193 protein-coding genes and 1 other annotated feature (2 of these 194 only partly in view) are annotated in these 230,686 nt (G+C 36.2%); of the genes, 44 read left to right on the top strand and 149 right to left on the bottom strand.

All coding sequences use genetic code 11. From position 1 onward, the window contains the following. Both MHH95_RS08220 and MHH95_RS08215 read right to left on the bottom strand, forming a co-directional pair. Window positions 1-261, bottom strand: partial view of a potassium channel family protein gene (locus tag MHH95_RS08220; RefSeq protein ID WP_191698557.1) — the beginning only. It extends 402 nt beyond the left edge of the window; the window shows 261 of its 663 coding nt (coding positions 1-261); it begins with the start codon at window positions 259-261; its stop codon lies off the left edge, out of view. Window positions 262-321: 60 nt separating this feature from the next. Then, window positions 322-750, bottom strand: coding sequence for a TlpA family protein disulfide reductase (locus MHH95_RS08215; protein WP_340727120.1), 429 nt, complete (start codon window positions 748-750; stop codon window positions 322-324). A gap of 229 nt (window positions 751-979) precedes the next feature. On the opposite strand from MHH95_RS08215, the gene MHH95_RS08210 reads away from it, so the two are divergent. From MHH95_RS08210 to MHH95_RS08190, 5 genes are read left to right on the top strand one after another with little or no spacing between them, the layout of a single operon-like run. Beyond that, window positions 980-1,522 carry a helix-turn-helix domain-containing protein gene (locus tag MHH95_RS08210; RefSeq protein WP_340727119.1) on the top strand — a complete coding sequence of 181 codons (543 nt, stop codon included), beginning with the start codon at window positions 980-982 and terminating at the stop codon, window positions 1,520-1,522. Window positions 1,523-1,539: 17 nt separating this feature from the next. After that, on the top strand, window positions 1,540-2,640 hold the full coding sequence (locus MHH95_RS08205; RefSeq protein ID WP_191698560.1) for an ABC transporter ATP-binding protein: 1,101 nt from the start codon (window positions 1,540-1,542) through the stop codon (window positions 2,638-2,640). Beyond that, window positions 2,633-3,436, top strand: coding sequence for an ABC transporter permease (locus tag MHH95_RS08200; RefSeq protein WP_191698561.1), 804 nt, complete (start codon window positions 2,633-2,635; stop codon window positions 3,434-3,436). Before MHH95_RS08205 ends, MHH95_RS08200 begins: the two co-directional genes overlap by 8 nt. After that, window positions 3,436-4,236, top strand: coding sequence for an ABC transporter permease (locus MHH95_RS08195; protein WP_339215392.1), 801 nt, complete (start codon window positions 3,436-3,438; stop codon window positions 4,234-4,236). The genes MHH95_RS08200 and MHH95_RS08195 overlap by 1 nt, the downstream gene beginning before the upstream one ends. Continuing rightward, a complete protein-coding gene (locus MHH95_RS08190; protein ID WP_340727118.1) occupies window positions 4,233-5,306 on the top strand; it encodes an ABC transporter substrate-binding protein in 1,074 nt (357 codons plus the stop codon). The genes MHH95_RS08195 and MHH95_RS08190 overlap by 4 nt, the downstream gene beginning before the upstream one ends. A 59-nt stretch (window positions 5,307-5,365) precedes the next feature. On the opposite strand, the gene MHH95_RS08185 is transcribed toward MHH95_RS08190, so the two are convergent. Further along, the gene (locus MHH95_RS08185) at window positions 5,366-5,827 is read right to left on the bottom strand and encodes an 8-oxo-dGTP diphosphatase (protein ID WP_340727117.1); all 462 of its coding nucleotides are present in this window, start codon (window positions 5,825-5,827) and stop codon (window positions 5,366-5,368) included. 176 nt (window positions 5,828-6,003) lie between these two features. Here MHH95_RS08185 and MHH95_RS08180 point away from each other — a divergent pair, with 176 nt between their 5' ends. Beyond that, window positions 6,004-7,191 carry an MFS transporter gene (locus tag MHH95_RS08180; RefSeq protein WP_340727116.1) on the top strand — a complete coding sequence of 396 codons (1,188 nt, stop codon included), beginning with the start codon at window positions 6,004-6,006 and terminating at the stop codon, window positions 7,189-7,191. Window positions 7,192-7,247: 56 nt separating this feature from the next. On the opposite strand, the gene MHH95_RS08175 is transcribed toward MHH95_RS08180, so the two are convergent. The 12 genes from MHH95_RS08175 to MHH95_RS08120 all read right to left on the bottom strand — a co-directional run bounded on the left by MHH95_RS08175 (window position 7,248) and on the right by MHH95_RS08120 (window position 18,820). Next, the gene (locus tag MHH95_RS08175) at window positions 7,248-8,366 is read right to left on the bottom strand and encodes an N-acetyldiaminopimelate deacetylase (protein WP_340727115.1); all 1,119 of its coding nucleotides are present in this window, start codon (window positions 8,364-8,366) and stop codon (window positions 7,248-7,250) included. Between the two features lie 14 nt (window positions 8,367-8,380). Then, entirely contained in the window at window positions 8,381-9,094 is a 714-nt protein-coding gene (gene dapD / locus MHH95_RS08170; RefSeq protein WP_340727114.1) for a 2,3,4,5-tetrahydropyridine-2,6-dicarboxylate N-acetyltransferase, read from the bottom strand. A 74-nt stretch (window positions 9,095-9,168) separates the two neighbouring features. Then, window positions 9,169-10,074, bottom strand: a complete 906-nt coding sequence (locus MHH95_RS08165) for a LysR family transcriptional regulator (protein ID WP_191698567.1) — start codon at window positions 10,072-10,074, stop codon at window positions 9,169-9,171. A 71-nt stretch (window positions 10,075-10,145) separates the two neighbouring features. Then, window positions 10,146-10,589, bottom strand: coding sequence for a cyclic-di-AMP-binding protein CbpB (cbpB, locus tag MHH95_RS08160; protein ID WP_191702227.1), 444 nt, complete (start codon window positions 10,587-10,589; stop codon window positions 10,146-10,148). Window positions 10,590-10,801: 212 nt separating this feature from the next. Continuing rightward, entirely contained in the window at window positions 10,802-11,032 is a 231-nt protein-coding gene (locus MHH95_RS08155) for a short-chain dehydrogenase (RefSeq protein ID WP_191698569.1), read from the bottom strand. 67 nt (window positions 11,033-11,099) lie between these two features. Further along, on the bottom strand, window positions 11,100-11,867 hold the full coding sequence (fadH, locus tag MHH95_RS08150) for a 2,4-dienoyl-CoA reductase (protein WP_340727113.1): 768 nt from the start codon (window positions 11,865-11,867) through the stop codon (window positions 11,100-11,102). A gap of 537 nt (window positions 11,868-12,404) precedes the next feature. After that, window positions 12,405-14,564, bottom strand: coding sequence for an RNA degradosome polyphosphate kinase (locus MHH95_RS08145; protein WP_340727112.1), 2,160 nt, complete (start codon window positions 14,562-14,564; stop codon window positions 12,405-12,407). Between the two features lie 2 nt (window positions 14,565-14,566). Next, entirely contained in the window at window positions 14,567-16,108 is a 1,542-nt protein-coding gene (locus MHH95_RS08140; RefSeq protein ID WP_340727111.1) for a Ppx/GppA family phosphatase, read from the bottom strand. 155 nt (window positions 16,109-16,263) lie between these two features. Then, complete coding sequence (locus MHH95_RS08135; RefSeq protein WP_340727110.1) at window positions 16,264-17,169, bottom strand: chemotaxis protein; 906 nt, start codon at window positions 17,167-17,169, stop codon at window positions 16,264-16,266. A gap of 91 nt (window positions 17,170-17,260) precedes the next feature. Beyond that, window positions 17,261-18,127, bottom strand: a complete 867-nt coding sequence (locus tag MHH95_RS08130; protein ID WP_340727109.1) for an NAD(P)-dependent oxidoreductase — start codon at window positions 18,125-18,127, stop codon at window positions 17,261-17,263. A gap of 209 nt (window positions 18,128-18,336) precedes the next feature. Further along, window positions 18,337-18,540: an aspartyl-phosphate phosphatase Spo0E family protein gene (locus MHH95_RS08125; protein WP_340727108.1), complete on the bottom strand. Its 204-nt coding sequence runs from the start codon at window positions 18,538-18,540 to the stop codon at window positions 18,337-18,339. A gap of 91 nt (window positions 18,541-18,631) precedes the next feature. Then, entirely contained in the window at window positions 18,632-18,820 is a 189-nt protein-coding gene (locus MHH95_RS08120) for a hypothetical protein (RefSeq protein ID WP_340727107.1), read from the bottom strand. Window positions 18,821-18,996: 176 nt separating this feature from the next. Between MHH95_RS08120 and MHH95_RS08115 the strand changes: the two genes are divergently transcribed. The 3 genes from MHH95_RS08115 (at window position 18,997) to MHH95_RS08105 (ending at window position 20,633) form a co-directional block, all read left to right on the top strand. Further along, complete coding sequence (locus MHH95_RS08115) at window positions 18,997-19,182, top strand: YkvS family protein (RefSeq protein ID WP_191698577.1); 186 nt, start codon at window positions 18,997-18,999, stop codon at window positions 19,180-19,182. An 84-nt stretch (window positions 19,183-19,266) separates the two neighbouring features. Continuing rightward, window positions 19,267-19,878, top strand: coding sequence for a CPBP family intramembrane glutamic endopeptidase (locus tag MHH95_RS08110; protein WP_340727106.1), 612 nt, complete (start codon window positions 19,267-19,269; stop codon window positions 19,876-19,878). Window positions 19,879-19,940: 62 nt separating this feature from the next. Beyond that, window positions 19,941-20,633 carry a chemotaxis protein gene (locus MHH95_RS08105; RefSeq protein ID WP_340727105.1) on the top strand — a complete coding sequence of 231 codons (693 nt, stop codon included), beginning with the start codon at window positions 19,941-19,943 and terminating at the stop codon, window positions 20,631-20,633. A 135-nt stretch (window positions 20,634-20,768) separates the two neighbouring features. Here the strand turns inward: MHH95_RS08105 and MHH95_RS08100 are convergent, their stop codons facing one another. Continuing rightward, a complete protein-coding gene (locus MHH95_RS08100; RefSeq protein WP_340727104.1) occupies window positions 20,769-21,215 on the bottom strand; it encodes a MarR family winged helix-turn-helix transcriptional regulator in 447 nt (148 codons plus the stop codon). Window positions 21,216-21,279: 64 nt separating this feature from the next. Further along, complete coding sequence (locus MHH95_RS08095) at window positions 21,280-22,740, bottom strand: ATP-binding protein (RefSeq protein ID WP_340727103.1); 1,461 nt, start codon at window positions 22,738-22,740, stop codon at window positions 21,280-21,282. 166 nt (window positions 22,741-22,906) lie between these two features. On the opposite strand from MHH95_RS08095, the gene MHH95_RS08090 reads away from it, so the two are divergent. Next, complete coding sequence (locus tag MHH95_RS08090; protein WP_340727102.1) at window positions 22,907-24,640, top strand: B12-binding domain-containing radical SAM protein; 1,734 nt, start codon at window positions 22,907-22,909, stop codon at window positions 24,638-24,640. Window positions 24,641-24,699: 59 nt separating this feature from the next. Here the strand turns inward: MHH95_RS08090 and MHH95_RS08085 are convergent, their stop codons facing one another. Beyond that, the gene (locus MHH95_RS08085; RefSeq protein WP_191698582.1) at window positions 24,700-24,867 is read right to left on the bottom strand and encodes a hypothetical protein; all 168 of its coding nucleotides are present in this window, start codon (window positions 24,865-24,867) and stop codon (window positions 24,700-24,702) included. A 142-nt stretch (window positions 24,868-25,009) separates the two neighbouring features. Here MHH95_RS08085 and MHH95_RS08080 point away from each other — a divergent pair, with 142 nt between their 5' ends. Further along, window positions 25,010-25,297, top strand: coding sequence for a transposase (locus tag MHH95_RS08080; protein WP_340727101.1), 288 nt, complete (start codon window positions 25,010-25,012; stop codon window positions 25,295-25,297). 291 nt (window positions 25,298-25,588) lie between these two features. Here the strand turns inward: MHH95_RS08080 and MHH95_RS08075 are convergent, their stop codons facing one another. The 3 genes from MHH95_RS08075 to MHH95_RS08065 all read right to left on the bottom strand — a co-directional run bounded on the left by MHH95_RS08075 (window position 25,589) and on the right by MHH95_RS08065 (window position 31,387). Then, on the bottom strand, window positions 25,589-26,938 hold the full coding sequence (locus MHH95_RS08075; protein WP_340727100.1) for a TrkH family potassium uptake protein: 1,350 nt from the start codon (window positions 26,936-26,938) through the stop codon (window positions 25,589-25,591). Between the two features lie 103 nt (window positions 26,939-27,041). After that, a complete protein-coding gene (locus tag MHH95_RS08070; RefSeq protein ID WP_340727099.1) occupies window positions 27,042-27,806 on the bottom strand; it encodes a TerC family protein in 765 nt (254 codons plus the stop codon). A 536-nt stretch (window positions 27,807-28,342) separates the two neighbouring features. Then, a complete protein-coding gene (locus MHH95_RS08065) occupies window positions 28,343-31,387 on the bottom strand; it encodes an efflux RND transporter permease subunit (protein ID WP_340727098.1) in 3,045 nt (1,014 codons plus the stop codon). Between the two features lie 143 nt (window positions 31,388-31,530). Here MHH95_RS08065 and MHH95_RS08060 point away from each other — a divergent pair, with 143 nt between their 5' ends. After that, window positions 31,531-32,325, top strand: a complete 795-nt coding sequence (locus tag MHH95_RS08060; RefSeq protein ID WP_340727097.1) for an NRDE family protein — start codon at window positions 31,531-31,533, stop codon at window positions 32,323-32,325. 61 nt (window positions 32,326-32,386) lie between these two features. Here the strand turns inward: MHH95_RS08060 and MHH95_RS08055 are convergent, their stop codons facing one another. The 3 genes from MHH95_RS08055 to MHH95_RS08045 form a co-directional block, all read right to left on the bottom strand. Then, the gene (locus MHH95_RS08055) at window positions 32,387-33,958 is read right to left on the bottom strand and encodes a peptide chain release factor 3 (RefSeq protein ID WP_191698587.1); all 1,572 of its coding nucleotides are present in this window, start codon (window positions 33,956-33,958) and stop codon (window positions 32,387-32,389) included. 66 nt (window positions 33,959-34,024) lie between these two features. Continuing rightward, window positions 34,025-34,465 carry a VanZ family protein gene (locus MHH95_RS08050; RefSeq protein WP_340727096.1) on the bottom strand — a complete coding sequence of 147 codons (441 nt, stop codon included), beginning with the start codon at window positions 34,463-34,465 and terminating at the stop codon, window positions 34,025-34,027. 202 nt (window positions 34,466-34,667) lie between these two features. Further along, window positions 34,668-36,137, bottom strand: coding sequence for a UDP-N-acetylmuramoyl-L-alanyl-D-glutamate--2,6-diaminopimelate ligase (locus MHH95_RS08045; RefSeq protein ID WP_340727095.1), 1,470 nt, complete (start codon window positions 36,135-36,137; stop codon window positions 34,668-34,670). Between the two features lie 295 nt (window positions 36,138-36,432). Between MHH95_RS08045 and MHH95_RS08040 the strand changes: the two genes are divergently transcribed. Then, complete coding sequence (locus tag MHH95_RS08040) at window positions 36,433-38,013, top strand: two-component system sensor histidine kinase NtrB (RefSeq protein ID WP_340727094.1); 1,581 nt, start codon at window positions 36,433-36,435, stop codon at window positions 38,011-38,013. Window positions 38,014-38,397: 384 nt separating this feature from the next. Here the strand turns inward: MHH95_RS08040 and MHH95_RS08035 are convergent, their stop codons facing one another. Further along, window positions 38,398-39,786 (bottom strand): aldehyde dehydrogenase, encoded by a 1,389-nt coding sequence (locus MHH95_RS08035; RefSeq protein ID WP_340727093.1) that lies wholly within the window; start codon window positions 39,784-39,786, stop codon window positions 38,398-38,400. A gap of 234 nt (window positions 39,787-40,020) precedes the next feature. Here MHH95_RS08035 and MHH95_RS08030 point away from each other — a divergent pair, with 234 nt between their 5' ends. Together MHH95_RS08030 and MHH95_RS08025 are read left to right on the top strand one after the other, a co-directional pair. Continuing rightward, entirely contained in the window at window positions 40,021-40,173 is a 153-nt protein-coding gene (locus MHH95_RS08030; RefSeq protein ID WP_191698592.1) for a hypothetical protein, read from the top strand. Between the two features lie 179 nt (window positions 40,174-40,352). After that, entirely contained in the window at window positions 40,353-40,787 is a 435-nt protein-coding gene (locus tag MHH95_RS08025; protein ID WP_340727092.1) for a hypothetical protein, read from the top strand. 96 nt (window positions 40,788-40,883) lie between these two features. Here the strand turns inward: MHH95_RS08025 and MHH95_RS08020 are convergent, their stop codons facing one another. From MHH95_RS08020 to MHH95_RS07980, 9 genes are all read right to left on the bottom strand, one after another. Further along, on the bottom strand, window positions 40,884-41,708 hold the full coding sequence (locus tag MHH95_RS08020) for an EfeM/EfeO family lipoprotein (RefSeq protein ID WP_340727091.1): 825 nt from the start codon (window positions 41,706-41,708) through the stop codon (window positions 40,884-40,886). A gap of 13 nt (window positions 41,709-41,721) precedes the next feature. Continuing rightward, window positions 41,722-42,405, bottom strand: coding sequence for a class B sortase (srtB, locus tag MHH95_RS08015; protein ID WP_340727090.1), 684 nt, complete (start codon window positions 42,403-42,405; stop codon window positions 41,722-41,724). A gap of 2 nt (window positions 42,406-42,407) precedes the next feature. Next, window positions 42,408-43,178: an ABC transporter ATP-binding protein gene (locus MHH95_RS08010; RefSeq protein WP_340727088.1), complete on the bottom strand. Its 771-nt coding sequence runs from the start codon at window positions 43,176-43,178 to the stop codon at window positions 42,408-42,410. Between the two features lie 5 nt (window positions 43,179-43,183). Continuing rightward, the gene (locus tag MHH95_RS08005) at window positions 43,184-44,137 is read right to left on the bottom strand and encodes a FecCD family ABC transporter permease (RefSeq protein ID WP_340727087.1); all 954 of its coding nucleotides are present in this window, start codon (window positions 44,135-44,137) and stop codon (window positions 43,184-43,186) included. Between the two features lie 63 nt (window positions 44,138-44,200). Further along, window positions 44,201-45,106, bottom strand: coding sequence for a heme ABC transporter substrate-binding protein IsdE (gene isdE / locus MHH95_RS08000; RefSeq protein ID WP_340727086.1), 906 nt, complete (start codon window positions 45,104-45,106; stop codon window positions 44,201-44,203). 216 nt (window positions 45,107-45,322) lie between these two features. Then, a complete protein-coding gene (locus tag MHH95_RS07995) occupies window positions 45,323-47,131 on the bottom strand; it encodes an S-layer homology domain-containing protein (protein ID WP_340727085.1) in 1,809 nt (602 codons plus the stop codon). A 19-nt stretch (window positions 47,132-47,150) separates the two neighbouring features. Beyond that, window positions 47,151-47,930 (bottom strand): heme uptake protein IsdC, encoded by a 780-nt coding sequence (gene isdC, locus MHH95_RS07990; protein ID WP_340727084.1) that lies wholly within the window; start codon window positions 47,928-47,930, stop codon window positions 47,151-47,153. Window positions 47,931-48,258: 328 nt separating this feature from the next. Further along, window positions 48,259-48,894 carry a thermonuclease family protein gene (locus MHH95_RS07985; protein ID WP_340727083.1) on the bottom strand — a complete coding sequence of 212 codons (636 nt, stop codon included), beginning with the start codon at window positions 48,892-48,894 and terminating at the stop codon, window positions 48,259-48,261. Window positions 48,895-48,913: 19 nt separating this feature from the next. Beyond that, window positions 48,914-49,495 carry a phosphatidylglycerophosphatase A family protein gene (locus MHH95_RS07980; protein WP_340727082.1) on the bottom strand — a complete coding sequence of 194 codons (582 nt, stop codon included), beginning with the start codon at window positions 49,493-49,495 and terminating at the stop codon, window positions 48,914-48,916. Between the two features lie 119 nt (window positions 49,496-49,614). Between MHH95_RS07980 and MHH95_RS07975 the strand changes: the two genes are divergently transcribed. From MHH95_RS07975 to MHH95_RS07965, 3 genes are all read left to right on the top strand, one after another. Continuing rightward, on the top strand, window positions 49,615-50,334 hold the full coding sequence (locus MHH95_RS07975; RefSeq protein ID WP_340727081.1) for an alpha/beta hydrolase: 720 nt from the start codon (window positions 49,615-49,617) through the stop codon (window positions 50,332-50,334). A gap of 164 nt (window positions 50,335-50,498) precedes the next feature. Further along, window positions 50,499-51,014 carry a YjcG family protein gene (locus MHH95_RS07970; RefSeq protein ID WP_191698604.1) on the top strand — a complete coding sequence of 172 codons (516 nt, stop codon included), beginning with the start codon at window positions 50,499-50,501 and terminating at the stop codon, window positions 51,012-51,014. A 3-nt stretch (window positions 51,015-51,017) separates the two neighbouring features. Next, window positions 51,018-51,446 (top strand): GNAT family N-acetyltransferase, encoded by a 429-nt coding sequence (locus tag MHH95_RS07965; protein ID WP_191698605.1) that lies wholly within the window; start codon window positions 51,018-51,020, stop codon window positions 51,444-51,446. A gap of 162 nt (window positions 51,447-51,608) precedes the next feature. Here MHH95_RS07965 and MHH95_RS07960 read toward each other — a convergent pair whose 3' ends face one another. From MHH95_RS07960 to MHH95_RS07935, 6 genes are all read right to left on the bottom strand, one after another. After that, window positions 51,609-51,857: a stage VI sporulation protein F gene (locus tag MHH95_RS07960; protein ID WP_191698606.1), complete on the bottom strand. Its 249-nt coding sequence runs from the start codon at window positions 51,855-51,857 to the stop codon at window positions 51,609-51,611. A 14-nt stretch (window positions 51,858-51,871) separates the two neighbouring features. Next, window positions 51,872-52,042: a YjcZ family sporulation protein gene (locus tag MHH95_RS07955; RefSeq protein ID WP_340727080.1), complete on the bottom strand. Its 171-nt coding sequence runs from the start codon at window positions 52,040-52,042 to the stop codon at window positions 51,872-51,874. Between the two features lie 62 nt (window positions 52,043-52,104). Then, window positions 52,105-52,470, bottom strand: coding sequence for a stage V sporulation protein AE (spoVAE, locus tag MHH95_RS07950; protein WP_340727079.1), 366 nt, complete (start codon window positions 52,468-52,470; stop codon window positions 52,105-52,107). A gap of 5 nt (window positions 52,471-52,475) precedes the next feature. Next, complete coding sequence (locus tag MHH95_RS07945; protein ID WP_340727078.1) at window positions 52,476-53,471, bottom strand: stage V sporulation protein AD; 996 nt, start codon at window positions 53,469-53,471, stop codon at window positions 52,476-52,478. Further along, on the bottom strand, window positions 53,465-53,920 hold the full coding sequence (gene spoVAC / locus MHH95_RS07940; protein WP_191698610.1) for a stage V sporulation protein AC: 456 nt from the start codon (window positions 53,918-53,920) through the stop codon (window positions 53,465-53,467). Before spoVAC ends, MHH95_RS07945 begins: the two co-directional genes overlap by 7 nt. Window position 53,921: 1 nt before the next feature. Next, a complete protein-coding gene (locus MHH95_RS07935; protein WP_340727077.1) occupies window positions 53,922-54,323 on the bottom strand; it encodes a YhcN/YlaJ family sporulation lipoprotein in 402 nt (133 codons plus the stop codon). A 159-nt stretch (window positions 54,324-54,482) separates the two neighbouring features. Between MHH95_RS07935 and MHH95_RS07930 the strand changes: the two genes are divergently transcribed. After that, on the top strand, window positions 54,483-54,992 hold the full coding sequence (locus tag MHH95_RS07930; protein WP_191698612.1) for a CotY/CotZ family spore coat protein: 510 nt from the start codon (window positions 54,483-54,485) through the stop codon (window positions 54,990-54,992). Window positions 54,993-55,035: 43 nt separating this feature from the next. On the opposite strand, the gene MHH95_RS07925 is transcribed toward MHH95_RS07930, so the two are convergent. The 6 genes from MHH95_RS07925 to MHH95_RS07900 form a co-directional block, all read right to left on the bottom strand. Then, window positions 55,036-55,365: a 4-diphosphocytidyl-2C-methyl-D-erythritol kinase gene (locus MHH95_RS07925; protein WP_340727076.1), complete on the bottom strand. Its 330-nt coding sequence runs from the start codon at window positions 55,363-55,365 to the stop codon at window positions 55,036-55,038. Between the two features lie 41 nt (window positions 55,366-55,406). After that, on the bottom strand, window positions 55,407-56,777 hold the full coding sequence (mgtE, locus tag MHH95_RS07920; protein ID WP_340727075.1) for a magnesium transporter: 1,371 nt from the start codon (window positions 56,775-56,777) through the stop codon (window positions 55,407-55,409). 627 nt (window positions 56,778-57,404) lie between these two features. Further along, window positions 57,405-58,289: an RluA family pseudouridine synthase gene (locus tag MHH95_RS07915; RefSeq protein ID WP_340727074.1), complete on the bottom strand. Its 885-nt coding sequence runs from the start codon at window positions 58,287-58,289 to the stop codon at window positions 57,405-57,407. 11 nt (window positions 58,290-58,300) lie between these two features. Next, a complete protein-coding gene (locus MHH95_RS07910; protein WP_191698615.1) occupies window positions 58,301-59,095 on the bottom strand; it encodes an NAD kinase in 795 nt (264 codons plus the stop codon). After that, window positions 59,095-59,772: a GTP pyrophosphokinase gene (locus MHH95_RS07905; RefSeq protein ID WP_340727073.1), complete on the bottom strand. Its 678-nt coding sequence runs from the start codon at window positions 59,770-59,772 to the stop codon at window positions 59,095-59,097. The genes MHH95_RS07910 and MHH95_RS07905 overlap by 1 nt, the downstream gene beginning before the upstream one ends. Window positions 59,773-59,937: 165 nt before the next feature. Next, window positions 59,938-60,315, bottom strand: a complete 378-nt coding sequence (locus tag MHH95_RS07900) for a UPF0738 family protein (RefSeq protein WP_340727072.1) — start codon at window positions 60,313-60,315, stop codon at window positions 59,938-59,940. A 191-nt stretch (window positions 60,316-60,506) separates the two neighbouring features. Here MHH95_RS07900 and MHH95_RS07895 point away from each other — a divergent pair, with 191 nt between their 5' ends. The 4 genes from MHH95_RS07895 (at window position 60,507) to MHH95_RS07880 (ending at window position 63,347) form a co-directional block, all read left to right on the top strand. Beyond that, complete coding sequence (locus MHH95_RS07895; RefSeq protein ID WP_340727071.1) at window positions 60,507-61,094, top strand: CYTH domain-containing protein; 588 nt, start codon at window positions 60,507-60,509, stop codon at window positions 61,092-61,094. Window positions 61,095-61,102: 8 nt separating this feature from the next. Beyond that, on the top strand, window positions 61,103-61,855 hold the full coding sequence (locus MHH95_RS07890) for a lytic transglycosylase domain-containing protein (RefSeq protein ID WP_340727070.1): 753 nt from the start codon (window positions 61,103-61,105) through the stop codon (window positions 61,853-61,855). Window positions 61,856-62,145: 290 nt separating this feature from the next. Beyond that, on the top strand, window positions 62,146-62,544 hold the full coding sequence (locus tag MHH95_RS07885) for a globin domain-containing protein (protein ID WP_340727069.1): 399 nt from the start codon (window positions 62,146-62,148) through the stop codon (window positions 62,542-62,544). After that, window positions 62,541-63,347, top strand: coding sequence for a DsbA family protein (locus MHH95_RS07880; protein ID WP_340727068.1), 807 nt, complete (start codon window positions 62,541-62,543; stop codon window positions 63,345-63,347). The genes MHH95_RS07885 and MHH95_RS07880 overlap by 4 nt, the downstream gene beginning before the upstream one ends. 548 nt (window positions 63,348-63,895) lie before the next feature. On the opposite strand, the gene pepF is transcribed toward MHH95_RS07880, so the two are convergent. From pepF to spxA, 4 genes are all read right to left on the bottom strand, one after another. Beyond that, window positions 63,896-65,704: an oligoendopeptidase F gene (gene pepF, locus MHH95_RS07875; protein WP_340727067.1), complete on the bottom strand. Its 1,809-nt coding sequence runs from the start codon at window positions 65,702-65,704 to the stop codon at window positions 63,896-63,898. A 54-nt stretch (window positions 65,705-65,758) separates the two neighbouring features. Continuing rightward, window positions 65,759-66,886 (bottom strand): competence protein CoiA, encoded by a 1,128-nt coding sequence (locus MHH95_RS07870; RefSeq protein WP_340727066.1) that lies wholly within the window; start codon window positions 66,884-66,886, stop codon window positions 65,759-65,761. Between the two features lie 164 nt (window positions 66,887-67,050). Continuing rightward, on the bottom strand, window positions 67,051-67,704 hold the full coding sequence (gene mecA, locus MHH95_RS07865; protein ID WP_191698624.1) for an adaptor protein MecA: 654 nt from the start codon (window positions 67,702-67,704) through the stop codon (window positions 67,051-67,053). 315 nt (window positions 67,705-68,019) lie between these two features. Further along, the gene (spxA, locus tag MHH95_RS07860) at window positions 68,020-68,418 is read right to left on the bottom strand and encodes a transcriptional regulator SpxA (RefSeq protein ID WP_008403575.1); all 399 of its coding nucleotides are present in this window, start codon (window positions 68,416-68,418) and stop codon (window positions 68,020-68,022) included. A 463-nt stretch (window positions 68,419-68,881) separates the two neighbouring features. Next, window positions 68,882-69,108, top strand: a binding site (T-box leader). A 102-nt stretch (window positions 69,109-69,210) separates the two neighbouring features. On the opposite strand from spxA, the gene trpS reads away from it, so the two are divergent. Next, on the top strand, window positions 69,211-70,200 hold the full coding sequence (trpS, locus tag MHH95_RS07855) for a tryptophan--tRNA ligase (protein ID WP_340727065.1): 990 nt from the start codon (window positions 69,211-69,213) through the stop codon (window positions 70,198-70,200). A gap of 244 nt (window positions 70,201-70,444) precedes the next feature. On the opposite strand, the gene fabF is transcribed toward trpS, so the two are convergent. Both fabF and MHH95_RS07845 read right to left on the bottom strand, forming a co-directional pair. Then, window positions 70,445-71,689: a beta-ketoacyl-ACP synthase II gene (fabF, locus tag MHH95_RS07850; RefSeq protein ID WP_340727064.1), complete on the bottom strand. Its 1,245-nt coding sequence runs from the start codon at window positions 71,687-71,689 to the stop codon at window positions 70,445-70,447. A 22-nt stretch (window positions 71,690-71,711) separates the two neighbouring features. Continuing rightward, the gene (locus MHH95_RS07845) at window positions 71,712-72,647 is read right to left on the bottom strand and encodes a beta-ketoacyl-ACP synthase III (RefSeq protein WP_340727063.1); all 936 of its coding nucleotides are present in this window, start codon (window positions 72,645-72,647) and stop codon (window positions 71,712-71,714) included. A 290-nt stretch (window positions 72,648-72,937) separates the two neighbouring features. On the opposite strand from MHH95_RS07845, the gene MHH95_RS07840 reads away from it, so the two are divergent. After that, a complete protein-coding gene (locus MHH95_RS07840; protein ID WP_191698628.1) occupies window positions 72,938-73,135 on the top strand; it encodes a YjzD family protein in 198 nt (65 codons plus the stop codon). A gap of 84 nt (window positions 73,136-73,219) precedes the next feature. Here the strand turns inward: MHH95_RS07840 and MHH95_RS07835 are convergent, their stop codons facing one another. The 3 genes from MHH95_RS07835 to MHH95_RS07825 form a co-directional block, all read right to left on the bottom strand. Then, a complete protein-coding gene (locus tag MHH95_RS07835) occupies window positions 73,220-75,349 on the bottom strand; it encodes an ATP-dependent Clp protease ATP-binding subunit (protein ID WP_340727062.1) in 2,130 nt (709 codons plus the stop codon). Window positions 75,350-75,728: 379 nt separating this feature from the next. Next, window positions 75,729-76,037 (bottom strand): metal-sulfur cluster assembly factor, encoded by a 309-nt coding sequence (locus tag MHH95_RS07830; RefSeq protein ID WP_191698752.1) that lies wholly within the window; start codon window positions 76,035-76,037, stop codon window positions 75,729-75,731. A gap of 62 nt (window positions 76,038-76,099) precedes the next feature. Further along, a complete protein-coding gene (locus MHH95_RS07825; RefSeq protein ID WP_340727061.1) occupies window positions 76,100-76,855 on the bottom strand; it encodes a serine aminopeptidase domain-containing protein in 756 nt (251 codons plus the stop codon). Window positions 76,856-76,965: 110 nt separating this feature from the next. On the opposite strand from MHH95_RS07825, the gene MHH95_RS07820 reads away from it, so the two are divergent. After that, a complete protein-coding gene (locus MHH95_RS07820) occupies window positions 76,966-77,772 on the top strand; it encodes a Cof-type HAD-IIB family hydrolase (protein ID WP_191698631.1) in 807 nt (268 codons plus the stop codon). A gap of 78 nt (window positions 77,773-77,850) precedes the next feature. Here the strand turns inward: MHH95_RS07820 and MHH95_RS07815 are convergent, their stop codons facing one another. From MHH95_RS07815 to MHH95_RS07735, 17 genes are all read right to left on the bottom strand, one after another. Continuing rightward, a complete protein-coding gene (locus tag MHH95_RS07815) occupies window positions 77,851-79,302 on the bottom strand; it encodes an alpha-amylase family glycosyl hydrolase (protein WP_340727060.1) in 1,452 nt (483 codons plus the stop codon). Window positions 79,303-79,562: 260 nt separating this feature from the next. Next, window positions 79,563-79,931: a YisL family protein gene (locus tag MHH95_RS07810; RefSeq protein WP_191698633.1), complete on the bottom strand. Its 369-nt coding sequence runs from the start codon at window positions 79,929-79,931 to the stop codon at window positions 79,563-79,565. Window positions 79,932-80,047: 116 nt separating this feature from the next. Next, window positions 80,048-80,950: a fumarylacetoacetate hydrolase family protein gene (locus MHH95_RS07805; RefSeq protein WP_340727059.1), complete on the bottom strand. Its 903-nt coding sequence runs from the start codon at window positions 80,948-80,950 to the stop codon at window positions 80,048-80,050. A 130-nt stretch (window positions 80,951-81,080) separates the two neighbouring features. Next, the gene (locus MHH95_RS07800) at window positions 81,081-82,256 is read right to left on the bottom strand and encodes a DUF418 domain-containing protein (RefSeq protein WP_340727058.1); all 1,176 of its coding nucleotides are present in this window, start codon (window positions 82,254-82,256) and stop codon (window positions 81,081-81,083) included. Window positions 82,257-82,267: 11 nt separating this feature from the next. Beyond that, window positions 82,268-85,987: a helicase-exonuclease AddAB subunit AddA gene (addA, locus tag MHH95_RS07795; RefSeq protein ID WP_340727057.1), complete on the bottom strand. Its 3,720-nt coding sequence runs from the start codon at window positions 85,985-85,987 to the stop codon at window positions 82,268-82,270. Then, the gene (addB, locus tag MHH95_RS07790) at window positions 85,962-89,603 is read right to left on the bottom strand and encodes a helicase-exonuclease AddAB subunit AddB (protein WP_340727056.1); all 3,642 of its coding nucleotides are present in this window, start codon (window positions 89,601-89,603) and stop codon (window positions 85,962-85,964) included. The genes addA and addB overlap by 26 nt, the downstream gene beginning before the upstream one ends. 129 nt (window positions 89,604-89,732) lie before the next feature. Beyond that, window positions 89,733-90,356 carry a TVP38/TMEM64 family protein gene (locus MHH95_RS07785; RefSeq protein WP_340727055.1) on the bottom strand — a complete coding sequence of 208 codons (624 nt, stop codon included), beginning with the start codon at window positions 90,354-90,356 and terminating at the stop codon, window positions 89,733-89,735. Window positions 90,357-90,502: 146 nt separating this feature from the next. Then, window positions 90,503-91,672, bottom strand: coding sequence for a PDZ domain-containing protein (locus tag MHH95_RS07780; RefSeq protein ID WP_340727054.1), 1,170 nt, complete (start codon window positions 91,670-91,672; stop codon window positions 90,503-90,505). A gap of 163 nt (window positions 91,673-91,835) precedes the next feature. Further along, complete coding sequence (locus tag MHH95_RS07775) at window positions 91,836-93,263, bottom strand: S41 family peptidase (protein WP_340727053.1); 1,428 nt, start codon at window positions 93,261-93,263, stop codon at window positions 91,836-91,838. A gap of 74 nt (window positions 93,264-93,337) precedes the next feature. Beyond that, complete coding sequence (locus tag MHH95_RS07770) at window positions 93,338-93,910, bottom strand: peroxiredoxin family protein (RefSeq protein WP_340727052.1); 573 nt, start codon at window positions 93,908-93,910, stop codon at window positions 93,338-93,340. A gap of 243 nt (window positions 93,911-94,153) precedes the next feature. Further along, complete coding sequence (locus MHH95_RS07765; protein ID WP_340727051.1) at window positions 94,154-95,443, bottom strand: murein hydrolase activator EnvC family protein; 1,290 nt, start codon at window positions 95,441-95,443, stop codon at window positions 94,154-94,156. Between the two features lie 92 nt (window positions 95,444-95,535). Further along, window positions 95,536-96,432 (bottom strand): permease-like cell division protein FtsX, encoded by an 897-nt coding sequence (ftsX, locus tag MHH95_RS07760; protein ID WP_191698643.1) that lies wholly within the window; start codon window positions 96,430-96,432, stop codon window positions 95,536-95,538. Continuing rightward, window positions 96,422-97,108 (bottom strand): cell division ATP-binding protein FtsE, encoded by a 687-nt coding sequence (gene ftsE, locus MHH95_RS07755; protein WP_191698644.1) that lies wholly within the window; start codon window positions 97,106-97,108, stop codon window positions 96,422-96,424. The genes ftsX and ftsE overlap by 11 nt, the downstream gene beginning before the upstream one ends. Window positions 97,109-97,570: 462 nt before the next feature. Continuing rightward, complete coding sequence (locus MHH95_RS07750) at window positions 97,571-98,770, bottom strand: DUF4097 family beta strand repeat-containing protein (RefSeq protein ID WP_340727050.1); 1,200 nt, start codon at window positions 98,768-98,770, stop codon at window positions 97,571-97,573. 86 nt (window positions 98,771-98,856) lie between these two features. Next, entirely contained in the window at window positions 98,857-101,724 is a 2,868-nt protein-coding gene (gene uvrA / locus MHH95_RS07745; protein WP_340727049.1) for an excinuclease ABC subunit UvrA, read from the bottom strand. A 5-nt stretch (window positions 101,725-101,729) separates the two neighbouring features. Beyond that, entirely contained in the window at window positions 101,730-103,712 is a 1,983-nt protein-coding gene (gene uvrB / locus MHH95_RS07740; RefSeq protein ID WP_340727048.1) for an excinuclease ABC subunit UvrB, read from the bottom strand. A gap of 373 nt (window positions 103,713-104,085) precedes the next feature. Then, entirely contained in the window at window positions 104,086-104,328 is a 243-nt protein-coding gene (locus MHH95_RS07735) for an IDEAL domain-containing protein (protein ID WP_191698648.1), read from the bottom strand. Between the two features lie 186 nt (window positions 104,329-104,514). Here MHH95_RS07735 and MHH95_RS07730 point away from each other — a divergent pair, with 186 nt between their 5' ends. Next, window positions 104,515-105,006 carry a competence protein ComK gene (locus tag MHH95_RS07730; RefSeq protein WP_340727047.1) on the top strand — a complete coding sequence of 164 codons (492 nt, stop codon included), beginning with the start codon at window positions 104,515-104,517 and terminating at the stop codon, window positions 105,004-105,006. A gap of 3 nt (window positions 105,007-105,009) precedes the next feature. Here the strand turns inward: MHH95_RS07730 and MHH95_RS07725 are convergent, their stop codons facing one another. The 13 genes from MHH95_RS07725 to MHH95_RS07665 form a co-directional block, all read right to left on the bottom strand. After that, a complete protein-coding gene (locus MHH95_RS07725) occupies window positions 105,010-105,363 on the bottom strand; it encodes a hypothetical protein (RefSeq protein WP_340727046.1) in 354 nt (117 codons plus the stop codon). 195 nt (window positions 105,364-105,558) lie between these two features. Then, a protein-coding gene (gene prfB / locus MHH95_RS07720; protein WP_340727318.1) for a peptide chain release factor 2 occupies window positions 105,559-106,663 on the bottom strand; the annotation gives its coding sequence in 2 pieces (ribosomal slippage) (window positions 105,559-106,590 and window positions 106,592-106,663; 1,104 coding nt in all). 269 nt (window positions 106,664-106,932) lie between these two features. Then, on the bottom strand, window positions 106,933-109,443 hold the full coding sequence (gene secA, locus MHH95_RS07715) for a preprotein translocase subunit SecA (protein ID WP_340727045.1): 2,511 nt from the start codon (window positions 109,441-109,443) through the stop codon (window positions 106,933-106,935). Between the two features lie 213 nt (window positions 109,444-109,656). Next, window positions 109,657-110,214: a ribosome hibernation-promoting factor, HPF/YfiA family gene (hpf, locus tag MHH95_RS07710; protein ID WP_340727044.1), complete on the bottom strand. Its 558-nt coding sequence runs from the start codon at window positions 110,212-110,214 to the stop codon at window positions 109,657-109,659. A gap of 159 nt (window positions 110,215-110,373) precedes the next feature. Further along, window positions 110,374-110,739 carry a PilZ domain-containing protein gene (locus MHH95_RS07705; protein ID WP_340727043.1) on the bottom strand — a complete coding sequence of 122 codons (366 nt, stop codon included), beginning with the start codon at window positions 110,737-110,739 and terminating at the stop codon, window positions 110,374-110,376. A gap of 206 nt (window positions 110,740-110,945) precedes the next feature. Beyond that, a complete protein-coding gene (locus MHH95_RS07700) occupies window positions 110,946-111,215 on the bottom strand; it encodes a competence protein ComK (RefSeq protein ID WP_340727042.1) in 270 nt (89 codons plus the stop codon). Window positions 111,216-111,254: 39 nt separating this feature from the next. Continuing rightward, complete coding sequence (locus MHH95_RS07695) at window positions 111,255-111,800, bottom strand: competence protein ComK (RefSeq protein WP_340727041.1); 546 nt, start codon at window positions 111,798-111,800, stop codon at window positions 111,255-111,257. A gap of 538 nt (window positions 111,801-112,338) precedes the next feature. After that, window positions 112,339-112,746, bottom strand: coding sequence for a flagellar export chaperone FliS (gene fliS / locus MHH95_RS07690; protein WP_340727040.1), 408 nt, complete (start codon window positions 112,744-112,746; stop codon window positions 112,339-112,341). 45 nt (window positions 112,747-112,791) lie between these two features. Further along, a complete protein-coding gene (locus tag MHH95_RS07685) occupies window positions 112,792-113,154 on the bottom strand; it encodes a flagellar protein FliT (protein WP_340727039.1) in 363 nt (120 codons plus the stop codon). A gap of 18 nt (window positions 113,155-113,172) precedes the next feature. Next, window positions 113,173-115,242 (bottom strand): flagellar filament capping protein FliD, encoded by a 2,070-nt coding sequence (gene fliD, locus MHH95_RS07680; protein ID WP_340727038.1) that lies wholly within the window; start codon window positions 115,240-115,242, stop codon window positions 113,173-113,175. A gap of 51 nt (window positions 115,243-115,293) precedes the next feature. Continuing rightward, entirely contained in the window at window positions 115,294-115,650 is a 357-nt protein-coding gene (locus MHH95_RS07675) for a flagellar protein FlaG (RefSeq protein WP_340727037.1), read from the bottom strand. A 103-nt stretch (window positions 115,651-115,753) separates the two neighbouring features. Further along, window positions 115,754-115,996 carry a hypothetical protein gene (locus tag MHH95_RS07670; protein WP_340727036.1) on the bottom strand — a complete coding sequence of 81 codons (243 nt, stop codon included), beginning with the start codon at window positions 115,994-115,996 and terminating at the stop codon, window positions 115,754-115,756. 147 nt (window positions 115,997-116,143) lie between these two features. Beyond that, complete coding sequence (locus MHH95_RS07665; RefSeq protein WP_340727035.1) at window positions 116,144-116,860, bottom strand: flagellin; 717 nt, start codon at window positions 116,858-116,860, stop codon at window positions 116,144-116,146. Window positions 116,861-117,278: 418 nt separating this feature from the next. Here MHH95_RS07665 and MHH95_RS07660 point away from each other — a divergent pair, with 418 nt between their 5' ends. Beyond that, a complete protein-coding gene (locus tag MHH95_RS07660; RefSeq protein WP_340727034.1) occupies window positions 117,279-118,628 on the top strand; it encodes an IS1182 family transposase in 1,350 nt (449 codons plus the stop codon). A gap of 529 nt (window positions 118,629-119,157) precedes the next feature. Here MHH95_RS07660 and MHH95_RS07655 read toward each other — a convergent pair. From MHH95_RS07655 to MHH95_RS07585, 15 genes are all read right to left on the bottom strand, one after another. After that, complete coding sequence (locus MHH95_RS07655; RefSeq protein WP_340727033.1) at window positions 119,158-120,459, bottom strand: flagellin N-terminal helical domain-containing protein; 1,302 nt, start codon at window positions 120,457-120,459, stop codon at window positions 119,158-119,160. A gap of 162 nt (window positions 120,460-120,621) precedes the next feature. Beyond that, window positions 120,622-120,834, bottom strand: a complete 213-nt coding sequence (gene csrA, locus MHH95_RS07650) for a carbon storage regulator CsrA (RefSeq protein WP_340727032.1) — start codon at window positions 120,832-120,834, stop codon at window positions 120,622-120,624. Between the two features lie 4 nt (window positions 120,835-120,838). Further along, on the bottom strand, window positions 120,839-121,273 hold the full coding sequence (gene fliW / locus MHH95_RS07645; RefSeq protein ID WP_340727031.1) for a flagellar assembly protein FliW: 435 nt from the start codon (window positions 121,271-121,273) through the stop codon (window positions 120,839-120,841). Between the two features lie 11 nt (window positions 121,274-121,284). Then, window positions 121,285-121,839, bottom strand: coding sequence for a DUF6470 family protein (locus MHH95_RS07640; protein ID WP_340727030.1), 555 nt, complete (start codon window positions 121,837-121,839; stop codon window positions 121,285-121,287). Between the two features lie 56 nt (window positions 121,840-121,895). Further along, window positions 121,896-122,771, bottom strand: a complete 876-nt coding sequence (flgL, locus tag MHH95_RS07635) for a flagellar hook-associated protein FlgL (protein ID WP_340727029.1) — start codon at window positions 122,769-122,771, stop codon at window positions 121,896-121,898. 13 nt (window positions 122,772-122,784) lie between these two features. Continuing rightward, window positions 122,785-124,374 carry a flagellar hook-associated protein FlgK gene (flgK, locus tag MHH95_RS07630; protein WP_340727028.1) on the bottom strand — a complete coding sequence of 530 codons (1,590 nt, stop codon included), beginning with the start codon at window positions 124,372-124,374 and terminating at the stop codon, window positions 122,785-122,787. A gap of 136 nt (window positions 124,375-124,510) precedes the next feature. Continuing rightward, on the bottom strand, window positions 124,511-125,014 hold the full coding sequence (locus tag MHH95_RS07625) for a flagellar protein FlgN (RefSeq protein ID WP_340727027.1): 504 nt from the start codon (window positions 125,012-125,014) through the stop codon (window positions 124,511-124,513). Window positions 125,015-125,047: 33 nt separating this feature from the next. Next, entirely contained in the window at window positions 125,048-125,308 is a 261-nt protein-coding gene (flgM, locus tag MHH95_RS07620; RefSeq protein ID WP_191698680.1) for a flagellar biosynthesis anti-sigma factor FlgM, read from the bottom strand. Between the two features lie 166 nt (window positions 125,309-125,474). Continuing rightward, window positions 125,475-125,885, bottom strand: coding sequence for a TIGR03826 family flagellar region protein (locus MHH95_RS07615; protein ID WP_340727026.1), 411 nt, complete (start codon window positions 125,883-125,885; stop codon window positions 125,475-125,477). A 101-nt stretch (window positions 125,886-125,986) separates the two neighbouring features. Beyond that, window positions 125,987-126,592 (bottom strand): ComF family protein, encoded by a 606-nt coding sequence (locus MHH95_RS07610; protein WP_340727025.1) that lies wholly within the window; start codon window positions 126,590-126,592, stop codon window positions 125,987-125,989. Beyond that, a complete protein-coding gene (locus MHH95_RS07605) occupies window positions 126,585-127,697 on the bottom strand; it encodes a DEAD/DEAH box helicase (RefSeq protein ID WP_340727024.1) in 1,113 nt (370 codons plus the stop codon). Before MHH95_RS07605 ends, MHH95_RS07610 begins: the two co-directional genes overlap by 8 nt. 446 nt (window positions 127,698-128,143) lie before the next feature. Continuing rightward, a complete protein-coding gene (locus tag MHH95_RS07600; protein ID WP_340727023.1) occupies window positions 128,144-128,986 on the bottom strand; it encodes a DegV family protein in 843 nt (280 codons plus the stop codon). Window positions 128,987-129,157: 171 nt separating this feature from the next. Then, the gene (locus MHH95_RS07595) at window positions 129,158-129,673 is read right to left on the bottom strand and encodes a nuclear transport factor 2 family protein (protein ID WP_340727022.1); all 516 of its coding nucleotides are present in this window, start codon (window positions 129,671-129,673) and stop codon (window positions 129,158-129,160) included. A gap of 345 nt (window positions 129,674-130,018) precedes the next feature. Next, window positions 130,019-130,693 carry a response regulator transcription factor gene (locus tag MHH95_RS07590; protein ID WP_340727021.1) on the bottom strand — a complete coding sequence of 225 codons (675 nt, stop codon included), beginning with the start codon at window positions 130,691-130,693 and terminating at the stop codon, window positions 130,019-130,021. A gap of 22 nt (window positions 130,694-130,715) precedes the next feature. Beyond that, window positions 130,716-131,879, bottom strand: a complete 1,164-nt coding sequence (locus MHH95_RS07585) for a sensor histidine kinase (protein WP_340727020.1) — start codon at window positions 131,877-131,879, stop codon at window positions 130,716-130,718. A gap of 161 nt (window positions 131,880-132,040) precedes the next feature. Here MHH95_RS07585 and MHH95_RS07580 point away from each other — a divergent pair, with 161 nt between their 5' ends. Beyond that, window positions 132,041-132,676, top strand: a complete 636-nt coding sequence (locus MHH95_RS07580) for a YigZ family protein (protein ID WP_191698688.1) — start codon at window positions 132,041-132,043, stop codon at window positions 132,674-132,676. Window positions 132,677-132,806: 130 nt separating this feature from the next. Continuing rightward, the gene (locus tag MHH95_RS07575) at window positions 132,807-133,856 is read left to right on the top strand and encodes an LCP family protein (protein WP_340727019.1); all 1,050 of its coding nucleotides are present in this window, start codon (window positions 132,807-132,809) and stop codon (window positions 133,854-133,856) included. A gap of 118 nt (window positions 133,857-133,974) precedes the next feature. On the opposite strand, the gene MHH95_RS07570 is transcribed toward MHH95_RS07575, so the two are convergent. After that, window positions 133,975-135,030 carry a glycosyltransferase family 4 protein gene (locus MHH95_RS07570; RefSeq protein ID WP_191698690.1) on the bottom strand — a complete coding sequence of 352 codons (1,056 nt, stop codon included), beginning with the start codon at window positions 135,028-135,030 and terminating at the stop codon, window positions 133,975-133,977. A gap of 725 nt (window positions 135,031-135,755) precedes the next feature. On the opposite strand from MHH95_RS07570, the gene secA2 reads away from it, so the two are divergent. Then, a complete protein-coding gene (gene secA2, locus MHH95_RS07565) occupies window positions 135,756-138,116 on the top strand; it encodes an accessory Sec system translocase SecA2 (protein ID WP_340727018.1) in 2,361 nt (786 codons plus the stop codon). Window positions 138,117-138,120: 4 nt separating this feature from the next. Continuing rightward, window positions 138,121-139,026, top strand: a complete 906-nt coding sequence (locus MHH95_RS07560; protein WP_340727017.1) for an accessory Sec system S-layer assembly protein — start codon at window positions 138,121-138,123, stop codon at window positions 139,024-139,026. Window positions 139,027-139,111: 85 nt separating this feature from the next. On the opposite strand, the gene MHH95_RS07555 is transcribed toward MHH95_RS07560, so the two are convergent. The 3 genes from MHH95_RS07555 to MHH95_RS07545 form a co-directional block, all read right to left on the bottom strand. Beyond that, a complete protein-coding gene (locus tag MHH95_RS07555) occupies window positions 139,112-139,486 on the bottom strand; it encodes a hypothetical protein (RefSeq protein ID WP_340727016.1) in 375 nt (124 codons plus the stop codon). A 209-nt stretch (window positions 139,487-139,695) separates the two neighbouring features. Then, window positions 139,696-140,244, bottom strand: coding sequence for a C40 family peptidase (locus MHH95_RS07550; protein WP_340727015.1), 549 nt, complete (start codon window positions 140,242-140,244; stop codon window positions 139,696-139,698). 317 nt (window positions 140,245-140,561) lie between these two features. Continuing rightward, window positions 140,562-141,527, bottom strand: a complete 966-nt coding sequence (locus MHH95_RS07545; protein ID WP_340727014.1) for a C40 family peptidase — start codon at window positions 141,525-141,527, stop codon at window positions 140,562-140,564. Window positions 141,528-141,836: 309 nt separating this feature from the next. Here MHH95_RS07545 and brnQ point away from each other — a divergent pair, with 309 nt between their 5' ends. Both brnQ and MHH95_RS07535 read left to right on the top strand, forming a co-directional pair. Further along, on the top strand, window positions 141,837-143,156 hold the full coding sequence (brnQ, locus tag MHH95_RS07540; RefSeq protein WP_340727013.1) for a branched-chain amino acid transport system II carrier protein: 1,320 nt from the start codon (window positions 141,837-141,839) through the stop codon (window positions 143,154-143,156). 140 nt (window positions 143,157-143,296) lie between these two features. Next, a complete protein-coding gene (locus MHH95_RS07535) occupies window positions 143,297-144,664 on the top strand; it encodes a S41 family peptidase (RefSeq protein WP_340727012.1) in 1,368 nt (455 codons plus the stop codon). 45 nt (window positions 144,665-144,709) lie between these two features. Here the strand turns inward: MHH95_RS07535 and MHH95_RS07530 are convergent, their stop codons facing one another. From MHH95_RS07530 to MHH95_RS07505, 6 genes are all read right to left on the bottom strand, one after another. Continuing rightward, window positions 144,710-145,306 (bottom strand): TetR/AcrR family transcriptional regulator, encoded by a 597-nt coding sequence (locus MHH95_RS07530; RefSeq protein WP_340727011.1) that lies wholly within the window; start codon window positions 145,304-145,306, stop codon window positions 144,710-144,712. A gap of 293 nt (window positions 145,307-145,599) precedes the next feature. Further along, entirely contained in the window at window positions 145,600-147,117 is a 1,518-nt protein-coding gene (gene murJ, locus MHH95_RS07525) for a murein biosynthesis integral membrane protein MurJ (protein WP_340727010.1), read from the bottom strand. 35 nt (window positions 147,118-147,152) lie between these two features. Beyond that, on the bottom strand, window positions 147,153-148,241 hold the full coding sequence (locus MHH95_RS07520; protein ID WP_340727009.1) for a glycosyltransferase: 1,089 nt from the start codon (window positions 148,239-148,241) through the stop codon (window positions 147,153-147,155). Next, window positions 148,238-149,383, bottom strand: coding sequence for a polysaccharide pyruvyl transferase family protein (locus MHH95_RS07515; RefSeq protein WP_340727008.1), 1,146 nt, complete (start codon window positions 149,381-149,383; stop codon window positions 148,238-148,240). Before MHH95_RS07515 ends, MHH95_RS07520 begins: the two co-directional genes overlap by 4 nt. Before the next feature lie 496 nt (window positions 149,384-149,879). Next, window positions 149,880-152,150 (bottom strand): S-layer homology domain-containing protein, encoded by a 2,271-nt coding sequence (locus MHH95_RS07510; RefSeq protein WP_340727007.1) that lies wholly within the window; start codon window positions 152,148-152,150, stop codon window positions 149,880-149,882. A 208-nt stretch (window positions 152,151-152,358) separates the two neighbouring features. After that, entirely contained in the window at window positions 152,359-153,828 is a 1,470-nt protein-coding gene (locus MHH95_RS07505) for an O-antigen ligase family protein (protein WP_340727006.1), read from the bottom strand. Window positions 153,829-154,173: 345 nt separating this feature from the next. Here MHH95_RS07505 and MHH95_RS07500 point away from each other — a divergent pair, with 345 nt between their 5' ends. Further along, on the top strand, window positions 154,174-154,440 hold the full coding sequence (locus MHH95_RS07500; RefSeq protein ID WP_340727005.1) for a multidrug ABC transporter ATPase: 267 nt from the start codon (window positions 154,174-154,176) through the stop codon (window positions 154,438-154,440). 267 nt (window positions 154,441-154,707) lie between these two features. Then, entirely contained in the window at window positions 154,708-156,720 is a 2,013-nt protein-coding gene (locus MHH95_RS07495; RefSeq protein WP_340727004.1) for an S-layer homology domain-containing protein, read from the top strand. A gap of 275 nt (window positions 156,721-156,995) precedes the next feature. Here MHH95_RS07495 and MHH95_RS07490 read toward each other — a convergent pair whose 3' ends face one another. The 11 genes from MHH95_RS07490 to MHH95_RS07440 form a co-directional block, all read right to left on the bottom strand. Continuing rightward, window positions 156,996-158,996 carry an N-acetylmuramoyl-L-alanine amidase gene (locus MHH95_RS07490; protein WP_340727317.1) on the bottom strand — a complete coding sequence of 667 codons (2,001 nt, stop codon included), beginning with the start codon at window positions 158,994-158,996 and terminating at the stop codon, window positions 156,996-156,998. Window positions 158,997-159,362: 366 nt separating this feature from the next. Further along, window positions 159,363-160,301: a C40 family peptidase gene (locus tag MHH95_RS07485; RefSeq protein WP_340727003.1), complete on the bottom strand. Its 939-nt coding sequence runs from the start codon at window positions 160,299-160,301 to the stop codon at window positions 159,363-159,365. Between the two features lie 282 nt (window positions 160,302-160,583). After that, entirely contained in the window at window positions 160,584-161,645 is a 1,062-nt protein-coding gene (locus MHH95_RS07480) for a CAP and S-layer homology domain-containing protein (RefSeq protein WP_191698708.1), read from the bottom strand. A 230-nt stretch (window positions 161,646-161,875) separates the two neighbouring features. Further along, window positions 161,876-165,931, bottom strand: a complete 4,056-nt coding sequence (locus tag MHH95_RS07475) for a hypothetical protein (protein ID WP_340727002.1) — start codon at window positions 165,929-165,931, stop codon at window positions 161,876-161,878. A gap of 165 nt (window positions 165,932-166,096) precedes the next feature. Then, window positions 166,097-168,661: an S-layer homology domain-containing protein gene (locus MHH95_RS07470; RefSeq protein ID WP_340727001.1), complete on the bottom strand. Its 2,565-nt coding sequence runs from the start codon at window positions 168,659-168,661 to the stop codon at window positions 166,097-166,099. Between the two features lie 328 nt (window positions 168,662-168,989). Next, entirely contained in the window at window positions 168,990-169,652 is a 663-nt protein-coding gene (locus MHH95_RS07465) for an S-layer homology domain-containing protein (RefSeq protein ID WP_340726999.1), read from the bottom strand. 186 nt (window positions 169,653-169,838) lie between these two features. Further along, window positions 169,839-172,757 (bottom strand): S-layer homology domain-containing protein, encoded by a 2,919-nt coding sequence (locus MHH95_RS07460; protein WP_340726998.1) that lies wholly within the window; start codon window positions 172,755-172,757, stop codon window positions 169,839-169,841. A gap of 191 nt (window positions 172,758-172,948) precedes the next feature. Further along, window positions 172,949-175,738 carry an S-layer homology domain-containing protein gene (locus MHH95_RS07455; protein WP_340726997.1) on the bottom strand — a complete coding sequence of 930 codons (2,790 nt, stop codon included), beginning with the start codon at window positions 175,736-175,738 and terminating at the stop codon, window positions 172,949-172,951. Between the two features lie 33 nt (window positions 175,739-175,771). Beyond that, window positions 175,772-176,020, bottom strand: coding sequence for a hypothetical protein (locus tag MHH95_RS07450; RefSeq protein ID WP_340726996.1), 249 nt, complete (start codon window positions 176,018-176,020; stop codon window positions 175,772-175,774). A 115-nt stretch (window positions 176,021-176,135) separates the two neighbouring features. Next, window positions 176,136-178,847, bottom strand: a complete 2,712-nt coding sequence (locus MHH95_RS07445) for an S-layer homology domain-containing protein (protein WP_340726995.1) — start codon at window positions 178,845-178,847, stop codon at window positions 176,136-176,138. A gap of 389 nt (window positions 178,848-179,236) precedes the next feature. After that, a complete protein-coding gene (locus MHH95_RS07440; protein ID WP_340726994.1) occupies window positions 179,237-181,060 on the bottom strand; it encodes an SH3 domain-containing protein in 1,824 nt (607 codons plus the stop codon). 282 nt (window positions 181,061-181,342) lie between these two features. Here MHH95_RS07440 and MHH95_RS07435 point away from each other — a divergent pair, with 282 nt between their 5' ends. The 6 genes from MHH95_RS07435 (at window position 181,343) to MHH95_RS07410 (ending at window position 187,743) form a co-directional block, all read left to right on the top strand. After that, the gene (locus MHH95_RS07435; protein ID WP_340726993.1) at window positions 181,343-182,023 is read left to right on the top strand and encodes an amino acid transporter; all 681 of its coding nucleotides are present in this window, start codon (window positions 181,343-181,345) and stop codon (window positions 182,021-182,023) included. A gap of 5 nt (window positions 182,024-182,028) precedes the next feature. Next, a complete protein-coding gene (locus MHH95_RS07430; protein ID WP_340726992.1) occupies window positions 182,029-183,435 on the top strand; it encodes an HlyD family secretion protein in 1,407 nt (468 codons plus the stop codon). Window positions 183,436-183,552: 117 nt separating this feature from the next. After that, window positions 183,553-185,031 (top strand): S-layer homology domain-containing protein, encoded by a 1,479-nt coding sequence (locus MHH95_RS07425; protein WP_340726991.1) that lies wholly within the window; start codon window positions 183,553-183,555, stop codon window positions 185,029-185,031. 245 nt (window positions 185,032-185,276) lie between these two features. Continuing rightward, on the top strand, window positions 185,277-185,717 hold the full coding sequence (locus tag MHH95_RS07420) for a type IV pilus modification PilV family protein (protein ID WP_340726990.1): 441 nt from the start codon (window positions 185,277-185,279) through the stop codon (window positions 185,715-185,717). 6 nt (window positions 185,718-185,723) lie between these two features. Continuing rightward, window positions 185,724-186,176: a PulJ/GspJ family protein gene (locus MHH95_RS07415; protein WP_340726989.1), complete on the top strand. Its 453-nt coding sequence runs from the start codon at window positions 185,724-185,726 to the stop codon at window positions 186,174-186,176. Between the two features lie 13 nt (window positions 186,177-186,189). Next, on the top strand, window positions 186,190-187,743 hold the full coding sequence (locus tag MHH95_RS07410) for a hypothetical protein (RefSeq protein ID WP_340726988.1): 1,554 nt from the start codon (window positions 186,190-186,192) through the stop codon (window positions 187,741-187,743). Between the two features lie 105 nt (window positions 187,744-187,848). On the opposite strand, the gene MHH95_RS07405 is transcribed toward MHH95_RS07410, so the two are convergent. The 6 genes from MHH95_RS07405 to MHH95_RS07380 form a co-directional block, all read right to left on the bottom strand. After that, a complete protein-coding gene (locus MHH95_RS07405; RefSeq protein ID WP_340726987.1) occupies window positions 187,849-189,096 on the bottom strand; it encodes a hypothetical protein in 1,248 nt (415 codons plus the stop codon). Between the two features lie 93 nt (window positions 189,097-189,189). Beyond that, window positions 189,190-190,026, bottom strand: a complete 837-nt coding sequence (locus MHH95_RS07400; RefSeq protein WP_340726986.1) for a hypothetical protein — start codon at window positions 190,024-190,026, stop codon at window positions 189,190-189,192. A 176-nt stretch (window positions 190,027-190,202) separates the two neighbouring features. Further along, window positions 190,203-191,114: a helix-turn-helix domain-containing protein gene (locus MHH95_RS07395; protein ID WP_340726985.1), complete on the bottom strand. Its 912-nt coding sequence runs from the start codon at window positions 191,112-191,114 to the stop codon at window positions 190,203-190,205. Between the two features lie 203 nt (window positions 191,115-191,317). Then, a complete protein-coding gene (locus tag MHH95_RS07390) occupies window positions 191,318-193,312 on the bottom strand; it encodes a S8 family peptidase (RefSeq protein WP_340726984.1) in 1,995 nt (664 codons plus the stop codon). 143 nt (window positions 193,313-193,455) lie between these two features. After that, the gene (locus tag MHH95_RS07385) at window positions 193,456-197,268 is read right to left on the bottom strand and encodes a chitobiase/beta-hexosaminidase C-terminal domain-containing protein (RefSeq protein WP_340726983.1); all 3,813 of its coding nucleotides are present in this window, start codon (window positions 197,266-197,268) and stop codon (window positions 193,456-193,458) included. A gap of 34 nt (window positions 197,269-197,302) precedes the next feature. Beyond that, a complete protein-coding gene (locus tag MHH95_RS07380; protein ID WP_340726982.1) occupies window positions 197,303-199,183 on the bottom strand; it encodes an S-layer homology domain-containing protein in 1,881 nt (626 codons plus the stop codon). Between the two features lie 684 nt (window positions 199,184-199,867). On the opposite strand from MHH95_RS07380, the gene MHH95_RS07375 reads away from it, so the two are divergent. Together MHH95_RS07375 and MHH95_RS07370 are read left to right on the top strand one after the other, a co-directional pair. Then, window positions 199,868-200,068, top strand: a complete 201-nt coding sequence (locus tag MHH95_RS07375; RefSeq protein WP_340726981.1) for a hypothetical protein — start codon at window positions 199,868-199,870, stop codon at window positions 200,066-200,068. A 291-nt stretch (window positions 200,069-200,359) separates the two neighbouring features. Further along, a complete protein-coding gene (locus MHH95_RS07370; protein WP_340726980.1) occupies window positions 200,360-201,250 on the top strand; it encodes a sulfurtransferase in 891 nt (296 codons plus the stop codon). A gap of 207 nt (window positions 201,251-201,457) precedes the next feature. Here MHH95_RS07370 and MHH95_RS07365 read toward each other — a convergent pair whose 3' ends face one another. From MHH95_RS07365 to MHH95_RS07260, 22 genes are all read right to left on the bottom strand, one after another. Beyond that, the gene (locus MHH95_RS07365) at window positions 201,458-204,958 is read right to left on the bottom strand and encodes an S-layer homology domain-containing protein (protein ID WP_340726979.1); all 3,501 of its coding nucleotides are present in this window, start codon (window positions 204,956-204,958) and stop codon (window positions 201,458-201,460) included. Between the two features lie 235 nt (window positions 204,959-205,193). Continuing rightward, entirely contained in the window at window positions 205,194-206,885 is a 1,692-nt protein-coding gene (locus MHH95_RS07360) for a phospho-sugar mutase (RefSeq protein ID WP_340726978.1), read from the bottom strand. Between the two features lie 4 nt (window positions 206,886-206,889). Then, entirely contained in the window at window positions 206,890-208,167 is a 1,278-nt protein-coding gene (locus MHH95_RS07355) for a glucose-6-phosphate isomerase (RefSeq protein WP_340726977.1), read from the bottom strand. An 88-nt stretch (window positions 208,168-208,255) separates the two neighbouring features. Continuing rightward, window positions 208,256-209,230, bottom strand: a complete 975-nt coding sequence (gene galE, locus MHH95_RS07350; protein ID WP_340726976.1) for a UDP-glucose 4-epimerase GalE — start codon at window positions 209,228-209,230, stop codon at window positions 208,256-208,258. Beyond that, entirely contained in the window at window positions 209,227-210,111 is an 885-nt protein-coding gene (gene galU / locus MHH95_RS07345) for a UTP--glucose-1-phosphate uridylyltransferase GalU (RefSeq protein WP_340726975.1), read from the bottom strand. Before galU ends, galE begins: the two co-directional genes overlap by 4 nt. A 48-nt stretch (window positions 210,112-210,159) precedes the next feature. Further along, the gene (locus MHH95_RS07340) at window positions 210,160-211,539 is read right to left on the bottom strand and encodes a sugar phosphate nucleotidyltransferase (protein ID WP_340726974.1); all 1,380 of its coding nucleotides are present in this window, start codon (window positions 211,537-211,539) and stop codon (window positions 210,160-210,162) included. Between the two features lie 31 nt (window positions 211,540-211,570). Further along, the gene (locus tag MHH95_RS07335) at window positions 211,571-212,977 is read right to left on the bottom strand and encodes an undecaprenyl-phosphate glucose phosphotransferase (RefSeq protein WP_340726973.1); all 1,407 of its coding nucleotides are present in this window, start codon (window positions 212,975-212,977) and stop codon (window positions 211,571-211,573) included. 111 nt (window positions 212,978-213,088) lie between these two features. Next, window positions 213,089-214,198 carry a glycosyltransferase gene (locus tag MHH95_RS07330; protein WP_340726972.1) on the bottom strand — a complete coding sequence of 370 codons (1,110 nt, stop codon included), beginning with the start codon at window positions 214,196-214,198 and terminating at the stop codon, window positions 213,089-213,091. Further along, window positions 214,195-215,286 (bottom strand): glycosyltransferase family 4 protein, encoded by a 1,092-nt coding sequence (locus tag MHH95_RS07325; protein ID WP_340726971.1) that lies wholly within the window; start codon window positions 215,284-215,286, stop codon window positions 214,195-214,197. The genes MHH95_RS07330 and MHH95_RS07325 overlap by 4 nt, the downstream gene beginning before the upstream one ends. Before the next feature lies 1 nt (window position 215,287). Continuing rightward, window positions 215,288-216,439: a glycosyltransferase family 4 protein gene (locus MHH95_RS07320; protein ID WP_340726970.1), complete on the bottom strand. Its 1,152-nt coding sequence runs from the start codon at window positions 216,437-216,439 to the stop codon at window positions 215,288-215,290. A gap of 13 nt (window positions 216,440-216,452) precedes the next feature. Continuing rightward, window positions 216,453-218,600 (bottom strand): hypothetical protein, encoded by a 2,148-nt coding sequence (locus MHH95_RS07315; protein ID WP_340726969.1) that lies wholly within the window; start codon window positions 218,598-218,600, stop codon window positions 216,453-216,455. A gap of 68 nt (window positions 218,601-218,668) precedes the next feature. Next, on the bottom strand, window positions 218,669-219,619 hold the full coding sequence (locus tag MHH95_RS07310; RefSeq protein WP_340726968.1) for a haloacid dehalogenase-like hydrolase: 951 nt from the start codon (window positions 219,617-219,619) through the stop codon (window positions 218,669-218,671). A gap of 94 nt (window positions 219,620-219,713) precedes the next feature. After that, entirely contained in the window at window positions 219,714-220,538 is an 825-nt protein-coding gene (locus MHH95_RS07305) for a UbiA prenyltransferase family protein (RefSeq protein ID WP_340726967.1), read from the bottom strand. 484 nt (window positions 220,539-221,022) lie between these two features. Beyond that, window positions 221,023-222,339: a glycosyltransferase family 4 protein gene (locus MHH95_RS07300; protein WP_340726966.1), complete on the bottom strand. Its 1,317-nt coding sequence runs from the start codon at window positions 222,337-222,339 to the stop codon at window positions 221,023-221,025. Continuing rightward, on the bottom strand, window positions 222,336-223,379 hold the full coding sequence (locus tag MHH95_RS07295; RefSeq protein ID WP_340726965.1) for a glycosyltransferase family 4 protein: 1,044 nt from the start codon (window positions 223,377-223,379) through the stop codon (window positions 222,336-222,338). Before MHH95_RS07295 ends, MHH95_RS07300 begins: the two co-directional genes overlap by 4 nt. Before the next feature lies 1 nt (window position 223,380). After that, on the bottom strand, window positions 223,381-224,490 hold the full coding sequence (locus MHH95_RS07290; protein WP_340726964.1) for a glycosyltransferase: 1,110 nt from the start codon (window positions 224,488-224,490) through the stop codon (window positions 223,381-223,383). Window positions 224,491-224,524: 34 nt separating this feature from the next. Beyond that, a complete protein-coding gene (locus tag MHH95_RS07285; protein WP_340726963.1) occupies window positions 224,525-225,895 on the bottom strand; it encodes an FkbM family methyltransferase in 1,371 nt (456 codons plus the stop codon). Window positions 225,896-225,909: 14 nt separating this feature from the next. Beyond that, on the bottom strand, window positions 225,910-227,178 hold the full coding sequence (locus tag MHH95_RS07280) for an ABC transporter ATP-binding protein (RefSeq protein WP_340726962.1): 1,269 nt from the start codon (window positions 227,176-227,178) through the stop codon (window positions 225,910-225,912). A gap of 1 nt (window position 227,179) precedes the next feature. Further along, complete coding sequence (locus tag MHH95_RS07275; RefSeq protein WP_340726961.1) at window positions 227,180-227,974, bottom strand: ABC transporter permease; 795 nt, start codon at window positions 227,972-227,974, stop codon at window positions 227,180-227,182. A 12-nt stretch (window positions 227,975-227,986) separates the two neighbouring features. Beyond that, complete coding sequence (locus tag MHH95_RS07270) at window positions 227,987-228,949, bottom strand: GDP-mannose 4,6-dehydratase (protein WP_340726960.1); 963 nt, start codon at window positions 228,947-228,949, stop codon at window positions 227,987-227,989. 15 nt (window positions 228,950-228,964) lie between these two features. Beyond that, window positions 228,965-229,933 carry a GDP-mannose 4,6-dehydratase gene (gene gmd / locus MHH95_RS07265; protein ID WP_340726959.1) on the bottom strand — a complete coding sequence of 323 codons (969 nt, stop codon included), beginning with the start codon at window positions 229,931-229,933 and terminating at the stop codon, window positions 228,965-228,967. 43 nt (window positions 229,934-229,976) lie between these two features. Beyond that, on the bottom strand, window positions 229,977-230,686 hold the end of the coding sequence (locus MHH95_RS07260) for an O-antigen ligase family protein (protein ID WP_340726958.1). Its footprint extends 868 nt past the window's final position; only the last 710 of its 1,578 coding nucleotides appear in the window; the start codon falls outside the window, past its right edge; its stop codon occupies window positions 229,977-229,979.

The following is a 230,686-nucleotide window of genomic DNA, read 5'->3' as shown; positions in this document are numbered from 1 at the left end:
AATAAGGGTTGTTAAAATGCTCGATTGGATATCTTCCCCAATTGCGACAATAACATGTTCGAAGTTCCAGAGCCCTAGTGATTTAATTGTTTCTTCCTCTGTCGTATCAGCTACTACCGCTTGAGTGGCAATACGGGCAAATTCATCGACACGTTCACTATCTGTATCAATTGCCATTACATTCGCTCCTTGTTTAACCAACTCGCGTACGATACTTCCTCCAAAGCGCCCTAGCCCTATTACTACAAATTCTTTTTTCATTGTATCTCCTCCGAACATCCAGTTGCCATTCATTTTAACTTATAAAAATGTATATTGTCATTAAATAATTCGCTCAATTTTTCCTTGGAGGGATTTAGTCGCTAGAGCTCCAGCGTGATAGAAGCGCAATTTCTGTTGTTGATCGAATAAATAGTAGGCTGGTACAATTTTATTTCCAAACCTATCGCTAATGATAAGTTCATTATCTAGGTGAATAGGATAATTTATACCTAATTCCTTTACTTTTCGTCTTACTAATTCAGAAGAAAAGTCGAGCTCTTCCCTAGGCATATGAATCGCTTGAATATTTAATCGGTCATTGAAAATATTACCAATAACATTCAATTTCTCTATAGATTGTTCACATTGCGAACAACTCATAGCCCAAAAATAAATTAATGTTGGCATATCCGATAGCTCTTTCAAATGTTTTTTATTAATAACTTTTGTTGCCCCGCTTAGCGAAGGCATTATTGTCCGAATTCTCAATCGCATCCTCCTCGCTGTAACATATGTAAAGGAGTTTTTTCTGTACCGAACAAATGTCCAGTAACTAAACAAATAATATCTTTCATTTCACAAATATACTTGAAAATCCCCGTATATTATGTATAATTATTATTATTTTCGTAAACTAAAAGTTTTGTAATAGTAAACTTCCTTACTGGATGTTTATCATATGTAAACAAAATTGGTTATGTATAAGGAGCGTGACTTGATGCAAATCGGTACGAAAATTAAAGCGTTACGCATAAAAAAAGGGCTGACCCAGGAAGAACTTGGAGAGCGCACTGATTTAACGAAAGGCTATATATCTCAATTAGAACGAGATTTAAATTCACCTTCAATTGAAACATTATTCAACTTATTGGAAGTTCTCGGGTGTTCACCACGGGACTTTTTTGATGATGAACAAAAAAACGAAAAAATTGTATTTACAAAAGATGATCAAACCAGTTTTACTGATCATGATAAAAAGTATGAAATTGAATGGCTCATTCCTACTTCGAATGAAAAAGAGATGGAACCGGTATTTATTACTCTCCATAAGAATGCAGAATTTAAAGCATTCGAACCGTCATTGGCGGAAACTTTCATTTATGTAGTTAAAGGGCGAATCCGTGTTGTTCTCGGAAACGAGGAATATATCGCAAGTGAAGGAAATGCTGTTTATTATGAAGCATCTTCCAACCATCAAATTTTTAATGCGCATAATGGAATAACAAAGTTACTCCTTGTCGCAACTCAATCTTACTTATAAATCAGGAGGCTACTTAAATGAATAACACGATTATTCGCTTTGAAAATGTTACAAAATCATATGATGACGGTACAGTTGTCTTAAAAAATATTAACTTCGAACTAGAGCGGGGTAAATTCTACACATTACTAGGTCCATCCGGATGTGGTAAAACAACTATTTTACGTATTATTGCTGGTTTTACTGATGCTTCAACAGGTGATGTATTTTTTAATGGAAAACGTATGAATGATGTACCGGCAAATGAACGCCAAGTAAATACTGTATTCCAGGATTATGCGCTTTTCCCTCACTTAAATGTGTTTGAAAATGTGGCATTTGGCTTACGTATTAAAAAAGTGAAAGAAGCAGAAATAAATGACCGCGTGCAAGAGGCATTAAAATTCGTCAATTTAGCAGGCTATGGCAACCGTGAAATTTCAGAAATGTCCGGTGGTCAACGTCAACGTGTCGCAATCGCCCGTGCCATCGTAAATGATCCGGAAGTTATTTTATTGGATGAGCCATTATCAGCACTCGATTTAAAATTACGTACAGAAATGCAGTATGAGTTACGTGAATTACAGCAGCGATTGGGCAAAACGTTCATTTTTGTTACACATGACCAAGAAGAAGCTTTGGCAATGAGTGATGAAATTTTTGTTCTTTCTAATGGGGAAATTAAACAATCAGGAACTCCAGTGGATATATATGATGAGCCAATTAACCGTTTTGTAGCAGACTTTATCGGAGAGTCCAACATTGTAGATGGATTAATGATTGAAGATTACAAAGTGCGATTCGCTGGAAAAGAGTTTGAGTGTGTAGACGGTGGGATGAAGCCAAACGAAAAGATTGACGTTGTTATTCGCCCTGAAGATTTGGAAATCACAACACCGGAAAACGGCAAATTAATTGTTACTGTTGATACTCAATTATTCCGAGGTGTTCATTACGAATTATCAACGTATGATCAAGACGGAAATGAATGGTTAGTCCACTCATTGAAAAAAGCGGATGTAGGAGCAGAAATTGGATTGGACTTTGATCCTGAAGCTATTCACGTTATGAGATTAAATGAGACAGAAGCGGACTTCGACAAACGTTTGGAAGCTTATGGGGACGAAGACTATGAATAAGACAGCAAAAGGCCCGTTAATTCCCTATATTTTTTGGATTTTATTATTCGTTATTGCACCAATTGCGTTAATCGTTTATTATTCTGTTCTTGATTTGAATGGTAACTTCACTTTAACCAACTACGCAAAATTCTTTACACCAGTTTATTTAAAAATGACATTGAGCAGCTTCTGGTATGCATTTCTGATTACGTTATTTACGTTATTATTTGCCTACCCTACTGCCTACTTATTAACAAAAACGAAACATAAGCAATTATGGCTTATGCTCATTATCATTCCATCTTGGATTAACCTACTCTTAAAAACTTATGCATTCATAGGTATTTTTGGTTTATACGGCCCAATTAATGCAATGATTGAAGTGTTTGGTTTTAATCCAAAGCAAATTTTATTTACAGACTTTAGTTTTGTTTTCGTATCGGTATATATTTTCATTCCATTTATGATAATTCCGATTTTCAATTCTTTAGACAAAATGAATCCATCTTTAATCTATGCCGCACGTGATTTAGGTGCATCCAGCTGGACAACCTTCCGCCGAGTTATTTTCCCATTAACAATTGATGGCGTAAAATCAGGTATTCAGGTTACCTTTATCCCAGCTTTATCTTTATTCATGATCACGCGTTTAATTGCCGGAAACCAAGTCATTACTTTAGGTACTGCCATTGAACAACAATTCCTTGTATCTCAAAACTGGGGAATGGGTTCTACAATTGCCGTATTCTTAATTCTATTTATGGTTCTTACAATGTTATTTACTAGACAAAAATCTAAAGGAGGACGCGTTTAATGAAAAAATTATCATCTATGTCGAAAATTTATTTAATTTTCGTATTCGCGGTCCTTTATGCTCCGATATTTTATTTAATTTTTTACTCATTCAATAGTGGTGGCAGTATGAATAATTTCGAATCGTTCACACTGGAGCATTACGCAGCAGTATTTGAGGATTCAAGATTAATCATTATTCTACTTAATACAGTGCTCGTTGCCCTTTTATCAGGCCTGATCGCAACAATAATCGGGACATTGGGCGCTATTGGCATTATTTCAATAAAGGATAAAAAAATGCGTAATACATTGCTTTCATTAAATAATGTCCTTATCGTTTCACCGGATGTTGTAATCGGTGCAAGCTTCCTTATTTTATTTACGATGATTGGTGTAAAGTTAGGGTTTGCCTCTGTACTAGTATCGCATGTTGCATTTAGTGTACCGATTGTAGTGCTCATGGTTTTACCAAAATTGCTTGAAATGAATACTTCATTAATTGATGCCGCAAGAGATTTAGGTGCGACAAAACGTGATGTATTAATGCGCGTTATTTTGCCGTATATATCTCCTGGTATTTTCGCAGGATTTTTTATGGCTTTAACATATTCACTTGATGATTTTGCAGTCACTTTCTTCGTTACAGGTAACGGGTTTAGTACATTGTCGGTAGAAATCTACTCAATGGCCCGCGCCGGAATTTCTTTAACAATCAATGCTATTTCAGGATTAGTATTTGCCGTAACAGTACTAATCGTTATCGGGTATTACTTCATTAATAAACGTTCAAAATCAATAGCAACGGGGGGACATCAATGAGAGACTTAATTCAAGCAACAGTTGCTATTGTCATTGCCTGTGCCCTTCTGTTTGTAGCAGTGGACCGGATGCAGTCTGCTGGATCTGCTGGAAGCAAGGACACATTAACAGTCTTTAACTGGGGCGAATATATCGATCCAGAGTTAATCGATAAATTTGAAGAAGAAACAGGTATTAAAGTAACATATGAAACATTTGATTCAAATGAAGCGATGTTAACAAAAGTACAGCAAGGAGGCTCTGCATATGATATTGCAGTTCCTTCTGAGTATACAATTGAATCGATGAAGGAAGATGGATTACTAATTCCAATCGATCATAGTTTAGTACCGAATTTACAAAATATTAACGAAGACTTTTTAGATTTACCGTTTGATCCAGCTAATGAATATTCGATCCCTTATTTCTGGGGAACGGTTGGAGTTGTATATAATCCTAATTTAATTGAAGACCATTTAACATTCGAATCTTGGGATGACCTATGGGACCCTTCACTGAAAAGAAAGATTTTCCTAGTGGATGGATCAAGGGAAGTAATCGGTATGGGGCTTAACTCAATCGGTCACTCCCTTAATGTGAAAGATGATGCATTACTGCGTGAAGCAACAGATAATTTAATTAAGCTTTCACCAAACATTAAAGCAATCATTGGTGATGAAATTACACCACTTATGATTAATAACGAAGCCGCAGTAGCACTTACCTTCTCGGGCCAAGCTGCTGATATGATGTGGGAAAATGAAGAATTGGAATTCGCTGTTCCACAGGAAGGTTCCAACTTATGGTTTGATAATATGGTTATCCCTAAAACTTCAAGAAATATTGAGGGTGCACATAAATTCATTAACTTTATGCTAGATGCAGAAAATGCTGCCCAAAATGCTGACTATGTTGGCTATTCAACACCAAATGAAGCAGCTTGGGACCTATTGGATGAAGAAGTGGTTAGTGATGAACGCTTCTACCCTTCACATGATCAACGTGAAAAGTTGGAAGTATATGAAAACCTAGGCCTTGAATGGCTCGGAAAATATAATGAATATTTCTTGGAATTTAAGATGAGTTTTTAATAAAAATTAAGGGCAGCCTTAAAAGTCGATTTTTTTCTGACTTTTCGGCTGCCCTATTTTTATAACTTATGTATAATCCTTTTATCTAGACAATCATTTTCTTCATCCCAAATCATATGAATCTCAAAAGTTCCTGGTTCGAAAAAGTAATCGAAACGAACCTGTATATCTTCCTGCATAGGGTAGTTTTTTGCTTCACGAATTTTCACCCATTCCAACGTTCCTTCATCACAATTTGTGAGCAGCTCCCCTGTAAAGTCATCCGTCCAATAATTATAAATAATAAAATGATCTTTTTTCACTTCATTTGTATAATGGGAAATGCCTTTAAATGTTAAGGAAAGTACATCCAGACCTGTCTCCTCTTTCACTTCACGGATTGCTCCTTGTGCAAATCCTTCTGGAAAGTCTATTTTGCCCCCCGGTGGTATGTAGCCTTTAAAATGATCATGCTGACGATTGAGCAATAATACTTTATCATCTTTTTGTATCATTACTACTGTCCAAAATTTATAATTCATATAAACAACCTCTCTTCATTATCTATCTACATTTTGGCAATATTCTTTTTAACTTTCAATATATAAATTCCTTCAAAGGAATGATGTAATTTATCGTGAAAGTTTGTACAATATGGTATGCTATTGGAAATATATATTTCTGCAACCGAAATATTTTAATGGAAGGCTGGCATTATATGACGCAACAATCTAATAAATTGGCACTTTATTTATTAATGTTTAATATGTTTATTACAATGGGTGGGATTGGCATTATTGTCCCTGTTATGCCGGCTTATTTGCAATTATTCGGTGTTGGCGGACAAGTCCTTGGATTTTTAATTGCAGGATTTGCACTTGCCCAATTTCTACTCTCTCCGATTGCTGGGGATTTATCGGATCGGCATGGACGAAAAATGTTTATCATAGGCGGATTAATCGTCTATGGCTGCGCTCAAATTCTATTTGGACTTGCCACTGAAGTATGGGTACTGTTTTTATCCCGCTTTTTAAGTGGTGCCGGCGCGGCGTTTATTATGCCTCCGATTATGGCCTTTGTAGCTGATATTACAACCCACGAAGAACGTGGAAAAGGAATGGGCATGATTGGAGCAGCCATGTCTTTAGGCTTTATGATTGGACCTGGTATTGGTGGATTTTTATCAAATGTAAATTTAACGTTTCCATTTTTCTTAGCGGGGGTTGTTGCATTTATTGCAGCCACTTTATCAGCTGTATATTTACCAAACATTAAAAATACCCATGCTGTTTTAGCTCCAAGAGAAAACTTATCAAAGCAATTAGTTAAATCAGTAAAGACCTCCTATTTCGTCTTTTTAATAGTCGTTTTTACATTTAGCTTTGGAATATCAAATTTCCAAGCGACCTTAACACTGTATTTAGATAATAAGTTTGGCTATACACCTAGTGAAATTGCGATAATATTAACTGTTGGCGGCTTTGCAGGTGTTGTATTGCAAATGTATGTTGTTAACAAATTATTTAAGCGTTTCGGGGAAGTAAAAGTTATTTTAGTAAACTTGCTCCTGGCCGCAGTGACTATGCTGCTGTTTATTTATATTAGTGGTTTCTTCATTATTTTAGTTGTTGCTACCTTATTCTCAATCGCTACAACCTTTATACGCCCAGCCGTTAATACGCTCATTTCAAAACTTGCAGGCAATGAACAAGGGTTTGCAGCTGGTATGAATAACGCGTACATGAGTCTAGGCAATATGTTTGGACCTGCACTTGCGGGCGTTCTTTTCGACTGGAATCGTGATTCTCCTTATATTTTAGGGGCAATCGTTTTAATTGGTTGCTTCATGCTCGCCTATTTGTGGACAGCAAAAAAAGCTCCGCATTTGCTGAAAGCCTCCTCATAAATTGAAAAAGGGATGACCAGGAAAAGTCCTGGCATCCCTTTTACTTTATTAAACTATTAACGTTGTCTCAAAAATTGCTCTACAAATTGACAATTAAGCGGAATTAATAATTCATCTGGTACCATCTTCGCATGATGAAGACCATACGATGAAGCTGCTCCTGTCCAAAACATTGCACCAGGTATATCCTTTATAAAATAACCAAAGTCCTCACCTGTCATTGCTGCAGGACATTCATATGCTATTGCACCATCGAATTGTTCGGCAAACTGCAACAGTGCGTTCGCACAGTCTGCATCATTGTTTACTTCATAATACATCGAGCCGTAATCAATCGAAACAGTACATTCGAATGCTGCTTCTATACCTGCACAAATCGCCTCAATACGTCGTTTCACTTCTGCCATAGCATCTGCATTCAACGTTCTGATCGTACCTTCCAACCGCGCATTTTCAGCAATTACATTCTGTACTGTACCGGCTGTCATTTTCCCTACGGTAATAACTGCACTATCCATCGGGTCGACATTACGGCTAATAACTGTTTGAAGCTGCAAAAGTAAATTCGCCGCTGCAATGGTCATATCCCTTGTCTTATGTGGATAAGCTGCATGCCCGCCAATACCTTTTAAATCGATAAATAGCTCTGACGTATTCGCAAACAGTAGTCCAGGCTTAGTCGCAATTGTTCCAACAGGATATTCAGGAGCAATATGCAGTGCATATATTTCATCGGCAACAAGCTGTGGTTGTTCTGCTTTTAACCACTCAAGCATCGGTTCTGCTCCCCCTGGTCCTTCCTCAGCCGGCTGAAAATAAATTACGACATTCTGAATTGGAGGCTGTTTGGAGAAAGCTTCAACTAAACCAAGCGCAATTGCCATATGACAATCATGTCCACAAGCATGCATATACCCTTCAAACTCAGACGAAAATGGTAAGCCCGTTTCTTCCTGCACTGGGAGTCCATCAATATCTGTTCGCCAACCGATTAGTTTTGTTGGATTCGTCCCTTTTATATAAACGACTATACCAGTCTTCCAAGTTGAGATTTCCAGATATTGTTGATCCAAGTTTGAAATGAACTGCAATAAATAGCTTTGGGTTTTGAATTCTTTAAACCCTATTTCCGGAATTTTATGTAGGTCCCGTCTTATATCAATGAGATGGCTCATAATAACCTACCTTCTTATAACTGTCTTAAAGAATCAATAATTTCTGTTTTTGATTTCGTTTTTTCATCTAATTTCTTAATTTCACGCGCAGGAACGCCTGCCACGACTGTAAATGGTTCTACATCTTTAATGACGATTGCACCGGCTGCTACAACTGCACCCTTACCAATACGCACACCTTCTAACACTACGGCGTTTGCACCAATTACTACATCATCTTCCACTACAACCGGTAAAGCACTAGGTGGCTCCACAACACCGGCTAGTACTGATCCAGCACCAATATGGCAGTTATCTCCGACTGTTGCGCGACCACCTAATACAACACCCATATCTATCATTGTTTTCGCACCGATTTCAGCACCAATATTAATAATCGCACCCATCATAATAACTGCATTATCCCCAATTGTTACTTGATCGCGAATAATAGCACCTGGTTCAATACGTGCGTTTACATGTTTTAAATCTAAAAGTGGTACACCTGAATGACGGCGATCATTTTCTATAACATAATCTTCAATGTGTTGAGCATGCTCTTTTAATGAAGCCTCTATTTCTGACCATTCACCAAATACTACTGCATGATTTCCTTCTCCGAAAACTTTACTTTGTTCACCATATGATAAATCTGCAACACCATTACCCTTCACATATACCTTCACTGGTGTAACCTTTTTTGATTGTGAAATAAAATCAATAATTTGTTGTGCATTTAACTTTTCCATTTGGACACCTCACTGCATGTTAGTATTTTTAACATGACTAATTGTACTAAATTTTCAGCCAAATTAAAACTTTTTTAATTGGTTTCTTTTGAATAATCATAAAGACAACGTGCATGATCTTGTACGACGTCGACAAATGCCTGCACTTGACGGAGTTCAAATGTTGATTCGTAGCCTATAAGCCATGTATCCCGCGTTAAACCTAATCCATCATCCTTCTCATTATTTGTTAAAGAGATTTTATGGACATTCTCCTCACCGTTTAACGTAATAGAAGGTAAAATCGCATAACCAATACCGTTCAATGCCATTTGCTTACATGTTTCGATTTGATCCACGATAATTTGATGCTTTGGATTATAGTTAAAATGACGCTGCCACCATTGCTGAATTTCCTGATAATAGTTTGAATCACTTTTAAACTGAATAAAAGGTCTGTCGGATGTAATAATATCTTCCATATCTTTAATTTCTTTATCTACTAAATACATTGTATCCCGAAATAAGTGAATCTTTTTTCCTTTCCATTCCGATTGACCACGGACAATACCGATATGCGCTTCTCCATCATAAAGTGCTTTTACAATTTCAGAACTCCAGCCAGTCATGAGCGAGATTTTCGTATCAGGATATTTGGTTACATAGTCCTTCAACACTTTTGGTAACCAATTTTGCCCTACAATCGAGGCACAGGCAATTTTTAATGTACCATGAACCTTTGAATTCAATGCTTGGATTGTTTCAAAAATATCTTCCCGCTTTATAATCATTTCACTCGAATATTGAATTACAAGTTCTCCCGCAGGCGTCGGTGTCAGCCCTTTTTGGGAACGTATAAAAAGTTGGGCACCCCATTCTTTTTCAATTGACTGTAACCTTTGCGATAAAGCAGGTTGTGTTAAAAAAAGCCGCTCTGCCGCTTTTCGCATGTTTCTCTCTTCTGCCAGTACTTTAATTATTTCGGCTTCCGTAGCTGTCATTGCTATTCTCCCTTTCCGTCTATTCGATTAAAAAATCGACAAAATCCATTTGGACTTTGCCGATTTCCTAATTAAGCGTTATGTTGATAAATATATTTTTTTAATTGTTTTAAAATAATTCTGCGTGTCATTATACCGACAAATGTGCCTTCGTCATCGACAACACATAAAAAGGCATGGTTTATGACTAAATCAAGGGCACGTTGGAACGTATCGGAAACTTTTAAATACACTACTTCTTGATTCATTACTTCATCGACACGAATATCGGCCAATTTATCATATTCAATTCGCTCTAATCCTAAAATCGACTCTGTAATCATTTTTGTACTTAATAATCCTTTTAAACGATACTTTACGTCTAATACTGGAATGGAAGAATATCCGGTTTTCGTTAATACTAATAATGCATGTTCAGCGCTATTGCCACTTTGTACATGTGCTACCTTCTCAGATGAAATAATAAAGTCTTTAATAGGCATATCTAGTAAAGCTCTGTTGTTCGTTGAAATCATGACATTCTACTCCTTTTTCCCGCTAATAACAAGTAGCCCATAGTCAATAACCTAAAACCACTACCGTCATTCGTATGTTTTGCCCTATGACAAAACAACTTCTCTCATACTTATAATACCATACCAATCAACTTTATTACTAAGAAAGGTGCCTATTCAAAAAAAGAAAAAGCATAATAAGACGAGTAAAAACGTCTCATTATGCATAAAAGTCAGTATCCTCTTGCCCAATAATAGAAAATAATAATTCCGGTAAATGCTCCAAAAACAACATAGGATAAAATAATCGGATTAAGTAAAAATGGGTGCTCCTGAATTTCTTCAGGCACTTCGGAATCCCGTTCCTCCCCGCTATCTTCTATATTGTGACCAACACGAACCGTCAAATAGTAGCCAATAAAACTAAGAAGAAACACAACGAAAATCGTTGGATATAGCCACATACCTATCGCGATCGCCTCCTTCCACGATTAGCAATAGTATGTAGCAATTAATGGCAGACTATACTTTTTAGAATGGATGTTGATTCAGCCATTGACCACCGTCCAATGTGATGCACTCACCATTTAAATAACTTGCTTTATTAGATAGCATAAATGTCGCTAAATCCGCAATTTCTTCTGGTGTACCAAGTCGTTTTAATGGTACAGAATTAATTGTACGTTTTGCCTGTTCCTCTGATTCCCATAATTTATCTGCTCCACCTGTACGCTCAATTGGACCTGGAGCAATTGCATTCACCCGAATACCATATTGTCCTCCCCATTCAACAGCTAGTGAACGCGTCATTGATAATACACCCGCTTTGGCAGCAGCAGAATGAACAACTCCTGCGCCTGCACCCCAAGCATATGTTGCAACCATATTTAGAATGGAACCTTTAATACCGTTTTCAATCCAGTAACGTCCTACTGCTGATGAACAATAAAATGTACCATTTAAAACAATATCAATAACCGCTTTCCAACCATTTGGCGATAATTTTTCAGCGTGCACTATAAAGTTCCCCGCAGCATTATTGACTAAGCCGTCTACTTGTCCAAATTTTTCAACAGCAAAAGCGACCATTGCCTGAGCATGCTCTGGTTCACGGACATCCATTTGAAATACCTCAATAGTAGAACCAAATGCTAATATTTCTTTCTTTGCATTTTCAAGGCGTTCTATATCGCGTCCGGTAATCACTATGTTGGCACCTTCTTTCACGAATTGCTTCGCCATGCCAAGTCCCATCCCGCTAGATCCACCTGTAATAATAATTGTCTTATTTTGTAGCATTCCATACATCCCCTTTGCATATAAAATGAACAACCATTCATATTTATATTTTACTACAGTGGAGTGTAAATACCTACTAAAATATGAATATTTCTGTTTCATGCGATATTCTTCTAGTTTCATACTATAGATAAACTCGAAGAAATTCGGGATTGCCTACAGTCTTTTTAATTAAAATAAAGTTAACTAATGAAAACCGTTGATTTCCATTCCGGGACCGATGCTTTCCCCGGGCACGGCTCCAGCTAACTAAATTGAGCCTACAACGGCAGGCACAATTTAGTGGATCTTCCGCGCGCGCTTATTCCCGGTGGAGTCACGGTCCCTCCACTTCAATCAACTTATTCATCGCTTTAAATAAAGTGAGATACGATATCTACGATGACTAGTAATCAATTCAAATCAATCCATGAACAACTTATTCCTGCTAAGCATCTAGTAAAAATTTATAATAAAAAGACAAAAGGCCTCTCGAGACATTTTGTCGACAATCTAAAACTACTATGAATTTTTTTATCCATAGTAGTTTCACTTTGTTTATTCCTCAACAATCGTACCAAGCGATTCGATTAAAAAGATTTCCTGACTATTAATGCGAAGTTCACTATTATGATCTTCTTTATAATGGTAATTACCATTCGAGTCTTGGATTCTTGCCTTTTGATTATCCTCTATTTGTGTAAGCATAATGCGTTGGATACGTTCTTTAATTTCATCGGAGTATATCGGGAATAGTATTTCTACACGCTTAATCATATTCCTAGTCATCATATCAGCAGACGATAAATATATATTATCCTCTCCATTGTGATGGAACCAGAAAATTCGTGAATGCTCAAGAAATCGCCCTACAATACTTAACACGGTTATATTTTCCGAAATCCCGGGAATGCCAGGTCTAATACAGCAAATCCCTCGGATAATAAGTTCGATTTTCACCCCTGCAATTGATGCCTCATAAAGTTTCATCATTAATTCCTTATCGGTTAAAGAATTCATTTTTGCTCGGATAAAGCCATTGCCGTGCTGTTTATGTAATGCAATTTCCCTTTCGATTAAATTCAGGAACTCATCGCGGATATCAAAAGGAGCAACGACAATATGATTAAATTTCGGTTTACTCGTATAGCCACTCAAATAGTTAAAGAAGTTAGTCGCATCAATGCCGAACTCTTTATTTGATGTAATGATGCCCATATCTGTATAGATTTTCGCTGTTGCATCATTATAATTTCCCGTCCCTAAATGGACGAAACGCTCAATCTTTCCTTGTCTACGACGCACGACAAGTGTAATTTTGGAATGTGTTTTCAAGTTATTCATACCGTAAATTACGAGACAGCCAGCCTGCTCCAGCTGCTTTGCCCAATGTACATTGTTTTCTTCATCAAAGCGGGCCTTAAGCTCCACCAGCACGGTCACTTGCTTACCATTTTCTGCCGCTTGTTTTAATGCTTGTATAATTGGCGAATTTCCGCTAACTCGGTATAACGTTTGCTTAATTGCTAACACACTCGGATCTTCAGCCGCTTCAGAGATAAAGTCGACAATAGGTGCAAATGATTCGAATGGGTGATGGAAAAATAAATCCTGCGTTAATGCTTTTTCATAAATATTTTCATCTGATTGTAGATCTTGGGGTGGTTGTGGAATAAAGCTTTCATATTCTAAATGCTCCCTGCCTACCGAAATTGCTTTTACAAAAGCAAACATGGCTGTTAGATCAAGCGGTCCATCAATTTTAAATACATCGGATTCCTCAATTTCAAACTCATCCAATAAATATTCCAGAACATCATCATTCATCTCACCATCACGCACTTCCAACCGAGAACCAACACCCCATTTACGCTTTTTCAGCTCTTTTTCAATTTCTACTAAAAGATCCTGTGCGCCTTCCTCATGAATCGTTAAATCAGCATTTCTTGTTAAACGAAAAGCTTGAGTCGATTTTACTTTATAACCGAAAAATAAACGGTTTATATTGTTGGATATTACATCCTCCAATAATACGAATACCGTTTCATTCCCCATTGAAGGTACTTTAATAAAACGGTCCAATACAGAAGGAACCTGTACTATTGCCACTCTATCCATATTTTCAGGGTCCGGGATGTTATTTTCCAACCGGACAAGTAAGTTAAGCGTACGTCCTAACAAAGTTGGAAATGGACGATAGGCATCGACCGCAACCGGTGTTAAAACCGGAAAAATCGTTTCTTCGAATAATTCATTCACGAAGTTTTTCTGCTCGGGGTTCAATAACTTCAAATCGCGAATATGCACATTTTCTTTCGGCAATAATCCATATACTAAATGGCGATAAACTTCAGTTTGACGGCGCACTAATGCTTGTGTACGTTCAGCGATTTTTGCAAGTTGCTCTTTCGGTGTCAACCCTGATTTATTTTCAGGTTTGTGGAATCCTGCGCGAATTTGATCTTGCAGCCCTGCTACGCGAACCATAAAAAACTCATCCAGATTCGAACTAAATATTGCCAAAAATTTCAGTCGCTCTAATAACGGATTATTATTATCTTCCGCTTCTTCCAGAACACGCTCATTAAATGCCAGCCAACTCAATTCACGATTATTATAATATTGTGGTTTCGCAATCTCCTCAAGAATATGAATTCGAGCATTCAGTTCCTCATTATTCTCTTCGAAAAAGGAATCCGCTTCAATATTTCTTGTCATTCCTAATTCCACCCTTCTTCTTTGAATAAAAGTTTCACTTCACTTTTGAAAACACGTTCTATATGCTTTTTTTGTTTTTCTGCTTGTGCCAATTCGGCAATAGCCCGTTCTGTTGTAATCACCTCTATTTGAAGGTAATCATTTACTTTTTGTATTGAAAGTTTCTTTACAACATTGCGCTTCGTCATATTCAAGGCATAGATGAATTTCAGGATAGCACCAAAATCTCGAAGCTTTTTCAATTCTTCCTTTGAAATCCACGTTTCATATGGTTTTGCGAATCTTGCAAAGTAATCCCGGTTTTTATAAGATGCGAGTAACGCAAGCTGCACTCGATCTAAATGGGATAAACCAGCTATAGATTGATTTGAAATTAAATAAAATGTATGCTGACTGGATGAATCCAGTTCAATATATTCTCCTATTGCATAAACCTTAGCTGATTTTTTCAAGAGCTGTAAATCAGCATCATTGAATTCAAATAATTTTCCTTTACAACATTGTTCGTAAAAGTTCTCTGTCAGTTTTTCTAATGTGGCGGCTTCTTCTTCAGAACGACCATAGGCTAAAGCAAGCTGCCTGCCGCTCTCTTCAAAAACATTATATTTATTATATGCTTTTGGATTTCCTTGCAAAACACGGCTAATAATAAGCCCTTCCCGCAAACCTTTCTTACTGATCTGAAAACTGTCTGTATTTACAACAGACATAAGCGCTATAAATACTTCGAGAGCGGGTACAATCGTATCTGCACGATCTGAAGAGAGCCCATCTAGTTGTATTAACTCGTCGTACGATAATGCCGTCAAATAACCACCAAGCTTTTTTAACTCGTTAAGCTTTATTTCGTACTGATGAACACCTGATAATGGATAGCCTATTTTCTGTTGATGAACTTGCGCAATATTACGGGCACTACCACCAATTGCAATAACCGGCAATTTAGCATCGACAATCCATTTTAAAGAGGAAAATTGTTCCTGCAAAAAAGTACAAAGTTTCTCACGTTCCTTTTCACTTATGATGGTATTGCCTACAAATTTCTGTTTTAATGTAACGGTCCCAAATGGAAAGCTAATTGTTTTTTGAAGTTTTTTATTCGTAAACAAAGTAATTTCTGTAGAACCCCCACCAATATCTATTGTTACTGCAGAAGGGGTATCCATCGAATGTGCTACTGCAACAAAACCATAATAAGCTTCCTCTTCTTCTGATAATATATCTACATTAATGCCCGTCTCTTCTTTCATTCGGTGAATGATTGCCTCATTATTTAACGCTTGGCGTACCGCAGCAGTCGCCGCAGCCTTAACATCTGTCACTTCATAATCTGCCAATATTAATCGAAATGACTTTAACGTTTCTGCCAGTAATTTTATCCCCTCTTCGGACATTTCTCCATTCGGCATAAGATACGTGCGCAGACGTGCTACTGTCTTTATATTTCCAAATTCTTTTAAGCCTTCATTTTTACTATAAGAATAGAGTACAAGTCGAATTGTATTTGAACCTATATCAATAATTGCTGTTTTTAAATTTTTCATAGGTGCATATCGCCTCCTTTTTCATGTTTCTAGTTCACAAGTGGATATTATGATCGAATAACTATACAAAAATAGCCGGAATTACTTTTACAAGTACCCGGCTTTTTCATTATTTTATACATTTTAAAAGGAAGTATCAATTTATTGTATGGGTTTTACAAAATCAGCTTGTCCATACGTAAAATTAATTCTGTAATTTCCGGCTTGGAAATTTGGTCTTCTGCTCCTACTTTTTCTCCTTTATGACGTAAATCGTCGGTAATTAAGCTGGAGAAAATAATTACAGGGAGCTTTTGTAAATCCGGATGGGATTTAATTTTCTTCGTTAAATGATGCCCATCCATTTGGGGCATTTCAATATCTGTAACAACCATTTGGACATACTTTTCAATTTCTTTATCCGCTTTGGCTAGCGCTTCCAAATAATCGTATGCATCACGACCGTTTTCAAAAAACTCTGTATTAACATAGCCTGCTTCGTTCATCGTATCGAACAATAGTTTACGCAGCAACGGAGAATCTTCAGCAATTATGACTTTCTTTTCAGTTCGCTCACGCTTACCAAGCTTTTTCACCGCTTCTACACTGATACTCGATTCAGGATTAATATCCACCATTATTTTTTCAAAGTCTAAAAGTAATATCATTTCATCGTTATGCTTAATAACACCTATTACTTGTGATGTCCCGCCCTGATACATATCAGAAGGCTTTTCGATTTGATCCCAGGAAATACGGTGAATTTGCGTAACATTATCTACATGAAATACTACACGTTGCTTATTAAATTCTGCCACAATATACTTTTGCTGTGGATTTCGGTTTTCTGTTGGTATTCCCAACACTTTCAGCATATCAACTACCGGCAACACTTCTCCGCGTAATTGTATAATTCCCTCTACATGTGGATGTGCATGTGGAATAAATGTGACTGGAATTGGTTGAATAATTTCCTTAACTTTAATTACATTAATACCAAATTTATTATTTGCTACTTCAAATTCAACAATTTCAAGTTCATTCGTTCCACTTTCCAGTAAAATCCCTTTTTGTTTTTCCAATACATGCCTCTCCTTCCAAACTCCCAGGTTAACAATAACTCTATTGTATCATGCGGCATTTGTATCTACTATAAATATTATGTCAAATTACTTACTTATAAAATTCAACTAATGCCTGAGTACCGTTATCACCATAACCTTCTTCAAGCAATTGATCATACATCGATTTGGCTAAGGCCAAACCTGGGAGTTGGAGGTTCATGCGCTCTGCTTCATCAAGAGCAATCTTCATATCTTTAATTATATGTTTAATATAAAAACCTGGCTCCAAATTACCCTGAAGTATACGAGGCGCAAGGTTTGATAAGGACCATGAGCCTGCAGCACCGGCTGTAATCGAGCGAAGAACATCATCCATCGAAAGACCCGCCTTAAGTCCGTAAGCCATCGATTCGCATACCCCTATCATTCCTGAGGCAATTGCTATTTGGTTGCACATTTTCGTATGTTGCCCATTTCCGGCTTCACCCTGATAAATTATATTTTGACCAAACACTTCGAAAACAGGCTTCATTTTTTCGAAGATATTAAAGTCTCCTCCAACCATAAGGGATAGGGTTCCATTCTTTGCGCCAATATCGCCACCCGAAACAGGTGCATCTAAACTATGTAGACCTTTACTTTTTGCCTCATTATAAATTTTTTTCGCAAAAGTTGGTTCGGAAGTAGTCATATCAACAAGAATCGTATCTTCTTTTACAACAGAGAAAATTCCACCGGTACCAAAATACACTTCTTCAACATCTTTTGGATATCCAACCATCGTAAATATAATATGTTGATCTTTACTAGCCTCTGCGGGTGAAGATGCCCACATCGCGCCTAATGCAATTAGCTCTTCCGCTTTACTTTTTGTTCTTGTATATATCGTAACTTCATGACCTGCATTGAGTAAATGCTTTACTATGCTTGCTCCCATTACCCCTGTGCCAATGAAGCCAATTTTTTGTGATTTCATAACTATTCCCCTTTAGTATTTTCTTTTATTTTAACAAAACTAGAATAAACTTCAATGTCAGTAATTTCTAAAAATTGCGAATAACATTAATTATTTTGCAAAAAAAAGAGAGCAGTAGCGTTTTTTCCGCTTCTACTCTAAAGGGGGAAATGAGAATGTTGCTGTGTTCAAAGTTATTATTCCCCCATGTTAGAAATTTAAACATAAATTTATAAATTATTTTCATTCGCCGAGTGTATAAATATTTTTGCATTTTGCGATTGATCAAAAGCATTCATTAAGCGATCAACTTGCTTGCTTAACTGAAGGGTAATATCACTTTGTAATCCATTTTCCAAGCCTGATTGAATCATTTGTTTCCGTTTCAATTCAATTTCGATTAGTAGCGCCGTATCCCGTATTGCTCTACCCAACCCTACACCCTCCTCATCATAGTGAATTACCATTATTATACTCTCTTTGTAAGGATCTTACAAAAAAATCATTATGCAAAATTCGACAATATTATGTTCTTGGATTTTCTAAAAATGTGTATTCAACGTCTCCGCCTTGCTTTGCTATCCCGCGGAAATGTTTAAATTGTGGATCGTTTACCAGATGTTCACGAAAATGTAAAAAATCACTCTTCTTAATTAATATAGACTTGACTTCTCCATTTCGTAATTGATCTAGTATCGCTTGATAGTCACCCATTTAATCACACTTCCTCTTCTAATTTTCTTATTATTATCCCATAAATTAAACTCCTATTCTAAAAGAAAAAATAAATAAATAATATTAAAATGACAAAATTATTCAAACTAACAGAACTTTATAGTATAATTTCAAACAAACTGTTATTTATTAGTCGATGAAGGGGCTGACTGTGTATGAAAATTGCTGAAGTTGGAAATATAATCGAGTTTAAAGACGGCATAAAAGGTGTCGTTGAAAAGGTGAATGAGAATTCAGTCATTGTAGATATTACAATTACGGATAATTTTCATGATTTAGAAATGGAAGAAAAAACAGTTGTTAATCACAAACGGTATAAAATATTAGCTAATAACGAATAATTTAATGCAAAATACCCTTTTTAACATTGAGATGATGATAAAAGGGGTATTTTTTGTTAACATACGTAAAGGAGGCTGAATTCATTGAAAAACAAGAAACAAACCATTACTCTCCTTGTGGCATTAGTTTTTATTTTTAGTATGATGTATTTTACATTTTATGAGAAATCCGTTTTTTGGTATTTATATGCGTTTACATTGCTAGTAGGAATTGCGATAAGTTTAGTGGCGGGAAAATTTGAAGACCGTATTCCGACCTGGCAGTATTTGATTTTTGGTATAGGTTATGGAACGATTACATATGGTCTCGTAAAACTCGGCTATATGCTAATGCCTTATATCGATAAAAATGCTGTAAATGAAATTACGAAATTCCTGGATGTATACGGTCCACAAAATATTTTCCATTACCTGCTGTTAATTTTTATAGTTGCAGTTGGAGAAGAAATGTTTTGGCGTGGCTATGTACAACAACAATTAAAACAGTTCACATCACCTTTTTGGGCCGTTATTGTTACTTCTATTTTATTTTCACTTTCACTAGCGCTTAGCGGCTTTATGCCAGGTGCGTTAGCAGCAATTGTTGCAGGTATTTTATGGGGTACACTATACGAATGGAAGAAAAGCTTACCGCTAATTATCGTTTCACATATCGTGTTTGTTTTACTATTATTTTTAGTTTTACCTTTATTCTGATACAATAAAAGCAGAAACTTATCTTTCCAAATTCCGTCTATACATTTAAAAGGGGGAGCATTATGAAAAAATCATTAACAGCAATCAGTGCAGCACTTATACTTTCTACTGCATTAGCAGCATGTAATACCGATACAGAGGAACTTATTACGAAAGCGGCAAATGAAGAACAGTTAGAAAATGAGCAAGTTCAAAGTGATGAACAGCAAGAAGAACAGCAAGAGGAAAATACGGAGTCTGCAGAACCAGCTGAAGAACCGAAAAATGAGCAAGATGTAAAGAAAGAAGAGATTACTACATTAACTTATTCTTCTAATAATCAGCCTTTTACTGAGGAAGTAGTTGAAGCGAAAAGTGAAGAAATGAATTATACAATTCAGCATTTTGAAGATTACTCTTTAGTAGCAGAGGAACCTGGTGTTGATCATCTAATTTTTAATAAAGATGACGAACTTTCAATGCAAATTGAAGTTATTAATAAAGAAGAAGCTACTTTTGAGCAAATAAAAGCAACAGCAAAAGAAACAATTTCTGCAATTGCACCGGATAATTTAAAGGAACTAGAATTTTCAACTATTTTAACAGAACGTCCAGAAATTCTGAATATTACGGGATATGAAGGCGTAGTAGATGGTGAAAAAGTGGTAAAAGTAGTGCTTGAACGATCTAATTTAATTGCCGCATTAACTATTTACGATAAACCACAAGCAGACTTAATGGATGCCTTTATCCAAATGGGTTTAACTATTCAATAAAAGATAAGGGAAAGTAAAATTCATTTTTTGTATAATCAACAAATGTTAAAGGGGGCTGTATTAAAAGTCAATTCGACTTTAAATACAGCCCCCTTTCTATTAGAACTCCAACTATTAATATATTCTGTTCTCTATTTAATAGGATAAATCTTTTATAGATAAGCCGAGTTTTTTTAGCAATTCTATTGCTGTTTGTTTTTCTTCTCCTGATAAAGCATCCAGTAACGCATGTAAATGCTGCTCATGTTCTGGAAATAACTTGTCCATGAATTCAGAACCTAAATCGGTAATTTCCGCATATGTTACACGTCGATCGTTTGGACACGATATCCGAGCCAAAAACTCGCGTTTCTCCAATTTATCAACCACATACGTAATCGAACCACTTGCCAATAAGATTTTTGTTCCTATTTGCTGCAATGGTTGACGGCCTTTATGGTATAAAAGTTCGAGAACTGCGAATTCTGTTGGGTTTAATCCATTTTTTTGTATAAATTGATTCGTCGCTTCATTTATCGCTTTATGCGCTCTTGATAATACAATAAATAATTTCAACGATTGTTTTACTTCCTCTGAAGCCATAAATACCATCCTCTATTTTGAGTAATATGCTTATTATAGCGATGGATTGAAAGTTTTGTCAAAATCACTTCATATTCGCTGAAATTCTACTCTCACCTATTTTGTAGGCATGTATCGGGTTCATAAATTCTCTATTACTTTGTGGATTAAATTCAATGATAAAGTTTGAACCTACACCAACCTCACTCTCAATATGAAGAATCGCATTATGCTCTTTTATAACAGACTGAACGAGCAAAAGCCCTAATCCGGAACCATATTCTTTCGTAGTAAAGAATGGGTTCAATGCATTTTCCAAGTCCAAAGAGTCCATACCTTTCCCACTATCTTTTATAGAGAGCTTAATAGAGGAATCTTTAGAATATATTAATTTCACAACAATATAATTATTGCATTCCACTGATTCTATAGCATTTTTAAGTATATTTATAACCATTTGTTTTAAACGGCTATAATCCCCCATCATTGTATATTCGATTTCTTCATCATATTCAAATACAATCATCGCATCGGTCGTCATTGCTGTCGGTTGCATAAGTTGAATAGCTTCATCCACAAGTACTTTCATATCCAGGCTTTTAAACACTTGCTTCTTAGGTTTTGCAATACTTAATAAGTCTACAAGCAAGTCATCCATTCTTTTTAGTTCCGATTCTACAATTTGAAAATAAGGATTTTGCTCCTCATTTAAACTGCTTTTAATCATTTGAATAAATCCTTGGATAGAAGTCATTGGATTGCGGATTTCATGCGCAATCGATGCAATATTTTGACCAATGAAAGATAACGACTGCTGATGCTCAATCTTTTTAAGCAGCATCATTTCTTCTGTTTGATCAATGATTGTTGTTACCAAAAGCCCCAGATTTTCATCTACTTTACTTATGAAATTCAAATAAACCGTTTTCCCGTCAGCTGTTTCTTTTTTTACAAAGAGGCTGGCCATTTCACGATTTGAAATCTTTTTATAGTATTGGACAATAACCGACGATTCATAGTGGCAATCTTCAAATAGATAATCATAGCTGCGGTTTTCTATTTGCGCAGGCTTTCTATCCAATAAATGTAAAGCCATTTCGTTCACCGATAATATCTTTCCATCTAACATCGTTAATATTACACCCTGAGCCATTCCATTAATCAAATTCTGGAAAACGATCATATCGTTTTTTTCTTCAAAAGAAATAACATTTGAAGGATTTAATTGAATTCGTGTAAAAATTAGCTGCTTCTGCTGAAGATAGTATCCCCAAATCTTAATTGGCATTTTTTGATGATATTTATTTACTAAAAATAAAGTTGTACTAGAAGTTGAATTTTCTATTACGGTGCGTATAAATCGTTCCCATTCGCTATTATTTTTATCAGTGTTACTCCAAAAGTTTGAAAGAAGATGCACAGACTTTAAAGTTTCTTCCGCCTTTTTATTGATAAACTCCAAATTTCCTTGGCGATTAAAGATAATAATTTGCTCACTCGATTCATTAAAAAGCGCTTCTACCATCATAGGTGATTTTCCTTCCAATACATTATTTCCTCCATTTTTTAGAAGTTATAGAATTTTCTGATATATACTTATTATTATTATATTATTCCATATTTGTAATTGTAATAAAATGGGTATATTCTCCCATATTGTTTGAAGCTGTTTACACTGCTACAATAGAGTGTATGAAGAGGAGAATAAAATAATGAAAATCATATTAAGTACACTTAACGCAAAATATATTCATACAAATTTAGCGATTCGCTATTTAAAAGCAGCAGCACTACCTGAATTCGACTGTGAGCTTGCTGAATATACTATTAAAGACCCGGCTTTCAACATCGTATCCGACCTTTTCCAAAAGAAACCAGATGTTGTCGGATTCAGCTGTTATATTTGGAATATTAATGAGACGATTGCGGTAATTCGTATGCTAAAAACGGTTTTGCCCAATGTCAAAATTGTATTAGGTGGTCCGGAAGTTTCTTACGATGTCCATGAATGGGTTCGCAAACATGAAGAAATTGACTTCATTATTATGGGTGAAGGTGAAGTTTCATTTAAAGAAATGCTTCGCCACTTCAATGGTGAGATTCCTCTCGACAAAGTGCCGGGCATTTGCTATTTAGAAGAAGGCAAATTAAAAATCCATGCACAGCCACCCAAAATCGATTTGCGGGAAATTGCTTCCCCTTTCCGATTTGAAGAAGATTTACCTCACTTAGGTAAACGGATTCAATATATTGAAACGAGCCGTGGCTGTCCATTTAGCTGTCAATTCTGCTTATCTTCTATTGAAGTTGGAGTTCGCTATTTCAACCGTGAGAAGATTAAAGAAGATATTCGCTACTTAATGAATAACGGGGCAAAAACGATTAAATTCGTAGACCGTACCTTTAATATTAGTCGTAGTTATGCGATGGAAATGTTTCAGTTTTTAATCGATGAACATCAGCCAGGTGTCGTATTCCAATTCGAAATTACGGCGGACATTATGCGTCCTGAAGTCATCCAATTTTTAAATGACAATGCACCTAAAGGGTTGTTCCGTTTTGAAATTGGTGTCCAGTCAACTAATGACTTGACGAACGACCTTGTAAAACGTCGTCAAAACTTCGAGAAGCTTACTCGTACTGTAACAATGGTAAAGGAAGGCGGCAAAATCGATCAGCATTTGGATTTAATTGCCGGTCTGCCTGAAGAAGACTATGCGTCATTCCGCAAAACATTCAATGATGTATTTGCAATGCGTCCTGAAGAATTACAGCTTGGTTTCCTAAAACTGCTACGTGGGACAGGCTTACGATTGGAAGCAGAAAAATATGGCTACACATATGTTGATATTTCGCCATATGAAATTTTCTCAAATAATGTGTTAACTTTTGATGATATCGTACGTATTAAACATGCAGAAGACGTACTAGAGAAATATTGGAATGCACATCGTATGGACAATACGATTGAATATTTAGTAACAAAAGTATTTGAAACGCCATTCGACTTCTTCCAAAGCTTCGGCACATACTGGGAAACAAAAGGCTGGTCACGAATTGGGCATCAGCTAGAGGATTTATTCCGTCGCTTACTTGAGTTTCTGCAAACGGTCGATCACGCAGATTTAGAAGTAATTACAAGCTTGATGAAATACGATTTCCTTCAAGGCCAGCAGTTCCAGCCGCGTAAACTATGGTGGGACGATCGCCTTTCAGAGGATGAGATGAAGGATGTCTATGCACGCATTAAAGAAACTCCTTCTCTTGTAGGCGAGGAATTTGAAGCAATGCAAATTACTGAACGCGAATTATTCAAACACTCATTAATTATTCCGTTCCACATTGATTTAGAAAATTACGAAGTCGGTGTACCGCAAAAGAAGATAGGCTATTTATTCACATACTTCCGCAATGGACAACAGCCATACTTCAGCACATTCAATTAATTTAAAAACGCTGCAAACTCTTAATAGGGAGTGTGCAGCGTTTTTTATAAAGCGAAAACTTATTGCTTATTCGATTTAGAATCATCCGTTTGCTTTTCATGATGTGTATTTTTATATTGTTCTTCTGTTAAATCATTATCTTCGCGAAGATCCAAATCATCCGGGTTTAATTCCGGTCCTACCTCTTCTCGCATATTTTGCCGGTCATTCCCTTTCTTTTTCTCCATGCTTATCACCTCCGTTCAACAAATTAGCTTATAGAGCTATCATCTATTCCATCAAAGTGGTGGAGCATAGTTTCAGACAGCCTATTCGTTTTATACCCTAAAAAAGAGGGCATAATTCAAATAAAAGAGAGGAGTGTATTTTTTGAAAATAATTTTGGTAGTGTCAAGTATTATTGTTCCGCTTATTATGGTTTATATAAGAAATAAAATTAGTAAGTCAGCAATTTTATTTAATATATTGGCAGTTATTTTTGTTATCATTTTCGGTAGCATTGCGTCCACTTCTATTTATCAGATCATTATTGACGATGCTGTATTTATGACAAAAATTCATGGTCTATTTTTAAATGAACTTTTTTTAATTTCCGGTGCGTACATTGGTATATTCGTTATTTATCGATTAATGGTTCTTACAATGAAGGAGCGATAAATTTATTACTGTAATATAAAGAGGCTGGGACATACCCCAAAAACGCCATTTTTCTCCGAGAGAAAAATGACGTTTTTTTGCTATGTATAAAAATTGATTTCCATTCCGGGACGCTTTCCGCGGGCACGGCCTGAGCCTGTAGTCTCAGGCGTCGTGCTTTTCCCGCTGGAGTCGCCCTCCATTCCAATCAATTTAATGGAGTATCCGCTTCTTATTGTGAGTTTTATCTATTCCAATCAAATTTTCATTTCTGTCCCAGCCCCTTTGCTTAAAATTATATTCAGATAGATTTTAACCAATAATAATTCGCTCTTTAGGATAATGGTATTTCTTCTTACTGGATGAACCACCAATTGTATAGAGGAATGAAATTAAACCAACCCGGCCTACAAACATGAGTGCCATAATCACCATTTTTCCAAAGGCGGTCAGATCTTCTGTTATGCCAAGAGACATCCCACACGTTCCGAAAGCCGAGGTTATTTCAAATAGGACTTCCATCATTGTCGCACGTGTTTCTGTAATAAATAATACCATCGCCGCCCCCAATACCATTATTATGGCAAAAATTAATACGGCAAAAGAGCGGGAAACATCAATAAGGTGAATTTCACGATTAAATACTTGAATTTCGGACTGTCCACGGGCAAATGCAATTAAAAATAAAATAACTATCGCAAAGGTTGTCGTACGAATTCCCCCACCAACAGAACTCGGTGATGCCCCGATAAACATGAGCACACTCATAAAGAGCTGAGTCGCTTCATTAAATGTGGTGACATCATATGTTGTTAAACCCGCAGATCTTGTAGAAATCGAATGGAACATTGCAGAAAATGCAGCTTCATGCCATCGCATTCCTTTAAATGACTGAAAGATTTCTATTATAAAAATAACGACAGAACCTAATGCAAATAACGCTACATATGTTACCGTTGTCAGCTTTGTAAATAAACTAAAACGGAATGCAGGATCTTTTTTCAATAAATACGTCTTCACTTCAATTAAAACAGGGAAACCAATTGCCCCTAGGAATATTAAAACCATACAAACAAACTGAACAAAATAGTCATGATGAAATGGCTGTAAACTCATACCAGTAATATCAAATCCCGCGTTCGTCGTTGCAGATATTGCCGCGAATATTCCGTTTATTGCCGCCTCTTCCCACGTAGCAAAATAGCGCTTGAAATGAATAGTCAAAATAAGGGCACCTGTAGCCTCAATCATTATAAGCAGCTTTGCAATTTGACGTATTAATGCAACAACTCCAGAAAGATTGTATTGGTTATGATCAATCATTATTAGTTGGCGTTCGCGCATGCCAATTTTTTTTCCAAACAGTAGCCATAGAAAAGTACCAATTGACATTATACCAATGGCTCCAAATTGTAAGATGAGCAAAATCATTGTCAGCCCAAAGCCGCTGTATGTTTCAGCAACAGTAACCGTTGTTAAACCTGTTACACTGACCGCGCTAACAGCTGTAAAAAGGGTGTCTAAATGTGACACGCTCACACCCTCTATATGAACCCCTGGAATACGTAACAGTAAATATGAAATAAGTATAGCAATAGAATAAAATGTGATTAGTATTTGGAAAGGCGTAATACTTCGCCTTTCTAGTTTTTTAAAAGGCATACAAATGGCCTCCCATATATTGTTACATTCTTTCTAGTATAATAAATTCCATTGAAAATGAAAAGAAGATACTTCATTACAGAAGTATCTCCAAAAATAACAGTTAACTCGCCTGTTCTTTTTTATTTTTATACACACTTACTAAGTAGCCGCCGATTACAAGACCAAGCAGTACTGCCCAGAATATTACTTTCCACATTGTTGAATGTGGGAAATGAGGATCAATAATGGCTAAGCTCTCATGACCTAATGCTAATACGGCCAATTTTACACCTACCCAACCTACAATTAGGAAAGCTGTCGTCTCCAACGTCGGATAGTTATTTAATAGCTTCACGAACATTTGAGCGGCAAATCGCATTATGACAAGTCCGATAAATCCTCCAAGGAACATAACAGCGAATGGACCTGCATTAATACCACCGATATGATAGTCACCGATATGTGGCAATGTAATGGCAATCGCTACAGCTGCAAGCATTGAATCAATCGCAAAAGCGATATCAGCAAGTTCGACTTTTAATACTGTCATCCAGAAGCCTGAACCTTTTCCTTCTTTAATTTCTAAACTTTCATCTTGCTTTTTGAAATGATTATCATATAAATGCTTTATGGAAATGAATAATAAATAAGCGGCACCAAGTGCTTGAATTTCCCAATATTTCGCTAAAAACGTTATTAAAAACAGTGCGATAAAGCGGAACAGGAATGCCCCAAATAATCCGTAAAATAATGCTTTCTTCTGTTGTTCTTTCGGTAAATGTTTTACCATTACCGCCATTACGACTGCATTATCAGCAGCCAATAGCCCTTCAAGGAAAATTAATACAAGTAGTACCCATGCATATTCTAATAAAATTGCTTCCATGAAAGTTTCCCTCCTAATAATTTACTTGTAGCCAAAAATTCCGGCATTTATTAATGATAGTTGAAAAAAATCCACGCATTTTTGCCAAAAAGAAAAGACCTCTGCCTATAAAAATAGGCAAAGGTCTTGCTAAGCACAAATTATGCTATCACACCCGATGGCTCCTAACCATGTAATGACGAATGTGAAGTAAGTTCAATTAAAAGTAGTGGCCATCTTAAGCTACTATTTTAATTTCTTATAGCTACTCCCCTTTGACAAATGTCAATGGATATTCAATTCAATTATATTGTTATTTTAACGATATTGTTTTGAAAAATCAAATCTTTCTACCAAAATTCATCAAAACTTTACAAAACTCCATATTTTCTCAATAATATTTCCCTTACTTTAGCAAATGACAGATAAATTCCATACTTTTTGTTATCCATTATTTCTTTCGTCGCTTTCTCGCGACCAACACTATTGTATGATAGTCTTCTGTCGGATGCTACGCCGTTTCAGATATAGATGCATTTATATATGCTTTAGCAAAATTACTTTGCTTCTTTTTCAATTAGACTGTAAATGATTGGTACGATAAACAAAGTTAAAATTGTTGAGCTTATTAATCCCCCGATAACGACGATGGCCATTGGTTGATTCATTTCCGTACCTTCACCTATTCCCAGTGCTAACGGGACTAAGCCTAGAATTGTCGTTAAAGCTGTCATTAAAATTGGGCGTATCCGGTCCTGAACCCCTGCAATAATGGCATCCGTAACATTTAAACCTTGCTGACGTTTTTGATTAATATAATCAATAAGGACGATTCCGTTATTCACAACAATCCCAACCAATATGAGTATCCCAATAATCGCTGTTACTCCTAGCAATGTATTTGTTAAATATAAACTAGCCGCAACACCTATTATCATTAAAGGAACACTAAACATCATAACAAAAGGAAGTTTAAATGATTCAAATTGAGCACCCATAACGAGATAAATAAGGATTACTGCAAGAATAATTGCCAAGATCATATCTTGCTTTGCGCTATCGAATAATTCCCGGTCACCGCCAAATACAATTTTCGTTGTCGTTGGAACTCCTACTCCCTGAATTGCTTCATCTACCTTTTTGGAAATACCGCTCAATGATTCTGAAGTTTTATATTTCACAAAAAATGCAATAGCCGCGGCTTGATCCGATCTTCGAATGGCCGTCTGCGATTCTTTGATTTCAATTGTTGCCAGTTCCTGCAATTCAACAAATACACCCGCATTCGTACGTAGCTTCATCTTTTTAAGAGCTTCTACATCTTCCCGAAAGGCTTTACCAAAGCCTGTATATACTCCCAACACTTCACTGTCATCTGCAATAATTTGTGTTGTAAAGGCACCGCGAGTCATCATATTAACTGTTTGAGCAATTTGCGAAGGCAACAATCCATATTGATTTGCTTCATCCCGTTTTACTTCTATTTGGATTTCCTCTTTCACTTCATCCAAATCTGTCGTAACCTCGACTATCGCATCAATTTCTGTAAGCCTTTGCTGAATTTGAGTAACTGTCTCCTTTAAACGCAGCTCATTACTGTCGGTTACACGGAATGATAATGTATTAGGTGTTGAGCCTGATGAAGAAGAAAGCGAAAAGCTAACTTCTGCCCGTTCCCCAATTTGTTTCTGAACCTGTTTTTCAAACTGCTCAACAAAGTCGAAAATGGAGCGATTACGTTCAGATAGTTCAACGAGCTTAATCGAAATTTCCCCTTCATTTTGCTTACTAGTCTCCCGGGATAAAGATTGCTGATTGCCGCCGATTAAACTTACTACAACATCGACTTCTTCATATTCCCTTGCCATTTCCTCTATTTCACTAACAATTCCTTCTGTCTTTGCAACCGATGCACTATTTGGAAGCTTAACGGATAACGATACAAACCCCTCATCTGTCGGAGGCAGAAATTCTGTACCTGTTTTGTAAACCCCAAAGCCGGATAAAGCAAGTAATGCTAACGTGATTGATAAAATGAGTGCACGTCTCGTTAGTCCCCATTTTATAGCTTTCGTATAATTTCGATAGAGCCACTTGCCTTGTCTCTTTTCAACTGAATTTGCCGGTTTCGTACGTAAAAAGCGGCTTGCAAGCATTGGAACGACTGTTAAAGCAACCGCGAGTGAAGCAATCAAGCTAAATGAAATGGTCAAAGCAAACTCCATAAATATTTTACCGATTAGTCCACTTATAAAAATAACAGGTACAAAAACTGCAATGGTGGTAACGGTTGAAGCAGTAATCGCTAAAGCTACTTCTTTTGTACCGTTGATTGCTGCATCTATTGGACTTTCACCGAGTTCTAAATGCCGTTCAATATTTTCAATAACAACTATGGCGTTATCGACAAGCATCCCAATTCCTAAAGCAAGCGCCCCAAGCGTCATAATATTCAACGAAAAGTTTGCAAAGTACATGAGAACAAATGTTACGATTACCGAGAATGGAATTGCAATCCCAATAATAAGCGGACTTTTTATACCAGATAAAAAGAATAGAAGTACAAGCATTGCAAATAAGCCGCCAAAGATTAGAGAGGAGCTAATATTACTAATAGCTAAGCGAACATAATCTCCCTGGTCAAATAAAATGGTCGCTTCAATTCCTTCATATTGTGGTTCGTTTAATAAACGATCAAGTTCCTTTTGGAATGTTTCAGAAACACTCGCTGTATTTGCACCAGATTCCTGCAGAACCGAAATCAGAACTGCCGACTGATCGTTTGCACGCGTTATCGTATTTGTTTCCTGCTCTTTTCGTTCTACGGTCGCAATATCTTGAATTTTTAGGGCTTCACCTGTTAATGGATTTACAGACAGTACTATATTCGCTATTTCATCCGGATGAGTGAATAAACTAACTACACGTGTCGTCAATAGCTGATTGTCCTTTGTACTTAATTCTGCACCGGGCATCGAAATATTACTTGCCTGTATGACTTGCATGACGTCCGTTTGCGTTAAATTTTTTTGTTCAAGTTTTTGAGGATCCAGTTCTATTTGGATTTCTTCTACAATTTTTCCTGAAACGGTTACACTTGCTACGCCTTCTGTCCTTTGTAATTCCTGTTCCAGCGACTCCGCTATCTGCCTGATGTCTACATCTTCGTCATTGGCTGCCAATGCAAGCTGAATAACCGGAAACTGCGCTGGATCGAATTTCAAAAAGCTAGGTCTCCCGGCATCATCAGGAAGAGGAACTAGATCTATGCGCTGCAATATATCAGTCTGCACTTTATCCATATTTGTTGACCAATTAAACTCTAAAATAATTAGATTCGAGCTTTCAAGGGATGTCGACTGTACCTTTTTTATACCAGGCAGAGTAGAAAGAGAAGCTTCCAATGGCTTTGTCACTTTCTCATTGACTTCAATGGGGCTCGCGCCTGGATAGCTCGTAACAACAACACCAATGGGCGGATTCAAATCAGGTATTAATGTAATCGGGATTTTAAATAGAGAAACAACTCCCAATATTAATACAAAGATCATCGCAACAATCGTAAACACGGGACGTTTAATAGAAAATCTGCTTATATTCATGGATGTTAAATCCTTTCATTTTGTCATCGTATTATTTAAAATTCGTGTAAAGGTTCCTTTTCCCTTTACCATTCAACAATAAAATACTTTCCTAAAATAAAATGTTACAAATTTTCAAACAATATTACTTTGGGGGTTTAACTATGTGTTTAATTGCATTTTCCTATAAAGTTCATCCAAATTATCCGCTTGTTATTATTGCAAATCGTGACGAATTTTATGACCGGCCGACAGCAGCGGCCCATTTTTGGGAGGATAATCCTGCTATATTAGGTGGTCGGGATTTACTTCAACAAGGTAGCTGGATGGGACTTTCGAAAAACGGGCGATTTGCGGCCATTACGAACTATCGTGAGCCAAGCCAGCCAGAAACAACGCTCCTATCACGTGGAGAGATCGTCTCACAGTTCTTGCTTTCTACTGAATCGATTGAATCCTTCATTGATTCATTACGGGAAAAAAGGAATCTGTATGGCGGCTACAACGTTTTATTGTTTGATGGGCAGCAAATGCATCATTACAATAACGTATTTGACGAGCACAATAAGATCGAACCAGGTACTTACGGTCTTAGTAATGCTACATTAAACACGACTTGGCCAAAAGTCGAAAAAGCGAAAAATTCATTAATAAACAGTACTCAAAACAAACAATTTGAAGTACAAGATCTTATTTTATTATTATCAGATGATAATATTGCACATGACGAAGTATTTCCAAATACTGGGGTAGGCATTCATTTAGAACGCGCACTCTCAGCACAATTTGTGAAATTACCGAATTATGGAACACGTTGTTCTACAGCAATAATATTTAATAAAAATGAAGATATCCATTTTTTAGAACGCACTTATGATAAAGGTAGCTTTCTATTTGATCGTTCTTTTACTATTAAGCCAAAGAGCTTGGCAGCATCAGACACCCGTCATAATAAATGAATATAAAAAACCCGGCAAATTTCTTTACTGAGAAATTGCCGGGATATAATAAACATGCCTATTACAGCAGGCTATAAAGTTTAATTTGTTCGTTCTTTTCAGTGAACCAGCGCATTGCAAATTCATTTTCAAATAAAAATACTTTATTATCAAAACGGTCACGCACTAGCATTGAGCGCTGAGAATGCATTGATTCCTTTACATCTTCCTCATTTTCAATCCAACGTGCGATCTTGCTGCCGATTGGCTCCATCGTTACTTCAACATTGTATTCATTAATCATACGGTGTTGGAAAACTTCAAACTGTAATTGACCTACTGCACCGAGGATGACATCTTCAGTGTGTAAAGTTTTGAAGTATTGGATCGCACCCTCTTGTACTAACTGAAGTACACCTTTTTGGAACTGCTTACCTTTCATAACGTTTTTCGCCGAAACGCGCATGAAAATCTCCGGTGTAAATTGAGGTAACTTCTCAAAGTTAAATCCTTTTTTACTGCCGACCACTGTATCGCCAATCTGATACGTCCCTGTATCATAAAGTCCGATAATATCACCTGCAACTGCTTCGTTTACAATTTCACGATCATCCGCTAAAAATTGTGTAGACTGCGTTACTTTAAAGGATTTTCCTGTTCGCGCCAACGTCATATTCATCCCACGCTCGAACTTACCGGAAACGATTCGCACGAACGCAATACGGTCACGGTGGGCAGGATTCATGTTTGCTTGAATCTTGAAAATAAACCCTGAAAAATCTTTGTACTCTACAGGATCGATGAATTGCTCATCTTCTGTAATACGTGGCTGTGGAGTTGGTGCAAATTTTAAATACGTATCAAGGAATGTTTGTACCCCGAAGTTAGTCAATGCTGACCCAAAAAATACAGGTGTTAATTCCCCACGGCGTATTTTATCTTCCGAGTATTGATTACCCGCTTCATTTAACAATTCGATATCATCCATTGCCTGCGTATAATAAGATGTTACCTTCATTGGATGATCAACCGCTAAGCCGCCCTCTTCATTTAATGGTAAATAGCGATTCGCCTCATCAGTTCTAAACTGCTCAATTCGGTTATTGTATCGATCATAAATTCCAAGGAATTCTTTCCCCATACCGATTGGCCAGTTCATCGGATATGCTGATATGCCTAAAACCTCTTCTAGCTCTTCTATAAGCTCCAATGGCTCTTTCCCTTGACGGTCTAATTTATTTATAAATGTAAAAATCGGTATGCCGCGCATTTTACATACTTTAAATAGCTTTAATGTTTGTGCCTCAATACCTTTTGCAGCATCGACAACCATGACAGCAGAGTCTACTGCCATTAAAGTACGGTACGTATCTTCCGAGAAATCCTGGTGACCAGGTGTATCAAGAATGTTTACACGACAGCCTGAATAATCAAATTGCATAACAGAGGATGTAACTGAAATCCCACGTTGCTTTTCGATTTCCATCCAGTCGGATGTTGCGAACTTTCCTGATTTTTTCCCTTTTACTGTACCCGCGTCACGAATTGCTCCACCGAATAATAATAGTTTTTCGGTAATCGTCGTTTTACCAGCATCAGGGTGACTGATAATGGCGAATGTTCGACGCGATAATATATCTTGTTCTAAAGTCATTGTTTTCGTCTCCTTTTTCCATACTTTCTTATTTTAAAAGACAACAGTCATTCGTTACAACCTTTTTTACTTTTGAGTTAGTATTTTACGTATTCTTTTCATTATTTTAAATAGGACAAAGCCTATGACAATTGCAATCGCATTTAATAATACATCATCTACATCAATGCTGCGACCGATAAAATATTGTGTCCCTTCTATAAATATCGGTATGCTGAATGCGACGATATGCATTTTGCGCCAGCCTCTTAGTTTTTTCCATAAAAGCGGTATAAAAAAACCAAACGGAATAAACAGGACAATATTGCCTGCCAAATTATAAAATGCGATATTCGCTAATGGTCCCTTTAATTGATCATAATATAAAAGAATCGTTTGTAATGGGGTGAAATTACTACGGACATAGGCAGTGGATGTATCAACTACAATTTGTCCATTTAAAAAATAAAAATTGGGTATAATCGTTTGCGAAAAAATGCTCACACAATATAGGAAAAATACGAGCATAATAACTTCCCGAGACACATCTTTCTTTTTATTTCTTAAGTATAGTTTTCGGCTAATTATATAAAGAGGAAAAATCAATATACAATACCCGATCATACTAAGTACGTAGGATTGAATCATTTCTTTCTTTTCACCTCCAAAAAAAAACCACCGTTAACGCAATTACGTTAACACGGCGGATTTGAAAAAGATATAGGTTCATCTATACAAATTTTAACTTCCCAGCTTCAATCGCAATTTTGGCATCACTATGCGGGTATTTCGTATTTTCAATGATTTGGTAATCTTCATGACCTTTGCCGGCAAAAATAATAATATCCCCGGGATTTGCTACGCTCACTGCATGTCTAACAGCTTCTGCGCGATCACCGATACATGCATAGTTATTATGCAGCATCCCTTTTGCTAAATCGCCTGTAATACTATCGTACTCCTCATAGCGTGGATCATCTGTTGTAAGCACAACATAATCTGCAACTGACGCCTTTTCTGCCATCGTTGGACGCTTCGTTTTGTCTCGTCCGCCACCTGTACCAACGAGGAAAATCAATTTATTTTCCGGTTTTTTATATGGAAGGGCAGCATTTATCGCTTTTTCAATTGCATCCGGAGTATGTGCATAATCAATAAAGATTTGAATCGGTAAATCCGTTTCCACCTTTTCCATACGTCCTTTTACTGGAGGAAGCATTTCAATCTGTTCAATAATGACTTCAATTGGGAAGCCTCGCGCATAAAACACCGCTGTTGCTGCAAGTACATTGTAAATATTGAATTCACCCAATAAATGCATTGTCACTGGAAATGTACCTTCAGGTGTTTCCATATCAAAATGAGTCATGCCATCTTCATAATTGCAGTTCACTGCTCGGAATATAGCGTTGTTTTTTAAGCCATAAGTCCATATCGGAAATGGCGTAATTTGGGCATAACGCTCTGACCATGGATCATCCGCATTTAATACGACATGCTTGTTCTTTTCCAAGTCTTGACCAAGCTGAGAGAACAACAAACCTTTCGTGTTACCGTAGTTTTCCATTGTACCATGAAAATCTAAATGGTCATGTGTTAAATTCGTAAATACCGCGACATCATAATCGACACCTGCTAAACGACCGAGTGCCAAACCATGTGACGAAACTTCCATTACCATCGCACGGCAGCCTTCACTTTTAGCTCGGAAAATCATTTGCTGAGTATTTAAAGAGTCACTTGTTGTGTTGGCCGATTCATAAAGTACACCATTTAAATTAAATCCTATTGTACCTGACAGTGCCGACTTTTCACCAAGTCCAATTAAAATATTGTGGATAATGCCGGATACACTTGTTTTACCATTTGTACCTGTTACGCCAATCATCATGATGTCTTTCGATGGGTAGTCAAAAAACTTCGCTGCTAAAATGCCTAATGTACGTGTCGTATTCTTAACAAGTACTTGTGCAATGTCGCCCTCCAACTCCAATAGACGCTCTGTTACGATAATTGTTGCCCCAGCATCAACAGCCTTCTGTGCATAGTCATGACCATCTACTGTAAAGCCTTTAATGCAAATAAACACACTGTTCGGCTGTACACTGCGAGAATCAATCGCAATATCCGAAATCAGCTTCGGCAATTGTCCTACTATTTTCTTTTGCATGAGTGTACTTAATAGCTCTTCTGCATACATTTTTCTTTCCCCCACACTTGCAATATACTTGCGAATCTAAATTTTTTCAGTTAAGTTATTGTAATTTCTATGTATTACTCATCATACTGCTCATGGATTGAAATTTCCATGGTTTACGCTTACTATTAAATACCTTGAACTATTAGAACCACAAAATAACCATTAAATGAAGTGTTCCCAAATGTTCACATAGTACAATTTTTAATTAATATATCTATCATATCAAAATTCGCCATTTATCGACATCATAAATTACTGTATGATTATAGTTATTATTACTTATCAGAGGTGTTTTATGCAGCAAAATGAAATTCTGAATAAGCGAAATCTGCTTATGGTTATTACTTATTTTTTTTCGACGCTTATTTTTACTACTGTCATTGTTACACAGCTGTTCAAGCATCCTTATTCATTTTTAGCTATTAGTATTGGAAGTTTCATTATACTCGTTGCTTTGTATTATTTAAAAACTCCGCCAAAAGTATTTCAAATTATTTTGATTTGTACATGGCATATGATCGTCTTCTTTTTTAACTATCAAAATGTAAATATATTTTCGTTTTATACTTTTATCTGGGTTATTGCGATTTTAACCATTTACCGTTCATATATCATTTCTTTCATCAACATAGTTCTAGTATTCATTGAAATTTATATTTTAAATGAGTTATCGATGATTCCCTATCATAGTTTTAAATCAGAAGATCATTTTTTACTTTTCGGCTTTTTAATTGCGGTTTGCGTTATGAGTATAGGTCAAAGTTACTTTATAAAAAATATTTGGTTAAAGTTAGAGAAAAGTGCAATTGACCGTGAGTATTATTTGAATTCTAAACATGCATATTTACATTTGTTTTTCGAACAGGCTAATGATGCGATTGCGGTATTTGATTTGAATGATCGTGTGATTGCCGTTAACCCAGCATTCGAAAAATTGTATGGTTGGACTAAGGAAGAAGCATTAGGGCGTATTTTACCACTTATGCCCCCGGAAAACGAAGAAGAGTCAAGACAAAGGAAAGAAGATATAAAGCATGGAAAGAAATATCATCTTCATGAAACAACTGATATGAGAAAGGATGGCACTATTTTCGATGCACAAATCTCGTTGTCTCCCATTTTTAGCCCGCACGGCGAAATTATCGGTTCTTCTGTAATTTCACGGGATATTTCATATATTAAGGAAAACGAAAATTTAATTTTGCAATCTGAAAAACTAAAGCTCGTCGGTGAGCTTGCTGCCGGAGTTGCACATGAAATTCGTAATCCGATGACCGTCATATCCGGCTATGTTCAAATGATGAACGAAAATCCTGACTCACCTTACTATGAATATACAAAGCTAATTCAGAGCGAAACGGAACGAATTGAATTAATTTTATCAGAATTCCTTGTATTATCTAGACCACAGCCTAATCAGTTTATACCGGTTAATTTAGCAGAGGCATTAAATGAAGTAGCTACATTTTTCCAGTATGAGCTTCAGCAAAGGACTATTTCGCTTAATATTTCGAATGAATATTCGCACACATTTATTTTAGGTAATAAAAATCAAATTAAACAGGTATTTATAAATTTATTTAAAAACGCTATTGAGGCTATACCTGAGAATGGGACCATTACGTTAGAAGTGAGTATAGGCAAAGATGGCGAGGAAATTTATATTAATATAGTCGATACAGGCTGCGGTATACCTACCCATTTAACAGAACGTATTTTTGAACCTTTTTATACAACGAAAACGAAAGGTACAGGGCTTGGGATGATGATTGTTAATAAAATTGTTCAAGATCATAAAGGGACAATTAAAATAAAAAGTCAGCAAAACGTCGGTACAGAAGTTCTATTATCGTTTCCGGTGTTCAGTGAATATTAAAAATGAGAAGGCTGGGTAAAACCAGCCTCAAAATTATAAGAGGTTGGGATATAAGTAGAAATTTCTTTTTAAAAGGGAAATACTCTTATTAAGAAATTGATATTATATGAATTGATTGGAGTGAAGGGGCGACTCCTGGGGGAACAGCAAAATTTATTTTGCGACGAGTAACCGCAGGAGCACCGACGCCTGAGACTACAGGCTCAGGCCGTGCCCCCGGAAAGCGTCCCCGTAACGGAAATCAATTCTGGCAGAAGCAGAAAAACATCTATTTTTTTCTTGAAAAAATAGATGTTTTTCATTTGGTCCCAGACTCTTTATTTGTTATCTACTCCATATCCCCTGCTTGTTGCCCGGGAGTGCTGCCATATCAAAGAACATTCGTTATTTCATAATCGTACGAACAAGCTTAACTTTTTGTTTGTACGGCGGATATAGTAAACTATTTGCCAGTTTATTAGAACGCTGCATAATCGATTTAGGGTGCGTAAAGTTCTCGAAGCTAGCCTTTCCATGATACGATTTCACACCTGAAGGACCAACCCCTCCAAACGGTAAATGCGTATTTCCTACATGTGTAATTACATCATTTATACAGCCTCCGCCAAATGGCAGTTCTTGAAGGAAATAAGCAATCGCCTTTTCATTTTCAGAGAACAGATAGGCACTTAACGGCTTAGGCAATTGGCGTATTTCGTGAATCGCTTTTGGTAATTGCTCATAAGTCAAAATCGGCAAGATTGGTCCAAAAAGTTCATCTTCCATTGATGGACGATCCCACGTTATATTTTCTAAAACTGTTGGCTCCATATATAAATCTTCTCGATCTGTGCGACCGCCGAATGTTACCGTATCACGCTCGTTGTCCAATATATTTTGCAGGCGGTCAAATTGGCGCTCATTGATTATCCGGCCATAGTCCGGACTTTGCTGTGGATCATCCCCAAAGAATTCACGAATCGTCTTTTTAAGTAAACGTGTGAATTTTTTAGCAACTGAAGAATGAACTAGCAAATAATCCGGTGCAACACATGTTTGCCCTGTATTATTAAATTTCCCCCAGACAATACGCTTTGCTGCTACATCTAAATTAGCGGTTTGATCCACTATGGCAGGGCTCTTACCACCAAGTTCTAATCCAATCGGAGTCAGACGCTCTGCAGCAGCCTTTGCTACTACTTTTCCAACAGCTACACTCCCTGTAAAGAAAATATAGTCAAAGGGCGCATGAATCAGAGCAGTAACTTCATCCTTTTCACCCTCTACAACTCGAACATAATGTGGTGGGAATACTTCCTCTAAAATTTTCTTTACCATAATGGCTGTATGAACAGCCGTTTCAGATGGCTTAACGATCGCTGTATTGCCTCCAATAATCGCCCCAATCAATGGCTCCATAATTAATTGGAAAGGATAATTAAAAGGTCCAATAATTAATGTAACTCCAAACGGTTCCCGAACAATGTAACTTTTGGCAGGTTGAAAATGTATTGGTGTTTTCACTAGTTCCGGTTCCATCCAGCCATCTATATTTTTTAAAAAATAAGAAATACTATCGTATACAATTCCAATTTCAGTGGAATAAGCTTCAAATTCACTTTTTCTCAAATCTAATGCTAAAGCTTCTATTACTTGTGCCTCATATTTTTTTATTGTTTCTTTTAATAATATGAGTTGCTCTTTACGAAATTCTATATTTTTAGTTGCGCCGGTAAAATAAAAAGATCGTTGTTCTTCAATCATTTGTTCAACATCTTGTGCAGTGAAGTTCATTTTTTTCATCCTTTCAAAAAGAAATGTATGCATAAATTATAGCTGTTCACACATATTAACTATAGTAATAACTACTACAAAGTTAAATTTAATTCCTTCAAATATTAGCAAGGAAGTTATGCAAGGAGGTAATATCAGTTTCAAGAAAAATGTTTATCGAAAAGTCTAAATGGGAATTTCATAAGTAATTATTTAAATCAGACATAAAAACAATCGTACAAGGAGGCTATATAAATGATTATTACTGAAACTTGGTGGGGCGAGATTTTTTCTGGACCATTATCTATTGGATTAAATGAACAAAAGATTACACAGCTAGAGGATGAATCATTTTTATACTTTGACGAATTTGTTGCAACAATTCCTACTGAAGAACAAAATACTTAACCGTAAAAGGACTGTCACATTTGTCAGTCCTTTTTTGCATTTTTCTATGGCATAATGACTATATATAATAGAAATTTGGTCAAAGTCCATAGGAGGTCATCCTTATTTTAAATAAAATACTGAAATTCATGCTAATTTTTTTTCTTATTTTCGTCTGTGTCATTTCAGTACAATATATTATGAAAAAAAACAATTTGGAACATCAAGATTCGATTGAAGAAGCCCAGGCTGCCGTTTCTCCGGAACAGTTGAAACTTCAAACGATGCTTGCCATATCTGAAATTGTGCTTCAACAATTTATTGAAAATATCATACTTAATATAGAGATAACGCCGCTAGAAGATAAATTAAATGTTACCATTTCATTACAGGCAACTGAATTTCTTCATGAAACGACATTGTTAAAAGACAGCTACAATTTATTAACTGAGCTCCAGCATGTAGAAGCTTTAAACGATGTTACATTAAAATGGTTCAGACCGGTGCAAAATAAAAATACAGAAGTATTCACATTGGCATTTGATGCTCAAACACTTCACACAATTAATGAAATCTCATATAAAGATATACCGCAAGTGGCAAAACAATATATAAAACATGATGCCCTCCACTAAAAAAGCTGAGGACATAGCAATACTAAAAGCAGTTCAAACTTTACTCATCGTAAAATTTGAACTGCTTTCTTTTTTGTATCTACATTGATATATATGTTATTTCAATGAATCATTCATTTCCTGTAATGCGGAGCCTACACGCTGGACAGCTGTTTTCAGCTCTTCTTTTTGTTTTGCTGTAAAGAAGCTATAGTTCACATAGTCTTCTTTTCCTACTTCATAATAAGCGACAATTTCATTTAATTCTTTCAAAGTCTCTGATGTAGTTTCAGCACTTTCTGTTGAGATGCGGGGAATAAATATCTCCAATAAATCTTCCGCAGATTCTGTCTGTGCTTTGACAGCGTATACTTCATTATTGGCAACGCTTTGCGTAGACAAACGATTCGTTGCCATCGTGTTGAACATCGTTACAGCTGAAGCTAATACATTATTTCCTGAAACATCCATCGTAGGAAGCTCTGCCTGTAATGCTTTCACATTTTCAACAAGCTCATCTACAACTTCCTCATAGCCTGTAGTTTTCTTCTCTACAAACAATCCATGAGCTAATTTTTGAAAACCTATTGTCTCCGCTTCTTTTCCTTCTACTAATTCGCCGTTAATTTTCACGTCAAGTTCCTGAAAATTTGAAGCAATGGGCTGCATTCGCTCATAATACATTGTTACTAATGGGTAAAGCTTTTGTGCCTCTTCCAATTTTTCCTCTTTCACATATGTGGCTAGAAGTTCTGTATCTGCTGTGAAGCTGTCCATTTGCCCCATTATCAATGATTTATACTGCTCTGCCTCAGCAGCTACATCTATTTTAATTTCTTGCTGTTCTACAGGTTCTGTTACTGGATTATCTTCTTTTTTGCCACATGCAGCCAATAATCCTACTGCAAGCAAAGCAATCATGATTCTTTTACTATTTTTCATATTGATTCACCTCTTATTTTTCTAGTTCGACTACCTTTGTATGAACAACAAATCGTTCTTTGTCATCAGGGGATGTCGTACAAGTCGAAAAAGTCGCGATTTTATCGGAATTTGCTACTTCGACTGGCATTTCTATTGCAGATTTTTGTTGAATATCTAATAAATACTGATCAAATGTATCATTCGTAAATTGTGTTTCGATATAATAAAAATCTGTTGTCGTTTCATATGCAGCAAATACATGCAAAGCATAGCGTTTTTCATCTGTCTCATAATAGAAAATAGGATGCTCTTCTGCATAAGCTTGCTCGTTAAACTTTGATAAATCGCCAAACATCGTACCATTACGTAAAACATGCCCGTAAAAAATCGTATGCCGATCTTCCATTACATCATTTCGGAAATCAGCAAAAATACTTCCTCCACGACTCTTTTCATCTAAATAATTATGCTTTAAGTAAAATTCATTATTATCCGTTTGTAATACGGGGTTATTTAATCGGGTATTTTCCAATGTAAGCCACCCGATAATATTTTTATTTTGTCGCTGAAGTTCTTTAAGCTCGCTTTGTTCCACTATTTGCTGCGCCTGTTCCAGCTGTTCGTTCACTTCACTATAGTCTAAATAATAGCGAATAACGATAACTGCACAAACAATCATTACAATACCGCTTAATGCCCGAATCCATCGCCGCATAATCAGATGCTTAACGGCATCATATAGAGTCCCAGCTTTTCATCTTCATGGAACACTGAATTGACACCGTATACTTCCTTAATGACTTCCTTTGTAATGACACTGCGCGGAATACCCTCTGCAATGATTTTCCCGGCTTTCATTAAAATAACATGATCACTGTATCGAATCGCCTGGTTAATATCATGGAGGACCATGACAATCGTTAAACCATACTGTTCATTTAATTGCTTTATAAGCTCCAACAGTTCGAGTTGATAATATATATCCAAATACGTTGTCGGCTCGTCGAGGCAAAGTATTTCAGATTGCTGGGCAAGTGCCATCGCAATCCATACACGTTGACGTTCCCCTCCTGATAAAGCAGATAAATCATTTTGGCGTTTACCAAGTAAATTTGTACATTCCAGTGCCCATGTCACAGCTTCTTCGTCATCATTCGTTTTCTTTTTGAATAAAGAATTATGCGGCATCCGTCCATACATGACAAGCTTCTCTACAGTTAAATCAGCTGGGATATCATTTTGCTGATAAACAATCGCAAACTTTTTTGCGAATTCTTTCGGTTTATACTCCACTAAATCCCTATTTTCAAGAGTAGCTTTCCCTTTAAGTGGCATCTTATTTCGTGACATCACACTTAATAATGTGGATTTCCCACAACCATTTGGACCAATTATTGTCGTTACTTTCCCTTTCGGAATGACTGTGGATACTTCATTTAAATGCCGCGCCTTGCCATCATGCGAAACAACTACTTGTTTAATTTCCATTTTCGTCACTCTTTTCTAAGTAAAAATATGAGGAACGGACCACCGATAATCGCCATAATTGTCGAAGCCGGCACTTCCATCGGGCTAAACATCGTACGACCTAGGGTGTCTGCCAATAATATAATAAATGCTCCTAATAATGCGGTAAAAGGAATCAACACTTTATGATCATAACCAACAAGCCGGCGCGCAATATGCGGTACTAAAATTCCGACAAAAGAAATGACCCCTGCTACGACAACCGAAGCTGCCGCCAATAGAACAGCAACAGCGGCAATAACTATTCTTGCAGCCGTTACGTTAAAGCCTACACTTTTCGCAGTTTTATCAGATAAGACGAGGACATTACAGGACGCATATAAAATAATCGCCAAAATAAGTCCGATTGAACCGTAAGTTACGATTAACGATACATCATCCCAAGTTTTAAACGATAAATTGGATGTAATTGATCCTGATGCAGAAGCACCAAAAGTAATCATTGCTTCTGTAAGACCTGAGAACATGGCATTAATCGCAATCCCGACCAATATTAATTTTAATGGGTTCAATCCTGATTTCCATGAAAGTAAAAAAACGAAGAAACAAGCTAGCGCACCACCGATAAATGCCGCGATAGGCGTGAAGAAAAACAGTGTTGGTACGAAGCTAACAATAAAAAGTTTAGTAAATGCCGCCCCAGCGGAAATTCCAATAAACCCTGCATCAGCTAATGGATTACGCATAATTGCCTGCAATAAAACGCCTGCAACTGATAACGCTGCTCCTGCAAATAATGCAACGATAATTCGTGGAAAGCGCAAATCTTTAATGGCAGCCATATTCGTATTTTCAGGATTAAAAAAATTCGTAATAAACTCAACAAATGACATCTGGATACTCCCAGTTGTCGCGGCATAAATAACGGTAATAATTAATAAAACAGCGACAGCTATAAAGCTGATGATTTTTTTTGTCACAGCAAACACCCTTTATGTAAGGAAACAGCAAAACCTCCCTCAAGGCTTTGCTTTTTCACATTGTTATTGATAGAAAATTTTCTCCAATTGATGAAGTGCATCTGGTACATTCAATGCTGCTGTCGTACCGAATAACTCTTCTTCTAAATCAAATACTTGCCCATTTTTCACTGCATTAAAATGTTTCCAAACATCATTTTCTACAAATTCCTTATCAAACATTTTTATTACTTCATCTGGCATACCGTGAGCTAAACGTAAAATGATATCAGGATTCGAAGAGTATAAATATTCGGTGTTAGAAGGCAAATATTCTGCATCCTGACCGGCCATTACATTTTCCCCGCCGGCTAAACGAACTAAGTCACCCGCGTACGAATTTTCTGTTGCTACTAAATAACTGCCTGGTACACCTAGTAAAATTAAAACACGTGGTTTTTCTTTATCACTTGCAGCTACTTTTACTGCATCAATTTCTGTCTGTAACTCGGCATTTAATAGTTTTGCTTCTTCTACACGATTGTAGCGCTCTCCTAGTACCGTTATTTCTTCCATCATAGCTTCAATACTTGTTAGATCCACAAAATCTACAGGGATTTTTAATTGTTCGAATTTATCCTTTAAATCATATTCCAATGTCGAAACTGACAATACTTCGGTAGGATTAAGGGACTTAATAATTTCTGCGTCTGGATCCATCGCATTTCCGATATCAGGCAGTCCATCAAAACGTGAAGGTAGTTCTTTGATCGTATCCGGAATCGCTACAGCATCAAGGTTTAATCGATCCAGAATTTGCGCGATTACGACTGTACCTGCAATAATACGATGCTCTTCTTCTACAGCAGATGCTTGGCCTGTACCCGAATTTTCCACCATTGTTTCAGCTTTTTCTGTTTGTTTATCTCCATCGCCACAACCCGCAAGTACAGCAACACTTAATGCGAGTCCGATAAGCCATTTTTTCATTTCTTTTTTCCTCCTAGAGTTTAAACTGAAGTAAATTTTCATCTCCAACATAGATGGAAATTTACTTCAATTTAAGCGTCATCTTACCTACCCTTTCGCAAAAATAGGATTGGGGCTGCGCTAAAAGTAAAACTTTTAACACAACCCTACCTAATATAAATATTTGCTGATGGCTTTTTTAAAATTCATTATTCAAACCGTCTGCAGTTCATTTAGTTATTTTTTTAAACCTTCAACAACTGTTAAAGTATTGTTTAAAATTTTAGCCATTTGTGAACGAGTTAACTTGTTTTCTGGATTAAATTTGCCTTCAAAACCAGAAATAATACCTAATGTATTTAATTCAGAAATTGCTTTCGAAGCTTCCACTTCTTTTGGCATATCAGAGAATTTAGCTGTATCACCAGTTGCAGTATAACCATTTTTCTCTAATAAACGGTAAATCATTAATGCGGCTTGTTTACGAGTCACATCTTGTGCAGGTGCGAATGTAGTAGCTGTTTTACCATTGATGATGCCATAACCATTTAAAGCGTTAATCGCTTTTTTCGCTTCGTCATCATATTTTACGATATCCGTGAATGCTGCTTTTGCTGGTACATCTAATTTTAATGCACGGTTTAGCATTAAAGCGAACTGAGCACGTTTTACGTTATTGCCTGGATTAAAGTTGTCTGCAGCGATGAAAATACCTTTGTTGAATAGGTTAACGATTGCATCTTTGTTACCGTTGTTAGCGATATCTTTAAATGGCGCTGCAACAGGAACTGGTTTCTTTTCACCGAATTGTAATTGTACTTTATGAACTGAATCATATTTTACACCAGCAGCATCAACTGTTAAATCAACCGTTGCATTATAAATTTCATTAATATCTTTTAATGAAATTGTGTAAATTTGAACTGTATTTTTCTCTACAGTTTCTTCTGATTTCAATGCTACTGTAGCACCTTCAACTTTGAAGTCATTTAACCATTGACCTTGTGGGAATGTTACATCAACTTCGTATCCGCCTTCAGTAGAAGTAACCATTACTTCATTTGCTAAATATGTGCCTTGCATAATTGATTGTTCTTTTGTTCCATCTTTAAATACAGTAACAGGCATTTTTGTTGCTTCAACCGGAGCCGGTGCTGGTGTAGCTTCCGCTTTTGGTAATTCTAAGTTAGCTGTTTCAATAGCGAAACCGAATGGATAAGGTTTATCCATATTCATAGCAGGTACAACAACGTGTACTGAAGCTTCATGTAAATCACTAATTGATGGAATTTCAATTGTAACTTTACCATCTTTTGCTTCTACATTTTTACCTGCAATTGTTACATCTGGTACCATTGCTTTTGAATCTTCAGTAATAGTTAACTGTACTGAATATTTTCCATCTTTTACGATTAATTTTGCATCAGGTGAAAAATGGCTTGTAATCGCTTTGTAGTTTCCTACTTTATCTTTGTAAGCATCCCACTTAACGTCATAAGTGCCGTCTGCTACTGAATCGAATGTTTTGCCTACTTTGAAGGTTTTTTCTTCTTTTGCTTCTTCAACTGGTTTAGTTGTTTCAGTTGCTTCTTTTATTGATTTTGCATCTGGAGTTAAAGTAACTTTATAATCTACCGGATCTTTACCAACAAAAGTAATAGTCATATTTAAAGTTACTTCCACTGGTGCATAATCAGCTGTTACTGGGATATTAATCTGTTTTTTTCCGTTAACTTCAGCCATTGCTGGTTGACCCGCTACTGTTACGCTGTTTACCATGCCTAATACTGCGTCAGATAATTCCAGATTAATAAATTGCTGACCATTGTTCTCAACTAATTTACCTGTAGTAGGAATAAAGCGCTGTAAAGATTCAGGAGCATCTACTTTAAAGTCAATCGTCTTTGCTGCTGCAGTAGTAGTTGCCTCACCCGTACGAGTCGTTTCCCCGCCTACTTCAGCAGATACTGCCATTGCTGGTACAATTGCAGATGTTGCTAATAGCGATGCCAAGACCGCTTTTGTTGCTTTTGATTTTTTTACCATTTTCATTTCCTCCAATTTTCTATCTTGTTTTTGTTTGTTTTGTGCGAATAAATACAATCGTTGCTACGATGAATAAAATCATCGCCACAAGCGGTAATTCATCGCTCGTCTCCGGATTTTCTACTACCTCTGAATTTTCAGCTTGCGCCATTTCAGATGCATTTTCTTCATCTGTCTTTGTAGAATCATCTGTATTTTCTTCTGTAGTAGCTTGCTCTGCTGATGATTCTGTTTTTTGTGGTTCAGTTGATGGTGCTGGTTTATTTGAAGAAGTATTACTTCCTGACGACGATGTTGGTGACTCCTTGGTAGGTGTTGCTTGTTTTGTTTCCTCTTTAACTGGCTTTACCGGCTCTTTAGGCTCTTCCACCTTTGCTTCTGGTAAACCCGAACTGTTGAATACAAAATCTACACTATAGGCATGGTGATAATCAATATCATCAATATCGATTTTCATGGCGATTGTTACTAAATTTGCATTCGAAACCGGAAATTGAACCGTGCGTTGACCTGCAGATTCATTTGTACTAATTACTTTTGCCCCGCCCGGAGGTTTAAATTCTGTTACCCAGCTACTGTTTTTTATCGTAAGCTGCATTGTCATTTTACCGTTATTTACGATTAATTTGGCAGGTTTTAAAAAGTAATCATTCGCCATGGATGCCGAATTGCTGCCAGGTTTATTAACTTGATAGTTCACTTCGTAAGTGCCATCTGCAATTGCAGCAAATGAAACATTTGGCAAAGTAAAAGCTACCAAAAAAAGAACAGATAAAATCATGAAGAAGTTTTTTTTCATACGAATTCTCCTCCTTTTCTTCACAATATGTAATTAACTAATAGAGAATATTTCTCAATGCCATTATATAGCATGCCATAAAAGTAATGGTTTCTCAAATGTCAACATTCTCCTTTAATATAAAATTTTTGCGAAACGATTTAAACTTCATAAAATTGTCGTAATTAATTCTTGAATTTTTATTTCCTTTAGGTAAGTAAACAGAAAAAAAGATGAAAGTGTATATAACCATTTTCATCCTTTAATTATTTATTGTTTAAAACTCAAATTAATCCAGGTCACGATTTAATCATTGCCCACGTCTCATTATGCAAAAGAGAAAAGCGTATTACTTACTCACTTCTTCTGGATGGAATCCGTCACGCTGAAAATAATTGTCATGGGCCCAAATATTGAGTTTTTTCTGTTCTGCCTGTTGTTGAATTTCGAGCAGCTCTTTTTCCAATGTATCGTTCGGTTTATTTACATAACGCACTGCAGCAAGTCCTTCACTTAATAAAACTTCATGCAAGCTGATATTATCCACAAATGCGTATGCTAACAGTCGGTCATAATTATCGGTTTCCGGACCTTTGTCGAATAATAGTTGGACTGAATCGGCCTTTTCCAATAACTCGGTTGTACGTGCCTTTGCTTCTTCAGCATACGGCATCGGTTCGCCTTTATTATAGTTCATTTCTGGTGTATCGATCATAAGGAGGCGTACACGCTCTTTTTTACCATCGATTTCAACATTAAAAGTATCACCATCATTGGCATTTAAAAACTTCACATCAACCAGTTGTTTCCCTGTTTTATCCACTGCCATTTCAGGTGTAATCGTATATGAAATATTTTGTTCTTTAATTGCCGGTGAATCTACTTGCTCTGCCTCTTGTTTTGGTTCGTTGAATATTAAATATAAGCCTACTGCTAAAATAATTGTTCCACTCGTAATGAGCGTTTTTATATCTTTTAATTCCATTGTTATTGTTTAACTCCTTCTAAATCTCCGTGTTCAACTTCGGTGTTGGTCCTAATTCAACCGGTGGAATATCTGCAAATGTTTCGCCTTCTTCTTCAAGGTCGCGCATCCGATGTGCCAGGCGTGATGCTGCACAAGCCGCAATACTTCCAACTAAATCATCCAAAAATGTATTAACCGATTCCCCAGCCTTCGTATCAAGCTTTTCAATAATACCAATCTTTTGCTTATCTAAATGGCCGAATGTTGTAACTGCGATACTTCCATACGTAAATACAGAACCCAACGCAAGTGTTTCATCTACACCGAACAGTCCTTCGTCTGATTCAATAATAGCCTGAAGTGGCGCAGATAAGAGCCTTTTTTCCGCCAGTTCATCTAATTCTATACCTACTAATACTGCATGTTGTACTTCACGTTTAGTTAATACACGTTCAACTGATTGAATACAATGTTCTATTGTTAAACCTTCATTATATGGGGATTGCATCGTATAAACGATTTCAGCAATATCTTCAATCGTTACATGGCGACGTTGTAGGGCATCATGTGTAGCTTTTGTCACTTCATCTGAGTGTACACGAATTCTTTTGTTATGCATGCATATATCCTCACCTTTATTTATATTAAGCGCTCATTCACTTGTCTATCTTCTATATTACACCTTTATTTTTCTTTATGATACAATTTTGAATACATCAATCGACAGGGGTGACAACTTTGGAAAAAGGCACAGTAAAAGACATTGCTTTTTTTAGTAAGGCATTAAACGAGGAGTTGGAGCTGTTAATTTATATTCCAGCAAATTATTCTCCACTTTACGAATATAACATCTTAATCGCTTCCGATGGTAAAGATTACTTCCAGCTTGGTGGCATACCACGTTTAGCGGATGAACTAATAGATGGCTATATTATTGAAAATACAATTATCGTTGGTGTTCCATACAAGAATTATGAGGATCGTAAGCGAAAATATACTCCAACAGGTGACCAATTTGAAGCTTATATGCGATTTTTGGCGCATGAGCTTGTGCCTTATTTAGACGAAGAGTACTCAACTGCCCAAATAGGAGGCGGGCGTGCACTAATTGGAGATTCCATGGCTGCGACAATTTCATTAATGACTGCAATCCATTATCCGAATATTTTTGGAAAAGCCGCCTTACAATCACCTTATGTAGATGAACACGTATTAGAGGCTGTTCGTAGTGCAAATAATATTAATTTTCTTTCGGTGTATCATATTATCGGACTACAGGAAGATAAAGTGACTTTAAAAAATAATACCGTCAAAGATCTCCTGACACCAAACCGTGAACTGCACCAATTGTTAATAAACCATGGAATTGATACCTTTTATGAGGAATTCAATGGTAATCATACATGGACATATTGGAAGCCAGATTTAAAACGCGCACTAATTGAAATTTTCGGATAATAATGTGTTCTTAAATGTCTATTCATAGTTTTTTCTGTTATACTTATAACAATTGCGCCTCCGGGATACTTATGTCCACTTTTTAGTTTACTAAAAAACTTCTCATGAAAGTTGGGCACCTAAAGGCTGATAAAATTTGAATAATTTTCTAGGGGGTAATGAATTTGAAATATGGTATTGTTGCTTTTCCATCTAAGAAAATACAAGATTTAGCGAACACTTATCGCAAACGCTATGACCCACATTATGCGTTAATTACACCTCACATTACTTTGAAAGATGCATTTGATGCGGATGAATCTCAAATGGATCAAATATCCAGCAGTTTACAGCAGGTGGCATCACAATTTGCCCCTTTACAAATTCACGCTTCTCGAATCAGTTCATTTTACCCTACTACAAATACGATCTTTTTCCGAGTTGATCCAACACCGCAATTGGAAAACATTCAAAAAATGATTCAGGAAAAAATCAATTTCGGTGCGCCAAAGCATGTCTTTGTACCGCATATTACAATTGCGCAAAAGTTAAGCGCTTCCGAACATGATGATGTTCACGGTCAGCTACGCATGGTCGGTGTTGATGAAAAAGATGTAATCGATCGTTTCCATTTACTATACCAATTAGAAGATGGCTCATGGACAACTTATGAAACATACAAATTGACTGGAGCTGAGTAATACGTGTTTGAAGTAAAGTTAGTAACAACTGACGAAGACCGTGAACGCGCATATGCTTTACGGAAAGAAGTTTTCGTCAAAGAACAAGGTGTCCCACTAAATTTAGAAATAGATGAATATGATGAAACAGCTACTCACTTTCTTGTAAATGAAGGTGAAAATACAATTGCTACAGCGCGTCTACGTGAAATTGAACCGAAAGTTGGCAAGGTGGAGCGAGTATGTGTTTTGAATAGCTATCGAGGGAAGCGTCTCGGTGTATTAATTATGGAGGCTGTGGAAGAATATGCAAAAAATGCAGCATTTAAAAAGCTTAAGCTAAATGCTCAAAGCTATGCCGTACCTTTCTATGAAAAGTTGGAATTCGCTGTAATTTCACCTGAGTTTATGGATGCCGGCATTCCTCATCGTGCCATGGAAAAGAATATTTAGAAGATGGTCTTATTTTTCATAATTGCATCTGAATATAAAAACGATAGCCACCAAGTAAATATTTGCTTGGTGGCTATCCTTGTATAGATGATGCTATAAATTAAGGACGATCTGTATACATATATTTTTTGGATTATTTCTCATCTTGAACTACAGAGCACTTTATTTCATCATTTTTTCAATTTTTGAAAAATCTAATGATTTACCGTCTTGAATGATTGATGCGACGATTTTTTCTTCCAACTCGCTTGATACTGGTTTATTTGCAAGTTTACTTACTTTTTTAACGATTTTACGAACTTGCTTTTCATCCGAAAAGTCTGCATATGTTAATGCATTAGCAAGGTTCATAATTTCATCAAAGTCAACACCTGTTTTACGCTCAATATTTTTGAAAAATGAACGTTCCATTTGAAAATACCTCCTTAAATAATTACGCTACCAACGATAATAAGTAAAATGAATAGTACAACGATTAGTACAAACGTACCGCTATTGTTGCCGCCGCCATAACTTGGAGTTCCATAATCGCAACCTTGCCATCCTTGTTGCCATCCTTGTTGTTGTTGTTGCCAACCATATCCGTATCCTGACATACTAAACCCCCCTTTCTATTTTGTAGTGTATGCATACACACAAGAAAAAGGAGGGTATTCGTCTAATCTACTTTGCCTTTTGGTTTAAATATTAATGCCGCAATAAATCCAAAAATAATGGCAGCACTGATTCCAGAGCTCGTCACCTCAAACATACCTGTCAAAACACCTATCCAACCATGTTTTTCAGCCTCAGCCATCGCCCCATGTGTTAAAGAATTTCCAAAGGAGGTAATGGGTACTGTCGCACCTGCCCCTGCAAAATTAATTAGAGGCTCATATAAGTTAAAGCCGTCTAAAATGGCGCCTACTACAACTAAAATTGATAATGTATGACCGGGTGTTAACTTCCCGATATTCATTATTAACTGCCCTATTACACAAATGAAGCCGCCTACTACAAATGCCAATAAAAAAGAAAAGCCCATTGTCCTTACCCCATTCCAATTTCGATTGCATGTGCTGTGCACGGAATTGTATCACCCTGTTGAAAAGTAAGCGGGGATAAAAGTGCACCTGTTGCTACTAATAAAACGCGCTTATAGCGGCCTGTTTTAAATTGTTCCATCATATAGCCACTATAAACCGAAGCCGAACAGCCTGGACCACTTGCCCCTGCTAAAAATGATGCATCTTCACCATAAAATTCGGCACCTGCATCACGGAACCTTGATAAATCTTCTTTTTTCACACCACTTTGCGCGAACATTGCAATTAAAATTTTCAAACCAATTTTACCTAAATCACCTGTCATAATAACATCATAATCTTCCAATTTTTGCGAACGTTTTTTTAGATGCGATTGAATCGTATCAAATGCTGCCGGTGCCATAGCTCCGCCCATATGGTACGGATCTGTTGCACCATAATCAATCACTTTACCTACAGTCGCTGCTTCTATATATGGAAGCTTCGGCTCATGTTTACCAATTAAAACAAACCCCGCCGCAGTTACGGTCCATTGTGAAGTTGCAGGTTTTTGAGACCCATAGTCAATAGGGTAACGGAATTGTCGCTCAACAGAATTGTGTTGACTTGATGCTCCGGCAATTGAAAAATCACTTGCTCCGAGCTCTGTTAACAAAGCTGCAATTATCATCGATGAAACAGATGTTGCACATGCTGAAAAGAGTCCAATAAAAGAAACAGCAAGTTCCCGTGCTGCAAAATTTGTAGGTGTCATTTGATTGACTAAATCGCCACCTAAAAAATAATCGATATCCAAATTATTTAAATTTGATTTCTTCATTATTATTTGACATGCGTCTGAGATGAGCATTGTATTACCTTGCTCATTCGTGGACTTTTGTACCCGTTCATCCTGACTTATCTTATCAAAATATGTTTGGAAAACGCTGCGTTTTTCCAAAGGACCAACAACAGTAGCCGAAGAAAGAATGGTTGGTTTCGATGGAAATACGATTACCATGATGTGACACCTACCGATACTAATATCAATTTAATTAGAGATACGAAAAAAGCCGATACGACGCCGAATAAAATAACCGACCCTGCAAGTTTAAACATATTGCCCCCTACACCTAAAACAAGCCCTTCGGATCTATGTTCAATTGCTGCAGAAATTACCGCATTACCAAATCCAGTTACAGGTACAGCACTTCCAGCCCCTGCAAACTGTCCAAGTTTTCGATATTGACCAAACCCGGTTAAAAGCATGGCAAGAAAAACCATTGTAGCCACAGTCGGATTGCCTACAGTCTTTTCCGTGAAATCAAAAAAGATCATGTATAAAAATGAAATTGCTTGTCCTATTGAGCAAATTACCCCTCCTACAACAAAAGCCTTTAAACAGTTTAGGGGTATAGGTACTTTTGGTGTAATTTGATCCTTTAAAGTATTGTATTGTTGCTGTTTCAAATTACGTTTCCTCCTTCGCAAGCTTTTTTAAATGCTTTAATTCTTCCATCATTTTCTTTTGATCCTTTTCTTCCATTAGTTTGGACGATTCCCAAAACATTTTAAAATCGGCCGATACATTTACCGTACTTCCTTCATATTGCTTTTCTAACTTCTTCTGCCAGCGATCTTCAATTTTTTGGCGATTCCACTTTTTTAAAGGCTTTAACTGCATAGCAACAAATATTTCGTTTTCAATTACGACAATATTTACTTGTTCGATATCTGAATCCTTTTCAAAAAGTTTTTCTACTTCATGCTGATGTTGCGTATCGTCTGTTTTTGAATAAGTCATTACTTTCTCACGGTCACCACAACCAGTAAGAATTAAAACTAAACTTATTCCTAAGAGCGCTTTTCGCATAACAGTCCCCCCTTATGTCCATTTTTCTCCGAGTATAGCCTTTCGTATTTTGAATTATTCATTGACGATAAGGAAGTTTCGTAAAGCGCGTCATTCGCCCGATTCTTTCACAGAACAGGTCATATTTTAGATAGAGTTAAGTTTTAGGAGGTGAAAATTATGGGTTGTGGAAGAGGAAATAGTGATTCAGGCAACCACTCTTCAAAAGGGTGTGTATGTGAAGTTGTTCGCGCAATTTTAGAAATTCAAAATGCTGCAGTACAGGATGATTGCAATAGATGTACAACAAACTGCTTCTTAGAGCCACTTGGAGGAATTGTGAACCCTGCACGTTCAAATGCTGATACACGTGTGTTTACATTATTAAATAAAGATGGCTCACCGTTCTTTGCTACATTCTCTAACGAACCGTCTTCTCCATGTGTATCGATTTATTTCCGTGTAGAGGACATTTTTGATGGCTGCTGCGCAACATTACGTGTTTTAATACCAGAAGATGCAAGTGGAAATCCGGTAGATTTATTAAGTAATTGTGGGTCTAAGATTGATTTCCGTGAAGTATGTAGAGTTACACAATTCGATGCTTCAGACAGCTGTATTACAGTTGATTTAGATTGCTTCTGTGCTGTTCAATGTATCGATGATGTGGACCTTGGCATTTGTGACTAATTGAACTATAAAAAATGAGGAGCCAAATAAGTGGCTCCTCATTTTAAACCGTATGATGAATCATCACAATTTCATTTGCATGGATCCAGCGCTTTGTCTGGAAACAATTCAATAATACTTGGCTGCCATTTATTTTATCAATGGAAGCATGTATTCTTTCACCTGACTGTAAAATAAATAATAACATTCTTGGCTCCTTCACTGGTTTGGCAAAATAATTAAGCTGCCTTGCAATGAGGGAGTTTTCGATTTTTTCAGGGATAGGACGCACATAAATAGACGTACTTTCCTCCTCAATTTCCTCAATTTTCTTTTCCTGAATATAACTCGGACTTGCAATAAAAAGTAATGGATGAATTTCCACATTCCACATCCTTTTTTCATACAATATGCAATAAACTTTCAAATCGTTCCTTATAGAATAAGACCAATAAAGGTAGTAGCCAATCCTAAATAAATTACAATACTCGTAACATCGTTTAATGTCGTAATAAAAGGACCCGATGCAACGGCAGGGTCGACGCCTAGCTTATGCATAATAATCGGAATAAATGACCCTGCTAATGTAGCGACAATAATAGAACAGCAAATTGATGCCCCGACAAGTAAACCTACTATCAAGGTACCTTTCCAAAAGAAAATAATTCCCACTACGATAGCTCCGCTGACCAATCCCATAATGATACCTGTACTTAATTCACGAAGGACAAGCTTGAACTTACTTTTACCTCCGATATCTCCAGTTGCAATACCTCGAATCGCGACTGCTAATGCTTGTGTACCACTATTTCCTGATGTACCTGAAATGAGTGGAATAAACGTGGCAAGTAATGCGACTTTATCAAGCGTTGCTTCAAATATCCCCATTAACCCTGAAGTAAGCATCCCTAGAAACAATAAAATAATTAACCAAGGCAAGCGTTTTCCAGCCGCTCGAATCGGACCTGCATCATTGTCATCCATATCCGAAATACCCGCCAGTTTTGAGTAGTCATCTTCTGCTTCTTCTTCAATAACATCGATAATATCATCGAATGTAATGATACCTTGGAGTTCTCGAGTTTCATTAATAACCGGAATTGCTAAAAAGTCATAGTCCTTCATTAAATTCGCGACATTTTCCTGGTCGTCGGTCACCTTCACAGAAAGGACGCGATCACTCATAATGTCACGAATATATAAATCTCCTTCTGCGACAATTAATTCTCGTAACGTCATGACACCAAGCAGTTTATGGGAACTGTCGACAACAAAAATATAGTAAATGGTTTCGGCAGTCTGTGCTTCTTGACGCAATACGCGCATCGCCTCACGAACAGTAGCACTTTCTAAAACCGAAACATACTCGGTTGTCATTATTGCCCCTGCTGTGTATTCCTCATAGCCTAAAAGCTCATTGATTTCATCAACAGTTTCATCATCCATCATATCTAAGTAATTTTCACGTTGCTCAGTGTTCAGTTCATTTAATATATCTACCGCATTATCGGTATACATAAATCCGAGCATCGCAGCACCATAGGATGGATCCATTTCATTTAAATAGTTTTCATATTCATCATCTTCAATTTCCATTGACTCTAAAATAATGGCCATTTCCTGAGGAGACAAGTAACGATAAATAACTTGCCGTATATCCGGACCTACCTCTTCGTAAAACTGTGCTTGATCAAATGGATGGAGAACTAAAAAATGCTCACGAAATGCTTCAATATTTTCCTCATCGAGTAGCATTCGCAAAAAGGACTCATCATATTGTACTTCATCCTTACTTTCCTCTATCATGCTTGTCCCCTCCTTTCAATTACTTTATTAATTCTATTATATGCGCTCAATTTTCAATTGCATCAAAATCCAATTATTCATCTTGCACAATCCAATATCGCTATAACAAAGGACTATTTTATTACTAACTTTTTCAGTTCGTCAAGGACAGGAATGGACTGTATTTAATTACAGTATTTAATTGTCCGCCCTTCCAACAGTATATTCCCTTTTTCACCAAAAAATAAAAGACACCATTTCAGTAATTGGCCAGACTGTAGACAAACTCTTAAAAAGTGTGTGCTTAAAAATTAAATTAACATTGAACCGTTGATTTCCATTCCGGGACCGATGCTTTCCCCGGGCACGGCTCCAGCTAACTAAATGGTGCCAAGAGCGGCAGGCACCATTTAGTGGATCTTCCGCACGGTGCTCCTGCGGTTACTCGTCGCAAAATAAATTTTGCTGTTCCCGGTGGAGTCACGGTCCCTCCATTCCAATCAACTTATTAATCCCTTTATATAAAGTGAGGTACGATTGGATAACTTGTTACTGCTATGCATCTAGTTAAAATTTATAATAAAAAGACAAAAGGTCTCGGGAGACGAACTCTCGAGATCTTTTGTCGACAATCTGTGGCATCTTCTATTAATTAATAAGGTTTGATATTTCAGGCGGGAGATTGCTACAAAATTGCATAGTCTCCTTCGTTAATGGATGTTCAAACTGGATATTCCGGCAATGGAGTGCCTGACGATTTAATAATGTTCGACTTCCTCCGTATAATTCGTCTCCTACTAAAGGGTGTCCAATATGAGCCAAATGGACTCGTATTTGATGTGTTCTCCCTGTATGGAGTTTAAGGCGAATATGAGTCAAGTTATTTTTACGTGCTATTACCGATACATCCGTATGTGCAAATTGACCATCCGCACGTACTTCACGTTCGATAATACTCGTATCTTTTCGTCCAATCGGTAAAATTATGGACTGTTGATCCTGTTCTACATACCCTTCTACGATTGCTTCATATTCACGATGAATACTTCCGTTTTTTTGCTGGCCACTCATTATATGATGTATATGGCGGTGTTTCGCAATGACCATCAGACCTGAAGTATCACGGTCGAGTCGTGTAACAATATGCACCGTTGAAGCAAGTTGCTGTTGAACGAAATAGCCATATACATAATTTGCGATGCTGCCGTTTAGATGCTCTTTCGAAGGAATGGAATTCATAAAAGGAGGCTTGTCCAATACGAGTACTGCCTCATCTTCATATACAATGGCTAAAGTACCTTCTTGTGCAGCCAAACCTTCGCTTACTTCCTCCTGTGGGAAAATAATTGTTACGACATCTCCAATTTTAAGGCTATGCCGTACATTCTTTTCTTCTCCATTGACTAATAGTGTTCCTCCATCAAATTTGATGGCGGTCAAAGCACGCTTCGAAATTCCCCATTGAGCAATCGCATCACGCAACAGGGCATTTTCTATTGAATTAATAAATTGTAATTGAAATCTTTTATCCATATAACCTCATTCTATTCATTTGAGACAAATGAATCATGTACACGTTCCCAAAATGGAAATGGTCGGAAGCGCGCAAAACGCACTTTTTCATTTGCAACATTGAAGGTAATCGACTTTACATCTGTTTCCGTCATGCTTATATGATCGACAGTCATATTGAATTGCTGTTCATGGACTGGCTTTAATACACAATTATGATGTGCAGGTAATACTAAGGAAGAACCTACAGTACGAAAGACACGATTGTTGATTGAAGCCATTTCTGTAAGTTGGAATGCTTGTAATGTTGGGTGGATAATTGCTCCACCTAAAGCCTTATTGTAAGCGGTACTCCCGGATGGTGTCGAAATACACAACCCATCGCCACGGAACCGTTCGAAATGCTCACCATTTAGCTCAACATCCATTACAAGTGTAACGTCCGGTGATTTTATCGTAGCTTCATTCAGTGCCAAATAAGTACTGGAGTCCGAGTGATGGCGATGTACCTGCACTTCCAACAGTGGATATTCGACTACATTAAATTCCTTTTTAGCAATGGATAATACTAACTTTTCCAGCTCGGAAGGCTTCCAGTCGGCATAAAAACCTAAATGCCCTGTATGGATACCAACAAAAGCCGTTTTGTCCAAACGATGCAAATAGCGATGGAATGCATGCAATAAAGTCCCATCGCCGCCAATGGAAAGAACAATTTCCGGCTCTTCCTCATCAAATTTCAACCCGAAATCGATTAAATAAGATTTTGCGAGCTCCATCAATTCATTTGATTGGTCATCTCTGCGTGATTGAATTGCAAACTTCATTAGCTTTCACGCTCCTCTTTGTCAGTTGACTTATGAATAGCTGTATTAGTTGCTTCTTTTATTTCACTAAAATATGCTTGGGCCTCATGAATTTCACTTTTAATTGAGGACATTTCCTCATCCAGACGAAATGCCGCTTCAGCCGCACTTTGCAATCGGTTTTTTATTTCTTCCGGGAAAATTCCCTTATACTTATAGTTTAATGAATGCTCGATAGATGCCCAAAAGTTCATTGCCAATGTACGGATTTGAATTTCAGCAACGACAACAATGCGGCCCTGAATCGTTTCTACAGGATATTCTACAATCATATGGTGTGAGCGGTAGCCACTCGGTTTACTATGTGTAATATAATCCTTTTCTTCAATAACCTTCATATCATTACGCTGGCGAATCAATTCCGTAACTGTAGCAATATCGTCAACAAACTGGCACATGATACGAACGCCTGCAATATCCTGCAATTCATTGCCTAAACGCGGATTCGGCTCAAATGGTATCCCTTTATCAAACGATTTATCATATATACTCGCAAGTGGTTTAACACGGCCTGTTACGAATTCAATTGGTGAATTTGCACTCATAATACCAAATTGCGATCGCATGCCTTTTAATTTAATTTTCAGTTCGTCCACAGCTTGTCGATATGGACTTAAAAATACTTCCCACTGCCCCATTTACAAAGCCCCCCAACTTGAAATAGTACTTTCATGTCACACTATTTCAAAACACGTTGTTTCAAACAATTATACTTCTTGTACATGAGAAAAACACATTTCACACTTAAATAGCACGAAATGGCACCTTTTTCATTTCAATACATAAAAATTGCTGATCATTTTTTACAAAAAATCGGCAAATTCCTTTTCTACAGCTTCTACAAAACGGTCTCCATAGTTGCTGTTTCCTACTATATTGTACAGTAATCCTTTTAATTCATCGGTAAACTGTCCAAGAGGCATCAAGCCATCTTCTACTTTTAAAAATGGCTGCTGCCCTGACTTTAACATTTGTACTAATTGCGACCATACAGCTTGCGGAAAACCAATGTAACTATATGCATCATTTTCTTCTATGATATAAAGAAACGCCTCATTATCCGAATCAACAATCACTTGTCCTACTGGTTGCAATTGGCTAAGTTGTTTCTTTTCATTTAAAATAAAATGGATTTCATTATGTACTGCTTGAAATTGACTAACTATATATACATTTCTCAATGAATTGAACTCCTTTTCAATTACGTCTTAATGTAGTATGTTCTAATTTTTCAAACCGGCATGAAATCTTTGGAAATCTATGCCATCCACTACTTGCCTTCACTTCATATTTTACCATAGGACTATCGATTGGTGCAGTTTCGTTTTATTGATTTAAAATAAAAAACTAAACAGCAAAGGAAGATTAAACAATGACACAGCATATCGAAATAGAATTTAAAAATATTTTAACAAAAACACAATATGAAGACCTTCTTCAGGCTTTTTCTATCCAGCCTGAGCAGATTATTCGTCAAGTTAACCATTACTTCGATACATCAGGGAATCATTTAAAGCAACTCCAAAGTGCACTTAGAATTCGAGAGTACGGGGAAACAATCGAGTGTACATTAAAAGAAAAAACATCAGAACATCAACATTTAGAAACAACCGACTATATAACAAGAGAACAAGCCGATCAAATGCTGGCTGGCAAAAGGATTACATTACCTACTGTAAATGATAGATTAGCACTTTTTGACATTCCTATGAACACGTTGCAGTGCTACGGATCATTGACAACTGACCGAGTAGAGATACCTTACGAGGGAGGCTTACTTGTGTTCGATCATTCTTTTTATTTGCACTGCGACGATTATGAGGTAGAATATGAGACAAATGATGAAAAGATTGGAAAAATAATTTTTTCATCATTTTTAGCAAAACATTCAATTGAGCCGCAGCCCGCACAAAAGAAAATTGTGCGATTTATGATGGCATTGAATAATCAGAAAGGCTAGGTGCTGTCATGGATATTTCATCAATGAAGTCATTGTTGGAACTACAGGCAATGCAAAACATAAATACATCACACCAACCAGGCTCGAGTACATTACCATCATCGAACTCGACTTTATTTTCTGATTTAATGAGCGATATATTAAATGGTCAATCCCTTAATGGGCTTGGCGATGTAGGTACCTTACAGCAATTCACAAATTCAGAACAGCAAAATTCAGCTACCAATAATTATATCGCTTCATTTTTGTTAGAAAATTCAAACAACTTAACGGATTTGGCTGGTTCTCATTACCTTCAAGCAACGAATGTATCACCAACCAATCTTGAAACATATATGACAGATTATACGCGTAACAACGATGTAAATGATTTCTTTAATGGGGCAGAAAAATATCAAGCTGAAATTGAAGCTGCCGCAAAGAAGTACAATATACCCGAAAAATTAATTACCGCTGTAATGAAGCAGGAATCAAATTTCAATCCGTCCGCTATTAGTGGTGCTGGGGCATCAGGCTTAATGCAACTAATGCCGGCTACTGCAAACTTTCTCGGGGTGAAAGATCGCTTTGACCCTGAACAGAATATTATGGGTGGTGCCAAATATTTACGTCAAATGCTGAATCAGTTCGATAACAATATAGAGACAGCTCTTGCCGCTTATAATGCCGGTCCAGGAAATGTAAAGAAATATGGGGGAATCCCTCCTTTCCAAGAAACTCAAAATTATGTCAAAAAAGTAATGAATTATATAAACGTGTAGCTACACAAAATGTAATTTATTTCCTAATCGAAGTTAGTGTTGAACTTTTTAACATGTAAATGTTCCTACGGTAAAATTTTTTAATAAACAATTAAACCTACTATATATGTGCACTTCTAGCATATTTTATATGGATGTAAAGAGCCCTTCAAATTTTTTGCAGGGCACTTTATTTGTTAAAACATCATTCCGTTGCTAGAATGAATGTAACGCCTAAATGAAATTTATATTACGGAAACGTCATTCCTATTTCATTAATGGGCTAAGAAAGACACAAAGGAGTATAACTAATGAATCGAAATTATACGATTCCTTATGAGGAACTCGGCGCTGAAAAGCTTTCTGAATTAATTAACGCGTTCTACTCTCGAGTGGCGAAGCATCCATTATTAATTCCTATTTTTCCAGATGATTTAACAGAAACTATTCGTAAACAAATACAATTCCAAACGCAGTATCTAGGGGGGCCTAATCTCTTCACTGAAGAACACGGTCATCCAATGATGCGTGCCCGACATATGCATTTTAAAATTACACCCGATCGTGCCCAGGCATGGCTAGAATGTATGGCAGAAGCGATGGACGAGGTTGGCTTAGACGGTAAATTCCGCGAGGTTTACTATAAGCGTCTCGTAATGACTGCTCACCATATGGTTAACGCCCCAAATGATGAGGAGGGATTTGAGTGAATAATGTCCAACTTTTACAGCAACCTGTTGCACCGTCCACATGTAATAAACCAATTGAGCTTTATATTTTTATTGACCCTCTATGTGAAAAAGCATTACTTATGCAAATGACTTTGCGTAAGCTTCAAGTAGAATATGGTCATTACTTTACATGTCGATATGTCCTTAGTACGGAACTCTCTGCTTTAAACAGCATTACTAGCCGTATGAAAGGCTGTGTTTCCGGAGCGGAATTGGATATTACACATCCTGCACTACCGTCAATTGCAATTAAAGCCGCTGAACTGCAAGGTAAGCGAGCTGGTTTCCGCTATTTAAACAAAGTACAGGAAATAGCGGTTCTTAATACTCGAAATATTAATTCTCATGCAACATTAATAGAAATTGCACAGCAAGTTAACTTGGATATGGAGGAATTCGTATCTGACTTCGGTTCCAAAGAAGCTGCCCGTGCATTTCAATGTGACTTATACTTAACGCGGGAAATGGAAGTTGATGAAGTACCAAGTATTGTATTTTTCAACGAATGCATTGAAGATGAAGGATTAAAAGTAAGTGGTTCATATAATTACGAAGTCTATGAACATATTTTAGCAGAATTACTTGATGAAGAATTAACTCGCCAACCCGTTCCTACATTAGATGATTTATTCGATCATTTCAGCATTTTGACGACTGCGGAAGTTGCAGAAATTTATTCAATTAATGAACAGCTTGCCGAACGTGAACTAAAAAAACGGATGCTTCAACAAAAAGTAGAACGTATTATGACTGATGAAATAACACTATGGCGTGCAAAATAGCACATTCTTATAATTACACTATTATTTAATTGCCCTTATATATTTATTTTTACCAGCGACGCCTTAAGCGAGCTGGTTTTTTTGTCCTAAAATATATTGAGTATAAATTCCCGGAAACGCTAATAAAGGCAGGAAAATAGTTATGTAGAATTTTGCATAAATTTAAGGAGAAGTATAAAAAAACAAAAGAGGCGCCTCTATCCTCGAGAGATAGGACGCCTCTTTTTCACAAAGGGGATGGGAGAAATGTTCACGTTCAAACAAAGGGGTGTATGTTTGTTATGTGATTTATTTCACAAATATTACTCTATCATGGAATAATATTTCTTGCAATAATTCTTTTATAATTTCACAAATTCGCCATATAGTAAGCGTTTCCATATTTGCATTGATTCAAAGGCTGTTAAAAATGCGGATAACATTGATATGTAGCGCTTTATCACGGCTTTAACTTAAAGAAGTTTTCGACTGTTAAAGTGCAGTACAGACAGAAAATCCGTTTTCAAAAGCAAAAAACGCACCTGAAACAGATGCGTTTTCACAAACAATTAATTATTTAATAATAACTTTTCTAACTCATCTAACTTTTCTTCAAACACCTTACATGCAAGCGCGATTGGTTCTGGTGACTCCATATCTACACCTGCTGCTTTCAATACTTCAATTGGGAAGTCTGAGCAACCTGCTTTTAAGAAGTTATTAATATAACGCTCTACCGCTGGTTCTCCCTCTTCCAATATTTGTTTTGATAAGGCTGTTGCCGCAGATTGGCCTGTTGCATATTGGTATACGTAATAGTTGTAATAGAAATGCGGAATACGTGCCCACTCAAGTCCAATTTCTTCATCAACAGTCATCGCGTCACCAAAATATTGTTTGTTCAAATCATAGTAGATTGATGTTAGCTTCTCAGCTGTAATCGATTCGCCTTTTGCATCAAGCTCATGAATCATATGCTCAAATTCAGCAAACATCGTCTGACGGAACACTGTGCCGCGGAAACCATCCAGCCATTGATTTAATAAATATATTTTCTTCTTTTCGTCATCCAATGTTTTCATTAAATGATCAAATAGAAGCTCTTCATTACATGTCGAAGCAACTTCCGCAACGAAAATTGAGTAATCAGAGTATTGATATGGTTGGTTTTCACGTGAATAGTAGCTATGCATTGAGTGACCAAATTCATGTGCCAATGTGTATAAATTGTTCACGTTATTTTGCCAATTCATTAAAACATATGGGTTTGTACCGAATGTACCTGATGAATAGGCACCACTGCGCTTCCCTTTGTTTTCTAAAACGTCAACCCAACGACTATCCAAACCTTTTTGAACAATTTCTTGATATTCCTTACCTAAAGGCGCAAAGCTTTCAACCATTGTTTTCATAGCTTCATCGTATGTTACTTCCATTTTCACTTCTTTTACAAGCGGTGTAAATAGATCGTACATATGCAGCTCATCCACGCCTAACACTTGTTTACGCAGTTCCACATAGCGATGTAGTGCTGGTAAATAATCATGGATTGTTGAAATAAGCTGATCATATACTTTTTCAGGAATAAAGTTATTGCTCAATGCTGCATGGCGTGCCGAATCGTAATTACGGATTTTTGCATTGGCATTATGTGCCTTCACATTCCCTGCTAAAGTTGTTGCAAATGTGTTTTTATATTGACCATATGTTTTGTATACTGCTTTGAAAGCTGATTCTCGTACTTCACGATTGTCACTTTCTAGCATAGTAATGTAATTGCCGTGTGTAATTTGTACTTCTTCCCCATCTTCTCCAATAATTTTAGGGAATTCGATATCGGCATTGTTTAATGCACTAAATGTTTTGCTCGCTGAAGAAGCGACTTCCGACATTTGCGCTAACAGCTCTTCTTTTTCTGCAGATAATACGTGCGGACGGCCTAAGTTAATTTCCTTCAGGCTCTGTTTGTATAAAGCAAGCGGTTCATAGCTTTCCACATAGCTGTTTAGTGTTGCTTCATCCAATGCTAAAATTTCAGGGGTAATAAATGACCATGCAGCTCCGACATTTGTAATAACAGAACGAACGCGACCGTCCAAATCCTGATATTTGCTGTTCGTCGTGTCTTGGTCATGCTTTAAATGAGAATACACATATAATTTGTGCAGACGCTCATATAATGCATCACTAAATAGCAATGTATTGTATAAACTTTCAGCACTGTCTGCTACTTTCCCTTTAAAATCCGAAGCTTGCTTTGATAATTGGTCCACTTCTTTCAGTTCTGCTTCCCAAGCCTCATCTGACTCGAAAATTGTTGTTAAATCCCATGTTAAATGCTCCGGTACTTCTTCACGTGTTAAAATTTGCTTAGCCATTCATTTGCCTCCTAATATTCCGGAATTCGAAATTATAAGTCTATTTAATCAATTTCACTTCCCAATTGCAACACATTCGTCGTATAGAGCTTCAAAAAGTTTATTTAAGCTCATACTTTCATGTACTTGCCCAATATTAAGCTCCTTTAATATTTTTAAATACTGCACAACAGCCACTTTCCTCTCGCTAGTTTGTTCCATGCCACTCCATTCAAAAAAATACGGAATAGCCTTTTGATTCATCGTTTTTGGAATAAGACTGTGACATTTCATAAAATAAAACAATTGTACTTGCCATTCTAAACAAAAACTATCAAAAGCATTTGTATTCTTTACTGGAATCCCTAAATACAATGGTAAATTCGTGGTTGTTAACTGCAGTTCATATAAAGCACGTAAAAATCGATCATTAACCCCTTTTTTGCTCAGCAATATACGAGGCCGCAAATATTGGTCGCGGTATTTTCTGAAGCTAATGAGGAACTGACGAAATATTTCCTTCGGGATTTTATCGGGAATGAGGAATGGAAATTGCTGTTGATGTAGCGGAAGTATTTTAACAAATGCAAAGTACTGCATTTTATTGATATGAATTAAGTTACTCAAATAGTAAAATTTTTTGCTTTTAACATCAAAGGTGAGGAGAAAATATTGATTGTTATACTGTTGGATAAATTGAGCATTGAAATGGTTAATTGAAATTTTCAACATTCCTGATGCTTGGAATTTTTCCGGTGTATGCAATAGCCATATTGGTGTAATATTTGCTTTTAAATATCCTCTTGTCCGCTGTAGAAAAAGATCCTGCGAGATTGGGCTGCATTGAAATTCGATGGCATATTGCCTGTCCATTTTTGAAATAAAAATATCGGGTCGTTGACGGAGGTGGGGCAAATAGGGTTCAAGCATTGGTTGCAGCTTGAGCTTTGTAAAATGTTGAAATAGCTGCTGCTTGCCTAATAAATGGGTGGTTGATTCCCGTTCCGAAAATAATGAATCGCACTTACTTCTTTTATAATGTGCAAAGTGCGGAATTTTAATCTGTCCAGCTTTCAGCAAAAGCTCCTCTCTGCACTGGGGACAATAAAATTGCTGCTGTTGCTTTAATTGTTGCAGCTCCTGCTCCGAGAGCTTTGACGTTAAATGAAATAGTTGTTGTTTTTCTGTCAGTGCGACCAACAATGCCTTCCACTCCTTTTTATCTATCGTAAGCAAATGAAGAACAGCTTTCAACTTATAATAAGTAACTAGTGGGAAAATGACATTTTCATTAGGTTATGCCTGCAAACAAGTCCAATTATATAGACAAAAAAGCCACCCTAAATAAGGTGGCTTTCACATCTTGATTATTCAAAATATGTGATGATTGTTTCAAAGCAGTCCTCTGGAATAATTGTCTCCGCGTATTCGTCCAAGCGGTGTCTCGTAACTTTGGAAGCGGATAAATATTCAGTGCATAATGCAACGACATTTTTCGCTTCTTGAATTTCCAGACTTTCTAACTCTACATATAAATAGTAGTAGTCCTCCCATTTATACAGCGCAGATTTAACTCCCAACGGGGCTGCGCGTTTTGCAAGAGGCACTAGCTCATCAATATCTTTAAATCGGAATCGTGCATTTTCAAGCGTCTGCTCTTCATCTTTGGCTGCCTTACCAATTGCATTGAAAATCGATTCTTCCATTTCGTTTAATTGATCTGCTATATGAAGGTCGTCTTCAAAAGTACCAACCATCGATGAAGTTTCGGAATCATTCCCTACAGATGCACGAGTTACAACGACTTCTAACCCACTATCAGAAGCATTAATATGAATCCAAATCGGACCATCTAAGTCGAAATAATCATCTGTATTTACTTCGCCAATGATATCCCAAAAGAGCTCTTCTCCCTTAGCGCGATTGTACCAAATTTCTTCACGCGTATAACCACGGTCTTCGATATCACTATACGTAATAAATAGTTTTAACGTATTTTCATTAATGCGTTCGATGTCCATTAGACCTCAACTCCCTTCACAGTCATTGTATAGAACGTCACTTATATTCCAAAATGTATACAATAAGGCGTTCTATTGCATCGGAACTAAGATACTTAAAAAATGGGAAGTATCTATAACTCTATTGTATGATGGATTGGATAAAAATGAAAAGAAAAAACATTATTCAGCATAAATTATTTGAATAATTGAAATTGTATTGTACCCATCAGTTTAAATCAAGTATTAAAGAATTCATTATTAATATGATCTGAAATAAAAAAAAGATGCCACAATTGCACCCTAGGCAACCGTAGCATCATGAGTGTCTTTTATTTAGTTAACCATGCGTTGCGCTTCCTGAAGCTGGTAAGCACGTACTTTACGAGGTAGGAATCGACGGATTTCATCTTCGTTATAGCCGACTTGTAGACGTTTTTCATCCAATATAATCGGTCGGCGTAAAAGACCTGGGTATTCCTGAATTAACTCGTATAATCTTTGCAATGGCAATGTTTCAACATCTACATTCAATTTTTGGAAAATTTTCGATCGCGTTGAAATAATTTCATCGGTACCATCTTCTGTCATTCGTAAAATTTCCTTAATCTCACTAATTGTAAGTGGCTCCGAAAAAATATTGCGCTCTGTATATGGGATATCATGTTCCTCTAACCATGCTTTTGCTTTTCGACATGAAGTACAACTTGGTGAAGTAAATAATGTTACTAACATTGTCTCACTCCTCTCTAATTGATTTCAATTTAACTGATATATGCAGCTTCATTTCATATGGAAGCGTAAATATATAATACTTAGTTTAGAATTAATTTAATTTAAGATTCTGTTCTTATTATACATGAATACGCCATGTTTGAATACACATTGTCAACAAATAATTCAACTACCGTAATAATTTTTATTACATGTTTTTCTCTATTAAGCGCACTTTCTTTATTTTTGTGCTACAACATTTTTGTACCCTTATGCTAATAGATTTAAACTTAAAAGACAGAATGTTTTTTCTCATTTATTCAAATTTAATTGAGAACTAAACTGAGCGAAGATTTGTTGTTTCAAATAATCAGCTTGTTATTTTACTACTATTTCCACTACAATGCATTTTTATTCCTATTTCTTTCAAATAAAACAATTGCTTTCTTTTCAATATTTACGATATAATCACTTTCAAGATTATGAAAAAACGATGACGAAGAGTAGTACATTTAAAGCGAATGCCTAGAGAATCTGTGGTTGGTGCAAACAGATCATTCATTAAATGGAATGGACTTCCGAGTTAGCTTGATGAACGAACTTACATGTAGGTTTCATTAGTTTAGCTCGTTCCCTTCACGTTACGAAGAAGAGTGGCCAATTGTGGCAAGCTGGGTGGTACCGCGGATTTTAACATCATTCGTCCCTTCTATTATTTACTTAATAGAGGACGCATGATGTTTTTTTGTCTAAAAATACTTCAAGTAATTTTGGAGAAAATCTTATTTACCCATTTTAAGGAGGAATCCCCCAATGAAAACCATCTTTTCAGGCGTACAGCCAACCGGAACAATTACTTTAGGAAACTACATCGGTGCAATTAAACAATTCCCTGCTTTACAGGACGACAATAATGCTATTTACTGCATCGTCGACCAACATGCCATTACCGTTCCACAAGATCGATTGGAATTGCGCAAAAATATCCGATCATTGGCAGCAATGTACATTGCATGTGGCATTGATCCTGAAAAATCCATTTTATTTATCCAATCCGAAGTACCTGCGCACGCACAGGCAGGATGGATGCTGCAATGTGTCGCTTCAATCGGTGAATTAGAGCGCATGACACAGTTCAAAGATAAATCAACTGGAAAAGAATCCGTTTCTGCTGCACTTTTAACATACCCGCCGTTAATGGCTGCCGATATTCTTCTTTACAATACAGACATCGTGCCAGTAGGTGAAGACCAAAAGCAACATATCGAGCTTACTCGCGATTTAGCGGAACGTTTTAATAAGCGTTACAATGATGTTTTAACGATTCCTGATATTCAATTACCAAAAGAAGGTGCCCGTATCAAATCATTGCAGGAGCCGACGAAAAAAATGTCAAAATCGGATACAAATACGAAAGCAACAATTCGACTTTTGGATACACCTAAAGAGATTGAAAAGAAAATCAAATCTGCAGTAACAGATTCTGAGGGAATTGTGAAATTTGATGTTGAAAATAAGCCAGGCGTATCCAATTTGCTCATTATTGAATCTGCATTATCAGGAGTTTCAATTAAGGATTTAGAAGAAAAATACGAAGGCAAAGGCTACGGCGATTTTAAAGCAGGTGTGGCAAAAGCGGTTATCGACCATATTGCACCTATACAAGAGCGCTATTATGCATTAATCGACTCTCCAGAACTTGATCTTATTTTAGATGAAGGAGCTGCTAAAGCGGATGCTATCGCAGCCAAAACGCTTAAGAAAATGGAGAACGCGATGGGATTAGGCCGTAAACGACGCTAACCATTCCGATTACCGCTATTACAAGCAAATACAGTTCTGCACCATGAAGGATGTACAGCATTACTGCATGCCATGAATAGCCCAATGTCCGATAATTTAAGTATAAAATCATATTACTAATCGACATTACACAAAGCCCATAAAAAAATAGAAATAGTACGAAACGTGTCAAAACACCATCCTTTGTACAACTATACGAAAAACGAACGGACGATAGAATTGGTCCGTTCGTTTTTTATATTTCCTATTGCTCTGTGTATTTTTTAAACAATAAACAAGCGTTATGCCCACCGAAACCTAATGAATTGCTCAGTCCATATTCCACATCAGCTTTTCTTGCTGCATTTGCAACATAGTCCAAGTCACATTCCGGATCAGGTTCATGTAAATTCATCGTCGGAGGTAAAATCCCCTCTTTTAAGGCAAGTACTGTGAAAATCGCTTCAATACCACCTGCTGCTCCTAATAAGTGACCAGTCATACTTTTTGTCGAACTCATTGCCAGCTTGTATGCATGATCGCCAAATACCGTTTTCACTGCTTGTGTTTCAAATAAATCGTTGTACGGTGTACTCGTACCGTGTGCATTAATGTATCCTACTTGCTCTGGAGAGACATTCGCATCATCCAACGCCATTTTCATTGCTCGCGCAGCCCCTTCACCATTTGGAGCTGGTGCTGTAATATGATGGGCATCTCCTGTCGAACCGTAGCCAACTACTTCTCCATAAATTTTCGCGCCACGTGCTTTTGCATGTTCATATTCTTCCAGAATTAATATACCTGCCCCTTCGCCAATAACGAAGCCATCACGATTTTTATCAAATGGACGTGATGCCGTCGCAGTGTCTGGGTTTAAAGATAATGCAGTGTTTGCACAAAAGCCGGCAACCGCCATTGTTACAATTGGTGCTTCCGTTCCTCCTGTAATCATTACATCCGCATCCCCGCGTTCAATTACTTTGAAAGCGTCTCCGATTGAATTTGTCCCTGAAGCACAGGCTGTAACAGAACATGAATTAACTCCCTTTGCTCCTAAATAAATTGATACTTGGCCTGAAGCCATATCAGGAATCATCATTGGTACGAAGAACGGACTTACTCGGCGAACACCGCGCTCTTGGAATGTCAAAAATTGCTGTTCATGTGTTTCCATTCCGCCAATTCCCGAGCCAATCCATACTCCAACACGAGGTGCCATTTCTTCTGTAATCGTAAGGTTAGCATCTTTTGCAGCCATCATTGAAGCAGCTAGTGCGTAATGGGTAAAGCGATCCATTTTTCGCGCTTCTTTTTTCTCAATATAATCTTCTATATTAAAATCTTTTACCTCCGCTGCAACAGACACCGGAAATTTACTCGTATCTACACGCGTTAGTGGTCCAATTCCTGATTTTCCTGCTACTACATTATCCCATGATTGCTCTGCATTGTTTCCTACTGGCGTTACTGCGCCGATTCCTGTTACAACAACTCTTCTTTTCTCCATCATTTAACACCCTTCTCTTTCTTTATTTTCCCCATTTTAATGCGAGTGCCCCCCAAGTAAGCCCTCCACCAAAACCAACTAATACAACAATATCATCGTCCTTTATTTTCCCCTCAGCCAAATCGTCGACAATCGAGATACCAATTGACGCAGCCGATGTATTACCGTATTTCTGAATCGTTTTCGACATTTTTTCTTCCGGTAGTCCTAGACGCTCTCTAGCAGCCTCCATAATGCGGATATTCGCCTGGTGCGGTACGAGGTAATCTACATCTTCCTTCGTTAATCCAGCCTTCTCCAGTACACTAACTGCGGACTCACCCATTTGACGAACTGCAAACTTAAATACTTCACGACCATTCATCGAAATGTGATTTTCTGGATTTAAATACAAATGTTTTCCACCAGTTCCATCCGCCCCAAGTTCATATGCCAATATGCCGCGCCCTTCAGAAACTTTACCAATTACAGCTGCGCTTGCACCATCACCAAATAAGACAGCTGTGTTGCGATCTTTCCAATCGGTTATTTTCGATAATTTTTCAACACCTACTACTAATATATATTCATAACTATTACTCTCAATAAATTGTTTTGCTATTGCCGTCCCGTAAATAAAGCCTGAACACGCAGCAGAAATGTCCATTGCACCACATCCCGATATACCAAGACGTTCTTGTATTTGGCAGGCTACACTCGGAAAGTTTTGATCTTGAGTAACCGTTGCGACAATAATTAATCCTACTTCATCTGCTGTAATACCGGCATTTTGAATTGCTTGTTGTGCCGCTTTATAGGCTAAATCCGATGTTTCCTCATTCTCTGCAATATATCGATTTCCAATACCTGTCCGTGAACGAATCCATTCATCTGATGTATCTAAAAATTGTTCAATTTCCGAATTTGTCAAAGCTTTTTCCGGAATATACTTGCCCATGCCAATTATACCAGCATTCATATATTATCCCCCTTGTTTTCAAACATATCCAACCCAATCCTTCTGCTGAATAACACAAAATAATCACTAAATATTAGTATCTGGTACTAATTATAATGTATAAGTATTTTGAAAACAATTAAAATTTATAGAAAAGACAATAGCCATGTTTTTACGGTCCGGAATATTCACTTTATGACATCTTGGCGAAAAGTTGTATTCCCCCTTTTATTTTCATGAAGGCTTGTGGTATGATATTGAAGATGTAATTTCAAAATAACGATATAAATAAGTTCAATGAGGTGAAATTGATGCAATATATTATTACTTTCTTTTGGTCATTCCTTTTAGTAACAATGACTAACTATGTAGTAAGTTCTGTATTAGGTGTAAACTTTAATTTCATGAATGGCGTAATCGTATCATTAGTATTCAGCGTATTAGTACTTATTATCGCTGCAATCATTCCAAACGAATCAACTCCAGACATGGAAGCAGAGCAACATTAATAGATGACAAAGGGCTGTCCGGTATTATACTGGACAGCCCCTTGTCATTTTATTTAATTTCGTATTACAACCTTTTTGGAGATTCTACTTCTGGGAAATCACCAGTTCATCATTTTCCAGCATAATTTCTAGCACACCACCTGCTGTTACTACACCTTTTAATAGTTCCCGCGCAACAATTGTTTCCAAGTGGCGCTGAACGAAGCGTTTTAATGGACGTGCACCATATTGAGGATCAATGCCATGTTCTACAATCCAATCCACTACTTCCTTACGTACATGTAACGTAATTTCCTGTTCTGCAACTCTTTCCTGGAGCTGCTTTACATATTTCCAGGCAATTGCATGGAAGTGTTCTTCCGACAATGCATGGAAAATGATAATATCGTCCATTCGATTTAATAACTCCGGCTTAAAGTGCTGACGCAAAGCTGTCTGTACAAGCTTCTCGGAATCATCCGACGCCTCCAGTAAAAATTGTGACCCAATATTAGACGTTAAAATAACAACCGTATTCGTAAAGTTTACTACTCGGCCCTGGCTATCGGTAATTCGACCATCATCCAACAATTGCAGTAAAATATTCGCTACATCCGGATGAGCCTTTTCAATTTCATCTAATAGTACTACTGAATACGGATTACGGCGTACTGCCTCTGTTAGCTGTCCGCCTTCTTCATAACCGATATAACCAGGTGGTGCTCCGACAAGTCGGGATACAGAGTGCTTCTCCATATACTCACTCATATCGATTCGGATAAAATGGTCTTCCGAATCAAATAATTGTTCCGCTAGTGCTTTTGCCAATTCTGTTTTACCGACACCTGTTGGTCCTAAGAACAGGAAGCTTCCAATTGGCTTATTAGGATCCTTAATACCGGAGCGGGCACGCCATACCGCCTCTGCAACATACGTGACTGCATCATCTTGTCCAACGACACGGTCATGTAATGTATCTTTTAATCGCAATAACTTTTCACGTTCCCCTTCAACAAGCTTCGTTACCGGAATACCTGTCCAGCGGGATATAATTTTTGCAATTTCATCTTCCGTTACTTCTTCGCGTAGCATGCGGTTGCCTTCCGAATCTTTAAGCTGCTTTTCCAATTCTCCAAGTTCTTTCTCCAGTTGCGGGATTATACTGTACTGCAGTTCACTTGCCCGCGCTAAATTGTTGCCGGACACGAACAGTTGATCACGTTCTGCTTCATATTTTTTCAGTTTATCTTTTTTATCGCGTACAATTTGCAAACCGTTTTTCTCAAGTTCCCATTGTTCTTTCATCGATTGCATTGAAGCTTCTAAAGTATCGATTTCATTCGTAAGGATTTCCAGGCGTTTTTTACTCGCATCATCCTTCTCTTTCTTCAATGCTTGTTGTTCAATTTTAAGCTGAGTAAGTCGGCGTGTTAATTGATCGAGTTCCTGCGGCATTGAATCGATTTCAATTCGAATCATGGCACATGCCTCATCAACTAAATCTATTGCTTTGTCCGGTAAAAAACGGTCTGTAACATAGCGATTGGCTAGTTGTGCTGCTGCAATAATGGCGCGGTCATGAATACGAACACCACGATGATGCTCTTCAAAACGGTCTTTAATACCACGTAGAATGGATACTGTGTCCTCAATAGACGGTTCACGTACTAGAACTTGCTGGAATCGACGTTCCAAAGCAGGATCCTTTTCAATATACATACGATATTCATCCAATGTCGTCGCACCGATACAATGCAATTCCCCGCGCGCAAGCATCGGTTTGAGCATATTTCCTGCGTCCATGGCACCATCACTTTTTCCGGCACCTACAATTGTATGAATTTCATCAATAAATAAAATGATACTTCCATCTGAATCTTTCACTTGCTTTAACACCGATTTCAAACGTTCTTCAAATTGACCACGATAAGAAGCGCCTGCGATGAGTGCACTCATGTCCAACTCATATAACTGCGCATCCTTTAACCCTTCCGGCACATCTTGTCGTACGATCCGTTGAGCTAAGCCTTCGACAATAGCCGTCTTCCCAACACCTGGTTCGCCAATCAATACAGGGTTATTTTTTGTTTTGCGCGATAAAATCCGGATAACATTGCGAATTTCTTCATCACGTCCAATAACCGGGTCCATCTTGCCATTTTTTACTTGTTCAATTAAATTACGTCCAAATTGTTCTAAAGGCGGACGATTGTCTTGTGTTTGGTTAAATTGCATATATTGTATCCTCCCGATAGTTTGACCTTTACTGACTAATTTTATTATAGGTCAAAATTAGTCAACTCACAAATTTTTACACTCCCTTTTTAGGTACGTTCTTATATTTTTGTATATTCGATAAAATATACCTTAATAATTAAGTAAAACGAAATAACGACTCATATTTGTGTAACAAATGGCATTTTAGCCTTAATATTTTAGAAAAGCATTTCATTAATAATTATTTGATGTTAAACGCATATTTAAACTGGATTCCAATGGAAAAATAAAAAATCACCCTCGACTATCGTTATAGTGAATAATACGGACTTTTTAATCTTAACTTAAAAAAAAACGATTATTTTGCTTCTGCAAAATAATCGTTTTAATATTTTTATTAACGGATACCTAAAGCCATTTTTGCATAGCGTGACATATTGTCCTTAGACCATGCCGGTTGCCATACGATATCTACCTTTACCTCTTTTACTTCCGGTAATTCACTTAAAGCTGTCGTTACTTGGTCAACGATTACTGGTGCAAGTGGACAACCCATTGATGTTAATGTCATTGTAACAATCGCTAAGCCCTCTTCTGTTAAATCCACTTCATATACTAAACCTAAGTTGACAATATCGATGCCTAGCTCAGGGTCAATTACGTTTTCCAATGCTCCGTACATGCTGTCTTTCATATCTTGATCAATTGCCATTTTTTTATTTCCCCTTTCGACATAGTGTTATCGTCTATCATAGCAGAACGAATGCTTTATGCCAAACGTTGTGCAATGAAATCCGTCACTTGTAAAATACCATTTCTTGAAACGGCATGTCCTGCTTTTGGCTCTGCGATATATTGAATATTCGCCGCCTTTCCTTCTTTTTCAAGTTGTTCATAAAAAGGGCGACTCATACTAAATGGAACGACCGTATCTTTTTCACCATGCCAAAATATTATTGGCTTGTTTGACCACAATGATTCATGTTTTTCCATATCATATTTGCCGAGCATATCGAACAAAGCACTTTGCTGTTCTTCAGATATTGGAAGTTGAACACCCTTTTGCTTCAGTTCCTCAACTTGATGAAGCGCGACCTTCGTGTAGCTCGTTGTCCCCATACAAATACCAGCAGCCTGAATCCATGGATAAATAGTTAAGCAACCCGATGTTACAATGCCACCCATTGACGTTCCAGCAACGCCAATTTTGTCGCCTACCATTTTTTTTAGTTTCAATTCTTCATAAAGCGTATGTACTTCTTCAATCGATTTTAAAACAATTTTCCAAAAGTTATAGTTCATCTGTTCATCCGTTAAATAATCTGATCGTTCTCCATGCATGATTGCATCAGGCAGTATAACTCGGATACCTTTTTGCACAAACTGATACGCATAATGAAGATTATGTTCCTTTGCACTTAAGAACCCATGTAAAAAAATAACGACGGGTGTATGTTCGTCCATCGTTTCATCATACACATGCAATAATGGAATAGATTTCCACAACTCTTGCTTAACAATCATTTTTCTCACCTCGCCTTAACCTTATCAAAACTTCACGATTGTTTCAAAACTTTGACGAATGTTAATTTTTCACGTTACAATAATACCCATGCTAAAGGAGGCTTATTCTCATGAACGAACATTTAATAGTATTGGATTTAGACGGAACATTATTGACGGATGATAAGAAGATTTCCTCCCTTACAAAGGAAACACTGTTTAAGGCAAAGCAAGCGGGACATCAAGTAATGATCGCGACAGGACGTCCTTTCCGGGCTAGTCTTCCCTATTATAAAGAATTGGAGTTAACGACACCTATTGTCAATTTTAACGGTGCGCTTATCCACCATCCAAAAAACCCCATGTGGAAAACAATTCATACACCTGTGGATTTAAGTGTAGTCCACGATGTTGTTGAATCAGTCCATAAATATGAATATGATAATTTAATCGCCGAAGTAATGGATGATGTATATCTCCATCGTGAGGATGAAAAAGTACACGAAATGTTTAATATGGGTAGCCCTAATATTTTAATGGGTGATCTCAAACAGACATTAAAGGAAAATCCGACGAGTTTATTAATTCAGGCAGATGATGTAAATACGCCGATTATCCGTAAACATTTGCAGGATGTACATGCCGAGCTGATCGAGCATCGACGCTGGGGGGCACCTTTCCCGATTATTGAAATTGTGCATAAAGGGTTAAGTAAAGCAATTGGCATTGACTTCATTTCAAAAGAAATGGGTATTCCACGTGAGCGGATCATTGCATTTGGCGACGAGGACAATGACTTTGAAATGATTGATTATGCCGGTATTGGTGTTGCAATGAGTAATGGAATTGATGATTTAAAAAATATCGCCAACGAAATTACGTTATCTAATAATGAAGATGGTATTGCAAAATTTTTACATGACCGATTAAAACTGTAGGACACGTGACCGAATTGAGTCCAATTATTAAAAATAGCCTGGAAAAGCGAGGTATTCACTTTTCCAGGCTATTTCATTTTATTTTGCTGAATTGGCGCGGCGTTGTTTCCCACGTTTCATAATAACAATCATGAATGCCGTATAAAGTACAACAACTAGTCCAAGTGCCACAATATAGGAAGTATTAATTCCTCGCGCATCGATGACCTGATACACCTCAACCATTTCGCGGTCTAAAATGATTGTATAGTTGTTATCTTTATTTTCACGAATGATTTCACTATTGAACATCCCACGGATTTCTTTTCCTTCCCCCAGCTCTGCTACAGGGATATGGACACGTTTTGTTTTACTACTATTGTTAATTACAACAATCCATGTTTCCGTATCGGATTTCCGCTCAAATACGATATAGCCATCTTCATTTTCAAGCCACTTAAATTCACCATTACGTAATGTATCTGAATCATTTCGTAAAGATTGAAGCTTTCCAACATAATCCGCCAGTTCTGAATCTGTCTTAAAATTATAGTATTGATGCGCCTCTTCACCGGCAGTACCATTCATTGCAATTTCAGAACCGTATTGAACGACTGGCACACCCGGCAATAATAGTGTACTTGCAATCGAAATTTTACTACGTGTTGGAGGGTACATCCCTTCAGCCGTTGCAGCTAAAGTAAAACGGTCAGACCAAATTGTATCAGTCATTGTCAAAACAGGTGTGTCCGATAATGTCTCTTCAATATATGGCTCCAATACTGAAGTATCTAAATCCACATTTTTAAAAGAATTTGTAAATTTTGATGCGACATCATTATAAAATTTCGCATCAAAATCGGCATCACTTTCTGCATTTGCAATTACATAGGCACCAGTAGCTTTTAATTGCTCAATCATGCGATTTAAAAATGCTGTATCTACTTGTTCAATATTCGTTAGACGAACGCCGTCAAGTCCGTATGTATCCACAAATTGTACAGCACTGTCGATAATTTCGTTTTGTACTTCTTCATTAGTTAAATCCCACTGTATTTTCCCATCATTTGTACTTGCCACAAACCCTTGCTTTTCTGCAAGTTCATGGTTTGGGCTAACATCTGTAATAGGGAAATCAGCCATTATTTTCATCTCACGCTTTTGGTATGAACTTACCATTTTCTTAAATTCATCAGCTGTACCAAAACGAGGGTCTAATAGTGTATAGCTTGTCGGCATCGAACCGTCATATTTTTCTGTTGCAAAAACTGAGCCTACTGAAAGCATTGTATAGCCCATATTCGTCACATAATCAATCTTTTTTAAAACACCATCGAAATCTCCACCCGCAAACATTGTTGGGTCTTGGGCATTTACAGTATGATCATCGTTTTTGCCTGTTCCATTAAAAAAGCGGTCCACTAAAATGTCATATATACTTTCATCTGCAATTGTACGATTTTCTTCAGCATTTGCTAATGATGCAAATGACAATGAAGTCGAAAGTACCACACCTGCAGTAAGTGCACTAAGCCATTTATTAAATCTCAATTTATTTCCCTCTCTTTCACATACAATCCAACGTCATTTTACCAAAAAACCTATACACGTATCTATGATTACAAAAGTTATTTGTAGGAAATGCAACAAATACGTGACAAAAATGTGTATGAATTAAAGAATAGCAAATCATATTACCTTTTATACAGTTGGAGGATAAAATAGAGGGGAATGAATGATGGATAATATAAAGTTGATTAAATAAAAAGTGTGCAAAAAGTTAAATTCACTTTTTGCACACCCTGCTTTTATTAGAAGTTAATACCGATACCCATGCTCATACCTAAGTATAATGTAATTAGTAAAACGATACCGAATAGTACCCAGAACATATTAACAGATTTGCCTTTGTTTTTACGCACTAATACCATTTCCATGAATGCGATTACTAAAATACCAAATAACACTTTCATATCATAGTTCATGCCGCTTTCAGCAATTTTATCGCGCCATTCTAAGAATAATGCCAAACCAGTAATGATAACTAAAATATACATTACACGTAAAGTCATGTGAACAGCTGTTAGTTTTTTGCCTGCTAATGCAGCTACAAAAAATAGGATTAATGTGATTGCCCATGCTGTAATGTGCAAGTGTGTTGAACTTGATAAGAAATCCATGTATTTTCCACCTCTTCTATTTATTATCTACACGAAATATCCTACCATGCTAGCATGTGTAAATTCAATGGATTCGTCCAAGTAACAATAGAAAAGGTCATAATAAATGAATTATATTAAACAAATCGGTTTGCCAGAGTCCCAATACCTTCAATCGAAACCTTTACCTCATCACCGGCTTTTAAAAATTTAGGTGGATTCATTGCTTTTCCAACTCCTGCTGGCGTGCCTGTTAAAATAACATCGCCCGGCTCCAGCGTTACAGATTTAGAAATAATCTCAATAATATCCGAGACGGTAAACATCATATCCTTTGTCGAACCGTTTTGACGAACTTCCCCATTCACCTTCGTTACAATTGTTAATGTATGCGGATCTGGAATTTCATCTTTTGTAACTAAATATGGACCCATAGGACAGCTGCCTTCCAAGCTTTTTCCTAGGAAATATTGTTTATGTTTTTCTTGTAAATCACGCGCTGTAATATCATTTGCAATTGTATAGCCAAATACGTAATCATACGCCATTGCATTAGGAATATTTTTGCCTTGTTTACCGATTACAATCGCCAATTCTCCTTCATAATCAAGAGAATCCGTAAATTCTGCATGAACGGATAATGTCGATTCATCCGACGCAATTGCAGTTGGGGATTTAGTGAATACAACCATATCTTCCGGTGCTTTATCTGCACCCATTTCAACTGCATGGTCATTATAATTTTTGCCGACACACATTATATTTTTCGGTGTACGAGGAACCGGCGACAACCATTCTATATTAGAATATGCTAATTTGAATTTAGCACCATCTTCATGCTTTTGTGCTGCCTCTACTAATTTACGAACTTGCTCAACAAATTCATAGCCGTGTGCTATCCCGTCGATAATTGTTTCTGGAAAGTCTTTTAGTACATTGAGTTGTTTTTGAATTTCGACAACATCCCATACTGCCTCTTCTTTTTTCACTTTAGGGCCAAACTTTACTTGTTCGTTTACTATAAATGATAACAATTTCATAACGTGGAGCACTCCTTCTGTTTTTTTACATCATACATTAAAAATAAAATAATTGCCTTACTTTTCTGACAAAATAATATTATTCTGTAAAACTAAGCTTTCTTTCTATAAATTTACATAATAATAGGTTTTATTTCCGAGAAGCAAACTTGCCATAAGTTATTTTTTTTAGTAATGCTTCCAGTGGTCCTTGTTTAAATCTTGAAAAATATAGTTCTGCAAATAATACTTGAATGACGAAGATTCCAATTGCCATATAAATTCCCATTTGCACATCCACTTTTCCGTAAAGACCGAAACCCCATTTATAAAACAACACCGTACAAATAACAGATTGCATAATGTAAAGAGTCAGCGACATACGTCCCGCCGTAGCGATTGGAGACAGAAGCTTCACAACGAACGGTAGTTGCGTTAACAATGTTACAACCGCTATATAGCCGATTGCTAAAATAGGACCGCCAATATAGACTTGTAAATACTCATTACCAATCGTTTGAGCTCCGGCAATCGGCAGGCTTTTCACATACAGTCCGCCAGCCACACCAATTAACGCCAAAACAAACCATAAAACAATTTTTTCTTTTGCCCGTTCGATAAGACGCCATTTTGCAAGAGCAGCACCGAATAACATATAAGGCAAAATCGTAAATAATGAGGACATCCACATAAATATACTCATTTGTATTGCCAAATCATCGAGACGCTGCATAAATGCATCTGTCCAACTACCAATACCATAAGCTGTCACTGCACTTTGAATCGCATCAATATTTACAGATATTGAATCTGTAGATGTTGTAAAAAGGCCGGCCATTGCATACAAGCTTAAATTAAATCCATGATATAAAGCATTTACAGCAATTGCTACTAGTAAAAGCCAAATTGCTGGCAGGCGGATAAGTGCAATTAAAAACACACCACAAAATGCATACATTGCTAAAATATCGCCCCACCAAATCAGAATGGCATGGAACATACCAATGCAGAAGATTAGCAAGAGACGTTTTGGAGCAAATTGATAGAAATTAATGCCCCTTTCTTTTGCTTTTACATACTGCATTGCTAAACCATACCCGAAAAGCATAGAAAATAACGGATAAAAACTACTTTGAACATATATATCCAAAAGCTGTTGAAGTACAATATCCTGCACTTCACTAAACCAGCTGCTTAAATCCGCAATATGTGGCATCGGTAAATAAAAGCCAAACATATTTACTAATAGAATGCCGAGCAAACTAAACCCTCGTAAAATATCAAGCGTAGCTATACGCTCATTCGTGCCTACTGGGCGAAAATCCACCTTTTATCCCCCTAATCTATTTTCACTTCTAGTCCAATGCTATATAAATACAAAATACGTTCGCTTATTTCGATACGCTTAATGGATTGTACAGCATGCTGATAATAGTTTAATTGAATTTGGTAGGATTTTGTCATTTTTCGTTTAATTTTCTCTAAATCGCCCAAAATCATCTGTTCAATATAATCCGTTTTATAGTCCAGGAGTACCCATTTACCTTCCGCATCTTCAAATATACAGTCAATGACCCCTTGTATAATTTGTGCGTCACCGTCTTCATCCTTCAAACTCATCGTAAAAGGTACTTCTCTTAAAATTTCCTTTGCCGATTTAAAACGTTGCCCAACTTCTGTTCCGAAAAAGGCATTTACCTTTTCAGCAGATACCGCGTCCGCTTCGAGTTGTTGAAGTAATTGGCGATCGACAAGGGATTGTATAAAGTGTTCTGTTTCTTCAATTGTAGTAAAGCCATGCTGCGGGATATGCTGCATAACGGCATGCACTGCCGTACCTACTTCAGTAGCAGAAAGCTTTCTTTTTTTCTTCTCTTTTAGCATAAAGCTTGGTACTTCCGTTTTTACATAACGTTTTGCTTCGGAATTATATAAATGCTCCTCTTCCATTTGCTGTAAACCTTCCATTCGTTTAAGCTCTGAAACTGACGTTTTAGACTTTTTCGTTACAGCATTTTTGTAAGAATAAGGTGTCGTGAATCGTTCCGTTAGCAGCTGAACGATATCTTCATTTACATCTTCCTGCACTATTTCCTCTTCCGTTAGCTCCACTTCAGTTGCTGCTAAATAGTCACGATTCGGGATTACCGTAATCGACCACTGCGGTGTTGTCGTAGCTTTGTTTGAATATCCATAACTTACAAAAAGGAAGTCTTGGTGACGAGCAACAGCTGGTCCAACCCAGCTTAAATAACTATTTGCCTTTGAACGGATATATGCCGGAAGTACGGTTTCTTCCAATTCCCGGTAAAATGTCCATTCTTCTTTTTGCTTTTCCCAATCTTTGATAGAGCCGACTAAAATAAGCCGCTCTTTTGCCCGAGTCATCGCCACATACAAGACACGCATTTCCTCAGCTTTCATTTTGGCCAATTTCTTTTCCTTCACATACAAATGTGGAAGAGAAGTGGAAATAATATTTAGATCGGGATTTACTGATTTAATCGCTAATCCAAAATCCTGATCAAAAATATAGCGATTTCCTAAATCTTTCGTATTAAATGTACGGCTCATGCCGGCAACGAATACGACCGGATATTCAAGTCCCTTCGACTTATGGATTGTCAGCAAAGTCACTACGTCATCCGCTTCACTTGTGGACTTCGCAACACCTAAATCGTCTCCGCGTGAATGCATACGGTCGATAAAGCGTAAAAATCGGAATAAGCCACGGAATGATGTTTTCTCATAGCTCAGTGCTCGGTCATGAAGTGCACGTAAATTTGCCTGACGTTGCTTCCCGTTGGACATCGCACCGACCATTTCGAAGTAATTTGTATCCAAATAAACTTGCCAAACTAAATCAGCGAGCGCACCGTGACGGCTGAAGTTACGCCATTTGTCGTGCAATGCGAAAAATCTTTCCAGCTTAGCTTCTGTTTCAATCGGCATCTCGCCCATGGCTTCTTCTTTATACTGTTTTAACGCCTCGTAGAACGGTACTTTCCCATTCACTAGTCGGATTTTCGCCAATTCATTTTCCGTCAGACCAATGAACGGTGCCCGCAGAACAGAGGCGAGCGGAATATCTTGATATGGATTGTCGATTACTTTTAGCGTGTTAATCATAATCATTACTTCCAATGATTCAAAATAGCCGCCATCTGTTTCAGCATAGAGCGGAAGGCCAGCTAATTTAAATTCTTCCGCAAAGGTCGTATACCATGTACGAGAACGCATTAATACGACGATATCCCGGTAGCTGACTGAACGCATCGATTTTGTTTTCGGATTGTATACCTGTCCACCATTGTCAACTAAATCGCGAATGCGTTGAATAATGTAGCGTGCCTCCTGTTGGGCTGAGCTAATGCTTTCTTCTTCAGCTCCATCTTCAGTGCCGGGCACGTTTTGCGCCTTCGAATCACCTTCAAGCAACACAAGCTCAATCGGGACCTCCTGTTCATCATAGCTAGCACCGAACTTTAACTTTGCCTGCTCATCGTACGCAATTTCTCCGACTTCCTCATCCATAATTTGTTCGAATACATAGTTCGTACCTTCTAGCACTTCGGAGCGACTTCGAAAATTGGCGTTTAAATCAATCTTCATTCCTGTATCGGATGGATTCTCTTCAAAGCGCTTATATTTTTCAAGAAATAGGCGCGGCTCTGCAAGTCGAAACGCGTATATACTTTGCTTTACATCGCCGACCATGAACATATTCCCGTCCTGCTCTCCTCCGCTTTTCACAAGTTGCAAAATCGTCTCCTGTAAGAAATTCACATCCTGATACTCATCGACAAGTACTTCTTTGAAACGTTTTTGGAAGGTGTGTGCCACATCGGATGGCTGCGGTCGTTTAGAGTCACTTTGTGGATCTGTTAATATCTCCAAAGCATAATGCTCTAAATCCGAGAAATCCAGTAATCCGCGCTCTTGTTTGGCTAATTTAAATGCCTCACTATATTCAATTGTTAGCTTTACTAGCGTCTCTAAAATAGGCTTTGTTGCCGCCATTTCCTGTACATAGAGCTTTGGATGCCGGGCAAAAAATGTGTCCTTTAATGAATTCAGCATTTCTTTAGCTGTGTCACGGTGATTTTTTGCCACCGCATACGATGCTTTGTCTTCTTCCGTATCTTTTTTCGTCAACGGTTTAATCCGTCCAAATTCAATGGCAGGAATTAACTCATAAGCTTGCTCCCACGAACCATTTTCCATTGCATTTAATACATGTGTCACCCCTGTATATTCCGCTGCAAACAATGGCTTGTTTTTTTCTAAAGCAGGTACGACCGAAACAATGTGCAAACCTTTTTCAAGACGGGCTGCAATCTCCTTCAAGCTTGCAATAATAAATGGACGAACTTCTTGTGCAATCGCTAAATCGTCTATTGGACTGTTCGGATCAATATCGTATTTTCCCGGCAATGTTTGCAGCCATTCATACGGATTAGGCTGTACGCGTGAAACTTTGTACATTTCCTGCAGCAATAGTTCGATTGCCTGGTCACTTCGATCTGAAGCAAAGCTATCAATCAATGTATAAAGCTCCTCTTTCGTAAAGAGCGTTTCCATATCGCCACGGTACGCTTTTTCCAGCACGTCCATCAGCACATCATCCTGCAATAACGAAGCTTCCTCTGTACTTGCTAAGCGAAAACCGGGGTCTAAATCAATTGTGTATGCATATTCACGGCAAATCGATAAACAAAACGAATGCAGTGTGGAAATTTGCGCTTTGTTTAATAAACTTAATTGTCTGCGCAGAAAAAGGTTGCTTGGATTTTCAGCAAGGGCTTTTTCGAGTGCTTCTGCCATTCGATTTCGCATTTCTGCAGCGGATGCATTCGTAAAGGTTACAACTAGCAGTTCATCAACATCAATGCGTTTTTCTTCCGGCGCTACAATTTTTTGAATAAGCCGCTCAATTAAAACCGCCGTCTTCCCTGAACCAGCGGCTGCAGATACTAAAATATCATGACCGGATGCATAGATGGCTTTCCACTGTACATCCGTCCATTGAACGTCATTCGGTTTCGCTGGAATCGTCATGAACACACACCACCTTTTCAATATTTTTAAATACTTCTTGCTCCGGCTGTTTCTTTATTTCATTAAAACTATTGCCCGTCTCTGCTTGGTCAAATTGGCATACCGCTTTATAACTGCAAAATGTACAGGCTTTTTGGTTGCCTAGGCTATACGGTTTGATTTCTGTATTGCCCTCGTAGATTTTGTTCCCGGCCTGACGGAATTTATAATGAACAAACTCTTGTAGGTTTTCCATTTGTCCCTGCTCGATCACTTTTGACGAGCGGTTATTAAATTCAGGATCCTCCCCGCTTTTAAATGCTGCCGGGACAATAATGGACGTTTTATTCGGTTCAAGGGATTGATCCATTAGTTGTGCGATTTCTACATCCTTTAACATATAGCCGCTTAATTTGTACTTCTCTTGACGTAAATTTTCCACCCGGTCATGTTCTTCATAATCTTCAGTTGGAATAAGCGGATTGTGTACATGTAAATAGAACATTCCAGCCGCTTGGACAATTATATTTTCCAACTCTGATAAGTCCTGAATGAATTTACCTTCGCGTGCGATAATCGGAATATTTTTCATTGCCACATCCAAATAGGTCAAGAGCTGTAGGGATATCCCATTATATACTTCAGTAAAATCAAGTTTGCGGCCACTTGATTTGTAATCAATGACTCGCAAATATAAATTTTCTGCGTCTTTATAAGCATCAATACGGTCAATTTGACCACGGACATACATTTTGCGGTTATGATCCAATTCAATTTCGAGTGCATCCAATGGATTGTTGTCATCATGTTCGGTATTTTTGTCATCACGCTTACCGAAAGGCTTTTCATGAGCAATCGCTTTAAACTTAGACAGCTCACTTTGGTTCATAAGCGCATACACCGTACGGGCTACTATTTTCACAAGCTTTGTTTTAATATATTCAAAGCGATGGCTACTTTTTAAAATGCTATAAGAGAAATAATCAACGAGCTTAGAAATAGTATCATTCGCTTTTTTGTAGCAATTTACATACGTATTCAATGCAATTGTCGGCTCTTTTTCCGATAAAATTGTCCGAATCGCCTCATGGAACAGATCACCCATTGCAAATGTCTCTAACTTAAATTCTGTACGTTCTTGCAATTTAAGGCCGTAAGAAGCAAAATGCGAATATGGACAACTGTAAAAACGTTCAATGCGCGATACGCTTGCCAGGAAATTTTCCCCATATAATGCCGTAGCAACTTCTTCTGTTAATGGTTCCGCTTCATTTGTTGAATACAATGGTTTTCCCACGATATTGAGCACATTTCTCCATTCGGAATCCCGTTCATAAAATGCCTTCAACGCAGCCCATTCCTCTGAGAGCGGGCGTCGCTCAAGTTGCGCCTGCTTCAGCTGTGTCATTAAAAAGCCAATCGACGGGGAAGGGTGCTGTAAATAGTGGAGTACATTAGCTTTTTGTTGTTCATCCAATGGATCCATCGCTATTTGTCGATGCGGTAATGTACGAACCGTTTCCTCCTGTTGCATTCCTTGATTTTCAACAACCTCGAACATTTTATGCAGTCGGTTAATATAAAGCGACGGAAGCTTACCTTTACTTTCCTCATCTGCATTTGCATACGTAATATATAAATACTGTGTCGACGAGGAAATCGCACGGTAAAATAAAAAGCTCTCCTGAAGCAGCCTACTTTTTATACCTGGCGCCAATTCAACATCAATTTTTTCAAAAGCTTCCCGCTCATCATCGGATAATAATCCCCCTGCATCCATACGCATCGGATAGACACCATCATTGACACCAATTACAAAAATCGCCTTTTTATTATCAAAGCGTGCAAACTCAACGGTTGAAACCGTCACCTCATCCAATGTTGGGGGCACACTTGAAAATTGGAGTGTTTCGAAGCCTTCATCTAATATTTGTGCCACTTCTTCCAACGGCATAATTTTGTCGCCGAACATGAGATCGAATTGCTCTAAAATATGCACCCAGCCATTCCAAGCCTGCTCATGTTCCAGTGATTGATGAAGTGCATTCGTCAGTTCTTCCTGTTCCTGCATTTTTAAAAGTTTTTTATAAATATCCAGTTGCTCCATAAACTCATACAATGCCACTACTATTTCACGGCCTGTACGTTTACCTTTCAAGCGATTTTGCAATGCTAAAACAGGTTCGCGAATTAAATCCCGAACTGATTTTAAAAGCTGTTCATGTTCAAATTCATCTTCTGTCTGTATCGCATTTAATTTTTCCAAAGATTTAAAACGACGGTAATGCCAAACTTCTTCGTTTAGCCATCGATCATGGACAATCCCTTTTGCAATGACAAAATTTTCAAGAATGTCGGCTCTGTCCCGCATTGCCATTAAATTCGCTCCATATGGAAAGAACAAATCCGTTTTAACACTCCGGAATATCGGCTCATATTTCCAATTTGTTGTGATAATTTCCAACACAGATCTACTAAATTCAATAAGCGGATGATACAGCATCGCCCGTTTCTCATTTGAGAAAAAAGGAATGTCGTATTGCATAAAGGTCGTACCGATAATTGCCTCATATACATCCGCCTGACGGTACATAATCCCGATATCTTTATAGCGCAACCCTTTTGTTAAGACGAGTTGCTTTATTTCCTGGGCAATTCCTTGCACTTCAGCTCGTGGATTTACCCCTTCCAGTATTTGCGCATGTCCTGTTGATTCAATCGGAGCGTCAATAACTTTGTCAAAGCTTCGTTCAATTTGTAGCAAGTCTTGATTTTTTGCACGGTAATTTACTTCGAGATGAACTCTTGGTTCCTCTTCAATGTCGATTCCCTGTTCAAAACGCAGCTTTTGCAGTTCATGCTTTATTTTGTCATATGTCATGGCGGCCCTGTAAAATACGGATCCTTCGAGCATATCAGCCTGAGGGTCCTCCAATGGCAGCACAATTGTGACACGCTTTGCATAAATTAAAAGCTCTTTTAATATCGACATTTCCTGTCCATTGAATGAAACAAACCCATCTAAATAAACATGGGTATCCCGCAAACTTTCCATCTTCGGAATGCGTTCGATTAGCATTGGAAAGTAGCCGTCTCCGTCAATATATTCCGTTCCAATGCGCTCATGTAGCTGCTTTAATATAATGTGTAAATCATGCAATTTATGAAGCAGTACTTCGCTCGCTCCATTTTCCCTAAGTGAAACAATTAGTGGCTCAATTGTCTCCACATCAATATGGTACTGACTGAATTCTTTTAGAATTTGTTCGACTTCCTTCGTAAAACCACGCTTACCGGCTGCTCGTTTAAATAGTAAAAATTCTTCTTGGTGTTCTTCCAAAATACGGCGTAATAACATGCGGTACCCTGTGCCATCAATACGCTCACGTGCAATGCCGCCTTCATTTTGCAGTACATACCATGCCAACCGCTTAAATGTCATAACTTGCGCCCGCATCATGCCTTCTATGTCATAATTCGTCGTCAGTTCATACTCTGTTGTAAATGACATTTGGTCAGGTACTAAAATAAAAATTGGATTGGCAAACAAATTTGTTTTTAAATCCTCCACAATCTCGCGGTGAATAAAAGCTGTTTTCCCCGTACCTGCCCGACCCGAAATGACTCGTAATGTCATAATTTCACCTCATTTATCTTTGTTAATCTATTATAATATAAGAATGCATGTTCGTACATTAATGGCATTCATAAAACAAAACCTTGTTCTTTTACACAACTGCAAAAAACAAGGTTTAATCATTACATATTATTTATTTCTTCTAAGTTTTTCAATTTCACGCAAGTCACGCTCTACACGCTTATTTAAAATTCGTTCGATAAATTTACCGATAGCCCAAATGATCAATACAATCACAATTGATACAATAATTTTTACCGGTGACTTTAAAATGTCTCGTAAATCACTACCTAAATAACTAATTAAAAAAATCATAATTGGCTTAGAAATAAAAAGTGTTAAAAAGTAATACTTTTTCTTAATATTTGAGAGACCGGCCACACTGTTTACCACAACAACCGGTGTGAATGGCAAACATAGCAATACAAATAATGGTGTAAAACCTCTTATATCTACCCAATGAATCAGTTTTTTAACTTGAGTTTGTTCTTTTATGCGACGGAAGATTTGATACTTCCCAAACTTTCGAATCATCAAGAAAAACAGATAAGAACCTGCAACCGTTCCGAGCCATGACAGTAAGAAGCCCCAAAACAGTCCGTAGGCAGCTGCATTGGCAATAACGATGATAAATAAAGGTAATATCGGTAAAAATGATTCTATAAAAGTTAAAAATATACTGAAAAAGGGACCTAATAATTTATATTTTTCTACAACAATTTCTACATTGTCGATAGTCATCCAATCCAACATAACCTTCACTCCTGCCACAAACATGAAATACTAGAAGCATTTAAAATTTTAATTTTGATCTTTTTCACTTTTATAGTAACATAAATTATTCTATGTAACCTTAAAAAAAGAACCCCGTTTTCACGGGATTCTTTGCCTTTTATAATCTAGTTCACTACCAAAAGTCCAATTTTATAATTATCATCCCGATGTACAACATGTTGAGCTAAACGCAACTCACCGGCATGGTCCAGCACTTCCAGACGACAATGGGCTGCATTAATTTGCAGTGCTTTATATAAATCTTCTTCTGTATAAACATCTTGTCCATTTACACGCTTTATTACTTCTCCTGCCAAGAGGCCCATTTTTTCTGCCGGCGAATTTGGTAAAATCCCTGCAATCATAACACCTCTATCACTACGCATTACAGCATAGCTATTACGATCTTCGGCACGGCTGTAATAAATCCCTATAACCGTCCGCGAAATTGCTCCCAACGCCAATGCTGCTGCACCTAATACAGGCGAAAAATAGGCAGTTAATCCGACTATCAATACAAATTGACCAATCATGACTATCGAACGCCCCATTTGAGGATAAACGTTCATCGGCAGCTTTTGACGAACCATTTGCTGGAAACCAATTATAAACGGGAAGACAATAAGTGAAAACTGCTCAGCACCAACTGTAAACTGCGGCCAAAATGGAGCAAAACTCTGAATCCCATCACCTGGTATTATTGTAAATACAGGCAATACCCAAAGCTGTTTACTGTAATAACCGATACCGTTTAATCCTCGCTTAGTCGTCTCCATAATAGGAGAGGCAAATCGTCCACCATAGCGGCGAATCAAAATCCCTTCCGCCATTAACAAAAGACCTGTCAAAATTGGTACTGTCATGACAAGATTTGTTACTGCATCCGTGCCGTTCAGTTCAAGCGGACCGATAGAATATGTCCAATTTTGCCATTGCATAATAGCAAGCATACAAAAAGCGATTGCCATTACAATAGCTGGTGACAATAAATGATAAGTATACATAATTAATGCTACGAGACTTACAACAAAAACAAAAGTTAATAATTCGAGTGAGACCGTTAAGCCAATGACAAGACTAAAAACGGAAATAATGACGGAAAGTACAAACCCCATTATAAGCATATTTTTCAACTCGGACCAGCCACCTAATATACGCCTATTGAAGAATCGCCGTTCACGTTTTACTCTGCGGTATCCTAAATAAATTGCAGAAATTATAGCGATATACAACAAAGGATTTATAAAAAGTCGGCCAATCCCTTTCAAAATTTCAATTAAAATTGTTTCATCCATTTTCTCACCTACCGTACAATTAATTGTATCAAATCCTATTGATTATGCGTAGTCCCATTTGTACCGATAATAAAATAAAGACGACCCGAAATAAATAATTTCGAGGTCGTCTTACATATACTGATATTCTTTTTTTATTCTATTAGAGCATTATATTGTTACATCATTCCAATTGATGCATTACATAACTAATCGCCATCTGTAATTGCATATCATTCACCTGTGATTGTTTAAATGTTTCAAGCTGTTTCGTTAGTTCTGCGAAAAAGACTTCATCCATATGACGCCCCTCAGGTAAATCTTGTTGACGTCTAAAGCTTGCTACTTCCTGCGCTGTATCCATATCGAAAAATCCGTCGGTACGACTTATAGTAAAGCCTAATTCACTTAAAATACGTTGACTATAGGCAACTTCTTCACTATACTCTCCTACCTCAAAACGACCTCTTAGAATTTTCGTTTCTACACGATAAAGTGGGTGTTGAGTCACTTCTACATCTGGTTCCACACCTACGTCATGTACCCAGCGCTTAGATGGTGTGAGCCATTTATTCGTTGATAATTTCACCTCTCCGCCATTTTGTAGATCCCACGTTTGCTGAACAGTCCCTTTCCCAAAACTTGTGACGCCAATAATAACGGCGCGTTTCCAATCTTGTAGCGCACCTGCAAACACTTCACTTGCAGAGGCACTTCCCTCATTTTGTAGAATCGTGACTGGCGTTGATCGTAGCCATTTTGCATAGGGTTCAAACTGTTCAATTTTCTTCGTTTTCAGTGGCTCTGTTACACCATCATGGTTTTGCATATAAGCAAATACGACTTCCTTTTGCTCAAACATGCTCATCATTTGTGCAACACTATGTAAATAGCCACCTGGATTGTCACGCACATCAATGATTAACCCTTCTACCTCCTGCTCAATTAATGCATCAAGAGATTTTTGCCATTCATCGGCGGTTTTTTCACCAAACATCGAGATCGTCATGTATCCAATTTTCTTTCCTTCTACTTCTATTACATCTCCTTGCACAGTATCATTTTTCAGACGTTCCCTTTTTATACTTAGCTTTACATGTTGCTCTAACTCAGGTCGATACAATACGAGCTCTACACTTTCCCCTTCCTTACCATGCATGAGCTTACGTACTTCCCCCATCGTTTTCCCTTCAAGTCTTACCTCATTGATCTGTACAAGCTCATCCAATGGCCTGATACCTGCTTTTTCTGCCGGTGACGATTTAATTGGTGCTACGACGATAAACTTGCCATTCGCTTCTGATAGTTCCAGACCGATTCCAATCCGTTCACTTGCGAGCGTCTGTTTATGTAATGCCGCCTCTTGCTCCGAATAATATGTGCTATATGGGTCATTAATTGCATTGGCCATTCCTCGAAGTGCGCCTTCCACTATTTTTTCAGAATCAATATCATAAACTGACTCGCTCGTTATTAACTTGTGCAGTTCATTCACCACAGCAAAATCTGCCTGTTCAGCTTTTGGCTGTGCCTGCATTTTCACTGCCCAATAGACACCTGCCCCTATACACAGCAATAAAATAATTAATAAAAAAATCCGACTTTTCCGCACAAATTCTCCTCCGTTCCATAAAATTTATGAAGCGAAAGAAAGATTCATACTTATAAAGACGGATAGAACATGAATTAATTTAATTGTGTCACATTTTCTCGTAATGTATCTAAATCAAGTGGACCTACAATTGTCTTTTGAATTTTCCCCTCTGCATCAATCATGAAGGTTGATGGAAGTGTTAAAAGTTCATATTGGCGGGACACTGTTTCCTCCAATTCTAAAACAATCGGAAATGTTATATCATAGCTTTTCAAAAACTGCTCGACTCGTTCAATCTTTTCCCTATGATATGTCACATTGACACCGACAATTTCAACATTGTCTGTTTCACGGTATTTCTCATAGTACTTTTGCATATGGGGCATTTCTGCCTCACAGGGTGGACACCAAGTTGCCCAGAAATTCAATACAACCTTTTTTCCACGTAAATCTGAAAGGGTCACCGGTTCTCCCTGTATATTATATAAAGTAAAATCAGGTGCGAACTGTCCTTTTTCAAGTCCGATTTCCTCTCCTAATTCAATTTCTGTTCCTAATGCATCACTGCTGATCGCTGTACTTTTATCGAGTTCCTTTTTTATATATGTACTTAGCATCGTAACGACGAGAACTAAAATTATAACGATCCCTATATTCTTTTTCATCAACCTCACCTCACTAATTCTTCCTATTAGTACAATATCATACCTTTATGGAATTTATTCAAAATTAAAAGGCAAAACTTTTACAAATACCGTCTACCTTTTTATAGAATAGTTATAGAGTGAAGACAGCAACTCTCTGGATAAGTATGCGGGAGATACCTAGACGGAGAACAAGCCAAACAAATAAAGCAGTTCAAATTTTACGAATGTAAAATTTGAACTGCTTTTAATTTTAAAACATTATTATAACGAAATATAACGTAAAGGATTCACAGCATTTGAACGACTGCCATTCCATTCACCTACATGGATTTCGAAATGTAAATGCGGTCCTGTCGAGTTTCCGGTATTACCTAAACGTGCAATTTGCTGCCCCTTAGAAACAACGTCACCTACACTAGCATTAAAACCGCTTAAATGGGCATATGTTGTCGTGAAAATTTGGCCTTCGATTGAGTGGGTTACCATCACTACATTCCCATAACCATTCATTGTTCCTGCATAAGAAACAACACCATCAGCTGCTGCAACAACCGGTGTACCGATTGAATTGGCAATATCGATTCCTAAGTGATTTTTACTTCCGATTGGCCCGATATCACGTGAGCCGAAGCCTGAAGTAAATCGCCCAGCTGCTGGTCTTGTCCAAGTACCAGCTGCAACAGTTGGTAAATTTCCAGAGCTTGAAACATTACTATTATTTTTCTTTTTATTTCTTTTAGCTTCTAAAGCTTTTTGTCGTGCAATTTCAGCTAATCGAGCCTGTTCTTTAAGGAATTTCTCTTCTACTTCTTTACTTAACTCTACTTTATCATCGTATTCTTCTTTTAACGACGTTTTTTGAGCACGTAATTTCGCTTCTTCTTTTTCAAGCTCTGCTACTAATTGATTTTTTTCTCTCTTTTGTTCCTTTAATGACGCCATCAGTTTTTGCAGTTTTGCCTTATTCGCTTCTAAATTCTCTTTTTTCTTTAGTAGTTCTACTTTTTGGACTTCCAGCTTTTCCTGGTCTTCCTTTTGCTCACGCATAATTTGACGGTCAGCATCCATAAGCGTACTTACAGCAGAGAAACGGTCAATAAAATCTACAAAACTATTAGCACCTAGGAGTACATCTAAATAACTTACCGTACCACTTGATTGAATGGCACGGGCACGCTCGCGCAATAGTTCGTCACGCTTCTTAATTTTATCTTGTAATTCTTTTATTTCATCTTCCAATATCGAAATTTCTTCATTTGCAATTTCGATATCCAATTCGACAACTTCAATTTCTTGATTCTTTGCATTAATCTTTGCCCCAATTTGCTCTAATTGAGAAATAATTTTCTGCTGACGATTTTGATTTGTTTGAATTTCATTTGTTTTTTGTTCGAGTGATTTGTTGAGCATCTTTTTCTCAGCTTCAAGTTGGCTGCGCTCTTTTTTTAGTTCACTTAATGATGCTGCATAAGCTGCCGGCATTTGAATAAATAAAATAAGCGCTAGTAGTACAGCAATGATTTTAAATGAACGCGTTGTTAGCTTCTTCAAAACCTGTTTCCCCCTAAATGCATGAATAGTAGTCGCTCGTTTCGTCTCTCTTTTGTTGAACTTTCAAAGAGCATGATGCAATTTATGTTATATTACACTTTTAAAAACTTACGCACTGACATAAAGCTGCCCCAGATACCGATGAACATGCCGATGAATAAAATTAGTCCATTCACCTGCAGCATAAGTGGTGCAACCTCTAATAATTGGAATAACTCGCCTTTTAATCTTGGTGCAAGTAATTCATAAATATTGTAATAAGCAATCGTAACGGCTGTTATAGGAATGATAGATCCAATGATTCCTAGCCACATTCCCTCTAACACAAATGGAATGCGAACAAAAGAATTTGTAGCCCCTACAAGTTTCATAATTTCTATTTCATCTCTACGTGCAGTAATCGTAATGCGAATCGTATTGGAAATTAGGAACATCGCTGTAAACAGCAAACCTAAGATTAACACAAGACCTACATTACGTGCAATTTCTAAGAAGTTAAATAGTTTTTCTACTTTACCTTCACCATATTTCACTTCATATGTGCTTTCAAAGCTTTCAATCTTCTTTGCTACTTCAGCAGTTTTTAATGGATCGACCGCTTTTACGTATAGCACATTATATAATGGATTGTTTTGTTCAAATAAACTTAATTCATCACCAAAGTCTTTAATTAACTTACTTAACTCTTCTTCCTTAGAAGAATATGTAACTTCTTCAACATCTGGTAGATTGTGAATTTCGTCAACTAACTGTTCTTCGGCAAGTTTAGCTTCTGCCTCATCGGGAATAATTTCTATTAATACACGAATTTCAACATCGTTTTCTAAATCCGATGCCACTTTATTTAAATTCATCATAATGGCTGCAAATACGCCTACCAATAATAAAGTTACTGTTACGGCACTGATGGAAGCCAATGTCATCCAACTATTTCGCCCTAATGATTTGAAACTTTCGCGGAAGTGACGTGCAATTGTTCTAGTTTTCATAGCCGTAATCACCTCCGTACTCATCACGGACGATCATTCCGCCTTCAATTGCAATAACGCGTCTACGCACTGTGTTTACAATTTCCCGGTTATGAGTAGCCATTACAATCGTCGTACCTTGGCGATTAATTTCCTCAAAAATATTCATAATCTCCCAAGATGTTTCCGGATCGAGATTCCCTGTAGGCTCGTCCGCAATCATTACTTTCGGACGATTTACGATGGAACGGGCAATTGCCACCCGTTGCTGTTCCCCACCGGAAAGCTCATTTGGCAACATACGCACTTTATGCTTTAACCCAACAAGTTCAAGCACTTCCATTACTCGTTTACGAATCACTTTTGGCTGCTCTTCAATTACTTCCATCGCAAACGCTACATTCTCGTATACCGTTAAGCGCGGCAATAATTTAAAGTCCTGAAACACCACCCCGAGCTGACGGCGTAAATGAGGCACACGGTTATCTTTTAACGTTCTTAAGTTAATCCCGTTAATTAATACATCACCTGAAGTCGGCTTTTCCTCGCGGTACATCAACTTTATAAATGTCGATTTTCCTGCTCCACTCGGTCCTACTACATAAACAAACTCACCTTTTTTTATTTGAACTGTAATCCCGTTCGCCGCAACGACCCCATTAGGATACTTTTTAACTACATTGTTCATTTGAATCATTAACGAAACCACCTAAGTCTTTGTCTTAATTAAATTATAGTCTTATCTATTATAGCACTTTCAATCTATAAATTTATTACAGTTTCTTTTCAATGTAGGCTATCATAAGCATTTAAAGTATAATGTCGATACCGCAGCCTTCATATTATCAAATAATTTTTGTTTCTAAGTGCGATATAAACATTTTTTATGTTTTCGTAATATATTTGTTAAACTACGAAATTTTATTAATATAATATAAGGTTCCCATTCTTTAAATAATTCGACATATAAAATGGAATTCCTTTACATATATTGATGAAATTTGGATTTTAATGAAGTAGGGGTGTTTTATCGGGACTTTTTTAAAAGGGTGAGAGACTTAATTTGAGGGTGTTAAAAATTAGAATTACTCCGTCTATTCTTTTTGAACAGACAAAAGGCACTTACTTATATAAGTAAGCACCCCTTCAGTCTTCTATATTATTGCAGTGTATAGCGTACTAATACCGTACCAGTACGTGATTCACCTACTAATTTTAGTAGTTTTGCGCCTTCCAATTCTTTTGTAAAGCGCAGCGATTTTGAAAGGAATTGTTCCTCTTCTTCAGAAAGCTTCACATCACTCAAGCCAACGTCTGCTTTCCCGAAGTTTGTGAAAATTTGTCCTTCAAGTGCAACCGTTTTTGGTACATAGATTTCTACTGAACCTGCTAAAGCACGGGCTTTAATTTTGCGTGCCTCTGAGCTTGTAGTTGTAATAACAACATGTCCATTTACAGATTCCGCTTCTACTTCCTTTAATTCTCCGTCAATGTAGATGCGTCCATTTGCTGTTTCCACTTCTAAATCGTCGCCTTTTACATGACGTGCTTCTACCGTACCATTGCTCGCTTGCAATTCTGCATGATCGAAAGTCACGTTTTCAAGTCGAACGATACCGTTATACGTACGGGCTTTAATTAATTTTGCATCCATCTGTTCAATCGATATACTACCTGTTAATAATCGGGCGATAAATACATCGTAATGTTTTTCTGGAATAGCAAGTTGCACATTTAACTGTGTAAATTTATTTGCTGATTGAATAAACAATTTATCATTCGTCAATGTCGATAAGTTTTCAGTAACTTGCGAAATTGTTTCTTCCTGTGTACCTTTTTGCGGCGTTTTGCCGAAAATGTTCACTGTCACCAATTCGTCTGTTGCTCTTACTACATCTACTTTACCATTTGCGACCTCTAACTCAATGCTTTTAATATCAGAGATAGGATATGCAAACGTTTTTGTAAATTCTACTTTTTCACCAAAAGGCGTTTCAATATCAAGGTCCTTGAATTTCGATAAAGCTGCACCAACCATACCAGTCATACGTGTGCTGAATTGTGATAAGTCCTGCTTAATATCACCCATAAACTCGTCCATCTTTTTAGTGAATTCTTTATCGTTGAATGATTTGCCGAAAATATCTTCAAACCCTGTTGTCTTACGCTTCTGTTTTTGTTCTTCAAAAATTGGGTCTGCCTTATGTGGTTCTTCCTTTTGCTTTTCAAAAGTTGGAACTACTGGCGTTGGAGTGGATTCCTTTTGTGACGAAAGCTTTTCGAATAATACAATCGCCTCTTCTGCTGAAATTGTACCGTTTTCAACTAATTGTAAAATACGTTTACGTTCTTCTTGCATATAAAAATTCCTCCCTCTGCTTCGTATATAGTTATTATACGAGGAGGGAGGAGAAAAAGTTTCGTTTGCGCTCTCAGTTTTTTAATCTATTTGCTTTTTGCTGCGCTAATTTTCGAGGACATACGCTCGCGGTCACGCTCTAAAATAGGCTTTAAATAGCGCCCAGTATAGCTTTCCTTCACTTCTGCAATTTCCTCAGGTGTGCCGGTTGCTAAAATCGTGCCTCCACCTTCTCCACCTTCAGGACCTAGGTCAATAATATAGTCTGCGGTCTTGATTACATCTAAATTATGTTCAATGACAAGCACTGACTCTCCATTTTCCACTAAACGCTGCAGCACGATTAGCAGACGCGAAATATCATCCGCATGTAAACCTGTCGTTGGCTCATCCAAAATATAAAATGACTTTCCGTTTGAACGACGATGTAATTCAGAAGCCAATTTTACACGTTGTGCTTCCCCGCCGGATAATGTTGTAGCAGGCTGGCCGAGCTTCACATACCCTAGCCCTACATCAACAATCGTTTGCAATTTACGTTGAATTTTCGGTATGTTCCCGAAAAATTCTAACGCGTCCTCAACAGTCATTTCCAAAATATCAGATATATTTTTATCTTTATATTTTACTTCCAACGTTTCGCGATTGTAGCGCTTTCCGTGGCATATTTCACATGGTACATAAACATCCGGTAAGAAGTGCATCTCGATTTTAATAATGCCATCCCCGCGACAAGCTTCACAACGTCCGCCTTTTACATTGAAAGAAAATCGTCCTTTTTTATAGCCGCGGATTTTCGCTTCATTCGTCATCGCAAATACATCCCGAATATCATCAAATACACCAATATAGGTTGCCGGGTTTGAACGTGGTGTACGTCCAATTGGTGATTGATCCACATCAATGACCTTCTCCAGCTGCTCCAACCCTTCGATTGATTTGTGTTTGCCGGGCTTTACTTTTGCACGATTTAATTTTGAAGCGAGTGCTTTATATAATATTTCGTTCACTAATGTTGATTTGCCTGAGCCGGAAACACCGGTAACTGCAATAAACTGACCTAATGGAATATCGATATTGACGTTTTTCAAGTTATTTTCCGAAGCGCCTTTAATCGTAATTTTTCGGTCATCCGCTTTACGACGTTCAAGCGGCAATGGAATAAATTTCTTACCACTTAAATACTGTCCGGTAATTGATTCTTTATTTTTCATCACTTGCTTCGGCGTCCCTTGCGCAATAATTTGTCCACCATGTACACCAGCACCTGGTCCGATATCGATTAGATGATCCGCTGCCATCATCGTATCTTCATCATGTTCGACGATAATTAATGTATTGCCCAAATCACGCATATTTTCCAGTGTATGAATCAATCTGTCATTATCCCTTTGGTGCAGCCCAATGGATGGCTCGTCTAAAATGTAGAGGACTCCTGACAAGCGCGAACCAATCTGGGTTGCCAACCGAATACGCTGTGCTTCTCCGCCTGATAATGTTCCTGCCGAACGAGCAAGCGTTAAATAGTTTAATCCAACATCTAGTAAGAACTTTAATCGCTCAATTACTTCACGAATAATTAATTTCGCAATTTGACGTTCTTTTTCTGTTAACTCCACTGAACTAAAGAAATCATACATTTCCTGAATCGAGTGACGCGTTGCTTCAGAAATATTTTGATCTTTAATTTTCACTGCCAGCGTTTCTTTTTTCAGACGATGCCCCTTACATGTAGCACACGGCTGCTCCGTCATATATTTTTGCATCGATTCGCGCACATAGTCTGAAGAGGACTCTGTAAAACGGCGCTCGATATTGCTGATTACCCCTTCAAACTCCATATTTTTCTTATGCATTCTGCCATAATCATTTGTATATTCAAAAAGGATTTTCTCTTTGCCTGAACCGTATAAAATTTTATCCATTTTTTCCTTTGGAATATCCTTTACCGGTACATCCATTGGAATATCAAAATGCTTGCATACAGATGCTAAAAGCTGCGGATAATAATTGGAAGAAACGGATTCCCATGGGGCAATCGCATTTTCATTCAATGTTAAATCCCAATTATAAATAACTAAATCTAGATCAGCCTTAGCTCTGCTGCCAAGCCCATCACATGTTGGACATGCACCGAATGGGCTGTTGAACGAGAACATGCGCGGCTCAAGTTCACCAATTGAAAAGCCGCACAAAGGACATGCATGATGCTCACTGAATAACAGCTCCTCATGTTCCATAACATCAACGAGTACTCGTCCGTCTGCTATTTTCAGAGCGGCTTCAAGGGAATCGCTTAATCGTGATTCTACCCCCTCTTTTAAAACAATACGGTCGACTACTACTTCAATTGTGTGCTTTTTATTTTTATCGAGCTCAATATTGTCATCTAAATCACGAAGTTCCCCATTTAATCGGATGCGGACATAGCCTTGCTTTTTCAGGTCTTCCAGTAGCTTTACATGCGTACCTTTTTTCCCTTCAATAACAGGGGCAAGTAACTGCATTTTAGTACGCTCTGGATATTCCAGTAAACGGTCCACCATTTGCTCGATTGTCTGGGATGTAATTTCTATACCATGTGTCGGGCAATACGGTTTGCCGATCCGTGCAAAAAGTAATCGTAAATAATCATAAATTTCCGTAACCGTCCCAACAGTAGAGCGCGGGTTACGGCTCGTTGTTTTCTGATCAATGGAAATGGCCGGGGAAAGCCCTTCAATCGTATCGACATCTGGCTTGTCCATTTGCCCTAAAAATTGTCGTGCATAGGCAGACAATGATTCCACATAACGACGTTGCCCTTCAGCATAAATCGTATCGAATGCTAAAGAGGATTTCCCGGAGCCTGAAAGACCTGTCACTACGACAATTTTATCGCGGGGAATTGTGACATCAATATTTTTTAAATTATGCGCTCGTGCACCTTGTACGACAATTTCTGTATTTTTCACATTGTTCACCCTTCTGCCTTTAATTCAAATATCATGTCACGTAATTCTGCCGCACGTTCAAAGTCCAACCCTTTTGCGGCTTCTTTCATTTCAACTTGCAAAGTTGCAACAAGCTTCTCTAGCTCTTTTTTTGTAAGCTTTTTGCCGCCTGTTACTTTTGTAATGTATGTTTCTTCCTGTTCCGCAGCTTGAGTTGCACGAATAATATCAGGAATCTTTTTAATAATAGTCTTTGGTGTAATACCGTGTTCTTCGTTGTAAGCCTTTTGTATTTCACGACGACGCTTCGTTTCACTGATGGCCTTTGTCATCGAATCCGTCATATTGTTGGCATATAGAATAACATGACCATTCGAGTTACGTGCAGCACGTCCAATTGTTTGAATTAATGAACGCTCTGAACGAAGGAAGCCTTCTTTGTCTGCATCGAGAATTGCGACAAGGGATACTTCTGGAATATCAAGACCTTCCCGCAATAAGTTAATGCCGATCAGCACATCATATGTCCCTTTACGAAGCTCACGGATAATTTCGATCCGTTCTAATGTCTTGATTTCCGAGTGCAAGTATTCAACTTTTAAGCCCATTTCCTTTAAATAACTCGATAAATCCTCAGACATTTTCTTTGTTAATGTTGTAATTAATGTTCGTTCATTACGACGGATACGTTCATGAATTTCATCGATTAAATCATCAATCTGCCCTTCAATTGGACGTACATCGATTGTTGGATCGAGCAGCCCTGTCGGACGAATAATTTGCTCCACCATTTCAGGTGTATGTTCCAATTCGTATGGACCAGGTGTTGCAGATACATAAATCGCCTGACTAACTTTTGACTGGAACTCATCGAACATTAAAGGACGGTTATCAAGTGCAGACGGCAAACGGAAGCCGTGCTCAACTAATACGCCTTTGCGAGCCTGGTCTCCATTATACATACCACGTACTTGCGGCAAAGTAACATGACTTTCATCCACAACAAGCAAAAAGTCCTTAGGGAAATAATCTAGTAATGTATATGGCGTAGCCCCTGCTTCACGCAATGTTAAATGGCGCGAATAGTTTTCAATGCCTGAGCAGAAGCCCATTTCCTTCATCATTTCCAAATCATAATTTGTTCGCTGCTCTAAACGCTGCGCCTCAAGTAAACGGTCTTCCGAGCGCAATATTGCAAGACGCTCCTCCAGTTCCTTTTCAATATTCTCAATGGCGACCTTCATCTTTTCTTCACGGGTAACGAAGTGGGATGCAGGGAAAATGGCAACATGCTGACGATCTCCTAAAATTTCACCTGTTAATGCATCGACTTCCCGAATCCGGTCAACCTCATCACCGAAAAACTCAACACGAATACAATGCTCGTCTCTAGATGCCGGGAATATTTCTACAACATCCCCACGCACTCGAAATGTACCACGTGTAAAGTTAATATCATTTCGTTCATATTGAATGTCGACCAGCTTGCGTAATAGCTGATTACGCTCGAGTTCCATCCCTGTACGAATGGATACAACCATTTCACGATATTCTTCAGGATTACCGAGACCATATATACAGGATACAGAAGCAATTATAATAACATCATCCCGTTCAAACAAAGCTGTTGTGGCCGAGTGACGTAGCTTATCGATTTCTTCATTAATACTTGAATCCTTTTCAATATACGTATCGGTTTGCGGTACATAAGCTTCTGGTTGGAAATAGTCATAATAACTTACGAAATATTCAACTGCATTGTCCGGAAAAAACTCCTTGAACTCACTATATAATTGACCTGCAAGTGTTTTATTGTGTGCCATCACAAGTGTTGGCTTATTCACTTCTTTAATTACATTCGAAATTGTAAAGGTTTTACCTGTACCGGTTGCCCCCAGCAATGTCTGATGACGTTTTCCTTCTTTAATGCCTTGTACAAGCTGTTTAATCGCTTCCGGCTGGTCACCGGCAGGCTTGTAGGCGGACTGTATTTTATAAGTTTCTGTCATTTTCAGCTTGTCCTTTCTTTCGCTTTTCTTATTCTCTATTTTAACATACCCGTTTTTAATTTACGATAAAATTGCGAACATATATTCTTATTTTATATTTGAACTTTGAATGGATAATTTATTGCTTGGAGCGTGAAGTTTATTAGAACTTTTTCTATGGATATTAGAAAAAGTTGGTGACTTATTCGAACTTTACAAAGGGTTATTCGAAAATAGTAACCACTTATTAGAAAAATTATCCTTTTTATTAGAAAATAACCAATTCATTAGAACTTTTATAATTTTATTAGAAAGTTTTTGTAAGATATTAGAAAATCGAACTTCATTTATAATTTCAAACAAAAAAGCCACCTATCATAAGGTGACTTCTTTGTTAAGAAACAGTAATTGCCAATAAATCGTTCAATTCTGTTGTGTAGCATTCAAATGCCTTTTCGTTCTTTTGATCTAGCGATGTATCGATAAGTAATTTTAGTTGTTCGATACGTTGCATACGCTGTAATCGACTAATAAATAAATCTAAATAAATTTCATTCAATAACTTCTCCGCTTGATTTTCAGTGGACTGCTGACCTACCGCTTTTAAAAAGTCTGTATAAGAATAATATTTATCCATCGATATCACCTCGACCTCTTTTTTCCATTATAAAGTAAAACACATTTAATTTGCAATATATTCTGAAAAATTATCATATGACCAAATTTTCAGAATATGGTATTGATTTTTTCCATTTATTGTATTATTTTAACTGTATAGTGGAAATTTAAGCGGGTAGGGAATGTTAAAGAAAGGGGATCTAATATGACTAGTAATATACCACAAAATTCAAATTATATTATTTCTAACTCAACTTTTTGTTTAAGTTCCTATCAATATCGGGATAAAATCCATACGATAATATTGGACAAATACGGAAAAGTAACCGCACCTTATAAGCCTCTAAAGCTCGTTCGCAACACATGCAGGTTGCACGGCAGTTCCTATGAAGCGAGCAAATATCAGGCCAGGAAGTTTTTCGGGGAGAATAAACACAAACTGCCGGTTATGGTGGCATACGATTTTGGGGAGCCTTGTGTATTGTTTCCGCTCTTTTCGCCACATTCCCCTCATAATATTTGGATAGCATTAAACTCTGTCATTAATATTAGTGATAAGCGTGATAAAACACGCGTAACTTTTATCGACGGCACAGAGGTTGATTTCGCTATCCATATGAAATCGTTTAACCAACAATACGTACGTGCTGCCATGTTCTATAAACACCTTATTCTAAATCGCCATGCTACGCTGTAACCATCAGCTTTTTGCAAAATAGTCCGCAAGAAGCATCTCGCTATGATTACGAAGGCGAATATTCGAATATCTCCTACACTCCATGACTCCATTAAAATAAAAATGATACTCGGTAAACATATCATCCGTTTCGCCTCTTACTAGACGCATCTGATGAAGTTTAAAATAGTCCTTCGTTTCTTTTAAGTCATGTTTTACCTTGGTACTTACAGCATTAATTAAATGTAAATATGGATTTTTAAATTTAAACGGGCTTTGTTCTACAATTGAATAATCCTTCTCAAGAATTATTAATAACAACGGCAAATAAATTCCTGCTTCATAGTACGGAATCGTTTTAGAAGGAATTTGCACCATAAGAAAACCTCCATTATAAGAACATTTGTTCGTATTTATTTTCACATATTTTTTTATTTTTGACAAGTAGAAAATAATTACCTAGCTTAAATTTTCATTATAATGAAAAGGCTGCGCTAAAAGTCATTTTGACTTTTAACACAGCCTTTCTACGTAATATAATATGGCTCCTACTGTTTGTCAGAGAGGGACATATTAATATGAGATTTTCGAACGTAAATATGCAGTAATGAATAAATCCAAATCCCCATCCATTACAGCACTGACATTTCCTGTTTCTGCACTTGTACGATGGTCTTTTACCATTGAATATGGATGGAAAACGTAAGAACGGATTTGTGAACCCCAACCGATTTCTTTTTGCTCACCACGAATTTCATCCAGCTGTGCCTGCTGCTTTTCAATTTCTAATTGATACAGCTTCGACTTTAACATTTTCATTGCCGCTTCACGGTTTTTAATTTGCGAACGTTCCGCTTGGCATTGTACGACTGTACCAGTTGGTGTATGCGTAATACGAACAGCTGAGTCCGTTGTATTAATATGTTGACCACCGGCACCTGTTGCACGGTACGTATCGATTTTTAAGTCCTCTGTACGCACTTCGATTTCGATTTCATCATTGAATTCCGGCATGATATCACACGATACGAACGATGTATGACGTCGACCCGATGAGTCAAACGGAGAAATACGCACTAAACGATGTACCCCTTTTTCCGCCTTTAAATAACCGTAAGCATTATGCCCAGTAATTTGTAAAGTAACTGATTTAATACCTGCTTCATCACCTGGCAAATAGTCAATTGTCGTCACTTTAAAGCCTCGTTTCTCTGCCCAACGTGTATACATACGTAATAGCATTGATCCCCAATCTTGTGATTCCGTACCACCCGCTCCTGGGTGCAGCTCTAAAATGGCATTATTTTTATCGTATGGTTCTGATAAGAGCATTTGCAGTTCAAAGTCTGCCATTTTTGATTGGAATTCGACTAGTTCTGTGCCTAACTCTTCCTGTAATTCTGCATCTGGTTCTTCGCGTAAAAGCTCCAGTGTCATTTCCAGGTTTTCTTGTATATCCACTAAGTCTTTGAATTCATTGACAACTGCTTTGATGCCGTTGCTTTCGTTAATGATTGCCTGTGCGCCGTTTTGGTCGTTCCAAAAGTTTGGCTCAAGCATCATTTCGTCTAATTCCTGAATACGTGCCTCTTTGTTTTCTAAGTCAAAGAGACCCCCTGAAGTCCGCTAGTTTTGTAGCTGTATTTTCGAGTGCATTGCGCACATCTGCTAATTCCATCATATATTTTCCTCCGTAGTAAAGCTTTAAAGTTTAGTCCTTTGTAGCCGTTGGCCTCCGTTCCAGGGTGGACGCTTTCCGGGGGCGTGGCCTGAGCCTGTAGTCTCAGGCGTCACGCTATTCCCCCAGGAGTCGCCACCCTTCCACTCCGGCCAACTAGTGTGAACATACAAGAACTTAATTTTTATTGCCTATATAATAATTTTAAACTTTATAAAAACAAACCGGGTCATTGAGCATAGTTTCAATGACCTCGGTTTTGTTGCTTTTTATTGTCCTACGCCGTGGCAGGATTTGTATTTTTTGCCGCTTCCGCATGGGCATGGGTCGTTGCGTCCGATATTTTCGGCTTTACGTGCCGGCATTTTTTTCGGTTTGGCAGCGCCCTCTTCTTTCGGGTTTACCGCTTGGCCTTTTGCTACTTCTTCACGTTGCAGGTTACTGCGGATTTCTGCTTTTAATGCATACTTCGCCACATCTTCACGTACCGCTGCGACCATATCCTCGAACATTGCGAAACCTTCTTGTTGGTATTCACGCAATGGATCGTTTTGTCCGTATGCACGTAGGTGAATCCCTTGACGTAATTGGTCCATCGCATCAATATGGTCAATCCATTTCGTATCGATTGAACGAAGTAAAATAACCTTTTCGAATTCGCGCATACGCTCTGGCGTCATTGCTTCTTCTTTTTCGTTATAGCGTTCCGTCACTTTTTCCGAGATGAATGCAATCATTTCCTCAGGAGATTTGTTTTCAAGCTGCTCTTTCGTAATATCGCCCTCATCTAGAAGATTTGCAGCAATATAGTCTACTAATGCATCAATTGTCCAAGCATCTTTTTCACCCTGTGTATGAAGGGCTACAGCATTTTCAATCGCCTGCGAAATCATTGATTCCACTAAAGCACGCATATTTTCCGAATCAAGTACTTCTTCACGCTCTTTGTAAATTACTTCACGTTGCTGGCGTAGTACATCATCATATTGTAATAGACGTTTACGCGCATCGAAGTTATTTCCTTCAACACGTTTTTGAGCTGATTCTACCGCTTTCGAAACCATCCCCGACTGAATCGGCTGTGTATCGTCCATACCAAGTCTTGTCATCATCGATTTCATTTTATCTGAACCGAAGCGACGCATTAACTCATCTTCCAAAGAAAGATAGAATTGTGTTACCCCTGGATTCCCTTGACGCCCAGAACGACCACGTAGCTGATTATCAATACGGCGTGATTCATGACGCTCTGTACCAATTACCGCCAAACCGCCTACTTCCAATACACCTTCACCCGGTTTAATATCCGTACCACGACCAGCCATGTTCGTAGCAATCGTTACAGCACCTTTTTGACCGGCATTTAAAATAATTTCCGCTTCACGCTCATGGTTTTTCGCGTTTAATACATTATGCGGAATTTTAAATTTCGTTAAATATTTGGAAATAATTTCTGACGTTTCAATCGCTACTGTACCAACCAATACCGGCTGACCTGCACGATGACGCTCTGCAATATCTTCTGCAACCGCTCTGAACTTACCTTCCATCGTTGCAAAAATTAGGTCAGGACGGTCATCACGGGCAATTGGTTTATTCGTTGGAATAGCCACAACATTCATATTATAAATATTACGGAATTCCTCTTCCTCTGTTTTCGCTGTACCTGTCATACCCGACAGTTTCTCGTACATACGGAAATAGTTTTGGAACGTAACCGTCGCCATTGTCATCGATTCATTTTGAATATCCAAGCCTTCTTTAGCTTCAATCGCCTGGTGAAGACCATCTGAATAGCGACGACCTTTCATTAAACGACCTGTAAAGCCATCCACGATTACGACTTCGCCTTCTTGAACAACATAATCGACATCTTTATGCATCGATGCATGTGCTTTTAAGCTTTGGTTAATTGCATGGTTTAAGCGCACATGAGCTAAATCGAATAAGTTGTCAATGCCAAATGCACGTTCAGCCTTTTCAATCCCTTGCTCTGTCAGCGTTACACCTTTTGTCGATTCTTCATAGTTGTAATCTTCTTCTTGCTTTAGCATACGGACAAAGGCATTTGATTGCACATATAGCTGTGCCGATTTTCCTGCCTGCCCCGAAATGATTAACGGTGTTCGGGCTTCATCGATTAAAATCGAGTCAACCTCATCGATTACCGCATAGTAGAGTGGTCGCTGTACACGGTCTTCTTTATAAAGGACCATATTGTCGCGCAAATAGTCAAAGCCGAGCTCATTGTTCGTCGAATATGTAATATCGGCTGCATATGCTTCACGCTTTTGCTCTTTTGATAGGCTATTTAAGTTTAAGCCTACTGTTAAGCCTAACCAGTTATACAGCTCGCCCATTTCCGTCGCATCACGGCTTGCTAAATATTCATTGACTGTAACAACATGTACACCTTTACCAGTAAGTGCATTTAAATAAACGGACATTGTCGAAGTTAACGTTTTACCTTCACCCGTTTTCATCTCGGCAATATTTCCTTCATTTAATGCAGCCGCCCCCATGATTTGCACACGGAACGGATACATACCAAGTACACGACGTGATGCTTCACGAATTGTCGCAAACGCCTCAGGTAATAAATCTTCTACTGTCTCGCCATTTTGGTAACGGTTTTTAAACTCTTCAGTCTTCGCTTTTAATGCATCATCAGAAAGGCTTTCATACTGCCCTGCCAATGCTTCTACTTTATCTGCAGTCTTTTCTAAACGCTTTACTTCTTTTTTATTGAAATCAAATAATTTATTTAATATGTTTGCCATCGAATTGGTCACTTCCCAATAATAGTCTCAAATTATATTTTAGCATTATATATAGGGGTGGTGCAAATACACTGTTGGAAATATGAGTATAGAATAGATCATTTAGGAAGCTCTTAAAACATAGTATCGCTTAATATCCGTTCATATTAAACATTCACAGCTCTATATAAAAACGGACTACCCATTACAGGCAATCCGTTTGTGCAAGTTCATTTAGTTCGTTTCAATTAAGCCGTACTTTCCGTCATTACGCTTATAGACGATATTTTTACTGTCTGTTTCAGCATCTGTGAAAATAAAGAAATCATGGCCAAGCATGTTCATCTGCAAAATCGCTTCTTCCTGATCCATCGGTTTCAGATCAAATTGCTTTGTACGAACAATTGTATATTCTTCATCGGAAGACTCCGAGTTCGCTTCCATTTGCGATGTCACATTTGCGAAGTATAGTCCCGTACCTTCCCGATCGCGGAATTTGCGGTTTACTTTCGTTTTATGTTTACGAATTTGGCGCTCCAGCTTGTCGACGATTAAATCAACAGCGGCATACATATCATTATGGCGTTCCTCTGCTCGAAGCGTTAAATTCTTCATTGGAATAGTTACTTCTACTTTTGTTTGTTTATCATTATAAACTTTTAGATTGACGTTAGCATTTGCATTTAAATCTTCATTAAAATAACGTTCTACCTTTTCAATTTTTGTCTCCACATAATCTCGAATCGCTGGAGTTACCTCGATATTTTCACCACGAATGTTAAAGTTTAGCATGTGAACTCCTCCTTCATTACGGCTATACTTACTAATTCTACATACTTTAAAAAACTCCTGTTGCTTCTGAAAACTTTTTTCATTTTTCGACATGTAGTTTTAAATATCGATAAGAATAGACAAGCTGTTGGGACATTTTAAATATTTGTCAGGAAATGATTACTTGCGGCTAACCTCTTTTTTACGGCGAATTTTCAACTCACTGACGATCAATTCTTCAATACCTGGCTGATTCTCAAAAATGAGACCATACTGATATTTTCCACCGTATTTCTTTTTCCATACAATTTCCCCAATTGCCTTTATCAATACTTCGTCTAAAATAAATTCAAGTTCCAGTTGCACCAGATAATTAGTATTTTCACCAATTTCATGAGAAGAAAACATTTTCATGCCATGCGGACTCACATCTATAATTTCGCATGCGTGCTTCGTTTGTTGTTTGCCGTCGATTAATACAGTATATTTCGCTGCAATCGGTGCACCAAAAGTAAAGCGAAACCCTTCCGTTCTTTTAAATCCCATTTCCCTTCCTCCTTGCCTTCGTTCCTACCTCTTCCATACCCACATTATCATGCATACTACCAAGAACTGTCTATGTGCTTAATTGCTATTTTATAAAAAAGTTTTTTCTTTAAAATCATTACGAAATAACTACAAATCCAAAATAAATTATATTTTTCTCTTCACAAAAAAACACTCACCAAATGATGAGTGAAAAGGGCGGATAACTATAAATATTTTTTCGTGAATTGAAAATTTGCCTGTACCTGCTTATCATTCACGTTACCAATGCTCCCCCATTTACGTGTCAGTAAATGTCCAGTCGGCGGCTTACGATAAAATTGCTTGCTTTCCTTTATTAACGTAGAAGGAGATTTCCCCACGACTGCCATATGCTCTCGTTCAAAAACAACTGTATACAATCTCCCGTTTTCTGCAATGATCGGTACCATGCCCACTGTATTATGATTCACTAGATAAAAATTCAAAATCCGCATATAGTCCTCCTTTACATACAAATTCTATATTAATATGATTTAGTCGACTAAGTAGCTTTCACTAACTTCTGCGCATTTCAAGACTAGTTTCTTTTCTGGTTTCAAGTAACGAGGCTGACTAATAAAATGATTAAAAAAAGTATGTGCAAAATAGCTGCTTGCTTTGTTCCATCGTTGAATAAATCTACTTCTTGTTACTTTAACTTCGATTTCACGCCCATCACGAAGTATTACTAGTGTTTTCTCAGGCGAAGAGGACAATTCCTCAGCAGTTAGAACATGATGTAAAGCGAAATAGCAACACGATTCATTGCGATTGGATTCAGTTGAAAACCATACATGAGGAAATAGTGATCTTGGGATAAAAACAGGAGGTACAGAAGCTTGGCCAAGTATAGCTTTAGCTGCTTCTTTTGCACCTTTTAAACTTGAACCGTTTTCTTTCAATTCTGTATCAATTAATTGTCTAGGTGTTAAATCAACTCGTTCATATCCATTTGAAGTAACAATAATAGTATAAGGGTTGTTAAAATGATCAAATTTAGGTACTAAAGCACATGCATTTAATAGATAATTTTTATACATTTTTTCATACTCCTTCTAAATTATAGTTATCAATTGAAAAGAAAAGGAGTATACTAACATTAAGCTGGTATACTCCAGCAAGCAGAGCCTCAAGTGACATCTTTGCAGGATCTTCACTTGGGGTTTTTAACTTCCACTATTCACATGAATCACCACCTCCTTTACTGAAAAGTAAAAAACCACTCTACTAAGTAATTCACAGTAGTATAAAAGCATTAAATTTTTGAACATTTTACATGGGATTTTTTAGTGCTGGAGAAGTTCAATATTATTTAGAATTTCTATGAACGCTATCTTATAAATATTGAAATTTTGTATTTAAGTGACTATCGTGGAGTTGTATCGGAAAAGTTATCTTAGTAAGTTAGCATCCAATTGATTCAGTAAATATTAACTACCTAATTATTTACATTATAGACATAATTATCCATTGTTTTCAATATTAATTTGAATATTATGGAGTTTAAAGTTACAGAAATTGACATAAAAAGAGCGCCTCCTAGGAGTACGCTCTACTTAAAGTATTATATGTTAATAATTATACTTGTCCTGCACTGCCATATTGCTGCTGGCGTGTGATTTTGATTACTTCTTTCCAAGTATCGCGGAATTCTGTTACCAATCCTTCAACTTCTTCGATAAGCGCGATATCATTGTTAATATTCGCTTCGATTAAACGACGGTTCATATAGTCGTATAATGGTAACATTTGCTTCGAAACTTCTAAATCCGGCTTTAATGTAGACATCAGCTCGGCGATAATGGCCTGAGTTTTTTGGATATTCGTATTCTTCTCTTCAATATTCTTTTCTTCTATAGCTTTTTTTGCCCTTGTTAAAAACTTTAGGCATCCGTTATATAACATTAATGTAAGCTCAGCCGGTGAAGCCGTTGTCACACTGTTTTGTTTGTATGCATTAAATGCAGCTGCAGTTTGTGCTGTCATGGTGTACACCCCTCTATTTAATCAACTTCATTTCCCTGAACGTTGTTATTTCTTTCGATCGTAGTACCTTCCATCCATTACTTGAACAGACGAATACGGATTAGTATATTGCACTTCGCTTTTCTTTGTTGTTTGTACATTTTTTAAATCCTGCTTTACCTCAGCCATAATCGATTTCATACGCTCTTGAATCCCTTGGTCTAGCTCCTTTAACAATACATGCTGCGGATTTTTTTCACTAAGTTTAATACCAGCCTGTTGAACAGATGCAATAAGTTGGCCACGCTCATCAAACAACTCGTCTGCCGTCTTTAAAAATGCATCGCGTTCTTCCCCATGTATTTCTTCCCCAAGATGCCGGTACAGCTTAGCTGAAACTTGGAGTAATTGCTGCTCCAACTCCATCATTTAATCGCCTCCACCATATTAATAATACTGGCTCATCAACGAAGCAGACTGACTGTTTGCCTTATTAATCATCGCTTCCATCGCACCGAACTGCTTCCAGTAACGATCCTCAATGGATGTTAATTTATTTTTCCAAGCATCTAAACTTTGGTTTACATTACGCAAATATTTCCCTAACGTATATTGTGTTTCGGTCATCGAACCACGACCTGCACGCTCATCGATTTTCTTCTCGATCGCGTCCATCTCATCACGAATTTTACGCATGAAGCCGCGTGTATCACCTTGCACCGTTGTGCCGTCTGCTTTTGTTACTGTTGCAGATTTTTCCCCACTCATCGTTAGCAATTGCACGACTGCATCTGGATCTTCCTCCAATGCTTTACGCAATTTTGTTTCATCTATTTCAAGAGTCCCACCGCTCATGTAATCTTTCGAAGTCCCAATACCAATTGTGTAGAGGGCATTGTACTTTTGGTTTGTTACCGCATGGTTAGTTTGATACACAAGACCGCGTAGCGAAGAAAGGCCGCTTGTAATAATGGAATCATTTTTCAATAAACCGCTTTTTGCGCGTTCTTCCCACTGCTCGATTTCTTTTTCATCCATTTCTTTCTTCTGAAGAGCTGTTAATGGCTTAAAATCACGGTATTTCGGCTGTTTTGTTTGGTCAGTTAAATCTTTGATAAAGCCGTTGTATGTTGCTACAAATTCTTTTACTTTGTTCATGATTTCGTCGGTGTTTGTGGAGGAGGTCAGAGTAACTGCCGCTGCTTCCACCTTTGTTTCAATTGGATTTTTCTTAAGATCCTCCAGTGCTTTCTCTGCATTTCTGTAATTGGCTTCCATCGTTTCTAAAGAAGCTTTGTCCATTTTTGCGTCACTCAGCAGTTTTGTTTCATCCTCCAGTGCCACCGTGTTCGTATGCACGTCTTTTAATGCATCGAAATTCGTTGCATTCAGTGATGCTAGTGCCGGATTCTTTGTCAGGTCATCATAGTTTTTGGCCTCACCAAGGGCTGTTTTTGCTTCCACCGATAATTGATCGTACAGCTCACCGGCTATTTCACCTTCGACTTCAACATTCCGGACACTCGTCAAGGTAGCCTCTGCCATATCTACCTTAGTTTGAAGCTCACCTATTTTTGTAGTTATTTCCGCTTTCATAGCTGCAAATTGATCACCTAGCGAACCTGTTAATCCTACATTATAAATTTTATCAAGGTTGCCAAGGGCATTCTTCAGGTTTTCTTCAGCAAATTTTTCCGATTCCTCCGCAGCTGTTACAGTATTGGCATAGGCTGTCCCTTCATTAAACACGGATTTCAGCGTAATATTATAGCCATTCATCGAAAAGACATTCGTCGTCCGCTCTGTTGCAATGCCGTTCACTTGGAAAATCGCATTTTTCCCTTTTGTTTTCCCTGAATCTGTAATGCCTAGTACCGCCAATAAATCCTGGCCATTTCCATTTGCAACGATTGCAGGATTACCATTCGCTTCTCTCCCAGTATTTTTAGCTGTCAATGACAACTTACCACTTTCAAATATAGCCGAAACTCCTGCATTACTGCCATTTATTTTTGTAATGAGTTCACCGATTGTTGTATTGGTATCTATTCCAATTGACACAGGCTTGCCTAGGTTTCCTTGCATATCTATCGAAGAGAGTGTAAACGTAAACGTTGTCGGCATCGTTTTCCCGCTTGCTGTAAATAAATCACTTACCTTCGTGCTGCTCGTTGCATTCTTTTGCGTGCCAACCCACCGTTCAGCTTCCGCCAATTGCGAAACACTTTCGATCGACAGCGAACCCGATGCCGAGCCTGTTGCGACAGCCGCTACCAGATCCGAATTCGAACTTGTCGCCGTTTTTGTATTTAAGCTCTTTAAAATAAAATTATCGGCAATATACGTATCCAGTGTCGTCATCTTTTTGTTGACATCACGGTATGCATCACGCTGCCATTCATAAATTTGCTTTTGCTGCTCAAGCTTGTCCATAGGCATTCGCTCAGCCACCATTAACTTTTCTACAATACTATCTATATCCATACCTGATGCTAAACCACCTATACGCATCGACATATAATCTCCTCCAAACTACTTATCCATTTATTCACCGGTAATCTACCGGTTTTATATTTTCTTATCTACAATCATTCCTACAAGCTTTTGCATTTCATAAAAAACATCGAGCACTTTTTTCGAAGGTATTTCGCGAATCACTTCTTCTGTTTCAGAATTTATAAGCTGTGCGTAATAAGTGTCCAGTCCTTCATGAAAAACAAACTTTAGCTCACTGTTATTAATAGTGAAAAACTCATTCAGTGAATCAATCGCCTGATTCAGTTTTTCTTTCGTGCCTTTTTCTTCTACTACCGGTTGATTTTGTTGTTGGGCAATGACATCCGCCTGTACAGGACTTGCTTCTTGTCCTTCTTTAGTCTGCTGTGTCATGTTTGGCATTGAAACACTCGTTCCATCAATTCGCATTTGTACCCCTCCGTTAACATATCTTCTTATGTATTTTATCGGTTGCATTTTCAATTTTTTTATCATTGTTTGGAAGATGGAGAAATAATTTAGCAACATTGTATTAATTATAGTGAATATGCAGTCTACTTTCTAACTCCGCTATTTCAGTTTTCAAAATCAGAAACCGTTCATTTAATTGATGCATCTCACTTTCTGTCATGGAATCGACATCTGATGCAATTTGTTCGGCTATATGTTTCATTTCATATAATCTATTTTCGATTTGCTCCAGTAAGGCATCCCGCTGTTTTACCCAATTTAGCTGTGCTTCTAAAAAAACTCGCTCATCTTTTTCATTAGTCATAGGAATCTCCAATCATATTGATTTACTTACTATAACAAAGAAAGCAGTACGTAGCCTTTTGTTCATCCAGAGGAAAATAAAAAAAGCCTCCTATGAGACTTTCTTGAAGGAGACTAAGGTAATTTAATTGTATAACCGTTGTACGCATTATTTTAGAAACTGAAGGATTGAACTCGTTAATTGATTGGCTTGTGCTAGCATAGCTGTAGATGCCTGAAGAAGCACCTGTTGATTAGTGAGTGTAACAATTTCTTTGGAAATATCGACATCCCGAATTTGAGACTCCGCATTCGTTAAATTTATTTTATAATTGGAGACATTTTTTTCGATATGCTGCAATGCATTTTGATAAGAGCCGAATTTACTCCTGTGAGATGAGGCTAATTGGATGGCTTCATCTATTTTAAGAATGGCTTTCTGGGCTTCTGTATAAGGATCTAATTGAAGATCATCCACACCTAATTTATGTGTTCTTGCGTCAAATAATTCTATCTTCATCGTTTGTCCACCTATAGCACCTACTTGTAAAAACAGTGTTGCCATTTTCTCTTCTTCTATAATTGTTCCAGCAGATCCTCCGATTGAGCCGCCAATGACAGTACTTAATTCATTGCCCCAATTTGCATTACTAAGATCAATGGATTTCCCTCCTGTATTTGAAGCAAGCTCTGCCAAGTCCGAAAATCCTGAATAATGAATCCCGTGTACTTGTATTCCCTTCGTATTCAGGTTCGCCAATGTAGAATTTTTCATGGTATTATCGTCACCTACTTCATTTGTAACGAAAATAATATGCTTATTTTGTAAACCAGCCTTATTTTCTCTGAAATCATAGGAATCTACCACTTTACTAATTGCAGCCATCGTATTTTCCGTAGCACCATCATTTGTAGTGGCTATTCTGTTTATTTCATTGCTTAAGGCTTGTAAATCATTTGTCCACTTGCTCCCGGAAAAATAACTTGCTATAAGTTTTCATTTATCTTTTGTCTAATAAAAAAAAGACCCTAGCATGGCTAGAGTCTTCCAGACTGTAGACAAACTCGAAGAAATTCGAGTTTGCCTACAGTCTTTTTTGTTTTAAAATAAAGTTAACTAATGAAAACCGTTGATTTCCATTCCAGGGGACGCGTTTCGCGGGCGGGTGCCAATCCTCCTCGTCGCTACGCTCCTGCGGTGTATCGGCAGTCCCGCTTTTCCCGCAGAAGTCGCCCCTTCCATTCCAATCAACTTGATCTATTCTATCTAATAAAGTTTATCTAAATCAAAGAGGTGTCCCGATATGATGACTAAAAACCAAATGAATGAACGTAATCAATTAGAAATGTTGACGATTGAACAGCTTGTCCCAGAAAATCATCTTGTTCGTAAATTAGATGCAGCCATTGACTTTTCGTTTGTATATCCATTAGTTGAAAACTTATATTCACCTTTCGGTAGACCAAGTATTGATCCTGTTGTTTTATTCAAAATGACGATGATTCAATACGTTTTTGGTATTCGTTCGATGCGTCAAACGATTAAGGAAATTGAAACCAATGTAGCGTACCGTTGGTTTTTAGGGTTCGGTTTTCATACAGAAGTGCCTCACTTTTCAACGTTTGGGAAAAATTATGTGCGGCGTTTTGAGGATACAGATGTATTTGAACAGATTTTCTATCGCATCTTGAAAGAAATTGTTGATGCGGGTTTATTATCAGCTGACCATATCTTTATTGACTCCACGCATGTTAAGGCAAGTGCGAATAAACGAAAATTTGATAAAAAGATGGTTCGAAAAGAGACACGTGCCTATGAAGAAAAGCTACAGGAAGAGTTAAACATAGACCGTGAAAAGAACGGAAAAAAGCCGTTTCCACCGGAGAAGTTTGAAAAGGAAGAATGGAAAGAAATCAAAGAGAGCACAACGGACCCTGAAAGTGGTTACTATGTGAAGGACGAACGGACAAAACAATTTGCCTATTCATTTCATGCAGCGACAGATGAACGGGGCTTTGTATTAGGAACGATTGTGACACCTGGCAATATACATGATAGTCATATGCTGCAACCGCTTGTTGAAAAGGTCATTCATCGTGTGAAAAAGCCTGTGGCTGTTGCTGCGGATGCTGCTTATAAAACGCCTGCGATTGCGAACTTTTTATTAGAAAATCAAATGTTGCCTGTTCTTCCTTATACAAGACCAAAAACGAAAGATGGCTTCTTCCGTAAACATGAGTATGTCTATGATGAACATTATGATTGCTATATTTGCCCGAATGACCAGATGTTGCGCTATACAACTACGACGAAAGAGGGCTATCGCCAATACAAATCGAATCCAGCGGTTTGTGCAGACTGCCCATTTCTAGCACAATGTACAGAAAGTAAAAATCATACGAAAATGATTCAGCGACATATTTGGGCAGATTATCTGGAAGAAGCCGAACATCTTCGTCACCATCATGAAATAAAATCCATTTATGCAAAACGAAAAGAGACGGTTGAACGTGTCTTTGCGGATGCGAAAGAAAAGCATGGTATGCGATGGACAACGCTAAGAGGTCTAAAAAAATTGTCCATGCAGGCGATGCTTACTTTTGCTGCCATGAATTTGAAGAAACTTGCCACATGGACTTGGCAAGGGGCTTAATAGAGGGAATATTCCCTCGAAGAGGAGAGCCTTTACAGAACTTTTGGAACTAATTTGATATGAGAAATGACAAAAGGCATCGAGAGACGAGCTCTCGATGCCTTTTGTCGACAATCTGAAAGACCCTAGCATGGCTAGAGTCTTCTTTGTTATGAAAATTAACGTAATAATTGTAATACGCCTTGTGGTTGTTGGTTCGCTTGCTTTGCGACTGTAGCTTTCACTTACAGAATAGACTATATCTTCACCCTAAATTCTTAGGGGCTGGGCACTTCGAACAGCTGTTGCTGCCCTACGGATTTCATTGTCATAGCATATGCCTTAGACCGTATATCCTAGTCGTTGAACCTTCTCCAAAGTTTCCTTACAGGAGCTTGGCTGCTGATTATCCATTGGTTCATCCTCATCATTTTCAAACCTTCACGCTAACCGTTTCCAGTTACGTTGTGGTTGATGGAGCTTTAGGAAATTCCAGCAATTCACCCAGTTATACTCTTATCCGTTACCAGATAAGACGCCCTTCCATCAATTATCTCAAGAGTTGTAACACGCCTTGAGGCATTTGATTTGATTGAGCTAACATTGCTTGTGCTGCTTGAGAAAGAATTGAATTCTTAGTTTGTTCCATCATTTCTTTCGCCATATCAACGTCACGGATACGAGATTCCGCAGCTGTTAAGTTTTCAGAAGATGTACCTAAGTTGTTGATTGTGTGTTCTAAACGGTTTTGGTATGCACCTAAACGAGAACGTTCAGCAGAAACAGAAGCTATTGCTTGATCAACAACTTTAATTGCAGCACTTGCTTTAGTTGAACTTGATAAGTCTAAAGCATACTCTGGAGTACCTGCTGCACTAACATCAGTTAACTCATTTGTAGCACCTGTTGCTGTAAAGCTTGCACCGGTAACCGGATCACTTACATCAATACCTGCTGCTGCTGCACTGCCTGTAGTTCCTGAAACTCCTAAAGCTGAAGAACGCATATCATTAATTTCAACCGAGAATTGTTGACCTTGGTTAGCACCAATTTGAAGAGAAACGGCTCCACCAGGCACTGCAGGAGTTCCCGCACCTCCAGCTGCTGCAGTTAGAGCATACGTAAATGTATCATTAGCGGCAGCCCCTGTAAGACCAGAAACATCAACAGTCATACCATTTGTTGTAAAACTAGTAGTACCAGTCCCGATAGCAGTGTCAGTAAGAATATCATTAGTTCCACCATCAATCGAATAACCAGTAGCTGTTTTCTGTACAGTAAGCGTAACATCTGTAGTACCTGTATAAGTACCTGCAATCGTCATGTTACCAGTAGCAGTAGGAGTTCCGGTAGGCGTCATATTAGCAGGTGTAGTTAATGTAGTAGCAGGAGTTCCCGGGCCAGCTGGTACTGCAGGTGTTCCTGTACCAGTTTTTGTTCCATCTAATAATTTCTGAGTATTAAACTCTGTAGTATTACCGATACGGTTAATTTCAGAAGTTAATTGGTTCATTTCTTTTTGAATTTCACCGCGGTCAGCAGTTGTATTAGTATCGTTTGAAGCTTGTGTAGCTAATTCACGCATACGTTGTAAGATAGAGTGTGTCTCATTTAAAGCACCTTCTGCAGTTGCAATTAAAGAAATACCATCTTGCGCATTTTTAGCAGCCATATCCAAACCACGGATTTGCCCACGCATTTTTTCGGAAATTGCTAAACCAGCAGCGTCATCTCCAGCTTTGTTAATACGTAAGCCTGAAGATAACTTCTCCATTGATTTTGATTGCTGTGTCGAAGCAGCGTTTAATTGACGGTGTGTGTTAAGTGCTGCAATATTGTGATTAATTCTCATTATTATTTCCTCCCTGGAATGTTTGACCCACGTCCTTGTGGGCAAATTATGTTTTATGTAGAAGAGAAGTTAGCCGGCCGGTCTGGCTTCTCTTGCTGACACTATTAATATCGGACGAAGTAATTTTTGTTTAATAGTTTTTTAATCTTTTTTTCCTTAATTTTATTTCAACTTATTAAACAGCGATAAATCTTTTACTGCTGCCTCTGTATTCGAATCCGATATATCCTTCCTCAGTTCGCCGCGAATGATATCCACATGCCGTGGTGCGCTGATTCCTACTTTCACCTGGTCGCCTTTCACTTCGGTAATGACGATTTCAATCTCTTCATTAATACAGATTGTTTCGCCTACTTTCCGTGTTAATACTAGCATGTGATCACATCTCCTTTTTCTCTATAGTAAACTGATGACGGATTGCGTAATCTTCTTCTAAAATAATTTGCTTCGCTTTTTGATTCTCGATATTTAATATAATCGGCGCCTTCAAATTCACCGTAGAATTCTCAAGTGAATCCTTTAATGACACAATATTAAATACTGCGACTTCCTTATCACTTTTTAAATCAAGTGCCTGAGTAACCGCTTCATCCAGTTCAAAGCCATAATCTGCATTTATCAAGTACGGACTTGTAATAATAAATGCTAGACCTGCTGTTTTTATTGACTGCAGTACTTGGAATACACTTTCCTTTGACAATGGCAACTGAATAAATTCCTTTTCATCTTCAAAACCTGGTAAACCATGCTCAAATTTAATGATTTGGGACGGGTTAACTTCAACTTCTCCCATATAAGCAGTTGTAATATTCATCGTATTCTCCTTTATACAAGCCAATCAATTTTCAAAGACGGATATTGCTGAATTTCCACATTCACTTTCCCTGGTGTGTAGTTATGAATTGGCTTGTTCGTTTTCGTATTGTTTATTACTTTTTGCGGTTCCACCTGAATATCAGCCGAACCAGGTGTGAAATTTATTTTAACGCTATCGGCTTGCGGGATAAATTTGATTCCTAAGTTTGAATACGGCTGTCTTCCAGTTCTTTTTGCCTGCTCGGCAAGCGGATTGCCGCCGTTTTCAATTTTCATAAGCTCGCTGCCTTCTTGTGCTCTTCTTGTCAGTCCATCCATGGCGGTTTGTTTACTGTACTGCGCAACTTCAGCTGTTCTGCTGCGCGAGCTCTTTAAATCGAGGCTTTCACGCATTTCAATCGAATCGATTAATAATGTTGATTTTCTTGTTTGTATCGACATCTCAGCTTTCGGTTGCTGGATATCCAAATAGGCTTTTGGCTGTTCCATTTGCTGGACTGGTCTCTGTGTCGTCAGTCCGATTTGTCCTCTTGTCGTCTGGATTTGAATTTGTGGGATATTCATATTGTTGCTCCCTTCAAAGAAAGCGTTTGGCACAGGTTGTCCAAACGCTTTTTTTATTATCTTAAAAAGTCTGTTAATGTTGGTTGAATAATTCGTGCTCCTACAGATAGTGCAGCACGGTGAATCGATTCCTGTGTAATCATTTGCGTAATTGTTTTTTCATAGTCGATGTCTTCGTTTTCAGACATTCGCTTCGTTGCGATGACTTCCTGTGACTGCAATCGTGTATCCATTAATTCCACACGGTTTTGGAGTGCTCCTATTCCTGCTCTTGTTTCAAGGAGCTTGTTCATGTTTTTATCGATTGTAGTGATATGTTCTGATAGCTCACTGCCTGTTGCACCGCTTTGAATCGCTGTACTGATATTTTCAAACATTTTATCAAATTCTTTAAACACATCAATCGGTGTACTGTTGATCGGAAGCAAAATACCACTGAAAACTTCAATTTCGATAGATTTTTCAAACGCTGGATCATCTACAAAATTTTCACCATCAAATGGTGGAGTCGTTGTTTTTGTCCCACTGAAAATATAACGGTCGCCAATTTTTGTGTTCGCCAAGTTTTGCACATGCGCTCTCAGTTGCTGAAGCTCACTGTCAATTTTTTTGCGGTCATCTGCTGTCATTGTATCAGAAGAAGCCTGCACCATCAGCTCATTTGCCCGCTGAATCGTTGAACCGATTTTATCGAACGTGTCGTCTGTTGTATCCAGCCAGTTATGTGCTTCGCCGATATTTCTTGAGAATTGCTCGACATTATTCAGCTCCGCACGGTAGTTAATCCCTTTCATCGCTGTTACAGGATCATCTGACGGACGGTTCACCTTTTTACCTGTATTTACTTGCTCTTGAAGCTTTCCCATTGCTGAATAGCTGTTTGATAAATTGCGCAGCATATTGTTTGATAGCATGGATTGTGTTACACGCATTTTGGTCTACCTCCTATAATCCGGCGCGGCCCATGCCGTTAATGATTTTATCGAGTGTTTCATCGATTACGGTAATCATACGGGCATTGGCATTGTATGCCTGCTGGAATGTAATCATATTTGTCATCTCTTCATCAATCGATACTGAACTTACTGAGTCACGACGTTCTTTAACCGCCTGCTGTAATGTTGCTGCATTATATTCTAGACGAGCTGCCTGTTGACCATCAACGCCAAGTTGACCAATCAGTCCTTCGAAATATGTTTGAACACTCAAATTCTCTAAATCTTGTAATGGCGTAAACTTCATATTTGCTAGTTTTAATGCATTTTTGCCGTTTCCTGCTTCTGCATTGCCAACAGCTGAATCTGAAGCTGCGATCTTGTTTGGATCTTTAATAATCGTTTCGGATACATAGATGTTTTCTGCTGTAATACCAGTTGCATCTAGCGTACCTTTTTGCACAAAGAAGTCTACTCCTTGTTCACCTTCTAAATCCGTTCCACTGTTATGAATTTCATTAAATTTAGTTGCAAAGGCCTGTGCCATCTTATTTAATTTATCAATCATTTCAGGGAAGAGACCTATTGTATCTCCATTAGTATCTTCATAGCCAAACGAATTAACCAATGACTTAAATTTACCGATATCACTTAGATTATTGATGTCAATAGATGTTCCTGCTGTTGACCAATCTCCTGGAAGGGCAGCATCTTTTCCTTCACTGTCCAATGTCACAAGGGAAATTCCTGTCATATCACCAGTTGGTGTTACCCCATCTGCTGCATTGTCTGTACGAAATTGTGCGTAATCCTTCCCATCAACGAGCTTTACCTTTGTTCCGTCTTTCAATAGAAGAGACACCCTAACCGGTCCTTCAGCTATAGCCAGTGAATTTCCGCCGGAACCCTTTTCCGAACGCTTCACTTCAATTGGGAAGTGATTGGCCAGCTCATCTATTAAATTATCACGTGCATCATATAAATCATTTGGCATAAAGCCATTTGGTTCTACCGCTTGGATTTGCGCATTTAAATCACCGATTTGTTTTAAAATCGAGTTTGCATCTCTTAACTGAATGCCGAGTTCTGCGCCCGCATTATCCCGAATTTTTTTTATTGAGTTATACATGTAATTGAACGAGTCTGCTACTGCAATCCCGCGCTGTACTACAACCGCACGCGATCCTCCGTTTTCCGGTCGGACATTTAAATCCTGCAGAGAGTTCCATAATTCATTCATTGATTGTGCAAGACCATAATCAGAAGGTTCATTCAATACATCTTCTAATTGACTGATTGAATGCGATCTTGCCTGCCAGTAACCAAGTTTATGCGATTCCTGTCTGTACTGCTGATCGACAAAGCTGTCACGAATACGCTGCACAGAATGCGCCTGCACGCCTGTCCCAATATGCCCCGCTGTTTTCCCTGTATTTAAACCCGATCCTGGAAATCCCGGTGTAGTTTCCATATTCACTCGTTGACGAGAATAGCCTTGTGTGTTGGCGTTTGAAATATTATGTCCTGTTGTATATAGTGCTGATTGTTGCGTATATAGACCGCGCTTACTTGCTTCAAGTCCCATAAATGTTGAACGCATTGTAGGACCTCCCTTTTAAGTATGTTTGTATCGAATTTGCTCCTAGATGGAGGCACCATTTATATCAAATCATCTGATATTCTTCCCATAAAAAACGCATGTATCGCTCCCGCTGCATGCGGAAGCTTACATGCGATTAGGCTTTAAATTCATTGAACGATCGTTTTGTAACTTCTGAATTGCCGCGTATTTCAGCACCAGAATAATTAAATTGCTCAGTACGTTGCGGACGCATTGCATCTAATGTCACGTTGATAAATTGGAGTGAATTGAGTACCATTTTTTGATTTAAATCATTTTGCATTTTCAGCTGATTTAGTAGTGCGACTAAACGCTCGCGAACATTTACTAACGCTTCTTTTGATCCACTATTTTCAGCAGCCTTGATCACATCGGCAACAGACGGTGTGTCAGTGAGAGCAATTCCTTTTGCTCGGAGGTAGTCCGTTACCATCGACTGACGCTGTTGTTCAAGTGTATTAATTGCCGCTACATGTGCCTGTTCATTTTTTATGAGCTGATCAAGCTTTTCCATATCACCTTGCTTAATGTACTCCGTTTTCGCAAGCGCTAGCTCCAGTAAACTTTTATGCATTTTCTCTAGCTTCTCCAACGTGACGACTATATTGGCAATTGACATGTATTTAAGCGCTCCTTATTTCTGAATTTTTGATTAGCCGCGATAAAATTTCAGCATATCTTCTGCGACCTTTTTCGCGTCTACTTTATAATTTCCTGAATCAATATCTTCTTTAATTTGTTTCACACGCTCTGCACGTTCATTGGCATATGTTGAAGATGCCTGCATTTCTTTTGCTTTTGATGATATTTCAATATGATCTGCAAATGTTTTTGGAGTCTCTGCATTTTTCACAGGACGGGCTTGCTTATTGTAAGTGTTGATCGCCTGTACATTAATTGGATTAATTTTCATTTTAAAGACCTCCTTTTTATTAAAAGCATTGTCTGTTCTTTATTTCGACTACTTCATTGAATTGTTTATGCTTTATTCTAAAAAACACTACGAATGTATTAAAATTATAAGCCTATTTTATGAAAAATAAAAACGAAGTCCTATGAAAACGACTTCGTTTGGGAAATTATTTTTTGTCTGAAAGGTATGTGGTACGATCTCGACGCTTAATATCATTACGAAACTCTTGGGCTGCTTCAAATGTACGTAACTCTGACTTTAGTTCACCTTGGCACTTATCGCATAGCTTGCCTGTAGATGTTAATCGGCCGCAGTTATCACATGGGTAGCCTAGACTTGGAAATACGGCCGGATGCAATCGACCTTTCCGAACCCATTTATATAACATTTCCCGGTCCACACCAGTCGCTTCTACAATACGATCGACATTCGCTGCACGGTTTTCGCGCTTACGTAAAAAACGATAGACGACCTGGTACATATCCTCTTCTTTTTGCGCACAGTTATGGCATACTTCCCTCAAACCCGTATAATTAAAAAACTCTTGGCATACAGGACAATTACGTAATTCTGCCATATACATCCTCCTTTTTCGTACAATCCCTCTAATAGTTCATTATACATAATCTATAGGTAATTAGATTGACAACTTTTCAAACTCTTTCAAGGTGACCAACGTTAGCCATGGATGAGTGTCAAGCCTTCAACTGTTTTTGCGCCAGCTTGCAGTAACGCTCTTTTGGCATGGTTTAAAGTTGTACCTGTCGTATAAATATCGTCCAATAAGAGTAAATTTTGATCTTTTATTGCTGGGGCGTTCACTACTTCAAAGAGCTGTGGTGTCTGCAGTCGCTGCTCTCTTGTTTTTAACGATTGCTGCTCATTGGAAAGTTTCTTTAAATGATGAGCAAAGGGAATATTGGCTGCTTTAAGTAATTCATCGATATGAGAAAATGTTCTTATTTTCAAATTTTCAGGATGCATCGGTATAGGAATAATGAGCCTTTTTACATTTTTTAGCTGTTCATGGAGAATTCGATTGAATGCGTGAGCAAGAACGATATCATGCAAAAATTTATAGCGGTGCAAGTAATCTTTCATCGTTTCATTATAATGGTATAAAGACACGACTCCTTCTTCCTGTTGCTGTTCAATTCGATGAAAGCGCTGTTCACAGCGAGGACAAATTGTTTGAGGTAATGTATTTCTTAGAAGTTCTTCCCACCCGAAACTTTGGTTTAGTTCACGTTCACAAAGTAAGCAATGCTGGATAGGCTTATTCATAGTGATTCATCTCCAGTATTTTCTTGCGCGCCTGATCCATTTCCATCGTGATGCCATGATGGAAAAATACAATATCACCTGTCGGATACTGCACATTCCGTCCGACTCTCCCGCTAATTTGAATCAGTGCACTGGAAGTGAAAACAGGATTTTCAGCTCCAACGACTGCTACTTGTACGTTTTTTAACGTAATACCGCGCTCTAATATCGTAGTCGTTAATAAACCTTTCCTTTCTTCATTGCGTAATTGCAATACTTTCTCTTTGCGGTCAGGGTCTTCTGAATGGACACTTTCAATTGTCGGATCGATTTGCTGAAATAGGGGTATCGCTTGTTCCATTAATTCAATGGTCGGGAAAAAAATTAGGAATGGCTGTTGATTTTGTAGCCTTTGTTCTACCCAGTTTTTAAGCTTTTGAGGGATTTTCTGTTTGTGAAATGCTTTTTCATAATTCCATAGAGCCTGATATCGTGGGACAGGCAGTAAATACCCATGAAATCTTCGTGCGATAAAGGAGTAGCCCCATTTTTCATTTCTTTGCTGAAGGAGTAGTTTTGTTGAAGGAGTGGCGGTCACAAAGGCGATTGGTGCATCGGCTTTTTTTGCTTTCATTACTGAACGCTGCAATGCTTCGTCATATGTGTAAGGAAAAGCGTCGGCTTCATCCACAATCATCACATCAAAGGCATTTTCAAACCGATAAAGCTGATGGGTCGTTGCAAGTATTAGCTGGGCAAATTGTGTATCATTTTGTGCGCCACCATATAGTGCATGGATTGATATATTTTGAAAAACTTGTTGAAAGCGTGGATAAAGCTCCAGCACAACATCTGTTCTCGGCGTTGCTACACATACTCTTTTTCCTGCTTTAAGTGATGCGTAGATAGGTGCGAATAGGATCTCTGTTTTTCCAGCACCGCATACTGCAAAAATAAGGTGGTTACGGTTTTGCTTCAAGCTAGTGAGGAGTTCATCGGCCGCTTTTAGCTGATGAACCGTTAGCTTTCCAGTCCAAGTAAATTCAACATGAGATTTCTGAATTCGAGAACGAGGCTGCCGATTTTTCCACAGGATTAATTCATCACAGCTGCACATACGCCCCATAGTAATGCAATGACGACAATAATGACACGTTTTCTGGCATTTAGCACAGTAAAAAGAAATAAATTTTTGCCGTTGTTCATTTAAACAGCGCCGACATTTTAGCTTAGACTCTGTAATAACGGCCGGGATAATTTCAAAATATCCTCGTTTGATATATGCCTCTATTTTTGCTTGTGGAAATGGGGTATTAAGGAGTGACCAAATTCGACCGGTGAAGAAATGCTCAATGGCAGGCTCGGGTATAAAACCGTAGTAGCGGAATGAATTCAAGAGGAGACGCGAAAGCTTGTAACGCCTTTTTATAGTTGCTGTAGACATAGTTTTTACTCCTTTTCTGTTTAAATTTTTAATTTATGGGATAAATAATTGATACCATACTCTTTAAAACAAGAAAAAAACAGCCACTCTACCAATAAGTTAGTAGTGACTGTTTGTGCATAGTTGCATTACTTTTTAATCCAGCCCATTGCAATGGCACCTTCACCTAAGTGTGTACCGATAACCGGGCCGAAATAGCTAAGCGTGAAATCGACTGTTGGATAAGCAGCCGCTAGTGAACTCATCCATTCGCGAGCTTCATCTTCGCAGTTGGCGTGAATAACTACTGCTTGAAGTGCACCATACTTTTCGACCGCTGATGCTAATTGCTCTTCTACACGACGTATTGCTTTTTTGCGTGTACGGATTTTTTCGAATGGGACAATTACTTTGTTCTCAAATGTTAAAATTGGTTTTACTTGCAGTAAGCCACCAATTAATGCTGCTGCCGCCGATAATCGACCGCCGCGTTGCAGATGCTGTAAATCATCGACGATAATGTACTCATCCATCGTATGTTTCAATTCATTTAAGTGGGCAATGATCTGTTCCCCTGATGCACCTTCCAAAGCTAGTTTAGCAGCTTCCTTCACGTACATTCCCTGCAAATATGCCGCAACTTCCGAATCAAATGCGTAAATGTTAGTTCCTTCCACCATACCGCTCGCTTGTACAGCGCCTTGGAAAGTTCCGCTAATGCCGCTCGACAAATGGATTGTTACGATCTCATCATATTCTTTTCCTATTGTTTCAAAAAGCTCGACGAATTTTCCGACTGATGGCTGTGTTGTTTTAGGGAATTCCTTAGCACCACGCACTCGGTCATAAAACTCGGAAGCTGTAATATCAATTTCCTCATCATAAAACGTTCCTTCAATATTCACACTCAATGGAATCATATGAATATTGTACGTTTTTCGTTCTTCAAGTGTTAAATAGGCTGTACTATCTGTCACAATTGCTGTTTTCATTGCTCTCCCACTCTCCTATGTTCACTAGTTTACATGAACTCTATGTAATTGTGAACGAAAAAATGCCTTTTCTGTAGAGAACTTCCCTCTTTCATCGCATTTTTGTTATACGAAAAAAACATCTCGGCGAACATTTTCCCAAGATGTTTTTTCATGTATATATTAAATTTATTATTCACTGCCAATATAATAAATGCTCGAAACTTTCCAACCGTCTTCTTTCATAAATACAGTCACTTGACGACCAACCCCAGAAAGCTCAGCACCTGTTTTTATTTCTTTTGTTTCAGTCTTTAAATTGGAAAACACCTGTGCCTCTTCTTCATTGTAATTTACAATTGTTATATCTTCTGCTGTACGCTTTACATCATACTGATTAAATACTGCGGATACGGCTTGGATATCTTCATCATAATTGAAGCCTTTAGCATTTTTTGAAATAATATTTTTATAACGTTCTAAATCTTTTTCATTAAAGGCTTTTATATATTCATCAAAAGCAGATATAATATTCTTTTTTTCTTCCTCAGGAACTCCGGTAGCTTCCTGAATTGAATCACCTAAAATTTCAAAACCAACCGTACCTTCATCGATCGTTTTTTGTAATTTTTCCGGTGATGCGTCTTTTTCGTCCCCACAAGCTGCAAGTACAAATATCGACAGGACAGCTATTAACCACTTTTTCATAATTTTACAAACCTCCCGCAAAATATTTTAGCATACATTATTAGAAAAACACATCTTGTGCCAAATAGCACAAGATGATGTTTTTCTTATGTGGATTTCATTGAAAACTAACAAATATTCTCTTTATCCGCGCTAAAATTCGATGTCCCGAACATTCTCTTAAGCATCTATAACACATATAGACGAAAGTTGTTCACAGATGTTTCTTATATTGGGGATATTCGATTTTAAATATAGCTGGGAAAATTAGCAAACCTATAAGCATTATTAACGCAACATACCAAAACATTATTGCAAAAAAAACAGAGCTACCAAATTGGCTCTCTGTTTTATTATTACATAATATTATCGAACCTCTACCCAGCCATTTTTAATTGCTGTTACAACGGCTTGTGTACGGTCATTTACATTCATTTTTTGTAAAATACTTGATACATGGTTTTTAACCGTTTTTTCCGAGATGAAAAGCGTCTCGCCAATTGTACGATTAGATTGTCCATCTGTAAGCAATTGAAGTACTTCACATTCACGCTTTGTTAATAAGTGGAATGGGCGGCGAATTTCTGTTTGGTGGAAATTCCCTTTATTTTCGTGCTCAGATAAGCGGCGGAATTCCGCAACCAGATTTTTTGTTACTTTTGGATGCAAGTATGAACCACCATTTGAAACGACTTTAATCGCTTCCACGATTTCATCTGCATCCATCTCTTTTAGCATGTAGCCTAAAGCACCTGATTTTAATGCATGTGTTACGTATGATTCGTCGTCGTGAATAGATAGAACCATTACTTTTGCATCCGGGTATTCTGCGATTAAGTCAGCTGTCGCTTCTACGCCATTTTTACCTGGCATATTAATATCCATTAATACTACATCAGGCTGATTTTTTTCATATAGATTTACTACATCTGTTCCATCATCACCTTCAGCAACAACCTCAAATGTATCTTCAAAATCTAAAATTCGTTTTACCCCTTCACGGAATAGTTGATGGTCATCAACAATAATAATTTTCGTCATAAAAAAACCCCCTGGACACTATTTAATATATCTCTTCATTTTTTGATGGTAATGGAATTTTCATTAAAATGGTAGAACCTTTACCAATATTACTACTAATTTTTATAGAGCCTTTTAATAAATCAATTCTTTCTTTCATTCCTATAATACCAAATGCTCCCTGTCGAACATTTTCCGTATCAAATCCGGCTCCGTTATCTTTCACGACAACATTTATTTCGGCTTCCAACCACTCAATTTTAACAATAATCTGAGTAGATTTTCCGTGTTTTATTGCATTATTTACACTTTCCTGCACTAAACGGAAAATTGCCACCTCATAATTAGAAGGAATTCTGCGCTCACTATTGTACGAGATGAATTGAATATCCGTAGTCGGATTGTATTCCATCAGTGTAGATAAGTACTTTTTTAGTGTCGGGCCAATCCCTAAATCATCAAGTGCCATTGGACGTAAATCATAAATAATGCGCCGTACTTCAGATAATGCATTACGAACACTGACTTTTAAATCATTAATTTCGTTTAATGCAGCCTCTACTCCCTTTTCTCGGTATGTACGGTCAATCAGATTCGAGCGCATGAGTACATTTGCCATCATTTGCGCTGGCCCATCATGAATTTCACGAGACAAACGCTTTCGTTCTTCTTCTTGAGCAGCAATTATTCGGATACCAAAGTCTTGCTTTATTTTTGCTTGCTCCAGCGCTGCCCCTACGTTTTTCAGATCGGTTGTCAAAAAATTAATAACAACATTTACTTGGTTGACAATATGGTCCGCTCTTTCAATCGTATCATAAAGTGTACGCAATCGTCTTTCTAAATCGTCTCGCTTATCTCTTAGTTGTTTTTCACGCTCACGGCAAATGGTAACTTCTAGTTGGAGCTTGCTTGTATTTTCATAAGCCTCACGAATTTGTTGTTCGGAATGTTCATTAAAATTTCTGCTCACAACAACTAACCGTTGTCTAGATAATTGCAACTTTCTTTCTAAGTTATCACTCTCATCGATGATAATCTTTATTTCTTGACGAACAATTTCTAATTCTTGTTGCATATCTTCGAAGCTTCTTCGACTTTGTTCACTTATTATAAATATATCATCTTTGGAATTTGTAATAGTTTCTAACATGCGATTAAATATTACATCCAGCGAGGCAACATCTATTTGATTATTTTCAAGCACTTTTCCCCCACCTTACTTCCTAAGAATGCGAACTGCTCTATCTTTTTATTATATTTACTACTATTATAGTACATACATATTATAGCATTATTCAAATATTTTTTAAGTTAAATTATGACCACAAATTCAAGACACCTATGGTAAAATAAGGAGAATATATAATGAGAAATAACTATTTAACCGTAAAAGGTTACGGAGAATCGGAAATAATTATATCAAAATCACGGTTTTTGACATATGTCAATCGTGCAGAGACGGAAGAGGAAGCTCTGCTTTTTATAGAAAAAATTAAAAAAATGCATGCCGGAGCTACTCATAACTGTTCTTGCTATATGGTGGGTGAGCATGATCAAATTCAAAAAGCGAATGATGATGGGGAACCAAGTGGTACTGCAGGCGTTCCTATGTTAGAAGTTTTAAAAAAACAAGGTTTAAAAGATACGGTTGTTGTCGTAACCCGCTATTTCGGTGGCATAAAACTTGGTGGAGGCGGCTTAATCCGCGCCTATGGTAAAGCTACAACTGAAGGGATAGCCGCTGCCCAAGTTGTCGAGCGTAAATTGCATTATTTGATGAAAATTGGGATTGATTATGTATTTTTGGGGAAAATAGAAAATGAGATTCGTAGTTCGCACTATATGTTACAAGACATACTCTATGCAGAAAATGTTGAAGTTTGTGTGCACGTTCTAAAAGAGGAAGAACAGATTTTTACCGATTGGATAACGGAATTGACGAACGGTCAGGCTACAATAACAAATGAGGACGCACTGTTTATTGAGTTTTCTAAAGAGTAACGATGCTGCTGGTAAAGAATATTCGTTACTTTACGACAAAAGTAGATTGTAGTATATTAGATTAGATTGAAAACACTTATAATACTCGTTCTAATATAGTAACCTATCCCTAACCTAGAGGAGAATATTTATGAAAACAAGGCAAAATAAAAAGAAGGGCTCGTCGAAAATCAAATTGTTTTTCAAAGTTACGATGCTCCTTACCTTATCTCTTGCAATATGTGCAAGCGCCTACGCTGTTTATTTAACAAAACAGGCTGAACATGCTGCAGATAACGCATATGAAGTGATAGAAGACCGGAAAATTTCAGAAAATCGCGAAGTAAAAGTCGAGCCGGCACAAGACAATGTTTCTATTTTAATCCTGGGTGTCGACGATAGTGAAAAGCGTGGTCAAGGCGCTGATAGCTCTCGTACAGATGCACTTTTGCTTGCCACTCTAAATAATAAAACTAAAACAGTTAAGTTAGTTAGTATTCCACGTGATTCCTACGTATACATTCCGCATATTGGAGGCAAGGATAAAATCAACCATGCCCATGCTCGTGGTGGTACACTCGCTTCTATTGAAACGGTAGAAGAATTATTCGATATTCCAATTGACTATTATGTACGTTTAAACTTCAACGCCTTTATCGACATTGTTGATGCATTGGGTGGTATTGAAGCAGAAGTACCATATGCAATGCTCGAAAAAGATGAATTTGACCGGAATACGGTAAACTTACAACCAGGTTTACAAACTTTAGGTGGTCGAGAAGCACTTGCACTAGCCCGAACACGTAAGCAGGATAATGATATCGAACGCGGTAAACGCCAGCAGGAAATCATTAAAGCAATCGCTACTAAAGCTTCTTCATTTACATCAATTACGAAATATGATGATGTCATTTCAGCAGTTGGCAACAATATGAAAACAGACATGACATTCACTGAGATGAAATCTTTCTTCAGCTACTTAACAAACGGTATGCCTCGTATTGATACATTAACGTTAGAAGGATATGACGATATGTCAACTGGTGTATACTACTACAAATTAGATGAAGAGGCACTGACCGAAGTTAGCCATATTTTGCAAAATCATCTAGGAGTTAACCCTGAATCTACTAATATATCAGGTACCAGCTCTGAAACGAATTCTGCATATACAACAAAATCAAATACAGATACACAATAACCAACCAATCTCCGTTCGTTCGGAGGTTGGTTTTTTTTATAGCAATGCCACAAAGTGAACTATTCCCCAAATAAAAAACAAGTAAACAGCCAGAAGCCATTTACTTGTTTCGATCTTTTCATTTATTGAATATTCGTACCAGGTTGAGCAACGGTTTGTAGTTTTTGCCGGCAAGACCGATAATTTCTACAAATATTTCAATTGCCACTAAAATAACAGCAATCAGTAAAATCGCGCCCCATACTTTTGCCATTGAGAAAATTACGGCTGCGAGACCAAACATAGCTGCCATCGCATAAATAATCATTACTGTTTGAGAATGAGAGAAACCTACATCCAATAAACGGTGATGTAAATGCGATTTATCCGGGTCTGACCACTTTTTACCATTACGTAAACGACGTACAATGGCAAAGAATGTATCCGAAATTGGAACACCTAGCATAATAACAGGAATAACGAATGAGATAACTGCTACATTTTTAAATCCTAAAAGAGCCAGCACAGAAATCATAAATCCTAAAAACAGTGCCCCAGTATCCCCCATGAAAATTTTTGCGGGATGGAAATTGAAAAACAGAAAACCGATTGTCGCTGCAGCTAAAATAGCAGCCATTGCAATTACGATACCATTCCCCATAATCATTGCCATAACTGCCAATGTAATTAAGGCAATTGTCGATACACCTGCAGCAAGTCCATCTAATCCATCGATTAAATTAATTGCATTCGTAATCCCGACAATCCAAATAATAGTAAATGGAATACCTAACCAACCAAATTCAAGTTCTCCACCAAATGGTAAGTTAATATTTTCAATTTGAATGCCACCAACAAATACAACGATACAAGCTGCAATAATTTGACCAAGTAATTTAGCCTTTGCGGAAATCTCTCGCATATCATCCACAATACCTGTAATCACAATAATTGTCGCAGCAATTAAGATCGCATATAAGTAATTACTTTGAAAGTCCGTAACAAATTTTAAAAGTAAAATTCCAATCATAAACGCACCAAAAATTGCTAAGCCACCAAGTCTCGGCATAATGCGCGCATGCACTTTACGATAGTTTGGGGCATCTACAGCTCCAAGGCGAAAAGCCAATCGCTTCACAAGCGGAGTTAGTATAATTGCAGCAATAAAAGCTACGATTAAAGACACGTAAATCATGTCTCTCCTCCTTAATTTTTGTAGGGTCAAAACAATACGATTAATCGTAGCGTTTAAAATTCCGTAAAAACTCTACATTATTTTTCATGATTAGTATAGCATGATTACTTCATAAAATATAGATATATTTCATCCCACTATATTTTTGTTTATTTTACATAATTTTCATATTATAGTTCTTTACCGTATGTTAGCAATGAAAAAATAAGATTTTCTAATGAAGACCATTCTGCTACGCTACGAGAAAAACGCGGTGAAGCAAGTGTTTTTTAAGTTAGCGTCCGTTTTACCCGCTTTTGGAAAGGCTTTCCTGGCAGCGTGGCTTCGTAAAGAGATAAATAGAGGAATGAATTTCCGTTATTTTTAAAATAAATTAAAAAATGATGAAAATAAGGGAAGGGAGTTCCGTTATTGACCTAAAAAGCATGAAATTTCATAATTTTATTTAAAATAACGGTAAAACGTTCCCTTATTTACCCTGAAAATGAGCTACATCATTCAAATAACGGTAAAGTCTTCCCTTATTTTGTTTATTTAGAAAAGAAATCCTATGTATGGTAATAAGCCTTTAAAAAAAGACATTACTCTTTATCGTATAAATTTCCATATTATTTCTCTTATTCCTATGAATCCCCCTTCGCTTGGTAGTCTTTTTGAGCAAAATTTGATAAAATAACTGAGTGTCTACTATATTAAAGTAGCCAATTTTAAAGGAGAGTAAAATAATGTTCTCAATTTTCAAACGCAGTAAAGAGCAAACTAGTGCTCGAGAGCTAAAAAAATACTACAAAACTGTAGAGCAAATTAATAAACTCGAAGCCATATATAGTCCAATGTCAGACGACGAGCTTCGAAATATGACATTTACATTTAAAGAACGTTTAGAAAATGGCGAACAGCTTAATGACATTATCCCTGATGCATTTGCTGTTGTCCGTGAAGCTTCCAAACGTGTATTAAACATGCGCCATTTCGATGTTCAGTTGATTGGTGGTCTTGTATTAACAGAAGGTAATATTGCCGAAATGCCAACAGGCGAAGGTAAAACATTAGTTGCCTCACTCCCTTCTTATGTACGTGCATTGGAAGGCAAAGGGGTTCACGTTATTACGGTAAACGATTACTTAGCAAAACGTGACTTCGAATTAATCGGTCAAATCCACCGTTTCCTTGGTTTAACAGTTGGTCTGAACGTACCGATGATGGAACCAACAGCTAAAAAAGAAGCGTATAATGCGGATATTACATATGGTGTCGGAACGGAATTCGGTTTCGATTACTTACGTGATAACATGGCTCACACTATTGGCGACAAAGTTCAGCGTCCATACCACTTCGCTATTATTGATGAAGTAGACTCTGTTTTAATCGACGAAGCGAAAACGCCGTTGATTATTGCGGGTAAAATGGGAGCCAATGAAGAATTGCACCGCATTGCTGCTATGCTAGCCAAACGTTTCAAGCCTGAAGAAGATTATGATTTTGACGATGAAACGAAAGCAACTTCTTTAACTGATCAAGGTATTGAAAAAGTTGAAGCTGCATTCGGAATCGACAATTTGTATGACTTAGATCATCAAACTTTGTACCATTACGTTATTCAGGCAGTTCGTGCGCACGTTATGTTTGAGCTTGATGTTGATTACATCGTACGTGACGACAAAATTGAGCTAGTGGATATGTTCACGGGTCGTATCATGGAAGGTCGTTCACTTTCAGACGGTTTACACCAAGCAATCGAAGCAAAAGAAGGCGTAACGATCACTGAAGAAAACAAAGCACAAGCACAAGTTACAATTCAAAACTACTTCCGTATGTACCCGAAATTATCAGGGATGACTGGTACTGCGAAAACGCAAGAAAAAGAGATTTTGGAAGTTTACGGTATGCGCGTTATTCAAATTCCAACGAATCGTCCGCGCCGCCGTGTTGACCAGCCCGATCTCGTATTTGAAAAGATTGAGCAAAAATACGAATACGTGGCCCAGGAAGCATTACGCCGCCACGAAAAAGGTCAACCGATATTAATCGGAACTACCTCTATTCTACAATCTGAAAAAGTGGCAAGTTACTTAAAGAAATACGGCTTAGATTTCCAACTATTAAATGCGAAAACTGTCGAGCAAGAGGTTGAATTAATCTCAGAGGCAGGACAAAAAAGCCGTATTACAGTTGCCACTAACATGGCTGGTCGTGGTACAGATATCGTATTAGGAGATGGCGTTGAAGAACTTGGCGGTCTGTTTGTTATCGGAACAGAAAAGCATGAAAGCCGTCGTGTTGACAACCAGTTACGCGGACGTTCCGGTCGTCAAGGAGACTTAGGTGAAAGTCAATTTATCCTATCCCTTGAAGACGATATGTTCAAGCGTTTCGCAAAAGATGATGTAGAAAAATTCCGAAAAAAAATGACTACTAATGATATTGGTATCGTTCAGAATAAAGAAGTAACAGAACTAATCGAACGTACACAGCGTATCGTTGAAGGTGCACATTTCTCAATGCGTGAATACAACTTGAAGCTTGATGATGTCATTAATGATCAGCGTCGAATTGTCTATGATTTACGCGATAAGGTATTAAAGAATGAAGATATTATTCCTTTACTGATTCGGATGATGTATGAAACAGTGGACTTTGCAGTTCGTGAAAATGCCCCAGAAGATAAGGATGTTATTGAATGGGATTTCGATAAAATGGAGAAAACAGTAAACTCTCTATTTATTGAGCCGGTCATAGTAAATCGCGATGAAACAAAAGTGAAAAATTTACTTGATGCAATGGATCCTCCTGTAAAACAGTTAAAGGCTGTAATCGAAAGCTTTGAGGAAAACGAACAAATAATGGCCGTTATTCCACAAGTTATGTTGAGCTATATCGATCATATGTGGGTGAAACATTTAGAGCAAATGGCGCATTTAAAAGAAGGTATTGGCTTACGTCATTATCAACAAGAAGACCCTATGAGAATTTACCAACGTGAAGGGCTAGAACTATTCGGTAAAAACTATCAAGAACTTCGTCGTACAATTGTAGAAGAACTTGTTGCATTTATGAAAAATATTACGATGAATGTGGAGGAATAACAGAATGGGTTTATTCGATTTATTTAAAAAAGGTGACAAAGTAGGTAAAGATAGTGCTGTTGATTCATCATCAGTCGTAGAAACGTCTGGTAAAGCTTCTAAAAAAGATGAAAATCGTGATGTCATTACAAAATTATCTTTCCATCCTGAATGGGATGTACCGCAAGAACAAAAATATGTATTTAATTTCTTAGCGAATGATTTAGCACCATTAAAACCAAATCAATTATCATTATCAGCAATTAATATTGAGCCTTCTATGTCTAACGGTTCATGGAATGTAAAAGCATTTTTCCGTTCTTCATTATCCGAAGCTATCGAATTAGGCGATATTGAATTATTAATTTTAGATAAAGACGACAACCGTCTAGCTTCACACTATTTTGACTTTAAAGAGCTAGGCGTTATCCCGGCAGAAAGTGCACGTCCATGGATTTTCAATTTCCCTGCTTCTTCGATTACAGCAGACGAAGTACCAGAAGAAGGCTGGAAGATTTCATTCAACTTATTATCATTGCGTGGTCACCAATTAGACTTGGATGATACATGGAAAAAACAATTACCAAAAGATCAGCAAGAAAAGCTTGCAGAAATCGTAAAATCTTTACCTAAATTAGGAAAAACAGAAGTGAACTTTACAGGATTACAAGCTAAGATGAACAATGACGGTAGCTTACATGCATCCATTTTTATCCGTAATGGTCATGAAAAAGCGATTAATCTGGAACAATTACCGCTTGAGATTATGGATGCTCGTAATGTTGTTGTAGCAAAAGGCTCATTCAAATTAGATCCTGTCTTATCTGTACAGCCGAATACGACAAAGCCTTGGACATTTATTTTCCCGAAAGAATTAGTTACTGTTAAAGGGATTGATCTTTCCCGCTGGACAGCCCGTGTACCACAATAGAAATTAACTATCATACACAGCATTCGGAATTTATATTCTCTTCCGAATGCTGTTTTTTTTATTGTGTGAGGAATTAATAGACAATCTATATGTCGCAGAAAGTTTTATGCGATCGCTTTTTATTAGCTGCATTCTTTGTAGAAACTTTTTTGCCGAATGTTGAAACTCTCCCATGAAATGTAGAAGTTCTGCCTCCATATGTAGAACACTTCACTTTAAAAGTAGAACAACCACTTTTATTGTCCTCCTTCATTTGAAAAGTAGAAATCTTTTTGCCGAATGTTGAAACTCCGCCCTGAAATGTAGAAGCACTCTCTCCTAATGTAGAACACTCCACTTCAAAAGTAGAACAACCACTTTTATTGTCCGCCTTCATTTGAAAAGTAGAAACTTTTTTGACGAATGTTGAACCTCCGCCCTGAAATGTAGAAGCACTCTCTCCTAATGTAGAACACTTCACCTCAAAAGTAGAACTACCATTTTTATTGTCCTCCTTTATTTATAAGTAGAAGATTTTTTGACGAATGTTGAACCTCCGCCTTGAAATGTAGAAATCGAACATCGCCTATTCCTAAAAGAGAACCTAAAACTCAAATAAAAAATCCCCCACCCTATAAAAGAGTGAGAGATCTATATATGCAGTATGTAGTAGTGTGTATAAGCTATGTATTATTCTGCTTCTGGTGTGTTATCAACATCTGAATCATCTTCTGCAGCTGCGATTGCTTCTGCTGTAGAGAAGTTAGCTACGCGTTTTGCGCCTACATATTTATTACCCCAGTAATATTTGTCGTTAATACTTGTTTTAATAACACCCTTACTTGTCGATGCATGGATGAATTTACCTGAACCAATGTAAATCCCTACATGAGAGACACGTTTACCAGATGTATTGAAAAATACTAAATCCCCCGGCTCCAATTCACTTTTCTTTACTGAAGTTCCTTGAGTGTACATATCTGAAGACGTACGTTCTAGGGAAGTAATACCCAGTTCTTTAAATACGTGACGTACATAGCCTGAGCAATCAAAACCTTTTGCTGATGTACCGCCATATGAATAGCGTACCCCTATATACTTAGAAGAGATTTCTTTCAGCTCTTCAACGGAGTAAGCCGATTCCGCAGAAGCTTCGTTTTCATTCAATGGTGTGAAGAAAATGACGAAGGCTGCTGCCAAAGTTAGTACCGAATTGCGTATTAATTTAAAGTAATCCATCGTGTTCCCCCAACATCAATTAATTTTCTGAAAACTTAACTGATCTCAGATTAACATGAGATTACAGAATATAACATTACAGTTCTGTAACAATAAGGTTACGTTTACCCTATTCTGTCATTCTTTAAACTCGTAATAAAAACCTATTTATAATAGCTTTTTAGAACTATACTACTGGAAATCGGGGTTATTTTTTGTAACAAATACCCAAAAATGACCTCTATCTTGTAATATATGTAACATTAAGGTTCGTTTATGTAATAGAAAAAGAACTAGTAAACGACATACTACGTGTATTTATTAGTTCTTTTTCTAAATTATTTTAAATTATTTAGTCGTTTATAGGCAACAAAGCGTTCTGACCAGTATTTTTCATTAACGTTTGAAATCGTGATTCCTTTAGAACCCGCATGTATAAATTCGTCATTCCCCAAATAAATCCCCATATGAGAAATAGTCGGTATAAAGGTGTTTTTGAAAAACACTAAATCCCCTGGCACGGGTTGCGCTACTTTTGTTGTATCTTGCTCGAAATACATGAGACTGCTTTTACGATCCATTTGAATACCTACTGAATTGAATACAAAGTTTACGAAGCCACTGCAGTCAAAGCCTTCAATAGTTGTCCCGCCATATTTATAAGGGGTACCTATTGTTCCATTTGCAATAGCAATGGCATGAGTATATAAAGCTTCCGTATGATGCGAAACAGTACTAGGTAAGGCAAGTTCCCTGCTTAATTGCTTTTCAATCGCTTCATCTGCGGTTTGTTTAAAGTTAATTTCAGCTTCGACGTTAGCGGCAGTCGGTGCTTCAACAGCTTGATCCTTTTTAGCTTGTGTGCTAATTGCAAGCTTTTGTCCAACTTTAATGGCATCAGAATTCAAGTTATTCCATTGCTTTATACTTACGATCGAAACATTATACTTTTTAGCAATATTTGTTAAATTATCACCTTTAACTACTGTATGAAAATGAGCGTTTTCTGGCACTTTCACTTTTTCTTCTACAACGGAAATTGCTTTAACTTTACTATTTACGGTTGTTGTTACAGTATTCTTAATAGGAGCTACTACTAGTTTTTGTGCTATGTAAATCCGATCTTCAGTTAATTTATTCCATTGTTTCAGCTGATGTATTGTCGTATTGTGGGCTTTCGCAATTTTTGTTAATGTATCACCCTTTTTTACCGAATAAGAAGGTGCGGCTTCTACAGTTGGCGTTACTAGTAAGGCTGTCGAAAATACTATTCCCGTTAGCATTACCTTCCATTTAATATTCATTTGGAAAACTCCTCCTTCTCTATGAAACTCCTATTCAAATCTATTTTACTTAATATCTATTAAAGGAAACAACATGCCAATAGATAGAATATCAACTAAAATATTAACAAATTATGAATATTATTATACTTCATTACCTATTAAGTGTTAATTGAATTTTGTCCAAATTGCGTAAATTAAGGCACAGGGTAAATTTACCTTGCCCGTTATACTTGTTTTTTACTATTTTTATGATAGAATTAATTTCTGTGAAAAGATTTAAATTTTTAGAAAGTTTTGTATTTTCAAATTAAAAGGAGTTCAGTCAACATGAGTAACAAGACAAGTTTTATTCGTGATAATATCGCGGTAGGTTTTATGCTATTTGCGCTTTTCCTAGGCGCCGGTAATATCATATTCCCACCCCAATTAGGTCAAATGGCAGGGGAAAATATACTAATATCCATGATTGGATTTTTAATAACAGGAGTAGGGCTACCTCTTTTAGGTATAATTGCTGTTGCTAAAAATGGCGGTGATTTGGAAGTATTAGCAGGTCGTATTAATCCATATTTCGGAATTATCTTTACTTCTATTATTTATTTATCTATTGGACCATTCTTTGCGATTCCGCGAACAGGTGCCGTATCTTATTCAATCGGGGTTGCACCGTTTTTATCTGATACAATGCAGGAAAGCTGGATCCCATTATTTATTACAACTATCCTATTTTTCGGATTAACATTCTATTTAGCATACAATCCGACAAAAATAGTCGATCGTGTAGGAAAAATTTTAACACCTGCTCTTTTAATCGTTATTTGTTTACTTGCGATTAAAGCGATTATTACTCCAATGGGTGAGATTGGTGAGTCACAAGGCGCATATATAAATAATGCTTTCGGTGAATCATTCATACAAGGCTATTTAACAATGGATGTACTTGCCTCATTAGTATTTGGTATTGTAATCATTCAATCTTTAGTAGCTCGAGGAGTAACTGAAAAAGCACAACAAATTAAAATCACTGTCTTTGCAGGCATTGTCGCAGCACTTGGGTTAGCCTTTGTATATGTATCATTAGGATATATCGGAGTGACGAGTACTTCAGCTATTGGCTTCCATAAAGATGGCGGAACTATTATCTCATTAGCTGCACAACAACTTTACGGTCAAGCAGGTAATATTATTTTATCGGCAGTCATCATTTTAGCATGTTTAACAACATCAGTTGGTTTGTTATCGGCAAATGCGACTTTCTTCCATAAAATTTTCCCTAAAGTTTCTTACCAACTGTATTTAGTTATTTTTGCGCTATTCAGTTTCGGTGTTTCAAACTTTGGCCTTGAAGATTTAATTAACTTATCATTACCAGTATTAGTAGCGATTTATCCGTTTGCCATAGTGCTTATGTTATTCGCACTATTCGGTAACTTATTTAACCATGCACCAAGCGTTTATGGCATGGCATTAATATTTACAGGAATTGTTGCGATTTATGATGGCATAAAACAAGCTGGTTTTGAAATTGAAGCCTATGATAACTTCCTATCAATATTCCCATTATACGAACAAGGTATCGCATGGGTTGTCCCAGCATTGGTCGGCGGGGTTATCGGCTACATTATGTACTTAGTAAAACGAAAATAAGTGTGATGATAAAGAGGGTACGTTAAAAGTGGAAACTTTTAATGTACCCTCTTTAACTATGGCGTATAATAGAAATAACAATAATATGGAAGTTATTCTATTCCCATTATTCCACAAAAATAAATTAATGAGGTGGACTCATGATAAAAAAGCATTTGTCAGCACTGCTATTTTTCATTTTGTGCTTAACAATTCCATTTACTGTGCTTTCTGCTCCTCTGGAGGAAGCAAAGCAAATCGTGAAGGAAAACTATGTCGGCACAATCAATGGTGATATCAACCGCGCAACAAGTATCGAGCAACTAATGAATATGCTCGACCCATATTCAACCTACTTTACCGTAGAGGAATTTGAAGAATTCATTAATGGCGTTGAGCTTACTTCAGTCGGAATAGGCGTAGTCATTGAAAAAGTAGAAAAAGGTATTTTAATTACCGAGGTTATTGAGGGAGGCAGTGCAAAAAGTGCTGGCTTAAAAGTAGGTGACATTATTACTGAAGTCGATGGCGTGTCTACTCCCCCCCTTACAATCGATCAAGCCTCTTCCCGTATTAAAGGAGCGGAAAAAACTACAGTCTCTTTAACGTTATTACGTGAAGATGGAACTATTTTAAAAAAGAATTTAACACGTAAAGCTTTTTCAATGCCAAATGTAGAGACGAGAATTTTATATGGTAACACCGGCTATATTTCCTTAAACTCATTTTCAAATGATACTGCCAGCTTAGTAACAAAAGCGATTCGTGATTTGAAAAATAAAGGAGCCAAAACGTTTATATTTGATTTACAAAATAACGGTGGGGGTTATGTGACCGCAGCAGAGCAACTCATCGGAATGTTCCCAAATGCTATTTATGCTTACAAAATTACCGAAGCTACCGGAACTTCCAATGTCCGCTCTATTAAACAGTCCAATATATTTCCAGCTGATACGAAGTTACTCATAAATAAATTTAGTGCCAGCTCCTCGGAAATGACAGCAGCCGCACTTTTGGATCAAAAATCCGCAATATTATATGGGCAAACAACGTATGGAAAAGGCTCAATGCAGGGGTTTTATGAACTTGAAGATGGCAGCTTCCTAAAATTAACGGTTGGCCATTTCTACGGTCCAAATGGTACGAAAATTAATGAGGTTGGAGTAAAACCGAATATACAAACTGTGAGTAATCCACTTTTCAAAGCTCATTACGATACAATTGCATCTAACTTAAACAATTATAAAGAAATAACATCCTTGAAAAACGTACCATTAAATAAAACATTTAAAATCAACTTTTCTGATAATCTTGCTCAATCAATTGATACGACATCCATAGAATTAGTCGAACTTGGAGGGAACATTGTTGAAACATCCTATAAAGTATCAGGACGACAGCTTCTAGTCACACCTAAAAATGAGTTAACAGCTGGAAAAGAGTATGCCTTAATTATTCACCCAAAAGTAAAAGGTGAAAAAGGCAATACATTAAAAACAGGTATTTACATGCACGTTACAACCAAATAATAGAAAAGAGACGATTCGTATGTAGTTGCGAATCGTCTCTTATATTTATTGATGAACTAAGCTTTTCTCATTTGCAAAATAAATCATACTAATATCTTGAGCTAATTGCTCTGGATTAGTTTTATTTGTTAATAAGTTTGTTAGTGTTAATCGTTCCATCGACCCGATCAAGCTTTCTGCTAGAACTGTCGCATTAACCTGTTTCACTACTGAATACTCATTTAAATTATTGTTAATGACATTTTCTAATTTCGAAACAAGCATTTGCTTTACAGCCGTAGATTGCTCTGCATCATAAAACCCAATTTTCGTTAAGTTAGGATTTTTCATAAAATAGTCAAACATCTTTTTTAAATTTTTTTGAATAATGTCTGTTGCATAGTTTTCATTAGTTACATCATTTGATACGTCGGAAAATAGTTCAACTAATTCATTTTGGAACTGTTCATTTAAATCATTAAATAATGTTTCTTTGCTTTGGAAATATAAATAAAATGTAGGCTGCGTTAAATTTGCTGCTTTTACTATGTCACTTATTTTCGTTTGATGATAACCGTATGTAGAAAATAACTCAATTGCCTTTTCCAGTAATAGCTTTTTGCTTTTTTCACCGCTTGAATTTACACGACGTCCTCTTGCCATACCTCTCCACCCTTATCTCTATTTTAGATGATTAGTACATCATATATAATTAATTCCAATTATTCCAAATCCAATTATATATTAATTTTTTCTTAAAATAAAGGTATCTGTCATAAATATAAGATATCATTGCATATTATGCAGTCTATTAACATTACTTTTGAATATTTTAATTGTTAGTAATCCGTAAATTGTCCTGCAAAGTAAAAAGTTTGGCTTTATAAAGGACTTTGTTCGCCATTATAATTCTTCTACTCATAAAAAAGCGTATCCTCATTCGGATACGCCTTTCTTTATTTTTTCCTGAAAATTTTTGCTTTTACTTTCCCTGCAATTTGCTGAAGCTCCTGTATTTTGAAGACAAAAAGTATTATGAAATAACTAATTGAAGCAATTACAAATGTGAGTATAATATGCATCCACTTTTGATCAATTATAATCCATTCGGCAATCGCCCAGTTAACAGCAATAAACACTAACCCAATTGCTGCCAGTTTTATGAACTGTCCAATATTCTTGTTTACAAGCTTTAATTGGTACTTACTATGTAAAACAATAATAAGTAACAGGAAGTTCACGATTGCACTGACTAATGTACCTAGTGCTACTGCATTTGCACCTAAAGCATCAATCGTAGCTAATACAACTGCGATATTCACACCGAATACTGTTAAAATACTAAAGATCATTGGTAGTACAGAGTTACCCTTTGCATAATAAAAACGTGTAATATACGTGTTCGCTGCAAGGAAGAACATCGTTGTACTGAATACTTGTAGTAATGGTGCTGTAATTGCTGTTGATTCAGCATCGAATTTGTTATATTCGAATACGATTCGTATAATGCCTTCCGCCTGGAAGTAGAAGAACACTGCGACAGGTAAAACGAGTATGTATAATAAGCGCATTCCACGTACGTAAAGTGCCTTTACAGACTCTGTATCCCCTTCCCCTTCTTTTCTACTAAGTAACGGGAAAATTACCGTCGTTACAGCAGTCATTAAGATTGCCTGTGGGAACTGTGACATTTTGGTTGCATAGTTCATTGCAGACCGAACCCCTTCTTCAAGCATTGCTGAAAAGAAGCTCTGGATTAGTATATAAACCTGGGCTGTGGCACCACCAAGTAAAATTGGCAGCGCTACTTTCCATAGCATTTTTTGGTCTTCTGCCCCTTTTATACTCGGTTTAAACGACATCTCCTTCACATTTCGTACACCGTATACTAAGAACAGGAACATACAAATGGCACCAACCAATGCCCCGATACCCATTCCAATTGGTCCCATCATAATAGACAATACAACCGATACGATTAAAAATGAGCCATTATATATAAGTACAGAAAATGCCGATAAATGGTAGCGACCTTGTACATTTAAAATACCGCTCATCCAAGTCGATAATACGAGTACTATGGTCGATGGCATCATCCAAAAGTAAAGAGAGCGCAGTATTTCATATTCTGCTTCGTCTTTCACATGGAAAAACTGCATTAATATCGGATCTGCCAAAACCATAAACAAAATGACAACAAGCGTAATGGTAATGAGTATCGTTGTAAATGTACGACGAATATATTCCGTAATGCTTGACGTAGTTTTATGGTAAACCGATATAAACGCAGTCGTAAACGCCCCACCAATTACTAAATACAAAAAGTTAGGGATCGTATAAGCATTAACAATACTATCCGAATATAGCGTTGTTCCGAATGCGGTTGCGATATATGTCTCCCGGGCAAAGCCAACTAACCTAGCTATTATATTAATAACAGCTACTGCCCCTATTATTTTTAAAATTCCTTTCAACGCTTATCACAATCCTTTATTTAATTACAGTTACTTTATTTTGCATGTGTTGTGTAGAGCTCTTTTAGCCGAGTAATAATTTCTTTGGAATCATGAAGTTCAAGCAGTTCGTTCACCCGTACTTCATTTACTTGCATACCTTCTTTTACTGTATTTTCAAGTGCGAGCTGTAGCAGAATCTCATCTTTAGGCGGGGCTAATACGCCGGCCCCATCCGCCAACATGTAATGCAAGCCTCCGACATCAGATGCGATTACAGGTGTCCCACAGCTCATCGCCTCTAAAGCTACTAATCCAAGCCCCTCAATATAGGAAGGAAGGACAAAAGCGTCCGCTGCCTGGAAATACCGGGCTAATTCATGCTGTGGCATTGGTTCTATAAAATGAATATCGCCATTCTCTTTTGCAAGTTCCTTCACTTTACTTGTAAAATTCGTATCCTTTGTCGATCCTACACAGTATAGTGCTGATTGACCAGGTGCGCTTTCAGTAACTTTATTGAAGGCTTGTATAAGCTCTGCCACACCTTTTTCTCGAATAATATTACCCACAAACAGAAAGTTCGTTTTTTCCGGATTCATTCCGAGCTGTATAGCAACCTGTTTTTTATCTTCTGCTTTTTTGAAAACATTACGGTCAATCCCCATACTCATGACTGTAATTTTATCGTTAGGAACGTTGAAGCTCTTTTCAATTGTAGCCGCAAGCTCTTCCCCAACTGCAATGACATGGTCAGCCGATTGTAGAATCTTCTCTGTAAACTGGCGAATTTGCCCACTCTTTTTGGCCATTTTATTAATATCTCCACCATGAGCTGTTACGATATAAGGGATATTATAGCGCTTTTTTAAATAATAGCTGAACAGACCGCTCGGAAAGACGTAGTGACTATGTGTGAGCGAAATTTCTCGCTTATTAGCGCGGAAAGTACGCATAACATTTCGCGCCCATTTCGCATATTTCAGCAGTACATTTTTCTTTCCTGTCGCCGGGTTCGTATTAACAGCAAGCAATGTTTCAATACCTTCTTGTTCAAGTTGCTCAACCTGATTTTTCACAAAAATGCCGTAAGCTAAATGCTCCTTTGATGGATACATATTGCTAATGACTAAAACTTTTTTCATGATCTTTTAGCACCTTCTTTTAAAAGCCGCTCTCCTAATGCTGATTTTTCTTTAAATGATGCATTTGTACGAGCAGCTAATTTTTGTGCACCGTTCCAATCTAAAGCCATATCGTTAAATAGCATTGCAAATTTTTCATCTGATTTATGAAGTTCTTCAATTGGTAAAGAATAGTTTCCTAGCCCTGCCATTTGTAAAAAATCATTTACTTTTACATGATACGACACACCAATAATCGGCGTTTTTGCATCTGTTGCTAAAATCAGTGAGTGCAGTCGTGTACCGATTAATACATCGAATGTAGATGTAAGATCTAAAATACGTTGGGGCGGTAAATTTTCATCAATAATTTTTGTGTTTTGTGCGTGCTTCATTTTCGCCTGAATATCTTTTGTTACGTCAGCATCTTGTGGATATTTCGTAGCAAAAAACGTAACTTCAACTTGCTGCTCTTCAATTAAACGGTCTAAATTTTTCGCCATACCGTCTATATAATTCTCATACTTTGCTTCATCACCTGTTGGCCAGTACGAAGCATTATAATAAGGTACCGCTGTCACACCTACTGATTTTGGTTTTTCGCTATAATTTGAACGTTCTATTTCTAAACTAAATGCCGGATCCCCAATTACAGGCACATCTCGTTTTACTCCAATCGATTTTAAAAGAGCTTGGGATTGTGGATCGCGCACAGAAATATTTTGTGCATGCTTTGCCATGTAGCGTATGAACCATTTCCCTAAACCTGTATTTAGAGGTCCGGCTCCACAGCCATATACCACATAAGGTACATTGTTATTATGAGCCATCATCGCATATGAGCCGTATAATGGGGCTTCACGTTTATAAAGATCCATTAAAATACCGCCGCCGCCAATAACGACGAAATCGAGATTTTTTACCACTTTAGAATTCTCTTTATATGTTTTAGCGAACGTTTTTACCGCATTTCCATTTTTGTAATATAACGGAGCACTTTGGACACTATAACGTTCTGCTGTTTGTGTCGGATTATTGCTAAACACCGTTATATTTTGTGTTTCTATTTGAAATACCTTTTGCAGTTGGCGAATGATACTTAATAAAATCGCCTCATCCCCATTGTTATCATTTCCGTAATTTCCGACAATTCCAATTTTCATCTATACAATCATCCTTTGAATCAAGCATTTATGTATGCCTGGTTTATTTCATTTTCATTTGAAAAAAGGGGGGTGCAAAACTAACTTAGGAACCCCCCTTCCACTTAATAAATTATATTTTAAGTATAGCATAATGTTCGTTTGAAACGATATTCCCGAAAGTGAGATTACTTTATTCAATAAAAAAAAATGTGTTTTTTCATTTAAATGACGGTTTGAATTTAGTATTGGTTGCGTCCTGGTGATTTCAGTCGTTTTTCACCAGCAAATTATCCTTTTTACACTATTTGCAGGAAATATAGTTTTACTATAAATTGCATTTATAGACAATATTCGCTTCTCTTATTTTTATATACATCCCCGTCCTACCTCTTTCGCTTTAAGCTCATATCAATAGTTCCTCCCTCTTACTTCACCGCCCTCTGTTTTTCCCCCAAAAAAAGCCTTTGTAAAAGCTGCGATTCCTCGCTGCAGTTTTACAAAGGCTCTCAAATATTTATTGTTGTGTGATTGTGCGATATAAGAATAAACTGAAGTGCATACGTGATACTTCTACACCCGGTTTGAATGTATTGTCTTCATAACCCGTTGTAATCTCATTTGCCGCTAAAGTATGAATATAATCATACGCCCAATGCTTTGTGCTTACATCTTTAAATTTCGCATCAGTTGTACCTGTTAAGCCATATGCTTCAACAAGAATTTTTGACATTTGTGCACGAGTCAAAGGTTTACCCGGCTCGAACTTACCATCACCTGTACCACTCATAATACCTGCTTGTACAATGGCAGCAACTGCACCGTAATATGTGTTGTTCGTTGATAAATCGCTAAAACCAGGGTTTGCCACATCTTTTGTTGATAAACCTAATGCACGCGTTAACAATACAGCCGCCTGACCACGATTTAAAGCTAATTCCGGTTTAAATGTTCCGTCCGGATAACCGCTAATTAATTTATTTTCAACTAAATATGTTATTTCAGTTTTATATCGATTGTTTACGGAAATATCTTTAAACAATGCCTTTTCAGCTGCCTTTACAACGATTTCTTTAGAAACGGATTTCGTTCCTAATGTTGCCGTTACACGGGCAGTACCTTCTTTACCATTTGATTTAAATACGCCCGAACTAAATACCGAACCAATATCTCCATCTATTGACCATTGAATTTGTGAATCATTATAAATTAACGGCTCATTATTTGGACCAGTGACATTAGCTTTTAATTGAAGCGATGCATTTGGTTCAACGGATCCTGAAACACCTGAAATCGAAAGTCCGGCTGGTGCATCAACTACATTAAAACTAATTGATTGAACAGCACCTTGATTCGAAACAGTTAATCGTTCAGATCCTGGAGAAACTGCTGTATAGCTTAAGCCATTTACTGAAACGGTATTATTTTGTGGTGTAATAGTAAAATCACTTGCATTCATCGGTAGTGGATTGTAATACTCATCCAACACATAATTTGGTGTAAGTTTTACTGTTGCCCCCACTAATAATGTGCCAACTTTATCACGAGTTACTTGGATATGTGTTGGAGCGTTTGTTGTTGGTGCTGTACTAATCGCTTCAATGATTGCAGAGACGCGACGTTGTGTCCCTCCAGATGGTGTATTCGCTAATACTACTGTATTACTTCCATATTTACGTATACCCATTGTTGTTGAGCCACCGCCATCTAAATTGATGGCACGATCAAAGCCAAGACTCACCAAATAATCTGCAAACTGCGTTAATGTCATCCCAGCACTTGAACTAACACGTCCATCTACTGTAATTAAGTGTACCTTCTTCTTATCTTTACTAATCGCAATCGCTGTACGTGGCGCAGTTTCTCTTGCACGTGAACTTGATTCGTTCATTGTTACATTTTTCTTGCCGTCGAGTACTAGCAAAGGACCACTCGCCATCATAAACTGCGCATCCATCCAGCGGTTATCGATTGAGAAATTTACTGAAATTTCATCACCAATTTTAATACCTCTGTATTTATCGCCCCAAGTCGATCCATTAAATGAAAGTATAAAACCGTTACGAGGAATTTTTGCCTTCGCTTCATCATCATAGCCGCGAATTGCTGTTACTTTCCCAGTTAACGTTTGGCCAAACTTCGTTGCGCCAATTGTATTGCCTGTTTCCACAATAAATTCCATCCCTTTACCACCATTGGGCGTCATGGAACTATGGTTTTGCGGTGTATAAATAACTGCTTCATTATCTCCGCGCTTAACGTTTAAACCATTTACTTCATTTGTCTCACCATTGTATGTAACGTTAATTTTGCTGTTGTAATATGCAATCTCACCATTACCATCCTTCGTAATACCGAAAGCAATCGGCTGACTTACATAATTGGAGCTTGAACTTGATATAACGCTTGGTGTTACGATTGTGTTATATTGAGAAATTAAATACAATGGATAGCCATCACCCATATTATAGAAGTTAGAATTGATAGCACCAACTACCCTGTTCCCTTCCTTTGAACGATTATTCGCATGTTGCGTTGTCGTCATTAGTGTAGTAATAGGGTTTGGTAAACCTAAACCAATTTTAGTAAAAGAATTAGCTAAATCTACTTCTAAGTGATTTACTATATTCGTTTTTGTTCCTTTATGCGTGTAATTTGAATATTTTACCCCTGGTGACAGCGGATACGAGTCATTTGTCGATTGTGCAGCACTAGCAAATTGTGGTGTACTGAAAATTAATGCAAACACCATTAACATTGCCAAAATTAAGGATTTTTTTGTTTTCATAATATGCGCTTCCTGTGTAATTTGAAGCAAGTCACCTTCCTCTCTTTTTACCTATCTCTTACCTTAACAAATTTTCGCCAAAGAAACTATTAATCTTTTGTTACATTTTACAAAATATTATACTTTTCAACATAAAATTACATATTTTAAGAAAATGAGGTAGAAATCAAAAAAGAACTACCTGACAAGAGGTAGTTCCATTCATTTATTATTCTGCTTTTTGTTTTTCATAATCACTAAGTTTTAGCATCGGATACATCATGCGTGTACTTGCAAATATTCCAAATAGGATAAAGTAAAAGAGTACATATACTTTTAACTCCCAAATATTATAGAAGAATCCGGCTACGCCTGTTGCAAACCATAGTCCAAATAAATATTGGCCGAATACTGTTTTCCGTTCCTTCCAGTACATCCACACCATCGCAAGTAGGAAACCTGCAAATAGAAGCACACCTACAGCGCCAGTTTCTGCAATAACTTGGATATATTGGTTATCAGAGTAGAAGTTCTTACCACCATAAATATCTGAACGAATTCCGTACTCTTCATAAATTGGTGAATCATACGATAACGTTGCTGAGCCACCGAATGTACCAAAGCCCGCACCCGTAATAGGGTAATCTTTTAATACTTCAATGCCCTTTTTAATATAGAACATTCGGCCGCTTTCCTGCATTAACTCCAGTGTGTCATCTGAAAATGTTTCAGTGAAGCGGTTACTGATTCCGCCTGAAATTTCATCTGGTGCTACTGTATTTTCTACACCTAAGTTCTGTAAAAATGTTACGCCCCAATTGACTGGTAAATAAATTAATACAATGGCTACAACCAACGTGACGCCTATCTTCTTTAATAACTGCCAATTGTGTGCAATTAACATAAAGAATAGGACGAATACGAATGCTGCGATCCAAGTACCCCGTGATAAAGTCAGTAAAAGCATGCCAAAGAAGGCAACTTGCGCGATACGAAGACTCCATTTAAATTCAGCATCTTTATATACCCACCGCAAGAAAAATACTGCACTAATTGCAAAGAACATGACTAGAGCCAATGAGTTTGGATTGTTAAGCATGCCATAGATGCGCACAAAGTTAGTAGATGAAAGGATCTTTTGAGTCCAAACTTCTGGCATTAATAATTGGCGCATCGATAATTTTTCGACAATACCTTGCACAAAAATGATGGCACCTGAGAATACAGTCACCCATGCAAGTTTTACAAGGAAATTTTTCGGCAATTCACTTCGGCTAATAATATAATACAACAAATACATTACGCCGAATGTACGTAATTGGAACACAATCGCTCCAAGTGATACACCGTTTTTATAACCGATAACCGCGCCAAAAATTAAAAAGGCAAAAAAGAAATATTCAAATGGCTTAAAGTGGAACCATGTTTTAAATTTCTTTATATTCAATAGGAACATTCGTAATAATACTACGATTGTTATTAAATCTCCTATTAGTTTAAGTCCAGGGTTTAGTTCAATAAAAAGTGTACGGAAAATTACGTACGGTACTAAGATCACTAAACTTTGAAATGGCTTGAAAAATGCAAATAGCACAAAGAATATAGCAGTACTGATTTGTGCTATAGCTGGTGGTAGCAGTGTTGCCGCACAAAGTACAATCATTGCTCCCAAGATTTCGAGCCACTCATTTTTATTCATTTTGACAGAAATGTCCTTCATAGATGTCCCAAACCCTTTCTTATATGTAGTTCCCTATTTTAGATGAGTTTTGCTCATGTGGATTAAGACGAACTTAAGTATAATATGGTTACAATTATAATACAATGTTCATACAAAACACATATTAATATTATAGGAATGCCGTTTTAATAGAATAAAGTTTAATAGAAGCTTGCTAATATATTCGGTATTTTTACGAAGGATGCCACCACTGGGAGCTTGCGCTATTCTTAAACTAAGTTATTCACCAAATTTCTGAGCAATATTCATATTTGCTCATTATCTCCATAAGATGTATATAACACTAGTTTGGAGGTCATAGCATTGCAAAATAATAACCGCAAAAAAAATAACGAAGCAGCACAGGAGAACTCCCCGGTCATTCAGGCAGCTTCACTAGAAGTTATAGCTGGTTTATTAGCTACGCTAGCTGAAGGTATTTCCACGTTTGCAACTGCACTCGCTATACAAGAAGCCCAACAGTTGACTATTAATAATACGAATAATAACGTCGATATAAAAGGTATTCAAGAACAGCTTAATTATTTGACTAAAGAAGTGAAAAAAATCTCCAAGGCTTTAAATATTTAAGCTTCATCTTTCGTACCCTCCACACTTTGTCTCCATGGCTCCCGTTTACTTCTACACGTCTTTTATTGTTAAGCTTAATCCCCTTCATTTACAAAGTAGGTTTAACATTTAGCTCCATATTGTTAAATCTACTTTATTTTTCTCTATCACACTTTTATCAAACCAATTTTTTACAATTATATTACAAACGGATAAAGAATTACTATTTTTCTATTATTCACTCTCATAAATTGTTAAAATAACCAATAGGGAAAGGAGCGTGAATATGTGTTTAAAAAAATAATTGGACTAGCACTCGCTTTTGTCGTAGCTATGTCTTTTACAACACAGTCAACATCTCATGCAAATGATATTAAAGGCCACCAAATGGTGAATGAATTAACATATTGGTCCAACTTAGGTGTTATACGACCTGACAGTAAAGGTAACTATAACCCGAACCGCGCTGTTACGCGTGGCGAATTTGCTTCATATATAACGCGGGCACTTCAGTTACCAGCTTCTTCTACATATACTTTTAAAGATTTAAAAGCTGGCAATGAACTTACACTTGAGATTCAGGCTGCTGCGGGGGCAAATATTTTAAGTGGTTATCCGGATGGCACATTCCGTCCAAATGAAAAAATTACACGTCAGCATATGGCAGGCTTTTTACAAAAAGCGCTTCGCTATTCTAACGTGCCGCTTGATGGACAACCTTTAACATTTAAAGACAATAACAAAATAAGCGACCAGTTCAAACCTGCTGTTGCTACAAATGTTTATTACAATATCATTCGCGGTTCGCATACAAATAAAGGTGTATTCTTTGATCCACAAGGAAATGCAACGATCGGTCATGCTGCTGCATTTTTATTCCGTATGAATAGCACTATTGAAAGTTTTGCTGTAAAAGAAGATGACAGTAATACAGGTCCTGTTGTAACACCACCTGCTCCAAATCCGAATGTTTATTATGTAGGTAAAATTTCAAAAGGTGTCATTGATAAAAATCCAACTGTTTACTTTAACTATGAGCAAGCTGAAGCAGCACTAAATAGTTCTGGTTCAAACCTTATATTAAAAGGCGACAAAATTATTAAAATGTCTGCAGGTATTGCTTCTGCAACAGCAACTACAGTAACGGTTTATTCAGATCAAAAATTTACGAAATCGTTATCATATGCTACAAAAGGGTCTCAATTTAAATACTTTGGGAGCAATGATCAATATGCAATCGTTCAATTAGCTGATACAAAAGGCTATGTGAAAATCGATGAGGTAGCATTAACACCAACAAGCTTAATTAAAGGACAAGATTTCTATTTTGTTGAAGGCGGTTACTTAACACACCGTACGTATAATCATAGTTCGCAAAAATATAATTGGGATTATGTTATTAGTGAAGCACCTGCATTTATGCAGCGCGGCACACAATACTACAGCCAAGATGGTGTAAACTTCTATTCGGATGTATTCTTAACGAAAAAAGTAGGGACACATTATCCTTACTTCCAATTCCAATCTATTCGTCAGCCTTCTAACTATACTGCTGAAGAGTTAGATAATATGATTATGACATTATTACTGGAACGTCAGGCAATTCCAACTTCTCCTCAATACGCCAAAGCACCGATTGAATCTCGTTTAATCGGGATGGGTAAATTGTTGAAACAAGTAGAAGCACAATATAATGTTAATGCTTTATTTATTTTAGCGGCATCAATGCACGAAGGTGATTACGGGGTAAGTAAAAATGCCTTAACGAAAAATAACATTTTCGGTATAAAAGTTTTTGATACTGATCCTACATTAGGTGAAACTTATGCATCACGTGATGATAGTGTAATGGCCTTTATTAATCGCTATGTGAACTTAAATTATGCACCACAGTCAGGCGGCTATGCAAAAGGAGCAGCGCCGGGCAATAAAACGTCGGGTATGAATGTTCACTACGCATCAGATCCTTTCTGGGGAAGTAAAATTGCTGGTCATATGTACCGTATGGACAACCGATTCGGCAAAAAGGATTACAAACAAGCGAAACTAGCATTTGTGTCATATGAAAACGGTCATTTAGTGAATGTCCGTACAGAACCATCAACAAATTCACCAGTTCATTTCACTTATAAAGCAAAATATGTAGGTGAAACAGGTGTGTTTGGTTACCCAGTTGCAATCGTCGAAGAAACGAAGGGTACAGACGGCTATGTATGGTACAAGATTCTTTCAGATAATAACCCGCCTGCTAAACACGGTTGGGTACGCTCTGATTTAGTTCAACTTATTCCAGGAACTTAACTTAAAAATCCAGCACCTCGGTTTTATTCGGGGTACTGGATTTTTTGTATATAAAATGATATTCGCCACTTGACGACCTTTAATGGACAAAACTTAAAGATAATCGCCATTTACATTCACTTAATATCCACTTTCAAATACATATTAGACATTTCCAAGAAAATATTCGCCACTTTCATTTTATAATGTCCACTTATTAAATTTAATCGCCACTTCAACATAAAAAATCCAAGCTCCTTCCCTTATATAAAGGAAAGAAACTTAGATTTTAAAAACTATTTCGTATAATACTCGACAATGCCATTATAAATAGATTGAGCAAAAATTTCGATGTAGTCATCAGAAACTAATTTATTGTAATCGTCGCTATTTGTTAAGAAACCTAGTTCTACTAATACAGCAGGCATAACTTGTCCTTTAATAACGACATAATCGGCACGCTTCACACCGCGATTATACATTTTAGCATTTTTGACAATTTCATTATTGATGGCAGTTGCTAATGCAAAATCTTCTTTTTCATTTGCATTAGATTTGACACTGTAAAATGTCTCAGTGCCTTTTGCCGTTTCTTTTGAAGCGGCATTTGCATGTAGACTGATGAAAATCTCACCGTTTTCATTTTTCGCATATTTAACACGCTCTTCCAGGCTTGGGAACGTATCACCTATACGAGTCATTTTTACCGTTGCACCGTCTTGTTCAAGCTTTTGCTTAACTAAGTTGGCAACTTTTAAAACGATTTCCTTTTCACGTGCATTCTTTTTAACTGCTCCAGGGTCTTTTCCGCCATGTCCTGGGTCGAGCACGATAATGCGATCCTTCACAGCCGTACCAGTTTGGTTAAGTAGCTGTAAATACGTTTTATTAATATAACCATTAATACCATTGTACGTTATTTCAGCCCAATTTCCTGATAATGAATGTACTTCTACAAGTGTACCTCGTTTAATTTGACCAAGTGAACGAGATGTACCTAACGCTGACTCCCGAATATGTAAAGCATCAACTGTCGCTTTGCCAATTGTATTCGTTAATAGCTGTTGTGGAGGTGTCATCGGCTTTTCTGGCTGACTATTTTCTACTCCACTTTCTGCAGGTGGTTCAGGCGTATTTTGTTCCTCTTCCACTACTGTAGTTGGAGGTTCCACTGTCGGTTTGTCTTCTACTACAGGTGGTGTCACCACTTCTTCTACCGGCAAAGTATCCTGTGTTTGTGAAATGCGAACATAACCTGGTAAACCATTGACTAATGTGACATACCAATTGCCTACCGTGCCATAAACGGCAATTATTTCTTTATCTGCTACGGAACTAACAATATCTGAACTAACATCACGCTTTTGGTAGACTTGAATATCATTTAGTGCGTAAACATTTTTTTGAACTTTATTTATTAGTTGTCCAGATTCATCAGTAAAATCAACATAATCTTTATAAACATAGGCATAACGCCCCTCGTATGAAACTTTCAGCCAACCATCCTGCTGTACTTCAAATACTTTAAATGAAGTGCCTGAGTTTACCTTTGTTAAAACATTCGAGGTATTGGCAGTTGAAGCAGATGTTCTTACATTCAGGTTATCTACCTTTGCTTTTACAGAAGCAATTGCAACCGAAGCATCCGGTACGCTAACTCCTTGAACAGGCAAAGGTAAACGATACTTTTCTGATGAAGCACGTCCGATAAACGATGCAAACTGTGCACGTGTTACTGAATTTTTAGGATTATACTTTTCTGCATCCACTGTAATTCCATTAAAGTAAATAGCCGCTACATATGGATAATAGCTGTATGTCGGACTAATATCTTTAAATGGCACCTCCAGCTTACCTGTTTCGTTAGTATTTAAGTTAAAGGCAATCGCTAAAACTTTACTCATTTCTTCACGTGTTAAAGGTGTATTCGGTGCAAATTTCCCTTTTGATTGCTCTGAGAAAAATCCTAATTTTACTGCACTTTCTACATATCCTGAAAGCTCCGTTCCGACTGTTACATCAGAAAACGAAGAATTTTGTACAGTTAAAGGTTTGTTCTTCGTTGCAACAACGACCATTTTCGCCGCTTGTCCACGCGTTACATGTGCATTTGGCTTGTACAGTGTTTTCCCATTTTCAGTGTACCCCTTGATGACACCTTCATTTACTAAATAAGAAATCTCTCCGTATGCCCCGTTTGTAGAAGGGACATCGGCAAAGCTTGTGCTGGCATTTGCCATATTTAATGGGAACATTGACATGAAGATGATTGTCACCGTCATGATGAAACTGCGCATAGACAATGTATAAATCCTCCCTTCTATTAGATAATTATCATTTTACCAAATAATTCATAAAATTAATATGCAGTTAAGTTAGTAAATTGATATTTTTCTATTTTATAGAAATTAAGATATGCTATTTTCACTTTATATTATATATATAGGTACTTTTACTTTTAAAATAACAGTGGCCGCCTTCTACTTTCACAGTGAGCTATTCTACTTTACTCACAACCTCATCCACTTTCCTTATTAATCGTTTCACTTCCCCATTACAAAAAGGAAGCACAAACAATTTTTGTTTGTGCTTCCCATAAGTAGTACTTCCCTGCAAGGTATATCTATTGATATATGTAGAAGTTACTGAATCTTATTATTAAATTATTGTAAACGGTTAATGAAAGCCGTTAAATGTTTTAACATAACATTATCGTTTGTACCGAATGTACCATCACCTTTACCAACTGTGATGCCGTTTGATGCTAAAATCGAAATATCGTTATGTGCCCAATGTGATGTTGGAACATCTGTAAACTTTAAATTGTCTGATGCCATTTTTAAATCAAATGCTTTTACTAATACTTTTGCCATTTGAGCACGTGTTAATGGTGAACCTGCATTGAATTTGTCGTTTTCGTCACCCGTGAAAATGCCTAGTTTATAAAGTGCTGTTGCTGCACCTGCATATTTTGAAGATGATTTAATATCCGCAAATGGTGAATTTGTATCAGATGTATCTAAACCTAAAGTTTCTGCTAATTGAATCGCTACTTCACCACGAGATGCATAAACAGTGAAATCGATTGCTGAGTTCTTTACTTCCTCTTTTTCAATAGAAGATGCTGCTGCGACTACTTTTTCACTTTCGCCAAAGCTCGCTACTCGTTTAGCGCCTACATATCTTTTCGCCCAATAAGAAGAAGTTATATTAGCTTCCGTTACGCCTGTGCTTGTACCAGCATGGATAAACTTGTTACCGCCTAATGAAATACCCACGTGTGATACTCCGCCGCTTGTATTGAAAAATACTAAGTCGCCTGGTTGTAAATCAGATTTTGAAACGGCTTTCCCTTGTTTATATTGAGCAGCTGCTGTACGACTTAAATCATGTCCTAATTGACTGAACACTAATTTAGTGAAACCAGAACAATCTAACCCGCGTGCTGTTGTTCCTCCATAAACGTATGGTACACCGATATATTTAGAAGCTGTTGCTGTTAATTCTGAAGCTGATGATGCTTGTACTGTATTTGAACCCGTCCCTACACCTGAAAAAATCATGAAAGTTGCAAAGATCGGTAATAAAATTTTCTTTTTCACTTAATTTGAAACTCCCTTCAAATAGGCCTCAAATACTAAATTCGAGGTATAACATAACAGAAAACTTATTTGTTCATGTTTATTTAACCTAATAACAGGGTAACATATAATGTTGTGATGTTATTTTTCACTTGTGTAACAGTTATAGTATTTTTAATATAAAAACAAAAAACACGGAATCCCTGTATTTAAGCAGAGATTCCGTGTTTTAAATAGAAATTAACTTACCATTAAACTCTCATTGTAATATTACTGTAATGTAAGACACTAGAATTTACCATATTATTTACTAGAAAAATGCTGAACTACATAATATTTACCATTTTTATCTTTTTCAATACCGATTCCCATATGAGTATACGTACTTTTTAAAATATTTTCCCGATGTTTCGGTGAAGCCATCCATGCAGCAACAGTTGTTTCAGGTGTTTTGAAATTACGGGCTATATTTTCACCATAGCTTGTATATTCATAGTCAAACAATGTTGCCAAATCCCATGGATTCCCGTAAAACTTTGAATAATGTTCGAAGTAGTTACGTTTTACCATGTCCTTTGCTTTTATAATGGCAAGTTGTGTCAACTTCAAATCTTGATTGACTGCTGAATATCCCTCATTTTTACGTTCCTTATTAACTAAATCCAGTATTTTCTTCTCCCATTGCTTATGGTGATTAACTGTATCGATATAGTCTTTCTGTAAAAGGTCATAAACTATTTCTAAGTTTTGGACCTTTTGTCTAAATTCCATACCGCGCTTTGTTAATGCAGCTACATGTGCACGGGTTACAAATTCATTTGGCTCAAATTTGGTAGCTGTCTTCCCCTTTACAATCTCTACATCCGCCAATGATTCAATATAGTCCTTTGCCCAATAGCCTTTAGGTAAATCTTTAAATTTCGTTTTATTTTTTGAATCAACTTCAACTGCATAGGCAAGGGCAATCATTTTTGAAATATGTGCGCGCTTTAACGGTTCTTCAGGATTAAATTTGCTTTCATTTTGAATGATCCCTAATTCGGCCAACTTAGTAATTTCCTTATAATATAAATGATTGCTTGGTACGTCGCTAAAGTTTGGGACAAAATCAGTAGTCAAATCTATCCCCATAGTTCGCGCTATTATACTAGCCGCCTCTGCACGAGTGGTCATACTATTCGGCTTGAAGGTGCCGTCTGCAAATCCTTCCATAAAGCCTTTTCCTGCTAGTTCATAAATTATCGGTGCTGCCCAATAACTACTTTTTACATCAGTAAATTTTGGAGCCGTTTGTGCATAAGACGTTGGAGTTTGCATTTGAAATAGACAAGCAATAATAAACCCCGTTGCTAAAAATCGTTTCAACCCAAAAAAGCCCCCTTAATCTGTCATTTCTTACTATTATACTATGATAAATTTGCAAGCTTCACAATTATTCGCACTGCCATTATCTATTACTTTCTCACTTTTCTTCCTTAAAGAACAAAAAAATATACCTTTTACGAATAACGCAAAAGGTATTGTAACACTTTTTTATATTATCAATTTTTCAAAAGATTACAAGTAAAAAATTCCAATCTATTAAGCTAAAACTCTTACAGTCCTAAATCAAAAATAGCCGCCTGTAGTTTGTTGTAATTTTTCACTAATGCTTTTTGATTTACTGTTAAGCGTTCGTAAGCTGTTTTTGCTGATTTTGCTCTTGTAGCATATGTTCTTAACGTTGAATCCAAATCATCAATTTGCTTAATGACACGTTGTGCTGCCTTTAAATCTTTTTCAGCTTGCTGCAAATCCGAGTAGTTCAATACTTGACGCTTCGATCCTGAAGGAAGAGCTTTATATGCAGCTAATGCTTCCGTAACATCTGTTTCGAAGTTACTTGAAGTAGAATTTAATGACGCAATAATTGTCGTCACTTTTTGAACTTCTGTCATATCAAGGACAGCCTGCTGTAATTTATAGTAGTTTGTAACTTTTAGTTTTTCTTCTTCCGATAATCTATCATACGCCAGCTTTGCGGCTTCCATATTTCCCTGGAAGTACTTATCATTCGGCTTCAAGCCTGCAATTAATGTGTAAACGTGAATGACATTAGATAAATTTGAATATTGGTCCATGTTAGAAACGTATTGCTTTTGTTTGTCATCCAATTTTTTCAACGCATTATTAACTGTGTTAAATTGACGACTTAAATCATTTCTTGGATTGCTTAAACCTTCAATTGCATTAATCGCTGCCTCAATCGGCTTAATATACTTCTCTTGCTCTTTTAGTTCAGATTCTAAAGTAACACCTTTTTTGTTTGCAGAATTTAACGATTTAAAGGCTTCGCGCGCTTCTTTTATTTTCGAGATAAATTCATTTGGGGGTACTGTATTCAAAGCTCGAATCATTGCATCTACTTTAGCGCCACCTTCTACATTCAGTTCATGCTCCTGCAATGTCGCTAAATTAGATATTTGTGTCGCTAAGTTCGCTGGCAATGTATTAAATAAAGCTCTTGCCGCTTGTGTTTCCTCAACAAATGTTTTGCTCGACGGCTTAATCGAGTTAATCGCATTCATTACTTTAAATATTGAAGTGAAATCGCCTAAAAACTTCTCAGTATTTAATAGCAATGAACGCTCTGACATCGACAATTTTTCATACGCCTTATCAGCTGCATTGTATTTTGAGATAAAGGTACGTGCATTAGATGGATCCAAAGCTAAAATATCTGCATCCAATTTTAATACAGGCTTCACTGCACGTTCGCGAGTCGTTAAATCTTTAAAGTTTATAACGAGCTTTTGATCAGATTTTGATAAACTGTCATAACCGTTGCGCGCTGCAATTAATTTTTCCATATAACCTTCTGCAGTTGGAATTGCGATATCGATTAATGCCATAACTTCTTTTGCACTAGAAACACCTGATTCAGCTGTTGTAAGTTTTGTAATATTGTGTACTAATTCTTGCTCAACCGTTGACAATACTGAGTATTCCGCACGTAATGCAGCTACATCTGTTTCATATGTTTTTGATCCTACACGTAATTTTTCAATACGGTCAATCAAATCTGCAACCTTTAAAATATCCCGTAATTTTAATACATAGTTATAAACATCTTTCTTTTGCTTATCTGTTAAGCGGTCATAAGCTTTTTGTGCTGCTGCTACTTTACTTGAAAAAGTACGATCTGTATGAACTGGTAACTTTTCAATCTGATCAATGACACGTAATGATGCTTTGTAGTCCCGTTCCAACTCTGTTAAAAGTTTTGCATTGCTAACACTGCGCTTCACTGTTGAATCAAGTGCTTTATATACAGCTGAAACTTCTGCTAAATCTTTCATAAATACTTCGCCGGATTTTGTTTTTAACGCATCAATTCTTTGTTCTATAGTAGAAGCAGATGTAATAATACCTTGGAAGTCTAATAATTTCTTGCCATAGTCAGTTAGTAGCTTTGTTTTAACAATATCTAAATCAGTTGTTGGCTCTTCCGGTGCAGTATATGAATTTAATAATTGATTAAACTTATTTTGAGCCGTTGATAGCTTTTCTTTGAAATCCGTCGCAGTCGGACGTATTGCATCTATTTCCTGCATTAACTTTGCGATTGGTAAAAGCTCTTCTAGTTTTGTAGCATTAGTTACAGTTGCCTTCATTATATCTGATAGTTTATTAAATGATGCTTCAGCTATAGTTGTTTTACGTGCAAAGTCTTTGGCATCTACATCAATAGCATCAATTGCCTTAATTGTATCTAGGGCAGCCTTGTTTGCTCTCTCTATATCAGTTAACACTTTTATATTTTTTACTAAACGCTTGCCATTTGCGGATAGGGAATTATAAGTTTCACGTACTGAAACGATTTTTTGTAAATCAATAGAAGTCGGATTTTGCAACGCTACAATATCGGCATCCAATTGAACAGCTACTGCGTGCTCAGTTTGTTGTGCTTTTAAGTAAGACTTCAAAAATACGTGAAGCTTTTCAATATTTTGTGCATCAGTTGGTGGAACTGCACTTTTAAATGTATCCCATGTGTTCAATACACCTTGTACTGTTATTAAATCATCCGCATATGTTTCGCTTGTTACTTTTAATGTGACAACTTGGTCGGCAACCTTCGCAATTGGCAGTAATGCTTCAAGTCGAGCACGGTTCGTGACAAGCTCTTGCTCCGTCGAAGTCTTTCCTTCTTCTGCCTTAATTTTTGCATACGAAGATTCTGCTGTACGAACTTTTGTCACAAAACCAGTTGTTGCCGATATTTTTCTTGTATCTGCTAACTTTTCATCATCCATATTCGCAAACACTTCTGTTTTAATTGCATCAATTTGCTTGATAATATTGGCTGCAGTGGATGAAGATTTTTCCCAGGATGAGAGTAAATCTAATGTATCTTTTAATACATATTTACGATCTATTGCAGATAATGCATTATACGCTTTTCTTGCATCTGCAACAATAGAACTCTTCTCTTCATATGTTGCTGTATCAATTTTTGTAATTTCCCCTTCGACTTTTACTGCACTTTCAATAGCCTTTGTCATTTCTACTAATTTGTCAAAGTTCACTACAAGTCGAATATCAAGAGGATCGAGGGCATTATAAAGATTTTCTACTTTTTCTACTTCTTCACGGAATTCCTCTGTATTTGCAGGTAATTTAGATAACCTGCTGATTTCGTTTACTACAATTAAAACTGTTGCAAATGGTTTTAATTCATCCGCATTTAATACTAACTTTTTTTGAACATCCGTTAATTGTTCATATTCCTTAACAAGCGCATTTACCTTTGAATTAAATGTGACAGTAGTTGGCGGATTTTGAACTAAATCAGTAATTTTATCTTCCACCGTTTGCGACTTTTTAATATCAGACTCTGCATTTTTTATATATTGTTCTATCCCTGTATTATTTTCTACTATTTGGACTTTCAATACATTTTTAAAAGTTGAATCATTTATTTCATTAAATGCAGTCCTAGCATTTGCAACAGCAATAATATAGCTTTCCTTATTAAAAGAATCTGTTTCAGATGTCGTTATTGGACTGATATATTCTTGGATAAATAGGTCAATTTTTAATGCTTGTTCTTCAAATGACTCTAAACTACTTAAAGAGGCCTGAGTAACATATTTAGTGACAAAATCCGTTTGACCTTTTTCATCGTAGTAGAGCAATGTTTCTAAAAAAGTTCCTTCATGACTACTTACGGCGTTACTTAATTCAATAGAATTATTCTCTAAATCCATCATTAATTTATCAAGTACATCCTGTGCTGCTCTTCTATCCGCTACTAAATTTTTATTAGTATTCGTTAATTTTGAAATTAGATTTTTGACTATTGCCGCATCTTGCTTTAATTGAGGAAAGCTTTCTAAATACGTTAGCTTTGCATCGATTATTGGCATAACCTCTGCATATTCTTCCTTATCTTTATATGTATTGTAGATGGTTCTTTCTTGAGTGAGTTTCGCAGCTGCTGATTCTTCATCTACTATTTTAAAACCTTTTAATAAATCTTCTGCGGTAATGGAGGCCACTACATTATATGGTGTTGGCGTTTCACTCGCCTGTACTTCTCCAGCTTGTGCGATAATTGCTGGTGTAATTAATAGACCAGCCATTAAGCCTACCTTTAAGTTTTTCTTCATCGTGTAATCCCTTCCTTCACGGGTACTTCGCCATAGTACATAATTCTAATTTAACTATCGGCAAATTTTCACAAATATTTAGGTAATATATCCATGAAGAATGTAGAAGCAGTCAGCTATGTAAACAAAAAAACACCTATCCAATTAAGAATAGGTGTTCCTTCATTATAATGCGTCTGTATATAATTGGCCTGCTGGTAAATAGTCAGACATTCCGATTTCCTCAAGACCATTTTTGATTTTCATCGTATAGCCATATTGATTAACCGATAAATAATTTGCTTTCGAAATAATCATTTCTTCATATAATGGTAATTGTGAAGGATCCACATCTTTCCAGTATTTATATGAGTTAATTAAGTCTTCAAGCGTTAAATGCTGGTAATCGTCACCAGCAAATTCACCTTTTGCATTGACACGGTACCAAATATCACCGTTTGCACGGATCCATTTATTTTTCTCGATCTGTAATGCACGGCTAACTGCTGTTGCGGCTTCTAAATATTTTGCATCTTGGAATTCCTGATAAGCTAAAAGTAAAATATTCATTCCACCAAGTAAATGGTTCATGGAAGCATGTGTCGTTACTTGCTGATTAACCGGGAAGTAATCCGAAATATAATAAGCATTGCTATTAATATTTATAACATGTCCTGCCGCTTTACGAGATGCTAAAAGGTCAGCGTAATTGCGTAACGGTTCTTTATAGTTAGGGATATTAAACTCTGCACCAGAATTATAATAGAATAACGCAATTTGCTCATTGAAGCGAGTGTCGATAAAGGGTGCTGTTATATCGTACAAGTTCTTTAAATACGTACTTGTTACTTCTGTCTTCCAATAAGGTGCATCACCTTTAAATTTATCTAAGCTGATAAATGAGTTTTTCACTACGTTCGCAAAATAACGATCGCCTTGTTCTTTAAATAATACAAGCGCTCGATCCTCTTTAACTAGTAGTAGATTACGTCCAAATCCTTGATAAGATTTTGGCATTGGCTCTGTTGTTGTAGCCATTTTATTAAATGGACCTTCTGCAGTATACCAGCTGTTACGCTTTTTATAGTTTAGGGCTGTTTCAAGCATCCAACCATTCATATTTTCATCCGTTTTAAATAATCGCTCGTTTGAATCCATATACCACGTATCAACAATATCATTTCCATTTGACGCTAACGTATAGAAGCTAAATAGTTCTTCACCTAACAGCGCGTAAGAATATGCCTCATATTCTGATTGCAGGTCACGCATATAGCTTGTACCGCCTGTATCTTTATAGCTTTGTGTCAACTGCTTTGAGCGATAAGCTTGTCCTACCATTCGATCTGTTGCCAGCTTTTCGTTCGACATAATCCGCATAAGACCTGTAGGGTATGAAGAGGAATCATAGCCAAATACATCATTTGCATTTTTCGAAATCGGGAAGCGATCATAACGGTATAAACGATAATTCGTTACATTTGACGCTTTATGGAATAAATCCACTGTTAATTTTGAGCTGCCTTTATTAGTTAAAGTCGTAAATACAAAGTCATCACCGTTTTCCAGTGCACGGATTGTCACCTTAACAGTTGCACCTTGATTGCCGACTGCATAATTATAAATCGTATCTTTTGCAACACCGTAAGTTTCAGTCGTTGTTCCTTTAAATGCAATTGGTGCTGTTGAACGAAGATAAAGAGGATTTGTATCAGATGTTACTTGCACAAAATTCATTTCTGTACGATTGATTTTAAAAGTCTTTGAAACATCCGCTGCTTGTACTGTATATTCATTTTTTGTGATTTTATTTGTTGCAACTAGTGCGCGGTGAAGCATAACAGAAAAAGTCACACGGTTTACAGTTGCTTTCGGATCGAATGTACCGTCTTCACGACCTGTAGTAATACCATGCTGAGCAAGGATTTTTACATTTTCACGATGTGATTCACTAATTTTGTTCCAGTCTTTGAATGTTAATGTTGCTCCAGTATCTTTTAAGTCAAATGCCCGTACTAAAGTAGTTGCCATCTGTTCACGAGTTAATGCATCTGATACACCGAAGCGACCATCCGGTTTACCACCGAAAATACCTGCATTATATGTAGAGAATACCCCTTGTAAAAAACTCGATTTATTACTAACATCCGAAAACTTATTTTGATATTTTGCGTCAGGAAGCTTTAGTGCGCCTTTAAAAAGATTTGCTGCCTGGCCACGGTTAATATTTAAGTTTGGACGGAATTCTGCATCCGGATAACCGCCGATAACACCCATTTCAACAAGTTGCATTACTTCATTTTTTGCCCAAAAGCTATTTGGAACGTCTGCAAGTTTTTGCTTAACCGTTAAATGAGAGCCTGCTTGTTGCGCTTTAGCTGGTTGCTCTGTTGTATTGTTTTGCTCTGTATCTGCTGTTGATTGCTCTGTACTTTCAGAAGCGTCCTGTTCTTCCGTTATTGCTGGTTTTTCAGGTGTTGTTGCTTCAGGCTGAGCTGGTGTTGGACTGTTCGATTGTTCAGGCTGTACTTCAGTGGAACTTGATGTCGCCTCTTTTTCAGCCGTCACTGTATCCTGTTGTTCGACAGTATTTTCAACGGAGCTTGTCGTTTGATTTGTAGTAGTTTGTGGAATTTGTACCGTTGGGTTTTCAGATTCGACTGTTCCTTCTACGTTTGCATAAGTTGCACCAGGTAATGCAGTAGAGAAAAATAACAGCGAGGCTAACAGTGCTGATTTAATTTTAGACATTAGAACGAATTCCCTCCTTTTTTTCAATAACGTTATAAATTATACCGAATATTCCCTGTTATTTCATTGAATAATACAATTTTTAATAGAATAGTAATATTTCATTTAAAGTGTAGCATGAAGGCTAGTATAGTGCGATGGTAATAGTTGAATCAGTTGCTATGTTTTGCTTAGTTTGAAAAGAGCGGGATTATTTCTGTGGTAATTTCTACTTACGGAGTATTGGTCTACTTTCCGCGCAGAGAATCTAATTCCCTCCACCCTAAATAAAATTTCTCACACTAAAAGACACTTGAGCCTATTTTCTCTCAAGAGTCTTTTTCAAAATCTATTCAACACTAATAATTGTTAAGTCCTCTGATTTAGCCTCAATTGCGTTATATAAAAATGTTGCCAATTGCCCGCGCGTCAGTTTCATATTCGGGCTAAAAGTAGTGGCTGTCGTACCTTTTGTAATTCCGTAATCTACTAACGTTTGAATATACTTTTTTGTCGCTTCATCAGTAAGTTTATTGACATCCATAAATTTCGTTTTCGTCTGAGTAGATTGTTGTAATTCAAAACCTATCGTTAACATTTTTGCTAACTGAGCACGTGTTAAAGTTACATTTGGTCTAAATTCATCACCATATCCATTGACGATCCCTGCTTTTGATAATGCTGTTACTGCATCATAGTATTTGCTTGATGAAGGAACATCTTTGAACAAAGTTTTCTGATCGGCAATTACCCTTAGCCCTAGCGCATTTGCTAAAAATAGAGCTGCTTCTCCACGTGTCGCCGGTTTTCCCGGTTCATAGGTAGTTGCTGTCGTTCCAGTAATAATTCCATTATTATATAAGTTTAAAATAGCTTTTGCATGTGAATTGGATTCTTTCACATCAGTAAAGGGATTTTTAGTAGACGCTTCAACAGACAATCCCGTTAACGGAATAATTGTAGCAACTACGAGAGCCAGAGTAATAATGGATGTGTAAAATATTCTTTTCATCTCTAATATTTCCTTTCTATAAACGCATTAGCGCAATTATACAATACATTTCCCTATAAATGTATATTGTACTTTCTATACTTTTCCCGATGTAGTAACAAATTGGCTGGTACAAAAAAGAAAAACCAATTTACTATTGAGGAAATTGGTTTTTCAAGGTAGAGCTTTATCCTATTTCTATAAATATTAATTACTCACTAAAGATGTTGGTATATTAAAAGTATCCACTATCGGATTACCCGCTTCATCTTTTACAGTTCCTACCCCAGCACCTTTTTTAACAGTTACGGTTGTACCTGCTGTAAGGTTATCCGTTAATGTAACCGTTACTTTATTGCCTGTAGTTGATGAAGCTACTGTTGCAATGGAGAGCGCTGTACCTGAAGCATTTTCAACTACAAATGAATCAGTACCCAGTCCGCTTACATTTTCGCTAAATGTCAGTTCAATTTGGTTTGCTGATAGGAATGCTGCTGCATTTAGTACTGGGCGAATATTTTCTTTTAAACTCACTTCTGCTGTTAAATTTGGTTGTGATGCAACTGAATCTTTCGCCTTCACACCACTAATAAGTAAATTACGTGGACCTGTTGACGTTGTTTCATTAGGTGCCAGTGTTAAAGTGACTGTATTTAATGCCCCACTTGATACTTGCGCATGCGTAACTCTAGCATTTGGGATAGAATAATTGCTTGCTATAGCTGCTGTATTCGCATCAAGATCGTGATTAAACATTAATCTTACTTGATCGTTAGTTAATGTTGGATCTGTCGTTGATGTTGTGACAGCTGGTGTTTCTAGTACATTATTATTGTTTGCATAATCTGTTGTACGCTGGAAAGTCACAGCCTTATTTCCGGCATTGACACCATATGCACTTTTCAATTCTGTAAATGATAATGTTACATTATAAGTAGCGTTATCGGCATCGCCATCGCCTAATAAATCGTCTAACTTCACACGCAATACTGATCGATTATTATTGTCTCTATATGCAAGGTTTGTTGCTGTTCCGTTGAATGTATGTGTAACCCCGCCTTTTACGTAGTTACCTGAAGCGGTTACACGTGATGCTGCAATTAAACTTACATCCCTATTCAATGTAATATCCAAATATTCGAAGTTTCCATCTCTAGTTACTGTTGTAGCTGTTACTTCCGGAGCAGCACTATCGATTGTAAATGAATGTGTATTGGCAAATGTATTCGTTTCCCCTGAAATATCCGTAATTGTTCTCCCAGGAGCTGTTCCAATATTGTATACGCCATTCAAATCAGATGTGGCAGTAATCGTAAATGATCGATTGTCACCAGGAACCTCATCAATAGCAGTAATAGGATTAATAGAAGTACCTAACCGTAATTCTAAATCTGCAATTGCTGGCTTACGAATACGCTCTGAAAATGTCAGTTTGAACGTTCTAGGCCCTGTTTGTGAAATGCTTGTAAGTGTCGGCTTCACACCATCAGCCCCACCCATTGTAAAACTAGTAGTTAATGGATTTGGTGAACTAAAATTCCCTGCAATATCGCGTAAACCTGCAAAAGTTACAGTAATCGGCGTATTGGCAGCCAGTGGTTGTCCATTTACCATAGCATTCGATAAATCAAAATCTGCATACCAATTTCCTGTTCCAATATCTCCGGTAATACCCGTTACATTCGTTCCATTTGCCAGCTTAAATGTAATACTACTATTACTAAATGAACGTAATGGTTCCGAGAATGTGACGCGGACTGTTTTGGCATCTCTATTGACTGTGCTTATCAATGTAGGCGCAACCGTATCTGTTCCGAAGTTGATTATTTCATCATATGGTGTTACCGATGTACCTGTTGTATTTTTCACATCTTTTACTTTTACGACATAGCGACCTGATAATGCTGCCACTCCATTTGTTGAAATCGTTAAAGTACGACCATCCTCACTTAATTGTCCCTGTGTAAAAGCAATCGGATTTGAATTATCTACACCTGTTATAGTAATGTAGCTCGCTATTTGAGATTGTGTTAAGTTAGCTGGGAGATTTACTCTTTGGTTAAATTTAATTTCTACTTGACCGCCATTTAGCGCTTTTGCTGAAGCCACTTTCACTTCTGTCACGGTATACGTAACTTTTGCTGTATAATCTTTCCCATCAATTTTAAACGAAACAGTTGTTTCCTCATTTTCAGGAAGGTTGTTTTCCAACGTAACGTTATGCTCAGAATTATCACTTAATGTTACTTTTAATGTATTGGCTCCCGTCACTTCCGCAGTTTTCACTGTCAAGTTTGCTTTGTAAGTTACAGTGGCTGTATATTTTTTTCCTGCAATATCAAAAGTAACGGTTGTCTCCTTACCTTCCTCTAGAGCCGTATCTAATTTCACTGTATGAACAGTATCATCTTCAAGCGTAACTCTTAATGTCGAGGCATCAACTACTTCTACTGCTTTGAAATTTGATTCTGGTGCTTCTACTTGCAGCAATTTAAATAAGAATGATGAAAACTGACCGCGTGTAGTGAAGCCTTTTGGATTAAAGTTTGGTACACCTGTCACATTATAGTAATCCAATACTCTAATGGCTGAGCGAGCCTCTGCTTTCGCCGCATTATAATCGACAACATCTTCTTTGAAATTTTGCTTCTGTACATGACCTACATAGTCAAAACCATTAATGTTTGTATAGGCACGCACTAAAACAACTGCCATATTTTCACGTGTAATAGAATCGTTTGGTAGTAATCTGCCGTTACTTCCATTGAATACACCATTATCTTTAACTAATGCAGCGTACTGTAAAAGCTCATCCTGTGATGTGCTGCGTAAATCGGTAAAGCGCATATTTGTTTTATAATCTGTGGGTACCTTATACCCTTGTGATACTAAGTATTTACCTAATAATTTCACCACGTCTGATCTAGTTAATGTACGATTAGGCTTGAATGTCCCGTCCGGGTATCCTGAAATAATTCCTTGACTGACAAGGGACTCAATGGCTAATTCATGTGTATTTCCTGCTGTATCGGAAAAACTGGCTGCACTTACTGCAGGAACAATTGCTGAGGCAACTAAAGTGGCCGTTGCGGCTGATGCTACAAATTTTCGGTACTTTTTCTTCATAGTAATTAACCTCCTAGTATTCTAACACAGTAAAATTACTGTAATTGTACTAAAACGCTTACAAAGTATGCGATTCCACTAATTGTTAGAAAATAAACTATTTTTAAATATTTTAGTCTTAAAGTATTATAAAACCGAAAAAGGAGCATATCTATTGAAATAGATATGCTCCAAATATTAGAAATTTAAAATCAATACCAAACAGGGACAGTATATGGTGTTAACTGTTCTAACCTGTTACCTGCATTATCAGAGATTAATGAGTTATTTGTTAAAGATAATGTAACATTATCAGTAGTATTTAGCTTATTTGGAAATGCAATTGTATACTCCATATTATTATTACCTGGAGAAACGACTATTCCCCTAGCAACTTCACCATTTATTTTAATATCAAAAGCATTGCTTAATACATTTATAACTGGCTCACTAAATGAAATATGAAGTGTATTCGAATTTCCATTATTACCATTCGCATTCACTGTAATGCTAGAAATGGTTGGTGCTATATTTTCTTTAAATGCAACTAACTGTGTATAAGGGGCCATCTGTACAATTGAGTTAGCTGCACGTAAATTATTTATAATCAGATACTCTGAATAATCTACAGCAACCGTACCTGGTTGTATATTTAAATACACTTTATTTGGCTCATTAAAACGTACATCCGCACTGTTAATCGTAATGCCACCAAGACTATAATTTGAAATATCTCGTGCCAATGCTGCGTCTACATTCGTATTAAAAGTAATGGCGATTGTATTTTTTGGAATACTGTTATTTAAATAAGGGAATGTTGATGTTTCAACAGTTCTTACAGTTAATACTTCCTGTGTCTGTAATGAATCATAACCACGTGTAAATGCAAAATTATTAATATTATTTACAATTTGCCCATGCTCACTACGAACCCCTGTAAAGTTAGCATTTACTGAAAATGTATGATTTGCATATTTTTTTGAATCTGTTTCATTTAATAGGTAACTTAATCTTACTCGAGCAACATTATCTAGATTTTTAGATTGATGAATATCTGCAATAAAATCTCCCTGCAGCGGGTATGATAAATTATTTTGAATATAGCTTCCTGTAATGGATACCTTGGATCCGACCGGTATATCGATATTTCGATCAAATGTAAATTCTAAATATTCTACCCCCTGATCTTTCACTACAGTTGTAGCAATAACAGTCGGTACTGTCGTATCAACGACAAAATTAAATGCAGTCGAGAAGGTATTTACTTCTCCTGATAAATCTTTAATATATTGTCCAGGTGTCGTAGAAATTGTTACATAACCTGTTAAAGCATTTTTCGTTGTGACAATGACACTTTTCGTATCGGCAGGATCTTGTTCAATTTTTTCAATTGCATTATTGACATTTCCTTGAACAACAGCAAGTTCATTATTTACCGGTAAGCGAATTTCCTCAGTAAATGTTAATTTAAACTTTTTCGCACCGAGCTGGGTAACATTCGTAATTGTTGGTGCGACACCATCTTTATCCCCTTTTGTAATATGTGCCGTTAAAGGATTTGGTGAAGATAAATTATTTGCTGTATCTAAAATTGTCGGAAAGGTAACATACACCGTTGTTCCTGGATCTAAAATACGTCCATTTGCAGTAGCTGCAGATAAGTCGAATGTTACTTCTGTTACATTATTAAGTGCCCCTTCTTTTACATTTAACACAGGCGTTCCATTAGCTAATTTGTAAGTTACAATCCCATAGGACTTTTTAATCGGTTCACTAAAAATCACTTTAGCTTTCGTCGCCGAAACATTTTCTGATTTTAATACTGTCGGTGCTGTTTTATCCGCCACAAAAGTAGTAATATCATCGTACTTTATAAGTTTTTTAGCCGTAGTTGATTCAACCCCATTTACAACAACACGATAGCGACCTTCCATCCCTGTTGTCGCATTAATTGTTACTGTTAATGTACGCTTATCTTCACTTAGTTGTCCTTTTAATAATTGTACTTGTCCAAGGCGATCAATACCTGTTACTGTAACAATCTTATTAATGGCCGCTGTATTTAACTCTGCATCCAGTTTAATAGGTTGATTGAATGCTATCGCAATTTGCCCACCGTTTGGATTTGTAACAGAAGAAATTTTTAAATCTGGCACCTCGAATTTCACCTTTGTGGTGAAACTTTGTTCTCCTACTTCAAATGTTACTTCAGTTTCAACATTTTCTACTAATGGCGTTTTTAATGTTACAATATACGCTTTGTCATCCGATAAAACAACACGCAGTTTATCTGCTGCCTGGACTTCTACTGTCTTAATCGTTAAGATCGGTTTTTCCGGTTCTGGCTGTGGTACATCCACTAGCAACATATTGTATAAGAAAGAAGCAAATTGTCCGCGCTTTGTCGGGTCTTTCGGGTTATATGTTGATTGTTTCGTAACACCATGATAAGCAAGCGTTTTAATCGACTCCTGATGCTCATCTGATGTACGTGATAAGTCACTTATATTTGATCTATATTCCGAATCGAGCATTGGCGTTACATAGTCATATTCATTAATAACTTTAAAAGCACGCACTAAAACAGTTGCCATTTGGTCACGACGCAACTGATCACGATGCATAAGCGCACCATTACTACCCTGGAATACACCGACATCCTTTACTAATGCCGCATACTGTAGAAGTTCATCCTGAGATTTTGCCGTTAAATCGGTAAAGCGCATTTTAGTTTTGTAATCTTCCGGTACCTTATGACCTAACGACACTAAATATTTCCCTAAAAGCTTTACCACATCTGAACGTGTTAAATTTTGATTAGGCTTAAACGTACCATCCGGATAGCCACCAATGATCCCTTGTTCTGCCAATGAAGTAATTGCATTTTCATGACCGCTTCCTTTAATATCTGAAAATGATGCTGCACTAGCTACTGGAATAATTGCAGTAGATGCTAGAACAACAGCGGTTGCTGATGCTAGAAATCTAGTATTTTTTTTCATATGTAATTCCTCCAATTTTATAAGTTTATAGTTTTATATATGTAATAACTTTATTTGATTATGACTAACTTCTGAGATTACTAGATTTGAATCATCAGAGTAAACTGTCTTATCGTTATCAATTAAAACGAACTCTTCTACAATTACTTCTTCATATTTCAAATTTTTAAACAGCGGTATTGTTTCTTTACAATGAATTTCCAGGACGTTCATTTTTGTTTGAAAATAACCTTGAGCTTCCATTAAAAGTCCGTTTATTTTCAATTGACTAAAAAAATGCATATTAATCCCTCCATAGTAAATATTGTATAGAATTATATTATATTTTACAAATTTTCTCACAAAAAAACTCTCTCTATTTAAAATAGAGAGAGTTCTAATCGAATATTTACTAATATTACTTAGCTTTTACTTCGATGTTTAATTTTTGAGCGTTTTTACGTTCAGCTTTATCTGTAACAGATGCATTACCGATAACTTTTACAGCTACTGTATCTACTAATGAGAAGTTAACTTCTTTAGAAAGAGTTACACGGATAGTGTTTTCTTTACCAGCAACTGGTGTAGCAGTAGCTAAAGTAGCTTCAGCAACTTGACCATCTACGATTAATGAGAAGTCAGAAGCGAATGAAGCACCTGGTAGAACTGCTTCGTTATATGTTAATTCGATTGTTGCGTTATCAACGATTACAGCAGAAGTTAATTCTGGAGCTTTCGTATCTTGAACAGCAATTGTTTGCTCATAAGCTTTAACAGTTTTTGTACCTGCTAAGTTTTGAACGTTTGAAACTTTCATTACAGCTGTTTTGTTGTCAGCAGTAATTGTACCTTCAGCTAATTTGATTGTTGCTACTTTATTGTCAGCAGAGATCGTAATTGTAGCACCAGTTAATGCTTTACCATCTAATGTGTAGTTAGCTAAATCAGTTGCAGAACCTGCTACTGCGCCACCTTTTACTGCTTCTGGGAAAGTAACTTTAATTGTATCAGCAGAAGTTGTATCGAATGAACCTGCATCCATTTTAAATTCAGTTGAAGTTTTAACAGTACCAAAGTCAAATGTCATGTTGAATGCATCTGATTTGTTAGCAGCTAATGCTAAGTCTGTTACTAAGTCTTTGTTGAATGTTACAGCTAATTTACCTTCAACTAAAACTGGAGTAGCGAACTTGAAAGTTACTTTTTTAGAACCTTTTTCAACTGAACCAGTTAATGAGTTTAATGTAGAATCTACTTTACCTTCAGCGTTAACAACAGTTGCAATTGAAGCGAAGTTAATATCAGATTCTGTAGCAGCTAATGCTTCGTTGAATTCTACAACGATTTCTTCTACTTTACCATTTTCATCAACAATGATGTCATAGCCAGTAGCAACCGGTTTAACGGCATCTTTTGTTAATGTAACAGATTTTGTAGTAGCAGCAAACTTGTTGCCTAAAGCATCAGTCATTGTACCGCCTAATACTACAGTGAATGTACGAGAATCTTTGTTAGCGAAAACTGCGTTGTCTTTTAATTCTACTAAGAATTGTTTGTTGTCAGATTTTTCTACAACTGTTGCAGTATCACTTGTTACAGCACCTAATAATTCGTCTTTAACAATACCGTTAACTAAAGCTTTTGTTACTGATTCAACGTTCATTGCTTTATCGAAAGTTACTAAAATAGCGTTATCGCCAGCAGCTTCAATTGTTGCTGTTGGAGCTACAGTATCTACAGTTACTTCAAATGCTTTTGAAGCTTTAACTGATTTGTTACCAGCAGTATCTACTACATTGAATAATTCAACAGTGTGAGATTTACCAGCTTCAACTGTAACGCCTTCTAAAGTAACAGTTTTACCTTCTACTTTAATTTTATCAGCAGCTACATCTGTACCGTTAATTTTTGCAGAACCGATTGTAGCTTTTTCAGATAAAGTAACTACTACTGCATCTGTAGCTTTACCTTTTGTTACAGCTTTAACTGAAACGATTGATGGAGCAACTTCATCTTTGTAAGTTACAACAGAAACGTATTTAGCAGTTTTTACCAAACGATCTTTAGCAGTACGGATTGGTTCTACTACTACAGCAGCATCTTTAACGTTGATTGCTTCATCTGAAGTTAATGTTAAAGTTTTGCCATCTTCAGATAAAGAAGCTGTATCTAAAGTTGTACCTTGGATTGATACTTTGTTGTTGATATCAGATTTTAATACTGCTTCGCTGAATTTCACTTCAACAGTTACGCCGTCAACGATGTTAACTGACATTACTTTTGGAGCTTCAACTTTGAAAGTTACTGTAGCAGTATATTCTTTACCGTCGATTGTGAAAGTTACTTTAGTTGCTTCGTTAGCTTCTAAAGCTTTTTCTAATGCAACTACATGAGTAGAATCATCAGATAAAGTAACGTTTAAAGTTTTAGCATCTACTGCTACTGCTTCTTTAACAGTTAACTCAACAGAAGTGTTGATTGTTTTGTTTAAGAATGATGCGAATTGGCCACGAGTTACTGTGTTTTTAGGGTTGAAGTTTTCAACTACAGAAATACCTAAGTCACGTAATGATTGGATAGCTTCACGAGCTTCTGCTTTAGCAGTAGCTAAGTCAGCAACTTTAACGTCTTCAATTTTAGCAGCTAATTCTACTAAAGAAGTTTCGTTGATTGCTTTGAAAGCACGGTCTAAAACTAGAGCCATATTTTCACGAGTGATTTTGCCGCCTGCATTTAATGCACCGTTAGAACCGTTGAATACGCCAGTGTCAGCTACTAATGCAGCATACTTTACTAATTCTTGGTCTTTAGCATCTACAGCTACGTCAGTGAAACGCGCTTTAGTTGCGAAGTCAGCTGGGATTTCAAAACCTTGTTTTTCTACCCATTTACCTAACATTTTAACAACTTGGCCACGAGTTAATTCTTGACCAGGCTTGAATGTACCATCTTCAAATCCTTTAATGATACCCGCTTCAACTAATGCTTCAATGTTTACAGCGTGTGAGTTAGTTTCAGCAACGTCCTTGAATGATGCAGCAGAAGCTACAGGAACGATTGCAGATGCTACTAGAGTAGCTGTAGCAGCAGCTGCTACGAATTTAGTATATTTCTTTGGTTGGTTAGCCATAGAATGATTTCCTCCAATAAAAACAAATTTTTATCATTTACTTACTTTGTGTCTCGTATATTACGATAACATTTTTAAGTATATTAGTAAGAAAATTTAATGTCAATGCTATTTTGTTAAATATCAACAAAACCTTACAAACACTGTTAAATTCAATGTTTAATTATCTGAACTTTCTAGTATTATTATTTACCAATAATTATTTTACATGGGAATAATTAGTTTTATAATATAATATCTATCCCTTTAAAATTTCATTCCACATTATATTATTGACATTTTTTTGACTTTATAAAGTATTTAATTGGTAAAACTGGTATATATGTTTCCTATTAAAAAGCGAAAAAGCCGCCTCTATGTAAGAGACCGCTTCACCATAAAACAAACCATTAACTTTTAATTTTTCTTTTGTAAAATAAATATGCCCCACCAAATACGCTTAATACTAATGCTAATACAATTAGAATCATACTCCATGATACAGCGTTTTCTTCCTTAGTCATCTCCGCATTTACTCCCTTAGTAGCTGCTGATGCAATGAGCGGTTCTTCGGTTTGATCTACCTCAACTTCCCCTGCATTTTGCTGCTCAGCGATTAAGCTTTGCAATAGCGGTAATGTATTTTCATAAACTTGATACTTTTTAGTATCGATTAAATCAAGATTTGAAATAGTATCAATATATACCCATTCCATTCCGGATTTAAACGGAAGGCGCTTGAACACGACATAACCTCTCTGCAATTGTTCACCTGCAATTAACATATGTTCGTTTGATTCTGTTACGGTTACATCAATAGACATTTGATAATCAGCAAATCCAAGTACATCATATGCATTTTCGAACTGATCTACACTTAATAACTGTCGGTAAACATATGTGTCAGATGGTCCCTCATCCCCCTCTACAGGAAACTGGTACACCTTTTCATTGAGAAATCTATCCTTATCCAAAGCCAATGCATTAAATTCATCGGTATTAATAGTTGCTCCATAAAAATCCCCAATAACATTTTCGATTAGTGACCGATCAATATATTGTATATTTGGCTGTAGAGAGTCCACGTTACCTTTAGTGAATTGGCTAGCTCCATAACCTGGCAAACCATATTTCATTCCTTCTTCTACATTTTTTATCATTGTATATGCATTGCGCGAAACAGCCTTTTCATAAGGCATTTCTAGGAATACTGATTGGGCAAGCTTTAATTTCAGCGTTTCTATTTCTCCGGATAGCATTTCGGTCTTCTTCAATGAAGTCGCATTAGATGCTAAATTCAGCAATTCATTTTTTGCCCGGTTTAAATCAAACGTATATTTATCCGAAAGCGATGCTGAATTATAATCATCACTGTAGATTATTTTTGTACCCTTAGCCTTTTCGTACTTCGCAAAAAATTCCTTATACTCTTTTTCTGAAACTTCCACTGTTTTACCACCATTTGATAAGTGGAATTTTTCTAAATAGACCGTTTCATCATATTCATTCTTTTTTTCTCCGCCATAGAAATCTTTTGAGGTTACCTGTTCATGTGTAAAGGTAAGCTCTGAAAGTTTTCCATTGCTTGATTGCACGACAAAATAAGTATGCATATATGTATTAGCAACTATTTCGTATGAACTTTCCCCTTCACTAGCTTCATAATAATCCGTTTTTGCCTGATCATTTAATTCCGATAATTTAAGTTTCTTTTCGGAGTTTGTCTGTGCATGATGAAATAAATAATAATCTGTCGTATCTTTCAATACGGTTAAACCATGTTTTAAGTTTTTTTGATATATGACTGAATTGCCACTGTATATCTTTTCAATATATTGTCCTTTTGAAGGATCCGCATCAACAATGATATATAAATCTTCTATACCATCTTGCGTAAAATCATTCACTAGTGCATAAACGAGATTCTCTGTCCCCTCAAGCAATTTATAATATATCGAGTAAATGGAAAATAAGTCTTCTGCAAATGGCGTAATGGCTTCATTCCTCACCCAGCCAATCCGACCATTATATTCAACTTTCGACCAACTATCCTCCTGTCGTATTAGTTTCACTCGACCACCCTGTTTTAATACCGCTACCTTCATACCATCCGGATTAGCTGTAGCTGTCATGTTGGTCCCTTGCTCAGTAGAAATAATGGCAAACTTCACTTCCTCTGCACCTACATCGCCTGCAAACCCAATCCCACCGAATAAAACTATAATAAATAGCATAAAGCTTTTTTTCATTAAAATTTACCACTCATTCCTTTAATATCCTTACCAAGTAATTTTATCAAAAATACAGATAATAAATGTGGATAATTTATGTTTCTTTATCTAGCTTGCTAATCACTTTTTTTTGCATTAAAAATATTAGGATGTGCCTATCAGTTCATTTTCTTCACGTGATAGACTTATAATTGATTTAGTCATCTATTAGACTGTAAATATATGTGTAAATCCCTTTAACTTAGGGTACTTATCATATGTTATTAAAATTATTGAGGTGAATTTATGTACAAATTCAAATTTTGGCAGCAGCTTTCTCACCCCTCACAACTAATACATAACCTGGAAAGTAGCGAAGATCATAAACTTAAAGGGTATTTAACAAGTGTTTGGGTAATTTTTGGCTTTACGTTACTTTTCTTTATTGTACGTAACTTTTGGGGGATGAACACTGCGGATTTAACCCCTCTACTTGTAAATGGTGAAGGTCATTTATATAGTTTTGCCCGCATGATGTCTTTATTTGGGGCCATTTTAGCAGGTGTTTTATTTTTTGTTTTCCATTATTATGTCATTACATACGTGATTTACTTACTTACGAAAATTCCTTATCGTTGGATTCAAAAGGTACAACTTTATACGTTATTTTTCATTGTCCTTGAGAAAACACTGACAATCATCATTTTTGCAGTTGCTGGTTTTTCTACTCCATTCACATTGTTCTCATTGGCTCCGGCTATGGCATACGTGTATTATCAAGATTATTTATTGTTTTTCCTAAATCAATTAACAATCGCAACGATTATTACAGTATGGATACAATACATATTTTTATCGAATTGGGTTGAGCGTCCAAAAACCTTACTTTTAAAATTAATATTGATTCAAGTTGTTTTTGCCGCGCTAGTCGCGCTATATAGCATTCTCCCTGTTTTAACTTGGATTGAAGGGTGGCTTGGTCTGTAATGCGTATGACGAAAAAAGTGAAGTTGTTCAGTATAATAGCCATATTATTTGTACTGGCAAACGGCTATTTACTATTAAAGGACAACGATATTATTTTAAAGAAATACTATATTAATAATGTACAATTTGCCGTAGCAGAAAGTCATGAAAAAGTTTTTGAAACCGAGGCAGTAGTATCATCTAAGTACGAGCATTTCATCGCAGCGCCTGTACAGTCCATTAACGAAGTGCTTGTTTCAGATGGACAAAGTATTAGTGCGCTGAGTGAACTCGCGATTTATAAGCCAGAAGAAGCCGAACGTGAAGTAACACGTCTTCAAACTGACCGGGAAGCCTATGCAAATGAATTAGCTGAATTAGAAAGAATTGTTTCCGATTTACAGTATGAAGGTGGTAGTTCTACACCAAGTACCGCTACAGATTCAACAACACTTGGCGATAATGATAACTGGAATATTAATCTAACGTTGGAACTTGGCATTGAACAAAATACCCCAACAGCAGAAGGTATCGCGGTTATCCAGCGCTCCATTGCAGAAACCGAGCGCCAGCTAAGTATATTGGATAGTATGATTTCACAATTAAGCAGTAATAACTCGCTCACTTCCCCAGTTGACGGTGTAGTAAAAGAGATTGTACTCGAGGGCGATTCGATAACCTTTAAAATTCAGTCTCAAGAAAAGAAAGTTGTTGCCTATGTAACATATAAAGACTGGCAGGAAATCGAAAGTGGTCAGTCGGCTACAATTACATTTGATGATAAAGATGAATATAGCGTTGAGGGTAATGTATTGGAAAAACAGCAAATTCCAGCACGTAATTCTATTGCATTTAATGAAATGATCAAAAAGGAAAAAGTCAATCGTGATGAAACGGTCTATGAAGTTAGCATTGAACCTACTGATTTGTTGTTGGAAAAACCCATTGGTACTCTAGCTACAGCAAAAATTACAACAGTAGAAGCAAATGCCAGTTTCCAAGTAAGGGATCCTTGGCTTGTCCAATATAAGGACAGCAATGAAGAAAATCTGATTTATGCAGTTGGAGACGATGGGAAAACAAAGCTCGAGCCTGTCGATGTAATATTTAAGCATAAAGCAGAGATCAAGCAAACGGAATTCATGTATGAAGAATCGATTGAAGAAAACTCTGAAGAGACAAAGATACCTACTGAACCACGTATTCAGACTGTACAACTAAAAAATCCTGATGAAAAAGAAGATAAGCCTTCTAAACGTGATTTGCAAGATGCAGCTGTATTCACAGGCCCCCTTGCCCCAAATCAGATTTTTATAGACGGTGAAGAAAAGAACCTGTACGCTCCAACATTCAGACCATATCCTTTACAGACATTTGACTGGGACTATGTGGATGTCACATGGAGGGAAACTTTATGGTATTTAATAAAATAACGGGTGTTTGAGAATAAAACGGGCGGGTAAAGTCAGAAATAAATACTGACTCCCGCTCTTTTTGCGTAATTTTACGCATTTACTAAAATAATTCGAACTATAAAGGAGTATAAACGAATGAAAAAAAGAATGACAAAAACTTTCCTTGCTGCCACTTTCTTCGCTTCTGCGTTATTCATAGCAAGCGATGACGCTTCTGCCAAAAAAACATTTTATGATGTAGAAAATAGCGCAAATTCCCACACGGAAGCTATTCAATATTTAAATAACCTTAACGTTTATGACTATAAATCCGGCAATCAATTTAATTTTAGCCGACCGGTTTCCCGAGCAGAGGCCTCAAAAATTCTTCATACTATATTGTCAAATGATTCAAGTTTGTCTATTCCGAAAGTACGCTCTTATAATAATCAGTTAAAGGATTTAAGTAACTCAACTCCTTTCTCTAAAGAAATTATTTGGGCATATGAAGCAGGCATTTTCGACGGAGATGAATACGGCAACTTCAATCCGGATCAGGCAGTAAAACGTTCACATCTATCAAAAATTTTAGTAGAAAGCTTTAAACTAAAAGGAAAAGATATTTATAGTTTTAGAGATGTTTCAAAAACAAGTTGGTATTACGACTATGTCAATATTTTGGCAAGTCTCGGGATTACAACAGGCAATGAATCGAATCGTTTTTTACCGAACAATAATGTAACGAGTGCGCAAATGGCTACTTTTTTATATCGTACACTAAACTATAAAAATACTGGACAAGTAGGAGGGAACACCCCTCCCCCACCAGCTGCTGAAAAACCAGATACTGCCACAACAACTTACAATAGCGAATATGACTTTGCGTGGAAACAGACCGGGAAAAATTTAGAGTTTGAGTTAAAAGGTGTTGATAATAATAAAATTGTGGCACGTTATATGACGAAAGAGGGTAAAAGTTTCTTCGGAGCACAAGATTTAAAAATCGGTACCGCTACTGCTTCACAAGTTAAGGAAAAATACGGAACGAAAAATGCCTCAGTTCGTCGCGGAAACGTTAACTTTAATACCGCATCGTCCAATGAATACAATTTCTATTTGATTGATGATTATTATGTGACATTTTTCTATGATTTGCACAAAAAGAATGTGATCCGTTCGATTTTATATGTACACAAAGATTACGAAGTGAAAAAGGATGGCTTCTACGGAAATATTTCAGATACGCAAAAACATTCCGAGCAATTAATGGTCGAACTAATGAACCAAGCACGTGCTGCTGAAGGCGTTCAGCCATTAACCCATTCACCACAATGGGCCGCAATTGCCCGAAAGCATAGTAAGGATATGATAGATAACAACTATTTCTCTCATACGAGTCTTTCAGGCGCCTCTCCTTATGACCGCATGCTTAGCGGTGGGATGAGTAAAGCCGAGCTTAGAACATGGGGCGAAAATATTTCCTATGGCCACTATAATGTAATTTATGCACATGAAGGCTTTATGAACAGTAAAGGACATCGTGACAACCTATTACAACCCCGCTTCAACCATGCGATTGTAGGATTGGAGTATAGTAGTAAGAAGGCTCCTTATTTTACGATTAATTTTTATTAATGCATACGCAAATTTCACTCCAAACTCTTGGAGTGAAATTTGTTTTTTCATAATGAATTTTACCCCATTCACCCTCGACATTTTTACTTTAATTCGCCATAAAAATCAGTATATTTATACCTCTTCCATGATACTATATATGAAAGAATAATTTTATAGGTTCTAAGTTTACCTTTTAAAAACGTTAACACTAGTCACATATATTTTAAGCTAGCTAGAAAGAAAATTACTTAAAGGAGACGGCTATGCGAAATGTATTTAGAAGTGAAAAAGGTATCTCCTTAATAGAAGTAGTAGCATCTATAGCACTATTATCTATTATTATAATGGCTTTTCTAACAATTTTTCCTCAAATGAAAATCACAAACAAAAGCACTGGGGAAAATTTAAATGCGGCCAATGCGGCAAAAGAAATATTAGTTATGATGAAAGACCAAAAATATAACTATATAGAGAAAAATAATTCAATAGGCTCCTTAACTTATACTTTTCAATATGGGAATATTGAAAGCGAGGATACCTTACTGGGCGTTTATGATTTTAATGGCGAAAAAGTTAATGTACGCATATTAATTCAAAAGCCTGTATCGGAGGATATTTCTTTGAGAGCAATGTCAATAGAAATATTAAAAGAAAATGAAAATAAAAACGTAATAGCTAGAATTCATGGCTACCTTAAGGAGTAGGAGGAAATGCAAAAAAGAAGTTTAAACGAAAGGGGATTATCGCTAGTCGAGATATTGGCAACCCTGGTTTTAATAGGCATATTTTCGATTATAATTTGGCGATTTTTCTTCCAAGCGACTGAAATAAACAGCCGTGAAGTGACACAAAATAATTTGCAACAAGAAGCAAACCTTATCTTCAATACATTACATCAGACTCATACAAAAGAAGTAATTCAAAAAATTAATACGAATGCCGATAAAACACAATTAATAATTGAGATTAAAGACAAGGAATCGATCGTTTTTAGAAAAACAGATATTTTGTACGAAGTTCTTGAACTCACCCCCCTCCCAGACAAAGATGGGAACTTGCCAAAGACTAATTCATTTTTTCTTCGAATAAAACTATTATCATCTAAACATGATGAAATTAACTTTTCTACACAGTCTAAATTTAGTAAGTTGGGAAATAATTAAGGGGGGTTAAGAAATGAAATTCATTAAAAATGAAAACGGTTATTTACTAGTTCTCACATTAATTGTCCTTACGGTTATCTCTATATTTTTATTATCCTTTTTACAAATAAGCGCATCCCATAATAAACAAATTGAACAAACAAGTGATACCTACGAAGTTACCTCTGTGGCTGAGATGGGCGTAGAATATTTTGATGCTATAATTTATAGAGAAATAGAAATTTTAATAATTAAAATGATTGATGATATAGATCAATTGAATACTAATAATTATAACAATCAAGAGGAATACAATTTAGCAGTAAAAAATATTAAAAATAATTATATGAAAAATATCATTCCTCAAAAGATAAATGAAATATTTTCAAGTCATATTGGCAAGTCCTTCGATATAGCAAGTATAAGTTCATTTCACATAGAGGACTATACCTATAAAAATGAAGTGTGGGAAGTCATCATTTTAGGAGAATTATTTGAATCAAATAAAACAAAGAGGCTAAAATCTATTTTTGAAATACCTAATGAAGAAATTTTATTCTCTATATTATATAATGAGAATACGAATGGTGGCTCTCCTAATGAACCAATTATTAGTATTTTGCCTCAATTTCCAAATACGAAGCCTCCTATAGGTACAGTAGATTGTACAAAGTTATTTAGTCCTTGTCAAAGTAACTCATTAAATGATTATTTAAGAACCATAACTAATTTAGAATTATATTATACTAATAATTCAATGACAAATATAAATCAATCATTAGAGACCCTCAAAAAATTGTATGTAGATAATAATCTCAATATTAGTAGTTCATTTGCTTTAAAACCACTTTCTGAAATATACGTCAACGGATCATTGGAAATAGGTGGATATAGCGGTGGCGAAGGTGCAATTTTTTATAGTAAAGGAGATTTTATTACAAATTCTAAGAGCGACTTTTCAAATATTAATATTTATACAGAAGATTCATTTAAAAGTACACAAAATCTTAATATTAAAGAGTCGAAAATATATGCCAATAATTGGAATGTACACAAAATAAACCATATTGAAAATAGTCACATAGAAATAAAAAACGTTCAAGATTTCCAAAAAATTGATTCTATTAAGGATAGTAATTTAACTGTTCATAGCAATACTAATTTTTGGGGAATCGATTCGATGACAGCTAGTAAAATTATTGTTAATGGAATTGCTTCTTTTAACGACAAGCATAGTATTAATCTTAATAATTCTATAATTATTTCAAAAAATATTAAATTTAATACTACTGGAGATAATAACAACAATGTAATTAGACTACAACGTAATTCATATTACTGTCTATTAGATAAACCTACCACTGACATTTCGAAAAATTTCCAAATCAATGACCATTCTAAGGTATTAATATTAGATGATATAAATGGTTCTAATAATATAAATAATGGAGATAGTATAATCTCTGTGAAAAAGGAAATATTTAATGAAAAATGTGAAATAAGTACTGATGATAATACAATTAAACCAGCTACCCCTGATTTAAAAATGAATGATGATTTAGTTTTTTTTACAGATGTTATCTATTAATCTTGTATCGTTAATACCTAATATATATTCCTCTTTTTCACCTAGGTTCTAGGACAGTTGTTCCTAGAGCCTAAAATTATTATTAATAACTGAAGGTAAATAAAATTACACCTCCCACCAGTCAAATTCCTCATACCATTTTAAAATACTTTTATTATGAGCCTGTATTATTTTTTCTAACGGGAAAAACTCTTCATATATTTCTCTCATAATTAACTTTACACTCATTTTGTTGTGAGCGTTTTTATATAACTCAGTTAAAGCTAAAAGAATATGCCTATATTCATCATATAAAGGAATTGTATACAGTGTGATATCTATATAATCTGACGGTTTTATAAGCGGTAATCTTGCCCACAGTTCAATAATTAATAGATTAATATAATCCTTTTCATACGGAATTGGTTTTCTCAAATAATTGGTTGTCTTATGAAATACATAATTATAAAGTTGAACTGCTTCTTCTTTTCTTTCTTGGGCTAGTAACCACTCAGAAGCCATGGTCCCTACAGTATATAAATGGACAATTTGTTTATCCATTTTATAAAGCTCTTCATTTTGTACTCCCCAGCCCTCTGTAGGCTGCTTAATTCGATTAACAGCTAGTTTAAAACTGTCTACTGGTGACTTCTGTTTGGCTAAAATTCCTGCTGTAAGCCATAAAAATTGATAATCATCTAAATTTTTTTGAAGATTATAAGACCAAAAAAATTCATTATGTTCGATAACGCTTAAATACGCTTCCCAAATCTCGCTCCTATTTTTAGAATCTTGTCCCTCAAAATGCAGTAACATTGCGGATAGAAGAGATGCAGGTGTTTGTTTATTAATAAAAATTTTAATTGACTCATTTAAATGGTTGGAAAGGTACTCTATACATGCCCTTCTTACATTTAGATATTTTTTCTGTAGAGGAAGGGCTTCTATTTGAATATTGCAAAGCACGATTTGTACGATTTCTGTTATTAATTCATTATTTATAACTGATAACTCTTCTAATAATTGCTGAATATATACTTCTTCATCAGCATCAAAATATTCATTTACAAGCAAGGTTGCGAGAAGTTTTATTTCCTCTTTACTTTTTTCAGGGTGATTACGTCGGGAAAAATTGAAAAGGATAATTAAACCTTTTTTAAGATTCTGAAATTGATTTGTTTTTTCCAACGATTGGGCTGATTCATTTGATTTTGAATCAGGTTCAGTTTTAACTTCCACTCCTAGTGGATTAAAAATACGTAAAGCCCTTGACGTTGTTACCTTTGACCAAAACTCTATTGGAAAATTCGTTAGAAATTTTTCTCTTTTTTTATTTTGGTAGTAATCTTGTAGTCGCCAGTCTTCTGAAATCATTTAAATCCTCCATGGAAAAATAACTAACCTTTATCAAATGAAAGGTTTAAATTTTTATCTTTGCTCTTGAATTGTCATTTTTATCTGTTACATTTACAGGAATAAGATTTTGTCCTCATATATTAAATGCTTATACCGATCAAATAATTTCACGTTTAATTCTTTTACTATGTATGGTAATTTAATAAGCATTTTATTCTGTGTAATCATTCTTTTTATTTGAAAGCCTTGCCCGGAAAATTTGATATCTGAAATTTCAATTTCTCCATCTACTATTGTCTTTCCAATTCTTTCGTAAAATAATACAGCTATAGAGGCTTCTTTTGGAATAGCTAAAATTTTTACCATTCTCAAATAAGGATTCGGGAGTGCAAGAAAAATTGCACCGATGAACTCTTTATACATAGACAAATTAAACCCAAGATACTGTTTAGTTAAAGTATCTATATTAAAAATGTCCTGTTCATTTAATTGCTTTAATATTAATTGATTCTCATCAAAACTTGCCCAAATCCTAAATGCAACAGATCGCTTCGGTAAAATATGTTCCAATGGTGTTCGGGGATTTCTTGTATCTTTTGTTAAAATAGGATTCATTTTTTCACTCGAATTTGCTGAATAATTAGAGGGAAGAATTTTTGTTCTATGTAATATTTTTGGATTTCTAAAGTAAGCCAGCCCCTCTTCTGGAGTTCTTGTAAACTTCCTGCTTATATATAATGTTCGATGTTGATCAAGTTTAATATATATAAAGGGTACTCTTTTCCCATTCTTTCTTATCGATTCAATTGCACGAGAAAATTGTTGCTCATTGGGGCAAAGTTCAATAATAGAGAGTAGATTATAGTATGTATCATGTATCCGATGATGTATCCATATTGTAGTAATTTCTGCCCTTGTAAATTCTCGAATTAAAGAATCTAATAACATAACACTCCTCTTTCTTTTATTGAAATTCAAAATGACCATTAAGTAATATTTAATACTATTTTAGCATCTACCTGTTCAATAAAATAAAATGTCCACTAAAATTGACTTTTTTTTACTAGAAAAAAGTAGTATCTCTAAACCGGAAATACCGGTTAGAAATACTACTTTTCTAGGAATTATTTTTTTATTATTTTAAAAGATATCTCTAGGTTATCCTCTGTATTTTTTTCAACTTGAAAATTCAAATGTTTTAAAAGCGCAATACATTGATTTTGTTTATTTGTCATATTGAAATATCCTAAGTACGATAAAATCTTTTCTAAATCCTGTGTAGATTGTTTTTTGTTCGTAACTACTTCTAGCACTTCCCGAAAAAACTTCCTCATCGATTGGTAATACATATCATTTTGTAGGACTTCACTCATATTCTCATATTCTTTGAGGTAATTTTCAGCAACGGAAAAATCCGTTTCTAATATACTTTTATTAATGATATTTAAAAGTAGCAGCGCATATTCATTACGATATCTTCTTAAAAGTTGAAAATTAGTAATTACGCTTTTACTTCGCTTATACACAATATCGATTAAATCTTGTGAAAAGTAATTAATTGAATTGGAAAAAAGCATAATTTCATAATAACCCCATGAATTACAATTTAATAAATAATTACTTAATTGCTCAAATTCTTCAGCAGCTGGTTCCCCTTTAAGTATTCGCAGCATATTACTTACCATAATTTTGTAATGAAGATATTTAATATTATTCGTTCTCTTATATTCCTTACATAACTTTTCAATCAACAATTTTAATCCTTCAACATCTTTTTTGTAGTATGTGGAAGCCATATTACTGAATAAATGAAACTCTACACTTTCTTCTTTAGTATGTAGGACATAAAACTCGTCTAGGGAAATATTTAAGCGGTCCAACAATACAAAAAACTTACTTACTGTTGTATCACTTTCGCCTTTCTCAAAATTGCTGCGAGCTTGGCGTGATAAAAGGTCCATATAAAGCGATTGAGAAGGTATTTTTTTGGCTAGCCTTAATTGCTTAATTGTCTCACCAATACTATTCATTTCCATCCCGTTACACCTCATGTCTAACAATTATTTACAATAATTATAACATGAAAAATTTAATACTATATTTAATAAGTATAATATCATTCCAAATATATGGTATTTAATTGACAGGATTTACGTAAAAAGAAAAACCAGTATTCCCTCCCAAACTTCAGGAAAATACTGGTTTTCCGAATTGAATATTAGTCTTTTAGATCAAATAACTATTTTAACCGTTTCAATAATTGTTCTTTTTCTTTACCATTCGGCAACTCACGTACTATTTTCATTGCTAAATTACGATTTGTCTCTGTTTTTTTCTTCTCATAATTTGCGACACGTGTTTTTGCTTTTGCCATATTGTTATTTACGGTTTTTTTAATTTTCTTCTCGAGCAGGGAACGTTGTTTATCGTCAAATACGGCTTTTATGGATTTCTCGGCATTTGTATAATTCTTCAATGTCTGATCTTTCTCATATGAAGAAATTTTAGCTGTTGCTTGCTTTACTGCAGTTTGTATTTGCTTTTTCATTTTTTCCATTAGCTCAGATTTGATAGATGAATCCGGTAAGCTGTTAATTGAAAATAGAGCATAATCATAATGCTTTTTTGTTGGTTGCTTTTCATATTGTGCTAAGCCATCAATCGCTTTTTTGGCAAACTGTTGCAATCCCTCATTTAAAGCTACTTCAAGCTCGTGCTTCGCCTTAAAAGAAGGAAGTTTTTTTAATTCTTCATCTGCTTTTTTGTAATTATAATTAGTTTTGTTTCTGTTAAATATATTTACAGCATTTGCAGCCGGCTCAATTAATGTATCAATAGCAGCGTCTATTTCCTTTTGTTTGTGGAGCTTTAAATCTGCCGAAACAATTCCTGCTAAGAGGTTGTTTAATTGATTATTTTTCTGCTCAGTAGGGTTTTTCGCAAAGTCTGCTAATATTTGATCGATTTGAGACAGGATTTTTTGCTGTGATTTGTTCCATTCATTTTTTAATGCTAATTTTTCTATTGTATTAGGTAATGTTTCGATTTTACTTAATTTTAAATTTACCGATATGTCACTATTTAGAATTTCATTAATGATTTGATTATCCGGAAGTTGAATCTTTGGAAGTCCATACCCGTATAAAGCATCATATCCAGCATCACCTAAATCCTCTGCAATATAGCGTAACCCTTCGCGCAACTCTGTAGCTGTAGCATATGGATATTGCTCCATTAACAGTGCAAGTAACCCTGTAATATGGGGTGTTGCCATTGAAGTTCCATTATACGTTGCATATTGCCCATTTAAATATGTACTGTAAATCTCTTCACCAGGTGCAGCAAAATCATTCGTATCCCCTGTCCCACTAAATGAAGAACGTTTTAATTGATGATTAATCGAGGCTACAGATATCACTTCATCATGACGCGCCGGGTAATTAATTGTATTCCCCGTACCGCTGTCATTCCCTTCATTACCGCTTGCTGCTACAATCATAATACCGTTGTCAGTAGCTTTTTTTACACCTTCATGAAGCGATTTTGCATATTCTAAATCCCCAAAACTTAAATTAATGATATCCATCTTGTTTTCAATTGCCCAGTCAATTGCTTTTAATACATTGGCTACATCGCCTTTGCCATCTTTTCCAATTGCTTTTAAAGCATAAACTTCAGCATTTGGTGCAATGCCGGCTACACCTGTTCCATTATGCTTCCCAGCAATAATTCCAGCAACATGCGTACCATGACCATGATCATCATCATAGCTATTCCCTACAAAGGTTACCCCACCTGCAATCGTAAGGTCTGAATGGTTTGCAACTCCAGAATCGATAATCGCTATCTTTACACCTTTACCAGTAAATCCAGCATTCCATCCATGTTGGACATCCATCGCTTTTAAATTCCACCGCTCTAATTCAGCAGTCGATAGGTTTGCTAATTTGAACTGATTTTGAATAGAAAATAATTGATTTTCTTCATAAAATTCAATATGTTTATCTTTTGTTAATGCTTGTAATCGCTCTTTAGAAATATTAATTTCCATTAAAGGAAACTGACTATATTCCTTAATGACCAAATCCGATTGTTGTATAATGAACTTCTTATCATTCTCTGTGGCATATTTCACAATAATATTCTGTTGTTCCGAAGCAGCTTCCCCACTAGATACCGGTGTTAACATCATCATTACGAACAACATCACAATTCCTATAAAACCTTTCTTCATACCTTCCACCTCTTACTTAATAAGTATAGATTACCTATATATAACATATCATATTCATAAAAAAAACCCAGCCTCTGCCATTATAATTCTAGAGACTGGGTACTATATTAATATTTTAATCTTCTATAAGAATTCACCATTTATTACTTAAACTCAATATCCTCCGCTGAAGCACCTTTTGTATAGGTAATATTCGCTCCTGCAGGTAAATTACGAATTTCTTTTACATTTTTTCCTTCGATTATAATTTTACTAATTTGCGTACCTTTAAAATCGATAATCGCATTTCCTTTTTTCGGACTGATTGTGACTGTTTTATCCGCAAATCCTACTCCGTGGAATTCTGCATATTGACTAAATACCGCAACCCCGTTTTTAATATTCGTATTTTCTCCTAAAGTAAGAGAAATACTAGGACGATTCATGATTAACTTACCTGTTTTATAGTTTTTATAATTGTACACATTTTCCGGCACGATTGGCTCCGGTGTTTCCTCTTTACCTGCCTTCAAGTCAATTTGAACTAATACTGGATCATGGTCAGATGCACGACCTTGTGCTTCTGTAAAGTTCGCATTAATATGAATTAAATCAATCTCTGTCACATCTGCAAGATTATTCGATACTAAAATATGATCCAGCACTTGATTGTTTCCTTGGAAGTAGTATGTGAAACGATCTTCTTCCGGTGCTTTATCCACCATGTTCGTTAAAATATCGCCTTTTAATGTTTCCAGTGCCGGAGTGAATTCAAAGTCATTCATATCACCTGCTACGACTATATTTAAATCTGGATTATTAGCAAGACCTTCATTAATAAAGTCATTGATTGCCTGTGCAAGCTCAAGGCGTTCTGGTACCGATCCTAAAACTGGTGGTTGTGTCGGTCCCCAAAGCGAATCATCTCCACCTTTAGAATTTAAATGCGCTCCAATAACGACGATCCGTTCTTCTTGGAATTCAAATTCTGCTGCAATTGGTTTACGTGTATCTTCAAATTTTGATGGATCGACAAAACCTGGATTCAATGTCAGGCTTCCGTCGGGTGTCCATGAGTTTGCTTGATCACCCGTTCCTTTAACACTTTCCACAAGTGAAACACGTTCTGGGTTGTATAAGTAACCTACACGAATATTGCCGCCTGGTGCACCGCCAACTGTATTGTTAATCGGCGTAACGTCAGTCCAATCATAAGAAGGACCGCCTGCAGCTATAATTGCGTTAATTAAACGCATATAACTTTCCGATGCATCTGCATTGCCTGAATCAATTTGACCATCATTATCTTGTACTTCTACTAATGTGATAATATCTGGTGACTTCATATTATGCACAAAGCTTGAGGCAATTTTACTTACTTTTTCATCTAGCGTATTGGCACTATTATTCGAGAAATTCTCGATATTATAAGCTGCAACATTCAGCTTGTCTTCTACTGGCTCGAGATGTGTTACTTCTTGCTGAATATTTGCCTTTGTTACTTCCGGGAATATTTTATTCGTATTCAGTCGGTAGCCGTCCGAGAAATTTTCCACAAATCCGATCAGTGCTTCATTAAAACGATCGCCTGATTCATAATTTTTACCTGCTACCCCTTCAAGCATAATTTTCTCCGGGTTGTAATCGTCGGCAGCAATATTTAAACCGCCATTTACGTTAAATGTGTTATTTGTTGTACTTGGTACGACGATCGGAGAATCATTATTATAGATCGGTCCAATTACTCTCGCGTCAGGGAATGATACGCGCATATACTCGATTGATTCCCAGAAATCGATCCCGTCTTCCTGTGGATCAAAAATTGCAAAACTGTCATTATCGATAATTTTGTTTGGCGGGAATAAGTCCTCACCTATAACTAAAAACTCCGGAATTTGATCTGTGCCTGTTTTCGTAATAGTTGTCGCGGAAATTTGCGTATCTTTTAATCTTGAATTCCCGCCAACTTCCACTACTTTGCCGCTTACTTTAACGGCATCTCCTAACACGATACCATGAGCGGTTTTATTTACTTTAATTGCTGTTGATTTTAATCCGTCAAATGCTGAACTTTCTTTTTCCTGCATGATAAAATTAGAAGAATCCAACACAAACGTGACGATCCCCTCGACATCTGTTACCGTTAAATCGGCATATGGGGATGTATGACTCGCCCCTTGAATATCACTAATCGTGGCATTCTCAATATTAATAATTTCGTAAACGAACGTTGCAATGGCACTGTTTGTTAAGCCTTCTTTCACTGCAATCGCTTTAATTGTCATCGGATTATTAATGGTAATTTCACCTGTGTACTGTGTACTTGCTGTAGTTGGCGTTGAGCCATCCACTGTGTAATAAATTGTTGCACCTTCTGTAATTGTCGAAAGTGTTACGTTCGTGCCCGCTGTTACTCCACCAACATGAGAAGCTTGAATGTCCTGAACCTTAGTTGTATCTTCAATGATTCGGATCGGAAGAAGCTGATAATTTGTAAATTGGCCAACGATTCCAGTAATTTCACCGTACGTTTTACCTGTAACCAAACCTGAATTTCTAGTTTTATCATAAATAGCGAATGTACCAGCCGTGTCTGTTCCTGTGAAGTTTTGACCTGATCCAGTAATCGCTACATTTTTTATCGTTACAAGTCTCGATTCATTTTCTTCTGCAATGCCTGCACTTGTTACGATATGTGGCTGTGGTACTACCGATGAAACCGGTGTGCCTACGAGCGTAATATTTGTTAATTGTTTTAATCCACTGTACTCGGCCACTTTGCCTTGAACTGTTACAAGATCTCCCACCTTAGCAGAAAGACTATCTACAGGATAAATTGCAATTGCTGCCCCATCTTCATCTTGGATATGAGCTGTAGCTGTTTCTAGCTTTGCTGTCACAATACCCGAAACGATTACTTCCTCGCCGATTGCTTTATTACGTGCCTCTTCAATGGAAATGGCTGTTGGAGCTGATTTGACTGTATAAGCAAATGTTGCAACTTCACTATCGTCCAGGTCTGTTGCTGTAGCAATTGCTTTAATGGTTGTTGGTTCATTAATTACAATGTTTGATGATACACCATAAACCATACTTTCTGTCGTCGGTTCAGATCCATCCGTTGTGTAATAAATTGTTGCACCAGCTGTCTCTGTTGACAGTTCTATTTCTGTTCCTTCAATAACTTCGCCGGCTACAGGAGAAGCTTTGACTGCTGCTACTTGTGTTGGCTCGTAGTTTTCTACTAATAAAAAACTTTCCGCGTTTAGCGTTTTTAATTGATATGTCCCATTAAAAACTGATGCAATTCCTGTTAATGTCACAACATCATTATTGTTAAATCCGGCAGCTTCAAAATCTGCTAATTTATAACCAGTACGGTAATCGTGACGAACTAATAACTTATTATTTGCAGCGTCAACTGCTTTAAACTCAAATGTTCCAGAAGCACCTGAAGCCACTAACTCTTTTATCCTTACATTTTCGATTGTTACCAGTTTCCCTTGTGTACTGTCATTCTCAATCGGTAAGTTGACAAGTTGAGGTTCAGGGGCTATCCCAGTTGGTAGTTTTTCAATTATTGGTGAATTAAACTGTACCTCCCCACTATTAGCAAATACGCTTGTTTTCCCCGTTATTTTCACACTATCTCCAACAATCAGAGCTCCTGCTTCTCCAGTATTCGAGAAAACATAGATTCCTGCTGATTCATCCTGTACATAGAAGGCTTTTCCTCCCCAACTGCCAGGTTTTGTTGTTACAGTCCCTTGAATTTCTACTGTCTGATCCGTCCCCGCGGCTTCGCGGGCTTCAAAGATTGTTGATACTTTTATGGAAGGGGCGGATGTTTCTTCACTAATTCCAATAGCATCTGTTGTTTCAGCCTTCACAACTGCAAAGTGAGGTAAAATCATGGAAATTACAAGTAAAAATGACAAAGCAATTTTGGAAACGAAATTGAATCCACTATGTTTCATTTGTTTAGCTCCTTATAATTTTTCTCTTTTATTATTAGTTAATTACTGTCTCGCCTTCTACTGTTAATCCATCAATGTTGATATTTACATTAGGCGCATTAATGATGAGGTTGCCTGTAATTGTTCCTGTTCCACCAGTTGGTGCCAATGAATACGTCCCCGTAGCTGCAGGTTCATTGATTGTCACATTCCCAGTTAATGTATGACCATTGAAATCAAGATTTATAAGACTCGTCAAATTAATGTCACCTGTTATCGAAGCTAATAATTTTATTGTTTCTCCCTTTTTGGCTGTTTTTAACGCATCATTCAGTTCTGTTAAAGTCTTTACATTTAGCTTATTGTCATTTATAGGAGGATTAGATGTATCACTTCCCCCACCCGTGTTTGGCGTTCCTGGATTTGGTGTAGGTGTACCTGGTACATTCCCTACAATTACCTTAACTATTTGTGAAGCAATTGCATGATAGTTTTTAATGATTTTTGCTACTGTAGAGCCTGCTGGAATCGACAATTCAGTAATTTCCAACCTTGCACCTAATGTAATTTGAGCATTTGAATTATTGACTGTTAATGTCGTAACAAATCCTTTAATTTTTAACGCTAATTCCGCTGCTGTCGTTAACAGTAATTGACCGATATTAGCATTTCCTTGAACATCAAGTTTTGTTGATGATTCTACAGTCATTTTAGTGACAGTCCCATCTAAACTGATTAATGTCACTGTTGCCGCTATTGTAATCTCAGGTATTACTACATCTGATTCAATTGATACATCGTTGCGCTTCACATGTACTTTTCCAGCACGGGAATTTTTCAATTTTATTTTAGGATCCGCTTTGCCATCATTAGCAAACTTATTAATGATTGAAGCAGTTGAACCTACTACTTGATTATCAACAATTAAATCACCTGTAATTTTTGCATCTTCAAATTCCACTTCTGTCATTACAGCTGAAGTGACTGTTGCATTGCCTGTTAACGATACATTTTTTACCGAAACATAATCAGCATTAATTGTTAATGAACCGATTGTTGCTGTTGAATCAAAAACAACTCGTGATTCAGCTGTCCCGGATTTATTTATTGCTACATTATCAATTTTAGTCAGGACACCATTTTCAATAGTTGCTGTAATTACAGCACCCGTTAAAGCTGTTTTATTTTTCTCAGTAAAGATAGAAGATATGGAAGAATGGAATGAATAAGTAGACCCGTTAATAGCAATTCCCGAAGCTGTATAATCTTCAACTTTAAATGTTACACTTTGAGTAGGTTGTGGCGTTTGGTTTTTTACTGCTTCTGCCCGTGTGATAAATGCGGCCATCTGTCCACGTGTTACATTGGAAGATCCATCAAACAATGTAGCAGTCTTACCCGTTGTGACTTTGTTTTCAAATAAAGCTGCAATTGCTTCTTTATAATCTGTACGGACATCTGTGAAAGGAAGTGCATCTACATTTTCAGCTTTTAAATTTAAAGCATTTGCAATAATTTTTGCTACATGATTACGCTGAATATTTGCTCCTTGGCGGAATGTCCCGTCTTCATAACCATCGATTATCCCTGCCTGTTTTAAGGCTGCAATCGCGCCATAGTATTGGTGAGATGTAGGAATATCTTTAAAATTCGGATTTATTACATTATTTGTATCCAATTGCAGCACGCCCGCAATAATTTTTGCCGCTTGTCCTCGCGTCAAATTTTGCCCCGGTTTAAAAGTACCATCTTGAAAACCGTTAATAATGCCTCGTTCACTTAAACTTTGAATTGCATCGTAAAATTGATGTGTGGACTTGACATCACTAAAACTACTTGCTTCTGGTGCGGCAGGTGCTACTACCACAACTGCTGATGCAGCAACTGCCATTGCTGTTATTGCTTTAAAATAATTCGAAGATTGCCTTTTACTCATAATTATAAAAATACCTCCACTCCGATTTTGAAATTCCTTCAATCTAAACAATAGTAGAATTTTCCTTACTATGTTTCTATTAACAAAATAATTCTAACAGATTTCCGTTTAAAACTATGTAAATTAATGTTAAAGATGTTTTTTTGAGTATAATAGTCTACAAGCAAAAAATCCCATTAGTTAGAATTAACTAAAAATTTACGATAAGGTAATAATTTATTAAAGATAATTTAGTTTTAATAGGTGCAAAGGAGCTTGATAATGATGAGAATTATTACATTTGTAGTGGACGATGACTGGTTGGAGGACGACTGGAAGACCCAAACTTAAGCTTAATCGATGCATCAACATTCTTAAAAATTCCTGAAGTAGAAGGGTTTCCAGAGCTATGGTCCGGTTACAAAGCATATAAAGAGGAGCACATCCCTGGAGCGGTCTATGCTGATTTACCGAAAGACTTCACTAACCCTGAAGGAAAGACACCTTTTACAATTGCTACAAGAGCTTAATACAAATTAACCTCTTTGACATCTAGGAATTATTCGAAATAGAGGGAATAAATCGACAGCACAATTTTATTAAAATTAATAAAATTTCTATAGTTGGTTAATCTATAGAGCGAAAAGGTGAAGTCATATTCATGATTGGCTTTTTCAAAAACTAATGGAGGTTGAGGTATCAAATATGAGCAGAAATTCTAACAAAATCATTGTTAAGAAGGCACGTACTGTGAATAAGTTACAAGTAAATCAGCAACTGCGTCAGAAGTTCCTGCAAGAAGAATTTGGTTCTGAATTACACCCCGATTCAGCCAATCAAATTGCAGAAAAGCGAAGATCTACTGAAGAAAATCAACCTGTCAGTGAACGCACAGCTTGGAACTAGTTTATATTTGAATACATTCAACACATTAAAGAGAAGGAATCAAGGTGTATGTGCCTTGGTTTCTTTTCTTTGTGTAGGGGCGGATGCCCATGAGCAGGTTTCTACATACTCCTTGAAATCAAATGAAATGATCTTCTTTTATTAAGAAAGTCCACTTTTGGGTAATTAGTAATTTCATAGAGAAGTGAGCACTAAATATTCCATACATATCAGATGAACTTACTAGATATTTGTGTTAAAGTAAATTTTATACAAAGACAGTCTAATAATAGTTAAAAGGAGCTTGAGAAAATGAGAACTATTCCATATTTAGTAGATGGCGACTGGTTAGAAGCACGTTTAAAAGATCCGAACTTGCGCTTAATTGATGCCTCTACTTTCTTAAAAATTCCAGAAGGCCAAGGTTTCCCAGAATTATGGTCTGGTTTTGAAGCCTATCAAAAAGAACATATCCCGGGAGCTGCTTATGCTGATTTACTAAAGGATTTCACTAATCATGAAGGCGCGGCCCCATTTACAATTGCAACTCGAGATCAATTTCTGAAAGCAGTGGAACCATTAGGAATTACTGATGATTCATATGTAGTAATCTATGACCGTGGTCCATTAGTAAATGTTGATATATTAGCATCCGATTGGTCAGCACGTTTACGCTGGCAGTTAAAATATGAAGGCTTCGATAATGTAGCTGTACTGGACGGTGGATTCCGTAAATGGAAGCTAGACGGACGCCCTACAGAATCCGGTATTTCGGAATATGTACCTGCACCATTTTCTGGAGAACGCCGTGAACATTTAATTGTCACAAAAGAAGATGTAAAAGCTGCTTTAGGTGATGAAAATATCGTATTAATTAATAGTTTGTCAGAGGCAGATTTCCGTGGCGAAACAATGACATACCCGCGTCCTGGTCATATCCCTGGAAGCAAGCATGCCTTTTTCGGAGCTCATTCTAATCCGGAAACTCGTTTACTTAATGATGATGCTACAATACAAGCAACTTTTGAAAAGTTAGGCGCACTTGATCCAAGCAAAAAGGTCATTACTTACTGTGGTGGCGGAATTGCCGCGACATGGAATGCGTTATTGTTGAATAAATTGGGGCAAGAGAATGTGGCGGTGTATGATGGGTCTTTAAATGAGTGGGCTAGTGATGAGAGTTGTCCGTTGGTGACGGAATAAATTAAATTACGTATTTGTAGTGGTAGCTTTGTGAGGAGAAATCTTTGCAGGGCTTTTTATAATTGTATTTAACACATTTAACATGATGCTATAATTACCAATTCCAATACATGGTCAATATTGCTTGATAGTCTACTTCCCAAAAGGAAAACGCCCACTATTGATTAGTGGACGTCACATGATTAGTAAATTAAATGTAAAATAATTTTATTTTTTATTATTATTCACTTCAACAATCATTTGGTGTAATTCTTCCAATGTCGATGCTTTCCCAACCGCGCTTTTATACTTTTCTCCATTTAATCGGTCAGCAACGTCTTCTTTGATATTTAATAAAGCATAAAATGCTAGATTAATAGGACCTGCTAACATTCCTGATGGTGCAGGATCTTTTTCGCTACGACTATAGATTTCTTTAATTACTTTTAATGCTGTGGCTTTATCTCCACCAAAACTCCCACTATAACCACTTCCTTGCGCTTTTCGATCATTCCATTTAAAGTTGAAATAATTTTTGTCCTTATCTTCTTCAGCTAGACTAAACTTATCTGTCCCAGTAATTACAAACGATACTAAATCCCCTTCTTTAGTCCAAGTATAAGCATCGATTGTTGTAGATCCTAAATATACTATAGGCTGATTCAAACTGAAATTGAAAATCCCGTTATAAATTTCAGAAACTTTTGTCCCTTCTTTCACATCAAATGTAGACTCAATTTTTGTGCCCGATTCTGTTGTAGTAAATCGAATCGAATCACCATAGCGAAATTCATTTTTATAATCTTTAATCGTATTAGTGCTATCTACTGTATATACATATAATATTTTATTTGCTGGAATAAAAACTTTTTCTCCAACTTTATATGTGACAGCGTCTACTGGTACTTTATCTTGATTACGTATAATTTCTGATAGTTTCCAAGAGTCTTCGTAATCAATCAAACTATATTTCACTGTATAGTTCCCAACGCCAGCTAACTTAATCGTATAATAACCAAGTTCCTTATCATTTCCGATTAACTCTGCAGCAAAGAATTCAATATTTGGCAAAATAACTTGTCCTACTTTTCCTTTTAGTTCCTCATAATTTTGGAACACTTCTTCTACTGGCAAGACTGTCGTTACTGTGCCCACTGATTTAACTTCTTCACCTAGCTTAATTTTCGGCTCATCTTTTTTAATATCAAGATTACCAATAGTCCCCACTGTATTAATTGCAACTTCTTTACTCGTATTTACTACAACATTACCGAAGTTGCCTTCTCCACCCACAATAACATTCTCATCTGATTCAATTACAACATTTGCAATGGATGCGTTTAACTTTACATTTGTTACACCTTGACCAATAACGATTTTAGGAAGTATTTTTTCATTCGTTAAATCTGAAGTTATTTCTGCATTAGCAAATAACCGAATATTTGCTACTTCAGTAGTACCGCCTGTATGAAGTTCCACATCTGCTTTTCGTACTTCAATAATTGCTACAGTAGAATCTGTAAATGTAATTTTAATACGTGTTGTTGCAGCTGCGAATGGTGCTATACTTGCGAATTTCGTTCGCATTGCTAAAGATGGCTTTGATTCAAATTCTACTTTGCCAAATACTTTAGTTTGAACTACTTCCAAGTTTTCAGTTCTGTCTGCTGCTAAAATAACATTACCAGTAACTATTATATTTGTTAATTTTCCGATTTGATTATTTACAACTTTTAAATCTCCATAAATCGTAATTCCACCGCCATCAATGACCGGAGTATTTACAGACGTTAAGTTTAGCGTTAAATTTTTTATCGCAATAATGCGCCCCTCTTTTATTACTATCTCAACATTTGCACCTGATAAGGCAAATTGGTTACTATGGAAGAAACCTGCTAATTCTGAAGCCACATTGTATGTTTGGGTATCTCCTGATATTTTTACTTTTACAGTATCAGTTGTTACTGTAGAACTATCATTTGAGGTTACCGTAGTTGTATCCGCCGTAGCCGTATCTGTTGTCGTAATAATAATTTCGGAAATCTTACCTTTAATTAGTTCTCCTGCAGGTAATTCAGGCATGCTTTCTGTTAATTGTTCATTCCCTGGATCTAAAGGCTGTTCAGGTAATTTAGGTGATTCAGGTTCATCTGATTCAGAATCAGATGGTTCTGTAGGCTTTTCTGAATCGATTGGATTTTCCGGTATAATAATTGTATCCCCACTAGGTGTTGTGCCAATAATCGAGCCTGAGGGTGAAGATGTATTGTTCACAGTTTCAATATTCCCTCGCACCTCATTATAGTTCGTAATTACCGAAGCAATATCTATACCCATCGGTAAAATTAAATTACTAATTTTCATATTTGGATTTAATGTAATTTTAGCTGATGGATTTGTAATTTCTAAAGATGTAATCGTCCCAATAATATCAATAATTGCATTTGCAGCTTTAGATACTAATTTTGAAATGTTTGCAGTTCCTGTGATTTTGATTTCATTTGAAGATAGTAATGAAACTTCCTCAAATTTCCCATTAAGTTTTAATTCTTGAACATGATTTGCAACTGATAATTTACCTACTGAGCTTGTACCTGTTAAAGTGATTTCTGCAAGGTTACGTGCAATATTTACTGTTTTTAATTTACTATCTTCAATTTGATAAATCGGCGTGCTTTCTGAATTTGCAACTGGGGAAATGCTCGCCACTTTACCTGGTTCATCCTCAATATTAAAAGACCCTTCTATTTCGACACTTTTTAATTTAACTGATGATTGATTTAGACCCTCAGCAATCATGTCTTTTATAACTTTTATATTCTTTATTTCTACAAAATCGCCTAATATAGTAATTGACCCATTGAATACGGTAGATTGACCATCTAATACAGCTGACTTCTCAGCTGTTCCACTGGAAGTGATTTGTAAAGATTCAACAGTTGTAATCCGATTTCCCTTCACCGTTGCTTCCACAACAGCATTTGCTAAAACCGTATTATTGGCAATTGAAAATAAATTTCCTAACGAAGAGTCAATATCAAAATTACCTTCTGTTGTTTTTAAAGTCGTACCTTCAATAGAATTAATATGTAGGGTTATCGAATCATCAGTTGTAATTTTTGTAGTTGCATTTTCAGCCCGCACTACAAATGTTGCCATTTGCCCACGTTTTACTGCTTCTGTCGGTGCAAATGTGGTAGCTGTTGTACCTTGCGTAATTGTATGATCGACCAAAGTCTGAATATCAAATTTGTAGCCATTCTCATTCGATACATCTTTAAATTTATGTGATAGCTCCGTAGATTTTTCTAGGTTAAACGCATTCACTAAAATTTTCGCCATTTGCCCCCGTGTTAATGGAGCATTTGGTTTAAATGTATTATCCTCATACCCATTAATAATTCCGGCATTTGCTAACGCATTAATTGCACCATTATATCCAGAATTGACTGTAACATCTTTGAATTTTTGATCTGTTGAAGATGTATCTAAATTCAATACGTTCGCTAATATCTTTGCAGCTTGCCCTCGAGTTAAAGATGCATTTGGACGAAAAGTACCGTCCTCGTAACCGTTAATAATTCCACGTTCAATTAAAGATTGCACAGCTTCATAATGTGAGTTGGTAGGTGTAATATCTTTAAATGTTGTGTTTGCACTTACAACAGGTGCGATAACTGAAGCTGCAACCGCTGTGGCAGTAAAGATTTTTAGTGATTTTTTAGACATATTAACATTCCTCCATTTTCCATTTATATGAGTTAATATATCATTTATAGACTAAATGAAGTAGTTATATTTGAGTAATATATTTACATAATTAACCTATATATGTCGAAATAATGAAGGCGTTAAAGACTAAAGACAGATGTCCATTTAAAAAGGAAAACAATCGACTCACTTAAAACGATTGTTTTCCTTTAGCTATATTACTATTCATAATTTAGATGGGATACTTATAATATCAAATGAGATATTTCATTAAGCTATCTAATGCTTTTTCTGCCTCTTCCTTAGAACTCTTTACAACCCCAATGTAAAACTTACATTTTGGTTCTGTTCCTGAAGGTCGAATGGCAATCCAAGAATTATCCTCTAGTACAAACTTCAACACATTTTCCTTTGGCAAGTCAATTGGTTCTGTAGTGCCATCCTGTAATGTTGCAACCCCTGTTAAGTAATCCTCAACACGAACAACCGCTACCCCAGCAATTTCTTTAGGTGTGTTTAACCGGTAGTTATTCAAAATCGCCTTCATCTGCTCTTGTCCGTCTTTTCCTTCGAATGTTTTAGACACAAGGGCTTCCTGATAATAGCCAAACTGTTCATACAGCCCTTCCAAAGCATCAAGCAACGTTTTTCCTTGTGTTGAATAATACGCAGCCATTTCTGCAACTTTTAAAGCTACTTGAACTGCATCTTTATCACGAGCAAATGTCTCAATTAAATAACCATAACTTTCCTCATAGCCGAATAAATATGTATGAGCTTTTGTCATTTCAAACTCCGCAACTTTTTCTGCGATATACTTAAACCCAGTTAGTGTATTAACTGTTGTAACACCATAATGAGCAGCAATAGCTGTACCTAGCTCTGATGTAACAATCGTTTTTAACATTGCTCCATCAGCTGGAAGTGTATCGTTCTCTTGCTTTGTTTGCGAAATATAATTTAATAAAAGTGCACCAAGCTGATTGCCTGTAAGGAGCTCGTATGAATCACCTTTACGTACCGCTACCCCTAAACGATCAGCATCCGGATCAGTTGCCATTAATAGGTCTGCTCCTACTTGGTTACCAAGCTCGATTGCCATTGAAAAGGCAGCAGCTTCTTCTGGATTTGGATACGAAACAGTTGGAAAAGCTCCATCTTGTACAGCTTGCTCCTCAACAACGTGTACCTCATTAAATCCAAATTGCTTTAAACCTTCTACTACCGGAACAAGTCCCGCTCCATGTAAAGGTGTGTAGACAAGTTTCATATTATAATCAATAGCATTATTATTTTTTAAAGTTAATAAGTTATACATGAACTTTTCATCAAGGTCTTCCAAGATCCAATTAAACAATCCTTTTTGCTCAAGCTCTGTAACCTCTGCAACTCCAATAGTAAAAATATCTTCAATTTGATTCATATGCTCGATAATCGCAGTTGCCCCAGTCGGTACTAGCTGCGCACCATCCTCACCGTAAACTTTGAAACCATTATACTGTTTTGGATTGTGACTTGCCGTAATAACCACACCTGCAAAAGTATTTAGTTCACGGACTGTATAAGATAATTGTGGTGTTGGACGTGCCTCTTTATAAACATATGAAGTAATGTTATGTGCTCCTAATACACGAGCTGTCTCCACTGCAAATTCATAAGAAAAATGACGTGTGTCGTAAGCAATAGCAACACCTCGCTTTTTTGCTTCTTCTCCATTTGATGAAATATAGCGTGCCAAACCCTCTGCTACTCGACGGATTGTATAGATGTTCATACGGTTTGTACCTGCGCCGAGAACTCCTCTTACTCCACCTGTACCAAATGATACATACTGGTAGAAACAATCTTCAATTGCTTTTTCATCTTTCCCAATTGATGATAGTTCTTCCAATAAGTTCATAGGTAAATCTTGTTTTTTCCACGTTTCAAATAATTCAAAAGTCATAATTTTATTTATTCTCCTTTAAAAGCTCAAGCATTTTACTCTTATATGCTTCAACACCTGGTTGATCAAATGGATTTACTTCTAATAAACATGCACTCATCGCACACGCTTTCATAAAGAAGTAAATTAAATAGCCTAAATGGTACTCATCTAATTTTGGAAGCTCTAATTGAATTATGGGTACGCCACCTTCTGAATGAGCCAGAGCTGTCCCTTGTTTAGAAATTGTATTAATTTCATTGAAGGTACGATTCGATAAATAATTCAACCCATCTTCATTTCTACTATCAAATGGCACTTGCAGATCCCCTTCAATTTCATGAAAATGAAGTAGTGTTTCAAACATAATCGGACTGCCATCTTGAATAAATTGACCAATCGAATGTAAGTCCGTAGAAAAATTAACCGTTGAAGGATATAAGCCTTTCTTTTCCTTCCCTTCACTTTCACCAAATAGCTGTTTCCACCATTCATGGAATTTATTTAAGCCAGGTTCAAATGAAGCGAGCAATTCAATTGAATAGCCTTGCTCATATAACATATGGCGCATGACTGCATACTTATAGGCATCATTATTAGCTAAATCACTAGCAGAAAGTTCTTGAGCAGCTTGCTTTGCACCTGCAATTAATTCATGGATATTTACTCCTGCTACCGCAACAGGCAATAATCCTACAGGGGTTAATACAGAATAGCGACCTCCAACATTTGATGGAATAACAAACTGACGATAACCTGCTTGGTCAGCAATTTTCTTTAATATCCCATTTTCTGCATCGGTTGTAACAATAATACGTTCTGTTGCTTTTTCTCCGTAACGCTCTTCCATATAAAGACGCATGACTCGAAAAGCAAGTGCTGGTTCCATCGTACCACCAGATTTTGAAATAACGTTAACGTATACTTGCTTTTTGTCTAAATATGCCAAAAGTTCTTTAATATATGCTCCACTCATATTTAGACCCACATATACAACCTCAATCCCATGTTCTGCTAAACCAAAATAGGGTTTCAAAGCTTCTTGAATTGCACGTGCACCTAAAAAGGATCCTCCTACGCCAATTACTACAAGTATATCAGCACAGGCACGAATTTCAGTAGCAACCCGCTCAATAGAATTAAGTAAATCATCTTGAATTTGATTAGGGGTTTCTAACCAGCCTGTTAACTCAAATTGTGGTAAGGCAAGATGAATATCTTGTACTTGTTTTTTATATTTTAAAATATCACCATTTTCAAGAGAGCAATTTAGTAATGTTGTTTTTACAATTTCTTTAATCATTGTATAGTCTCCAATTCTGGTAAATTCAGATAGGTTTATTATGCCATATACAAAAGAGAAAAACCAACTCGGAACAAATACGAATTGGTTACTTTGAAAAATTATTTAAATGCCATTTATAGGCACTCTTTATTATAGTATATAAATCTTTCTGTGCTCTCCATCCAAATTCTTTATAAATCTTTTCAGAATTAGCAATAAGCTTAGCCGGATCGCCTTCTCTACGTCCCACATACTGAACATTTGCTGTTTTCCCACTTACCTTCTCACACATATCAATTACCTGTTTTACAGAATAGCCATTACCATTCCCTAAGTTATATATGGCATTTAATTGTTTTCCGGCTAATAATTGATTAAGAACTAAAATATGGGCTTTCGCAATATCCGTTACATGAATATAATCTCTAATACATGTACCATCAGGCGTATCGTAATCCGTACCAAAAACTGATATAGATTCACGTTGTCCTAATAAGTGCTGTAATACTATAGGAATTAAGTGAGTCTCGGGTGAATGACACTCTCCTATCATTGCACTTTCATCTGCTCCAGCCGCATTAAAATATCTTAGTATTACAAAGTTTAAGTCGTAACTCTTCGAAAAATCATGAAGCATTTGCTCCACCATTAATTTTGAATGACCATATGGATTAATTGGATAAGTTGGCGTCTGTTCATCAATTAACTCTACTTGTGGAATCCCGTATGTAGCCGCAGTTGATGAAAATATAAAATTATTTATATTGTTTTCTTTCATTATCTTTAATAAATTGAATGTAGCTACTACATTATTTTCATAGTATTTAAGGGGATCTTGCACGGATTCCCCTACTAAACTATATGCTGCAAAGTGCAATACTGCTTCGATTCGATAACTGTCAAACAGTTGTTGAATAACTTGAGAATCCCCTAAATCCCCTTGAACAAAAATCGCTTTATCATCGACTGCCCAACGATGACCCGTGCTCAAATTATCTAAAACTACCACATCGTAATCATCAACCAATTCTTTTACAAAATGACTGCCAATATATCCTGCGCCACCGACAACTAAAATCATAAAATATCACCATTCAATAACTTTGCTTTTTCTAAAATATATTTCTTTACACCGTCGCTTAAATCTTCACGCTCTAATGCAAAGTCTATAATTGTTTCAATAAACCCTAATTGTTCACCCACATCATAGCGTCGTCCTTCAAACTCATACGCAAAAACACGTTGAATATTATTTAGAGATTCAATCGCATCCGTCAATTGAATTTCTCCCCCGGCACCTTGTTTTTTCTCATCTAAATAAAGGAAAATTTCAGGTGTCAGAATATAACGACCAATGATTGCATAATTTGACGGTGCATCTTCCAAAGACGGCTTCTCTACAAATTGATTCACCTGCATTAATCGACTATCCGTATTAACAGGGTCAATAATCCCGTAACGATGAACATCTTCATCCGGTACTTTTTGTACTCCGATTACACTTGATAACGTCCGCTCAAATTGATGAATTAACTGCATTAAGCAAGGCTCGTCACTTTTTACAATATCATCTCCTAATAACACAGCAAATGGTTCATCACCAATAAACTTTCTAGCGCACCATATCGCATGTCCTAACCCAAGTGGTTCCTTTTGTCGAATATAGTGAATTTCAACATTCGAAGATTCTTGAACTTTTTCAAGCATTTCGAGTTTTCCTTTTTCGATTAATGTTGTTTCAAGCTCCAACGCATTATCAAAATGGTCCTCGATTGCCCGTTTACCTTTACCTGTAACAATAATGATATCTTCAATTCCAGCAGCAATTGCCTCTTCTACAATATATTGAATTGTTGGTTTATCAACTATTGGTAACATTTCTTTTGGCATCGCCTTAGTAGCAGGCAAAAATCGAGTACCTAGCCCAGCAGCAGGGATTATTGCTTTTCTTATATTTTTCATAAACCCTCCACAATACCTTATACAGAAATGAGTAAAATCCTTAGTATATTATTTACCTACTGATAATTTACAATGTTCTTCTACTTCTTCCCAAGTCATAAAAATTCGAACAATATCTTCTTCAATCAGTTGAGAACCCGTTTGAACCTCAATGAACTCCATATCGGTAATTGCCTTAATACCGTGTTTAGACTCTACCGGAATGATTAATACATCACCTGGCTTAACATGTCTAATTTTATCATCTAGAGCAAAATGCCCTTCACCTTTAATAATTGTCCAAACTTCGCTACGAGCAAAATGCTTCTGATAGCTTAAGTTACTTCCTGCATTAACACCGATTCGCTTTGTTAATACTTCGTTTCCATCATCAAATTTGGTATGGTCTAATACTTTATACCAACCCCAACGACGTTCTTCGTACATAGGACGTTGCTCAAAACCATTTAATATTTCTTTAATCTTTGGACTTGATAACTTATCTGAAACTAAAATTCCATCAGGGCTAGCTGAAATAATTGCATCCTTAATACCGATAACAGTAATAGGAATATCTAATTCATTTACTAAATGGGTATTTTTAGATTCTTCACAAACAATTCCCTTACCGATAATCTGACTTCCCATTTCTTCAGTAAGAGTATTCCATGTACCAAGATCTTTCCATGTACCATTGTAAGGTAAAGCAATTATATTTTTAGTTTTTTCAACAACAGCATAGTCAAAGCTAATTTTTTCTAATTCTTTATATTGTTCTAATAAACGATAGTAATCTACTGGTAAATCTTTTTGTTGTAATAAAGAAATAATATAGTCTAATTTAAAGGCAAAAACGCCACAATTCCATAAAGCATTGTCCTTTAATAATAGTTCTGCTTCAATTTCTGACGGCTTTTCTTTAAAGTTCTTTACTTGGAAATATTGTTGTGATGTGTCAGAGTTCGGCACAATATATCCATATTTACTAGATGGGTAAGTTGGTACCGCACCAATTAATGCTAAGTCAGCATTCGATTCATTTAAAGCTAGCTCTAATTCTTTAATTTTTTCAAAGAAGCCTGTTTCAACATATGGATCGACAGGAAGAACAGCCACGACTTCTTCTAAATTAGTTCCTTTTACTGAATACAAATAAGTGGCAGCTAATGCAATTGCCGGAAATGTATCTCTTCTTTCAGGTTCAATAATTAAAGGAACTTGATTACCTAGTTGGTTTTGGATCATATCTACCTGTGACTTACTAGTTGCAATAACAGTAGATTCACTTAAATTTGTTTGTTCTAATTGTTCCCAAACGCGTTGAACCATTGATTGTAATTCCTCATTAGTATTGTTAGGCAATACTTTTAAAAATTGTTTTGATCGTGAATCGTTCGATAACGGCCATAATCTTTTACCTGATCCACCTGATAATAATATTAATTCCATTTATTTTAACCTCTTTCGTGATATATTGTTTTCAGTATGCATTTTTATTTATAAAGCCATTTACAACAGTTTTGAATATTATTACGATATCAAATGAAAGTGTCCAATTTTCAATATAATAAATATCATGCTTTATTCTGTCAGATATAGAAGTATCTCCTCTTAACCCGCATACTTGGGCCCAGCCTGTAATTCCAGGTCTAATTTGATGTTTGACCATATATTTAGGTATATCCTCTTTAAATTGATCTACGAAAAATGGCCTTTCTGGACGTGGACCAACTACACTCATGTCTCCTTTTAAAACATTAAAAAATTGAGGTAATTCATCTAAGCTTGTTTTCCTAATAAAGCTACCGAACCTTGTTTTTCTAGGGTCATTTTCTGTCGTCCATTGTGTATTTGAAATAGATTCAGGCATATGTTTCATTGATCTAAATTTATACATGTAGAACTTTCTTCTATTCAGTCCAACTCTCTCTTGTTTAAAAAGAATTGGTCCTGGAGAAGTTAGTTTCACTCCTAGCGCTATAATTATTAATAGAGGCGATACCAGTACAATTGCTATTATTGAGAATAAAATATCAAATGACCTTTTCAATCCTCTATTCACATAATCATCTAATGGTACATCGCGTACATTTATAATAGGAAAGTCTCCAAACTTTTCAAAGTTAGGATTTGCCGGAAGTACATCATAAAAATCCGGTATAATAGATACTCTAACTCCCGCCTTTTCGCAAATTCTTATTATATCTCCATATTTACTATAAACTGTTAATGGCAAAGCAACCACTACTTCATCTACTAATTTCTTATTTAGTACGTCCTCTAGATCTTTAATTTTACCAAGAATAGGTCTATATTCACTTTCGTTATTGGAAATTGACTTTTTATAGTCATCTAAAAATCCTAAGATTTCAAATCCATACTCTGGATTTTTTTTAACTGTATGATAAAAATCTTTTCCCAAAGCACCTGCACCTAGCACAATTATGAACTGTTTATTAAATCCTTTACTTCTTAACTTCCAAAGACCTTTTTTTATTATAAATCGATAAGAAACTTGGGAAATTATATTGAAAAGAAAGTAAAGGAATAAAAATACCCTTGAAACATCTACTGTTCTGAAAAGAAATAGTAAGCTTAAAATCATAAACATACTAATAAAATTCACCTGAATAATTTTAAAAATCTCACTGAAAAAACTTTTCTTTCTTTTGGGTGTGTATAATGAGACCATTAATCCAGTAGTAATATAAATTATCGAAAATGCAATATTCCATATAAAGTAATCTTCAAATGAAACTTCTGCAGTAATAACTCCATCTAATAAATAAAACCGCAAAACCCATGCAATAAAAAAGATAGCTTGGATTACTAAAAAATCTGAAACTATATATAATTTAGTCAATAGAGACTCTCTGCCTCTTATCATGTGTAAACCTCCATTAAACTTTAAAACTTTAAAGAACTTATATAACCAATAAATCTATTATAGACTAAATATATAGTATGTAAATTGGATTATCTACATTAATCTACCATTTTACAGCATAGTTCGATTATTCTCCATACTTGATTCTATAAAATCCAAGATTTTCTGTCTGAAATTTTTCTGGCTAAAATTCTCTGCATGCCGTCTAATTTCTTGAGGACTAAATTTTATCCTTTCAAATTTTTGAATCGCTTCACATAATGCATCTACTGTTTGTTCATTAAATAATACCCCTGTTTTCTCAGGTATTACTGTATCTAATGCTCCACCTTTACCATAAGCGATTACTGGTTTACCACATGCCTGTGCCTCAACTGGTGCAATACCGAAATCTTCAAATCCAGGAAATAAAAATGCTTTACTTTTTTGCATATAAACTTTAATTTGCTCATCTGTTTGGTAACCTAATAAAGTAATCGTCGGACCAGAAATCTGTTTTAATTTTTCAAGTTCTTCACCATAACCAATAACAATTAAATTTTTATTTAATTTATTACATGCCTCAATAGCTAAATCAACTCTTTTATAAGGGACCAAACGACTAACAATAAAATAATAATCATCTGAATCATCCGTTACAGTTTCCGGCTGATAATATTCAACATCAACAGGTGGATGAATAACTGTAGAAGATTTATTGTAAATTTTTTTAATTCTTTCTCTTACATTTGTAGAGTTAGCTATATAATAATCGACTCGATTAGAAGAAAGCTGATCGTAAGTTCTTAAATAATGCATTAGTATCGGGATTAACATTCTTTGTACTCTACCTGCCGAAGCCAAATATTCATGATAAAAATCCCATGTATAACGTGGAGGTGTATTACAATAACATATATGTATACTTGAAGAATTTCTTAAAACTCCTTTAGCCCCTATAGAAGTTGTACTACTTAAAATTAAATCGTATTCACTTAAATCTAAGGATTCAAATGCTATTGGGAATAATGGTAAATATCGATTATACTTCTTTTTGCTGAATGGCAACTTCTGAATGAATGTTGTTCGAATATCCATTTTCTTAAATATAGGATCTATTTTCTCATAATTGACTACAGATGTATAAATAGGGGCGTTGGGAAATATTTTATGGAGTTCTATAATCACCTTTTCCGCGCCACCCATCGCTGTTAACCAATCATGAATAATTGCTACTTTCAAAGTTTCATTACCTCCAATATTTCCTCATATATCGAACGTGTACAATTCTCCCAAGAGTATCTGTCCACTCTTTCTAACCCCTTGATTTTCATTTCATTTCGTAATTTTTCATTGACTAATACCTGTTCTATTTTTTCTGCTATATCCTCTGGACGATGAGGATTACAATATACAGCAGCGTCTCCCAACACTTCAGGTAGTGAAGCCTTATTAGAGGCAATAACAGGACAGCCATTCAGCATTGCTTCTAGAGGAGGTAAGCCAAATCCTTCATAAAAAGAAGGATATACGAAACCACTAGCTTTTTGATAAAGTGCACTTAACTCCTCATCACTCACATAACCTACTAATTTTATTCTCGACGATACTTGTAAATCTACATCGCCATAAATCGGATTATCTTTAGGCCCTACTATAACAATTTCAATATTAGAGTGATTTAAATACTTTAAGGCATCAATGATACCACTAAAATTTTTATTAGGATTCATATTGCTCACTGCGAGTATGTATGGTTTTTCTCCTAAATTATGCTTTTTCAAAACATGATTATCTGGTTCAATTTGCTTCAAATGTTCTGTCCCTAAATAAATTACCTTTATTTTATTTTCCTTAAAAGTGAAATATTTTAAAATTTCACTTTTCGAGAATTCAGAGTCAGTTATTATTTTTTTGGTACGATAAGGTAAGAGTTTGTACAAAAAGCGATACCAAAATTTAAACGGTAAAGAGTAATTTTGTTTATTTGCAGAAATCGAAGCATCATGAATTGTTAATAATTGATTTTTAAAAAAAATCGGAGCAGTATTACACAAATTAAGCAGCATTCCTTTTGATGCAAAAAAAGGGAGCTCTAGTTGCTCCCATAAATGCCCCTCTAAGTTTCCTACATGTTGAATCTTGATATTATCTAAAACTAGTCTATTCTCCGTGTTTTTAGGTACTAAAATAATGAATTTAAATGCATCATTATTTATGATACCTTTCGAAAGCAATTGATCGAGACTTTTAACAATCTCAATTGCATATCTTTGAACTCCTGTCACCGTTTGCGTCAAAAAGCGACCGTTAATATAAATGATTTTCATGTCACTCACCCTTTAAAGCTTTTTCATAAACGGCTAAAGTTTCATTTGCTACTTTCTCCCAAGAAAATTTACTTGCTTGTTGTTTACCTTTTGCAATCAATTCTTCATATAAATCTTTATTAGTCAGTACTCGATAAATATTTTCTGCCCACTCATCAATATCATGTGGGTCTAGTAAAATACCGGCATCTCCGACTACTTCAGGAATACTAGATGTATTTGACGCAATTACAGGTACTTCACATTGCATTGCCTCTAGTAAAGGAATACCAAACCCTTCATACAATGAGGGAAATGTAAATACGCTAGCCCCCGAGTAAATGGCAGGTAAATCCTCATCTGCTAAATATCCCATAAATATAATATCATTATCAAGCTGTAATTGCTGTACCTTTTCAAAAATAGGGTTGAATTTCCAACCTTTAGCTCCTACAATGACTAGCTTTTCTTTGATAGAATATTTTTTTTTAAGCAGGTAATATACATCGATTAATGTAACAAGATTCTTTTTAGGCTCTAGAGTACCTATATATAATAGGTACTCTTTTGGCAGACTATACTTTTCGCATACGTTTTGAACTTGATTTAAAGTTTGCTTTTGGAATCGTTTGTCAGCTGCTAAATAAACCACATTAATTTTTTCCTCAGAGATATTAAAAAACTCTAAAATGTCCCTCTTAGTATGCTGTGAATCTGCAATAATTTGATTAGCTTTATTCACAGAATATGGTACCCATCGCATCATATATTCGTATATATTCGCATCAACTACTTCTGGAAATTTCATAAATGCTAAGTCATGAATTGTTACCACTTGATTGGCATACTTTGTAGGTAGTGTGATGAAGTTTGTCGCGTGAAAAACGGAATTATGTTTATATGCCTTTTCAACAGATGAATCAATTGGAAAATTATACAAGACATTAGGTGACATTAAACGTCTAATAATCTTGTACGGGTATTTTTTATTACTTAAATTTGTAGTTCCATCTACAATTTGAATATTTTTAAGTCTTTTAAAATTAAAAGGTTGATTCGTAACTAATTCAATACTAATATTAGTTTTTGAAAATGATTTTATTAAGTTATTAGTGTAATGTCCTATACCTGTTTTTTGCCCTAGTAGTGGCTGTGCATCAATATATAATTTCATCCTGGCTCCTAAACTAATCAATTATTATTGAGGAAATATAAAAACTTAATTCTCTTAAATCCGAACTAGCACTATCTACTACACTAGGAATTTGACTTCCTGAAGAAACTATTTTTAAAATATTCCCACCTTGCTTTAAATCGATATCTAATTTGATATTTTGCAAATCTGTAGTTATATTTCCTTCATAAATTAAATCCCCATTGAAATAAATTGTTGCCCTGTTACTCACTTTATAACTTAACATTTCCATATCTAGAGTTGACTTTTCTTCAATATTAGAATTCATTTTTATTTGAGAACTTTTTTCAGTCCATCTAAAGACATTTCCACTTCCATCATTTTCAATTCCATGCCAACCATTTAGAAATTCAAAACTACCATCTTGAAAATTCACAATATCTTTATAGTTAGAAATTTCTAGAGCCGACAAATTGAAGCTTAGGTCACGTCTATCATTACTATTTCTATCAACCTCACTAGGTTTGAATGAATTTTTCGCAACAATTCTCAGCTCATTTAACCCGTCTTTTAAGTTTACTTTAATTGAGATATTTTTCAATTCAGGCACAATTTCACCATCGTAGATAACACCATCATTTAAATATATTTTAATATCATTTTTCTTATAAAAGCTTGAAACATTAAAAGTAACTGTCGATTCCTTTACATCATCTTCATTTACAAACCTTATTACGGCTTCCTTATCAAACCATCTAAACGGAGTACCTTCATTAAATTCTAGAGGATGGGAACCCTTTAAGAAAGCAGCAGAGATAGAATTATTGAAAATATCTTGATTCCCAACAAACTTTTTAATATTTCCCAATTCGTTCTCTAATGATATATTAATATCACCATTAATATATTCTAGCTCACCTTCAAAATTTAGGTTTAGAGTTTTTCTAGCACCTTGTTGATTAATTAGTGAGATTGGTAGATCTTCATAGTAATTTTTTTCAGCACCTAGTGCACGCTCTGCAAAAACTTCTGGATCTGGATTATATAACATTGGTACATTTGATAAAATTAAGTTAGTAAACGAATTATATTTTAACCAATTAGCTAGATCGTACTCTAATACACATACAGTAGTAATTATACCTGTTGTTAGAACATAGGCTGCTAGCAATTTTGAAAAGACTTTATTATTTCTAGTTTGAATAAAATGAATTGTTCCTACAAGTACTATAGGTATCAACCAAACACTATATCGATTTATATACATCATACCGCTGTTCCAATTTAACTGTGTAGAGCATATCACCGCAATTATAAATAACAGTATTACAGTTAAAATAACTTTAATATCTCGTTTAAATATAAGATAGATAACTATAAAGAAAAACAGTGGAATATATATGAACATTCCAAAGTTAGGATCTATAAATAAACTAAATATTTTATTTAAACTAATATATTCAGACGAGGAATATCCTGCCTCTGCTATTAAATTTAATACTCTATATTGACTCCAGTAAAAAATAGAAGGAATAAAAACAATTGTTGAAATCATTACTAAACTTAACCATTCTTTATCCAATATATTTTTCTTTCTATACAATTCTAGAAAAAGCATACCTAAAGCTACAAATGCAATTGCTGGATTTTGTAATGAGGCTAATGTTGTATATAAAATCGCCGACTTCTTTTTATTGTCTTCAAAATCTAATAGACCAATAGTTAAGAAAACATAGCTAAAAACTTCAGGATGACTCCATGGAATATAAAGTATAATTGGTGAAAATAAACTAACTACGATAAGCCATGTTTTACCTTTTTCATTCAAATATGAATTTTTCCAAATTTTATAGAATAGAAATATAAATAAAAGCCCATTAACTACCTGAAAAACTTTTAAGGGATTCATACCAATTAAATTCAATAAAAAATATGGTATGACACTTATTAAAGAATAAAACCAGAAATGATATGAATAATAGTCTTCATTTAAATCTTCAAAATATCCAGCATATAAAAAATCTTCACTGAAGAAAATCCCATTTTTCTCCTCAAGTTTTGTTCTTTCAATAATATCCTCTTCTGTTAAATTAGGCGTTAAATGATTACTAAAAGATATAGTCATCCCTAAATATTCTCTACCATCTCCATAGATAGTTGGTTTACCTAACAAAACTAAAAAAAGTACTACTATTGTCAAAAAAATGAAAATACACTTATTCCATTTCTTAAGATTCATATAAATTTTCTCCCCAAGGTTCTTTAATCTTATTTCTTTAGTGCAAAAAACTTAATCATTAAAAAAGTTATAGGAACTCCTAATATAGCACTAATAGAATATACTAATAGTTTATTCAATCCGAAAATATTCAACAAAATCGCTACTAATATTAATTGAATCAAAAAGTTTGGGATATAGGATACGCAGAACTTCCAATAGTTGATTAATCTTATTTCTTTTTTAAATACGATAATCGTATTTAAAAAATATGAAATAGATAGACTAATAATATATCCCAATATAAATGCAACTGTACCAGTCATAAATAAGGAGAAAAAGTATGCAAATATAATTCCATTCAAAGTATTAATCACACCTATTATTAAAAAGAGCTTAAACTCTTTATTAAAAAAGATACTTATTAAGGAAGTTTTATTTATGGTTCTCCAAGGAACTATAACATCATTTTTAACAAGATAACTTTTTCTAGCTAAGTTAGCTAATGGTGTATCTGCCAATGAATCTGAATAAAACTCGTTAATAGTCACTTCTCCAAAAAAGGCGTTAAATCTATGTACTTTTTCTATTCCGTAGCAATTTTCACTTAGACATTCACCGTTTCTAATATCTACATTTGAGGCTATTAAATATTTTATGCCTAGAATATTACATATAGGTGATAATAAAAATTCTGGTGATGCCGAAATGATTACATCATCTTCTTTCTTTTGATTTAAATACCATTGTTTTATCTTTTTTTTATTAAACATCCAAAACTCAGTCACTTCATTTTCAGGATGCTTAATGTATTTTAAAAAACCATAAAACTTTTGTTTGAATTTTAATTTTGATATAATTCTACATTTGTATAATATAAAGGAAAATACTTGTATAGGAATATAAAACACTAGACTAGGATATTTTCTCAAACAAAACTTGTAAAAATTTAAAGTACTGTCCCCTGAATAGATAGTATCATCAAAATCATATACATTCATCCTTTTCTCCCAACTTGCTAATACCGGAAATTTAATATTATTTTCGAAGATAATAGCACTACAATATTTAATATAATTTTGAATTAAATCTGCTTTATATGTAAATAATCCCTATAGAAAAAATCAAAAACATAATAACCAACCCCAATAAAAACTTATCTCTAATGACAACTTCTACAGGATCACCATCTGAATCCTTTTCAATATTTAAACTATATTTCATACAAATTAAAATAATTAGCGGAACCGTCCATACTAATAAATCATTAGACATTCGTTCAATTGTAATTGGGTCTACTGTCCATAATGAATAAAAGACTATTGTCAAAGCTAAACACATATACATATTCTTATCTAAAAAGTTATGATTATAATATTTTAATACTTTTCTCGATACATTTTTTTGTTTCAATAGTTCATTTCTTCGCTTACCTAAACCTAGATAAAATGACATCGAAATAACAGTTAAATACAACCAATTCGATATTTCAATTTCTGTAATTCCTGAACCATATAATACTCTTAAAACAAATCCAGAAACCAAAATTGCCACATCAATTATCGGATAATTTTTCAAACCATTGCTATATGCCAAATTTAACAATAAATACAATATTATTGAAAGCCAAGCTATTATATTATTCCCAGATATATACATATTAATGATAAAAGAAATAATTACTAAACCCACAGCTAATACAGTTGCTGATTTAACAGAAACTAAATTAGCTGCTAGTGGCCTTTTACATTTTGTTGGGTGCAGGCGATCCAGTTCTGCATCTTGTAAATCATTTACTATGTATACGGTAGATGCAATAAAGCTAAATGCTATGAATCCCAACATAGTATTAAAAAACAGCTCTCCATTTAATAAATTTCCACTAAATATTAATGGGGCAAATATTAAACCATTTTTCATATAATGATGAACTCGCATTAATTTTAAATAATGTTTCATTAAATATAGTTCCTTCCATTCGGCACTTGATAATCTATTGAGTTTCCGTAGATGGAATATCCCCGGTTGCAAATTAATAGTATATTAGATTTTTTATGATACTTTTCCCCAGATTCAGTAGCACTTGCTCATGTGTAAAATAACTACGTGGTCTCCCTGCCAACACTGAAGATGCTTTCCTCTTACTTACTATTTCAACTTCCAAAATACCCCTTATTAAGGGGTTATCAATACTAACACTCAGTCCTAAATACAAAATTCAATACCACTTATCGTTATTACGCTATTTAAGGTATTAATATACTCCATATCACCTATATTGAAAAGTAAACTATAAGCCAATACCCATCTTACTACCTAGCTAAACAAAATAAAAAGAAAAACTAAACTATCTATTTAATCTTTTATTTAAAATAAACGATTTATTAAAAGTATAATTTTCCAATTACTCTTGCATCAATACATTAATAGTCTTTGCCAACCTATCAATTGTGGTATGGCTTTCAATTAAATCTAAATTATAAAGCTGAACACCTAAATTACTAGCAACTTTTATTTCAAGCGATTCTTTATTGCTATTAAGGAACTCATAAAAGTTTTTTGCTATTACATGTGAGTCTAAATATTTTTCAGCATAGATTTTAGCTTGTTGTCCAAGACTCTCTTTATAATTAGAGTCATCTAGTAATTTAGACAAACACTTCTTTAAATTTTCAACTTCATAATTGTCCACTTCAATTTTTATAACGCTTGCATCATCTATTTCAGAGAACCAGCCTATATTAGAAACAATAGTTGGTTTACCTAAGCATAGCGCTCTAATCATTGTTGCAGACGTTTCCCCCATATATGGATAACGCAAATTAACCACAATATCCGAGCAAGCAATTAAATCATCAAATTCAATTAGATCCGTAAAACCTGTTTTAATTACGATTTCTTCTAAGCCGTATTTTTTAATTAGAGAATCAATATAGTCTCCTTCTCCTACTAACAAGTACTTAAATCTCTTATCTTTGGAGCTCGCTAAAGCCTCTAATACCTTATCAATTCGCTTTGTTGGAGACACATAGCCAAATGAGGAGATTAAAACCTCATCTTCTTTAATACCGTATTTTTTTCGATAGACTTTTTTTAATTCTTTATAATAATCTCTACTTGCTATATCTGGTCCTATTTGATTAATTTTAATACAGTTTGCTGCAGGATTAATTTCAAGAACTTTATTTCTTGCGTAATCAGAATGTACAATGATTGCTTTTGCACTATTAATTAACCGTTTATTTAGTGGAATTTCATGAGGTTTGTCAAACTGTAATGGATTGATAGAGCTACTTAAAATTTTCATAGCCCTCTTTTCTCCATTAATTTCATCATTATAAACCATTTCATTTAAAAATAGTTTTTCACTATTTAAGGTTTCCAAATAATAACCTGTTATTAAAAAATAAAGGACAAAATCATGTAATATTATAACTCCGTTATACTTTAAAAATACATCATACATATTTGAATGATAATGTGGGTTGTTACCTATATTATATACAATATGATCATATTCTTTTAATTTTTCTAAAAGTGAAGGATCTTTTATATAGTCAAAAATTTTAAAGTTCTCGTTAATAAATTTATTTTCTGGAGTAAAATCATCTACAAAAATGTCAATTTCAAAATGATTTTGTAAGTATTTTAATAATTGCTCTGAGTAATCTGAGATACCACTTTTCAATGGATTTAAAGGACTAAAATAAGCTATCTTCATTCAGTTAACCTCTCAACTACATAATCCCAATTTATATTCAATTCCTCTAATAACGTTCTTCCGTCTGCTCCGAAAATTTTAGCCTTACCTTTATTTTCATATAGATAATCCAATCTATCAGCTAATTGTTTTGCTTCCGGATCAACGACATATCCATTAATACCATCCTTTACAAACTCTAATGGACCACCCGAATCTGATAAAGTAATTACTGGCTTTTTCGCAAAAAATCCTTCTAGGGTTACATATCCATAATCTTCTTCATATGGACCATTAAATACTGCTAATGCATTTGCATATAAGTCTATTTTTTCTTTTTCAGAAACCATACCTACAAATTTCACTCTATCCCCTAAATTATGTTCATGAATTATTAGTTTTAGTTGCTTAATATAATTTTCATCACCTGATCCAGCTAATATTAATTTCACTGGGTTTTTAGTGTATGCCATTGCTTCGATTAATAAGTGTTGACGTTTTATATGGGTAATCCTACCGGGATAGAATATATAGTCATCAAAGCCATTACAATATAATAGCTCATAATTTTGTGGTGGATGGTATAATGGTGTTGAAGGCAAGTTGTTATACTGTTCTAAGCGGTTGCTAACAGTTTTAGATATAGTATATCTTTTTTTATACTCCCCCAAAAACCTGTTATCAGAATTAATAATAGAGTTCCTAACTTCTTCACCCTCTTCAAACATATGTAAATCTCCAAATTCTGTTCCCCATAACTCGTATGCTTGACGATGCTGATGCATCATCCATAAAACCTTATTATCATGCTGACAGTAATACATAGGAAACTTCAAAGCAATTACCAAGTCAATTTTCTCTCCATTTATTTCAGATAAATCTACTAATCTTGAGCTAATCATCGTATCTATTAGAGCAGACGGAGGATACCACTTAAAAGGAATTGTAACTATATCGACTTCATGCTTTTTCTTTTCTAATTGATGTTTTAAATTCAGTGCAAGGACCTCTGCGCCACCTTGTATAAATGGAACCTGTACCGAAGTTAATGCAATTTTCATTTTAAGCCTCCTCTAACACTTGTTTTTTTATATAATTTATAAAGCCATCCTTAATTTTTTCTACAGCAAATCTTGATATGTAATTAGTATTACCATTCTCTATTAAAAAGTTGTTAATCTCTTTATTGTTTGCTATCTCATTAATTGCAGCTGCAAAAATTTCTGTATTAAAAATTTTATAAGTTAGTTGATTAGGTCCTAAAGTCTCAGCTACAGCCGAAGTATCTAAAGCCACTACGGGGATTTTGAAATTTTGAGCCTCTATTAACGGTACACAAAAACCTTCATGTTCACTTAAACATAAGAACACATCGCATGCTAAAAATAGAGTTTTTAAATCCTCTATATTGATTTTATTTGTAAACTTAATGATATCCTTTACATTATAATTTTCGATTAACTCGTGAATCTCATCATTATACTTCTTCAATCCATCATCAAACCCGCCAGATATCCAAAATACAGCCTTTTCTCCATATAGCTGTTTGAAGGATTTTGCTACCTCTATCATGTTTTTATGACCTTTATTGGGAGCAACACGACCAACAAAAAACACATTAATTTTCCCATTATTTCTTATAATGTTATAAAAAGTATTATTAATACTTACCTTCTCTAATTCGTGTACCTGATGAAATGGAGGAATTACAAAAGTTTTATTAGGATTTACTCCTAAATCTAAAATTTCATTGTTATTGTAAACAGAATCACTTAACCAAATTACATTTTCCTTAGCATTCATTGCTAACTGTTGAGTTTGAAATCTGCCTTCTGTAGTTTTCATAAAAGCAAAGGGATCATACGGTTCAAAAAATTCTGGAGGCGTAATATTATGATATCTAATAATTACCTTACCTTTACAATCTTTAATTATTTGATTTCCGAACTCCCACTCTACACTATGATGATAAATCATCGTTACATCCTGATTCTTTAACAATTTATTAACTTCTGCATTTGTTAATACATCTATATCTCTTTGTGCAAAATAATTCTCACAATAAATCTTCACCTCATGCCCTTCTTCCTCTAAGGCATAATACATTCCAAATATATCATTACTAACAGCATCTCCGTTTGTTAGTGTCTGATGTGCAATAATAAATTTCAAAACCTCACCGCATTTCTAAAAAAATAAATAATTTTTATTTTTTGAATTTACTTTTTAAGTATGTTTTATCGATAAATATAGAGTTAATACCTGTATAAGCATATTCGTCATAGCCATTACTATCTAGGAAATCTTTAATTTCCACATTTTTGGTCATATAATTTAGATTTGTATCATATTCAATCATTTCAACTATAATTAACAATGGTCTATAATTAACAAAATCAATTGTCTCTAATATTTCAAAGTCCATACCTTCTATATCTACAGATAAAATTGTCGGTGCTTTATCTAAATATTTTTCAACAATTTCATTGTACGTTGTTGTTTTGACTGAAATCGTTTTTTCAATTTTAATATCTGGATTAATTTCGCACGTTTGCTGAGCTTGATTAAAATCTGTTGTGCTTAAGCCATCACCGCTTAAAATATAAAAATCAATTGTTTTTTCAGATTCTTTGGCGATAGCTTTATTTAATATAATATCTTCATTTCGATAAAACTTCAGCTCAGGAATTAACTGTGGATTAGCCTCTACTAGAATGCCTCTTGCTCCGAATTCATAAAGTGCATTTGTATTACTAAATTCCTTTGCATGATTAGCCCCTAAATCTAAATATCTTACGGCTTCGAAAGGAATGTTTAGTACTTTTAATATATACATTAAAATACTATCTTCTCCCGATTGACTATAAGTTTTCTTATTAAAGAAGTGCTGCTCTTTTTTATTCAAAGGATTAAATTCGTTATATATTACATTAAATTCTTCCTGCATTTTTTGCTGAATTTTAATTAATTCTTGATAGTCAAATCCTACTTTTTCTTTAAGGGCATTTAATTGTTGTGATTCAGTTTCTATCGTTTCTTTCATTACTTGTAAATCTTGTAAAAAACTATTCCTAGTCTCTTCCTTAAAAGCAAGTAATTCAGAATTTGATGTTTTCAAGTTTTGTATTTCTAACTTCAAATAATTAATTTCATTTTGTAGCCCTTTATCATCTTTTTTAATAGAATTTAATTCTGATCCTAGTTCATTTTTGTAATGACTTAAATTATTTACTGTACCTAATAACGCATTTAAAGACTTTGTTGCCGCAATATTATACTGTCTTTGTTTTTCAAATACAGGCTCAATATACCAAGAAATGCACTTTCTGATTATTTTTTTTAATAACACTATAAATCTTCCACTAGTCTTTCTGTGACTAGTGATTTTGAAGTTGGGATTAATATCCCAACTTCGATTCACTGTAGAGTTTTGTAATGCTAATTCTTGTAAAAACTCTTCGTTATTTGAACTATTTTCCCTTACTACGCTTTGAGTTCTATCTAATTTTTTTGCCTGGTTCATCGAAGCAATTATTGTGTTTTTAATTTTTAATATATTTAAATCATTCTTTTCCATACATACCTCCGAAATTAAACTTCCCAACTATACTCTATTGAATGGACACCCACAGCCCTATCATTAGAAACAACTTTAAATTCCATATAATATTTAATGAAATCGAGTGCTCTATGATTTTTATCAACTACAGCTACATTTAATAGATAGTTACCTGTAAGTAGTTTACATTCCTTGATTTTAAATTTTATTGTCCCTTCTTTAGCTATATCTGTGATTTTCAATTCCCCGATTTGCGTATTGTTACCATAAATGGGATATTTTTCATTTGTATAAAAGCCCATCCCAAAAATATATTCTTCCTGAGCCTTATGAATTTTATAATCAATCTCTATTGTCATTGACCTACCTGCTAAAACTGTATCTACTGTCTGACCTCTATCATTCAGTATTCTTGCTTGAATAATTTCAACTTCTTTGTTACCCCATCGTATATCTTCTGAAAAATTATCTTTATCTTCAGATAGCTGTTCCAGAGGATTAGTTTCTTTCTTCTCTACTTTAGCTTCATTACTTTGTTCAAATTCTTGCTGCTTACGCTCAACAAATTTCTCATTCATATGTTGTGTATATTTATTGATTACATAGTCAGTCTCACCCTGCTCAATAATTTGTCCCTTATCCATCCAAATTACTCTATCACAAATTTTTTCTAAAGTCCCTAAATCATGAGCTACTATTACAATAGTTGCTCCGTTGTTTTTAAAGCCTTCTATTTTGTCATAGCACTTTTTTTGGAAATTGGTATCTCCAACTGATAAAATCTCATCTATTAATAATATTTCAGGATTTACATTTATCGCTACCGAAAATGCTAGTCGCATATACATACCAGATGAATAGGTTCTAACTGGATTTTCAATGAAGTGTTCTAGTTCCGAAAACCGAATTATTTCATCAATTTTTTCATCAATTTCTTTATTAGATAGTCCAAAAATCGAACCGTTCATATAAATATTTTCCCTACCGGAAAAATCTGGATGGAAGCCTGCACCCAATTCAATAAGACTAGATATCCTACCATTTACTTCTATTTCCCCTTGGTCAGGATATAATATTTGTGAAATTAATTTTAATAAAGTACTTTTACCGCAGCCATTATGCCCGATTAACCCAACTGTTTCACCTTTTTCTATATCTAGGCTTACTCCATTCACAGCATGAAATGCATCGAAATCATTACTCCTCAATTTAAGTAATTTTTCTTTCATTGAAAGGGGTTTATCATTGTATATTTTAAAGGTTTTTTTTACATCTTTAATTGAAATAGCTATATTTCCCATACTACAAATCCTCCGCAAAGGTTTTTTCATTATGTTTGAAGACAATAAAACCAATTATTAACGCTATAATTGCAACTACTCCAGAATACATTAACGCTTGAAAATCTGGAGCCTGTCCAAATAAGAAGATATCTCTAAACCCTTCGATAATGGCAACCATCGGATTTAATGCGATATATTGTTGCATCTCTTCAGGAAATATTGATAATGGGAAAACAATTGGAGTTAAATAAAACCAACAAAAAATTATAATTCCTATAATATGAGCAACATCTCTAAACTTTACATGAAGTGCTGAAAACACTAGCGCTAATCCAAACGCAAATAAAAACTCAATAAATAAAATTAGCGGGAACCAAAGTAAGTTCAACGTTAATTCTACTCCTGTGAATAGTAATGCTGGAATTACAATTACTAAACTATAAATATAGTTCATTAAATTGGTACAAACTGTGCTTAATGGTAATATTATTCTCGGGAAATAAATCTTTGTTACCAGATTTGCACTATTTAAGACACTAGTTGTCGCGTTTTGAACAGAACTCGTAAAGAATATCCACGGAAGCAGCGCTACAAAAAGAAACATAGGATAATTTTCTTGTTCAATCCTTAATACATATGGAAATACAAGAGAATATACTGCTAACTGAAGTAATGGGTTAACAAAGGTCCATAAAAAACCTAGAAACGACCCTTTATACCTAGACCTAAGTTCCCTTTGAACCATACTAATCAGCATATGCCGATAATTATAAACTTTTTTTATTTCAGTAAACATAAATAATGCTACCACCATTCTAACAACCAATTAAATCGTATTTGGTTGCTCTTTCAAATATAAATAGATTTCATACAAACTATCTTCAATAGCATGTAGTTTTGTCCAATTTAATTGCATTTTTAATTTTTCACTTGAACCATAATACTTTTTAAACTCAATTGGTCTAAACTTTGACTCATCAACGTTCACTTGTATTTCTTTTTGCGAAAATGATAAAAAATAATTCAATACTTTATTAATAGAAATTGATTCGCCACTACAAACATTATATATTTCTCCAAGTTGTCCCTTTTGAATCATTAATAAATAGGCGGCAACGATATCATTTACATCTGTAAAATCTCTCTCACTTGATAAATCCCCAACATTGATAGTCGATGATATTAGTTCTTTTTCTATTAATACTACCTGCTTAGCGAAATCCGTAGTCACAAACCCATCTGCCTGCCCAGGTCCAATATGATTGAAAGGCCTTGCATGAATAACATTTAATCCATGTGCCTTATGATATTGTTGTATTAACATGGAAACAGCAGCTTTAGATGCCCCGTAAGGACTCATTGGACGTAATGGTGTTGTTTCTTTAATCGGCAATTCATGTGGTTCAACTCTTCCATACTCTTCTGAAGATCCAACCGTCAATAATCTCACATTAGGATATTCTTGCTGATAACGGACACAAGCATCTAAAAGAAAGATTGTTTTATTCACATTCGCATAAAATGTTCCTTCTTTATCTTCCCATGATTTTTTTACGTTACTTTGCCCAGCTAAATGGAAAATATAATCCGGTTTTACCTTTTGTAATAACCCCAAAATATCTTCTTCGCTATTCAAATCATTTTTTATTATTTTCACATTTCCATTCTTTAAACAAAGCAAGGGGGAATCCTCGCGAGAAGTCCCCCATACCTCTATTCCATGTGAAAGTAAATGATCTGCTAAATACTTACCGACAAAGCCTTGTACTCCTGTAATTAGCGCTTTCATTTTTATCACACTCTCTTACTTAGCGATTTTTTCGTATTTCTTTAAGTCTGTATCAACCATCATTTTTACTAATTGTTCAAATGATACTTCTAATTCCCAGTTAAGTTCTTCTTTAGCTTTCGAGCAATCTCCTAATAAAAGATCTACTTCTGCAGGACGTACAAATTTTTCATCAATAACAACATAGTCTTTCCAGTTTAACCCTACATGACTAAATGCAATTTCAACAAACTCTTCTACCGTATGCGTTTCACCTGTTGAGATAACATAGTCCTTAGGTTTGTCTTGTTGAAGCATTAACCACATTGCTTTTACATAGTCACCAGCAAAGCCCCAGTCACGTTTTGCATCTAAGTTGCCTAAACGTAATTCTGTAGCTAAACCTAACTTAATTTTTGCAACTGCATCTGTAATTTTACGAGTAACAAACTCTACACCACGGCGTGGAGACTCATGGTTGAATAATATTCCTGAACAAGCATACATATCAAAGCTTTCACGATAGTTTACAGTAATCCAATGTCCGTATAATTTTGCCACACCATATGGACTACGTGGATAGAATGGTGTTGTTTCTTTTTGCGGAGTTTCTACAACTTTACCATACATTTCTGACGATGATGCTTGATAGTATCTTGCATCTGGTTTTGCAATACGCACTGCTTCTAACATATTTGTAACAGCTAAGCCCGTAATATTCCCTGTTAAAATTGGCTGTTCCCATGAAGAACCTACAAATGATTGTGCTGCTAAATTGTATACTTCATCTGGTTGAATTTTTTCAATAATACGAATTAATGAAGATAAGTCTGTAATATCTCCTGATACTAACTCAACTTTCCCTTCAAGATGTTCAATATTCACCATAATTGGCGTACTAGTTCTTCTTACCAAACCGTATACTTTATAACCCTTTTCTAATAATAGCTCCGCTAAGTATGAACCATCTTGACCTGTAATTCCTGTAATTAATGCTGTTTTCATTTTAAATGCCTCCGAATAATTGTTTTATATTTTAGTAAAAATATTACTTTACTATTTCTTCATTTTTGTTCTGTAATCCCATCAAAATACCAATCATAATAAATAATGTTCCTGTAATTGCTGGTGTTGTATCATTAAATAGTGCCTGTACTAAAAACGATAGCCATATAATACCTAAAATGACACTTGTATTCGATTTTGAATTAAATTTTATAATTCTAATTAGGGTTTCTTTTAAAGTAATTAGAACAAAAATTATAAATAATACCAGTCCTATTATACCTGTTCCGTACAGTAAACCAATATAAATATTATGGGGTTTATCCACAATTGTTTCTATTAATAAATTCCCTCTAGCCTCTTGCTGATAATGCGGGAAGTGATACGTAATTGTATCAATACCATACCCAAATAATGGACGCTCTGCGACAAGATCTAAGGTTTCTGACCAAATATACGTTCGCCCTGTACCCGGGCTCCACGCTGGTTCTGGTAAAACTGGTAATTCAAATGAATTATCCGAAGCAGCAACTTTCTTCCCTAATAAAGAGAATGAAAAATCATTTGTGCTTACCGCCGAATTTTCCATAGGTTGCTCTTTAACATAAGGATTCTCCCCCGAAAAAAAGAAACCAATTGATTCTGCCCAAACTTTTTCATTTTGTAACGAAAGTATATGTAAAGATCCTCCCATTACGATTATAAAAGTTACTAGTACTAACGCTGCTTTCTTTATACTACTTGATTTAAATG

This window comes from Solibacillus sp. FSL K6-4121 (genome assembly GCF_038002585.1).
Lineage (GTDB): Bacteria > Bacillota > Bacilli > Bacillales_A > Planococcaceae > Solibacillus > Solibacillus faecavium.
Note: the sequence above shows the minus strand (reverse complement) of the source record. Positions and strands in the feature narration are given on the sequence as shown.

Excerpts from the sequence above, each read along its gene's own strand:
- MHH95_RS08210 (WP_340727119.1), top strand. The coding sequence starts at position 980 with ATGCAAATCGGTACGAAAATTAAAGCGTTACGCATAAAAAAAGGGCTG.
- MHH95_RS08205 (WP_191698560.1), top strand. The coding sequence starts at position 1,540 with ATGAATAACACGATTATTCGCTTTGAAAATGTTACAAAATCATATGAT.
- MHH95_RS08200 (WP_191698561.1), top strand. The coding sequence starts at position 2,633 with ATGAATAAGACAGCAAAAGGCCCGTTAATTCCCTATATTTTTTGGATT.
- MHH95_RS08195 (WP_339215392.1), top strand. The coding sequence starts at position 3,436 with ATGAAAAAATTATCATCTATGTCGAAAATTTATTTAATTTTCGTATTC.
- MHH95_RS08190 (WP_340727118.1), top strand. The coding sequence starts at position 4,233 with ATGAGAGACTTAATTCAAGCAACAGTTGCTATTGTCATTGCCTGTGCC.
- MHH95_RS08185 (WP_340727117.1), bottom strand. The coding sequence starts at position 5,827 with ATGAATTATAAATTTTGGACAGTAGTAATGATACAAAAAGATGATAAA.
- MHH95_RS08180 (WP_340727116.1), top strand. The coding sequence starts at position 6,004 with ATGACGCAACAATCTAATAAATTGGCACTTTATTTATTAATGTTTAAT.
- MHH95_RS08175 (WP_340727115.1), bottom strand. The coding sequence starts at position 8,366 with ATGAGCCATCTCATTGATATAAGACGGGACCTACATAAAATTCCGGAA.
- dapD (WP_340727114.1), bottom strand. The coding sequence starts at position 9,094 with ATGGAAAAGTTAAATGCACAACAAATTATTGATTTTATTTCACAATCA.
- MHH95_RS08165 (WP_191698567.1), bottom strand. The coding sequence starts at position 10,074 with ATGACAGCTACGGAAGCCGAAATAATTAAAGTACTGGCAGAAGAGAGA.
- cbpB (WP_191702227.1), bottom strand. The coding sequence starts at position 10,589 with ATGATTTCAACGAACAACAGAGCTTTACTAGATATGCCTATTAAAGAC.
- MHH95_RS08155 (WP_191698569.1), bottom strand. The coding sequence starts at position 11,032 with ATGTGGCTATATCCAACGATTTTCGTTGTGTTTCTTCTTAGTTTTATT.
- fadH (WP_340727113.1), bottom strand. The coding sequence starts at position 11,867 with ATGCTACAAAATAAGACAATTATTATTACAGGTGGATCTAGCGGGATG.
- MHH95_RS08145 (WP_340727112.1), bottom strand. The coding sequence starts at position 14,564 with ATGACAAGAAATATTGAAGCGGATTCCTTTTTCGAAGAGAATAATGAG.
- MHH95_RS08140 (WP_340727111.1), bottom strand. The coding sequence starts at position 16,108 with ATGAAAAATTTAAAAACAGCAATTATTGATATAGGTTCAAATACAATT.
- MHH95_RS08130 (WP_340727109.1), bottom strand. The coding sequence starts at position 18,127 with ATGAAATCACAAAAAATTGGCTTCATTGGCACAGGGGTAATGGGAGCA.
- MHH95_RS08120 (WP_340727107.1), bottom strand. The coding sequence starts at position 18,820 with ATGGGTGACTATCAAGCGATACTAGATCAATTACGAAATGGAGAAGTC.
- MHH95_RS08115 (WP_191698577.1), top strand. The coding sequence starts at position 18,997 with ATGAAAATTGCTGAAGTTGGAAATATAATCGAGTTTAAAGACGGCATA.
- MHH95_RS08105 (WP_340727105.1), top strand. The coding sequence starts at position 19,941 with ATGAAAAAATCATTAACAGCAATCAGTGCAGCACTTATACTTTCTACT.
- MHH95_RS08100 (WP_340727104.1), bottom strand. The coding sequence starts at position 21,215 with ATGGCTTCAGAGGAAGTAAAACAATCGTTGAAATTATTTATTGTATTA.
- MHH95_RS08090 (WP_340727102.1), top strand. The coding sequence starts at position 22,907 with ATGAAAATCATATTAAGTACACTTAACGCAAAATATATTCATACAAAT.
- MHH95_RS08085 (WP_191698582.1), bottom strand. The coding sequence starts at position 24,867 with ATGGAGAAAAAGAAAGGGAATGACCGGCAAAATATGCGAGAAGAGGTA.
- MHH95_RS08075 (WP_340727100.1), bottom strand. The coding sequence starts at position 26,938 with ATGCCTTTTAAAAAACTAGAAAGGCGAAGTATTACGCCTTTCCAAATA.
- MHH95_RS08070 (WP_340727099.1), bottom strand. The coding sequence starts at position 27,806 with ATGGAAGCAATTTTATTAGAATATGCATGGGTACTACTTGTATTAATT.
- MHH95_RS08065 (WP_340727098.1), bottom strand. The coding sequence starts at position 31,387 with ATGAATATAAGCAGATTTTCTATTAAACGTCCCGTGTTTACGATTGTT.
- MHH95_RS08060 (WP_340727097.1), top strand. The coding sequence starts at position 31,531 with ATGTGTTTAATTGCATTTTCCTATAAAGTTCATCCAAATTATCCGCTT.
- MHH95_RS08055 (WP_191698587.1), bottom strand. The coding sequence starts at position 33,958 with ATGACTTTAGAACAAGATATATTATCGCGTCGAACATTCGCCATTATC.
- MHH95_RS08050 (WP_340727096.1), bottom strand. The coding sequence starts at position 34,465 with ATGCTCGTATTTTTCCTATATTGTGTGAGCATTTTTTCGCAAACGATT.
- MHH95_RS08045 (WP_340727095.1), bottom strand. The coding sequence starts at position 36,137 with ATGTATGCAGAAGAGCTATTAAGTACACTCATGCAAAAGAAAATAGTA.
- MHH95_RS08040 (WP_340727094.1), top strand. The coding sequence starts at position 36,433 with ATGCAGCAAAATGAAATTCTGAATAAGCGAAATCTGCTTATGGTTATT.
- MHH95_RS08035 (WP_340727093.1), bottom strand. The coding sequence starts at position 39,786 with ATGAACTTCACTGCACAAGATGTTGAACAAATGATTGAAGAACAACGA.
- MHH95_RS08030 (WP_191698592.1), top strand. The coding sequence starts at position 40,021 with ATGATTATTACTGAAACTTGGTGGGGCGAGATTTTTTCTGGACCATTA.
- MHH95_RS08025 (WP_340727092.1), top strand. The coding sequence starts at position 40,353 with ATGAAAAAAAACAATTTGGAACATCAAGATTCGATTGAAGAAGCCCAG.
- MHH95_RS08020 (WP_340727091.1), bottom strand. The coding sequence starts at position 41,708 with ATGAAAAATAGTAAAAGAATCATGATTGCTTTGCTTGCAGTAGGATTA.
- srtB (WP_340727090.1), bottom strand. The coding sequence starts at position 42,405 with ATGCGGCGATGGATTCGGGCATTAAGCGGTATTGTAATGATTGTTTGT.
- MHH95_RS08010 (WP_340727088.1), bottom strand. The coding sequence starts at position 43,178 with ATGGAAATTAAACAAGTAGTTGTTTCGCATGATGGCAAGGCGCGGCAT.
- isdE (WP_340727086.1), bottom strand. The coding sequence starts at position 45,106 with ATGAAAAAATGGCTTATCGGACTCGCATTAAGTGTTGCTGTACTTGCG.
- MHH95_RS07995 (WP_340727085.1), bottom strand. The coding sequence starts at position 47,131 with ATGGTAAAAAAATCAAAAGCAACAAAAGCGGTCTTGGCATCGCTATTA.
- isdC (WP_340727084.1), bottom strand. The coding sequence starts at position 47,930 with ATGAAAAAAAACTTCTTCATGATTTTATCTGTTCTTTTTTTGGTAGCT.
- MHH95_RS07985 (WP_340727083.1), bottom strand. The coding sequence starts at position 48,894 with ATGGAATTAAAAGATATAAAAACGCTCATTACGAGTGGAACAATTATT.
- MHH95_RS07980 (WP_340727082.1), bottom strand. The coding sequence starts at position 49,495 with ATGCATAACAAAAGAATTCGTGTACACTCAGATGAAGTGACAAAAGCT.
- MHH95_RS07960 (WP_191698606.1), bottom strand. The coding sequence starts at position 51,857 with ATGGAACGTTCATTTTTCAAAAATATTGAGCGTAAAACAGGTGTTGAC.
- MHH95_RS07955 (WP_340727080.1), bottom strand. The coding sequence starts at position 52,042 with ATGTCAGGATACGGATATGGTTGGCAACAACAACAACAAGGATGGCAA.
- spoVAE (WP_340727079.1), bottom strand. The coding sequence starts at position 52,470 with ATGGGCTTTTCTTTTTTATTGGCATTTGTAGTAGGCGGCTTCATTTGT.
- MHH95_RS07945 (WP_340727078.1), bottom strand. The coding sequence starts at position 53,471 with ATGGTAATCGTATTTCCATCGAAACCAACCATTCTTTCTTCGGCTACT.
- MHH95_RS07935 (WP_340727077.1), bottom strand. The coding sequence starts at position 54,323 with ATGCGAAAAGCGCTCTTAGGAATAAGTTTAGTTTTAATTCTTACTGGT.
- MHH95_RS07930 (WP_191698612.1), top strand. The coding sequence starts at position 54,483 with ATGGGTTGTGGAAGAGGAAATAGTGATTCAGGCAACCACTCTTCAAAA.
- MHH95_RS07925 (WP_340727076.1), bottom strand. The coding sequence starts at position 55,365 with ATGTGGAATGTGGAAATTCATCCATTACTTTTTATTGCAAGTCCGAGT.
- mgtE (WP_340727075.1), bottom strand. The coding sequence starts at position 56,777 with ATGATAGAGGAAAGTAAGGATGAAGTACAATATGATGAGTCCTTTTTG.
- MHH95_RS07915 (WP_340727074.1), bottom strand. The coding sequence starts at position 58,289 with ATGGATAAAAGATTTCAATTACAATTTATTAATTCAATAGAAAATGCC.
- MHH95_RS07910 (WP_191698615.1), bottom strand. The coding sequence starts at position 59,095 with ATGAAGTTTGCAATTCAATCACGCAGAGATGACCAATCAAATGAATTG.
- MHH95_RS07905 (WP_340727073.1), bottom strand. The coding sequence starts at position 59,772 with ATGGGGCAGTGGGAAGTATTTTTAAGTCCATATCGACAAGCTGTGGAC.
- MHH95_RS07895 (WP_340727071.1), top strand. The coding sequence starts at position 60,507 with ATGACACAGCATATCGAAATAGAATTTAAAAATATTTTAACAAAAACA.
- MHH95_RS07890 (WP_340727070.1), top strand. The coding sequence starts at position 61,103 with ATGGATATTTCATCAATGAAGTCATTGTTGGAACTACAGGCAATGCAA.
- MHH95_RS07885 (WP_340727069.1), top strand. The coding sequence starts at position 62,146 with ATGAATCGAAATTATACGATTCCTTATGAGGAACTCGGCGCTGAAAAG.
- pepF (WP_340727067.1), bottom strand. The coding sequence starts at position 65,704 with ATGGCTAAGCAAATTTTAACACGTGAAGAAGTACCGGAGCATTTAACA.
- mecA (WP_191698624.1), bottom strand. The coding sequence starts at position 67,704 with ATGGACATCGAACGCATTAATGAAAATACGTTAAAACTATTTATTACG.
- spxA (WP_008403575.1), bottom strand. The coding sequence starts at position 68,418 with ATGTTAGTAACATTATTTACTTCACCAAGTTGTACTTCATGTCGAAAA.
- trpS (WP_340727065.1), top strand. The coding sequence starts at position 69,211 with ATGAAAACCATCTTTTCAGGCGTACAGCCAACCGGAACAATTACTTTA.
- fabF (WP_340727064.1), bottom strand. The coding sequence starts at position 71,689 with ATGGAGAAAAGAAGAGTTGTTGTAACAGGAATCGGCGCAGTAACGCCA.
- MHH95_RS07845 (WP_340727063.1), bottom strand. The coding sequence starts at position 72,647 with ATGAATGCTGGTATAATTGGCATGGGCAAGTATATTCCGGAAAAAGCT.
- MHH95_RS07840 (WP_191698628.1), top strand. The coding sequence starts at position 72,938 with ATGCAATATATTATTACTTTCTTTTGGTCATTCCTTTTAGTAACAATG.
- MHH95_RS07835 (WP_340727062.1), bottom strand. The coding sequence starts at position 75,349 with ATGCAATTTAACCAAACACAAGACAATCGTCCGCCTTTAGAACAATTT.
- MHH95_RS07825 (WP_340727061.1), bottom strand. The coding sequence starts at position 76,855 with ATGATTGTTAAGCAAGAGTTGTGGAAATCTATTCCATTATTGCATGTG.
- MHH95_RS07820 (WP_191698631.1), top strand. The coding sequence starts at position 76,966 with ATGAACGAACATTTAATAGTATTGGATTTAGACGGAACATTATTGACG.
- MHH95_RS07810 (WP_191698633.1), bottom strand. The coding sequence starts at position 79,931 with ATGGATTTCTTATCAAGTTCAACACACTTGCACATTACAGCATGGGCA.
- MHH95_RS07805 (WP_340727059.1), bottom strand. The coding sequence starts at position 80,950 with ATGAAATTGTTATCATTTATAGTAAACGAACAAGTAAAGTTTGGCCCT.
- addA (WP_340727057.1), bottom strand. The coding sequence starts at position 85,987 with ATGACGATTCCAGCGAAACCGAATGACGTTCAATGGACGGATGTACAG.
- addB (WP_340727056.1), bottom strand. The coding sequence starts at position 89,603 with ATGACATTACGAGTCATTTCGGGTCGGGCAGGTACGGGGAAAACAGCT.
- MHH95_RS07785 (WP_340727055.1), bottom strand. The coding sequence starts at position 90,356 with ATGTTGGATTGGATGACTATCGACAATGTAGAAATTGTTGTAGAAAAA.
- MHH95_RS07780 (WP_340727054.1), bottom strand. The coding sequence starts at position 91,672 with ATGGATGAAACAATTTTAATTGAAATTTTGAAAGGGATTGGCCGACTT.
- MHH95_RS07770 (WP_340727052.1), bottom strand. The coding sequence starts at position 93,910 with ATGAAAAAGAATATAGGGATCGTTATAATTTTAGTTCTCGTCGTTACG.
- ftsX (WP_191698643.1), bottom strand. The coding sequence starts at position 96,432 with ATGAAAACTAGAACAATTGCACGTCACTTCCGCGAAAGTTTCAAATCA.
- ftsE (WP_191698644.1), bottom strand. The coding sequence starts at position 97,108 with ATGATTCAAATGAACAATGTAGTTAAAAAGTATCCTAATGGGGTCGTT.
- MHH95_RS07750 (WP_340727050.1), bottom strand. The coding sequence starts at position 98,770 with ATGCAAGAAGAACGTAAACGTATTTTACAATTAGTTGAAAACGGTACA.
- uvrB (WP_340727048.1), bottom strand. The coding sequence starts at position 103,712 with ATGACAGAAACTTATAAAATACAGTCCGCCTACAAGCCTGCCGGTGAC.
- MHH95_RS07735 (WP_191698648.1), bottom strand. The coding sequence starts at position 104,328 with ATGGATAAATATTATTCTTATACAGACTTTTTAAAAGCGGTAGGTCAG.
- MHH95_RS07730 (WP_340727047.1), top strand. The coding sequence starts at position 104,515 with ATGACTAGTAATATACCACAAAATTCAAATTATATTATTTCTAACTCA.
- MHH95_RS07725 (WP_340727046.1), bottom strand. The coding sequence starts at position 105,363 with ATGGTGCAAATTCCTTCTAAAACGATTCCGTACTATGAAGCAGGAATT.
- secA (WP_340727045.1), bottom strand. The coding sequence starts at position 109,443 with ATGGCAAACATATTAAATAAATTATTTGATTTCAATAAAAAAGAAGTA.
- hpf (WP_340727044.1), bottom strand. The coding sequence starts at position 110,214 with ATGCTAAACTTTAACATTCGTGGTGAAAATATCGAGGTAACTCCAGCG.
- MHH95_RS07705 (WP_340727043.1), bottom strand. The coding sequence starts at position 110,739 with ATGGGATTTAAAAGAACGGAAGGGTTTCGCTTTACTTTTGGTGCACCG.
- MHH95_RS07700 (WP_340727042.1), bottom strand. The coding sequence starts at position 111,215 with ATGCGGATTTTGAATTTTTATCTAGTGAATCATAATACAGTGGGCATG.
- MHH95_RS07695 (WP_340727041.1), bottom strand. The coding sequence starts at position 111,800 with ATGTATAAAAATTATCTATTAAATGCATGTGCTTTAGTACCTAAATTT.
- fliS (WP_340727040.1), bottom strand. The coding sequence starts at position 112,746 with ATGACAGCACAAACTGCAGCTGCATTTAATGCATACAAACAAAACAGT.
- MHH95_RS07685 (WP_340727039.1), bottom strand. The coding sequence starts at position 113,154 with ATGATGGAGTTGGAGCAGCAATTACTCCAAGTTTCAGCTAAGCTGTAC.
- fliD (WP_340727038.1), bottom strand. The coding sequence starts at position 115,242 with ATGTCGATGCGTATAGGTGGTTTAGCATCAGGTATGGATATAGATAGT.
- MHH95_RS07675 (WP_340727037.1), bottom strand. The coding sequence starts at position 115,650 with ATGCGAATTGATGGAACGAGTGTTTCAATGCCAAACATGACACAGCAG.
- MHH95_RS07670 (WP_340727036.1), bottom strand. The coding sequence starts at position 115,996 with ATGACTAATGAAAAAGATGAGCGAGTTTTTTTAGAAGCACAGCTAAAT.
- MHH95_RS07665 (WP_340727035.1), bottom strand. The coding sequence starts at position 116,860 with ATGGCTGCAATTAGTAAAGTGGTAGATTCCTATGATTTCAGAGAAAAT.
- MHH95_RS07660 (WP_340727034.1), top strand. The coding sequence starts at position 117,279 with ATGATGACTAAAAACCAAATGAATGAACGTAATCAATTAGAAATGTTG.
- MHH95_RS07655 (WP_340727033.1), bottom strand. The coding sequence starts at position 120,459 with ATGAGAATTAATCACAATATTGCAGCACTTAACACACACCGTCAATTA.
- csrA (WP_340727032.1), bottom strand. The coding sequence starts at position 120,834 with ATGCTAGTATTAACACGGAAAGTAGGCGAAACAATCTGTATTAATGAA.
- fliW (WP_340727031.1), bottom strand. The coding sequence starts at position 121,273 with ATGAATATTACAACTGCTTATATGGGAGAAGTTGAAGTTAACCCGTCC.
- MHH95_RS07640 (WP_340727030.1), bottom strand. The coding sequence starts at position 121,839 with ATGAATATCCCACAAATTCAAATCCAGACGACAAGAGGACAAATCGGA.
- flgL (WP_340727029.1), bottom strand. The coding sequence starts at position 122,771 with ATGCGTGTAACACAATCCATGCTATCAAACAATATGCTGCGCAATTTA.
- flgK (WP_340727028.1), bottom strand. The coding sequence starts at position 124,374 with ATGCGTTCAACATTTATGGGACTTGAAGCAAGTAAGCGCGGTCTATAT.
- MHH95_RS07625 (WP_340727027.1), bottom strand. The coding sequence starts at position 125,014 with ATGTCAATTGCCAATATAGTCGTCACGTTGGAGAAGCTAGAGAAAATG.
- flgM (WP_191698680.1), bottom strand. The coding sequence starts at position 125,308 with ATGAAAATTAATCCAATTAATGTACAGGCGATCAACACTTACAATAAG.
- MHH95_RS07615 (WP_340727026.1), bottom strand. The coding sequence starts at position 125,885 with ATGGCAGAATTACGTAATTGTCCTGTATGCCAAGAGTTTTTTAATTAT.
- MHH95_RS07610 (WP_340727025.1), bottom strand. The coding sequence starts at position 126,592 with ATGAATAAGCCTATCCAGCATTGCTTACTTTGTGAACGTGAACTAAAC.
- MHH95_RS07605 (WP_340727024.1), bottom strand. The coding sequence starts at position 127,697 with ATGGGGCGTATGTGCAGCTGTGATGAATTAATCCTGTGGAAAAATCGG.
- MHH95_RS07600 (WP_340727023.1), bottom strand. The coding sequence starts at position 128,986 with ATGAAAACAGCAATTGTGACAGATAGTACAGCCTATTTAACACTTGAA.
- MHH95_RS07595 (WP_340727022.1), bottom strand. The coding sequence starts at position 129,673 with ATGAAAAAGTGGTTAATAGCTGTCCTGTCGATATTTGTACTTGCAGCT.
- MHH95_RS07590 (WP_340727021.1), bottom strand. The coding sequence starts at position 130,693 with ATGACGAAAATTATTATTGTTGATGACCATCAACTATTCCGTGAAGGG.
- MHH95_RS07580 (WP_191698688.1), top strand. The coding sequence starts at position 132,041 with ATGAGAAATAACTATTTAACCGTAAAAGGTTACGGAGAATCGGAAATA.
- MHH95_RS07575 (WP_340727019.1), top strand. The coding sequence starts at position 132,807 with ATGAAAACAAGGCAAAATAAAAAGAAGGGCTCGTCGAAAATCAAATTG.
- MHH95_RS07570 (WP_191698690.1), bottom strand. The coding sequence starts at position 135,030 with ATGATTTACGTGTCTTTAATCGTAGCTTTTATTGCTGCAATTATACTA.
- secA2 (WP_340727018.1), top strand. The coding sequence starts at position 135,756 with ATGTTCTCAATTTTCAAACGCAGTAAAGAGCAAACTAGTGCTCGAGAG.
- MHH95_RS07560 (WP_340727017.1), top strand. The coding sequence starts at position 138,121 with ATGGGTTTATTCGATTTATTTAAAAAAGGTGACAAAGTAGGTAAAGAT.
- MHH95_RS07550 (WP_340727015.1), bottom strand. The coding sequence starts at position 140,244 with ATGGATTACTTTAAATTAATACGCAATTCGGTACTAACTTTGGCAGCA.
- MHH95_RS07545 (WP_340727014.1), bottom strand. The coding sequence starts at position 141,527 with ATGAATATTAAATGGAAGGTAATGCTAACGGGAATAGTATTTTCGACA.
- brnQ (WP_340727013.1), top strand. The coding sequence starts at position 141,837 with ATGAGTAACAAGACAAGTTTTATTCGTGATAATATCGCGGTAGGTTTT.
- MHH95_RS07535 (WP_340727012.1), top strand. The coding sequence starts at position 143,297 with ATGATAAAAAAGCATTTGTCAGCACTGCTATTTTTCATTTTGTGCTTA.
- MHH95_RS07530 (WP_340727011.1), bottom strand. The coding sequence starts at position 145,306 with ATGGCAAGAGGACGTCGTGTAAATTCAAGCGGTGAAAAAAGCAAAAAG.
- MHH95_RS07520 (WP_340727009.1), bottom strand. The coding sequence starts at position 148,241 with ATGAAAAAAGTTTTAGTCATTAGCAATATGTATCCATCAAAGGAGCAT.
- MHH95_RS07515 (WP_340727008.1), bottom strand. The coding sequence starts at position 149,383 with ATGAAAATTGGAATTGTCGGAAATTACGGAAATGATAACAATGGGGAT.
- MHH95_RS07510 (WP_340727007.1), bottom strand. The coding sequence starts at position 152,150 with ATGAAAACAAAAAAATCCTTAATTTTGGCAATGTTAATGGTGTTTGCA.
- MHH95_RS07505 (WP_340727006.1), bottom strand. The coding sequence starts at position 153,828 with ATGAATAAAAATGAGTGGCTCGAAATCTTGGGAGCAATGATTGTACTT.
- MHH95_RS07490 (WP_340727317.1), bottom strand. The coding sequence starts at position 158,996 with ATGCGCAGTTTCATCATGACGGTGACAATCATCTTCATGTCAATGTTC.
- MHH95_RS07475 (WP_340727002.1), bottom strand. The coding sequence starts at position 165,931 with ATGAAGAAAAACTTAAAGGTAGGCTTAATGGCTGGTCTATTAATTACA.
- MHH95_RS07470 (WP_340727001.1), bottom strand. The coding sequence starts at position 168,661 with ATGTCTAAAATTAAATCAGCACTGTTAGCCTCGCTGTTATTTTTCTCT.
- MHH95_RS07465 (WP_340726999.1), bottom strand. The coding sequence starts at position 169,652 with ATGAAAAGAATATTTTACACATCCATTATTACTCTGGCTCTCGTAGTT.
- MHH95_RS07460 (WP_340726998.1), bottom strand. The coding sequence starts at position 172,757 with ATGAAGAAAAAGTACCGAAAATTTGTAGCATCAGCCGCAACGGCCACT.
- MHH95_RS07455 (WP_340726997.1), bottom strand. The coding sequence starts at position 175,738 with ATGAAAAAAAATACTAGATTTCTAGCATCAGCAACCGCTGTTGTTCTA.
- MHH95_RS07450 (WP_340726996.1), bottom strand. The coding sequence starts at position 176,020 with ATGCATTTTTTTAGTCAATTGAAAATAAACGGACTTTTAATGGAAGCT.
- MHH95_RS07445 (WP_340726995.1), bottom strand. The coding sequence starts at position 178,847 with ATGGCTAACCAACCAAAGAAATATACTAAATTCGTAGCAGCTGCTGCT.
- MHH95_RS07440 (WP_340726994.1), bottom strand. The coding sequence starts at position 181,060 with ATGCTATTTATTATAGTTTTATTCGGTGGGATTGGGTTTGCAGGCGAT.
- MHH95_RS07435 (WP_340726993.1), top strand. The coding sequence starts at position 181,343 with ATGTACAAATTCAAATTTTGGCAGCAGCTTTCTCACCCCTCACAACTA.
- MHH95_RS07430 (WP_340726992.1), top strand. The coding sequence starts at position 182,029 with ATGACGAAAAAAGTGAAGTTGTTCAGTATAATAGCCATATTATTTGTA.
- MHH95_RS07425 (WP_340726991.1), top strand. The coding sequence starts at position 183,553 with ATGAAAAAAAGAATGACAAAAACTTTCCTTGCTGCCACTTTCTTCGCT.
- MHH95_RS07420 (WP_340726990.1), top strand. The coding sequence starts at position 185,277 with ATGCGAAATGTATTTAGAAGTGAAAAAGGTATCTCCTTAATAGAAGTA.
- MHH95_RS07415 (WP_340726989.1), top strand. The coding sequence starts at position 185,724 with ATGCAAAAAAGAAGTTTAAACGAAAGGGGATTATCGCTAGTCGAGATA.
- MHH95_RS07410 (WP_340726988.1), top strand. The coding sequence starts at position 186,190 with ATGAAATTCATTAAAAATGAAAACGGTTATTTACTAGTTCTCACATTA.
- MHH95_RS07405 (WP_340726987.1), bottom strand. The coding sequence starts at position 189,096 with ATGATTTCAGAAGACTGGCGACTACAAGATTACTACCAAAATAAAAAA.
- MHH95_RS07400 (WP_340726986.1), bottom strand. The coding sequence starts at position 190,026 with ATGTTATTAGATTCTTTAATTCGAGAATTTACAAGGGCAGAAATTACT.
- MHH95_RS07395 (WP_340726985.1), bottom strand. The coding sequence starts at position 191,114 with ATGGAAATGAATAGTATTGGTGAGACAATTAAGCAATTAAGGCTAGCC.
- MHH95_RS07390 (WP_340726984.1), bottom strand. The coding sequence starts at position 193,312 with ATGAAGAAAGGTTTTATAGGAATTGTGATGTTGTTCGTAATGATGATG.
- MHH95_RS07385 (WP_340726983.1), bottom strand. The coding sequence starts at position 197,268 with ATGAAACATAGTGGATTCAATTTCGTTTCCAAAATTGCTTTGTCATTT.
- MHH95_RS07380 (WP_340726982.1), bottom strand. The coding sequence starts at position 199,183 with ATGAGTAAAAGGCAATCTTCGAATTATTTTAAAGCAATAACAGCAATG.
- MHH95_RS07375 (WP_340726981.1), top strand. The coding sequence starts at position 199,868 with ATGAGCAGAAATTCTAACAAAATCATTGTTAAGAAGGCACGTACTGTG.
- MHH95_RS07370 (WP_340726980.1), top strand. The coding sequence starts at position 200,360 with ATGAGAACTATTCCATATTTAGTAGATGGCGACTGGTTAGAAGCACGT.
- MHH95_RS07365 (WP_340726979.1), bottom strand. The coding sequence starts at position 204,958 with ATGTCTAAAAAATCACTAAAAATCTTTACTGCCACAGCGGTTGCAGCT.
- MHH95_RS07360 (WP_340726978.1), bottom strand. The coding sequence starts at position 206,885 with ATGACTTTTGAATTATTTGAAACGTGGAAAAAACAAGATTTACCTATG.
- MHH95_RS07355 (WP_340726977.1), bottom strand. The coding sequence starts at position 208,167 with ATGATTAAAGAAATTGTAAAAACAACATTACTAAATTGCTCTCTTGAA.
- galE (WP_340726976.1), bottom strand. The coding sequence starts at position 209,230 with ATGATTTTAGTTGTCGGTGGCGCAGGATATATTGGCAGTCATTTTGTA.
- galU (WP_340726975.1), bottom strand. The coding sequence starts at position 210,111 with ATGAAAAATATAAGAAAAGCAATAATCCCTGCTGCTGGGCTAGGTACT.
- MHH95_RS07340 (WP_340726974.1), bottom strand. The coding sequence starts at position 211,539 with ATGGAATTAATATTATTATCAGGTGGATCAGGTAAAAGATTATGGCCG.
- MHH95_RS07335 (WP_340726973.1), bottom strand. The coding sequence starts at position 212,977 with ATGATAAGAGGCAGAGAGTCTCTATTGACTAAATTATATATAGTTTCA.
- MHH95_RS07325 (WP_340726971.1), bottom strand. The coding sequence starts at position 215,286 with ATGAAAATCATTTATATTAACGGTCGCTTTTTGACGCAAACGGTGACA.
- MHH95_RS07320 (WP_340726970.1), bottom strand. The coding sequence starts at position 216,439 with ATGAAATTATATATTGATGCACAGCCACTACTAGGGCAAAAAACAGGT.
- MHH95_RS07310 (WP_340726968.1), bottom strand. The coding sequence starts at position 219,619 with ATGAATGTATATGATTTTGATGATACTATCTATTCAGGGGACAGTACT.
- MHH95_RS07305 (WP_340726967.1), bottom strand. The coding sequence starts at position 220,538 with ATGAAAAATGGTTTAATATTTGCCCCATTAATATTTAGTGGAAATTTA.
- MHH95_RS07300 (WP_340726966.1), bottom strand. The coding sequence starts at position 222,339 with ATGAAGATAGCTTATTTTAGTCCTTTAAATCCATTGAAAAGTGGTATC.
- MHH95_RS07295 (WP_340726965.1), bottom strand. The coding sequence starts at position 223,379 with ATGAAAATTGCATTAACTTCGGTACAGGTTCCATTTATACAAGGTGGC.
- MHH95_RS07285 (WP_340726963.1), bottom strand. The coding sequence starts at position 225,895 with ATGGAAAAGAATGATTTAAATATATTAAAAATTAAAAACACAATAATT.
- MHH95_RS07280 (WP_340726962.1), bottom strand. The coding sequence starts at position 227,178 with ATGGGAAATATAGCTATTTCAATTAAAGATGTAAAAAAAACCTTTAAA.
- MHH95_RS07275 (WP_340726961.1), bottom strand. The coding sequence starts at position 227,974 with ATGGTGGTAGCATTATTTATGTTTACTGAAATAAAAAAAGTTTATAAT.
- MHH95_RS07270 (WP_340726960.1), bottom strand. The coding sequence starts at position 228,949 with ATGAAAGCGCTAATTACAGGAGTACAAGGCTTTGTCGGTAAGTATTTA.
- gmd (WP_340726959.1), bottom strand. The coding sequence starts at position 229,933 with ATGAAAACAGCATTAATTACAGGAATTACAGGTCAAGATGGTTCATAC.